The 224,603-nt window shown below is 72.2% G+C and carries 214 protein-coding genes and 2 pseudogenes (2 of these 216 only partly in view); 97 read left to right on the top strand and 119 right to left on the bottom strand.

Going from position 1 to position 224,603, the window contains the following annotated elements:
• From OHA81_RS03575 to OHA81_RS03520, 12 genes are all read left to right on the top strand, one after another.
• A protein-coding gene (locus tag OHA81_RS03575; RefSeq protein WP_329192657.1) for a MaoC/PaaZ C-terminal domain-containing protein crosses the window boundary here: on the top strand, positions 1-784 show its 3' portion. 71 nt of this gene lie to the left of the window's left edge; 784 of the gene's 855 nt are visible here — the last part of the coding sequence; the start codon falls outside the window, past its left edge; the stop codon is at positions 782-784.
• On the top strand, positions 777-2,306 hold the full coding sequence (locus tag OHA81_RS03570) for an AMP-binding protein (protein ID WP_329192655.1): 1,530 nt from the start codon (positions 777-779) through the stop codon (positions 2,304-2,306). Before OHA81_RS03575 ends, OHA81_RS03570 begins: the two co-directional genes overlap by 8 nt.
• On the top strand, positions 2,303-2,554 hold the full coding sequence (locus OHA81_RS03565; protein WP_329192653.1) for an acyl carrier protein: 252 nt from the start codon (positions 2,303-2,305) through the stop codon (positions 2,552-2,554). The genes OHA81_RS03570 and OHA81_RS03565 overlap by 4 nt, the downstream gene beginning before the upstream one ends.
• A 40-nt stretch (positions 2,555-2,594) precedes the next feature.
• Positions 2,595-3,632: a hypothetical protein gene (locus tag OHA81_RS03560; RefSeq protein WP_329192652.1), complete on the top strand. Its 1,038-nt coding sequence runs from the start codon at positions 2,595-2,597 to the stop codon at positions 3,630-3,632.
• On the top strand, positions 3,625-4,449 hold the full coding sequence (trpA, locus tag OHA81_RS03555; protein ID WP_329192650.1) for a tryptophan synthase subunit alpha: 825 nt from the start codon (positions 3,625-3,627) through the stop codon (positions 4,447-4,449). Before OHA81_RS03560 ends, trpA begins: the two co-directional genes overlap by 8 nt.
• A gap of 91 nt (positions 4,450-4,540) precedes the next feature.
• Positions 4,541-4,915, top strand: coding sequence for an ectoine synthase (locus OHA81_RS03550; protein WP_329192649.1), 375 nt, complete (start codon positions 4,541-4,543; stop codon positions 4,913-4,915).
• Between the two features lie 54 nt (positions 4,916-4,969).
• A complete protein-coding gene (locus tag OHA81_RS03545; RefSeq protein ID WP_329192647.1) occupies positions 4,970-6,121 on the top strand; it encodes an acyl-CoA dehydrogenase family protein in 1,152 nt (383 codons plus the stop codon).
• The gene (locus OHA81_RS03540) at positions 6,118-6,867 is read left to right on the top strand and encodes a phosphoribosylanthranilate isomerase (protein WP_329192645.1); all 750 of its coding nucleotides are present in this window, start codon (positions 6,118-6,120) and stop codon (positions 6,865-6,867) included. The genes OHA81_RS03545 and OHA81_RS03540 overlap by 4 nt, the downstream gene beginning before the upstream one ends.
• Positions 6,864-7,586 carry an indole-3-glycerol-phosphate synthase gene (locus OHA81_RS03535; protein WP_329192643.1) on the top strand — a complete coding sequence of 241 codons (723 nt, stop codon included), beginning with the start codon at positions 6,864-6,866 and terminating at the stop codon, positions 7,584-7,586. The genes OHA81_RS03540 and OHA81_RS03535 overlap by 4 nt, the downstream gene beginning before the upstream one ends.
• Positions 7,583-8,605 (top strand): alpha/beta hydrolase, encoded by a 1,023-nt coding sequence (locus OHA81_RS03530; protein ID WP_329192641.1) that lies wholly within the window; start codon positions 7,583-7,585, stop codon positions 8,603-8,605. The genes OHA81_RS03535 and OHA81_RS03530 overlap by 4 nt, the downstream gene beginning before the upstream one ends.
• Positions 8,602-9,231 carry an anthrone oxygenase family protein gene (locus OHA81_RS03525; protein WP_329192640.1) on the top strand — a complete coding sequence of 210 codons (630 nt, stop codon included), beginning with the start codon at positions 8,602-8,604 and terminating at the stop codon, positions 9,229-9,231. The genes OHA81_RS03530 and OHA81_RS03525 overlap by 4 nt, the downstream gene beginning before the upstream one ends.
• A 93-nt stretch (positions 9,232-9,324) precedes the next feature.
• Positions 9,325-9,846: a DUF4232 domain-containing protein gene (locus tag OHA81_RS03520; protein WP_329192638.1), complete on the top strand. Its 522-nt coding sequence runs from the start codon at positions 9,325-9,327 to the stop codon at positions 9,844-9,846.
• 37 nt (positions 9,847-9,883) lie between these two features.
• Here the strand turns inward: OHA81_RS03520 and OHA81_RS03515 are convergent, their stop codons facing one another.
• Positions 9,884-10,843, bottom strand: coding sequence for a VanW family protein (locus OHA81_RS03515; protein WP_443056426.1), 960 nt, complete (start codon positions 10,841-10,843; stop codon positions 9,884-9,886).
• Between the two features lie 189 nt (positions 10,844-11,032).
• Here OHA81_RS03515 and OHA81_RS03510 point away from each other — a divergent pair, with 189 nt between their 5' ends.
• Positions 11,033-11,743, top strand: coding sequence for a ribonuclease H family protein (locus OHA81_RS03510; protein WP_329192636.1), 711 nt, complete (start codon positions 11,033-11,035; stop codon positions 11,741-11,743).
• On the opposite strand, the gene OHA81_RS03505 is transcribed toward OHA81_RS03510, so the two are convergent.
• The gene (locus tag OHA81_RS03505; protein ID WP_329192635.1) at positions 11,740-12,723 is read right to left on the bottom strand and encodes an IS481 family transposase; all 984 of its coding nucleotides are present in this window, start codon (positions 12,721-12,723) and stop codon (positions 11,740-11,742) included. The two genes, OHA81_RS03510 and OHA81_RS03505, sit on opposite strands and share 4 nt — an antisense overlap.
• A gap of 306 nt (positions 12,724-13,029) precedes the next feature.
• Between OHA81_RS03505 and OHA81_RS03500 the strand changes: the two genes are divergently transcribed.
• Entirely contained in the window at positions 13,030-13,191 is a 162-nt protein-coding gene (locus OHA81_RS03500; protein WP_329192632.1) for a hypothetical protein, read from the top strand.
• Positions 13,192-13,266: 75 nt separating this feature from the next.
• Here the strand turns inward: OHA81_RS03500 and OHA81_RS03495 are convergent, their stop codons facing one another.
• Complete coding sequence (locus OHA81_RS03495) at positions 13,267-13,776, bottom strand: hypothetical protein (protein WP_329192630.1); 510 nt, start codon at positions 13,774-13,776, stop codon at positions 13,267-13,269.
• Positions 13,777-14,166: 390 nt separating this feature from the next.
• On the opposite strand from OHA81_RS03495, the gene OHA81_RS03490 reads away from it, so the two are divergent.
• Together OHA81_RS03490 and OHA81_RS03485 are read left to right on the top strand one after the other, a co-directional pair.
• Positions 14,167-16,029 carry a M1 family aminopeptidase gene (locus OHA81_RS03490; RefSeq protein WP_329192629.1) on the top strand — a complete coding sequence of 621 codons (1,863 nt, stop codon included), beginning with the start codon at positions 14,167-14,169 and terminating at the stop codon, positions 16,027-16,029.
• 143 nt (positions 16,030-16,172) lie between these two features.
• Complete coding sequence (locus tag OHA81_RS03485) at positions 16,173-17,021, top strand: aldo/keto reductase (RefSeq protein WP_329192627.1); 849 nt, start codon at positions 16,173-16,175, stop codon at positions 17,019-17,021.
• Positions 17,022-17,056: 35 nt separating this feature from the next.
• Here OHA81_RS03485 and OHA81_RS03480 read toward each other — a convergent pair whose 3' ends face one another.
• On the bottom strand, positions 17,057-17,479 hold the full coding sequence (locus tag OHA81_RS03480; RefSeq protein WP_329192625.1) for a secondary thiamine-phosphate synthase enzyme YjbQ: 423 nt from the start codon (positions 17,477-17,479) through the stop codon (positions 17,057-17,059).
• A 249-nt stretch (positions 17,480-17,728) separates the two neighbouring features.
• On the opposite strand from OHA81_RS03480, the gene OHA81_RS03475 reads away from it, so the two are divergent.
• Together OHA81_RS03475 and OHA81_RS03470 are read left to right on the top strand one after the other, a co-directional pair.
• On the top strand, positions 17,729-18,115 hold the full coding sequence (locus tag OHA81_RS03475) for a MerR family transcriptional regulator (RefSeq protein ID WP_329192623.1): 387 nt from the start codon (positions 17,729-17,731) through the stop codon (positions 18,113-18,115).
• 7 nt (positions 18,116-18,122) lie between these two features.
• A complete protein-coding gene (locus tag OHA81_RS03470; RefSeq protein ID WP_329192621.1) occupies positions 18,123-18,479 on the top strand; it encodes a PRC-barrel domain-containing protein in 357 nt (118 codons plus the stop codon).
• A gap of 113 nt (positions 18,480-18,592) precedes the next feature.
• Here OHA81_RS03470 and OHA81_RS03465 read toward each other — a convergent pair whose 3' ends face one another.
• The 7 genes from OHA81_RS03465 to OHA81_RS03435 form a co-directional block, all read right to left on the bottom strand.
• Positions 18,593-19,102: a MarR family winged helix-turn-helix transcriptional regulator gene (locus OHA81_RS03465; RefSeq protein WP_329192619.1), complete on the bottom strand. Its 510-nt coding sequence runs from the start codon at positions 19,100-19,102 to the stop codon at positions 18,593-18,595.
• Positions 19,103-19,114: 12 nt separating this feature from the next.
• Positions 19,115-20,434, bottom strand: coding sequence for a PP2C family protein-serine/threonine phosphatase (locus OHA81_RS03460; protein WP_329192617.1), 1,320 nt, complete (start codon positions 20,432-20,434; stop codon positions 19,115-19,117).
• Positions 20,431-21,456, bottom strand: a complete 1,026-nt coding sequence (locus OHA81_RS03455) for a SpoIIE family protein phosphatase (RefSeq protein WP_329192615.1) — start codon at positions 21,454-21,456, stop codon at positions 20,431-20,433. The genes OHA81_RS03460 and OHA81_RS03455 overlap by 4 nt, the downstream gene beginning before the upstream one ends.
• On the bottom strand, positions 21,444-21,911 hold the full coding sequence (locus OHA81_RS03450; RefSeq protein WP_329192613.1) for an ATP-binding protein: 468 nt from the start codon (positions 21,909-21,911) through the stop codon (positions 21,444-21,446). The genes OHA81_RS03455 and OHA81_RS03450 overlap by 13 nt, the downstream gene beginning before the upstream one ends.
• Positions 21,895-22,338 (bottom strand): STAS domain-containing protein, encoded by a 444-nt coding sequence (locus OHA81_RS03445; RefSeq protein WP_329192611.1) that lies wholly within the window; start codon positions 22,336-22,338, stop codon positions 21,895-21,897. The genes OHA81_RS03450 and OHA81_RS03445 overlap by 17 nt, the downstream gene beginning before the upstream one ends.
• Positions 22,335-23,222: an STAS domain-containing protein gene (locus OHA81_RS03440; protein ID WP_329192608.1), complete on the bottom strand. Its 888-nt coding sequence runs from the start codon at positions 23,220-23,222 to the stop codon at positions 22,335-22,337. The genes OHA81_RS03445 and OHA81_RS03440 overlap by 4 nt, the downstream gene beginning before the upstream one ends.
• Positions 23,223-23,371: 149 nt before the next feature.
• Positions 23,372-23,650, bottom strand: coding sequence for a hypothetical protein (locus OHA81_RS03435; RefSeq protein ID WP_329192607.1), 279 nt, complete (start codon positions 23,648-23,650; stop codon positions 23,372-23,374).
• A gap of 283 nt (positions 23,651-23,933) precedes the next feature.
• Between OHA81_RS03435 and OHA81_RS03430 the strand changes: the two genes are divergently transcribed.
• From OHA81_RS03430 to OHA81_RS03420, 3 genes are all read left to right on the top strand, one after another.
• Positions 23,934-24,359 carry a hypothetical protein gene (locus tag OHA81_RS03430; protein ID WP_329192605.1) on the top strand — a complete coding sequence of 142 codons (426 nt, stop codon included), beginning with the start codon at positions 23,934-23,936 and terminating at the stop codon, positions 24,357-24,359.
• Between the two features lie 150 nt (positions 24,360-24,509).
• On the top strand, positions 24,510-25,655 hold the full coding sequence (locus OHA81_RS03425; protein WP_329192603.1) for a PLP-dependent cysteine synthase family protein: 1,146 nt from the start codon (positions 24,510-24,512) through the stop codon (positions 25,653-25,655).
• On the top strand, positions 25,652-26,908 hold the full coding sequence (locus OHA81_RS03420) for an MFS transporter (RefSeq protein ID WP_329192601.1): 1,257 nt from the start codon (positions 25,652-25,654) through the stop codon (positions 26,906-26,908). Before OHA81_RS03425 ends, OHA81_RS03420 begins: the two co-directional genes overlap by 4 nt.
• Before the next feature lie 101 nt (positions 26,909-27,009).
• On the opposite strand, the gene OHA81_RS03415 is transcribed toward OHA81_RS03420, so the two are convergent.
• The 3 genes from OHA81_RS03415 to katG (OHA81_RS03405) all read right to left on the bottom strand — a co-directional run bounded on the left by OHA81_RS03415 (position 27,010) and on the right by katG (OHA81_RS03405) (position 32,091).
• Positions 27,010-27,942 carry a hypothetical protein gene (locus OHA81_RS03415; protein WP_329192600.1) on the bottom strand — a complete coding sequence of 311 codons (933 nt, stop codon included), beginning with the start codon at positions 27,940-27,942 and terminating at the stop codon, positions 27,010-27,012.
• A gap of 273 nt (positions 27,943-28,215) precedes the next feature.
• Positions 28,216-29,643, bottom strand: a complete 1,428-nt coding sequence (locus tag OHA81_RS03410) for a hypothetical protein (protein WP_329192598.1) — start codon at positions 29,641-29,643, stop codon at positions 28,216-28,218.
• 216 nt (positions 29,644-29,859) lie between these two features.
• Positions 29,860-32,091, bottom strand: a complete 2,232-nt coding sequence (gene katG, locus OHA81_RS03405; RefSeq protein WP_329192596.1) for a catalase/peroxidase HPI — start codon at positions 32,089-32,091, stop codon at positions 29,860-29,862.
• A gap of 392 nt (positions 32,092-32,483) precedes the next feature.
• Here katG (OHA81_RS03405) and OHA81_RS03400 point away from each other — a divergent pair, with 392 nt between their 5' ends.
• From OHA81_RS03400 to OHA81_RS03390, 3 genes are all read left to right on the top strand, one after another.
• Positions 32,484-32,894 carry a Fur family transcriptional regulator gene (locus tag OHA81_RS03400; protein WP_329192592.1) on the top strand — a complete coding sequence of 137 codons (411 nt, stop codon included), beginning with the start codon at positions 32,484-32,486 and terminating at the stop codon, positions 32,892-32,894.
• 105 nt (positions 32,895-32,999) lie between these two features.
• Positions 33,000-33,491, top strand: a complete 492-nt coding sequence (locus OHA81_RS03395) for a hemerythrin domain-containing protein (RefSeq protein ID WP_329192590.1) — start codon at positions 33,000-33,002, stop codon at positions 33,489-33,491.
• Entirely contained in the window at positions 33,488-34,504 is a 1,017-nt protein-coding gene (locus OHA81_RS03390) for a cation diffusion facilitator family transporter (RefSeq protein WP_329192588.1), read from the top strand. The genes OHA81_RS03395 and OHA81_RS03390 overlap by 4 nt, the downstream gene beginning before the upstream one ends.
• On the opposite strand, the gene OHA81_RS03385 is transcribed toward OHA81_RS03390, so the two are convergent.
• Together OHA81_RS03385 and OHA81_RS03380 are read right to left on the bottom strand one after the other, a co-directional pair.
• A complete protein-coding gene (locus OHA81_RS03385; protein ID WP_329192587.1) occupies positions 34,498-34,992 on the bottom strand; it encodes a hypothetical protein in 495 nt (164 codons plus the stop codon). The genes OHA81_RS03390 and OHA81_RS03385 overlap by 7 nt on opposite strands.
• Positions 34,993-35,089: 97 nt before the next feature.
• Positions 35,090-35,515 carry a VOC family protein gene (locus tag OHA81_RS03380; RefSeq protein ID WP_329192586.1) on the bottom strand — a complete coding sequence of 142 codons (426 nt, stop codon included), beginning with the start codon at positions 35,513-35,515 and terminating at the stop codon, positions 35,090-35,092.
• A 225-nt stretch (positions 35,516-35,740) separates the two neighbouring features.
• On the opposite strand from OHA81_RS03380, the gene OHA81_RS03375 reads away from it, so the two are divergent.
• A complete protein-coding gene (locus tag OHA81_RS03375; RefSeq protein ID WP_329192585.1) occupies positions 35,741-37,234 on the top strand; it encodes a cellulose binding domain-containing protein in 1,494 nt (497 codons plus the stop codon).
• A gap of 104 nt (positions 37,235-37,338) precedes the next feature.
• Entirely contained in the window at positions 37,339-37,566 is a 228-nt protein-coding gene (locus OHA81_RS03370; RefSeq protein ID WP_329192584.1) for a hypothetical protein, read from the top strand.
• Positions 37,567-37,603: 37 nt separating this feature from the next.
• On the opposite strand, the gene OHA81_RS03365 is transcribed toward OHA81_RS03370, so the two are convergent.
• From OHA81_RS03365 to OHA81_RS03300, 14 genes are all read right to left on the bottom strand, one after another.
• Positions 37,604-38,821: a phospholipase D-like domain-containing protein gene (locus OHA81_RS03365; protein WP_329192582.1), complete on the bottom strand. Its 1,218-nt coding sequence runs from the start codon at positions 38,819-38,821 to the stop codon at positions 37,604-37,606.
• A gap of 78 nt (positions 38,822-38,899) precedes the next feature.
• The gene (locus OHA81_RS03360) at positions 38,900-40,153 is read right to left on the bottom strand and encodes an ATP-binding protein (RefSeq protein ID WP_329192579.1); all 1,254 of its coding nucleotides are present in this window, start codon (positions 40,151-40,153) and stop codon (positions 38,900-38,902) included.
• Positions 40,150-41,466 (bottom strand): ATP-grasp domain-containing protein, encoded by a 1,317-nt coding sequence (locus OHA81_RS03355; RefSeq protein ID WP_329192578.1) that lies wholly within the window; start codon positions 41,464-41,466, stop codon positions 40,150-40,152. Before OHA81_RS03355 ends, OHA81_RS03360 begins: the two co-directional genes overlap by 4 nt.
• Positions 41,463-42,782, bottom strand: a complete 1,320-nt coding sequence (locus tag OHA81_RS03350; RefSeq protein ID WP_329192576.1) for an ATP-grasp domain-containing protein — start codon at positions 42,780-42,782, stop codon at positions 41,463-41,465. The genes OHA81_RS03355 and OHA81_RS03350 overlap by 4 nt, the downstream gene beginning before the upstream one ends.
• A complete protein-coding gene (locus OHA81_RS03345) occupies positions 42,779-44,155 on the bottom strand; it encodes an MFS transporter (protein ID WP_329192574.1) in 1,377 nt (458 codons plus the stop codon). Before OHA81_RS03345 ends, OHA81_RS03350 begins: the two co-directional genes overlap by 4 nt.
• 38 nt (positions 44,156-44,193) lie before the next feature.
• Complete coding sequence (locus OHA81_RS03340) at positions 44,194-45,213, bottom strand: PLP-dependent cysteine synthase family protein (protein ID WP_329192572.1); 1,020 nt, start codon at positions 45,211-45,213, stop codon at positions 44,194-44,196.
• A 128-nt stretch (positions 45,214-45,341) separates the two neighbouring features.
• Positions 45,342-45,953, bottom strand: coding sequence for a serine O-acetyltransferase EpsC (gene epsC, locus OHA81_RS03335; protein WP_329192570.1), 612 nt, complete (start codon positions 45,951-45,953; stop codon positions 45,342-45,344).
• Positions 45,953-46,552, bottom strand: a complete 600-nt coding sequence (locus OHA81_RS03330) for an NADPH-dependent FMN reductase (protein ID WP_329192568.1) — start codon at positions 46,550-46,552, stop codon at positions 45,953-45,955. Before OHA81_RS03330 ends, epsC begins: the two co-directional genes overlap by 1 nt.
• 308 nt (positions 46,553-46,860) lie before the next feature.
• Positions 46,861-47,784: a D-alanyl-D-alanine carboxypeptidase family protein gene (locus OHA81_RS03325; RefSeq protein WP_329201970.1), complete on the bottom strand. Its 924-nt coding sequence runs from the start codon at positions 47,782-47,784 to the stop codon at positions 46,861-46,863.
• 229 nt (positions 47,785-48,013) lie between these two features.
• Positions 48,014-48,490, bottom strand: coding sequence for a lamin tail domain-containing protein (locus tag OHA81_RS03320; RefSeq protein ID WP_329192566.1), 477 nt, complete (start codon positions 48,488-48,490; stop codon positions 48,014-48,016).
• Between the two features lie 245 nt (positions 48,491-48,735).
• Positions 48,736-49,458 (bottom strand): hypothetical protein, encoded by a 723-nt coding sequence (locus tag OHA81_RS03315; protein WP_329192564.1) that lies wholly within the window; start codon positions 49,456-49,458, stop codon positions 48,736-48,738.
• A 153-nt stretch (positions 49,459-49,611) separates the two neighbouring features.
• The gene (locus tag OHA81_RS03310) at positions 49,612-51,888 is read right to left on the bottom strand and encodes a pyridoxal-phosphate dependent enzyme (protein ID WP_329192562.1); all 2,277 of its coding nucleotides are present in this window, start codon (positions 51,886-51,888) and stop codon (positions 49,612-49,614) included.
• A gap of 9 nt (positions 51,889-51,897) precedes the next feature.
• A complete protein-coding gene (locus tag OHA81_RS03305) occupies positions 51,898-52,899 on the bottom strand; it encodes a GHMP family kinase ATP-binding protein (protein ID WP_329192561.1) in 1,002 nt (333 codons plus the stop codon).
• Positions 52,874-54,394: an argininosuccinate lyase gene (locus OHA81_RS03300; protein ID WP_329192560.1), complete on the bottom strand. Its 1,521-nt coding sequence runs from the start codon at positions 54,392-54,394 to the stop codon at positions 52,874-52,876. The genes OHA81_RS03305 and OHA81_RS03300 overlap by 26 nt, the downstream gene beginning before the upstream one ends.
• A 69-nt stretch (positions 54,395-54,463) precedes the next feature.
• On the opposite strand from OHA81_RS03300, the gene OHA81_RS03295 reads away from it, so the two are divergent.
• Together OHA81_RS03295 and OHA81_RS03290 are read left to right on the top strand one after the other, a co-directional pair.
• Positions 54,464-54,628 (top strand): hypothetical protein, encoded by a 165-nt coding sequence (locus OHA81_RS03295; protein ID WP_329192559.1) that lies wholly within the window; start codon positions 54,464-54,466, stop codon positions 54,626-54,628.
• A 424-nt stretch (positions 54,629-55,052) separates the two neighbouring features.
• Positions 55,053-55,814, top strand: a complete 762-nt coding sequence (locus OHA81_RS03290; protein WP_329192557.1) for a transketolase — start codon at positions 55,053-55,055, stop codon at positions 55,812-55,814.
• A gap of 53 nt (positions 55,815-55,867) precedes the next feature.
• On the opposite strand, the gene OHA81_RS03285 is transcribed toward OHA81_RS03290, so the two are convergent.
• The 4 genes from OHA81_RS03285 to OHA81_RS03270 form a co-directional block, all read right to left on the bottom strand.
• On the bottom strand, positions 55,868-56,242 hold the full coding sequence (locus tag OHA81_RS03285) for a VOC family protein (RefSeq protein WP_329192555.1): 375 nt from the start codon (positions 56,240-56,242) through the stop codon (positions 55,868-55,870).
• Positions 56,243-56,506: 264 nt separating this feature from the next.
• Positions 56,507-56,977, bottom strand: a complete 471-nt coding sequence (locus tag OHA81_RS03280; protein WP_329192553.1) for a Clp protease N-terminal domain-containing protein — start codon at positions 56,975-56,977, stop codon at positions 56,507-56,509.
• A gap of 7 nt (positions 56,978-56,984) precedes the next feature.
• On the bottom strand, positions 56,985-57,188 hold the full coding sequence (locus tag OHA81_RS03275) for a helix-turn-helix domain-containing protein (protein ID WP_329192551.1): 204 nt from the start codon (positions 57,186-57,188) through the stop codon (positions 56,985-56,987).
• A gap of 52 nt (positions 57,189-57,240) precedes the next feature.
• Positions 57,241-57,699 carry a DUF2000 domain-containing protein gene (locus tag OHA81_RS03270; RefSeq protein ID WP_329192549.1) on the bottom strand — a complete coding sequence of 153 codons (459 nt, stop codon included), beginning with the start codon at positions 57,697-57,699 and terminating at the stop codon, positions 57,241-57,243.
• Between the two features lie 49 nt (positions 57,700-57,748).
• Between OHA81_RS03270 and OHA81_RS03265 the strand changes: the two genes are divergently transcribed.
• Positions 57,749-58,573 (top strand): helix-turn-helix transcriptional regulator, encoded by an 825-nt coding sequence (locus tag OHA81_RS03265; protein ID WP_329192547.1) that lies wholly within the window; start codon positions 57,749-57,751, stop codon positions 58,571-58,573.
• Here the strand turns inward: OHA81_RS03265 and OHA81_RS03260 are convergent.
• Positions 58,533-59,393, bottom strand: coding sequence for a helix-turn-helix domain-containing protein (locus OHA81_RS03260; RefSeq protein ID WP_329192545.1), 861 nt, complete (start codon positions 59,391-59,393; stop codon positions 58,533-58,535). The genes OHA81_RS03265 and OHA81_RS03260 overlap by 41 nt on opposite strands.
• Positions 59,394-59,548: 155 nt before the next feature.
• Here OHA81_RS03260 and OHA81_RS03255 point away from each other — a divergent pair, with 155 nt between their 5' ends.
• Positions 59,549-59,848: a putative quinol monooxygenase gene (locus OHA81_RS03255; protein WP_329192543.1), complete on the top strand. Its 300-nt coding sequence runs from the start codon at positions 59,549-59,551 to the stop codon at positions 59,846-59,848.
• Positions 59,849-59,857: 9 nt separating this feature from the next.
• Here OHA81_RS03255 and OHA81_RS03250 read toward each other — a convergent pair whose 3' ends face one another.
• The 3 genes from OHA81_RS03250 to OHA81_RS03240 all read right to left on the bottom strand — a co-directional run bounded on the left by OHA81_RS03250 (position 59,858) and on the right by OHA81_RS03240 (position 63,798).
• Positions 59,858-60,286 carry a VOC family protein gene (locus OHA81_RS03250; RefSeq protein WP_329192541.1) on the bottom strand — a complete coding sequence of 143 codons (429 nt, stop codon included), beginning with the start codon at positions 60,284-60,286 and terminating at the stop codon, positions 59,858-59,860.
• Between the two features lie 74 nt (positions 60,287-60,360).
• Positions 60,361-61,182, bottom strand: a complete 822-nt coding sequence (locus OHA81_RS03245; protein WP_329192539.1) for a YceI family protein — start codon at positions 61,180-61,182, stop codon at positions 60,361-60,363.
• Positions 61,183-61,281: 99 nt separating this feature from the next.
• Positions 61,282-63,798 (bottom strand): MFS transporter, encoded by a 2,517-nt coding sequence (locus tag OHA81_RS03240; protein WP_329192537.1) that lies wholly within the window; start codon positions 63,796-63,798, stop codon positions 61,282-61,284.
• A gap of 265 nt (positions 63,799-64,063) precedes the next feature.
• Between OHA81_RS03240 and OHA81_RS03235 the strand changes: the two genes are divergently transcribed.
• Positions 64,064-64,267, top strand: a complete 204-nt coding sequence (locus OHA81_RS03235) for a hypothetical protein (protein ID WP_329192535.1) — start codon at positions 64,064-64,066, stop codon at positions 64,265-64,267.
• A gap of 67 nt (positions 64,268-64,334) precedes the next feature.
• Here OHA81_RS03235 and OHA81_RS03230 read toward each other — a convergent pair whose 3' ends face one another.
• On the bottom strand, positions 64,335-64,685 hold the full coding sequence (locus OHA81_RS03230) for an SH3 domain-containing protein (RefSeq protein ID WP_329192533.1): 351 nt from the start codon (positions 64,683-64,685) through the stop codon (positions 64,335-64,337).
• 224 nt (positions 64,686-64,909) lie between these two features.
• A complete protein-coding gene (locus tag OHA81_RS03225) occupies positions 64,910-68,803 on the bottom strand; it encodes an nSTAND1 domain-containing NTPase (RefSeq protein ID WP_329192530.1) in 3,894 nt (1,297 codons plus the stop codon).
• Positions 68,804-69,220: 417 nt separating this feature from the next.
• On the opposite strand from OHA81_RS03225, the gene OHA81_RS03220 reads away from it, so the two are divergent.
• A complete protein-coding gene (locus OHA81_RS03220; RefSeq protein ID WP_443056420.1) occupies positions 69,221-69,814 on the top strand; it encodes a sortase domain-containing protein in 594 nt (197 codons plus the stop codon).
• 582 nt (positions 69,815-70,396) lie between these two features.
• Here the strand turns inward: OHA81_RS03220 and OHA81_RS03215 are convergent.
• The 4 genes from OHA81_RS03215 to OHA81_RS03200 form a co-directional block, all read right to left on the bottom strand.
• The gene (locus tag OHA81_RS03215; RefSeq protein WP_329192527.1) at positions 70,397-71,725 is read right to left on the bottom strand and encodes a ricin-type beta-trefoil lectin domain protein; all 1,329 of its coding nucleotides are present in this window, start codon (positions 71,723-71,725) and stop codon (positions 70,397-70,399) included.
• A gap of 185 nt (positions 71,726-71,910) precedes the next feature.
• A complete protein-coding gene (locus OHA81_RS03210; protein WP_329192525.1) occupies positions 71,911-73,101 on the bottom strand; it encodes an NAD(P)/FAD-dependent oxidoreductase in 1,191 nt (396 codons plus the stop codon).
• Entirely contained in the window at positions 73,098-74,495 is a 1,398-nt protein-coding gene (locus OHA81_RS03205; protein ID WP_329192524.1) for an FAD-dependent oxidoreductase, read from the bottom strand. The genes OHA81_RS03210 and OHA81_RS03205 overlap by 4 nt, the downstream gene beginning before the upstream one ends.
• Positions 74,492-75,928, bottom strand: a complete 1,437-nt coding sequence (locus OHA81_RS03200) for an FGGY family carbohydrate kinase (protein WP_329192523.1) — start codon at positions 75,926-75,928, stop codon at positions 74,492-74,494. The genes OHA81_RS03205 and OHA81_RS03200 overlap by 4 nt, the downstream gene beginning before the upstream one ends.
• 271 nt (positions 75,929-76,199) lie before the next feature.
• On the opposite strand from OHA81_RS03200, the gene OHA81_RS03195 reads away from it, so the two are divergent.
• From OHA81_RS03195 to OHA81_RS03175, 5 genes are all read left to right on the top strand, one after another.
• Positions 76,200-77,180 (top strand): hypothetical protein, encoded by a 981-nt coding sequence (locus OHA81_RS03195; protein WP_329192522.1) that lies wholly within the window; start codon positions 76,200-76,202, stop codon positions 77,178-77,180.
• A gap of 66 nt (positions 77,181-77,246) precedes the next feature.
• Positions 77,247-78,779 (top strand): amino acid permease, encoded by a 1,533-nt coding sequence (locus OHA81_RS03190; protein WP_329192520.1) that lies wholly within the window; start codon positions 77,247-77,249, stop codon positions 78,777-78,779.
• A 107-nt stretch (positions 78,780-78,886) separates the two neighbouring features.
• Positions 78,887-80,425, top strand: a complete 1,539-nt coding sequence (locus OHA81_RS03185; protein WP_329192518.1) for a hypothetical protein — start codon at positions 78,887-78,889, stop codon at positions 80,423-80,425.
• Between the two features lie 151 nt (positions 80,426-80,576).
• Positions 80,577-82,205, top strand: a complete 1,629-nt coding sequence (locus OHA81_RS03180; protein WP_443056419.1) for a protein kinase domain-containing protein — start codon at positions 80,577-80,579, stop codon at positions 82,203-82,205.
• A gap of 70 nt (positions 82,206-82,275) precedes the next feature.
• Positions 82,276-82,968 carry an SDR family NAD(P)-dependent oxidoreductase gene (locus OHA81_RS03175; RefSeq protein WP_329192516.1) on the top strand — a complete coding sequence of 231 codons (693 nt, stop codon included), beginning with the start codon at positions 82,276-82,278 and terminating at the stop codon, positions 82,966-82,968.
• Positions 82,969-83,057: 89 nt separating this feature from the next.
• On the opposite strand, the gene OHA81_RS03170 is transcribed toward OHA81_RS03175, so the two are convergent.
• The 3 genes from OHA81_RS03170 to OHA81_RS03160 form a co-directional block, all read right to left on the bottom strand.
• Positions 83,058-84,176, bottom strand: coding sequence for an alpha/beta hydrolase (locus OHA81_RS03170; protein ID WP_329192514.1), 1,119 nt, complete (start codon positions 84,174-84,176; stop codon positions 83,058-83,060).
• A gap of 125 nt (positions 84,177-84,301) precedes the next feature.
• Positions 84,302-84,838, bottom strand: a complete 537-nt coding sequence (locus tag OHA81_RS03165; RefSeq protein WP_329192512.1) for a DUF2231 domain-containing protein — start codon at positions 84,836-84,838, stop codon at positions 84,302-84,304.
• A gap of 197 nt (positions 84,839-85,035) precedes the next feature.
• A complete protein-coding gene (locus OHA81_RS03160) occupies positions 85,036-85,662 on the bottom strand; it encodes a TetR/AcrR family transcriptional regulator (protein WP_329192510.1) in 627 nt (208 codons plus the stop codon).
• A 104-nt stretch (positions 85,663-85,766) separates the two neighbouring features.
• Here OHA81_RS03160 and OHA81_RS03155 point away from each other — a divergent pair, with 104 nt between their 5' ends.
• Positions 85,767-86,498 carry a hypothetical protein gene (locus OHA81_RS03155; protein WP_329192508.1) on the top strand — a complete coding sequence of 244 codons (732 nt, stop codon included), beginning with the start codon at positions 85,767-85,769 and terminating at the stop codon, positions 86,496-86,498.
• Here the strand turns inward: OHA81_RS03155 and OHA81_RS03150 are convergent.
• Positions 86,449-87,459 (bottom strand): glutathione S-transferase family protein, encoded by a 1,011-nt coding sequence (locus OHA81_RS03150; protein WP_329192506.1) that lies wholly within the window; start codon positions 87,457-87,459, stop codon positions 86,449-86,451. The genes OHA81_RS03155 and OHA81_RS03150 overlap by 50 nt on opposite strands.
• A gap of 135 nt (positions 87,460-87,594) precedes the next feature.
• Positions 87,595-88,734, bottom strand: coding sequence for an amidase domain-containing protein (locus OHA81_RS03145; RefSeq protein ID WP_329192504.1), 1,140 nt, complete (start codon positions 88,732-88,734; stop codon positions 87,595-87,597).
• Between the two features lie 202 nt (positions 88,735-88,936).
• On the opposite strand from OHA81_RS03145, the gene OHA81_RS03140 reads away from it, so the two are divergent.
• The gene (locus tag OHA81_RS03140; RefSeq protein WP_443056417.1) at positions 88,937-91,102 is read left to right on the top strand and encodes a transglycosylase domain-containing protein; all 2,166 of its coding nucleotides are present in this window, start codon (positions 88,937-88,939) and stop codon (positions 91,100-91,102) included.
• A 90-nt stretch (positions 91,103-91,192) separates the two neighbouring features.
• Here the strand turns inward: OHA81_RS03140 and OHA81_RS03135 are convergent, their stop codons facing one another.
• Together OHA81_RS03135 and OHA81_RS03130 are read right to left on the bottom strand one after the other, a co-directional pair.
• The gene (locus tag OHA81_RS03135; protein ID WP_329192503.1) at positions 91,193-92,512 is read right to left on the bottom strand and encodes a hypothetical protein; all 1,320 of its coding nucleotides are present in this window, start codon (positions 92,510-92,512) and stop codon (positions 91,193-91,195) included.
• Between the two features lie 192 nt (positions 92,513-92,704).
• Positions 92,705-92,908: a hypothetical protein gene (locus tag OHA81_RS03130; RefSeq protein ID WP_329192502.1), complete on the bottom strand. Its 204-nt coding sequence runs from the start codon at positions 92,906-92,908 to the stop codon at positions 92,705-92,707.
• A gap of 219 nt (positions 92,909-93,127) precedes the next feature.
• Between OHA81_RS03130 and OHA81_RS03125 the strand changes: the two genes are divergently transcribed.
• Positions 93,128-94,558 carry a hypothetical protein gene (locus OHA81_RS03125; RefSeq protein WP_329192501.1) on the top strand — a complete coding sequence of 477 codons (1,431 nt, stop codon included), beginning with the start codon at positions 93,128-93,130 and terminating at the stop codon, positions 94,556-94,558.
• Positions 94,555-95,250, top strand: a complete 696-nt coding sequence (locus tag OHA81_RS03120) for a hypothetical protein (protein WP_329192500.1) — start codon at positions 94,555-94,557, stop codon at positions 95,248-95,250. Before OHA81_RS03125 ends, OHA81_RS03120 begins: the two co-directional genes overlap by 4 nt.
• 72 nt (positions 95,251-95,322) lie before the next feature.
• Here the strand turns inward: OHA81_RS03120 and OHA81_RS03115 are convergent, their stop codons facing one another.
• From OHA81_RS03115 to OHA81_RS03095, 5 genes are all read right to left on the bottom strand, one after another.
• Positions 95,323-96,558: a hypothetical protein gene (locus OHA81_RS03115; protein WP_329192499.1), complete on the bottom strand. Its 1,236-nt coding sequence runs from the start codon at positions 96,556-96,558 to the stop codon at positions 95,323-95,325.
• Positions 96,559-96,568: 10 nt separating this feature from the next.
• Positions 96,569-99,220, bottom strand: coding sequence for a hypothetical protein (locus tag OHA81_RS03110; RefSeq protein ID WP_329192498.1), 2,652 nt, complete (start codon positions 99,218-99,220; stop codon positions 96,569-96,571).
• A gap of 359 nt (positions 99,221-99,579) precedes the next feature.
• Positions 99,580-100,059, bottom strand: a complete 480-nt coding sequence (locus tag OHA81_RS03105; RefSeq protein WP_329192496.1) for a hypothetical protein — start codon at positions 100,057-100,059, stop codon at positions 99,580-99,582.
• 121 nt (positions 100,060-100,180) lie between these two features.
• Entirely contained in the window at positions 100,181-100,642 is a 462-nt protein-coding gene (locus OHA81_RS03100; protein ID WP_329192494.1) for a DUF3618 domain-containing protein, read from the bottom strand.
• Positions 100,639-101,052: a phage holin family protein gene (locus OHA81_RS03095; protein ID WP_329192492.1), complete on the bottom strand. Its 414-nt coding sequence runs from the start codon at positions 101,050-101,052 to the stop codon at positions 100,639-100,641. The genes OHA81_RS03100 and OHA81_RS03095 overlap by 4 nt, the downstream gene beginning before the upstream one ends.
• 320 nt (positions 101,053-101,372) lie before the next feature.
• Here OHA81_RS03095 and OHA81_RS03090 point away from each other — a divergent pair, with 320 nt between their 5' ends.
• The 6 genes and pseudogenes from OHA81_RS03090 to OHA81_RS03065 form a co-directional block, all read left to right on the top strand.
• Complete coding sequence (locus OHA81_RS03090) at positions 101,373-102,515, top strand: hypothetical protein (protein WP_329192491.1); 1,143 nt, start codon at positions 101,373-101,375, stop codon at positions 102,513-102,515.
• A gap of 458 nt (positions 102,516-102,973) precedes the next feature.
• Positions 102,974-103,192, top strand: coding sequence for a hypothetical protein (locus OHA81_RS03085; RefSeq protein WP_190183812.1), 219 nt, complete (start codon positions 102,974-102,976; stop codon positions 103,190-103,192).
• A 126-nt stretch (positions 103,193-103,318) separates the two neighbouring features.
• A complete protein-coding gene (locus OHA81_RS03080) occupies positions 103,319-104,125 on the top strand; it encodes an HlyD family efflux transporter periplasmic adaptor subunit (protein WP_329192486.1) in 807 nt (268 codons plus the stop codon).
• Positions 104,122-106,347, top strand: coding sequence for an NHLP family bacteriocin export ABC transporter peptidase/permease/ATPase subunit (locus OHA81_RS03075; protein ID WP_443056414.1), 2,226 nt, complete (start codon positions 104,122-104,124; stop codon positions 106,345-106,347). Before OHA81_RS03080 ends, OHA81_RS03075 begins: the two co-directional genes overlap by 4 nt.
• Positions 106,348-109,215 (top strand): NHLP bacteriocin export ABC transporter permease/ATPase subunit, encoded by a 2,868-nt coding sequence (locus tag OHA81_RS03070; protein WP_329192485.1) that lies wholly within the window; start codon positions 106,348-106,350, stop codon positions 109,213-109,215.
• A gap of 163 nt (positions 109,216-109,378) precedes the next feature.
• Positions 109,379-109,741, top strand: a pseudogene (locus tag OHA81_RS03065) (SAM-dependent methyltransferase); the annotation flags it as partial.
• A gap of 44 nt (positions 109,742-109,785) precedes the next feature.
• Here OHA81_RS03065 and OHA81_RS03060 read toward each other — a convergent pair.
• From OHA81_RS03060 to OHA81_RS03045, 4 genes are all read right to left on the bottom strand, one after another.
• Positions 109,786-110,064, bottom strand: a complete 279-nt coding sequence (locus OHA81_RS03060) for a hypothetical protein (protein WP_329192483.1) — start codon at positions 110,062-110,064, stop codon at positions 109,786-109,788.
• Positions 110,065-110,134: 70 nt separating this feature from the next.
• Positions 110,135-110,665 (bottom strand): DoxX family membrane protein, encoded by a 531-nt coding sequence (locus OHA81_RS03055; RefSeq protein ID WP_329192481.1) that lies wholly within the window; start codon positions 110,663-110,665, stop codon positions 110,135-110,137.
• A 74-nt stretch (positions 110,666-110,739) separates the two neighbouring features.
• Positions 110,740-112,059: an aldehyde dehydrogenase family protein gene (locus OHA81_RS03050; RefSeq protein ID WP_329192478.1), complete on the bottom strand. Its 1,320-nt coding sequence runs from the start codon at positions 112,057-112,059 to the stop codon at positions 110,740-110,742.
• 42 nt (positions 112,060-112,101) lie between these two features.
• Positions 112,102-112,527: a MarR family winged helix-turn-helix transcriptional regulator gene (locus OHA81_RS03045; protein ID WP_329201962.1), complete on the bottom strand. Its 426-nt coding sequence runs from the start codon at positions 112,525-112,527 to the stop codon at positions 112,102-112,104.
• Positions 112,528-112,721: 194 nt separating this feature from the next.
• Here OHA81_RS03045 and OHA81_RS03040 point away from each other — a divergent pair, with 194 nt between their 5' ends.
• On the top strand, positions 112,722-113,771 hold the full coding sequence (locus OHA81_RS03040; protein WP_329192476.1) for a hypothetical protein: 1,050 nt from the start codon (positions 112,722-112,724) through the stop codon (positions 113,769-113,771).
• Positions 113,772-113,874: 103 nt separating this feature from the next.
• Here OHA81_RS03040 and OHA81_RS03035 read toward each other — a convergent pair whose 3' ends face one another.
• Positions 113,875-114,483 (bottom strand): TetR/AcrR family transcriptional regulator, encoded by a 609-nt coding sequence (locus tag OHA81_RS03035; RefSeq protein WP_329192474.1) that lies wholly within the window; start codon positions 114,481-114,483, stop codon positions 113,875-113,877.
• A gap of 125 nt (positions 114,484-114,608) precedes the next feature.
• On the opposite strand from OHA81_RS03035, the gene OHA81_RS03030 reads away from it, so the two are divergent.
• Positions 114,609-115,802 carry a cytochrome P450 gene (locus tag OHA81_RS03030; protein WP_329192472.1) on the top strand — a complete coding sequence of 398 codons (1,194 nt, stop codon included), beginning with the start codon at positions 114,609-114,611 and terminating at the stop codon, positions 115,800-115,802.
• Between the two features lie 48 nt (positions 115,803-115,850).
• On the opposite strand, the pseudogene OHA81_RS03025 reads toward OHA81_RS03030, so the two are convergent.
• Positions 115,851-116,258 (bottom strand): annotated as a pseudogene (locus OHA81_RS03025) (DUF3995 domain-containing protein); the annotation flags it as partial.
• A 267-nt stretch (positions 116,259-116,525) separates the two neighbouring features.
• Between OHA81_RS03025 and OHA81_RS03020 the strand changes: the two are divergent.
• A complete protein-coding gene (locus tag OHA81_RS03020) occupies positions 116,526-116,912 on the top strand; it encodes a hypothetical protein (RefSeq protein ID WP_329192470.1) in 387 nt (128 codons plus the stop codon).
• A gap of 145 nt (positions 116,913-117,057) precedes the next feature.
• A complete protein-coding gene (locus OHA81_RS03015; protein ID WP_329192469.1) occupies positions 117,058-117,402 on the top strand; it encodes a peptidase inhibitor family I36 protein in 345 nt (114 codons plus the stop codon).
• A gap of 26 nt (positions 117,403-117,428) precedes the next feature.
• Here the strand turns inward: OHA81_RS03015 and OHA81_RS03010 are convergent, their stop codons facing one another.
• Entirely contained in the window at positions 117,429-118,265 is an 837-nt protein-coding gene (locus tag OHA81_RS03010; RefSeq protein ID WP_329192467.1) for an alpha/beta fold hydrolase, read from the bottom strand.
• Complete coding sequence (locus OHA81_RS03005; protein ID WP_329192465.1) at positions 118,265-118,855, bottom strand: TetR/AcrR family transcriptional regulator; 591 nt, start codon at positions 118,853-118,855, stop codon at positions 118,265-118,267. The genes OHA81_RS03010 and OHA81_RS03005 overlap by 1 nt, the downstream gene beginning before the upstream one ends.
• Before the next feature lie 211 nt (positions 118,856-119,066).
• On the opposite strand from OHA81_RS03005, the gene OHA81_RS03000 reads away from it, so the two are divergent.
• A complete protein-coding gene (locus OHA81_RS03000) occupies positions 119,067-119,294 on the top strand; it encodes a DUF2945 domain-containing protein (protein WP_329192463.1) in 228 nt (75 codons plus the stop codon).
• A 110-nt stretch (positions 119,295-119,404) separates the two neighbouring features.
• Here OHA81_RS03000 and OHA81_RS02995 read toward each other — a convergent pair whose 3' ends face one another.
• Complete coding sequence (locus OHA81_RS02995) at positions 119,405-120,718, bottom strand: YhgE/Pip family protein (protein WP_329192461.1); 1,314 nt, start codon at positions 120,716-120,718, stop codon at positions 119,405-119,407.
• A 217-nt stretch (positions 120,719-120,935) separates the two neighbouring features.
• On the opposite strand from OHA81_RS02995, the gene OHA81_RS02990 reads away from it, so the two are divergent.
• Both OHA81_RS02990 and OHA81_RS02985 read left to right on the top strand, forming a co-directional pair.
• Positions 120,936-121,607, top strand: a complete 672-nt coding sequence (locus OHA81_RS02990) for a MerR family transcriptional regulator (RefSeq protein ID WP_329192459.1) — start codon at positions 120,936-120,938, stop codon at positions 121,605-121,607.
• 98 nt (positions 121,608-121,705) lie between these two features.
• Positions 121,706-122,269, top strand: a complete 564-nt coding sequence (locus OHA81_RS02985; protein ID WP_329192457.1) for a nitroreductase family protein — start codon at positions 121,706-121,708, stop codon at positions 122,267-122,269.
• Positions 122,270-122,301: 32 nt separating this feature from the next.
• Here OHA81_RS02985 and OHA81_RS02980 read toward each other — a convergent pair whose 3' ends face one another.
• Entirely contained in the window at positions 122,302-122,565 is a 264-nt protein-coding gene (locus tag OHA81_RS02980; RefSeq protein WP_329192455.1) for a DUF4404 family protein, read from the bottom strand.
• A gap of 186 nt (positions 122,566-122,751) precedes the next feature.
• On the opposite strand from OHA81_RS02980, the gene OHA81_RS02975 reads away from it, so the two are divergent.
• A complete protein-coding gene (locus OHA81_RS02975) occupies positions 122,752-123,030 on the top strand; it encodes a GlsB/YeaQ/YmgE family stress response membrane protein (protein ID WP_329192453.1) in 279 nt (92 codons plus the stop codon).
• An 87-nt stretch (positions 123,031-123,117) separates the two neighbouring features.
• Here the strand turns inward: OHA81_RS02975 and OHA81_RS02970 are convergent, their stop codons facing one another.
• From OHA81_RS02970 to OHA81_RS02955, 4 genes are all read right to left on the bottom strand, one after another.
• Complete coding sequence (locus OHA81_RS02970; RefSeq protein WP_329192451.1) at positions 123,118-124,062, bottom strand: hypothetical protein; 945 nt, start codon at positions 124,060-124,062, stop codon at positions 123,118-123,120.
• Positions 124,063-124,413: 351 nt separating this feature from the next.
• Positions 124,414-124,722 (bottom strand): hypothetical protein, encoded by a 309-nt coding sequence (locus OHA81_RS02965; protein WP_329192449.1) that lies wholly within the window; start codon positions 124,720-124,722, stop codon positions 124,414-124,416.
• 80 nt (positions 124,723-124,802) lie between these two features.
• On the bottom strand, positions 124,803-125,258 hold the full coding sequence (locus OHA81_RS02960) for a flavodoxin family protein (RefSeq protein WP_329192448.1): 456 nt from the start codon (positions 125,256-125,258) through the stop codon (positions 124,803-124,805).
• Between the two features lie 148 nt (positions 125,259-125,406).
• Entirely contained in the window at positions 125,407-126,291 is an 885-nt protein-coding gene (locus OHA81_RS02955) for an MBL fold metallo-hydrolase (RefSeq protein ID WP_329192447.1), read from the bottom strand.
• Between the two features lie 130 nt (positions 126,292-126,421).
• On the opposite strand from OHA81_RS02955, the gene OHA81_RS02950 reads away from it, so the two are divergent.
• Positions 126,422-126,850, top strand: coding sequence for a MarR family winged helix-turn-helix transcriptional regulator (locus OHA81_RS02950; protein ID WP_329192446.1), 429 nt, complete (start codon positions 126,422-126,424; stop codon positions 126,848-126,850).
• A 73-nt stretch (positions 126,851-126,923) separates the two neighbouring features.
• Here OHA81_RS02950 and OHA81_RS02945 read toward each other — a convergent pair whose 3' ends face one another.
• A complete protein-coding gene (locus OHA81_RS02945) occupies positions 126,924-130,190 on the bottom strand; it encodes a bifunctional cytochrome P450/NADPH--P450 reductase (protein WP_329192444.1) in 3,267 nt (1,088 codons plus the stop codon).
• Positions 130,191-130,377: 187 nt separating this feature from the next.
• Between OHA81_RS02945 and OHA81_RS02940 the strand changes: the two genes are divergently transcribed.
• Both OHA81_RS02940 and OHA81_RS02935 read left to right on the top strand, forming a co-directional pair.
• Positions 130,378-131,055 (top strand): PAS domain-containing protein, encoded by a 678-nt coding sequence (locus OHA81_RS02940; RefSeq protein ID WP_329192442.1) that lies wholly within the window; start codon positions 130,378-130,380, stop codon positions 131,053-131,055.
• Positions 131,056-131,153: 98 nt separating this feature from the next.
• Entirely contained in the window at positions 131,154-132,101 is a 948-nt protein-coding gene (locus OHA81_RS02935; protein WP_329192439.1) for an SDR family NAD(P)-dependent oxidoreductase, read from the top strand.
• A 33-nt stretch (positions 132,102-132,134) separates the two neighbouring features.
• On the opposite strand, the gene OHA81_RS02930 is transcribed toward OHA81_RS02935, so the two are convergent.
• The 4 genes from OHA81_RS02930 to gnd all read right to left on the bottom strand — a co-directional run bounded on the left by OHA81_RS02930 (position 132,135) and on the right by gnd (position 137,904).
• Positions 132,135-134,537 (bottom strand): glycoside hydrolase family 65 protein, encoded by a 2,403-nt coding sequence (locus OHA81_RS02930; RefSeq protein WP_329192437.1) that lies wholly within the window; start codon positions 134,535-134,537, stop codon positions 132,135-132,137.
• Positions 134,537-135,277 (bottom strand): beta-phosphoglucomutase family hydrolase, encoded by a 741-nt coding sequence (locus tag OHA81_RS02925; RefSeq protein WP_329192435.1) that lies wholly within the window; start codon positions 135,275-135,277, stop codon positions 134,537-134,539. The genes OHA81_RS02930 and OHA81_RS02925 overlap by 1 nt, the downstream gene beginning before the upstream one ends.
• A gap of 114 nt (positions 135,278-135,391) precedes the next feature.
• Positions 135,392-136,849 (bottom strand): glucose-6-phosphate dehydrogenase, encoded by a 1,458-nt coding sequence (gene zwf, locus OHA81_RS02920; RefSeq protein ID WP_329192434.1) that lies wholly within the window; start codon positions 136,847-136,849, stop codon positions 135,392-135,394.
• Positions 136,850-136,860: 11 nt separating this feature from the next.
• Positions 136,861-137,904, bottom strand: coding sequence for a phosphogluconate dehydrogenase (NAD(+)-dependent, decarboxylating) (gene gnd / locus OHA81_RS02915; RefSeq protein WP_443056412.1), 1,044 nt, complete (start codon positions 137,902-137,904; stop codon positions 136,861-136,863).
• A gap of 230 nt (positions 137,905-138,134) precedes the next feature.
• On the opposite strand from gnd, the gene OHA81_RS02910 reads away from it, so the two are divergent.
• A complete protein-coding gene (locus OHA81_RS02910; RefSeq protein ID WP_329192432.1) occupies positions 138,135-139,148 on the top strand; it encodes a hypothetical protein in 1,014 nt (337 codons plus the stop codon).
• A 100-nt stretch (positions 139,149-139,248) separates the two neighbouring features.
• On the opposite strand, the gene OHA81_RS02905 is transcribed toward OHA81_RS02910, so the two are convergent.
• A complete protein-coding gene (locus OHA81_RS02905) occupies positions 139,249-140,076 on the bottom strand; it encodes a TioE family transcriptional regulator (protein WP_329192430.1) in 828 nt (275 codons plus the stop codon).
• 58 nt (positions 140,077-140,134) lie between these two features.
• On the opposite strand from OHA81_RS02905, the gene OHA81_RS02900 reads away from it, so the two are divergent.
• Positions 140,135-141,337, top strand: a complete 1,203-nt coding sequence (locus OHA81_RS02900; protein ID WP_329192429.1) for an erythromycin esterase family protein — start codon at positions 140,135-140,137, stop codon at positions 141,335-141,337.
• Between the two features lie 112 nt (positions 141,338-141,449).
• Here the strand turns inward: OHA81_RS02900 and thpR are convergent, their stop codons facing one another.
• Positions 141,450-142,031 carry an RNA 2',3'-cyclic phosphodiesterase gene (gene thpR, locus OHA81_RS02895; RefSeq protein ID WP_329192428.1) on the bottom strand — a complete coding sequence of 194 codons (582 nt, stop codon included), beginning with the start codon at positions 142,029-142,031 and terminating at the stop codon, positions 141,450-141,452.
• 267 nt (positions 142,032-142,298) lie between these two features.
• Between thpR and OHA81_RS02890 the strand changes: the two genes are divergently transcribed.
• Positions 142,299-143,132 (top strand): helix-turn-helix transcriptional regulator, encoded by an 834-nt coding sequence (locus tag OHA81_RS02890; protein WP_329192426.1) that lies wholly within the window; start codon positions 142,299-142,301, stop codon positions 143,130-143,132.
• Here the strand turns inward: OHA81_RS02890 and OHA81_RS02885 are convergent.
• Together OHA81_RS02885 and katG (OHA81_RS02880) are read right to left on the bottom strand one after the other, a co-directional pair.
• Positions 143,104-144,507, bottom strand: a complete 1,404-nt coding sequence (locus OHA81_RS02885; protein WP_329192423.1) for an amidohydrolase family protein — start codon at positions 144,505-144,507, stop codon at positions 143,104-143,106. The genes OHA81_RS02890 and OHA81_RS02885 overlap by 29 nt on opposite strands.
• A 172-nt stretch (positions 144,508-144,679) precedes the next feature.
• Complete coding sequence (gene katG / locus OHA81_RS02880; RefSeq protein ID WP_329192421.1) at positions 144,680-146,869, bottom strand: catalase/peroxidase HPI; 2,190 nt, start codon at positions 146,867-146,869, stop codon at positions 144,680-144,682.
• A gap of 379 nt (positions 146,870-147,248) precedes the next feature.
• On the opposite strand from katG (OHA81_RS02880), the gene OHA81_RS02875 reads away from it, so the two are divergent.
• Together OHA81_RS02875 and OHA81_RS02870 are read left to right on the top strand one after the other, a co-directional pair.
• Entirely contained in the window at positions 147,249-147,656 is a 408-nt protein-coding gene (locus tag OHA81_RS02875; RefSeq protein WP_329192419.1) for a hypothetical protein, read from the top strand.
• A gap of 118 nt (positions 147,657-147,774) precedes the next feature.
• Positions 147,775-148,230: a DUF7144 family membrane protein gene (locus OHA81_RS02870; protein ID WP_443056411.1), complete on the top strand. Its 456-nt coding sequence runs from the start codon at positions 147,775-147,777 to the stop codon at positions 148,228-148,230.
• 115 nt (positions 148,231-148,345) lie between these two features.
• On the opposite strand, the gene OHA81_RS02865 is transcribed toward OHA81_RS02870, so the two are convergent.
• The 10 genes from OHA81_RS02865 to OHA81_RS02820 form a co-directional block, all read right to left on the bottom strand.
• Positions 148,346-149,689, bottom strand: a complete 1,344-nt coding sequence (locus OHA81_RS02865; protein ID WP_329192417.1) for a serine hydrolase domain-containing protein — start codon at positions 149,687-149,689, stop codon at positions 148,346-148,348.
• A 161-nt stretch (positions 149,690-149,850) separates the two neighbouring features.
• Positions 149,851-150,849, bottom strand: coding sequence for a type I glyceraldehyde-3-phosphate dehydrogenase (gene gap / locus OHA81_RS02860; RefSeq protein WP_329192416.1), 999 nt, complete (start codon positions 150,847-150,849; stop codon positions 149,851-149,853).
• Positions 150,850-151,038: 189 nt separating this feature from the next.
• Positions 151,039-151,995 (bottom strand): GlxA family transcriptional regulator, encoded by a 957-nt coding sequence (locus OHA81_RS02855; protein WP_329192413.1) that lies wholly within the window; start codon positions 151,993-151,995, stop codon positions 151,039-151,041.
• A 183-nt stretch (positions 151,996-152,178) separates the two neighbouring features.
• Positions 152,179-152,598 carry a subtilase-type protease inhibitor gene (locus OHA81_RS02850; RefSeq protein ID WP_329192411.1) on the bottom strand — a complete coding sequence of 140 codons (420 nt, stop codon included), beginning with the start codon at positions 152,596-152,598 and terminating at the stop codon, positions 152,179-152,181.
• Positions 152,599-152,961: 363 nt separating this feature from the next.
• Entirely contained in the window at positions 152,962-153,240 is a 279-nt protein-coding gene (locus tag OHA81_RS02845) for a hypothetical protein (protein WP_329192409.1), read from the bottom strand.
• Entirely contained in the window at positions 153,237-155,948 is a 2,712-nt protein-coding gene (locus tag OHA81_RS02840; protein WP_443056409.1) for a glycoside hydrolase family 2 protein, read from the bottom strand. Before OHA81_RS02840 ends, OHA81_RS02845 begins: the two co-directional genes overlap by 4 nt.
• A 112-nt stretch (positions 155,949-156,060) precedes the next feature.
• A complete protein-coding gene (locus OHA81_RS02835) occupies positions 156,061-156,480 on the bottom strand; it encodes a TOBE domain-containing protein (protein WP_329192407.1) in 420 nt (139 codons plus the stop codon).
• A 98-nt stretch (positions 156,481-156,578) separates the two neighbouring features.
• On the bottom strand, positions 156,579-157,568 hold the full coding sequence (locus OHA81_RS02830; protein ID WP_329192405.1) for a magnesium and cobalt transport protein CorA: 990 nt from the start codon (positions 157,566-157,568) through the stop codon (positions 156,579-156,581).
• 143 nt (positions 157,569-157,711) lie between these two features.
• The gene (locus OHA81_RS02825; RefSeq protein ID WP_329192403.1) at positions 157,712-158,395 is read right to left on the bottom strand and encodes a maleylpyruvate isomerase N-terminal domain-containing protein; all 684 of its coding nucleotides are present in this window, start codon (positions 158,393-158,395) and stop codon (positions 157,712-157,714) included.
• A gap of 109 nt (positions 158,396-158,504) precedes the next feature.
• On the bottom strand, positions 158,505-159,239 hold the full coding sequence (locus OHA81_RS02820; RefSeq protein ID WP_329192401.1) for a helix-turn-helix domain-containing protein: 735 nt from the start codon (positions 159,237-159,239) through the stop codon (positions 158,505-158,507).
• Positions 159,240-159,460: 221 nt separating this feature from the next.
• Between OHA81_RS02820 and OHA81_RS02815 the strand changes: the two genes are divergently transcribed.
• Genes OHA81_RS02815 through OHA81_RS02805 form a run of 3 tightly spaced genes read left to right on the top strand, consistent with a single transcriptional unit; the run spans position 159,461 to position 161,924 of the window.
• Complete coding sequence (locus OHA81_RS02815) at positions 159,461-160,123, top strand: DUF4097 family beta strand repeat-containing protein (RefSeq protein WP_329192399.1); 663 nt, start codon at positions 159,461-159,463, stop codon at positions 160,121-160,123.
• A 41-nt stretch (positions 160,124-160,164) separates the two neighbouring features.
• Positions 160,165-161,139 carry an ATP-binding cassette domain-containing protein gene (locus OHA81_RS02810; RefSeq protein WP_329192397.1) on the top strand — a complete coding sequence of 325 codons (975 nt, stop codon included), beginning with the start codon at positions 160,165-160,167 and terminating at the stop codon, positions 161,137-161,139.
• Positions 161,136-161,924, top strand: a complete 789-nt coding sequence (locus OHA81_RS02805; RefSeq protein ID WP_329192395.1) for an ABC transporter permease — start codon at positions 161,136-161,138, stop codon at positions 161,922-161,924. Before OHA81_RS02810 ends, OHA81_RS02805 begins: the two co-directional genes overlap by 4 nt.
• A 122-nt stretch (positions 161,925-162,046) precedes the next feature.
• On the opposite strand, the gene OHA81_RS02800 is transcribed toward OHA81_RS02805, so the two are convergent.
• From OHA81_RS02800 to pip, 5 genes are all read right to left on the bottom strand, one after another.
• Positions 162,047-164,260, bottom strand: a complete 2,214-nt coding sequence (locus OHA81_RS02800; protein WP_329192393.1) for a SpoIIE family protein phosphatase — start codon at positions 164,258-164,260, stop codon at positions 162,047-162,049.
• Positions 164,257-164,667: an STAS domain-containing protein gene (locus tag OHA81_RS02795; protein ID WP_329192391.1), complete on the bottom strand. Its 411-nt coding sequence runs from the start codon at positions 164,665-164,667 to the stop codon at positions 164,257-164,259. Before OHA81_RS02795 ends, OHA81_RS02800 begins: the two co-directional genes overlap by 4 nt.
• A gap of 209 nt (positions 164,668-164,876) precedes the next feature.
• A complete protein-coding gene (locus OHA81_RS02790; RefSeq protein WP_329192389.1) occupies positions 164,877-165,755 on the bottom strand; it encodes an isocitrate lyase/PEP mutase family protein in 879 nt (292 codons plus the stop codon).
• A gap of 315 nt (positions 165,756-166,070) precedes the next feature.
• Positions 166,071-167,900 carry a hypothetical protein gene (locus OHA81_RS02785; protein WP_329192387.1) on the bottom strand — a complete coding sequence of 610 codons (1,830 nt, stop codon included), beginning with the start codon at positions 167,898-167,900 and terminating at the stop codon, positions 166,071-166,073.
• 284 nt (positions 167,901-168,184) lie between these two features.
• Entirely contained in the window at positions 168,185-169,189 is a 1,005-nt protein-coding gene (pip, locus tag OHA81_RS02780) for a prolyl aminopeptidase (protein ID WP_329192385.1), read from the bottom strand.
• 180 nt (positions 169,190-169,369) lie between these two features.
• On the opposite strand from pip, the gene OHA81_RS02775 reads away from it, so the two are divergent.
• On the top strand, positions 169,370-169,858 hold the full coding sequence (locus OHA81_RS02775; protein WP_329192383.1) for a carboxymuconolactone decarboxylase family protein: 489 nt from the start codon (positions 169,370-169,372) through the stop codon (positions 169,856-169,858).
• An 88-nt stretch (positions 169,859-169,946) separates the two neighbouring features.
• On the opposite strand, the gene OHA81_RS02770 is transcribed toward OHA81_RS02775, so the two are convergent.
• Together OHA81_RS02770 and OHA81_RS02765 are read right to left on the bottom strand one after the other, a co-directional pair.
• Entirely contained in the window at positions 169,947-170,354 is a 408-nt protein-coding gene (locus OHA81_RS02770) for a thiol-disulfide oxidoreductase DCC family protein (protein ID WP_329192381.1), read from the bottom strand.
• Positions 170,355-170,401: 47 nt separating this feature from the next.
• Positions 170,402-170,986, bottom strand: a complete 585-nt coding sequence (locus OHA81_RS02765) for a TetR/AcrR family transcriptional regulator (RefSeq protein WP_329192380.1) — start codon at positions 170,984-170,986, stop codon at positions 170,402-170,404.
• 138 nt (positions 170,987-171,124) lie between these two features.
• Between OHA81_RS02765 and OHA81_RS02760 the strand changes: the two genes are divergently transcribed.
• The gene (locus OHA81_RS02760) at positions 171,125-171,856 is read left to right on the top strand and encodes an SDR family oxidoreductase (RefSeq protein WP_329192378.1); all 732 of its coding nucleotides are present in this window, start codon (positions 171,125-171,127) and stop codon (positions 171,854-171,856) included.
• 114 nt (positions 171,857-171,970) lie between these two features.
• Here OHA81_RS02760 and OHA81_RS02755 read toward each other — a convergent pair whose 3' ends face one another.
• A complete protein-coding gene (locus OHA81_RS02755; protein WP_329192376.1) occupies positions 171,971-172,651 on the bottom strand; it encodes a TetR/AcrR family transcriptional regulator in 681 nt (226 codons plus the stop codon).
• A gap of 166 nt (positions 172,652-172,817) precedes the next feature.
• Here OHA81_RS02755 and OHA81_RS02750 point away from each other — a divergent pair, with 166 nt between their 5' ends.
• Complete coding sequence (locus OHA81_RS02750; RefSeq protein WP_329192374.1) at positions 172,818-173,849, top strand: medium chain dehydrogenase/reductase family protein; 1,032 nt, start codon at positions 172,818-172,820, stop codon at positions 173,847-173,849.
• Between the two features lie 79 nt (positions 173,850-173,928).
• On the opposite strand, the gene OHA81_RS02745 is transcribed toward OHA81_RS02750, so the two are convergent.
• Genes OHA81_RS02745 through OHA81_RS02735 form a run of 3 tightly spaced genes read right to left on the bottom strand, consistent with a single transcriptional unit; the run spans position 173,929 to position 176,639 of the window.
• Positions 173,929-174,834 carry a hypothetical protein gene (locus OHA81_RS02745; protein ID WP_329192372.1) on the bottom strand — a complete coding sequence of 302 codons (906 nt, stop codon included), beginning with the start codon at positions 174,832-174,834 and terminating at the stop codon, positions 173,929-173,931.
• Between the two features lie 29 nt (positions 174,835-174,863).
• Positions 174,864-175,733 carry a hypothetical protein gene (locus OHA81_RS02740; protein ID WP_329192370.1) on the bottom strand — a complete coding sequence of 290 codons (870 nt, stop codon included), beginning with the start codon at positions 175,731-175,733 and terminating at the stop codon, positions 174,864-174,866.
• A gap of 21 nt (positions 175,734-175,754) precedes the next feature.
• Positions 175,755-176,639 carry a hypothetical protein gene (locus OHA81_RS02735; protein WP_329192368.1) on the bottom strand — a complete coding sequence of 295 codons (885 nt, stop codon included), beginning with the start codon at positions 176,637-176,639 and terminating at the stop codon, positions 175,755-175,757.
• Positions 176,640-176,972: 333 nt separating this feature from the next.
• Between OHA81_RS02735 and OHA81_RS02730 the strand changes: the two genes are divergently transcribed.
• Entirely contained in the window at positions 176,973-177,365 is a 393-nt protein-coding gene (locus OHA81_RS02730; protein WP_329192366.1) for a YciI family protein, read from the top strand.
• 117 nt (positions 177,366-177,482) lie between these two features.
• On the opposite strand, the gene OHA81_RS02725 is transcribed toward OHA81_RS02730, so the two are convergent.
• Positions 177,483-179,153 carry an FAD-dependent oxidoreductase gene (locus OHA81_RS02725; protein ID WP_329192364.1) on the bottom strand — a complete coding sequence of 557 codons (1,671 nt, stop codon included), beginning with the start codon at positions 179,151-179,153 and terminating at the stop codon, positions 177,483-177,485.
• A 190-nt stretch (positions 179,154-179,343) separates the two neighbouring features.
• On the opposite strand from OHA81_RS02725, the gene OHA81_RS02720 reads away from it, so the two are divergent.
• The 7 genes from OHA81_RS02720 (at position 179,344) to OHA81_RS02690 (ending at position 184,629) form a co-directional block, all read left to right on the top strand.
• Positions 179,344-180,501: a SchA/CurD-like domain-containing protein gene (locus OHA81_RS02720; protein ID WP_329192363.1), complete on the top strand. Its 1,158-nt coding sequence runs from the start codon at positions 179,344-179,346 to the stop codon at positions 180,499-180,501.
• Positions 180,502-180,562: 61 nt separating this feature from the next.
• On the top strand, positions 180,563-181,000 hold the full coding sequence (locus OHA81_RS02715) for a cupin domain-containing protein (protein ID WP_329192362.1): 438 nt from the start codon (positions 180,563-180,565) through the stop codon (positions 180,998-181,000).
• The gene (locus OHA81_RS02710) at positions 180,997-182,253 is read left to right on the top strand and encodes a beta-ketoacyl-[acyl-carrier-protein] synthase family protein (RefSeq protein WP_329192361.1); all 1,257 of its coding nucleotides are present in this window, start codon (positions 180,997-180,999) and stop codon (positions 182,251-182,253) included. The genes OHA81_RS02715 and OHA81_RS02710 overlap by 4 nt, the downstream gene beginning before the upstream one ends.
• A gap of 8 nt (positions 182,254-182,261) precedes the next feature.
• Entirely contained in the window at positions 182,262-183,512 is a 1,251-nt protein-coding gene (locus OHA81_RS02705; RefSeq protein WP_329192360.1) for a ketosynthase chain-length factor, read from the top strand.
• Between the two features lie 31 nt (positions 183,513-183,543).
• The gene (locus OHA81_RS02700) at positions 183,544-183,801 is read left to right on the top strand and encodes an acyl carrier protein (protein WP_136216022.1); all 258 of its coding nucleotides are present in this window, start codon (positions 183,544-183,546) and stop codon (positions 183,799-183,801) included.
• 1 nt (position 183,802) lies between these two features.
• Positions 183,803-184,279, top strand: a complete 477-nt coding sequence (locus tag OHA81_RS02695) for an SRPBCC family protein (RefSeq protein ID WP_329192357.1) — start codon at positions 183,803-183,805, stop codon at positions 184,277-184,279.
• A gap of 17 nt (positions 184,280-184,296) precedes the next feature.
• Positions 184,297-184,629 carry a TcmI family type II polyketide cyclase gene (locus tag OHA81_RS02690; protein ID WP_329192355.1) on the top strand — a complete coding sequence of 111 codons (333 nt, stop codon included), beginning with the start codon at positions 184,297-184,299 and terminating at the stop codon, positions 184,627-184,629.
• 85 nt (positions 184,630-184,714) lie between these two features.
• Here the strand turns inward: OHA81_RS02690 and OHA81_RS02685 are convergent, their stop codons facing one another.
• Both OHA81_RS02685 and OHA81_RS02680 read right to left on the bottom strand, forming a co-directional pair.
• A complete protein-coding gene (locus OHA81_RS02685) occupies positions 184,715-185,764 on the bottom strand; it encodes a methyltransferase (RefSeq protein ID WP_329192353.1) in 1,050 nt (349 codons plus the stop codon).
• 41 nt (positions 185,765-185,805) lie between these two features.
• Positions 185,806-186,864, bottom strand: coding sequence for a right-handed parallel beta-helix repeat-containing protein (locus OHA81_RS02680; protein WP_329192351.1), 1,059 nt, complete (start codon positions 186,862-186,864; stop codon positions 185,806-185,808).
• 360 nt (positions 186,865-187,224) lie between these two features.
• Between OHA81_RS02680 and OHA81_RS02675 the strand changes: the two genes are divergently transcribed.
• Entirely contained in the window at positions 187,225-188,442 is a 1,218-nt protein-coding gene (locus tag OHA81_RS02675; protein WP_329192349.1) for a M4 family metallopeptidase, read from the top strand.
• Positions 188,439-188,741: a protealysin inhibitor emfourin gene (locus tag OHA81_RS02670; protein ID WP_329192347.1), complete on the top strand. Its 303-nt coding sequence runs from the start codon at positions 188,439-188,441 to the stop codon at positions 188,739-188,741. The genes OHA81_RS02675 and OHA81_RS02670 overlap by 4 nt, the downstream gene beginning before the upstream one ends.
• Before the next feature lie 36 nt (positions 188,742-188,777).
• On the opposite strand, the gene OHA81_RS02665 is transcribed toward OHA81_RS02670, so the two are convergent.
• From OHA81_RS02665 to OHA81_RS02655, 3 genes are all read right to left on the bottom strand, one after another.
• Positions 188,778-189,596, bottom strand: a complete 819-nt coding sequence (locus OHA81_RS02665; protein ID WP_329192345.1) for a polysaccharide deacetylase family protein — start codon at positions 189,594-189,596, stop codon at positions 188,778-188,780.
• 419 nt (positions 189,597-190,015) lie between these two features.
• The gene (locus OHA81_RS02660) at positions 190,016-191,002 is read right to left on the bottom strand and encodes an aldo/keto reductase (RefSeq protein ID WP_329192344.1); all 987 of its coding nucleotides are present in this window, start codon (positions 191,000-191,002) and stop codon (positions 190,016-190,018) included.
• A 189-nt stretch (positions 191,003-191,191) separates the two neighbouring features.
• Entirely contained in the window at positions 191,192-191,587 is a 396-nt protein-coding gene (locus OHA81_RS02655; RefSeq protein ID WP_329192343.1) for a VOC family protein, read from the bottom strand.
• Between the two features lie 62 nt (positions 191,588-191,649).
• Between OHA81_RS02655 and OHA81_RS02650 the strand changes: the two genes are divergently transcribed.
• Positions 191,650-192,624, top strand: coding sequence for a helix-turn-helix transcriptional regulator (locus tag OHA81_RS02650; RefSeq protein ID WP_329192342.1), 975 nt, complete (start codon positions 191,650-191,652; stop codon positions 192,622-192,624).
• A 64-nt stretch (positions 192,625-192,688) separates the two neighbouring features.
• Here the strand turns inward: OHA81_RS02650 and OHA81_RS02645 are convergent, their stop codons facing one another.
• Both OHA81_RS02645 and OHA81_RS02640 read right to left on the bottom strand, forming a co-directional pair.
• Entirely contained in the window at positions 192,689-193,276 is a 588-nt protein-coding gene (locus tag OHA81_RS02645) for a pyridoxamine 5'-phosphate oxidase family protein (protein ID WP_329192341.1), read from the bottom strand.
• Positions 193,277-193,285: 9 nt separating this feature from the next.
• On the bottom strand, positions 193,286-194,527 hold the full coding sequence (locus tag OHA81_RS02640; protein ID WP_329192340.1) for an FAD binding domain-containing protein: 1,242 nt from the start codon (positions 194,525-194,527) through the stop codon (positions 193,286-193,288).
• 580 nt (positions 194,528-195,107) lie between these two features.
• Here OHA81_RS02640 and OHA81_RS02635 point away from each other — a divergent pair.
• From OHA81_RS02635 to OHA81_RS02625, 3 genes are all read left to right on the top strand, one after another.
• On the top strand, positions 195,108-196,292 hold the full coding sequence (locus tag OHA81_RS02635) for an ALF repeat-containing protein (protein ID WP_329192339.1): 1,185 nt from the start codon (positions 195,108-195,110) through the stop codon (positions 196,290-196,292).
• Positions 196,293-196,499: 207 nt separating this feature from the next.
• On the top strand, positions 196,500-197,063 hold the full coding sequence (locus OHA81_RS02630) for a dihydrofolate reductase family protein (protein WP_329192337.1): 564 nt from the start codon (positions 196,500-196,502) through the stop codon (positions 197,061-197,063).
• 193 nt (positions 197,064-197,256) lie between these two features.
• On the top strand, positions 197,257-197,889 hold the full coding sequence (locus OHA81_RS02625; RefSeq protein ID WP_443056743.1) for an HAD family acid phosphatase: 633 nt from the start codon (positions 197,257-197,259) through the stop codon (positions 197,887-197,889).
• A 25-nt stretch (positions 197,890-197,914) separates the two neighbouring features.
• On the opposite strand, the gene OHA81_RS02620 is transcribed toward OHA81_RS02625, so the two are convergent.
• From OHA81_RS02620 to OHA81_RS02600, 5 genes are all read right to left on the bottom strand, one after another.
• Complete coding sequence (locus OHA81_RS02620) at positions 197,915-199,159, bottom strand: MFS transporter (protein ID WP_329192334.1); 1,245 nt, start codon at positions 199,157-199,159, stop codon at positions 197,915-197,917.
• Positions 199,160-199,230: 71 nt separating this feature from the next.
• A complete protein-coding gene (locus OHA81_RS02615; RefSeq protein ID WP_329192333.1) occupies positions 199,231-201,231 on the bottom strand; it encodes a PEP/pyruvate-binding domain-containing protein in 2,001 nt (666 codons plus the stop codon).
• The gene (locus OHA81_RS02610) at positions 201,228-202,679 is read right to left on the bottom strand and encodes an ATP-grasp domain-containing protein (protein ID WP_329192331.1); all 1,452 of its coding nucleotides are present in this window, start codon (positions 202,677-202,679) and stop codon (positions 201,228-201,230) included. The genes OHA81_RS02615 and OHA81_RS02610 overlap by 4 nt, the downstream gene beginning before the upstream one ends.
• Before the next feature lie 324 nt (positions 202,680-203,003).
• Complete coding sequence (locus tag OHA81_RS02605; RefSeq protein ID WP_329192329.1) at positions 203,004-204,272, bottom strand: APC family permease; 1,269 nt, start codon at positions 204,270-204,272, stop codon at positions 203,004-203,006.
• A gap of 318 nt (positions 204,273-204,590) precedes the next feature.
• Positions 204,591-205,376, bottom strand: coding sequence for an MBL fold metallo-hydrolase (locus tag OHA81_RS02600; protein WP_443056405.1), 786 nt, complete (start codon positions 205,374-205,376; stop codon positions 204,591-204,593).
• A gap of 127 nt (positions 205,377-205,503) precedes the next feature.
• Here OHA81_RS02600 and OHA81_RS02595 point away from each other — a divergent pair, with 127 nt between their 5' ends.
• Entirely contained in the window at positions 205,504-206,112 is a 609-nt protein-coding gene (locus OHA81_RS02595; protein ID WP_443056404.1) for a CGNR zinc finger domain-containing protein, read from the top strand.
• 127 nt (positions 206,113-206,239) lie between these two features.
• Here OHA81_RS02595 and OHA81_RS02590 read toward each other — a convergent pair whose 3' ends face one another.
• Positions 206,240-206,893, bottom strand: a complete 654-nt coding sequence (locus OHA81_RS02590; protein ID WP_329192323.1) for a TetR/AcrR family transcriptional regulator — start codon at positions 206,891-206,893, stop codon at positions 206,240-206,242.
• Between the two features lie 89 nt (positions 206,894-206,982).
• On the opposite strand from OHA81_RS02590, the gene OHA81_RS02585 reads away from it, so the two are divergent.
• The 7 genes from OHA81_RS02585 (at position 206,983) to OHA81_RS02555 (ending at position 212,909) form a co-directional block, all read left to right on the top strand.
• Positions 206,983-207,396: a DUF4345 domain-containing protein gene (locus tag OHA81_RS02585; RefSeq protein WP_329192321.1), complete on the top strand. Its 414-nt coding sequence runs from the start codon at positions 206,983-206,985 to the stop codon at positions 207,394-207,396.
• Between the two features lie 194 nt (positions 207,397-207,590).
• Complete coding sequence (locus OHA81_RS02580) at positions 207,591-208,058, top strand: MarR family winged helix-turn-helix transcriptional regulator (RefSeq protein WP_329192319.1); 468 nt, start codon at positions 207,591-207,593, stop codon at positions 208,056-208,058.
• A gap of 152 nt (positions 208,059-208,210) precedes the next feature.
• Positions 208,211-209,302 (top strand): PP2C family protein-serine/threonine phosphatase, encoded by a 1,092-nt coding sequence (locus OHA81_RS02575; protein WP_329192317.1) that lies wholly within the window; start codon positions 208,211-208,213, stop codon positions 209,300-209,302.
• A 319-nt stretch (positions 209,303-209,621) separates the two neighbouring features.
• Positions 209,622-210,218, top strand: coding sequence for a hypothetical protein (locus OHA81_RS02570; RefSeq protein ID WP_329192315.1), 597 nt, complete (start codon positions 209,622-209,624; stop codon positions 210,216-210,218).
• 157 nt (positions 210,219-210,375) lie between these two features.
• Positions 210,376-210,846, top strand: a complete 471-nt coding sequence (locus tag OHA81_RS02565) for a hypothetical protein (protein WP_329192314.1) — start codon at positions 210,376-210,378, stop codon at positions 210,844-210,846.
• A gap of 172 nt (positions 210,847-211,018) precedes the next feature.
• Positions 211,019-211,618, top strand: coding sequence for a hypothetical protein (locus OHA81_RS02560; RefSeq protein WP_329192312.1), 600 nt, complete (start codon positions 211,019-211,021; stop codon positions 211,616-211,618).
• 265 nt (positions 211,619-211,883) lie between these two features.
• Positions 211,884-212,909 carry a serine/threonine-protein kinase gene (locus OHA81_RS02555; protein WP_329192310.1) on the top strand — a complete coding sequence of 342 codons (1,026 nt, stop codon included), beginning with the start codon at positions 211,884-211,886 and terminating at the stop codon, positions 212,907-212,909.
• Positions 212,910-213,012: 103 nt separating this feature from the next.
• Here OHA81_RS02555 and OHA81_RS02550 read toward each other — a convergent pair whose 3' ends face one another.
• From OHA81_RS02550 to OHA81_RS02540, 3 genes are all read right to left on the bottom strand, one after another.
• Complete coding sequence (locus OHA81_RS02550; RefSeq protein ID WP_329192308.1) at positions 213,013-213,243, bottom strand: response regulator transcription factor; 231 nt, start codon at positions 213,241-213,243, stop codon at positions 213,013-213,015.
• Between the two features lie 172 nt (positions 213,244-213,415).
• Complete coding sequence (locus OHA81_RS02545) at positions 213,416-215,869, bottom strand: SpoIIE family protein phosphatase (RefSeq protein WP_329192306.1); 2,454 nt, start codon at positions 215,867-215,869, stop codon at positions 213,416-213,418.
• A gap of 344 nt (positions 215,870-216,213) precedes the next feature.
• Positions 216,214-216,498 carry a hypothetical protein gene (locus OHA81_RS02540; protein WP_329192304.1) on the bottom strand — a complete coding sequence of 95 codons (285 nt, stop codon included), beginning with the start codon at positions 216,496-216,498 and terminating at the stop codon, positions 216,214-216,216.
• A 1,008-nt stretch (positions 216,499-217,506) separates the two neighbouring features.
• Between OHA81_RS02540 and OHA81_RS02535 the strand changes: the two genes are divergently transcribed.
• The 4 genes from OHA81_RS02535 (at position 217,507) to OHA81_RS02520 (ending at position 220,887) form a co-directional block, all read left to right on the top strand.
• The gene (locus OHA81_RS02535) at positions 217,507-219,171 is read left to right on the top strand and encodes a DUF6777 domain-containing protein (protein ID WP_329192302.1); all 1,665 of its coding nucleotides are present in this window, start codon (positions 217,507-217,509) and stop codon (positions 219,169-219,171) included.
• Positions 219,172-219,448: 277 nt separating this feature from the next.
• Positions 219,449-220,186: a hypothetical protein gene (locus tag OHA81_RS02530; protein WP_329192300.1), complete on the top strand. Its 738-nt coding sequence runs from the start codon at positions 219,449-219,451 to the stop codon at positions 220,184-220,186.
• Positions 220,187-220,283: 97 nt separating this feature from the next.
• Positions 220,284-220,505, top strand: a complete 222-nt coding sequence (locus tag OHA81_RS02525; protein WP_329192298.1) for a DUF7489 domain-containing protein — start codon at positions 220,284-220,286, stop codon at positions 220,503-220,505.
• A 136-nt stretch (positions 220,506-220,641) separates the two neighbouring features.
• Positions 220,642-220,887, top strand: a complete 246-nt coding sequence (locus tag OHA81_RS02520; RefSeq protein ID WP_329192296.1) for a DUF6158 family protein — start codon at positions 220,642-220,644, stop codon at positions 220,885-220,887.
• A gap of 215 nt (positions 220,888-221,102) precedes the next feature.
• On the opposite strand, the gene OHA81_RS02515 is transcribed toward OHA81_RS02520, so the two are convergent.
• Positions 221,103-221,282, bottom strand: a complete 180-nt coding sequence (locus OHA81_RS02515; protein ID WP_329192294.1) for a hypothetical protein — start codon at positions 221,280-221,282, stop codon at positions 221,103-221,105.
• A 193-nt stretch (positions 221,283-221,475) separates the two neighbouring features.
• On the opposite strand from OHA81_RS02515, the gene OHA81_RS02510 reads away from it, so the two are divergent.
• Entirely contained in the window at positions 221,476-223,458 is a 1,983-nt protein-coding gene (locus tag OHA81_RS02510) for a flavin monoamine oxidase family protein (RefSeq protein WP_329192291.1), read from the top strand.
• 160 nt (positions 223,459-223,618) lie between these two features.
• Positions 223,619-223,813, top strand: coding sequence for an antitoxin (locus OHA81_RS02505; protein ID WP_329192288.1), 195 nt, complete (start codon positions 223,619-223,621; stop codon positions 223,811-223,813).
• Between the two features lie 112 nt (positions 223,814-223,925).
• Here OHA81_RS02505 and OHA81_RS02500 read toward each other — a convergent pair whose 3' ends face one another.
• Positions 223,926-224,603: the 3' portion of a TIGR04222 domain-containing membrane protein gene (locus OHA81_RS02500; RefSeq protein ID WP_329192287.1), read on the bottom strand. The gene runs 120 nt beyond the window's last position; 678 of the gene's 798 nt are visible here — the last part of the coding sequence; its start codon lies off the right edge, out of view — the gene reads right to left on this strand; its stop codon occupies positions 223,926-223,928.

Here is a 224,603-nt window from a genome sequence, read left to right as displayed (position 1 = left end):
CACCGCCTACCGCGCCGCCGCCCGGCCCGGTCTGGCGCCCGCGGAACCCGGCCAGGCCTCGCCCGTCCACGCCTTCGTGCTCGCCCACGCCGTCGCCGAGGACACCGTCGCCGCCCTGACGGCCGGCGAAGCGGGCCCGGTCTCCGTGGTCCACCTCGGCCAGGACATCCGCCTGCTGCGGCCGGTCCGCCCCGGCGAACGGGTCACCGTACGGCTCGACCTGCTCGGCGTACGCAAGGAGCCGCGCGGCGCCCGCATCGCCCTGCGCGTGCGCCTGTACGGGCAGGACGGGCCTGAGCCGTTCGCGGAACTGGTCATCTCCGCCCTGCTCGTCGGCGCCACCGCGCTGGAGCCGTTCGGCGACATCACGGGCGCTGCCGCCGCACCGGCCCCGCTCGGCGCGGGCGAGCCGCAGACCGCGACGCACGAACCGACCGCCGACTGGATCAGTGCGTACGCCCACGCCTCCGGCGACCTGAACCCCATCCACCTGGACGCGGCGGCGGCCCGCGAGGCCGGCTTCGAGACCGTCATCGCCCACGGCATGGGCGTCGTCGCGCTGGCCGTCGAGGAGGCGGTGGACCGTTTCGCGGGCGGCGACGCGGCGCGGGTCCGCGGTCTCGGCTGCCGTTTCTCGGCCCCCGTGCTCCCCGGCGTCCCGCTGGAGATCGTGTTGCAGCCCGACGCCCGGGCCCACGTCGTCCGCTTCACCTGCAAGACGCAGGCGGGCGTCGCCGTCAAGGGCGGCTGGATCGAGTTCGCCCGAGGGGGAGCCGATGCCTGAGGCGCCCGTGGTCCCCGAGGCACTGACCGACGGCTTCCTGCGGCAGGTGCGCGAGCGGCCCGACGCCACCGCCCTGCTCTTCAACGGGGAGGCGACCGGCTACCGCGAGCTGTACGAACGGGCCGGACGGGAACAGGAGCGCCTGGCCGGGCTGCCCCTGGCCCCCGGCGAGCCGGTGGGTGTCCTCGCCGACAAGTCCCCGGCGGCGGTGGCCCTCGTACTGGCCTGCCTGCTCAGCCGGATACCCGTGCTGCTGCCCTCCCCGGCCCTCGCCGACAGCCTGCTCGCGGACCTCTTCGCCCAGGCCGGCTGCGTCCACGTCCTCGCGCCGGGCGGCGCCGGCGCCCGCGTCGCGCCCAACCCGCTGACCGGGGCGAGACCGCTGCCGCCCGAGGAGGCGGCGGAGGTGGCGCTGATGCTGACCACCTCCGGATCCACCAGCCTCCCGAAGATCGTCCCGCTCGGCCGGGAGGCGCTGGACCGCTTCGGAGCGTGGGCCGGCCCCGCGTTCGGCATCGGCCCCGGCCGGACCGTCCTCAACTACGCGCCCCTCAACTTCGACCTCTGCCTGCTGGACGTGTGGACCACCCTCGCGCGCGGCGGCCGGGTCGTCCTGGTGGATCCCGCCCGCGCCACCCACGGCGGCCACCTGCTCGACCTGATCGTCCGGCACGACGTCCACGTGGTCCAGGCCGTCCCGATGGCACTCGGTCTGCTCCAGGACGCGGCCGCCAAGGAGGGTGCCACCTTTCCGGGCGTCGACCACGTGATGTTCACCGGCGACGCCCTGCCCGACCGCACCTACGCCGCGCTGCCCGCCCTCTTCCCCGGGGCGCGCATCCACAACATCTACGGCTGTACGGAGACCAACGACAGCTTCGTCCACGAGGTCGACCCGGCGGCGCCGCCCCCGGTGCCGATCGGCCGCCCGCTGCCCGGCGTGCATGCCCTCCTCGTCGACCCCGAGACGAACACCGTCGTCGAAGGGGCCGGCACCGGCGAGCTGTTCGTCCACACGCCCTTCCAGACGCGCGGCTACCTCGACCGGTCCCGGCACGCCGACAAGTTCACCGCCCACCCGCTCGGCCTGGACGAGCGCCGCTGGTTCCGCAGCGGCGACCTCGTACGCCGCGACGCGCAGGGAACCCTGCACCTGACCGGACGCACCGACTTCCAGGTCAAGGTGCGCGGCGTCGCCGTCAACACCGCCGAGGTCGAACGGGTGCTCCAGGAGCACCCCGGCGTACTGGAGGCGGGCGTCGCGGCCCGGCCCGACCCGATCGCGGGCAAGAAGCTCGTCGCCGCCGCCCGACGGGTCCCCGGCTCCACGCTGACCGTCCTGGAACTGCGCGGGCACTGCGCCCGCAACCTGCCCCGGGGCGCCGTCCCCACCCAGCTCACGCTCACCGACGAGCCGCTGCCCAAAACGGCCACGGGGAAGGTCGACCGCAAGGCGCTCGACCGGATCACCCCGCTCACCGCCCTCACCACCACGTCTCCCGCCGAAGGATCCCGATCATGAGCAACATCGACACCATCAAGAACTTCGTCATCAGCGAATTCCTCCCCGGCACCGCCCCCGCCGAACTCGCCGCCGACCACGACCTCCTCAACGACGGGGTCATCGACAGCCTGGGCGTCCTCAAGCTGATCGCCTGGGTCGAGGACCGCTTCGAACTCGCCGTCGGGGACGCCGACCTCGACCCCGAGAACTTCCGCAGCGTCGAGGCCATCGACCACTTCATCACCCACGCCCGCGCCGCGGCCTGACCCGTTCACCGAAGCACCCACGCGCAAGGAAGGAGGAACCGTGCACGAGGCACTCGCCGGCCTGCTGGAACGCAAGGCCCCGATCGGCCGCGAGACATGGCGGTCCTGGTGGGACGAACTCGGCGCCGGCGGTCTCGACCGCGCGCAGGCCGTCGGCCTGCTGTCCTCGCTGACCAGCCGGCTCCCCGGCCACGACACCCTGCGGCACCTGCTGGACTCCCTCGCGGAGCGCAGGCCGCCGGCCAGGGCGGGCGGCCCCTGGCAGGACACCGTGAACGTCGTCGGCACCGGCGGCGGTCCCGCGACCTTCAACGTCTCCACCGCCGCGGCGTTCGTCGCCGCGGCGGCCGGGGTGAAGGTGGTCAAGACCGGCTCCCGCGCCTACACCAGCGCGCTCGGCTCCGTCGACCTGCTGGAGCGGCTCGGGGTGCGGCTGACGTCCTCCTACACCCAGACCGAGGACGTCCTCGCGGAGTACGGGATCGCCTTCGCGGGCCCCTTCGTCTACCCGGCGCAGCTGACCCGCCTCGCGCGGACCGTGGCCCCGCTGGCCATGAAACCGTTCGGGCGGTTCCTGAACGCGCTCGGGCCGTTCCTCGCCGACCTGCCGGTGACGGCCCAGGTCACCGGCGTCAGCGCGGCCGCGCCCCTCGACACCCTTCGCGAACTGGCCGCCACGACGACCACCCGGCGGATCTGGCTCACCGCCAACCACACCGGCGCCGACGAGCTGCTGCCCTTCGCCGTCAACACCGTCTACGGGGACCGGTCGGCCACCCGCGTCATCCGACCGGGCGAACTCGTCCCGGGTGAGGGCTCCTTCGAGGACCTGCGCCCCGTGAGCGACCCGGCCGGGGCCGTCCCGCACTTCCTGTCCGTCCTCGCCGGCGACGCGGGCCCGGTGGCCCGGCGCACGGTCGCCCTCGGCGCGGCCGCCCTGATCGTCGCGGCGGCCCCCGGCCGCAGCTGGCCCTCGGCGGTGGCCCTCGCCGACGGGGCGATCGGCTCCGGCACGGCCGCAGACCTCGCGGGGCGCCTCGCGGCCGGGTCCCCGCGCGCGGCGGTGGCCCGTGTCTAGCACCCCGGCCCCCACCGCGGCGCCCTTCTTCCCCGGCCGGCGGGCCCCCGGCGGCGCCCCGGGACTCGCCCTGTTCCTGAATGCGGGAGACCCGCCGCTCCCGGTCCTGCGCGACCTCGTCCTGATGCTGGACGAGGAGCGCGTGGACTGCCTCGAACTGGCCGTGCCCTTCCCGGACTCGGTCACCGACGGCCCCGTCATCCGGCGCTCCGCGAGCCGGGCCCTGGAGCGGGGCGGGGCCGCCCTGGACGACGTCCTCGCCTTCGTCGCGGACGTACGTCCCCACCTGACGCACACACGGATCGCCCTGCTCACCGACTGGAGGTACTCCCTGGGGCACCGTGACCCGGCCGCCGCCACCCGTGACATCGCCGCGTCGGGGGCGGACGCGCTGCTCGTCCACGCGCTGCCGCCCAGGCTGCGCGCGACGTACCTGGAGTCGGCCGCGGCGGCCGCGCTCCCGGTCGTCACCACCTGTTACGCCTCCAGCCCGGACGCGACCCGCGCCCGGGCCGCCGCGGACGCCACCGCCTACCTGTACCTCGTCGCCCACTACGGGCGCAGCGGTACCGCGCCGGCCGCCGGGCACGGCGCGCTCGCGCGGACGGTCGCGCAGCTGCGGGAGCACACCGCGGCCCCGGTCGCAGTCGGCTTCGGGGTCAGCACCCGCCAGGACGTCGAAGCGGTGGGCGCGAGCGGCGCGGACGCCGCCGTCATCGGCTCCGCCGCCGTGGCCGCCGTGGAGCGGGCGCAGCAGGACGGGCGTGATCTGCCCGGCGCCTTCCGGGAGTTCGTCCGCTCGGTACGGCCCGCGTAAGCACCGGTCGTACCCGGTGCCGGACCGGCACGGCAAAGACCCCTCCCTCATCAGGTCCCTCCGCACACCATTCACAGATCAGGAGACAGCCATGATCGTCCGCGACATCGAGTCCGTGAAGACCGTCGAGTGGGGCAACGGCCTGAGCCGCCGCTTCCTCCTCGCCGACGACGGCCTCGGTTACACGCTCACCGACACCGTCGTACTGGCCGGTACCAAGTCGCGCCTGGAGTACGTCAACCACCTGGAGGCGTGCTACTGCATCGCCGGCTCCGGCGAGGTCATCGAGCTGGACGGCACCACCCACGAGATAGTCCCCGGCCGGATGTACGCCCTCGACCGGCACGACGCCCACTACCTCGTCGCCAGCCCCCACGAGGACCTGCGCCTGGTCTGCGTCTTCTCGCCGGCCCTGAACGGCAACGAGGTCCACCAGCTCGACGCCCACAACTCGTCCGCCTACTGAGGCACTCACCACCACGACGTCCGAGCCGTCCACCGACTCAGAGGGGGGTCCGCCGTGATCCGCTGGAACACCGATCAGACCGATCTGCGCGAGGGCCTGGAGCGGTGGGGAGAGGCGCTGAGCGCCGATCACATCGAACGCGAAGAACAGGGCCGCTTCCCCGAGGACAAATGGAAGCTCCTGCGGGAAACCGGAATCCTCTCGCTGCCCTTCGAGGAGCAGTACGGCGGTCTCGGACAGTCACTGCTCACCACCATGTACGCGCTGGAGGGCCTCGGCGAGTACAACCGGGATTCCGGGCTGAGCTTCTCGGCCACCACGTCGATCTGCTCGACCGGAATCCCGGTACAACACTTCGGCACCGACGACCAGAAACAGCGGTACCTGCCCCTGATCGCGTCGGGCGAGGCCATCGGCGCGCACGCCATCACCGAGGCCGAGGGCGGCTCCGACGCGATGGCGATGACCACCCGGGCGACCCGCGACGGCGAGACGTTCGTCCTGAGCGGCAGCAAGGCGTTCGTCAGCAACGGCCCGATCGCGGACGTGATCGTGGTCTACGCCCGCACCCACCCCCGCGGCGGCCCCCTCGGAACCACGGCGTTCCTGGTCGACCGCGACACCCCGGGCCTCACCACGGGCAGTCCCGGCAAGAAGATGGGACTGCGCACCTCGCCGCTGTGCGAGCTGTACCTGGACGACGTGCGCGTGCCCAGGAGCGCGGTACTCGGCCGGGTCGGCGGCGGCCTGATGGTCCTGGACCACGTCATGAAGCGGGAGGTCCTCCTCTCCTTCGTCGTCAACGCCGGCGAGATGCGCCACCGGCTGGACCGGTGCGTGGCCTACGCGAAGACCCGCCACTCCTTCGGGCGGCCCATCGGCTCGTACCAGTCGGTCGCCAACAAGATCGTCGACATGCAGATCCAGCTGGAGAGCGCCCGCAAGTGGCTCTACGACACGGGCGAGAAGCTGGAGGCGGGCGAGGACGTCACCGTGGACCTCGCGATCGCCAAGCTCGTCACGAGCCAGGGCAACCTCGCCACCAGTCTCGCGGCCGTACAGATCTTCGGCGGCCACGGCTACATGTCCGAGTACGGGCTGGAGCAGGACGTCCGCAACGCCGTGGGCGGCACGGTCTACTCCGGCACCAACGAGATCCAGTACAACCGCATCGCCTCGATGCTGGGCCTCGGGTCGGGCCGATGAGCGGATCGCCGCCCCGTACGCTGCTCAAGGTCTGCGGGGCCACGGCGCGCAGCGACATCGAGGCCGCGGCCACTGCCGGGGCCGACTGCGTCGGGCTCTGGCACGGCGTACCCGGCGGCCCCCGGGAGCTGGACGCGGACACGCTCACCGGCCTCGCCGCGGCGGCCCGTTCGGCCGGCCTGCTGCCGGCCCTGGTCACCTTCCTCGCCGACGCCGGAGCACTGACGGAGCTCGCCCGCCGCACGGGGGTCGGCTGGATCCAGCTCCACGCGTACCAGTCGCCGGCGACCGTACGGGCCCTGCGCGCGGCCCTCCCGCCCGAGGTCGCGGTCGTCAAGGTGCTGCACCTCGCGCAGGGCGGCGCGGGGTGCGTCGAGCGGCCGCTCATCGGCGCCTACGAACGCGCCGGCACCGACCTCTTCCTCATCGACGCGGCCACCGAGGACGGCCGGATCGGCAGTACCGGCCAGGCCCCCGACCCGGCGGACGTGATGGCGCTACTGCCCCGCATGACCCGGCCGTTCCTGCTGGCCGGGGGCCTGGAGCCGACGAGCCCGCCCCGGTACGCGGACGTGGTGCGCGCCCCGGGCTTCCACGGGATCGACGTCGACACCGCGGCCCGCTCCCCGCTGACCGGCGGTTTCGGCGTCCCCGAGATCACCGCCCTGGCCCGCGCCTGGCGCGGGGCACCCTCCGGCGGCCCCGCCCCCGCCCACCCGCCCGCCGACCTGGAGCCGTCCCGATGAGCATCCACGACCGGACCGACTTCCCCTTCCTGCGCGCCCTCATGGCTTCCCCCACCCCCGTCGTGATGGAGGTGAAACAGCGCGACGCCCACGGCCACGACCTGCTCGGCGGCCGCACCCCGGCCCAGGTCGTGAGCGCGTACGAGAGCGCGGGCGCGCCCTGCGTCTCCGTGGTGACGGGCCGCTGGTTCGGCGGCTCGAACACGCTGCTGCGCGAGGTCGCCGCGCTGACCCGGCTCCCCCTCCTCCAGAAGGACTTCATCACCCGCACCGAACAGCTGGGCACAGCAGCCGAGTTGGGTGCTTCGGCGGTACTCCTGACGGCCGCCCTGCTCCCGGCGTCGAGCCTGGCCAAGCTGGTGGACCGGTGCCTGCTGACCGGCCTCACCCCCTTCGTCGAGATCACCACGGAAGCCGAGCTGGAAGCCGTGCCGCACGCCCCGGAGTGCGTCATCGCGGTCAACAACAAGGACATCAGGACGCGCGAACGCGATACGGGCGACCTCGGCCGCAGCATCGGACTCCTGCCGGCCGTCCGCGCCACCGGCACCCCCTGCCCGGTCAGCGCGAGCGGCATAGACGGCCCCACGACGGCCGCCCGCCTGCTGGACGCCGGCTTCGGCGGCCTCCTGGTCGGCACCTCCCTGCTGCGCAGCGGATCCCCGGCCCAGTGGCTGGACGCGGTGAGCGGCGCCCGCAGGGGACTGGCGGTCCGGTGAGCACCCCGGCGACCGCGGCCGGCGCCGCCCGGCCCTTCACCCTCGACGCGGCGGGCACCACCGTCTCCGGGCTCCTGGCCCTGCCCGAGGGCGGCGCCCCCCGCTCCACGGTCCTGGCGATCCACGGCCGGGGCATGCGCGCGCGGTACTGGGACTCCTTCGTCCCCCTGGCCACCGCCCTCGGCCACGCCGTCCTCGCCGTGGACCGCCCCGGCTACGGAGCCTCCGCGGCCTCCCTGCCCGACGGCCAGTCCCTGCCCGACCAGGCGAGGACACTGCGCCGGGCGCTCGCGGAGCACGCCCGCACCCACCGGCTCGGCGCCGGGGTCTTCCTCCTCGGCCACTCCGACGGCGGCAAGGTCGCCCTGCACACGGCGGCGATCGCCCCGTCCGTCCCCCTGCTCGGCCTGGACGCCTCCGGCGTGGGCTACGAGTACCACCCGCAGGCCCTGCACTTCCCCTCGACGCTCGGCGGCGGCGCGACCCGGCTCAACTGGGGCCCCCTGAACCTCTATCCGCCGGGCACCTTCCAGGCGAGCCGCGCCCTGCTCTCACCCGTCCCGCCCCGCGAGTCGGCGGACACGCCCTGGTGGCCCCGGCAGTACGAGGAACTGGCTCCCGGCGTCCGGATCCCGGTCCGGCTGACCTTCGCCGAACACGAGGGGTGGTGGCGGCTCGACGCCCGCACCCTGACGGCGATGACCACCCGTCTGACGGCGTCGCCGTCGGTGACGGTGGAGCACCTGCCCGGCTCGGGACACAACCTGAGCCTCGGCCACACCGCGACCGCCTACCACCTGCGGGTACTGGCCTTCCTGGAGGAGTGCCTCCTCGCCGCGCGCCGGTCCGCCGGGCCGGCCGGGAAGGGTCCGACCGAACAGCATGCGTCACCGGCCCTCGAAGAACGCTCGAGAGATGGTCGAAACCCCATGGCCGGGGGGCCCGGTGGATGCCACGATGCGATGTCCGTGCCGATGCGAGCAGCAACACAAGCACCCAGAAGAGGACGCAGCCAATGACCACACATCCGGCCGGGAACCCCCAGCCCTACCCGCCCCAGCCCGGCGTCCACAACCCGTACGCCCAGCAGCAGCCCCAGCCCCCGCAGCACCAGCAGCAGGGGCCGGCCGCGGGACCGGCGGGACGCGGAAAGGGCGCGACGGTACTGCTCCTCGTCTCCACCGCCCTGCTCGGTCTGATGGCCGGTCTGTTCTTCGCCTTCGACGTCTCGGTGATGCCGGGTCTGGCGAAGGCGGACGACCGGACCTACGTCACCGCGATGCAGAACTTCAACGCCGCGATCGACGGCAACCCCCTGTTCGGCATGGCCTTCATGGTCGCGCTGCTGCTGCCGGTCGTGTCGGCGATCCTGGAGTACCGCAAGGGACGCCGCGACGTGGCGGTCTGGGTCGCCGTCGGCGCGGTCCTCTACTTCGTCGTCCTGATGATCACTTTCAGCGTCAACATCCCGCTGAACAACGAACTGGCGGACGCGGGCGACGCGGCGAAGATGACCGACTTCTCGATCGTCGAAAAGTTCAAGACGACCTGGGTCACCACCAACATCCTGCGCACGCTCCTGTCCACGGTGGCCCTCGCCGCCCTGTCCCGGGCCCTGGTGCTGTACGGCCGGGCCACTCGCTGACCGTCCGGACCGGGGAGCGGGCGGCGCGGGATCGTGCCAGGCTGGAAGGCGGGGGCAAGCGCGACGTTCCGGACGCACCCTGGGAGAACAGCCATGAAACGTGCAGGACGAAGGAGCGCGACCGCCGCCGCCTGCTGCTCGCTCGTGCTGGGCGCCGTCCTGTCGGGTGGGGCGCTGACCGGCGCCCAGTCGGCGGCGGCCGCCCCCGCACCCGCCTGCAAGGGCGGTCAGCTGTCGGCGAGCGCCGCGGGCTCGACCCAGGTCACCATCACTGTGACCAACAAGGGACCGAAGGCCTGCACGCTCAAGGGCTACCCCACCGTCGCCCTCGCCGGGCAGGGCTCTCCGGAGAGGAACAAGCCCCTGAGCGTCCAACGGCAGGGCGCCGAGCGGGCGGTGCAACTCGCCGTCGGCGGACGGGCCGTGAGCCGTCTGACGTTCACTCCGGTCCTCGGTGAGGCCGAGGGGTACTGCGCCTCCGGCGCCGAGCCGACGGTCGCCCCCTCGCTCGTGGTGGGCTTTGCCGGGATCAAGCAGCAGCTGGGCCCGGCCGACGCCGACGGGTTCGCCCTCTGCGGCACCACGGTGCGCGCCACCGCCTTCCGGCCGGCCTGAGCCCGGCGGGCGGCGCCGGCCGCCCGGGTGGTGGTGGTCAGCTGCGCTTCGGCGCGGGAGCGGACGTCGTGACGGCCGGGGTGCCCTGCGGGGCCGGGGCGGACGCGGCGGGCGGGACCGACGGGTTCGGCGAGGCTGACGCGGTCGGCGGGGCCGACGGGGTCGGCGAGGGGTCCGGGAGGCAGGTGACCTCGTCGCGCGGGGTGTAGTGGGTGCGGAACGTCTCGCGCTTGAGCTCTTCACCGCCCTTGACGAAGACCCGGTCGACGGAGACGTCGAAGCCCTCCAGCGGGGTCTGCGCCTCGCAGGAGTCGCCGGTGGCGGTGTGCTTGGCCGGCGCGGTGATGTTCGTCCGGGGCCCCTTGGTGGCGCGTATCGCGTCGTACTTCCTCGTACCGAGCAGGGTGATGGTCACCGACGTGTCGGTGGAGGCGGCCCGGATGCGGACGGGGTGGCCGGAGTCGTTCTTCCAGCGCAGGTCGAGGGTGCCCCAGGCGACCGTGGCCTCGCGGCCTTCGGGATAGCGCTCGATGTAGAAGGAGTGGGCCCCGTGCTCCACCGGCTGCAGGCCCGCGAAGAACACGGCGTTGAACATCGTCGTCGCGACCGCCGAGATGCCGCCGCCCAGAGACTTCACGTACCGGCCGTCGTTGATCATGATGCCGTCGACGAAACCGTTCGCCTTCGTGCGCTCGCCGACCGTCTTGTTGAAGCTCCACGTGTCGCCGGGGCGGACCACGGAGCCGTTGATCAGCTGCACGGCGCGCGCGATGTTGTGGGTGCGGTACGGGGCGGAGGGGAACGCGACGGTGAAGGAGGACATCTGCTGCTCCGCGGCCCGGGCGGGACCGGCCGGCTTCCCGGCCGCCGGCGCACCGGGGCCGTTCTCGGCGGCCGCCGAGCCCGCGGCGAGTGAGCCGAGGCCGAGGGCCGCGGCCGCGACGGCGGAGGTCAGGGCCAGTCGCCTGGCGGCGGTCCGACGGTCTGTGCGTCGCATGTCACTCCCGGTAGCGGATGTCGCGGTGGAGCCCGGTACCCACTCGGAAGCGAGGCGGCAGGCCACGGACCATGCTGGGCGTGATCGCACCAAACAAGGGCAAAATGTGCCCCGTCTCACGCGCGGGGAGCCGGCACCCCGTCCGTGCAGTGGTCCGTCGTGAGGGGTCCGGTGGGGCATGATCGGGGGATGTCTGAACGCATCATTGCCGCCTGCGACGGGGCGGCGAAGGGGAATCCCGGGCCTGCCGGATGGGCCTGGGTCATCGGCGACGCGCAGGGCCGTCCCGAGCGCTGGGAAGCCGGCGCGCTGGGCCGGGCCACGAACAACGTGGGCGAGCTCACCGCGCTGCAGAAGTTGCTGGAGGCCGTCGCGCCGGGCACGGCGATCGAGGTGCGCATGGACTCCCAGTACGCCATGAAGGCGGTGACGCAGTGGCTGCCCGCGTGGAAGCGCAACGGGTGGAAGACCGCGGCCGGGAAGCCTGTCGCCAACCGTGAACTCGTCGAACGCATCGACGCCCTGCTCGCCGGGCGTGACGTCGAGTTCCGCTACGTCCCCGCCCACCGCGCGGACGGCGACCACCTGAACGCCATCGCCGACCAGGCCGCCAGCGACGCCGCCACCTCCCAGCGGCCCGCCGGCACCGCTCTGGGCGACCACGCCATCCCGGTACCCGCCCCGGCCCGTACCTCGCCCGCCCGCACGGCCGCCGCACGCAGGAAGCCGGCCGCCGCCACGGAGCCCGCATCCGGCACGGCATCCGCGGGGCGCGGCACCCGCACCATCAAGGCGAAGTTCAAGGGCACCTGTCCCTGCGGAACGGCCTACGCGGCCGGCGACAAGATCGCCAAGCACGGTTCGAGCTGGGGCCACCCCGACTGCGCGGCCACGGCTTAGGTGTATTGACCCGCAGCGTTGTTCACTCGGCTGATGGGCGGCTTGCCGTCCAGTGCGGTGTGGCAGCGGTGGTGGTTGTAGGTGTGGAGGAAGTCTGCCAGGGCCGCTGTCCGCTCGTTGTTCGATTGGTAGGGCCGTAGGTAGGCCCATTCGTCGAGGAGGGTGCGGTTGAAGCGTTCGACTTTGCCGTTGGTCTGCGGCCGGTAGGGCCTGGTCTTCTTGTGGGTGATGCCGGCCGCGGCCAGGGTCTGGGTGAACTGCTTGGACTTGTAGCAGGAGCCGTTGTCGGTCAGGACGCGTTCAACGGTGATCCCGTGGGCGGTGAAGAACGCCTGGGCTCGCTGCCAGAAGGCGACGGCCGTCTGCTTGCGTTCGTCGGTGAGGACCTCGCTGTAGGCCAGGCGGGAGTGGTCGTCGACGGCGGAGTGGATGTAGCTGTAGCCGATGACCGGCGTGGAGCTTTTGCGCTGGTCGGTGGTGGCTTGGCGGTTGCGGTCGCCTGCCGCCCGGCCCACCACGCGCCATCCGCCGCCTTCGGGGATGTTCCCGAGCTTCTTGATGTCGACGTGGACCAGTTCGCCCGGTCGGGCCCGTTCGTAGCGGCGGATCGGCTGGCCGGTGGGCCGGTCCAGCCAGGCCAGCCGGTTCAGGCCGTGGCGGGCCAGGATCCGGTGGACGGTGGAGGCGGGCAGGCCCAGGACCGGGCCGATGCGGGCCGGCCCGAGCTTGCGGCTTCGGCGCAGGTCACAGACGCGGGCCTCGATCGTCGCGGGGGTGCGGTGCGGGGTCGTACGCGGCCTGCTGGAACGGTCGTGCAGGCCGCCCTCGCCTTCGGCCCGCCAGCGGCGGACCCATTTGTGGGCGGTGGGCCGGGATATGCCCATCTCGGCGGCCACGTGGGCGACCGGCCGCCCGGCCAGAACCCGCTCGACCAGGATCCGCCTGCCGTGAACCGTCAGCCGGGCATTACGGTGGGACACGAAGACCTCCGTGTGTGGTGTGGAGCCTAGACACCTCCACCACACCGGAGGTCTTCGCCATGATCAAGACCCGGCTCTGTTAACAACGCTCGTGATCAATACACTTAGGCCGTCTCTTCCGGAGACGGCCCAGGCCCCCGGCGCGGTTCACCCGTTCGGCACCCAGCGGGGGCGCACGGGGACGGGGGCCGTCACAGTGTGGGGTGCGTGCTGCTGCAGCGCGCAGCGGAGGCCACGTCCGAGACGCGGGGAGGGTCCGGTGGGGCACGTAGCCGCCCGCCACGGCCAGAGGAAAAGGAGCTGAACATGGTGCGCAACACGATCCGGAACGACTCGACCCGGGCGGCCGATCAGCCCGAGGAGCACGCGAGAGCCCGCCACAAGTCGGCGGAGAGCGTCCGCGGGAGTTCCGAGCCGGTCCTGGAAAAGGGCACCACGGAGGACCACATCGTCCTCGGCGAGGACTGAACCGCCGCTGCGGACCCAGGTCCCCGGGAGCGCGAGCCGCTCCCGGGGACCTCGTCGTGTGAGGGCCCGGGCGGGTCAGCAGCCGCCGCAGTTGTAGTAGGTGACGTCCCAGTGGCTGCCCTCGTCGGCGTAGACGTTCCCGGAGCCGGACTTCCACTGGAGGGCTCCGTCGCCGCGAACACCGATGTAGGTGAACGTGTTCTTGACGTAGTTGGTCAGGCACGTGGACTTGCCGAAGTCGAGCTTGTAGCCGTTCCAGTGCGAGTACGTCCCGGAGGCGTGGCCGGTCTCGGTGCCGCCGGTGATGTTGAGCGCACAGCCGGCGGCCTGCTTGAGCGTCTGGGCGCCCTGGGCGCTGGTCAGGTTGAGCTGCTCGAACGACGTACACGTGGAGTTGTAGCGGTCCGAGCAGCCTCCCGAAGAGGACCAGGTGATCCCGGAGCTGCGGAACATCGAGGTGGCCGTGGCGTGGCTGATCTTGGTGGCCGCGTAGGCCTCGGTGGTTCCGGTCAGCACGCCGATTCCCGGGGCGGCCACGGTGGCCACGGCGAGGGTGAGGGCGCTGAGGATCGGGCGGAGCTTCATCGGCGTGTGCCTCCTGCGGGTGGCCTTGCACGGTGGGGTGGCGTTGCAGGCGGAGCCAGGTCCTGTCGTCCGGCGCGAGCGGCAGGGACCGATGGTGCCCGACGGCGGCGCGGGTCCGCCAGATGGCCTCGGCGCAGGGCGCGGGGGAGGGGACGGGGGGAGAGCGGGGTCGAAGGTGGGGACACTTTTACTCGCGACTGATGGCATGCTCCCGACAAATCTGCCAGGCTTCCGCCAGTCGCCGCCCCGACCCCGGGGCGGCGCGGCAAGGCATCTCACTCCAGCGATCGCGCACGCGATGCGCGCAGTCCGCGGCTGCCCACCGGCCCACCCAGCCGGTCGAGCGGTCACCGAGCAGGCCGGGATCCCGGCCGCCCAAAGGAGTTCCGCGTGAGATCGACCCCCCACAAGGCCTTCGCCACGACCGTGCTCGCGGTCGCCGCGCTGGCCGCCGCCTCGCTCGGCACCACCCCCGCGGCGGCGGCGACGCCGTCCGCCGCCCCCCGCGCCGCCGCCTGCACCCCGGCCCAGGTCGTCGTCAACGGCGGTTTCGAGGGCGGCACTTCGCCCTGGAGCCAGTCCTCCACCAGCGTGATCACCAGCCGCACGGGCCAGAGCGCCCACACGGGCACGACCTTCGCCTGGCTGAACGGCGTCGGCTCCACGCACACCGACACGCTCTCCCAGAGCGTCACGATCCCCGCCGGATGCAGCACGGCCAACCTCACGTTCTGGCTGCACATCGACACCGCCGAGACGACCACGTCGACGAAGTACGACAAGCTGACGGCGAAGATCGGCAGCACGACGCTCGCGACCTACTCGAACCTCGACAAGAACACCGGGTACGTCCAGAAGTCCTTCGACGTCTCGGCGTTCGCCGGGCAGACCGTGACCGTCGCCTTCACCGGCACGGAGGACTCCAGCCTCCAGACCAGCTTCGTCATCGACGACGTCGCCCTCGACACCTCCGGCGCAACGACCCCGCCCGGCGATCCCACGCGCACACCGGCCTCACCCTCGTACACCGTCAGCCTCAGCAGCAACACGAGCGGCACCGTCTGGACCGGCCACCAGAGCGCGACCTTCACCAACGCCTCGGCCACCGCTCTGAACGAGGTGTACCTGAGGCTCTGGGACAACTACCACGGCACCTGCTCCGCCATGCCGATCACCGTCACCAACGTCACCGGTGGCACCGCGGGCGCGCTCTCGGTCGGCTGCACCGCCCTCCAGATCGCCCTGCCCACGCCGCTGGCACAGGGCCAGAGCGCCACGATCGGCTTCGACCTGGGCATCACCGTACCCAGCGGGGCCGACCGCTTCGGCCACGACGGGGCGTTCAACTTCATCGGCAACGCCCTGCCCGTGCTCGCGGTCAAGGACGCGGCCGGCTGGCACCTGGACCCGTACACCAACAACGGCGAGTCGTTCTACTCCCTCGCCTCCGACTTCCGCGTGACCCTCGACCACCCCAGCACCCTCCTGGTCCCGGCCACCGGTACCTCGGTGGACACCCCCGGCTCCAGCGGCCGCACGGTCACCACCGCCACCGCCTCCAAGGTCCGCGACTTCGCCTGGGCGGCCGGTCCCTTCACCAAGATCTCGGGCACCTCGCCCGGCGGCACCCCGGTCAACGTCTACTCCGTCTCCGGCATCAGCTCCGCCGACTCGCAGTCGATGCTCACCACCGCCAAGTCCGCCGTGGACGCCCACGCCGCGAGGTTCGGCGCCTACCCGTACGGCGAACTGGACGCGGTGATCGACAACAACTACTGGTTCGGCGGCATGGAATACCCCGGGTTCGTCCTCGACCTGGTCAGCACCACGGCGCTCACCCACGAGATCGGCCACCAGTGGTGGTACGGCATCGTCGGCGACGACGAGTACAACAGCCCCTGGCTCGACGAGGCGTTCACCGACTACGCCACCGACCTGGCGCTGAACAAGACGGGCACCAACTGCTGGAGCAGCGTCTCGTGGGCGTCGACCGCGGAGAAGATCACCAATCCGATGGCCTACTGGGACACCCACTCGTCCCGCTACTCCACCGTCATCTACGGCTACGGCAAGTGCGCCCTGCACGACCTGCGGCGCGTCCTCGGTGACAGCGTCATGGCCAAGCTGCTCAAGGACTACGCCACCTCGCACTGGTACGGCGTCTCGACCACCGCCGAGTTCAAGGCGGCCGCCCAGGCCGCCACGACCACGGACCTGACCTCCTTCTGGACCCAGCACCGCATCGAGGGCTGACCCCGCAACGGTCACCTTCCGCCGCGCCCGGTCGCGCCGTGAACGGCGGCGGCCGGGACCCGGTGGCACAGTGGGCGCCGGATGGCGCCCGCTGTGCCGTGGGGGCGTCCGACCGGCCCGGGCCCCCGCAGGAAGGAAGTCCCATGCAGACCGTCACCCTGAACAACGGCGTCGCGATGCCGATCCTCGGCTTCGGCGTCTACCAGATCCCGCCGGAGCAGACCGAACGGGCCGTCAGCGAGGCGCTCGCCGTCGGGTACCGGCTGCTCGACACGGCGGCCGCCTACCTGAACGAGGAGGCCGTCGGCAAGGCGATCAGGAGCAGCGGCATCCCGCGTGAGGAACTGTTCGTCACGACCAAGCTCTGGATCCAGGACGCCGGCGAGGACAACGCCCGCCGTGCCTTCGACACCTCGCTGCGCCGGCTCGGCCTCGACCACCTCGACCTGTACCTGATCCACCAGCCCTTCGGCGACGTCTACGGCTCCTGGCGCGCCCTGCAGAAGCTCTACCGGGAGGGCCGGGTGAGGGCGATCGGGGTCTCCAACTTCTACCCCGACCGGCTCATCGACCTCATCGACCACAACGAGGTCGCTCCCGCCGTGAACCAGGTGGAGACCCACCCCTTCTTCCAGCGCACGGCCGAACAAGAACTCATGCGCGAGCGCGGAGTGCAGATCGAGTCGTGGGGACCGTTCGCCGAAGGCCGCAACAACCTCTTCACCCACCCCGTCCTCGGTGACATCGCGAAGGAACACGGAAAGTCGGTGCCACAGGTCGTGCTCCGCTGGCTCGTCCAGCGGGAAGTCGTCGTGATCCCGAAGTCCGTCCGCGCCGACCGGATGGCCGAGAACTTCGACGTGTTCGACTTCGCGCTCACCGAGGAGGAGATGGCGCGCATCGCCGCCATGGACACCGGGCGCTCGCTCTTCTTCGACCACCGCGACCCCGCCATGGTCAGCCGGCTGGGCACCGCCCGGCTGCACGACTGACCCGGCGGGGGTCCCGCCGTTACCGCACCGCCCCGTCAGCCCAGGAAGGAGAGCCGCACGGTCCGGTGCGGGTTGTCGCGGTTGGTGTCCACCAGGACCACCGACTGCCAGGTGCCCAGCGCCAGCTCGCCGCCGACCACCGGCAGTGTGGCGTGCGGCGGCACGAACGCGGGCAGCACGTGGTCGCGGCCGTGTCCGGGAGAGCCGTGCCGGTGCCGCCAGCGGTCGTCGGCGGGCAGCAGCGTACGCAGCGTCTCGAGGAGGTCGTCGTCGCTGCCGGCGCCCGTCTCGATCACCGCAAGTCCGGCCGTCGCGTGCGGGGTGAACACGTTGAGCAGCCCGTCCCGCCCCCGTGCGGCCTCGCGCAGGAACTGCGCGCAGGCGTCGGTCAGGTCGTGGACCGTCTCGGCGGAACCCGTCGTGAGTTGCAGGGTGCGTGTGGTGAAGGTGTCAGCCATGTGACCATCTTCGCCCGCGGGCGCACGAGTGCTCTCCCGCGCGCCCGGACCGCCCTCCCGCGTGCCGGGCCGGGCCGTGCCGGAAGGTTCCCCGGCGCCGAGGCGACCAGCTCGTTCAGGTGAACGTCGAAATCCGTGCTGACCGCAGCAGACATCGGCGGCCCGGCGGATGGTGTTGAATTCCCTCGGGGCCCCGGTGCCGTACGGCATCCGGGCCCTTCGACGTATTTGCCGTATGCAGAGGTGAAAGTGACAGCAGAGAACCCTCTCGGGCGTCTTGACGACGACGACTACCCCGCCTTCACCATGGGCAGGGCCGCCGAGATGCTCGGTACCACCCCCGGCTTCCTCCGGGCGATCGGCGAGGCCCGGCTGATCACCCCGCTGCGCTCGCAGGGCGGCCATCGCCGGTACTCCCGCTACCAGCTGCGGATCGCCGCCCGCGCCCGTGAACTCGTGGACGCCGGTACTCCCATCGAGGCGGCCTGCCGGATCGTGATCCTCGAAGACCAGCTCGCCGAGGCCCAGCGCATCAACGCCGAATTCCGCCGTGCGGAGCATTCGTCCGCGTCCGCATGCCGCGCGGCGGCCGGGGCAGGCGAGCAGCCGACGGACCGTTCGACGAGCAAGGAGTAGTGGTCACATGTGGGCTTTCCGTGAGACGGCCGGTCACCTGGCGGGAACCGACCTGACGGGTTACAAGGTCGAGGCGACCGAGGGCGTCATCGGCAAGGTCGACAAGCACTCGGACGAGGCCGGCTCCGCCTACCTGGTCGTGGACACCGGTGTGTGGATCTTCGGAAAGGAGGTGCTGATCCCGGCGGGCGCCGTCACGCGCATCGACCCGGACGAAAAGCGCGTCCTGGTCGACCTCACCAAGGAGCAGGTCAAGAACGCGCCCGAGTTCCACCGGGACAAGCACCTGGGCGACGCCGGATACCACGCGCAGCTCGGTACGTATTACGGCACCGGCGCCCCGTTCGGCGGCCGCCCGGCCTGACACCCGTACCCGGGGAGTCGTCCCGGCACTCCGTACCCGCCCGCGGACCGACCACCGGTCTGCGGGCGGGTTCCGTTCCCCCGAGGTCCGGCCGGCCCGCGGCGGACCTCCGGTCAGGCGATGTCGCTGACGTCCACACCGGTGCGGCCGTGGCCCGGGCGGCCCGGGCCCGTACCGGCGGCGGCGTCGCGGAAGGCGGCCAGCCCCTCGAACAGGGCCCCCCGCTCCTCGCGGCTCAGGCGCGCCAGCACGGTCTCGAGTTCCCGCGCCCGGGCCGCCCGTACGGAAGCCAGGACGCCCCGGCCGCTGCGGCTCAGCCGCACCTCCACCTCCCGGCGGTTCGCCGTCGCCCGGGAACGCTGGACGAGACCGGCCGCTTCGAGCCGGTCGCAGAGCCGGCTCACCGAGGGCGGTGTCGAACCGAGCGCTTCGCCCAGGTCGCGCAGGTTGACGGCTTCCCGCTCGTCGATCACGGTCAGGGCACGCAACTGCGAGGGGGGCACGGGGGAGGGTACGGCTTCCTGGCCGCGGCCCCACAGGACGTCCAGCATCTCCAGGAGAGCGGATGCTTCGGCAGCCACCTGCGTGGAGTGCAGGGGTGGCAAGGGGAAGCTGTGCGGCATCGCACTACTCTCTCATCCGATAGACCGTTTGTCAGCCCGCCTGCCTTGGGCGGGCAGGCGGCGAACACCCTTCGTCGCGGGGGCCATCGAGGCCTTCGCGGTCATCCGCATGGCGAGGGCGAGGGTGTCGTCGGCATGGAGGACGACGGTGTGCATCTCGGCGGCCACGGCATCGGGGATCTCCGCTATCGGGCGGTGGGCGTGTTGCTCCACGGCCTTGATGAGCCGCGACTCCCCCTCGATGAGGTCCCTGCGGCTCTCGGTGAGGCCGTCGGTGTAGAGCAGGAGCAGATCACCGGGCTCCATGCGTTCTCGCAGCACCGCATCGCCGCCCGGGGAGGGGAAGCCGATGCCCCGGCCGGTCGCTTCGAGGAAGTGCGGCGTGCCGCCGTGCCGTACGAGCAGCGGGGGCGGGTGGCTGCCGCTGACGACCTGGAGGTCCCCGGTGGCGGGGTCGAGCCGGACCAGGAGCACCGTCGCCATCAGATCCGGGTTGAAGGGCATGAGGAGGTGATGGGTGCGGGCGAGGATGGAGGGCAACGGGTGCCCCTCCAGGGCCAGGGTGCGTACCGCGTGCGTGACCGTGACCGCACCGCGGGTGCTGCGCACGCCGTGGCCCAGCGCGTCGACCACGGTGACGTGCACGGTGCCGTCGGGCAGGGCGAACCAGTCGTAGAGGTCCCCGCCGGTCGGCGCGGCCGGGTCCGCGGGCGCGTAGTGCACGGCCAGTTCCAAGCCGTCGATCTCCGGGGGGAGGGGGCGCAGCGCGTCCTCCAGCTCCCGCAGGACCTGGCCGTGCGCCTTGCGCACCTGCTCGTCGCGCTCGTCGAGTTGTACGTAGAGGGCGAGGACGCCGGCGTTGGTCTCCGCCAACTCGTGCTTGATCAGCCGGTGTTCGGCAGTGAGGTGGTCGGCCCGGGCGAGGGCGGCGCGCAGCTCCTCGTCCGCCGCGCGGACCTGCGCCGACAGGGAGTCCGGCAAGGGCGCCGGCGCCCGGGCTTCCCCGCACGGTCCGGCGTCCCGGTCGGGTAGCGGGATGTGCCAGGTGACCGAGTTCGCCGACGTCTCGGGCGCGGTCAGCGGCAGGTCGGCGCTCCGCAGCGGGCCGGCCGCTCGCGGGGCGGTCAGGGTGAGGTTCAGCTGGGGCACGTCGTGCGCGGCGTCGAACACGCTCGTCAGCCTGACGGGGTGGCCGGCCTCGAACTCCGGGCAGGCCAGGTCCGTCACCGACAGCACCAGTCGGCCGCGTACGTCCGCGGGCAGCCGGTAGGAGCGCGCGAGGTCGCGCACCTCCTCGCGGAGCACCGTCACGTCCCAGAAGAGTCTGCTCATGACGGCTCGTCGGGGGCTCTGGCCGCCACCACGGTGGCGTCGTCGCGGGTGCGGTGGTAGCCGTGCGCGACCGTGGCGGCGAGCAGCGGGGCGGGCAGGCGCAGCAGGTGAGCGGGCGGGGTGTGCGCCCACCGCAGGTCGATGCCGTCGGTGTGCAGCGCGGTGGTGGTCGACGCGGTCAGCGGGACGCGGTGGGTGCGCGGGGCGGGCATCCGCCAGCCGACCACCCCCGGCTGACCCGTCAGCCGGTGGTGCACCTCGTCGGGGGAGAGGGCCACCATGCGGACGTTGCCGATCCCGCAGTACTCCGCTTCCCCGGCGCGCAGTCGAAGGAGCGCGACGGCGGCCCCCCGGCTGTGCCGGAGCGCCCGGTGCATGACCGCCATGATCTCCGGGAGGGTGCCCTCGGCGGCCCCGCGGAAGGAACGCACCGCCGCCTGGGCGGCCTCCGCCGCCTCACGGCCGTGCCCGAGGCCGTCCACCACGAGCGCGGTGCGCGCCCCACCGAGGTCGAGGACTGCCGCGGCGTCCCCGCAGTCCTCCTCGCCCGCGGCCGACAGGCAGACCAGTCCCACCGGCTGCCGGGCGGCTTCGCGCCGGCCGGGAAGGGCGAGCCGGGCGCAGACCACGGTGCCGGTGTCGGTCCTCGAAGTGATGGCGAGCTCCGTCGCGATGCGTCCGACCGCGCCCAGTCCGGCGCCGAGCGTCCCCGTCGTGGTGTAACCGTCGGCCAGGCACCGCGCGACCTCCGCTATCCCCGGACCCCGGTCCGCGGCCACCACTTCCAGGCCGCCGCCCAGCGGAAGCGGCTGCACGTAGAGCACACCGTCGCGGGCGTGCTTGTCGATGTTGCTGGCCAGTTCCGAGGCGACCACGGCCGCCTGGTCGGGCATCGCGCCGGGCAGCGCGCACTCCCGCGCCACGGCGCGCGCGGTCTCGGCCGCGACGTGCACCGCGCTGTAGTGGTCGATGCGGACTTGGCGCGTCGGCGCCACCGGGGCGGGGACCATCAGCGCCGCCATCGTGTGGTGACGATGGTCGTGCCCTCGCCCGGCGTGCTGCGCACCTCGAACTCGTCCATCAGCCGACGGGCGCCGCCCAGCCCGTGTCCCAGACCCACACCGGTGCTGTAGCCGTCGGCCAGCGCCGCCTCCACGTCGGGGATGCCCGGCCCGCGGTCGGTGATCGTGAGCCGGAGCCCCGTACGGCCCTCGGCGCGCGCGGGGCCGACCACGAGGTCCCCGCCCCCGCCGTGGATGTAGGCGTTGCGGGCCAGTTCGCTGGCCGCAGTGATCACCCGCGTCTGGTCGATGAGGGAGAACCCGGCCGCTACGGCGGCGAAGCGCACGGCGTGCCGGACCGCCAGCAGATCGTCCTCGGTGGCCAGGGAGAGCCGGACGGGTTGCGTGCCGGAGGCGTCCGCCGCCGTGGTGTCCGTGCCGTCCACGGTCCGGTTGCCGTCAGCCAGTGGTGCCATGCGGCGCCCCTTCCCGGGGCTGCGGGGCCCGGACCCAGCCCAGCGCGGCCATGCCCTGCTCGGCGTGCAACGCCGTTTCCACGCCCGTGAGTTCCAGCCCGAGTTCCACGAGCGTGATGGCCACCGGGGGGCGCATGCCGGCCACGATGACCCTGGCCCCCAGCAGCCGGGCCATGCTCGTGAGCTCCATCAGGTTGCGCGCCACGAACGAGTCGATGATCTCCAGGCGGGAGATGTCGATGAGGACGCCCCGGGCCCGGTCGGCGGAGATCCGCTCGGTGAGTTCCTGCGCGAAGGCCACGGCGGACTTGTCGTCCAGTTCGTTGAGCAGCCCGGTGACCAGGACGTCGCCCAGTCGCAGGATCGGTACGGCGCAGGAAGGGGCCCCGGCGTGTGTGCCGGAGTGGGCACTTGAATGTGCGCTCATCGGGAAACCGGGGCGCTCGGGGCCGGCGCGGAACCGCCGGTGATCTTCATCGCCTCGGACAGGGCCTCGGCGAGCGTGGCCCGCGTCAGGATGTCGAAGAGGTCGATGCCCAGCTGCGCGATGGTCTGCGCGATGGTGGGCCGGATGCCGCTGATGATGCAGCCCGCTCCCATCAGCCGCACTGCCCGCACGGTCTGCATGAGGTGCTGGGCCACCGCGGTGTCGACGGTGGGCACCCCGGTGATGTCGATGATCGCGACTTGCGCGTCCTCGTCCTGGATGGCCTGGAGCAGGTTCTCCATCACCACCTGGGTGCGTGCGGTGTCCAGGGTGCCGATCAAGGGCACGGCCACGACCTGCCGCCACAGGCGTACGACGGGTGTCGAGACCTCCAGCAGCTGTCGGCTCTGCCGCCGGATGATCTCCTCGCGGCCTTCCGCGTACGTGGCGAAGGACAGGGCGCCGGCCGCGTCGAGCAACTGGTTGATCAGCAACGCCGCCGAGAGCAGCAGGGCGCTGTCGTCGATGGTGTCCCGGACGATGTCCAGCAGGACTTCCTTGAGGGCGAGCACCGACAGCGAGGTGGCGGTCGGGGCTGCCCCCGCCCGTGCCCTGCGCAGCGACAACTCCCTCACCGCGTCGCGCAGTTCCCGGTGCTGGTTCGCCATCTGGCCGACCGGCAGCGTGGTGTCGAGAGCGCTGATCAGCGCGGAGGCCAGGGTGTCCGCCTCGTAGCGCAGGTCGCGCTCGTTGTTGGCCGGGTCCATGGGCGCGCGCTCCAGCTGGAGCACCACCCAGCGGTCAGCTATGTCGTCCGCGCGCCCCTTGAACGACTCCACCACGAGCCGGCGGACATCGGCCGCACCGGTCGGACTGCTGACCACGCGGGTCTCCCTTCGCTGTGCCGGCGTCCGTCCCACATTTAACGCATGGCAATGGTTGTCTCATGACAAATATACGCACGGTGACCCCGGGACGGAAGTCCCGGGGTCTCGGCCGCACAGATCCACAAGGATGTCCCCGATTGCGCCACTCATTCGTGGGAAGGGCGGTGAGCATGGCCGCACACCGCCGAGACGGTGCTCACCACGCCTATCCAGGCCGTCACCGCGGCCCAGGCCATGGCCGTCGAGCCGCTGACGGCGCCCGCGACGAGCAGCACCAGGCACGTGCCCAGGAGCGCCGCGGCGAGCGGGCGGTTCAGCGGTGGCCGACCGGGCGCGGCGCCGGAGCGGCCCGCAGGCCGCTGCTCGTCGGGTCGGTGGGCCCGTGCGGCGTTCTCGCGCGTGGCCAGTCTCACCCGTGCCGGCATCTATGCCTCCGTGTGTTCAGGAACGGTTGTGCTCGCCAACGGTCGTGCTCAGGAACGGCCGTGCTCACCAACGGCCGTGGTCGCCCACCGGGGTGGGAAACGGGGGCGGGGCATGAGCGTGAGGGAGTTCTCGAACGCGCTCATGCCGCGCGTGTGACCGCATCCGCGCGGGTTAAGCCGACGTATTCCGGCCGACTGGCCGGAATGTGGCCGCCTCGCGCACCTGCCGTGCCGGCCGCGGGTCCCGGGTGACTTATCGTGCCCCCCGCGCTACTTTGTGCACATGATCGGTGCGGCGTCGGCTCACGCGGTGGATCACCGCGCGCGGACCGTCGGCGTCCTCGCGCTGCTGCTCGCCGTCGCCTTCCACCTCCTCGGGTGCCTCCACGGACCGGCCGGGGAAGGCCCTCACCTGCGGCCGGAAACCGTCGCGCCCCTCTCCCTCTCCCTCCCCCTCGCCATGGCCCCTGCCGACGCCGTGGTGCCGGTCCACCGTGCCGAGCAGGGCGAGGGCTGCCCCGACGGACTCGGCCACGCCGTCGACCGCGTGCGGGGGGACGCCCACGCCGCGCCGACGACGGCCCGTACGCCGCTCGCCGTCGCCGGGCCGGCCTCGTCGGCGGGTACGGGCAAGGCCGCGTCCCCGGCCGACGACCGGGGCCCGGGCGGCCGGGGAGTCCTCGCCGCGACGTGCGTCGCCCGGACCTGACAGGACCCGCACGGCCGCCGCCGCCGCGCCCCCGCCCGCCCGCGCCCGCGTGCGCCGGGGCCCGGCGGAACGTCCGGCCGTGCGTCCCCGCCCTGATCCGCCGATGCCCGCGCGCCCCAGCGCCGCCCGGGCCCAGGAGCCGCGACACCGATGCCCACCACCTCCGTGCACGTCACCCCCGCACCTCCCACACCTCCCGCCCCGTACGCACCCGCCCCCCTGCCCGCGCGCCGGCCCGCGGATCTCGTCGGCCGCACCCCGCTGCTGTGGGTCGACGAGCCCTTCGCGGACACCGGCCGCGGATTCTGGGCCAAGCTGGAGGGCGCCAACCCCGGCGGAATCAAGGACCGTCCGGCCCTGCACATGGTGGCCCGCGCCCGGGCCCGGGGCGACCTCGCCGACGGGGCGCCGGTCATCGAGTCCTCCAGCGGGACCCTGGCGCTGGGCCTGGCCCTGGCCGGCATCACGTACGGGCATCCGGTGACCGTGGTCACCGACCCCGGACTGGAGCCCTCGATCCGCCGGGCCCTGGCCGCGTACCGAGTCCACGTCGACACCGTCAGCGAGGCTCACACGGCCGGGGGCTGGCAGCAGGCACGCCGGGACAGGGTCACCGAACTGCTCCACGGGCACCCCGGCGCGTGGTGCCCCGACCAGTACAACAACCCCGACAACGCCGCCGCCTACACCGGGCTCGCCGCCGAACTGGTCACCCAGCTGGGCCGCGTCGACGTACTGGTCACCGCGGTCGGCACCGGCGGCCACTCCGCGGGGATCTCCGCCGCACTGCGCGAGACCTCCCCGGCGCTCGAACTGATCGGCGTGGACTCCACCGGCTCCGCCATCTTCGGGCAGCCGGCCGGACAGCGCCTGATGCGCGGCCTCGGCTCCAGCATCCACCCCGCCAACGTCGCCCACGAGGCGTTCGCGGAGGTCCACTGGGTCGCCCCCGAAGAAGCCGTCACCGCCTGCCGCACACTGGCCCGCCACCAGTACGCCACCGGCGGGTGGAGCGTGGGGGCGGTCGCGCTCGTCGCGGGCTGGGTGGCGCGCACCCGTCCCGCCGGGACCCGGATCGCCGCCGTCTTCCCCGACGGCCCCCACCGCTACCTCGACACCGTCTACGACGACGGCTGGTGCCACGGCCACGGCCTGCTCGGCCACGCCCTCCCCGACGCCCCGCAGGAGATCGGACATCCGGCGGAGCGGGTGGTCACCTCCTGGACCCGCTGCACCGACGTCACCCGCCCGGCGCCGGCGCCGCGCACCGCCACGGCGCTTGCGGCTGTCCGATGAGGCGGCTGCGCGCACAGATGCGCTCCTTCGACCCCGGCGTGCGCCTGCTGATGGTCAACCAGTTCGGCATCAACCTCGGCTTCTACATGCTGATGCCCTACCTCGCCGACCACCTCGGGCACGGTCTGGGTCTCGCCGCCTGGGCCGTCGGCCTGGTCCTCGGCGTACGGAACCTCTCCCAGCAGGGGATGTTCTGGCTGGGCGGCACCCTCGCGGACCGGATCGGCTACAAGCCCATGATCCTGGCCGGCTGTGCACTGCGCACCGGGGCGTTCGCGCTGCTGGCCGTCGCCGACACCCTGCCCGCGCTCGTCGCCGCCTCGGCGGCCACCGGTTTCGCCGGAGCGCTGTTCAACCCCGCCGTGCGGGCCTACGTCGCGGCCGGGGCCGGTGCCCGCCGGGTGGAGGCCTTCGCCTGCTTCAACGTCTTCTACCAGGCCGGGATACTGCTCGGGCCGCTCGCCGGACTCGCCCTGCTGCTCCTGGACTTCCGGCTGGTCTGCGCGGCGGCAGCGGCGATCTTCGGCGTGCTGGCCGTCGTACAGGCCCGGTCGCTGCCCGCGCGACGGCCCGGACCGGACCCGCAGCGGACGCCTGGCTGGCGGGGGATCACCGCCGACTGGGCCACGATAGTGCGCAACCGGCCCTTCGTCCTCTTCTCCGCGGCGATGGCCGGCTCCTACCTGCTGGCCTTCCAGACGTACTTGGCCCTGCCGCTCCGGGCGCGGTCCCTGTTCGGCGACGGCGCCGGCACCGTCATGGGCGTCGCCTTCGCCGTTTCCGCGCTGGTGGCGGTCGTGGGCCAGCTCCGGCTGACCGACTGGGCCCGTGAGCGCCTGGACGCCCCGAAGGCGATCGCCATCGGTCTCGCGGTCATGGGGGCGGCCTTCCTGCCGCTGCTGCTGCCGGTGGGCCGCTGGGCGGGCGCGGTCGCCCTGGCCGGGTGCGCGGCACTGCTGGCCGCCGGGGCGGCGCTGCTGTACCCGTTCGAGATGGACACCCTGGTCCGCCTCTCGGGGGAAGGGCTGGTCGCCACGTATTACGGGGCCTACAGCACGGCCTCCGGCGTCGCCGTCGCCGCGGGGAACCTGGGCGTGGGCGCCCTGTTCGACCTCGCGGCCCGTCTGGGCGCACCGTGGCTGCCGTGGACGGTACTGGCCGCGGTCGGAGCGGCCTGCGCGGCCGCCCTGACCGCACTGCGCCGCACCGCCTGCTTCGCCCCGGAACCGGAGGCGGCCACGGTCCCGGGCTGAGGGTGCGGGGCCTCGGGCGGGGCAGGCTGTGCGCCCGCACCGCCGGGGGAACGGCGGCCGGCGCCGCGGCCTCGGGGCGGCGGCGCCGGGCCGTGCGCAGCCTAGGGGGCCGTGGTTTCCGCTTCGGCGGCGTCCGCACCCATTTCCGGGAGGATCGCCTCCGGCAGGTCGGGCATCTCGTAGGGGACGGGTTCGGGGAGCGGGGGGACCGGCGACGGCTGCTCGGACCGGTAGAGCAGGGCCATGCCCGCGAGGACGGCGCCGAGGGCCGCCACGACCACCGCGATGCCCGTCGGCCACGGCAGGAGGCCGCCGACGGCGCCGCCCAGGAGGGACAGGCCCGTCATGGCCGCCAGGGCGTGGACCGCCAGGATCCCGAGGCCGGTCACGGTCGCGGCCGCCCACACCCGCGTACGGTCACGCACCGCCAGGCAGACGGCGAGTGCAACGCACACCGCCACCATGCCCAGCAGCAGCCACGTCCCCGCGCCGCCCTCGGCCAGCAGGCGGGACGGGTGCCGGGGCAGGTACAGCAGCGCGGACCCGGTCAGGACCGCGGCGGTGGGCCACCGCAGCCCCCCGCCGGGCGCCGCGGACTGCCCGGAGCGCTTGACACGCTTGCGCGAGCGGGGCGCCGGGGGTTCGTCGTCCCGTCCTATTCGGTCGGGATGCGGCGCGGGCTCCTCTTCGTTGCTCAGGAGCAGCGCGAGGGAGACGACGTCCTCGACGGGGCGGCTGAGGGCGGCGGCGCGCAGTGCTTCGTTCGCGGCGTCGGGAACCTGGCCGGACCGCCTCAGCAGCGTCACCAGGTCCGCGACCTCTTCCAGGGGCCGGTGGGCGACGGCGGTCTGCAACAGGGTGCGCAGGCCTTCGTCGCCGACGGCGCCGGCCGGGGTGTCAGCGGAACCGGGACCGGCGCCGGTGCCGGCTTCCCCCGACGTGGTCGGTCCGGTCGGCGGGGGCGGCGGGGCAACGGAACCGCGGGCCGAGGCCGGTTCCTCGTCCCCGGCCCGGGGTGGGGGGTAGTCACTCATAGAACGCTCCGTCCGGGTTGACCGTCGCGTGACGACCGCGCACGGCTGGGGGCCGTGCGGCCCCCACGACGTGAGGAGATGTCCACTCGCCGCCACGATGCAGCACATCGGGGGACCCCACCATGCGGAGCAAGCAAACGAGTGCCGCCCCCCGCCCGGCTTGCGTTCCGCGGGGTTCCGTGCGCCCCACCGCCGACCGGTACGGCCCGGCCTGGGCCGTCTCTTCCGCAGCTTGCCTGACCCGCGCCGCCGGCAAGATCCGGAAGAGATGGCCTAGCCGGCGAACTTGCCGCTGGTCAGCGGCCACTCCCGGTTGAGGCTGCCGAGCGGGATGCGGCGTTCGAAGACCGGGGTGCCGAACAGGGACAGCTGCAGGTGCAGCTGCCCGCTCAGGTCGAAGCCGCCGTAGAGCGCCCACGCACCGCTGACGGCGGTCTTGCCGTCCGTGGAGGCGGATGCCTTGGCGTCGGCCTCGCCGCGCAGGTAGGGGGCGAAGTCCGCGGAGACGCCGACGGCCCCGTACAGGCCGACGGAGGCCTCGGCGCCGAGTGCGCTCTTGACCCGGCCGGCGGCGGTGACCTCTGCCTTCACCGGGGAGCTGTGGACGTTCGACGTACTGACCGGGGTCCAGCCCTTGCCCGTCGCGTAGCTGCCGCCGACCCGGAAGTCACCCTTGACGTCCTGTCGCACGTCCAGGGTCACGCGCCCGTCGGCCTCCACCTGCACGTAGCAGGTCAGGTCGAGGTTGACGACGACGGGTACGGGGCCCACCTGGATGACCGGAGCGCTGTGCAGCTTGGCGAACGGGATCCGCTTGGGCGCGCCGGTGCTCGCGGCGGCGTGGCCCTTGAGGCTCCACTGCGAGGACCAGTCGCCGCTCATGCCGAGGAACGCGGAGCGCGGGCCGGAGCCGCCCGCTCCGTCGTACGCGAACTCGACCGTGGGGGCGAGCTGGACGAAGCCGGAGACCGAAGCGCCGGCCGTGACGGGGGCGTCCGGGGCGGTGTCGATCGGGGCGTCGAGGTCGAGGCGCAGGTTGCCCAGGGGCAGCTTCGCGCCCTGGGGACCGAACCGCGCCCCCTGGCCCTTCGCCCAGGACAGGGTGACGCCCTTCATCAGCGGCACCACCGTGACGGAGGCCGGGTCGACGGGGACCTTGCCGTCGGCCTTGTCGTCGCCCAGTGCGGAGGACAGCGTGGTGGGGGCCGTGGCGACCTCGGTGCCGCGGTCGGTCTTCCGTCCGACTTCGGTGACCTTCGCCAGGAGCCCGTCGGGGGCGCCGGGCGCCGGGGCGCTGGCGATGACGTCACCGACGGCGACGGGCCTGTCGGCGGAGGGGGAGCTGCTCGGGGAGCTGCCCGCAGAGCGGTCGGGGGAGGGGCTCGGTATCGGCGAAGCACCCTTCACCGGCGCGGCTATGACGGCTCGTCGGGTGGCCGGGTCGTAGGAGGCGACCTTCAGGGACGACTTCACCGGCGCGCCCTTCCCGGTGCCTTCGGCGCGGGTCACCGCAGCCGTCGCGACGGCGTCCTGCGGGGTCGGTGTGACGTCGAGCCGTTGTGTGCCGTCGGCAATGGGGGCGAGCGTGGCGGGACTTGCGGTGTCCGCCGCCGCGGTGTGCCCGGTCGAGGAGCAACCGGTGGCGGTGAGTGCCAGGGTGGCGAGGCCGGGGAGCAGGAATCGTCTGGCGAGCTTGCGCACGTACGTGGAGACCTTCTGGTGAGGGGAGTTGCGCTACTTACGAGTAACGTGAGGCCCGATCATGCCAGGCCCTCTCACCCCACCGGCGACAACCGGCCACCTCTGCCGACCGCTCCGGCGGACGCCGCCGGCCCCCCGCGGGTACGCGTCAGGGCCGGCCCGTTGTGGGCCGGCCCTGACGTGACGGATCAGTCGTGCGGGATCACTCGCGCGGGATCAGACGAGGTCGAACCGGTCCAGGTTCATGACCTTGTCCCAGGCGGCGACGAAGTCCTTGACGAACTTCTCCTTCGCGTCGTCGCTCGCGTAGACCTCGGCGAGCGCCCGCAGCTCCGAGTTCGAACCGAAGACGAGGTCGGCACGGCTGCCCGTCCACTTGACCTCGCCGGTGGCGGCGTCGCGGCCCTCGAAGGTGTTCCCGTCCCCGGACGTGGACGTCCACGTCGTGCCCAGGTCCAGCAGGTTGACGAAGAAGTCGTTCGTCAGCTGCCCGGGCGTCGTGGTGAGCACGCCGAGCGGCGACTGCCGGTGGTTGGCGCCCAGCACGCGCAGACCACCGACGAGCGCCGTCATCTCGGGGGCGCTCAGGTTCAGCAGGTTCGCGCGGTCGATGAGCAGGTACTCGGCCGGAAGCCGGTTGCCCTTGCCGAGGTAGTTGCGGAACCCGTCGGCGACCGGCTCCAGCGCGGCGAACGACTCGACGTCGGTCTGCTCCTGCGAGGCGTCCACCCGGCCGGGGGTGAAGGGGACCCGCACGTCGAAGCCGGCGTCCTTGGCGGCCTTCTCGACGCCGGCGGCGCCCGCGAGGACGATCAGGTCCGCGAGGGAGATCCGCTTGCCGCCGTCCTGCGCCGAGTTGAAGGACTCCTGGATCCCCGTCAGCGTGCGCAGCACCGTCGCGAGCTGGTCGGGCTCGTTGACCTCCCACCCGCTCTGCGGCTGGAGGCGGATGCGCGCGCCGTTGGCACCGCCGCGCTTGTCGCTGCCGCGGAAGGACGAGGCCGAAGCCCACGCGGTGGACACGAGCTCGGACACCGACAGGCCCGAGGCGAGGACCTGCTCCTTGAGGGAGTCGATGTCCGCGGCGTCGACGACCTCGTGCGTCAGTGCGGGCAGCGGATCCTGCCACAGCAGCGTCTCGGAGGGGACCTCCGGGCCGAGGTAGCGCACGGCCGGGCCCATGTCACGGTGGGTCAGCTTGAACCACGCGCGGGCGAACGCGTCCGCGAACTGGTCCGGGTTCTCCAGGAAACGCCGGGAGATCTGCTCGTAGGCCGGGTCGACGCGGAGCGAGAGGTCGGTCGTCAGCATCGTCGGGGCGTGGCTCTTCGACGCGTCGTGCGCGTCGGGGACGGTACCGGCGCCGGCGCCGTCCTTCGGCCGCCACTGGTGCGCCCCCGCAGGGCTCTCGAAGAGCTCCCACTCGTAGCCGAAGAGGATCTCGAAGAAGCTGTTGTCCCAGGTGATCGGGGTGTTGGTCCAGATGCCCTCGAGGCCACTGGTGATGGCGTCCCCGCCCTTGCCGGTGCCGAAGCTGTTGCTCCAGCCCAGGCCCTGCGCCTCCAGCGGGGCGGCTTCCGGGTCGGCGCCGACGTGGTCCGCCGGGCCGGCGCCGTGGGTCTTGCCGAAGGTGTGGCCGCCGGCGATCAGGGCGACCGTCTCCTCGTCGTTCATCGCCATCCGGCGGAACGTCTCGCGGATGTCGCGGGCCGCGGCGAGCGGGTCCGGATTCCCGTTCGGGCCCTCGGGGTTGACGTAGATGAGGCCCATCTGGACCGCGCCGAGCGGGCTCTCCAGGTCCCGGTCCCCGGTGTAGCGCTCGTCGCCGAGCCAGGTGGTCTCCGGACCCCAGTACACGTCCTCGTCGGGCTCCCAGACGTCCGCACGGCCGCCGCCGAAGCCGAAGGTCTCGAAGCCCATGGACTCGAGCGCGACGTTGCCGGCGAGGATCATGAGGTCGGCCCAGGAAAGGCTCTGGCCGTACTTCTTCTTCACCGGCCACAACAGGCGGCGGGCCTTGTCGAGGTTGCCGTTGTCCGGCCAGCTGTTGAGCGGGGCGAAACGCTGCTGCCCGGCGCCGGCGCCGCCGCGGCCGTCACTGATGCGGTAGGTGCCGGCGCTGTGCCACGCCATGCGGACCATGAAGGGGCCGTAGTGGCCGAAGTCCGCGGGCCACCAGTCCTGCGAGGTCGTCAGCACCTCGGCGATGTCCTGCTTCACCGCGGGCAGGTCGAGGGACTTGAAGGCCTCGGCGTAGTCGAACCCGTCACCGAGCGGGTTGGCCACGGCGGGGTTCTTGGCGAGGATCTTCAAGTTGAGCCGCTCCGGCCACCATTGGCGGTTCCCGCCGCCCTGCGTGGGGTGCGGCGCCCGCTCGTGGGCTACGGGACAGCCGCCCCCGCCCTCGGTTTTGGCGTCTACGACGATTGCATCGTGGTTCTCAGACATGGGAATCCTTCCGGCCCAGGCGGATCGTGGTGCTCAGGTTCTGCATGCGGTGGATCAAGCGGGGCACTCGCCCCCAGTAGATGGCCCCGGCCTCGTCGCTCGCCTCGACGCCGAGGTGGTCACCGTCCCGGACGGTCCCGGGCAGCGGGAGACGGCGCCGGCATCCGCGCGTCGTCGCGGTGCAGTGCCCGGGCGGCGGCCGCTCACGTCTTCGTCTCCTGCCGCTGTGGAATCTTCGTGTCCCTTGGCTATCAACGAAACCGATCCTACGATGGACGCAGTCCAAGTCAAGAAGCAGACCAAGCCGCTATCCAATCGGACTCCACCCGTCCGCGAGTGGATTTCGAGGGTCCCGCCGGACCGGAAGACCGGACCAAAAGAGGTGAGCCGGAATGAGTGACCTGCTGGAGCGGCTACGGGGGCGCGGCTGGCGAATGACGGCCCAGCGACGGGTCGTTGCGCAGGTGCTCGACGGCGACCACGTGCACCTCACGGCCGACGAGGTGCACGCCCGTGCGGTCCGGCTGCTGCCGGAGATCTCCCGGGCCACCGTCTACAACGCCCTGGGTGAACTCGTCCTGCTCGGCGAGGTCGTGGAGGTCTCCACCGACGGCCGCGCCAAGCGCTACGACCCCAACGCCCGTCGGCCGCACCAGCACCTGGTCTGCTCCGGATGCGGCCTCATCCGCGACGTCCACCCGTCCGGCGACCCACTGGCCCACCTCCCCTCCGACGAGCGCTTCGGCTTCACCCTCTCCGGCGTCGAGGTCACCTACCGAGGACTGTGCCCCTCCTGCGTTTGAATCCCGCCGCAGCGAGCACCCCCGAAAGGGACCGGGCGCGCGAGCGGGCCGCCCGGCGGGTTCCGCCGCCCGGGCGGGGCCGCACGTAGCGAGCAGGAGTGGACCATGGCAGTGGAACAGGACGTCGTCGCGGTGATCCTCGAGGACCACCGGCGCATGGAGGACCTCTTCCGTCGGATGCGGAGCGTCGAAGCCGACCGCGCGGCGGCGCTGCGCGAGTTCGCCGCGCTGCTCATCGCGCACGGCGAGGCCGAGGAGGCGGAGGTCTACGGCGCTCTCAAGCGGTTCAAGGGAGTGGACGACGAGGAAGTGGACCACGGCTCCGAGGAGCACGACGAGGGGAACGAGGCCCTGCTGGCGCTGCTGGAAGTCGGCGAAGTCGGCTCGGACGAGTGGGACGAGCGCCTGGAGGAACTGGCCAAGGCGGTGACGCACCACATCGACGAGGAGGAGCGGACGATCCTCAACGGTGCCAGGGAGAGCGTGCCCGATGACCGGCGCGCCGAGCTGGGGGCGGCGTTCCTGCGCGAGCGCGAGCGGCTGTTGGACTCCGACTGCGGCAGCGTCGAGAACGTCCGCGCCGTGGTACGGGGATGAGCGCACGGGGGGCGGCGCAGACGACGGGGACCGGGCGCCCGGCGGAGGGGTCCGCCGGCCAGGACGGCGAGACACGGCTCACGGTGTGGGTGGCCCTCGCGGCGAACCTCGCCATCTGCGTGGCCAAGGCGATCGGCGGAGTCATCGCCGGCTCACCCGCCCTGCTCTCGGAGGCGGCGCACTCCGTGGCCGATTCCATCAACGAGGTGTTCCTGCTGGCGTCGGTCAAGCGCAGCAGGCGCCCCGCCGACAGGCGGCACCCGTTCGGCTACGGCAAGGAACGCTTCTTCTGGTCGCTGCTCGCCGCCGTCGGCATCTTCGTCACGGGTGGCTGCTTCTCGGTCTTCCAGGGCGTCGAGGCCTTGCGCGCGGGCGGCGGTGAATCGCACAGCGGGTACGTGATCGGCCTGATCGTGCTCTTCGTGGCGCTCCTGGCCGAGAGCGCCTCCCTCCTGCGGGCCGTCCTCCAGGTACGCCGCGCGGCGCGGGAAGCCGGCCACGGCCTGGTGGCGGAGGTGCGCGCCGGGCGCGACCCCGCCCTGCGCACGGTCCTGGCGGAGGACAGCACGGCCTGCCTGGGCGTCGTCCTGGCCATGGCGGGGATGGCGCTGCACATGGCGACGGGCGAGGTGGCGTACGAGGCGGGCGCCTCCATACTCATCGGCGTCCTGCTCGTGTACGTCGCCTACGTCCTCGGCAAGCAGGCCCGTACGCAGCTGATCGGCGAGGCGGTCGACCCGGGGCTGCAGGACGAAATCCGCGCGGACCTCGAACGCCAGCCGGAGATCGACTCGGTGACCTCGCTGCTGACCATGCGGCTCGGGCCCGATTCGGCGCTCCTCGCCGCGAGCATCGACCTGACGGCCGGGTACGACAGCGAGACCGTCGAGGACGCGATGGTGCGCATCCGCACCGGCCTCAAGGAACGCTGGCCCGAGCTGGACCAGGTGTTCCTCGACGTGACGGACGCCGCGGCCTCCCGCCGGGCCGGCGTACGGGGACCGGCTCAGTAGACGAGCTTGATCGTCACGTCCTTCGAGACGGGGGCCGGTGCGGTGTCGGTGTAGAGGAGCCGGATGGTGGTGAAGCGCTGCGTGCCGGGGCGTTCGGGCCACGGCTGCGGCTTGCTCAGGGTCACCGTCACGGGGTAGGGGCGGAAGCGGCCCGCCGCGCAGTAGGGGCGGCAGTCGTTGACCATGTCGGTACCGGTGGCCGTGGCGGTCTTCGGCCCCCAGGTCTCCCAGCGCAGCCGCACGAGGCGGTTGTTGCCGTCGCCGCAGGCCAGCAGGTACTCGTCAGGACGCACCTGGCCCTTGGCGAAGCAGTCGACGACCACTACCGGATCGGCGGGGGCCGTGCGGTCGGGGGCCGCTTCGGGGCCGGTGCGCGCCGACGCCGGAACGGCTGCCGCCACGAGGGCCGCGATGGCGCACAGCACACCGGCCGTCCGTACTCCGGCCCGGGGCGCGCGGGTGCGCCGGCCGTCTCCTGATCCGTCCACGAGACCTCCTCGCCCGTCCGTCTCCCACTGGGGACGCCGCCCTGCCAGCTTCCCCCATACGAGCGGACCCCGCATCCGAGGCGGGCGGGACCGCAGGTCAGGGCAGTGCGACGAGCTCGACCTCGAAGCCGTCCTCGTTCTCCAGGTAGGCCGCGTAGTGACCCGCGCCCCCGGCGTGCGGGTGCCGGTCGCCGAACAGCAGCCGCCAGCCGTGCCGCTGCGCCCGCGCGGCCAACGCCTCCACCGCGGCGGCGTCCTCGACGTGGAACGCCAGGTGGTTCAGCCCGGGGCGGCGACGGTCGTGGTGGCCGGCGGTGAGGGCCGGGGACTGTTCGAAGACGAGGTACACCGGGCCGAGCCGCCAGCTCCGTCCCCCGCTCCAGTCCTGGTACGGCGTGTACCCCAGCGCCTTGAGCAGCCAGCCGAACGTGGCGACCGCGCGGGCGAGGTCGGGCACCCAGATCTCGACGTGGTGCAGCGCACCGTGCGTCGGCCGGTCGTCGGGCGGGAGCGCAGGCGTCATGCGGGTGATCCTCGCAGCCGGCACCGACGACTGCGGCCCCTCACCGGACCGTGGTTCGTCGCAGGAGGGGAACCGGGTTGTGCACAGGTGGGTTAAACGGCTCCGATCGCTTCCTTAAGCCCGCCTCAAGGTCTCCGGCCGGAGAGCCAAACCGCACATTTGTCCGTTTCGTGGTCGCTAGCGTGCTGGTCGATCCCTCATCCCACACGCAGAAGCAGGTCCTCCATGGCTGGCAATTCCCACCGCCGCACCACGGGTCCCAAGGCGAAGGCGGCAGCGGCCCTGGCCGTCGCGGCGGCCGTCGGCGGCGGCGCCGTCGCCCTGACGGGCACCGCCCAAGCGGCCTCCGTCAGCGCGGCGTTCACCAAATCGAGCAGCTGGACCACCGGTTACACCGGGCAGTACGTGATCACCAACCGGACCGGCACCCCGCTGAGGGACTGGACCCTCGAATTCGACCTGCCCGCCGGCACGGCCCTCTCCTCCCTCTGGAACGGCGAACAGACCGTCAGCGGGCGCCACGTGACGGTCAAGCCGCCCCGCTGGGACAGCGCGGGGCTCGCCCCCGGCGCCTCCCTCACCGTCGGGTTCGTCACCTCCGCGACCGGCGGCGCCGGCAACCCCACGGGCTGCCTCGTCAACAAGGAGAAGTGCTCCCCGAGCACCGGATCCACCCCCTCGCCCAGCGGGCGGCCGACCACCCGCCCCACCTCCGCCCCGACGGCGGCCCCGTCCACCGGGCCCACCTCCCGGCCCACGGCCGCACCCACCGCGACGGCCACCTCCGAGCCCGCCCCCACCGGCACCCCGGGCGGCGGGGGCACGACCTCCGCCGGATTCGCGCCGTACGTGGACACCTCGCTCTACCCGGCCCACGACCTCCTCGACACCGTCGCGAAGACCGGCGTCAAGGAGTTCAACCTCGCCTTCGTCACCTCGGGCGGCGGCTGCACACCGCTCTGGGGCGGGACCACCGCCCTGGACGCCGACCGGGTCGCCTCCCAGATCTCCGCGCTGCGGGCCAAGGGCGGTGACGTGCGCGTATCGTTCGGCGGCGCCGCCGGCTCCGAGCTGGCTCTGGCCTGCGACTCCGCCCCCGCCCTCGCCGCCGCCTACGGCAAGGTCATCGACACCTACGGACTGACCAAGGTCGACTTCGACATCGAGGGCGGTGCCCTGCCCAACGCCGCGGCGAACACCCGCAGGGCGCAGGCCATCGCCCGGCTCCAGAAGAGCCACCCCGGACTCGACGTCTCCTTCACCCTCCCGGTGATGCCGGAGGGCCTCACCCAGGCCGGCCTCGACCTGCTCGCCGACGCCCGGCACAACGGGGTGGCGATCGCCGCCGTCAACATCATGGCCATGGACTACGGGCCCGCCTACGCGGCGGACATGGGCGGGTACGCCATCCAGGCCGCGACCGCGACGCAGGCGCAGATCAAGTCGGTTCTCGGTCTCTCCGACGCCGCGGCGTGGAAGACGGTGGCCGTGACGCCGATGATCGGGGTCAACGACGTGGCCGCCGAGGTCTTCACGGTCGAGGACGCCGCCCAGCTGGCGTCCTTCGCCCGCTCCAAGGGCATCGGCCGGCTCGCGATGTGGTCCGCCGCCCGGGACAGGCAGTGCGCCGGCGGCGCCAAGGACCACGCCGACCCGACCTGCTCCTCCGTCGTCCAGGAACCGCTGGCCTTCACCAAGGCCCTCGCCGCACTCCGCTGACCCGGCGGCCGCCCGTTCGGCCTGCTTGGGACCTCGGCGACCGGGTAGGCGGGGCTGTGACCGCCGGCGTGCTCGCCGGCCGGTGGAGAGGAAAGGACTCGACGATGACCGACCGCGAACGCAGCGAGCCGCCGCGCACCACCCCGTCCCACGCCCCGGGTGAGGCGGGTGACGAGGCAGCACGACGGGAAGCCGAACGCGCCCAGCGCGGCACCCAGGACCAGACCGCGGAGGGCGAGCCGGGAGAGGCGGCCGACGCGCTCTCCCCGAGCCCCGGCGCGCAGCGCAGCTCCCGCAGGCACGCGCAGTCCGGCGACTCCGACCGGCCTTGACCGGTTCCCGTCCGGCGCCCACGGCGCGCCCCAAGGGTCACAGATAACGGCGGATGGGCAGGACCGCGGCCTCGCGTGCGCGCTGCGCGAGGGAGCGGTCCTTCCATCTGCCGGGGCGGATGGGGTCACTGGCCTTGAGGTCGGTGTCGTAGTGCCCGTCGAGAACGGCGGTGAAGCTCCGGTCCATGACGGCGAGCATCACCTCTTCGTCGTGGTCCAGGGAGCGCCGGTTGAAGTTGGTGGAGCCGATCAGTGAGACGACCCCGTCCATGGTGATGATCTTGGCGTGCATCATGGTCGGCTGGTATTCGAAGATCCTCACACCGCTGGCGGTCAGCGCTTCGTAGTGACGCTGGCCCGCCAGCCGGCACACCCGCTTGTCCGTGTGGGGGCCGGGCAGCAGGATCTGGACCTCCACGCCGCGACGCGCCGTCGCGCACAGCAGGTCGACGAAGTACGTGTCGGGCGCGAAGTAGGCCGTGGCCAGACGCACCCGCTCCTCGGCCGACTCCAGGATGACGCGGATCAGGGTCTGCATGTCCTGCCAGCCGAAGCTCGCCGACCCGCGTACGACCTGCACGATCGCATCGCCCGACGGTTCGTGCCCGACGAAGCGGTCCCGGTCGTCGAAGAGCTCCGCATGGCACTCCGCCCAGTTCTGGGCGAACGCCGCGGCGATGCCGTCGACGGCCGGACCGCGCACCTCGACGTGCGTGTCACGCCACTCCCCGGGATTGCGGGCGTCGCCGCACCACTCCTGCGCGATGCCGACGCCGCCGGTGAACGCGGTCTGTTCGTCCACCACCAGCACCTTGCGGTGACAGCGGTGGTTCTGCTTGAGCGGGGAGAGGTAGAGGGGCTTGCGGAACCAGGCCACCTGCACCCCCGCGGCGTCCATCTCCTCCAGGAGCTCGGGCTCTATGAGACGGCTCCCGAACCCGTCCAGGAGGAGACGGACCCGCAGACCGGCACGGGCCCGGGCGGCCAGTGCCGCGGCGAACCGGCGGGCGATGTCCCCGCGCCAGTAGACGAAGGTCATCATGTCCACCGTGTGGCGGGCCTCCTCGATCGAGGACAGCATCGCCGCGAAGATCTCGTCTCCGTTGCGCAGCGGACGCAGACTGTTGCCCTCGGTCGCGGCGATGCCTATGAGCCGTTCCAGGCGCCTGCGGATCCGGACGATCCGTTCGTCCGCTCCGGGGGCTGCCGGCTCTTCGGCCGGTTCGCAGGTGGCCGATGGCACTCCGCTGGTCATACAAGCACTCCTCGATCGGTCCCGTGCGACCTCGGACCCTATCGAACAGTTCTGCGCAGGGGGTCACCGCCCGTGCGGTCAGTCGATCACGATCTCCGCCTCGAAGCGGGCTCCCAGCTCCCGCAGCCGCTTCTCGCACTCCTCCCGCGTCGGCGCCGACAGGACCGCCGCGGCCAGGAAGTCCGAGGACAACGCGGCTTCGGCGAGCACCTCGCCGGGCTCCGCGAACACCCCGTAGAACTCCACCCACGGCTCCTCCGGCGTGGCCGGGATGCCGCGCACCGTTCCCGGGCGCTTCATCATCAGGACCTGACCCGCCATCCGGAGCGGCTCCAGCCGGCCGCCCTCCGGGAGGCGCTCCAGGGCCGGCAGCCGCAGTCCCGTGTGCGCGCGCGACGCCAGCTCCACCGGGTGCACCCCGAAGACGGCGGTCAGCACCTCGCGGATGCGCGCGCCCGCCGGCCGGGCCGCGACCTCGCAGACCACCAGCCGGTCGTCGGGCGTGTGGAACACCTCTGCGTGGAAGGCGAAGTCGGCCGGGCCGCCCAGCGCCGCGAGCGCCGCCTGCGCCAGCTCCAGCAGCCTCGGCGACAGCGGGTCCGACGGGTCCAGCGTGAGGTCCACCCGGGCGCCGCTGTCGGCCTGGAAGGACGACAGCTCGTACTGGTACTGCGAGGGCCAGGCCATGACCGTACGGCCGCCCGCCACCACCCCGTCCACGTGGCACATCCGGCCCGGGACGTACGCCTCCAGCAGCAGGTCCTCGCGGGGACCGGCGCCCGGGGCGAAGGCCTCGGACAGGTGCTGCTCCAGCTCCTCCACGCTCCGCACGGTCCGCAGGCCCACGGAGCCGAAGCCGTCGCGCGCCTTGAACACCAGCGGCAGTCCGTGCTCCGCCGCGAACGCACGCGCCTCGTCCGCCGTCCGGGGCAGGGTGTGCGGGGCGACGGCGATGCCCGCCGCCGCCAGTTTCCGCTTCATCAGGACCTTGTCCCGGAAGGGCAGCACCTCCTCGGGCAGCTGGCCGGGCAGGCCGAACTTCTCCCGCAGGGCGGCGGCCCGGATCAGGTCCGCCTCGTGGTGCGCGATGACGTGGGTCACCCCGTATTCCTGGATCAGGTCACGGGCGAGCCGGTCGACGAGGTCCTCGTCGTCGAACGTGTCGATGAGTTCGAGGTGGCGGTATCCGCCGGGCCCGTCCGGGACCGGCTCGCGGCCCGCCACGATCTTGTCCCGGGCGGCGATCATCACCACGCCGCCGTCGAGCCCCGCCAGCCACCGGTCGTACGGGAAGGGCTCCAGCGGGAACCGGTGCAGTACGAGCGCGCTCACGCCGCAACCCCCAGTCCGCGGTCGGCGGCGGGAGCGTGCGCAGGGGTCACGTCGATGCGGATCTCCTCGGTCAGCCGCTCGCAGAGGGCTATCGCCGCGTCGGTGTCGGCCGCCGTCACCGCGGCGAAGCCGAGCCGGTCCCAGTTGTCCCGCAGCGGCCGGACCTCGTCGCCGGGGCTCACGGAGACCTCCACGGCCAGCACGTCCGGACGCGCCGCGACCTCCTCCACGCCGGAGACGGCCGTGACCGTGCCTGGGTCCCGGAGGACGAAGCGCGTGCAGGCGCCGGCGCGGGCGATCGGGGGTTCGGGCAGTTCCTCGACCAGGCCCAGCGGCCAGGCGACGCCGTACCGCAGGAGGTCGATCCCGTACGCGGCCTCGACCAGCTCGTTGATGTGGCCGCCGCCGACCCGGTTGTGGGACTCGATGACGACGGGCCCGCGCGAGGTCAGGCGCAACTCGGTGTGGCTCGGCCCGTCGGTCACGCCCATGGTGTCGAGGAAGTCCGCGACCGCGGTGGTGACCTGCTCGTACGCCTGCGGTACGAGCCGGGCGGGCAGGGCGTGGCCCAGCTCCGCGAAGTGCGTGTCGTCGACGAGCTTCTCGGTCACGGCGACCACCACGTGGCGGCCGCCGAAGCTGAACCCCTCCACGCTGAACTCGGGGCCGTCGAGGTAGGACTCCATCAGGAACTCGCGCACCGTGAACAGCGTCGATCCGCGGTCGGTGCGCCGGCCGCGCAGCTCCTCGATCCGCTCCCACGCCGCTTCCAGGTCGGCGGCGCCGCCGACCCGGATCAGACCGAAGCTGGCGGTCGCGTCCGTCGGCTTGACGATGAACGGGAAGCCCGCCTTCAGGGCGAAAGCCTCCAGCGACTCGCGGTCGGTGACCCGGCCCCAGTGGATCGACAACTTGCCGTGTTCCGCCAGGTGTTGGCGCATCAGGTACTTGTTGCGCATCCTGCGGCTCACTTCCGGCCGGGTGCCCGGGAAGCCGAAGTGGTCGTTCAGCCGCGCCGCCATGTCGAGACCGCCCTCGGTGAGGGAGACGATCGTGTCGAACCCCCAGACCTCGCGGGCCGCCTCGGCCAGCGGCCGTACGGTGTCCCACGCGGTGTAGTCGACCATCAGCAGCACGTCGGCCAGCCCGGTCTGGAAGGCGTTGATCTTGTCCGGGTGCTGGAGCAGCACCACGCGGACGCCCAGGGCCTTCGCGCGTTCGAGGTGCTGGTCGGTCCCACCGACGAGGAGCATCGTCCGCTCGGTAACTGGTGTGGCCGGTGGGGCGGCTGCGGTCACGGTTCTCGCGCTCATGACAAGGCTTCCTTCTTGCTGGGGGTGCTGGGAGTGCCGACGTTGCCGGGCGTGCTGGACGTGATGGGCGTGCTCTGCGTGCTGGACGTGTCGTGTGTGCCGGGTGTCACCGTGGTGCGCAGCGCTGCGAACGCAGCGTCGATCCGCTCGGCGGCTTCGGCGGGGCTCGGGGCGTCGACGACGGCGTAGCCGTGCCGGGTACCGGAGTCGGTGGTGCGCGGCAGGACGTCGCCCGGCCCGTACGGGAAGTGCAGGGCGTGCACGTGCTCCTCGGCGCCGAGCTCCGCCAGGCCCTCGACGGACTCCAGGCGCCCGGCGGGCAGCCGGAAGAAGCCGACGCCGGCGTACCGCCGCGGGGCGGGCGTCCTGACGTCCTCGCCGGCCAGGGCCCGGAAGATCGCCGCTTCCATGTCGAGGCCGGTGGCGACCTCCACGAGCAGCGGGATCCGGTCACCGCCCAGCCGGGCCTGCGACTCCACGATGCGCGGGCCGGCCGAAGTGAGGATGACCTCGGTGTGCGCCGGACCGAACGCGTAGCCGGCCAGGTCGAGCAGTGCGGTGACGGTGGACCGGATCGCCTGCGCGTCGACGTCGGGGAGCGGGGCAGGGTGGACGTGCCCGGTCTCCACGAACCCGGGCGGACCGCTGGTCTGCTTGGCCGTGATGCCGACGACCTCGTGCCTGCCCCCGACGGTCAGGGTCTCGACGCTGAACTCCGGGCCCTCCAGGAAGTCCTCGACGATGTACGGGCCTTCGATGCCGGCCGACTTGACCCGCTCGGTCCACTCCGCGAGGTCCGCGGCGGTGCGGACGAGGGCGATCCCGCGACTGCCCGCCGAGTTGGCGGGTTTGACCACGGCAGGCAGGCCGAACTCCGCCAGCAACGGCTCCACTTCGCCGAGCGCGGCGGCTTCCCGGGCGCGGACCACGGAGACGCCGTTGCGGTTGAGCAGACGGCGCATCGCGTTCTTGTCGTTGAGCAGCCTGACGGACTCCGCGCGGTTGGGCGACAGACCGAGCGCCTCGGCTTCGGCGACCACCGGGGCCATGCTGGACTCGCTGCCCAGGTGCAGGACGTGCTGGATGCCGTTCTCCACGGCCATCCGGGCCACGAGCGTGCGCAGCGCGGCCTCGTCCTCGAAGTCGACCAGGGCCAGTGCCTCGGAGTGGGCCGCGACCTTGTCGAGGTAGGCGGCCGGGCGGAGCGCGGGGTCCCAGATGGACCAGACCCGGAATCCGGCCTCGACGGCCTTGCGGACGAGCTGTTCGTACGGCATCACCATCAGCAGGCGGCCGGCGGTGGGGGAGTGGGTCATGACGTTGCTCCGTTCCGGGCCGACGCGACGACCGGCCGGGCCGGCTGCGCGGCGGCGGTGTTCTGGTCCGAGGGCGCCTCGACGGGCTCCGGCTCCGCGGCCGCCTCACCGTGCTCCGCGGCGGCCCGTTCCGCCGCGGCCTGGCGCGCATCGCGCAGCGGCAGCAGGGACCGGTAGACGAGGATGGCGCCGAGGCCGAAGGCCGCGTACAGCAGGCTCATGCCGACCGGCGAGAGGAAGGCCCCGACGGTCACGCACAGCGAGCCGATGAGCAGGCCGATGCGGGCGTTGAGACCGTAGGCGGCCAGGTACTTGGTGCGGGCGGCCGGATCCACCAGGTCGGCGAGCAGCGCCTGCTTGACCGGCACGTTCGCGATCTCGCCGACCGTCAGCAGTACCGCGGCCGCGATCAGGACCCAGCCGCTGTTGCTGACGGCGAGGACCATGTACCCGGCGGTGAAGACCGTGAGGCCCGCGTAGAGCCGGACGCGGTCGGGCAGCCGGCGGAACATGCTGCCGGCGAAGAGCGCGAACACGACGATCAGGGCGGTGTTGACGGCCCGCAGGATGCCGAGCATCGCGACGCCGTCCACCGCCGGGAACCAGCGGTCCAGTCCGGCCAGCGCCTGCTCGGGGAAGTCGTCCGCGAGCCGGACGGCGATGTAGTAGCCGATCTGCACCTCGATGGCCCGGCTGAACGTCGCCGCGGCCAGGAGCCGCAGGAACACCCGGTCCCGGGAGACCGCGAGGTAGCCGCGGAGCATGGCGGGGATGCCGGCCGCCTGGTCCTTGGCGGATTCCGGGGCGCTCTCGGCGATCCACCACCAGGTGACCAGGGCGGTTGCCGCGGAGAGTCCGGCCGCGGCGGTCAGCAGCAGCGTGAAGTGCTCGCCGTAGAAGAAACCGCCGATCAGGGCGCCGGCGGTGAACGCCAGGTTGATCGACCAGTAGTTGACGGTGTAGACGAAGTTCCGGTTCTCGGGGGTGGAGACGTCGATCATCATCGCTTCGGCGGCCGGGGTGGCCGCGCTCGCGAGACAGGTGTTGAGCAGGAAGAGGACGAAGGTCACCGCTCCCGACTGCCACCAGGGCGAGTTGGCCAGGGCCAGCAGCCCGAAGGTGAGGGCCGCCCCGACCTCGCCCGCCACCATCAGCGGTTTGCGGCCGTAGACGTCGGCCAGGTGGCCGCCGAGGAAGTTGCTGGCGATGCCCGCGGCCGCCACGACCAGGGTGAGCACGCCCGCCGCGGCAGCCCCGTACAGGGCGGCCAGGTGGATGACCATCAGCGGCATCAGCATGATGCCGAGCAGCCGCTGGACGAATCCCACGCCCAGCCTCAGTTTGATGTTCGGGTGCAACGCGCGGAAGTTCATGCTCCGGCTCCCTCTCGGACGGCGCGACGGCGGTGGGCTCAGGGCTTGGCGGTCAGCGCGGCGGGCTGCCCCGCGGGCCGGGTGACGGGCTGTTCGACGGCGGGGGCGGCGGGCGCTTCGTCCTCGTTCAACATGCTGAGGTAGCGCTCGCCCGTGTCGGGGAGGACCGTGACGATCGTGGCGCCGATGTAGTCCGGGTGCCCGGCCAGCCGGGCGCAGGCGTGGGCGACGGCGCCGGAGGAGACCCCGGCGAAGATCCCCTGGCGGCGGGCGAGGGCGCGGGCGGCGAGCATGGCGTCTTCGTCGGAGACCGTCACCACGCTGTCGATCAGGTCGACGGCGGTGGTGGGGGCGACGAAGCCGCCGTTGAGACCGGGGATGCGGTGCAGCCCGCCGACGCCCTGGGACAGGACCGGCGAGTTCTCCGGTTCGACCGCGACGACGCGTACCTCCGGGTTCTGCTCCTTCAAGTACTTCGCGATGCCGCTGAGGGTGCCGCCGGTGCCCACACCGCAGACCAGTACGTCGATCCGCCCGGCCGTGTCGGTCCAGATCTCCGGGCCGGTCGTCTCGTAGTGGGCCCGCACGTTGTCGGGGTTCTCGTGCTGGCACGGGAACCAGGAGCCCGGCGTCGCCGCGTGCAACTCCTCGGCCTTGGCGATCGCACCGGGGTATCCGCTCTCGCGCGGGGTCTGCACCACCTCCGCGCCCAGCGCCTTGAGCAGGGAGACCCGCTCGGCGGTGGCGCTGTCGGGCAGCACGATCACGCAGCGGTAGCCGCGGGCGGCACAGAACGCGGCCAGCGAGATGCCCGTGTTGCCGGACGTCGCCTCGATGACGGTGCCACTTCCGGCCTTGAGGTCGCCCCGGAGTTCCGCCGCCCGCAGCATGTACAGGGCGGCGCGGTCCTTGCTGCTGGACATCGGGTTGGCCGATTCCAGCTTCGCCAGCACCTCGGTGCCCGGGGCGGTGTCGTCGAAGCGCAGGCGGATCAGGGGGGTCGAGCCGACCAAGTCCTCGATGCTGTCGGCGATGTCGCGCTTCTGGCGGCTTTCCACGTCTGGTTCCTCACAAGTCGTTCGGTGGGGCGGTGTGTCGGTCGGTCGTACGGTGCGGCGCACGCCGGCGTGGTCCTCGCGGGGGGAATCCGCCGGGGGCCGGCGCCGCGGGACGGGAGGGGGCGGTACTACCAGGAGCCGGCCGAGGCGGTGACGGCGTACAGGTCCTCCATGGGCTGCGGAGCCTGGCCGACGGCCTTGATCACGGCGGTGGCGGCGAGCACCCGGGCGCCCGGCGGCACGTCCTTGTTCACCAGGGCCTGGGCCCCGATGACGGCGTGCTCACCGATGGTGACGGGGCCCAGCACGGTCGCGTTCGTACCGAGCACGACGTCGTGGCCGACCACCGGATGGCGGCGTTCCCCCGCGGCCCGGTTGTTGTCGCTCCACCAGCCCACCGCTCCCAGCGTGACCTGGTGGTAGATGGTCACGTCGTCCCCGACCACCGCGGTCTCGCCGATCACGACGGCCGCGCCGTGGTCGATGAACACCCGCCGGCCGAGCACCGCACCGGGATGGATCTCCACGGCGGTGCCCCGGCGGGCGTACCAGGCGATGGCCCGCGCGATGAACCGCAGCCCGCGCAGGTGCAGCCGGTGTGCGACGCGGTGCGCCCACAGGGCGGGCAGTGCCGCGTGCAGCAGGGCTTCGCGGCGGTTGCGCATGGACGGGTCCCGGGCGAGCACCACGTCCAGGTCTTCCTTCATGATCCGCAGGAGGCCGGGCCGGTCGTCCGCCATCAGACGAGCACCCCGGCGGGCTCACCGAGGGGGCCGAGCTCGGCGCCGAGGGGGCTGAGCTCGGCGACGAGGGCGCGGGTCAGGCTCTCCAGCCGCGCCACGACCTCCGGATCGGTGTAACGGCCGTCCGTGCCGTCCGGCACGGTGACGCCGCCGATGGCGACCGGCTCGTGTCCGACGACCAGTGCGCCGCACCGGCCGAGTACGCCGACCAGGCCGGGCTGGGCGTCGATCCCGCCGCGCGCCCCGGGGGAGGCGCTGGCCACGGCCGTCACCTTGCCGGTCAGCGGGCTTTGGCCGCCCGGCCGGGACAGCCAGTCCAGGGCGTTCTTGAGCGCGCCGGGCATCTCGCCGTTGTAGGAGGGGGTGCTGATGAACAACGCGTCCGCGCCGGCGACCAGTTCCTTGGCCGCGCGCACGGCCGCCGACCCGTCGGCGAGCTCCAGGCCGGCCTCGTAGAACGGCAGGCCGGCAACGGGGAGCAGCACGGTCTCGTGGTCACCGGGCAGCTCGCCCAGGATGTGGCGCACGGTCGCCAGCACGGCGTTGTTCAGCGAGTCCCGGCGCGTACTGCCGGATATCAGGACGATCTTCGCCACGGTGAACCCCTCTCCTCGGCCCGGGACTTCCGCCTGCGGTTCCCGGACCCCTCTTGTCGCGGCCCCGGCGGTGAGGCCGACGCGCGGACGGGAGAGCACTGTCGGCCGGGGGCACACACGTGCCGCCCGGCCCGGGTGGTGGCTCCGGCCCGCGTCGTCTTCGTCACGGTCCCAGCCCGTGCTGTTGGCAGCCTTGACCGGGACTCGCGTCGCGACGGAGGACCTCAGGAGTCTGCCTGCACCGGCGGCCTTGCCGGCATCCTCGCCGGTGTCGCCACCGGCCTTTGTGCCGGTCCGTGCGGCCTGCGTCAGTCGAGGACGTCCGGGACCGGCTCGGTGCTGCCGCGCCGGAGGGCGGTCCTGGAACCGGCAGCCGGGCCCAGCGCCCAGTCGGAGAGGGCCATCGAGTCCACGTACCGCTCCTCGTCGTTCAGCAGGACGCCGATGACCGTCCTGCCGCCCCGGGTCACGGAGAAGACGAGGCACTTGCCCGCCGCCGTGCCCGTGCCGGTCTTGACGCCGATCGCACCCGGGTACCCGTATCCGGTCGGCCGGGGCCGCACCAGCAGGTTGGTGTTGGACCACGCCGCGTCGGTCGAAGTGCCGCCGGTGCTGATCGAGGTGGTCTTCACCAGGGTCCGGAACGTGGTGCCGGTCATCGCGTACTTGGTGAGCTTCGCGAGGTCGCGCGGGGTGGTGAGGTTGTTGCCGGTCGGCGAGATGCCGTCGAAGGAGTCGTACCCGGTCCGGGTCAGGCCCAGCGCCCTGGCCTTGGAGTTCATCTGGGCGATGAAGTCCGCCGTGCGGGCCGCCGTGGTCGTGCCCTTGCCGAAGGTGTCGGCGAGCGCGTACGCCGCGTCGCAGCCCGAGGGCAGCATCATGGCGTACAGCAGCTGTCGGACCGTCGGCCGGGCGCCCGCCTTGAGGTGGGCCGAGCTCGCGCCCTCGCGGACCACGTAGTCCAGGTACGCCTGCTTGACGGTGACGTGCCGTTCGAGGTCGACGCCCGGCTGGGTGGTCACCACCAGAGCCGTCATTATCTTCGTGGTGCTGGCCATCTGACGCCTGGTGTCGGCGGCCTTGGAGGTGAGGGTCGCCCCGGTGGCACCGTCCATCAGGAACGCTCCGGCCGCGGTGAGGGGCGGCGCGGAGGCGGCCCGGGCCGGCGCCGGGACCGTGAGCAGGGCGCCGGTCGCGACGGCGACGGCGAGCGCGCCACGCGCACGGCGCATCAGTTTCGAGGTCAAGTCGGTCCCCCCGCGTTGGCTTTCGATCCGCTCGGACGCGGGCCGGGTGCCTGCGCCCGGGCGGGATCCTAGCGCCGCACCCGTGGTCCGCCCAGAGGTTCGGCGGCGCGGGGACGGGGACATGGGTGAGGCGTGCCGCGGGATTCCCGCGGCACGCCGTCCCAGGAGCACGTCACGTCACCGTCGGCGCGGGACGTGACGGGCGGTGGACCGGTCAGCCGTGGTGACGGCGACCCTGGCGGCCGCCCCAGGACTCGGTGTCGATGACGCGGCCGCGGTCGTCACGCAGGGTCGCGATGTCGCGGGCGTCCCAGATCTGCTGGCGGCGGTTCTGGTAGACGTCCCGGTGGGTGTTGCGGCCCTGGCCGGTGTGGACCTTCACGCTGTGGCCGCCCTCCAGCCGCAGGCCGGCGAAGCGGTAGCGGTTGCCCTGCTTGTCGGTGAGGGTGTAGCCGCGCAGCTCGACGCTGCGGCGGCCGGTGTTCTTCACCTCGACCCATTCCCGGTTGAGCGCGTGGTTGGACACGTTGCGGACGTGGCTCTCGTGCTGGACGGAGCCGATGACGACCGAGGAGTGCGTGGCGCGGTGGTGGTCGCCGGAGGCGGAGGCCGGCAGGGCGGCGGCGCCGACCAGGGCGCCGGCGGCGAGGAACGCCGCGACGACACGACGGGGGGTGAGAGAAGCAGACAAGGAAATGGCCCCTTCCAACGTTGGGCCGCCCCGGGGTTCGAACTGGCCGGGCGGGCTCCGAGCGGTTCTCGGCAAGTGGCCGAGGAGCCATACTTTGGCCCACTTCCGCCGCCCGGCACGGTGGACTCGCCCTGTGTTGCCTAATACAGACATGTCGGTAACTGTCCCTTTACCAAAGGAATGCAGCTGAAAGTCAGGAAATAACCGGTTATGTCGTTTTTTCGTATGTGTGGGCGCGTGAGGGTTCAGGAGATCCCGTACCACTGGCTGCCCCAGCCGGTGTTGATGGTGCTCGTGGACTGCTCGGCGAGGTTCACGGTGGCGGGCAGCGAGCTCTGACCGGTCAGCACCGTGCTGTACCGCAGCTTCGGCGGCGCCAGACCGGCGTTGACCGAGATGCCGGCCCCCGTGGACTTCAAGGTGAGGGCGTTGGTGGCCCAGTTGCCGTTGAGCAGCAGGGCGATGAAGTACGTCCCGGGGGCGGCGGTGAACGGCTTGCCCAGCGGCAGCGGCTTGGCCACCGCATCGCCCATCAGCTGCGGTGAGATGTCCGAGGTGGCCGCGCGCAGGGTGCCGGCGCCGTCGTACACACCGAGGTAGCAGTTGGCGAGCTGGGCGCTCGGGTCGACACCGGCCAGGCCCAGCCAGATGTTCGACCAGGTGATCTGCTCGCGCAGGACGACCCGTACGAGGGTGAGCCGCCCGCCGACCCCGGCGGCCGACTGGGCGGTGACGTGCCCCGCGTCGTTGGGGTCGCCGGTCCAGGCCAGCAGGTTCTGGTCCTGCGGCCGGGGCCCCTGGTACCCCTCGGCCGCGGGCCCCCCGTCGTGCGCGGGCGCCGGAGCCGAAGGGGTGGCGCCCCCGTGTCCCCGCTCGCCCGGGGAGGTGCAGCCGGCCACGAGGAACAGGGCGGCGAGGGCCCCGAGGAGGCCCTTCGCGGCGGTGGCGGTGATGGTCCGGGTGCGCATGGTCCCCCCATGAGGCGCGGTGTGCCGACGCGCCATGATCACACGGCCGGGGCCGGACGCCACAGGGCGGCCCCGCACGCACGCAGACCGGCCGCCGCGGCTGCGGCGACCGGTCTCCCGTCGGCCCTGACGAGGAGAGCTCGCCCGGTGCGGTCAGCGGGCCCGTGCCCCCTGCTGCGCCTCGATGCCGACGCGCAGCTCGCCCACCGCGGCGTCCAGCGAGCGCGTCACCGCGGCCGCGGCCGGGCCGGTGGCGATGACGTGCCCGAGCCGGTCGTACGCGTTTTCGGCGGGCCGTACGGCGGCACCCGTCGCGGCGGTGACGGTGACGGCCGTGACACCGTCGACGGCGCGCGCGGCGTCGACGCCCTCGACGCCGCGCAGCGTCCCCGCGCCCCCGGGGAGCAGGAACCTGATGCCGGCGCAAGCGGAGTGCGAGGGAGTCAGGTCCAGCGGCATCCCGGTCGCGACCCGCAGCTGCTGCTCCAGCAGGTCGATGCCGGTGGCCTGCCGGACCGCCTCCGGAATCATGCCGCCCGCCAGTCGCGGGTTGACCTCGATCACCGCGACTCCGCTCCCGGTGAGCTTGACCTCCGTGTGGGTCGGGCCGAGTTCCCAGCCGATGGCCTTGAGGGCCGCGCTGACCGTCTCGGCGACGGCGCCCGCGACCGGCCCGGTGAGGGGGGCGGGGAACAGGTGCCCGGTCTCCACGAAGTGCGGGCCGGCCGTGACCTGCTTGGCGGTGATGCCGACACAGGTGGCGACGCCGTCGTGGGAGAACATCTCCACGCTGAACTCGGGACCGTCGAGGTACTCCTCCAGGAGCACGGTCCGCGCCGTGGGCAGCCCCCGGGCGTTGGCCGTCACCGCGAGGACGCGCTCCGCGTGCGCCGCGACCTCTTCGGCGGTGGAGCACAGCAGGACGCCGTTCGAGCCGGAGTCGTCGGCGGGCTTCACCACGCACGGCAGACCGACGGCGCGTACCGCACCGTCCACGTCGGCCGCGTCCGTCAGGATCGCGAACCGCGGCTGCCCGACGCCCGCGTCCCGCAGGACACGGCGCGTCGTCGCCTTGTTGCGGCAGGCGGCCACGGCGTCCGCCGTGTTGCCGGCCAGACCCAGCCAGTCGGTCAGCCCGGCCACCGCGGGAACGTAGAAGTCGCTCGTCGTCGTCACCCCGACCAGCTCCTCGCGGGGGTACCGCCGGCTGATGACGGCCCGCAGTTCGGCCGGCGAGCCGGTGTCGCAGACGACGACCTCGGCGCCCGTTTCCGCCAGGCCCGCGTACCGCTGCGGCCCGGCCGTCAGCAGCACCGGGGTCAGCCCCAGCTCCCTCGCCCGGGACAGCGCGATCATGCCGGTGCCCGTGGTGTTGGACTCGACGAACAGCACCCGCCTGGGCAGGTCCCGGGGCCGGCGCACCTCGGCGCGCGACCACTGGCTCACATGGGTCCCGTAGGCGACCTGGGCCGGCTCGGAGGCCAACGGCAGGTCGGCCACCTTGTGCTCGGTCCAGTACTCGTCGCTGTACACGGTCTCCGTGTAGCGGTCACCGCGGTCCGGGAAGATGCCGACGATCCGGCTGCCCGGCTCCGCGCGGGCTGCCACGTCGGTGAGCACCCGGTAGACCGACCCGGAGGTGTTGCCCGCGAAGATCTGCTGCTCCCCGGCCAGGGCGCGGGCCGCGGCGAACGCCTCGTGGTCGTTGAGCCAGTGCACCTCGTCGATGATCCCGCGGTCGAGGTTGTGCGGCGACAGGCTGTTGCCGAGGCCGCTCTGGAGCCGCTTGGGCACGTCCGGCTGCTCGAAGAGGGCACTGCCCACGCAGTCCACGCCGACCGACCGCAGCCCCGGCAGGCGCCGCCGCAGGGCGCGGGTGCTGCCGCACAGGGAGCCGCCGCTGCCCACCGCCCCCACCAGTACGTCCACGGTGCCCAGGTCGCGCAGCAGTTCGTCGGCGAGTACGCGGTAGGCGCGCGGGTTATCCGGGTTGGTGTACTGCCGCGGCCAGAAGGCGCCGGGCATGTCCCGCATCAGCGCGTCCAGTCGCTCCAGGCGGGCGCCCTGCCAGCCCTGGTCGGTCATCTTGGGGACCACGTGGACCTCGGCGCCCAGCGAGCGCAGCTTCGCCATGGTCATGCGGTCGATACGGGGATCGGTGACGATGTGCACAGGGTGGCCCAGCGAGCGGCCCACGAGCGCCACCCCGAGGGCCATCGTGCCGGACGAACTCTCCACGATGGGAGCTCCCGGCAGCAGCGCCCCGATGCGGCGCGCCTCCTCGATGGCACTCTTGGCCACCCGGTCCTTCATGCCGAAGGGATTGGCGAGTTCCAGCTTCGCGTAGACCTCGGTCCCGTCCGGCACATCGAGGTCGAGCCGGACGAGCGGGGTGTGCCCGACCATGTCGTAGACGGTTTGAAAGAGCATGTCTCTTCCTCAGACGTTGGTGGGGGCCGCCGCGGGGGCGGAGGCGGCGAGCGGACGGAACCCTCCGTAGGACCAGTCGTCGCCGTGGCCAAGGGAGCGGTGGAGCATCGTGGTGCCGGGCAGCGACGCACACGCGGCGAGCGCGATCTCGGCCTTGAGCGAGGTCTCGGGATCGTCGTGGGGCAGCAGGATGCCGAGCATCGTCCCGCTGTGGGCGCAGGCGATGCCGAGCCCGTCGATGTCGCGGCAGATGCGCTGGAGGGTGGGCAGGGAGGGGCGGGGCATGTGCCGCGCGTTCAGCTCGGCGCTGCGGGTGGCGACGCGGCCCAGCGCGCGCAGGTCCGAAACGAGGATCGCGTCGCGAGCCTGGTCGAGGAGGCCGGCGTACTCGCGCTGTTCCTGCGCGCTGCGCGCCGTGGCCGCGTGGTTGTGGCTGATGGTGTCGACCTGTCCGCCTTCGTCGTAGGCGATGACGGTCATGGAAGGTACGGTTCCCAGGCGTTCGCGGAGCCGGACCTCACGGTGGCTGAACGCCACGATCTCGTCGTACATGACGCCGTCCGACGGTTCTATGCCACGCAGCAGTGCCTCGATGTCCGCCGGGGTGAAGCGGACGTCCAGGGCGTCGGCCACCGCGCGCGCCGTGGCCACGAGGTCCGCCGACGAGCTGGCCATGCCCTTGCCTTCGGGCAGCTCGCTGCCGATGCGCAGCTGGCCGCCGCCGCTGTGGCCCGCGGCGCGAAGGGCCCGCTGCGCGAGCTTCGCGGCCTTGCGTTTGTGGCGGGGCGCCACGTGGATGGCCGTCGCGTCCGGTTCGTGCGCGAAGGTCGCCGTGGACCAGGCCGCCACCGGTGACGTGACCATGAAATGCTCGCCGGTGCCGGGCAGCACGCCCTGGAGGAGCTCCCCGAACGTTCCGAAGGCCCTGCCGACGCCGGCGTTGCGCGTGCGCGGCAGTCCGGCCGGTTCGGCCAGCCCGTCGAGCTCAGGCGTGTACGGCTGCACTGTCATGCTCTTCTCCTCCGTGTCCGCTACGGGTGGACCGGGCGCGGGCCGCCCATTCCTCTCCCAGCCGTTCGAGTTCCTCGTCCTGCGCCCGCAGTACGGCCTTGACCGCTTCCGGCCGGGCGGAGCCCTCGGAGCGCGGCGCGTTCAGGGCGTGCCGTACGTCGAAGGTTCCGGCCAGCACCGACTCCGGCGCCGTCAGCTCGAAGCCGAGTTCCGCCGCCGTCCGCTTGAGCAGGCCCGCGTCGGTCCGGGCAGGCGCGAGCCCGGCCTCCATCGCGGCGACGATGTAACGGCCCGAGATCACCTGGGCCCGGCGCCAGGGCACTCCTTCGCGCAGCGTCAGGGCGTTGGCCAGGGCGAAACCGCCGAGGAACTCCCGCTCGCACGCCTCGCTCATGCGCTTCGTGTCGAAGCGCACGTGTTCCAGGACCGCCGTGGAAAGCCGCAGCACGCTCTCGAAGGTCTCGAACGCGAAGGACAGCTGCGATCCCGCTTCCTTCGACACCTCGACCGAGTTGGAGAACGGAGTGTTGCGCTGCCCGAGCACCGCGTCCATGTGGGCCGAGGACAGGTGCGCCGACTTGCCCCGGATCCGTTCGAGCACCGGGAAGTTCTTCTTCTGCGGCATCGCAGACGAGATCCCGGAGAGCTCGTCCGGCAGGTCCAGATAGCCGTAGGCGCTGCTGCCCCACGCCATCAGATCGGTGGTGAAACGGCTCAGGGCCACTGCGAACACACTGAACTCGGCCGTGATCTCCAGGACCCAGCCGCGGTACGCGACCGAGGTCAGGGCGAGGGGCTGCACCCTTGTGAAGCCGAGCAGGGCGGCCAGCCGTCCGCGGTCCCACGCCAGCTCCTGGCCCGACATGGCGCCGGCGCCCAGGGGGCACGCGTCGATACCGTCGTAGGTGGCGAGCAGGCGCCGCGCCGTGTGCAGCACCTGCTCGGACAGCGCCGCGAGGTAGAACCCGGGCGAGATGATCTGAGCGGCCTGCAAGTGGGTGTAGCCGGGCATCGGGTCGTCGGCGTACCGACCGGCGAGCCCTCCCGCCGCCCGGCCGAAGGCCAGCAGCGCCTCGGCGGCCGATACCAGTCGCTCACGTCCGGACATCAACTGGGCGCAGGCCTGGAGGTCGTTGCGGCTGCGGTCCACGTGCCAGGCGGCGACCGGCTCGGCGAGCCGCGTCTCGACGTGGCGCTCCAGCGAGAAGGCGATGTCCGACATGTTCGCCTCGCGCCCCGCCAGCAGTTGCCCGGCGGTCACGGAGTCGAGCAGCCCGCGGAGTTCCGCGGCCTGGCCGGCCGTCACCAGCCCCATCCGCAGGTATTCGGCGACGAGCGCCTTCTCGATCGCGATGTAGTGGGGCAGGAGATGCTCGGCCTCGTACCGGAACTGCGGGTCGAGGACCTCTTCCCGCAGCAGGTCGCTCGGTCCTTTGCCGATGCGTCCGCTCAGCGGCAGCGCGTCGCTCCCACCGTTGTCGTGGTCAGGGTGCACCTGGAATCCGTTTTCTCTCTTGGGGGACGGGAATCGGCAGGGCGCCGTTCTTCCGGGAAGGGCGCCGGCATGACCGCGCGTCGCTCCCGGGTGACCCGCGCGGGAGCCGGGGCGGGCGGGGCCGGCACCTTCCCGACGCCGCGGATCCGGGCCGAGCGGCTGACCGGAGGCAGGAAGATCAGCGGTGCGCGCACCACGCCGAGGTTGACGGGCGCCGTACGGAAGCCCTCGTGACCCACCAGGGTGAAGCCGGCGGCGACGCCGGCGGCCTGTCAACGGGGCGGGGCGGCAGCTGGGTTCGGGCATCGCGCGCCTTCGGACAGCTCACTCATCTGGTCCTCACAATCCCTGCTCGGTCGGCGATTGACCCACGGTCGGCCGGCGTTGGCCGGGGCGGACGCCGGGTTTCGGCACCTCACGGAAATCGACCAACCCCGAAAAGAAAAAACCAACCGTGTGGTTTTGTCAACGCCCGCTCAAGTGGACTTCGATGGCCTTTCCGGGGCCCTCGCGCTGGCTCGATCCACCCGGAAATTGCAGGGATAGGGCGTCGCCTAGGGGGCGGGGTGAGTCGCAGAAGACTACCCTTGACAAAACAGCTCAGTTGGTTTGTTCTGGCGAGGTAGTGGCTTGCTGGACGGCTTCGGAAGGACCGAGCATGCTCACGAAGGCACCACCAGACGACGTGGCCACACGACTCGCCGTGGACATCCGCCGCAAGGTCGGCGAGCTGAGCGCCTCGCCGAGCGGCGTGCGCGCCGACGGCAGCACGTCGATCGCCGACCTCCTCGCCGTCCTCTGCGGCGAGGTGCTGCGCCGGCCGGCCGGAGGGGGGCCGGGGGAGGTAGGCGACCACCTGATCCTCAGCAAGGGGCAGGCGTCCGGGGCCCTTTGCGCGGCGCTCGCCTCCACGGGTGCGGTGCCGCAGCCGCAGTGCGCGACGTACGCCGACGAGGGCAGCCGACCGGGCGGTCGCCTCGTGAAACGCCTGCCGGGCGTGGACTTCTCCACGGGCGCGCTCGGCCACGGGCTGTCACTGGGCTTGGGCGTCGCACTGGCCGAACGCTGCTACGGGCGCGGCGGCCGCGCGTTCGTGGTCCTCGGTGACGGGGAACTCCGGCAAGGCTCCCACTGGGAGGCGGCCGTGGGGGCGTCCGACCTCGGAGCCGACAACCTGACCGCGATCGTGGACCACAACGAGCGGGAGGCCGACGGCCGGAGCGAGGGCACCCTGTCCCTGCGACCGCTGGTGGACAGGTGGCTCGGCTCCGGCTGGCGCGTGCTGTCCATCGACGGGCACGACCACGACCAGATCAGGGAGGCCCTGCAGGGCCCCGTGGAGCCGGGCCGGCCCACGGCCGTCATCGCCCACACGATCAGGGCGCGCGGCGTCCCCGGCCCGCACGATGAGCGGGCCTGAGCGCGGGGCCCGGTCGCCGGGGTGTGGCTACCGGGCCCCGCGGCACGCACCGGTTACAGGTAGGGGCGGGTGATCAACTCGATCGCGTGGCCCGCAGGGTCCTTGAAGTACACGCCCCGGCCGCCGTGCTCGGTGTTGGTCTCGCGCGGGCGGCGCATCTGCGGATCGGCCCAGTGCTCGATACCGCGGTCGCAGAGCCGCCCGTACGCCCGGTCGAACAGCTCGTCGTCGATCAGGAAGGCGTAGTGCTGCATCTGGATCTCCACGGGCGGCTCCGCGAACTGGAGCAGCACGCCGTCGGGGAGTGCGATGTTGGTGAACGGCCCCCAGGACGGTGCTTCCGGAAGTTCCAGCAACTCCCGGAAGAAACGGGCCGACTCGTGGCGGTCCTTGGCGGCGATGATGGTGTGGTTGAACGTGACTGTCATGGAACTGACCTCGGTGTGTTCGACAGGTGCACGGAAATGGGGCGCTGGTGGTCAAGCGCCGGGGGTCCGCGTGCCGAACAACGGGGGTGCCTTCGTCGCACCCCGGGAGGGATCAGCCCTCCACCGGGTAGCCGATCCGTGTGTGGCGTAGCGCCGGTCCGGTGTTCACATCGGCGACCCTACGTGATCCAACACGCCCGGCACAACCGGCATTTGCCCCTCCCGCCGAGCCCGGTCCCGCCCCTCGCGGGTAGTTCGCTCCTGTCAGCCGGTCCTCCCGGTGAGGCGTTCGCGGACGGCCGGGCGGTCGACGCCCAGCTGCTCCATCAGCTCGGCGGCCGGGTCCGGGCGCTCGCGGGCGAGGAGCGCCAGCAGCAGGTGCTCCGGCCCCAGGCGCCGGCCGCCGGTCTTCTTCACCTCGACGAGGGCGTGCGGCAGGACCGAGCGGGCGCCGGAGGTGAAGGGCGTGCGCTTGCGCGAGAGGGGGACGGGCGGCCGCTCGACCCCCTCGACGTCGATCCCGATCGCGGCCAGCGCCGAGCGGTCCAGGCCCTCAAGGGCGGCCCGTGCGTCGTCGAGCCCGAAGCCGAGGCACCTCACCGCCGGTGAGCCGGGCTCGTGGAGGAGGCCCAGGAGGAGGTGCTCGGTCCCGACGCGGCGATCGCCCCGCAGTCGGGCTTCTTCCAGTGCGCAGGTGACGGCCGCGCGGGCGCCGGCTGTGAACTTCTCGAACACCGTCGTCTCACTTCCCGTGTTTGGCGTGTGCGGACTGCCGGGACACGCCGAGGGCGTCCCCGATCTGTTCCCAGGACCATCCCTGCTGCCTGGCGCGCGCCACCGCCGCCGCCTCGACCTGCTCGGCCAGCCGGTGCAGCGCACCCACCGCCCGTAGCCCCACGGCGGGGTCGTGCGACCTGAGACGTTCTGCCAGATCTCCGGTTTCCATGAATGTCAGTCTGGGCTGACATGCGTCCGCGTGTCAACCCAGGCTGACATCTTCAGGGATGCATGCGCGTCCCCTTGAGGACCTTGTCCACGGCGTTGCGCGGCCCGTACACGGCCATCCCCACCAGGTCGAGCTCGCCCGTGCCCACGGCCCGCACGGCCGCCCGGTTGTCGCGGTCGTTGCCCGTGCGGAAGAGGTCCGACGTGAACACGGCGGTCGTCAGCGCGCGGGAGCGGGCCCGGCCGTGCGCGGCGGTCAGGGTCTCCTTCGCCGCCTCGAAGACCAGCACGGGCTGACGGAACATCGGCAGGTAGGCGGTGTCGTCGGCGTCCGCGTACGGCTCGCCGATCACCTCCGGTGACGTCGTGCCGAGCCCGCTCACCAGGAACGCGGTCACGTTCAGCCGCTGCCAGGTCTCCAGGTCGTCCCGCAGCACGACGGCGATCTTGGTGTCGAAGCGGACGGGGACCATCGAGTCTTCCGCGCCGCCGGTCTCGTTCGTGATTCTCATGCCCTGAGACTGTCGCGTACGCCGGTCCTGCGTCTTGTACGTTCCTTGCATGACGCCCCGGCAGGAGACCTCGGCCTGGCGCCCGCCGGTGGCGGGCGTCCTGGAGGTCTTCCACGCCCACTTCACCGCGCACGCCTACCCGATGCACGTCCACGACGCCTGGACCCTGCTGATCGTCGACGACGGCGCGGTCCGCTACGACCTCGACCGCCACGAGCGCGCCACCCCGGGCGACACCGTCAGCCTCCTCCCGCCGCAGGTCCCGCACAACGGTTCACCCGCCACCACGGGCGGCTTCCGCAAGCGCGTGCTCTACCTCGACATGACCCACCTCGACGCGAGCCTCATCGGACCGGCGGTGGACGGCCCGGACCTCGCCGACCCCCTCCTGCGCAGCCGCATCGGACAACTGCACACGGTCCTCGCCCACCCGGGCGACGAGTTCGAGGCGGAGAGCCGCCTCGCCCTCATCGGTGAACGGCTGCGCGCACACCTGCGCCCCAGGCTGCCGCGCGGTGCGCGACCCGGCCACGGCGTCGCCCGGACACTGCGCGAACTCCTCGACGAACGGCTCCTGCAACCCCTCACCCTGGACGAGGCGGCCCGCCTCGTCCACGCCCACCCCACGCACCTCGTACGGGCGTTCAGCAGCGCGTTCGGCATGGCGCCGCACCAGTACGTGACTTCCCGCCGCGTCGACCTGGCCCGCCGGCTGCTGCTCGACGGGCAACCGCCGGGCGAGGTGGCGACCGCCGCCGGGTTCTACGACCAGTCGCACCTCACCCGGCACTTCAAGCGGGTCGTAGGCACCACCCCGGGCCGGTTCGCCCGGCTCAAAGGTCCGCCGCCGGGCGGGACCGCGGTGCCGGGGTGAGGGCGGCCAGGAACTCAAGGGCGTGCGCGGCGGCAGAGCCGGCCGGCGCGCTGTAGATCATCAGGGTCATGTCGGGGTCGTCGGGCGCCCGCATGGCCACGTAGTCCAAGGCCAGTTCGCCGACGCGCGGATGGACGAACCGCTTGCGGCCGCGGGTCTTGCCGCTGACGGTGTGGTCGTCCCACAGGCGGCGGAAATCAGGGCTGCCGAGGGAGAGTTCACCGACCAGCGCGGACAGCTGCGGGTCGTCGGGGTGGCGTCCGGCGTCGAGACGGAGGTTGGAGACGGTGTCCCGGGCCTTGGCCTCCCAGTCGGGGTAGAGGTCCTTGGCGGCAGGGTCCAGGAAGACCAGGCGCGCCATGTTCCGTTCGCCCGGCGGCAGGACGGGGAAGTCGGCGATCAGGGTGCGGGCCAGGTCGTTCCAGGCCAGGACGTCCAGACGCCGTCCGATGAGGTAGGCCGGTACGGTGACCAGCGCGTCCAGGGCCTGGCGCAGCTCGGGGCCGACGTGCTGGGTACGGCCGGGGTGCCGGTGCGCCCTGCCGGGCTTGGCGAGATTGTGGAGGTGGCCGCGTTCGTCGGCGTCCAGGCCGAGGGCATCGGCAACGGCGTCGAGTACGGCGGGGGAGACGTTGCGGGCCCGGCCCTGCTCCAGACGGGTGTAGTAGTCGACGCTCACGCCCGCCAGCAGGGCGAGTTCCTCACGGCGCAGGCCCGGCACGCGGCGCCGGCCGCCGAAACCGCCCGGGCCGACGGCGTCCGGACCGATGCGGGCCCGGCGCGACTTGAGGAACTCGGTGAGCTGGTGTGCACGGTCCATGCCCCCAGTGTCCGCCACCGCACCGCAGAGCCCAGCCTGGTCCTGCCGGACCCGGGCACGGCGGACCCCGGTCGAAGGGGGCCCTGGGCGGCGCCCTCCCGGGAGCGCAGGATGGACACCGTTCACCCGCGAACCCACTGGACCGGAGCCCCCTCATGCCGAACACGCTCGTGATCGTCGCCCGCTTCACCGCCAAGCCGGGCCAGGAAGGCCGTCTGCGCGACGAGCTGCACGCGATGATCGAACCCTCCCTGGCGGAGGAGGGCTGCCTCGCCTACCAGCCCTACGCCGATCCCCATCGCAGCGACCGGATGGTCATCGTCGAGGAGTGGGCCGACCCGGCCGCCCTCGACCACCACTTCTCGTTGCCGCACTTCCGCCGGGTCGCCAAGGCCCTGGACGAGATCCTCGCCGAGCCGTTCACCTTGCGCCGTCTGAACGACGCCCCGGCCTGACCCGGCTCCTCAGTCGATGCAGAACTCGTTGCCCTCGATGTCCAGCATCGGGATGCACGCGTCATTGCCGTCGTACAGCGTCCGCACGTGTACCGCGCCGAGCGGGACCAGTCGTGCGCATTCGGCCTCGAGTGCGGCGAGGCGCTCTTCCCCAACGAGTCCGGTGCCGACCCGCACGTCGAGATGAAGCCGGTTCTTGGCGGCCTTCCCTTCGGGGACGCGCTGGAAGTACAGTCGCGGGCCCACACCCGAGGGATCACTGCAGGCGAACCACGCATCCCGCTGCTCAGGTGGTTGCGAGCGTTTGAAATCGTCCCAGGTGGCGAACCCCTCCGGTGGCGGCGGTACGACATATCCCAGCACCTCGCACCAGAAACGGGCGAGGCGCTCGGGTTCTGCGCAGTCGAAGGTGACTTGGAACTGCTTGGTCGGTGCCATCGGTCCTCGGATCTCCGTCACGGCGGGCGATCCTGCCACGTGATCATCCGGGGCTCAACGGATTTCAGCACGCGCTACGCCGCCGGCAGCGATCCGCCCTGCACGGCCTGGATGTCCAGCTCCACCCTCAGCGTCGCGCCGATGGCGGCGATGCCCGCCTGGACGACCTGGTTGTAGTTCATCGCGAAGTCCTCGCGGCGCAGTTCGGCGGTGGCGCGGAACGCGGCGCGCGTGCCGCCCCACGGGTCGGCGCCCGTGCCCAGGTAGGCCAGGTCCAGGTCGACGGGGCGCACGACACCGCGCAGCGTCAGGTCGCCGTGCACCGTCCAGCGGTCGGAGCCGGCCGGGGACAGGCCCGTCGAGCGGTACCTGATCTGCGGGTACGCCGCCACGTCCAGGAAGTCCGGCGATTTGAGGTGCCCGTCGCGCATGCCGTTGCCCGTGTCGATGGAGGCCGCCTCGATCACCGCTTCCACGCGGGACGCCGACACCTCCCGCGGGGCGATCTCGATCCGGCCCGCGAACGCGGTGAACCGGCCGTGCACGCTGGAGATGCCCAGGTGCTGGGCGACGGCGGCCACCGACGAGTGCGCCGGGTCGATCGTCCACGGCCCGGGCGGCGGCAGCTCGGCGCCGCCGTGCCGGGCGAGGACCACGCTGCCGACCTCCGCGCGCCCGCTCGCCGTGACGATGGTGCTCGACGCCGTGGGCGCGTAGCCGACCGCGGTGACTATGACGGTGTACGCCCCCGGCGCGAGCGCGGTCGGGTCGTGCACGGCGCCCTCTTCGTCGGCCTCGGCCCGTACCACCTGTGTGCCCGTCATGTCCGTCACCGTGACGACCGCGTGCGACACGGCCCATCCGTCGCGCGTGCGGATCCGTGCGGTGAGTCCCATCCCGTTTTCTCCCTGCCGAAGCATCTCGAGTCAGTCGAAAAGAGGACCGGCCCGTGGGGCGCCCCCGCTCCGCGGCGCGCCCCACGGGCCGGTGCCCGTCTACTCGCCGGGGTGGGCGAGTGCGATGTCGTGGCCGTCCACGCCCCCACCGCTCACGGTCAGCGCCGTGGCCACCGGCGGGTATCCCGTAGCGATGACGGTGTACTCGCCGCCGTCCAGGTCGGTGAAGGCGTACGCGCCGTCCGCGCCGGTCCGCGCGGTCGCGACCACGTTGCCCGCCGCGTCGACCAGCGTGACCCGGGCGTCGCCGAGCGGTCCGCCCGGCGAGCGCACGACGCCCTGGACCTGTGCGCCCGAGCTCAGCTCGACCTCGACCCGGGTGACTCCCGCTCCGCCGACCTCCACGTGCAGGGCCTTCGGGCGGCGCCCGGCGGCGTTCACGGCGATGGTCACGGGGCCCGGCACCAGCTCGGCGAAGCCGAACGCGCCCTGCGCGCCGGTGACTGCGGTGGCCAGTACGTCCCCGCGGACGTCGGTCACGATGACCATGGCACCCTCGACCGGGGCCCCGGTCTCGGTGGCCCGTACGACGCCGCTCAGACCGCTCGTCCCGCTCAGCAGGATGTCGTAGGAGACCGGCTCGCCGTTCACCACGACCGTCGAGGCCTGCGGCTGGTAACCGTCGGCCGCCGCGATCAGTACGTACGAGCCGCTGCCCGGCGCATCGACCGCGTACGAGCCGTCCGCCTGGGCGACCGACCGGTCCAGCTGACGTCCCGCGAGCGAGATCAGCGTGACCGCCGCCCGCGCCACGGGGGTGCTCTCGGCGCCGCGTACGTAACCGCGTACCGCGATACCGTCGGGCAGCGGAGCGGACCCCGGGTCACCCGGCGGCGCGACGGCAGCCGCCGACTGCCGCGGCACGTGCGGCACGTGCGGCACGGCGGGCTCGGCCGGGCTCGGGGCAGCGGCTTGCGCGTCGGCCTTCGCGTCCTGGGCGCCCTGGATGTCCTCGCCACCCTGGGAGGCCTGCGCCAGGCCGCCCGAGGTCCGCAGCGGGACCTCCTTGATGAAGATCGTGACGAGGAAGGCGATCAGCGCCAGCGGCGCGGCGATCAGGAACACGTCCGCGATGCCGTGGCCGTACGCGCTCTCCATCACGGTGCGCAGGGGGCCGGGCAGGCTGTTCATGTCCGGGATGCTGCCGCCGGAGCTCTGCTGCCCCGCGGCGGCCGCGTACTTCGGGTCGAGGGTGGCGAGCCCTTCCTTGGCGTAGTGGGTGATCCGGTTGGCCATGATCGCGCCGAGCGCGGAGACACCGATCGCACCGCCGAGGGAGCGGAAGAACGTCACCGTGGAACTGGCGGAGCCGAGGTCGGACGGCGCCACCTGGTTCTGCGTGCAGAGCACCAGGTTCTGCATCATCATGCCGATGCCGAGGCCCAGCAGGGCCATGAAGACCGCGATGTGCCAGTACGTCGTGTCGTAGCGGATCGTGCCGAGCAGGCCGAGGCCGGCCGTCACCAGCACGCCACCGCACAGCAGCCATGCCTTCCACCGGCCGGTCTTGGTGATGACCTGCCCGGAGACGGTGGAGGAGACGAACAGACCGGCGATCATCGGGATCGTCATCACGCCGGACATGGTCGGGGACTTGTCTCGGGCCAGCTGGAAGTACTGGCTGAAGAAAACGGTGCCGGTGAACATCGCGACACCGACGAACAGGGAAGCGATCGACGACAGCGCGATGGTGCGGTTGCGGAACAGCCGCAGCGGGATGATCGGTTCGCTCGCCTTGGATTCGACGAGGACGAACAGGGCGCCGAGGACGAGCGAGCCCCCGACCATCGCGTACGTCTGCCACGACAGCCAGTCGTACTTGTCGCCGGCGAAGGTGACCCAGAGCAGGAGCAGTGAGACGGCGGCGGAGATGAAGAACGCGCCGCCCCAGTCGACCTTGACCTCGCGCTTGACGACGGGGAGGTGGAGGGTCTTCTGGAGGACGATCAGGGCGATGATCGCGAAGGGGACACCGACGTAGAAGCACCAGCGCCAGCCGAGCCAGTCGGTGTCGGTGATGACACCGCCGAGCAGCGGGCCGCCGACGGTGGCGACTGCAAAGGTAGCGCCGAGGTAGCCGCTGTAGCGGCCCCGCTCGCGCGGGGAGATCATCGCGGCCATCACGATCTGGGCGAGGGCGGACAGGCCGCCGACGCCGATGCCCTGGACCACGCGGCAGGCGATCAGCATGCCGGCGTTCTGCGACATGCCGGCGACGGCCGATCCCAGGACGTAGATGACCAGGGCTATCTGGACCAGGGCCTTCTTGCTGTACAGGTCGGAGAGCTTGCCCCACAGCGGGGTGGCCGCCGTCATGGACAGGAGGGCGGCGGTGACGACCCAGGTGTAGGCGGACTGGCCGCCGCCGAGGTCGCCGATGATGTGGGGGAGGGCGTTGGAGACGATCGTGGACGACAGGATCGCGACGAACATGCCGAGCAGCAGCCCGGACAGCGCCTCCATGATCTGCCGGTGCGTCATCGGCGCGTCGTCGTGGCCGCCGCCTCCGTGCCTGGCGTGAGAGGCCCGCACACCGGCTGGTGTGGTCGTTGCCATGGGCTTCCTTACGTTCTCTGCGGGTGGGCGGGTGGTCGATATCCGCATTTCGTTGCTCTAGGCAACCGTAGGAGTAGTTGGTTGCCCCACGCAAATCGGATCGGAGCTATCACCCTAAAGTCTTCGCAAAGGCAAGTGCCGGTGACCGTAAACCCGCAGTTGAGTGGTGGCGACCGGCCCGTCGGCTTGTCCGGTCCCGTACGGCGTGACACCGTCGACGAACCCCAGCCCCAGCCCTCAGCCCTACGCCGCAGGAGGCCGCACCATGCCGGACGACCTGGCCGCAGACACCATCCGGAAACTGGAAGACGCCGTGGCGTCCGGCTCGCTGCCGGAGCACACCGTCGAACTGCTCCGCGTCTCCCTGAGTCAGGCCCGGGCCGCGAAGGCGGCGGGCCGCGACCAGGAAGCGATCACCATCGCGGCCCAGGCCCTCCAGACGGCCGAGGCCCCGTCCACGGACCAGTAGCGCGCACGACCCGGCCCCCTGTCCCCGGCGACGGCCGGGAACAGGGGGCCGGGAGCGGTGGCACCCGTCAGCAGTGGCCGACGCCGGTCTGGGCCGCCACCAGCGACGAGTGGACGTAGCCGGTCCCCACGGAGCTGGAGACGCGGAACCACCGGTTGGAGGCGTAGTTGGAGCTCGGCGGGTACACCCACTGGCTGTCGGTCCAGCACAGCATCGTGACGCCCGTCCCGTTGGACAGGTAGCCGAGCGCACCGCACCCGGTGTTGGCGCAGGTCCGCACGTTCGCCCCGCCGCTGTTGGACGAGATGTAACTGCCGGCCGCGTCGGCGCCGCCGGCGCCGGCGATCAGACCGGTCAGGGCGACGGCGGCCGCGGCGGCGGCCAGTCCGGCCCGGGACCGCAGGGTGGTGGTCGTCATGCGCATCGTCGTTCTCCTCGGAAGACTCGCGGTGGTGTGCGGCGCCCCGGCGGATCCGGCGGCGCTCCACCAGAGAGCCATCCCGACCGCGGCGGGGGGAAGGAGGGAACCGCAGGTCGACCGGGCCCGTACGGCGGTCCGTACAACTCCGTACGGCCCGGCCCCCGTACCGTCGGCCGGACCCGCACGCCCCACCGCGGCGGACCGCACACCCGCCGGCCCCTTCACCGGCACGGCGGCGCGTACGGCAGTCCGGGGACGAGCTGGGCCCACTCCGCGGCGGTGATGGGCGTCCCCGCCCGCTCGCACAGCCTGCGGGCGATCTCCCCCTCGTCGCGGGACCACACCAGGGCGGCCGGGCCGGCCCCACCGGCCGCGAGGGTGCGGCCGTCCGGGCTGTACGCGACGGCGTACGCCTTCCCGCCCAGGCCGCTCAGTACGGTGCGCGGCCGCGGCCGTCGCGGGTCACCGGTCTCCCACAGCCACACCGTGCCGTCCGTGCTGGCGGCGGCGAGCGCGTGGCCCTGCGGACTGAACGACAGGGCGTACACGTAACTGCTCGGCCCCGTCAGCGTCGGCCCGGCGGTGCGCGGCCGGTCCCCGCTCACGTCCCACAGCCACACGTCCCGGTCCGCGGTACCGGCCGCCAGCAGCCGGCCGTCGGGGCTGAACGCCACGGACATGACGTAGCTGCCCGGCCCGCGCAGGGTGGATTCCAGCGCCGGACGGCCACCGCCCGACGGCATCCGCCACAGCAGCACCTGCTTGTCGACCGTGCCGGCCGCCAGCCGCCGGCCGTCCGGGCTGAACGCCACCGAGTAGACGTAGTTCGTCGGCTCCGACAGTTCGGCCGAGAGCGCGGGGTGCGCCGGGTCCGCCGTGTTCCACACGCGTACGGTCCGCCCCTCGCTTCCCACGGCGAGGATCCGGCCCGTCCGGTCGAAAGCCGCGGACTGGATGGTTCCGGCGCCTGCGGTCAGAGGTTCTCCGTAGGGCACGGCACGGTCGGGGCGGGAGAGGTCCCACAGCCACAGCTTGCCTTCCCGGCCGCCCACCGCGAGGGTGCGGCCGTCCGGGGTGAAGGAGACCGTCGCGGAGTACCCCGTGGGGTTCGTCAGGGGCGGCCCGACGGGGCGCGGGGCCCAGGGATCGGAGACGTCCCACAGCTGTACGTCGCGTCCCGCGACGGCCAGCAGCTTCCCGTCCGGCGCGTAACCGATCGCGTTGACCGTGCCCTGGAAGCCGCGCAGCGGGCGGGGAGGCAGCTGCCACAGGCGTACGGTCCCGTCCGCGGCGCCCGTCACCAGCTGCCGCCCACCGGGGTGGAACGAGAGCGAGGTGACCGGCCCCGGGTGCGGGAAGACCCCGGCGAGGACGCGCGTCCGCGCGTCGTACAAGCGCACCTGGTTGTCCGCGCTGCCGGTCGCCAGCCACTGCCCGTCGGGACTGAGGCCCACCGCGTTGACGTAGCTGGCCGGGCCGTCGGGAGCGGCCGGGGCCCCGCCGATCACCGCGGGTGAACCCGGGCCGGAGCCGGGCGCGGGTACGTCCCACACCCGTGTGGAGCGGTCCTGGCTCCCCGCGGCGAGCCGTAGGCCGTCGGCCGTGAAGGCCAGCCCGAACACCGGGCCGGCCGCCCCGGTCAGCGGCTGCCCGTGGGCGAGCGGCCGGCCGGGATCGGCGAGGTCCCACATCCGTACGGAGCCGTCCGCGCCCCCCGCCGCCAGCAGGGCCGGACCGGGGCCGGGCCGGAACGCGACCGTGTGCACCGCCCCGGTGAAGCCGGTGAGCCGCAGACCGGGGGCGGCGGAAGGGGCGGAACCCCCCTCCGTGCGGGCGGCCACCGCCGGGTCCGGCCACAGGTACACGCCGCCGTCGGCGCCCGCCGCGGCCAGGCTCTCGCCGTCCGGCGCGAAAGCCACCCCGTACACGGCTGAATCCGGCCCCTTGAACGACCGGACCCCGGCCGCCGCCGGATCGGGGCCCGACGGCTCCCACACGCGTACGGTCCCGTCCCCCGACCCGGCCGCGAGCCGTCGGCCGTCCGGGCTGAAGGCGAGCGCGTACACGGTGTCGGCGAAGGTGACCGGAGCCGCGCCCAGCGCTCGCGGCCGCTGCGGATCACGCAGGTCCCACAGCGCGACCTGGTGGTCCAGGCCGCCCGCGGCGAGGGTGTGCCCGTCCGGGCTGAGGGCCACCGCCTGTACGACACCGCGGAACGCGAGGATCCGGGTCACGGCCGGCAGCGCCGAGGCGTCCATCAGCGCCTCCCGGGCTTCGGCCGTGGGAGCCGTACGGTAGGCCACCAGAGCGAGCTGCGCGGACAGGGCGAGGTCGCTGCCCCGCAGCCGTTCGGCGCGCGCCGCCACCAGCCGGGACAGCGCGACGGACTGCTGTCCCTGCGCGTCACGGCGCTGGACCACGGCGACTGCGGTGAGCAGGACCGACAGGACGACCATCAGCGAGAGCAGGACGAGGAGCCGGCGCAGCCGCCGGGCGCCGCGCCGTTCGCGCCGGACGCGGACGTCCTCCGCCAGCCGGCTCGCATCGAGGAACTCGCTCTCGCGGGCGTCGAGTTCCGGGGCGTGCCCGCTGTCCTGGGCCCAGCCGGAGGCGACGGCCAGGCGGGTGCCCCGGTAGAGCAGCGAGGGATCGCGGCCGTGCGCGAGCCAGCGGTCCGCGTCCCGGGTCAGGTCCTGCCACACGATCTGTCCGGCCCGGTCGGTGTCGATCCAGCCGCGCAGCCTCGGCCAGGCGGTGAGCAGCGCCTCGTGGGTGATCCTGGCACCGTCGCCGTCGAGCGTGACCAACCGCCGGTCGACGAAGCGCTCCAGGACCGCGTACACCTGTCCGGCCCGGTCGGGCCGGCCGGTGGGCGGCGGCAGCGGCAGCAGCCGCCGCGCGTCGGGAACGCCGTCCCCCACCGCGACCATCCGCAGGAACAGCTGCCGCGCGAGTACGCACTCGTCCTGCGACAGGCCCGCGTAGACCTCTTCCGCCGTCTCGGAGACCGCCGCGGACATCCCGCCGCCCGCCCGGTAGTCGGCGATGGTCAGAGCGGTGCCGCGCCCGCGTTCCCAGGTCGACAGCAACGCGTGCGACAGCAGGGGCAGGGCCCCGGGGCCGCGGTCCCGCAGATCGGCCAGGAGCAGGTCGACGAACCCTTCGTCCAGGACGAGACCGGCCTTGGCGGCGGGCCCGCCGACCACGGCGCGGATCTCGTCCTCGCTGAGCGCGCCCACGACTGTCTGGCCCTTCTGCAGCGCCACCGCCAGGGAAGGCCGGGCGAGGGCCTGGCTGTAGAAGTCGGCGCGCAGGCACCCGGTGACGCGCACGTCGGGGGAGGGGAGGGCGGCGAGGCAGCGCAGGAACCGCTCCCGTTCCGCCGGGTCGGGGCACGCGGTGAACACCTCCTCCAGCTGGTCGACCGCCACGACGATGCGTGTGCCCTTCCGCTCGGCCAACCCCCTTATCCGGGCCGCAAGTGCGAGGGGATCAGGCGTCTCGTCCTGCCGTGCGGGATCCTCCTGGGCCTCCCACTCCGCGGGCAGGGCGGACAGCAGTGCCCGCACCGGGTCGCGGCCGGGTGCCAGCAACAGCGGCGTGAAGCCGTGCTCGCCCCGCAGGACGGGCAGTACCCCGGCCCGCAGCAGGGAGGACTTCCCCGACCCGGAAGCCCCGACGAGCAGTTGGGGTACGTCGGCCCCCTCGCGGAGGATCCGTTCCACGACGACCGCCCGTAGACCCTCCCGGCCGAAGAACCAGTCGGCGTGGCGTTCCTCGAAGCCCGCCAGCCCCCTGTAGGGCGCCGCGCCTCCCGCGACGCGCAGGACCCTGGACCGTCGCAGCTCGGCGAGCCGTTCCAGCCAGCGCTCGATCTCGGCCGCGTCGCTCACCCCGCAGACGTGCAGGACCCGGCGGAACAGGGGCAGGGAGCTGATCGACGGCAGGTTCTGGCCGGCGAACCAGCCGCCGATGGTGCTGTGGGCGCCCGGTGCGCCGACGCGCGTGGCGACGGCGCGGACGGTGAGGTCGGCCTTCTCCCGCAGGCGCGTCAGTTCGGCCGCGAACTCCTCCCGGGATAAAGGGGGTTGGGGCAGGAGCGGGGTGGGGTCCATGGGGCCTCCGTGGTCCGGTTCCGCTACGGGCGGTGATGCGGTGGACCACCCTTCCCCCGCCCGTGCGGCCACGCGGCCGGAACACCTCGATCCGGTCTGTTTATACGCTGTCCCACCGGCGGGTTCCGGCCAGTCACCGCCGTCTCCGCACCCTCATCCGCCCCGGCCCCCCCGGGGCTCCCGGCCGGAACAGGCACTGCGGGAGAAGCGGCGCGAAGCGCTGCCCGAAGCGCCTCTCGAGGCGGTGCCGGTGGTGACGCAGGCGCCGCGGCACCGGGCTGCCGCACGTCGTGGCCTGTGTCAGTCTGGAAGGGCCGACCGGCCGGCTGGACCGAACGACTCCGGCAGACTTTGGACAACGCCATGTCTCCACGCCTCTTCCGCTCTTCGCGCAGCGTGCCAGCGGCGCTCGCCAGTGTGTCTCTCGCCGTCCTGTTGACGGCTGCTCCCGGCGCCCTCGCGCAGCAGCCGGCCTCGCACGCGCCCTCCGCGGCCGTGACCGGCATCCAGGCCGCCACGCTGTCGATCCCGGCCATCGGCCTTTCCGGCCTGCCCGTCGTCCCGTACCAGGGCAGCCCCGACGACGCCCCGGGTACGGCGATCCAGGACCGGGGCCTGGCCGCGAGCCCCTACGGCCCCGGTGGCGGCGTGGGTCCCGGCGACGTCGGCAACTACATCGTCACCGGTCACCGCATCGCCGGTGGCGGCCCGCTGAACGCCCTGCCGTCATTGCCCCAGGGCGCGTCCGTCTTCGTCACCGCGGGCGGTGTGACGTACGAGTACGTCATCGGCACCACCCGCACGACCTCCTTCCGCTCACCCTCCTCCATGGAGGAGCAGCGCGCCGCGGTCCCCGGCTCCAGCGGCACGTCGCCGAGCCGCGCGATGATCACCGTGTCCACCTGTCTCACGCCGGAGGACGACGCCGCGGGGAACACCTGGCGGGACGCGCAGAACAACCCCGAACACCGCATCGACAAGGTCGGCGTCCTCGTCGGGACCAGCCCCTGACGTCCGTGCACCCGCCCTGTCACGTTCTCGTGCGGCGATTCGTCAGTGAGGCGATGAAGCGGTAGACCCCGGCCGGACCGGCGAGCACCTCGACGTTCCGGCGGGAGGCCGGCCGGCCGACGAACGGACAGGACGACGATCGCGATGCTGACCTGCCCGTGATGTGACCTTCGAGCAGGACGAACCGGAGGACTACCCGTTCGGGGCCCGCATCGAGGCCGTCGACCCCGACGGCAACCGCATCGCGCTGCGCCAGCGCGGCGGGGGCGACAGCTGACGGCTGACCACTCGCGGTTCGCGTGACCGGCGCCGCTCGGCGCCGGTCACCCGACCGGGCCCGCCCCGGTGCGCGTTTGTATGGTGTGGCAGACGCGCGGTGCGGTGGAGTGCTTCCGCACGGCTACGGAAAAGGGGCGGCCGGGACCTCACGTTCTACGACCGCGGGGGTACGCACGCTGTCACCCGCCCGCGGCTCCCGGCAAGGCGACCTCCGGCCATTCACCGCCCCTCCGGGTGCACGGGCCCCGGCCACCGCTGCGTGCGGTGACCGAGGACCGCGGCCGTCCGAGCGGGCCCGAGGGGTTACTTCGGGGTGACCCAGACCTGGCGCTTGTTCGCGTTCGCCGTGTAGAGCTGGACGGCGGTCCCGTTGGCGGTGGACCCGCCGGTCACGTCGAGCACCTTGCCCGACGCCACGTGGACGATCTGGCCCTTGGCGTTGACGGACCAGCGCTGGGCCGGCGTGCCGTTGCAGTCGTAGAGGCTGATCTTGTCACCGTTGGCACCGGCGTTGCGTGCGTCGTCCAGGCACTTGCCCAGCGCGCGCAGCGTCCCGTCCTTGCCCAGGATCCACGACTGCGCCGCGGACCCGTTGCAGGTGTAGAGCTGGATCTGCGTGCCGTTGGCCGCCTTCCCGCCCTTGACGTCCAGGCACTTGGAGCCGATGCCGGTCACTTTGCCCTGCGGCGCCAGCACAGCGCCGGCACCGGAGGCGAGCAGCCGCAGGCCCTGGACGTCGAACTGCTGGACGTAGGTGCCGGCGCGCTTGTCCTGGTACGCGTAGGCCGGCGAGCACATCACCGGGAACTCGCCGGAGTCGCTCCCCTTGGCGCAGTCGCTCTTGTCCATGCTGCGGTTGGCGTGGGCCAGGCCCAGCGTGTGCCCGAGTTCGTGACTGATGTGGTTGCGCATGTACGTCTCACCCATGGCGGCCGTGGGCTTGCCGGCCGGGGTGAAGAACTCGTCGTCGATGTAGGCGTGGCCGCTGGTGGCCGTGTCGGGCAGGGAGGAACTGGTGAAGCCACAGCTGAGGTTCGCCATGCCGGAGCCGTCACGGACCACCTTCCAGCCCGTGTTCCCCATGCTGTCGCCGTCCGGGGGCAGGCACGGGCGGTGCGCGACGCCGATGACCACCTCGCCCCGGGGCCGGGAGTAGTCCCAGCCGACGGGCCTGGTGTCGACGGTCACCGGCAGGTTGGTGATGCGGCGCAGGTCCGCGGCGCTCGCCTGAACGTACGGCGCCAGCCAGTCCGCGGACTTCTGGTCGTAGAACTTGATGGTGTAGCCGGTCTGCAGCCACTTGGTCACGCCGCCCAGTTTCCACCCCTCGCCCTGGAGTGGTGCGGGCGCGGCGGCCACGCCCGACTTCGGTGCGGAGCGGGACGCCGGTGCGCCCAGCGACATGACGCCGCCCTTGAAGGCGGTGGTGTCGCTGCCGTAGACGGCGGAGTCCTGCGCGTGGGCGTCGACGTCCTCCACCGCCGGCAGGGCCGCCGGGGAGCTCGCGGCCTCCGGCGCGGGGTCCTCGTCGGTCTCGGTCCCGAACGCGCTGGAGGTGAGCTGCATGCTTCCCGCGATCGCGGCGGAGGCCGCCACCGCCGCGAGGATGGATATCCGGTGCTTGCCTGTCAATCGCAAGTGTTCGATGCCTCTCGTCAAGAGTCGCCACCCGCCCCTCTGCGACGGCACGGGCGGCGAGAATCGAACAGATGATAGGCCAGCGCAGCAGGCTCACCTGCCTCGGGGGCGTCCCGTCACGTGTCGTCAAAACATGTCGCCCACAGGTCACTTGGCGCCCCATCGGCCGGTGTCTGCCGTCAGCCGAGCCGCACCACGACCGGACCACCCGTGAGGTCGACGCCGGCCGTCCACCCCTGCGGCAGCCTCAGCGACCGCGACGGCGACACCCGGCCCGGGAACCGGCGCCGCCACAGCAGCCGCCCGTCCTGCCCGACCGTCACCACGGGGCTCGTCAGCGCTTCCCCCGACCGCAGGAGCAACGGCCGGCCGGCCAGACCCGTGACCCGGCTCGGCGTCACCCACACCAGCGGCGCCCGTACGGCCAGCGGCACTCCTGCACCGGGCCAGGCGGCGCCCGACAGGTGGGCCAGCACCGAGGCCGCCGCGGCGGCGCCTTCGGCGGCGGCGGTGGCCGCGCTCTCGATGCCGTGGAGCACGTTGCCGACCGCGAACACCCCTGGCGTGGACGTACGGAACGAGGCGTCCACGCAGGGGCCGCGGGTCCCGGGGTCCAGGGTGACCCCGCCGCGGCGGGCCAGTTCGTGGTCGGGGATCCAGTCGCCGGTGAACACCACCGTGTCGCAGGCGAGCACCCCCGACCGGCCGTCGGCGTGCTGCAGGACCACGCCCGACAGGCGTCCGCGGCCGCGCAGTCGGGCCACCGTCGTCGCCGTGAGCAGCGGGACCCCCGGCAGCGCGGTGCCGCGCGGGCGGTCGGTGACCACCGCCACCACCTGCGCACCGGCCCGGCGCAGCGTACGTACCGCATGGCGCGCCACCGGTTCGGCGCCCACCACCACGGCCCGCCGGCCGACCGCCTGCCCGTACAGATGGACCGACTGCTGGAGCTCCCCGGTGGTCAGCACGCCCGCCGGGCGGGAGCCGGGCACCAGCCGGGCGCTGCGCGGCCGCTCCCGTGCACCCGTGGCGAGGACGACGGCCCGCGCAGTGATCCGCTCCAGGGCCGCCGGGCTCGTGGTGTCCAAGGACAGGGGACCGGCCCAGCCGGTGGCACTGACACCCGTACGGACCGAGGCTCCCGCGCCGACCGCGGCCTCCGTGGCCCGCCGTGCGTACTCCGGTCCCCGCAGCCAGGGGCGCGACGGCCGGCCGAACCCGCCGTGGTCGCAGTGGCGCGGAACCCCTCCCGCGTCCTGCTCGCGCTCCACGACCTCGATCCGCCCGGCGCCGGCGCCCGCGAGACGGCGGGCGAGGGCCAGACCGGCGGGCCCGGCGCCGACGACGAGCACGTCGACCGTGCGGTTCACCGGCGGCCCTCCTCGAACAGCGCGCGGACGGCAGCGCCGCAGTGGAAGCCCTGGCAGCGGCCGCCCCGCGCGCGGGTGCGGCGCCGCAGACCGTCCAGCGAGCCGGGCGGGACGGTCCCCGCGAGCGCGTCGCGGATCTCGCCGCGGGTCACCCGCTCGCAGTGGCAGACGATCCGGCCGTACTCCGGGTCCGCCGCGATCATCCGCGCATCGCGGTACGGCCGGGGGAACGCCTCCCCCAGGTTCGGCATCCGCACCGGCTCCAGCTCCCGTGCGCCCGTCACCGGCAGACCGCCGTCGCCGAGCAGCGCCACCACGTGGGCGGCGATCGCCATCGAGGCGGTCAGGCCCGTCGACCGGATCCCGCCGACGGTCACGTACCGTTGCGCGGGGTGGGCCCGGATCGCGTAGTCCTCGGACCCGGTGGCGGCCCGCAGTCCCGCGTACACGGCGGTGACCTCCTCCTCCAGGAGCGCGGGCAGGATGCGCCGGCCCTTCTCCCGCAGCAGCGCGAGGCCTTCGGCGGTCGATCCGGTCGCGGTCTTGTCGTCCAGGTCCTCGGCGGTCGGCCCGAGCATCACGTTCCCGTACACCGTCGGCGTCACCAGCACCCCCTTGCCGAGCGCGCCGGGCACGGGCAGCAGGATGTGCCGCACCAGGCCGCGGGCGAGTTCGTCGAAGACGATCAGCTGGCCGCGCCGGGGCGTCACGGTGAAGTCCGCGTGACCGAGGAGCCGGTCGATCTCGTCGGCGTACAGGCCGGCGGCGTTGACGAGGTGGCGGGTGCGCAGTGGTCCCCGGCTGGTGCCGAGGAGGTGCCCTTCGCCCGGAGTCACGGACTGGACACGGCAGTTGAGGTGCAGGTCGGTGCCGGCGCGGACGGCCTGCGTGGCGTAGGCGAGGGTGGTGGTCCAAGGGCAGATGATGGACTCGCCCGGCACGTCGAGCGCCCCCAGCACCCCGGGGCCGAGCTCCGGTTCACGGGCCCGCACCTCCTCGGCCGGGATGATCCGGGCCGAGCGGTAGTCGTTGCGCACGGCCTTCTCCGCGAGGCCCGGCAGCGCCGCCAGCTGCTCCTCGTCCCAGGCCACCAGGAGCGCCCCGAGCGGTTCCACCGGGATGCCGGTGTCGGCGGCGTACGCGGCGAGTCGGCGCTGTCCCTCCCGGACGAGCCGGGACTCCAGGGTTGCGGGCACCGCGTCGAAGCCGGTGTGCAGGATGGCGGTGTTGGCCTTGGAGGTGCCGTCGCCGACGTCGTCGCCGGCCTCGACCAGGGCGATCCGCAAGGGAAGGCGGGCCAGTTCGCGGGCGATGGCCGAGCCCACCACCCCGGCGCCGACGACCGTCACGTCGTACTCCCCGCCGGGCAGGGCACCGCCGGTGGTGACGCTCATCCCGGGCCGTCGAGCAGGGCCGAGACCGCCCTGCGGAAGCGGGCCCGGCGCTCCGCGGCCTGACCGGCGCCGGCCCTCGGCTCGTACACCGCGGACGGCTTCCACTCCGGGACGGCCTCCTCGACGCCGAGCGCGGGATCGAGCCCCAGCCGGGCGACCGCGCCGACGCCCAGCGCGGTGGCGTCCGGCAGCGCGGACACCTCCACCGGGACCTGGAGCAGGTCCGCCTGGGCCTGCATGAGCAGCGCGGACCGGGTCAGGCCCCCGTCCACGCGCAGGGCGGTCAGCGGCGTGCCCAGATCACCGGCGACCGCGTCCGTGAGCTCTGCCACCTGAGCGGCGATACCGTCGCACAGGGCCCGCACCAGGTGCCCGGCAGTGGTGTCGAGGCCGAGTCCGGTGACCGAGCCCCGCAGGTCGCCCCGCCACCACGGGGCGGCGAGCCCGGCGAGCGCGGGGACGAAGGTGACGCCGCCCGCGTCCTGCACGCTGCCGCCCACGGTGTCGATGTCCCCGGCGCCGGAGATCACGCCGAGATCGGTCAGCCAGCGCACGGCGGACGCGGCCGTGTACACCTGTCCGTCCAGGCAGTAGCTGGTCCGGCCGGCCAGCCGCCAGGCCACGCAGCCCACCAGCCCGGAGGCGCTGCGGCGGGGGAGGGGGCCGGTCTGCGCGAGCAGGAACGCCCCCGTGCCGTAGGTGCACTTGGCGGCGCCGGGCTCGGTGGCGCTCTGGGCGAGCAGCGCCGCCTGTTGGTCCACGAGCAGCCCGGTCAGCGGCAGCTCGGGTCCGAAGGCGGTGGTGGTGCCGACGCGGGTGTCCGCGTCGACGATCTCGGGGAGCCGTTCGCCCGCGAGGCCGAACGTGTCGAGCGCCGTCCGGGACCAGCCCACGGTGTCGAGGTCGAGCAACTGGGTGCGGCCGGCCGTCGCCGCGTCCGTCACGAACGCACCGGTGAGGCGGTGCACCAGCCACACGTCGCTGGTCGTGACGACGCCATCCCGGGTCAGGTGGCGGCGTATCCAGGCCATCTTGGGAGCGGCGAAGTACGGGTCGAGCGGCAGACCGGTCGTCTGCCGCAACGAAGGTGCGTGGGCCGCGAGTTCCTCGCAGAGCGGTTCGGCCCGCCGGTCCTGCCAGACGATCGCGTCGGTCAGCGGCTCACCGCTCGCCGGGTCCCAGGCGAGAACGGTCTCGCCCTGGTTGGCCAGGCCCACGGCGACGACCGGCTCACCGGCCGCGGCGAGCGCCGCCCGCCCCGCCCCGACGACCGAGGCCAGCAGCTCGCGGGGGTCCACCTCCACCCGGCCGCCCGGCAAGTATCGGGGGCGCACCGGCGCGGACCCGGAGCCGATGACCCCGCGTACCGGACAGACGACGAGGGCCTTGGTGCCCGAAGTGCCCTGGTCGACAGCGAGCACCGGGCCCGTCATCACCACTCCGTCCCTGGTGTCGGCTTGTCTGACCGTCGGAAGAATCCACCAGCGGAGGCCGTGCGTCAAGATCCCCCAGACGCCCCGCCCAGGCGACGCTGACGCAAAGTCATATGTCTTTTGTGGCCGGTTACTTGCGTTCGAACAAGAATCTGGTTCCGGAAGGGGCCGGTCACCCTATAGTGATCGCCGATCAACCGAGCCGAGGACTGATGACCACGACAACCGCAAGACGCGCCCGCCCCGGCCGCCCGTCGACCGGGACGAGGTGATGGCGGGCAGCGACTACCGGCCCGTCTACCACCCCGCCGGCCACGACCACGAGCTGCGCGTGGCCGTCCAGGACCTGCGCACCGGTCGGTGGGTGTCGATGGCACGCCTGCTCGAACGGACCGAGGGCCTGGGGCTGTGGACCCAGCGCACCCAGGTCCTCGCCGCCGTCGCCGCCGGATCCGACGTGGTCCAGGCCTGGCGCGCCGAGGAACCGCACAGCGTCGCCGCCACCGTGATGCACACCCGCGTCACCGTCGAACGGGCCGTCCGCGCCCACCGCGCCGGTCACCCCCGCACCCCCGAGCTGTGGCGGGAAGCGTGGACGGCCTGCCGCGACGCCGCCGCCCTCAGCCCCGCCGACCCCGTGCCCTGGGTCTGCCTGCTCGCCCTCGCGCCCCTCGACGAACACCGCCGGATGGACGAGCACCGGCTCCCGCCACCCGGCCCGATGCTGCCCCCCGGCCCCTGGGGAATCCTCGCCGAGGCCGACGAGCGTGACCCGCACAACCGCGAGGCCTACCACCGGATGCTCCAGTTCGTGTACGCGGGCTGCCCCGGACCGCTCTCCGAGGCCGCCAACTTCGCGCACTGGGCAGCCGGTTCCGCCCCGCCCGGCTCCGCCGCCCACGTCCTGCCGCTCTACGTACGAGTCGAACGCTACCGCCGCGAAGGCGGCCAGGAGAGGGCGCTGGACCTGCACTGGGTCGCCGAGGAGGCCATCCGCGACGCCGGCCACGCCCTGGACCGCTGGTTCCTGTCCGCCGACCCGCGCAGCGCCTCCCCGCTCGACCTGAACCACCTGGCCCACGCCCTGTGGGGAGCCCACCGGTTCGAGGAGGCGGCCCGCGTCTTCGACGCGATCGGCCCGTACTGGACCCCCCTGCCGTGGGCCCACCGGACCCGCGCCCCGGCCGACCAGGCAGTGGCCGAGGAGGTGTTCCTGCAGGCCAGGTCCCGCAGCCTGGCCGGCCGGGACTGACGCGCCGGCCCACCGTCCCACCCGCTCACCGTCCCCGCGCCCCACCACCCACCCGGAGGAACCACCATGTCCCGAACCGCATGGGCAGCCCACAAGGGCGGCAACGCCCCACGCCCCCAGGACGAGGAGGAACGGCTCAGGGAACTCGGCTACCAGCCCGTCCTCGCCCGCCGGATGGACGGCTTCGGCAACTTCGCCATCAGCTTCTCCGTCATATCCGTCCTCTCCGGGTGCATGACCCTGTACGGCTTCGGGCTCGGCACCGGCGGCCCCGCCGTGATGCTGTGGGGCTGGGCCGGCGTCGGCCTGTTCGTGCTCTGCGTCGGCCTCGCCCTGGCCGAGGTGACCAGCGCCTACCCCACCTCGGGGGCGCTCTACTACATGGCCGACCGGCTCGGGGGACGCCGCTGGGGCTGGTACACCGGCTGGCTGAACCTCCTCGGGCTGCTCGGCGCCATCGCCGGCATCGACTACGGCGCCGCCCTGTTCACCGGCGCGTTCCTCAACCTCCAGTTCGGCTTCGTACCCACCTCCGGGTCGACGTTCCTGATCTTCCTCGCGATCCTGCTGCTGCACGCCGCGCTCAACCTCTTCGGCGTCCGCCTCGTCAGCGTGCTCAACTCCGTGAGCGTGTGGTGGCACCTGGGCGGTGTCGCCCTGATCGTCGGCGCCCTCGCCCTCGTCCCCGACCACCACCAGTCCCCGTCGTTCGTCTTCACCCACTTCGTCAACGACACCGGCTGGACCAACCCGTTCTACGTGGCCGCGGTCGGCCTGCTGCTCGCCCAGTACACCTTCTCCGGGTACGACGCCTCCGCCCACCTCTCGGAGGAGACCTCGAACGCCTCCGTCTCCGCCGCCAGGGGAATCGTCCGGTCCATCTGGGTCTCATGGATCGCCGGGTTCGCCCTGCTCGCCGGCCTGACCTTCGCCATCCAGGACTACGCGACCGTCCAGGGCAGCGCCACCGGCGTCCCGCCCGCCCAGATCTTCCTCGACGCCCTGGGTTCCGGGGGCGCCAGCGCCCTGCTCCTCGTCGTCATCGTCGCCCAGCTCTTCTGCGGCAACGCCGAGGTGGCCGCCGCGAGCCGGATGGTGTTCGCGTTCAGCCGGGACAACGCGCTCCCCGGCTCCGCCCTGTGGCGCAAGGTCAGCGGCCGCACCCAGACGCCGGTCCCGGCGGTCTGGCTTTCGGTCGTCGTCGCGGGCGTGCTCGCGCTGCCGTCGCTGTACTCCGCCACCGCGTACGGGGCGGTGACCGCCATCAACGTCATCGGCATCACGCCCGCCTACGCCATCCCGATCTACCTGCGGCTGCGCGCCGGAGACCGGTTCGTGCCCGGTCCGTGGAGCCTGGGCCGCTGGAGCAAGCCGGTCGGCTGGATCGCCGTCGTCTGGGTGGCGGTCGTCACGGTCCTGTTCTGCCTGCCGCAGAAGTCCCCCGTCACCATCGACTCGATGAACTACGCGGTGATCGCGCTGGCGGTCGTGCTGGTCCTCGCGAGCGTGTGGTGGGCCGTCGCCCGGCGCTCCTACGGGACCCCGTCCGCGTACGGAACCACCCGCGAGCAGGCGGAGATCGCGGAGGGCATCGTCTGATCCCCTCCGACGCGCCCGCCCTGCCGGGCGGGCGCCCACGGCCCGCGACTGATGACATGTGCCGGTGCGACGTGGACAATCGGAGCCACTGACGTCGGGGGGCGCTGATGGGCCGGGCACTGCGCTGGGGCATAGCGGTACTTCTGGCAGGCCTGGCGCTCTGGTACGCCTCGTACTACACCACCGTCGTGGTGTGGGAGCTGCGGAAGATCTTCGCCTGGCTGGCCGTCCCGCTGCTGGCCGGCGCTGCCGCCGGGGCGCTGTGGCTGGTGGTGAGGCTGCTCCGCAGGAAGCGGGACGGCGGGGGCGGCGGCGGGAACGCGGCGGTGGCCCTCGCCTGGCTGGGCGGTCTCCTCGGGCTCGGCCTCGCCATCTGGTGGCTGGTGTACGGCGCGTACCTCCAGGACCGCGCGTACATGCAGGACGTCCGCGTCGTTTCCGAGCCGGTCCCCGAACTGGCGCCCCGCGCGCCCTACCTGGTCGGGAAGGCGCAGGCCGGCCCGCACCTGGGCGATGTGACCGGCGAGATCTCCGACGTCACCTACCTGCCCGACGCGGACCGGTTCGCGACCCTGGTCGAGCGGCGCGGCTGGCTGGCCGGGTACGAGGTCGGCCTGGTGCAGGAGATCCCGCTCGGCGGCAACAGCCGCAACCAGGAACGCTGCTCGTTCGACGTGGAGCGGGCCGACGCGCGGATCAGCGGCTGGTTCGGCCACAACCTCGGGCGGAAGATCTCGGCCCGGAAGCGCTGGGTGCGCTTCGAGGCGTCGGACGCCTACGTGACCTGCTCGGGCGACACCCCCGTCGTGGTCGTCCCCCTCAAGCGCCAGACCGGCATCCTCGTCGTCACCGAACGCCCGGCCGGAGTGGCGCTCTACAACGGGCGGACCGGAAAGCTGACGATCACCGGTGACACGGCCTCGGTGCCCGGCCCTTCCTACCCGCTGAGCCTCGCGTCCCGGCAGCGGGAGGGGACCGCCGCGGTCGGCAGTTTCACCGACTGGTGGTTCGAGCGCAGTGGCTGGGACGCCTCCGAGGACGGCGCCAACGAGGGCAACGATTCGGAGTTCACCCTGCGGTACCGCGATGCCAGTGGGAACAGCGTGTACGTCACCCCCCTCACACCGCAGGGGGAGGCCAGCTCGGTCGTGGCCGTATCGACGGTCCCCACCCGCCACCAGGGCGGCGGCCTCGCCCCGATGACCGTCCACCGGCTCACGCCGACGTGGTCGTCCCCGAAGGCACTCGTCGAGCTGGTGAAGGCCGAGTACCGGGACGTCTGCTGCTACAACGAGGACAGGGTGTTCGAGGTGGTCCCCACCGGCGGCAGCACCTGGACCGCCACGGTCGGCAGCGAACAGAACATCCGCTACCGGGTCGAGGGCCGGGGCCAGGTGGCCGGCCGCGAGGCGACCTGCCTCAAGACCGCCGACGGGACCCTCATCCGGTGCGCGTTCGCGGCGCCCGGATCACCTGAGGCAGAGGAACTCGAACGCCGGGAGCAGGAGAAACAGAAATCGAAGCAGGACGGCGTCCCCGCCCCCGGCGCGGTCGACCTCAACGCGTACACCCCGGAACAACTCGCCGAACTGCAAAAGCGTCTGTCCGACGAGTTCCTGCGCCGCCTCAAGAACGGCGGCACCTGACGCCGCCGGACGCACCCAACAGGAGGCGGCTCGCCGCGCGGGACGTGTCCGGGTGCGGGCCCGCCCTGGGGAGGGGGCGCCGTGATCATGCCTCTACGCTTGTGCCGCCAGACGGGTACGTGACGAGCGCGGTTGTGAAACGGAGTGTGCGGTGCCGACGGGGGAGACGAACGATGAACTGGTCGGCAGGTTGCTCGGGGGGCGCTACCGGGTGACCTCGATGATCGGCCGCGGCGGAATGGGGGTGGTCGCCCGGGCCGAGGACACCCTGCTCAGCCGTGAGGTGGCCGTCAAGGTACTGCGGGCCCACACCGACGCCGGCGCGACCGAACTCGCCGATCTGCGTGCCCGGATGCAACGGGAGGCCCGGGCCGCGGCCCGGATCCGGCACAACGGCGTGGTCACCGTGCACGACGTGACGGAAGAACGGGGCCTGCCCGTCATCGTGATGGAGCTCGTCGACGGACCCTCCCTCGACGACGTCCTCACCGAACGCGGCACGATGGACCCTTACGAGGCGGCGGCGATCGGCGCCGAGCTGAGCGACGCCCTCGACGCCGCGCACCGCGCGGGCGTCCTGCACCGGGACGTGAAGCCCGGCAACGTGCTGCTGGAGCGCGGCGGCCGCGTCGTACTGACCGACTTCGGCATCGCCACCATGGAAGGCCCGGGTGACGAGGCCCTCGCCAAGCTGACGCGCAGCGGTGAAATCATCGGCTCCCTGGACTACTTGCCGCCCGAGCGGGCTCAGGGACACGAGCCCGGACCGGCCTCCGACGTCTGGTCGCTCGGCATGACGCTGTACGCGGCGGTGGAAGGCATTTCGCCGTTCCGCCGCACCTCCGTGTGGTCCACCCTGTCGGCGATCGTCGCCGACCCGCTGCCCGAGCCCCGCCGCGCGGGGCCGCTCGGACCCGTGCTGCGGGCGCTCATGGCGAAGGACCCCGCCCACCGGCCCACGGCCGAGCGGGCCCGTGTGTTGCTGGCCGAGCTGGCCGAGCTGGCCGCGAGCCGCACGGCGCCGCCTGCGCCCGCTCCGGTGCCGCTGCCGCCACTGACGCAACCGTCCGTCGTGGCACCGGCCCCCGCCGCTGCCGGTTTCGGCCCGCCCCCGATGGCCGGTCCCGGCCCCGTACCGCTCCACCAGCCGTACCCGCGTCCGGCGCACCACGGGTACCCGCCCCCCGCGCCCACGTCGCAGGTGCCTCCGGCGGCACGTGGCGCCCGGGGGCGGCGCCGTACCGCCGTCGCCGTGGGCGCGGCCCTCGCCGTGGTCGGCGCCGCCGGCATCACCTACGCCCTCTCCGGCCAAGGCGGCGACAAGGGCGGCGGCCGCAAGCCCGCGGCACTGCCCGCGATCACCGCCCCGGCGGAAACGGGCCCGAGCGCGTCCCCCTCCCGTGGCTCCGCCAGAAAGCCGTCGGCCAAGCCCTCACCCTCGGGAGCGGCCGGCCCCCACGGGGCGACCCCCGGCACGTCGGCAACGGCCACCGCCCGGCCCAGCCCGGTATCCACGGGCTGCGCGGGCTGGAGCCACAAGGACCCCCACCCGGGAAGCTACGGGTACATGGCCGGCGACTACCACCTGGAGGCCGGGCCCTACCAGACCTGCCCCGCCGTCACCCTGGCCAAGTCCGGCACGAAGCTCTGGTACCACTGCTACATAGTCAACGCCCACGGCAACAAGTGGACTTACGTCCGCATCGACGGCACGAACACCGCCGGCTGGATGTCCAACGACAACATCACCCGCCAGAAGGGTCCCTCGACCCCCTGCTGACCGTTTACGGCTCGACAGCGTCCCGTAAACCACTGGCCGATCGCTTCCCCCCGGAGGGAAGCTGGGCCCCATGACGACCACCTTGATCACAGGGGCCAACAAGGGCCTCGGATACGAGACCGCCCGCCGCCTGACCGCCGCGGGCCACACGGTCTACCTGGGAGCGCGTGACAACGAGCGGGGAGCGGCGGCCGCGGCCGGGCTCGGCGCCCGGTTCGTGCAACTCGACGTCACCGACGACGCGTCGGTCGCCGCCGCCGTGGCCACCATCGAGGCCGACGGCGAACTGGACGTCCTGGTCAACAACGCCGGGATCGAGGTGCGTTCACCGGGGGGCGGCATCATCGGCGCCGCGGAGCTGACGGCCGACGTGATGCGGGAGGTGTTCGAGACCAACGTCTTCGGCCTGGTCCGGGTGACCCACGCCTTCCTCCCGCTGCTGGAACGCTCCGCCGCCCCAGTCGTGGTCAATGTCAGCAGCGGTCTGGCCTCGCTGGCCCGGGCCGGCGCCAAGGGGTACCCGGGGGTCGCCTACCCGGCCTCCAAGACCGCGGTCAACATGCTCACCGTGCAGTACGCCCGGGCGTTCCCCCGGATGCGGATCAACGCGGTGGAGCCCGGTTACACCGCGACGGACCTGAACCGGCACGAGGGCACGCAGACCGTGGAGCAGGGCGCCGAGATCATCGTCCGGATGGCCCGGCTGGGCCCGGACGGCCCGACCGGCGGTTACTTCGACGCGGAGGGCCCCCTGCCCTGGTAGGCGACGACCCTCTGCCCTGGTGGGCGACGACCCCGGGGCCCGACCCGACCGGGCCGACCCGCGCCGGGGCCGCCCCACCGCACGGCGGCTCACTCGCCGGTGATGCGGCCGCTGATCCATTCCAGCGCGGGCGGGATCTCCCGGCGCCAGGTGGCGAAGTTGTGTCCGCCGTGGTCGAGGGTGATCGAGGAGACGCGGGCGGGGTTCTTGACCTTGGATATGAACTTCTGCGTGGGCCCGTGGTTCGCCTCGCCCTGCACCGAGGTCGTGACGAGGAAGGACGTCTTGCCCTGCGGCAGGTGGTCCAGGCTCCACAGCAGGTCGGAACGGCGCTCCTCGGCGCTGTTGCCGCGGAAGAGGTCACCGGAGTCGCCGTCCACCTCCGGCTTGTAGTCCGCCGACAGGCCCACCCCGGCCGAGTAGCTCTCGGGGTGCTGCAGCGCCAGCTTCAAGGCGCAGTAACCTCCCGTCGAGTCGCCCATGACGGCCCAGCCGCGGGCGCCCGTCTGATGGCCGGCGGTGCGGTAAGCGGCGGACACCGCCTTCGGGAGGTCGGCGGCGAAGAACGTCTCGCTCTGCGGGCCGCCCGCCACGTCTATGCACTGGGTGTTGCGTGCCGACTCCGTGGTGGGCCGCATCATCACCAGGATCATCGGCCGCGTCTTCTTCTCCTTGGCGAGGGCCCACGCCTTCTTCGGGTAGTCCAGGCCCTTGATCAGGTTCTCCGCCATGCCGGGGAACCCGGTGAGGACGACGGCCGTGGGGAACCTCCTGTGCTCGTTCCCCTTCTGGAAGTACTCGGGCGGCAGGTACACGTACGCCGGTACATCGGCCTTGGAGTGCGCCCCGTGCACGGTGACCTTCTCGATCACACCGGCCACCTGGGGCGGCCCGCCTCCGGGCGTGCCGGTCTCCTGCCGGCCGAGGACGCGTACGGGGGAGTCGCCGGCGGCCCGCCCGAGCGGGGGCGCCGGCTGCGAGTGGCCCGCCAGTTCGGCCCACGACCCGTAGAGCAGGAAGCTGCGGTTCGCGGCGAGCCCGACGGTGGCGAGGAGCAGCACCTGTATGAGGCACAGCAGCCCCGCGCGCGCCGCCACCCGTCTCCAGCCCTGCCGCGCGAGCCGGGGCCACCACCGGATCGCGGCGGCGAAGGCCAGGAGGAGGATCAGTACGGCGATCAGCAAGGGGGTGGTACTCGTCAGACTCACGGGTAGGGAAAGCCTCTGCGTCGTGTCGGAACGGACCGTCGCGGGCGGCCCGGACGCACCGGTGGCGGTGCGCGTCAGGGAAGACGGGCTTGCCCGCCGATCCGTTCCCACCGCGCCGGCGGTGGTCAGCCGGTGCGCCGCCCGGCGGCGGAGGTGAAGCCCTCCGCCTGGGTGGCCTCGTCCGCGACGCGGACGCCGTAGTGGTAGGCGAGCATGCCGCCCAGGTACCCCGAGGCGCCGAGCACGGCCAGGCTCACCGCACCCAGCACGAGCTGGCCCCAGCCGACGCTGCCGGACGGCCCGCCCCCGGCGTGGCGCCACAGGAAGTTGCCCGCGTAGGAGACCGTGACCAGCAGGTTCAGGGTCATGTGGACGAGCGCGATGCGAAACGCCCGCGTCCCGTTGGGGATGGCCAGCAGGTCCAGGAAGCCGACCAGCGCCGCCGGCAGGGCGCCGATCACCCCGACGGCGATCAGCCACATCGAACCCCGGGCCAGGAAGTCCGGATCGTCCACGACGTGCGACGCGATGTCGAAGACGGTGCCGGCCACCCATGCTCCGATGGGCACGGTCACCAGGATCGGGTGGAACGGGTGCCCGTAGGGACCCGCGAGCGCGGCGCTGACCGGTCGCTTCGCACGCTGCTGCAGTTCGCTCGACATGGCTTCCTCCCGAGTCGCAGGTTTCACCAATAAGTATTGGCCTTATTCGTCGGCGGGGCAACGAGCCGGGCCGCCCCGGACACATGGCCACCAGGGACCGCTCCACGCTCGTGGTGTGACCTCCGACCCGGGCCCCGGCCCCGGCCCCCGCCCCGCCCCGCTCCCGCGCTGGTCTGCGGCATCAGTCCGGCGCCACGTCACGAACGCAGGAGCGCGTCGAGGCCCGTGCACAGCAGTCGCACGCTGCGGACGAACTTCTCGTCCCCCCCGAAGGCCGAGGCGGCGGCGACGGTCACCGGGAACCGCTCCCGCAGCGCGGCGCCCTCTTCGGCGCCGACGGCCACGGCGGGCGATCGGCTCTGCTCCTGCAGGACGAAGCCGGTGACGTGGCTGAGCAGCGCGTCCGCGCCCACGGCGCAGTCCGCGGCGGGTACGCCGGCCTCGGCCAGCGTCTCCAGCAGCCGCTCCATGAGGGCCAGTGCCGCCGTGCTCAGCACCTTGGGGCTGTCGGCGAACATCACCGCCCCACCGGGGTGGCGCCGCAGGGTCCCGCGCAGTGCGACGAGTTGGGTCTCGACGCGTTCCTGCCAGCCCGCCCCCGGGCCCAGTTCCACCAGGGCGGCGGTGCCCGCCTCGTAGGCCTGCCGGGCGACCCGGTCGGCCATCAGCTGGACGAGGGCGCTCTTGTTGGGCACGTGGTAGTACAGGCTCCCGGCGTGGACGTCGAGCCGCTGGGCCACCCTGCGCATCGACAGGCCGTGGTACCCCGACTCGGCGAACACCGCCATGCCCGCATCGACGATCCGCTCCGCTGTCAGCTTCATGGGGGGAGCCTACCCCCCGGTTTCAAACACTGTTTGAATTCGCCTCGTCGTGGGCTACTGTCCTCCTCGGAACAAGCGACGGGGACCGAAGGGGGGTGGTGACGATGGACGCGCTCGTGTTCAACGTGACCACGGCGGCACTGATGGTTGTGATGTTCAAGGGCGCACTGGCCCTGCTCGGCGAGGACACCCTGCGAAGGCGTCCCACACCTTGGGCGGCGATGGGCCTGACCGCCCTCGTCATCGCCGGACTGGTGACGCAGCTGTGCTGGTCGGGCGCGATGGACGCCTTCGGCGGCGACCCGTCGAAGACCGGCTGGTGGCGCCCCGTGACCTCGGTGTTCATGCAGAACGGCGGCCTGTTCGGCGACGCGTGGAACCTCGCCACCATCGCCGTCATCGCGGCCCTCGCCGAATGGTTCTGGGGCGGCCCCCTCATGCTGGCCCTCTTCGCCGCCGGGATCCTCCTGCCGACGTACATCGACACCCTGTTCGGCGAGAGCGACCGCAGCACCGACCCGCGCAACTTCGCGGGGAGTTCCGGGGCCACCTACTTCCTGGCCGCGACCCTCGCCGCACCCCTCCTGCTCCGCGCCCTGCGCGCCGGGCGGAGCCGGACGGGCACGCAGCAGGCGCTGCTCGCCCTCGGTGTGCCGGTCCTCGGTCTGGCCATGTGGTTCGCCCAGTCCAACGGCCACGGGCTGGTCGCCGTGTACGGCTCCCTCCTGGGCGCCCTGGCCTGCCTCCTGCCCCGCAGCCCCGAGGCCCCGCGTCCCGCCGCCCCTCTCAACGGGCCGGCGGAGCGTGGTCCGGCGGAACGGTCTCCGCGGGGCTGAGGGGCCCCGGCGGGGTGCCGTCCCCGAACGGGCGGCCGCCCAGTGCTGCCCGGTCGTGGGGTTCGAGCCAGCCCGACAGGTCCGGGCCGACGGGGACGATCCCGGTCGGATTGATGTCGTCGTGCACGAGGTAGTAGTGCTTCTTGATGTGGTCGAAGTCGACCGTGTCGCCGAATCCGGGCGTCTGGAAGAGGTCCCGGGCGTACGCCCACAGCACCGGCATCTCCGACAGCTTCTGCCGGTTGCACTTGAAGTGGCCGTGGTACACGGCGTCGAAGCGCACGAGGGTGGTGAACAGCCGCACGTCCGCTTCGGTGATGGTGTCGCCGACGAGGTAGCGGGAGTGCTCCAGCCGCTGGGAAAGCCAGTCGAGGCGGGCGAACAGGTGCTCGTACGCCTTGGCGTACGCCTCTTGTGACCCGGCGAAGCCGGCCCGGTAGACGCCGTTGTTGACGTCCTTGTAGACCACCTCGTTCACGGCGTCGATCTCCGGGCGCAGCGCGGCCGGGTACAGCGCCGGCGCGCCTTCGCGGTGGTACGCCGTCCACTCCAGCGACATGTCGATGGTGATCTGGGGGAAGTCGTTGGTCACCACCGCACCGCTCGGCACGTCCACGATCGCGGGCACGGTGATGCCCTTGTCGTAGCCGGGGTCGCGGGCGAAGTACGCCTCCTGGAGCCGCTCGACCCCCAGCACCGGGTCGCGGCCTCCCGGATCGAGGTCGAAGGTCCAGCTGCGGTCGTCGTGCGTGGGCCCGGCGATGGCCATCGACATGGCCCGGTCCAGCCCGAGGAGCCGCCGAACGACGACCGCACGGCTGGCCCAGGGGCACGCCCGGCTCACCACGAGGCGGTAGCGGTCGGACTCCACCGGGAACCCGTCGCGCCCGTCGGCGGTGATCCGGGTGGTGAGGTACCGGCTGTCGCGCGAGTACTCCTTGCCCGGGTGTACGTAGCTCATCTTGAGGCCCTACCCGGGAACCGCGCCGACGAACGTCCTGAACGGACCCAAATCGGGCGATGAGCTGCTCAGGCCGGACAAAGCGGCTCCTCCTGCCGCGGGAACCCCGCGGCAGGAGGAGCCGAACGGCACCCGTCAGGTGCGGTACGCGTAGTACACCGCGTTCGGGTACGACGCGATGATGCTCGCGAGGGACTTCCGGTACGTGTTCGTGGAGTGGTAGGTGAGGTACGGCATTCCCGCGCTGCTGCGGTACGTCACCATCATGGAGTGGTCCTTGGACCCGTCCTTGTTGAAGTCCACCTGCACGATGTCGCCGACGTCCGTCTGGTAGACGTTGGCCAGGTTCGCGGCCCGCTGGTTGGACAGCGTGAACCACGCCCACTCGTTCGCGCCGACCCAGGAGTCGGACTGGCGGGTGCTGTCGTACCACCAGTTGCGGTAGTCCGAGGTGGAGCCCGGAACGGCCTTCCAGCCGCCGGCCTTCAGTGCCTGGCTGATGAAGTTGGTGCAGTCGCCCCCGGCGCCGGTGAACTTGCGGTACGCGGGGTTGTAGTTGCTCCAGTACTTCTCCGCGTACTTCGCCATGGCTGCGTAGTCGTACGTGCCGCCGGTCATCGCCTTGGGCTTGGACGGCGCCGGGTACTTGGTGGACGCGGGCGTGCCGTCCGGGTACTGGTTGCCGTCGTCCACGACGACGTTCGCCTTGGCTGCGACCGGCTCGTTGACCGCCACGGGGCCGTTCTCCTGGGACTTGATCGAGGTCAGCTCCCAGGCACCGCCCTTCTTGCTGGTGAGCGTGAGCTCGTAGCGCGTCCGGAAGTCGGTGGTGGCCGGCTCGTCCCCGCGCACCTTCTTGTAGGTGAGCGTGGTCTGCTCGGTGACCTGGACGGTCGCCTTGCCGCCGGTGACCGTGGCGCGGTCGACGGCCACCCGGGTGTCGGCGCCGGTATAGGCCTCGCCGAGCTCCGCGAGCCGCGTCTTGCGGGACCGCAGCGAGGAGATCGCCGCGTCCTCGTCCTTCTTCAACTGGGCCGACAACCGCGTCTTCGCGGAGGTATGCCCGGAATTGTGGTGACCTGCCTGGTCTTCGACCAGGGCCTGGGTACGCTGCGAAAGCACGTCGTCGGCTATGCGGGCGAAGGTATCGGAGGTGGCGCGATCGGCCGCCTCGGGGCCGGTACCCGCGTTCGCGGAGTAGGCGAGCATGCTCCCGGACGCCAGGGCTACGGTCAGGGCCGCGATGGCGGCGGGCCTGAACCTCTTAGGTATCACTGTGTTTCCCCTTGTCACCCGGTACGCACGAACCGGGGGAGGGCATCTTCGCACAACTGGGCGACTCTTTCGTCACGTTCCGTTTCACCTCCGCTCGCCAGTCCCGATCCCCCTGTCCGCCGGACAGTCCGCCTCCGCTTGCCGGCCTCACAGCAAGTGCATCTAGGGTGTCCGGGAGAGAACGGCACAGGGGGCATTCCGAGTGGACAGGCAGGATCCGGCCGGTAGCGGGCGATCGCGGAACGGGCGGGCGGGCGCGCAGGACGCGGGCGGCGCCACGTCGGGCCGCCGGGGCGCCCCTTCGGGGGCGCGGCGCCGCCCGAAGGCGGGCGCCGGACGCCTCGACGCCCTCAAGCGGGCAGGGGCCGGCCGGCTCGCCGCGCTGGCTCCGGCCGCCGCCGTGGCGCGCACGCAGCTGCGGCGCCTGCGGCCCGACTATCCGAGGCCGGGCCGCAGCGGCTGGCGCCGTTGGGCACCCTCCTGGCGCCAGTGGCTCGGTGCCTGCCTGTACCTGTTCACCGGCCTCGCCGCCTTCGTCGGCCTGGCGTACGCCACCACGGAGATACCCGACGACCTCAACTCCTTCGCTCGGCAACAGGACAACGTCTTCTACTGGGCCGACGGCTCCACGATGGCCCGCACCGGCTGGGTCAGCCGCGAGGAGATGCCGCTGGACAAGGTGCCCCCCAAGGTCCAGGGAGCCGTACTCGCGGCCGAGAACGCCAGCTTCTACTCGGATCCCGGAGTCTCTCCGTCCGGGGTCCTGCGCGCCCTGCGCGCCGCCGTGACGGGGGGCGAGACCCAGGGCGGGTCCACCATCACCCAGCAGTACGTGAAGAACGCCTACCTGAGCCAGGACCGGACCCTGTCCCGGAAGTTCACCGAGATCATGCTCGCCGTGAAGCTGGACAACCAGACGAGCAAGAAGCAGATCCTGGAGGACTACCTGAACACCAGCTGGTTCGGGCGCGGCACCTACGGCATCCAGCGCGCCTCCCAGGCCTACTACCGCAAGGACGTCTCACAGCTCACCCCCAGCGAGGGCGCCTTCCTGGCCTCCCTCCTCAAGGGCGCCGGCCTGTACGACCCGGCGCTCAGCAAGGAGAACCACGCGCGGGCCATCGAGCGCTGGTCCTGGATCCTGGACCGCATGGTCGACACCGGCCAGCTCTCGCCCGCCGAGCGGGCCACCTACACGAAGTTCCCCGAGCCCACGGGCGCGTCCCTGCCCGGCACGCCCGGCGCGCAGACCGGCTACCTGGTCGAGCTGGCCAAGGCGTACGCGGTCAAAACCGGCCATATCCCGGACGCCGAATTCGACCTCGGCGGCTACCAGATCTACACGACCTTCGACAAGAGCCGCATGACGGCCCTGACCGCCGCCGTCCAGAACGCGCAGAAGGACTTCGACGCCGAACGGCGTCCCAACACCGACAAGAACGCCAAGATCGGCGCGGCGACCGTCGCCCCCGACGGCCGGCTGCTCGCCGTGTACGGCGGCCCCGACTACCTCAAGCAGGGCTTCAACGAGTCGAACGCGACGACGATCCCGGCCGGCACGGCGTTCACACCGTTCGTCTACGCCGCCGCGCTGGAGGACGGGGTGCTGCGCACGCGCGGCAAGCCCCGTACGCCGGTTTCCCCTTCCACCACGTACGACGGCAACGACCAGGTGACGGTCCAGACGCCCGAGGGCCCGTACTGGGACCGCAGCGGCAAAGTGGTGAAGGGCCGCAACGACGGCGGGCGCAGCTGGGGTCCGGTGACCTTGCGCCAGGCCGTCGCCGACTCCGTCAACACCCCGATGCTGCAACTCGGCCTCGACGTCGGCCTCGACCGGGTGGACTCGCTCGCCGAACGTTCGGGTCTGCTCGGATCGAGCCTCGGACCGCGCATCCCCACGTTCGCCCTCGGCGAGAACTCCACCCCGAGCGCGATCCGCATGGCCGGCGCCTACGAGACCTTCGCCGCCGACGGCATGCACACCGACCCCTACTCGGTGCGCTCGGTCACCCGCAACGGCTCCGCTCTGCCGCTGGACGCGCCGAAGCCGACCCGGGCCGTGAAGGCCACCACCGCCCGCGCGGTGACGGACGCCCTGCGGTCCGCCGTCACCGAGGGATCGGCGAAGGCGGCGGCCAAGGCGCACCCCGGTACTGCGGGCAAGACGGGAACGACCGCCGCGAACACGGCGGGCTGGTACGTGGGCAGCACCGAGAGCGAGACCACGGCCGTGGTGGTGTACCGGATGGCGCTGACCGACCTGCTGCCGCTGCCGCTGACGGGCCTGGGCGGGGACGCCCTGGGCACGCCCGGCAGCGACCGGGCGCTGCGCCTGTGGGCCGACTACATCAAGGCGGTGAAGTAGGGCCTGCCGGGGCCCGACGGCCTTGCGGGGCCCGGCAGGCCTTCCGGGGCCTGGTGTGCCTTCCGGAGCCCGGCGGCCTTCCGGGGCCCGCTACTTGATCAGCGCGGTCCAGTCCGGCGCCTGCGCCGGATCGAGCATCCGCAGCTGGGCCAGGACCTTAGGGTCCTGGGCGTCGAGCCAGTCCGCCAGCTCCTTGAACGAGACGCAGCGCACCTCCTGGCGCGGGCAGACGTCCCTCATCACGTCCTCGACGGCCTTCATGTAGATGCCGCCGTTCCAGTCCTCGAAGTGGTTGCCGATGAACATCGGCGCCCGGCTGCCGTTGTAGACGCGGTTGAAGCCGTTGAGGTACGAGGCGCGGGTCTGCGCCTGCCACGCGGCGAACTTCGCCGGGTCGCCCTGCGTGCTGTCGCCCGACTGGTTGTAGAGGAAGTTGAAGTCCATCGACAGGACCTGCGCCTCCTTGCCCTGGAGGGGCACGAGCTGGAGGGGGAAGTTCCATATGCCGTTCGGCTTGGAAGGCCACAGCTGGAAGTCCCCCGCGGAACTGGCGTCGTAGCGCCAGCCGTACGGCTTGATCGCGCTCAGCAGGTTCTTCTGCCCCTCCAGGCACGGCGCGCGGCCGCCGACCACTTCCCGGTCCGGGTCGAAGGGCAGCGGCGCCTCCTTCGTGAACCCGGTGTTGGTCTTCCAGTTCTTGACGAAGGAGTACGTCTGGTCTATCTCGCTCTTCCACTCGGCGGGACTCCAGTCCCCGCCGCCCTTGGGGCCGCAGAAGTGCCCGTTGAAGTGTGACCCGATCTCGTCGCCGTCGGCCCAGGCGCCGCGCAGCTGGGTGAGGGTGGACTTCACGTGCGGGACGGTCGGGTACGAGATGGCGGCCGAGCCCGGGTTGTGCTGCGGCGGGTGGTAGAGCGTCTTCTTGTTCTCCGGCAGCAGGTAGATGCCGGTGAGGAAGAAGGTCATGTGGGCCTTGCTCTCCTGGGCCACCTGACGGAAGTGGGAGAAGAGGTGGTCGTCGCCTTCCAGCGCGCCGTCCCAGGAGAAGACCACGAACTGCGGCGGCTTCTCGCCCGGCTTGAGCCGCTCCGGCTTGAGCTGTCCCGGCTGCGGCCCGGTGTACGAGGTGGAGCCGTCCCCCAGCACCTTGACCTTGCCGTCCCAGGGCTGCTCCGGTCCCTTCGCGGCCGCAGCCCCGTCGGCCGCGGCACCTGGGCCGGCGAGCTTGGCGTCGCTCCGGGCGGATCCCGAGTCGCCGAGGGTGAAGGCGTACGCGGTGGTGGCGGCCCCGCAGAGGGCGATCACGGCCACGGCTATGCCCAGGCGCCTGCGGTTCTGCGCCTTGCGGCGCACCTTACGGCTGCTCCGGGACTCCGCCCGGGTGCCCGCGGCGGCGTCGGTGTCGGCCATCGCTATCGTCCCCCCTGCTCACCGCAGCAGGGCCGCGCGTGGATGGTTCATACGAATATAGAACTTGTCGGCACTCCTCCCGCACCCAAGCCCCCTCCCGTGCGTCGCTTCACAGCCAACCCACAGCCCCGGGGGGTGGCGCAAAGGCGACGCCCCCTGCCGTGCGGCAGGGGGCGTCGCGGTTCGTCACCGTCAGTTGTTCGAGCCCACCGTGTTGTCGTGGCCGGCGTTGAACACGTCGTCGGCCGCGAACTGGAGCCAGTTGCCGAAGACGAACGTGTACGAGGGCTCGGGCTGGTAGTTGACGGTCACGTCGGCGCAGGCGACGGAGGCACCGCCGAGGAGGAGGGCGCCGGCAGCGGCGAGGACGGTGACGAGAGAGCGAACAGAACGCACGAATCCACCTTTTTCGAGCGAGTAAGGGCACCTCGAAAGGTAGGGAGGGGTCGCTTCGGAGTCTCGACACCTGCCCGACTCGTGACGAATTCAACCCGAATGGCGGAGTTACCCCTTTCATGAATCTTCGGCCCGCACCGAGCAGCCCGGGCTCCCGGCCTGCTTGCAGCGCGGGTCCGCGGAAGCCGGAGGAGAATGGGGAGCAGCCCATGGAGGGCCATGAGGGCCATGTTTTCCCTACTGCGATCGGCGGCCCGCCGCTCGTTGGCCGCGGTGCTCCTGAGCACGGCGGTCGCGTGGGGCTCACCCGTCGCCACTGATGCCGCTGTCGCCCCCGCCCCCGCCTCGGCGGTCCGGGCGGCGGACGACAGGTACATCACGCTCGATCCGGCCGCGGGACGGGCGGGCAGCCGGGTGGGCGTCCACGGCTACGGATTCGGTGCCTGTCATACGTATCCGTCGCCGGAGACCACCGGGCCGGGTACCACTCCCGAGCCCACCCCGGCCGTGATCGAGGTGACCTGGGACGGCGACACCACCCCCAGCGTCGTCACGGCCGACGACCAGGGCACCTTCGAGACCGACGTCACGGCTCCTTCCGACGCGACCGCGGGCACCTACGACGTCACCGCCCGGTGCACGGTCAACTCGAAGGTGAAGGCGGTCGCGCAGTTCACGGTGACGTCCGAGCCGGCCCACGAGCCGGCCCTGGCGCTGGACCCCGCGCAGGGGCCCGCCCGGGCCACGGTGACGGTGACCGGCTCAGGGTTCGAGGACTGCGTCCCGGACGGCGGCAGCGCCGGGGGATCGGGCGGTACGGTCACCCTGACCTGGGACGACGACCCGCTCCCGCCCGATCCGCCCGGGGAGTTGGACGTCGCGGACGGCTCGTTCAGGGCCGACGTGAGCGTTCCGGCCGATGCGGACGCGACGAATCACCAGGTCACAGCGGTCTGCGTCGGGCACGAGCAGCTCACTGCGCAGGCGGACTTCACGGTCACCGACACCCCTGGGCCCGCCACGGGGCCTGAGGTGACGCTCCGTCCCGACTCGCTCCCGGCCGGGGGCGGTCTCGTCACGCTGTCCGGTTCGGGCTTCGACTGCTCACAGGTGGACCTGCTGTGGGACGGGGAGCCGCAGGCCACGGTCGACGCCGCAGCGGACGGGACCTTCGAGGCCCAGCTCACCGTGCCGTCGGATGCCGGCGAAGCCTCGTACACGGTACGGGGCCAGTGCGCGACGCAGCCGGACACGGCCGCCGAAGCCGTGTTCACCGTTACGGGCGCGGGCCCCGTGACTCCCACCCCGACCCCGACCCCGACGACCGCGACGCCCACCCCGAATCCGAATCCGAACCCCAACCCCAACCCTGACTCCGAGCACACCGACGGAGGGGTCCCCGCCGGCCTGGTCGTCGGGACGAGCCTGTTCGGCCTGGCCCTGCTGGCCGCCGTCGGCGCCGCGTTCCTCAGCCGCCGCCATCGGGGCCCCCGGTGGGTCCGCGGCCACCTCACATCCCGCCTGCGACCCACCCCCGCCGCGACGGGCGTGACCCAGCCGCCGGACACCGGGCCGCCGGCCCGCACCGTACGGCTGGAACCGCACCCGGACCCCGGCGAGCAGACCGTCGAGGAGGAGGACGACCCATGACCACGGCTCCCGTTGTCGAGCCCCTCACCGTCCGGGCCCTGCTGCTCGGCCGCGAGGAACGCGCCCCTGACGCACTCGCCGAGACCCTGCACGCCCACCGCGCTGCGGCAGGGGTCATCCCCGGCGGCCGCGGCCTGACCCCGGCGGCCGACCGGGCCGTCGGGATCGAGCTGGCCACCGTGGTGAACGGCTTCCTCGACCTTGATCTCGTCACCCTGGTGGCAGCGGGCTGGTCCAGGTACCAGGCACTGACGGAGGCCGCCCGCCGGACGCATCGCCACCCAGGGAGCGAGGAGGTCGTCGCCCTTGCCACCCACACCATCACCTCCGCGCACCACCCGTCGGTGGACCTCCTCGTGGACGGCGCCCCCACCGCCACCGTGGGGGTGGACCTCACCGTGGTCTTCAAGATCACGGGGCTGGTGGCCGTGGTCCGGGACGGGCTGCTGGTCGCGGTGCGCAGCGGGCAGTGCGCGGTCGAGGCGAAGCTCGCCGTACGGGACATCGTGGTCGCCTCGCGGAAGGGGAGGCTGGACCTTCCCGCCACGCTGCGCCTGCGTGAACCGGTGGACCTGATGCCGCACCGCGCAGCGCCACCACCGCCGCCTCGTCCTCCCACACCCCCACCGGCGCCCCCACCGCCGCCGCCCGTCCGCTGGGGGCATGTCGATGGTCAGGGCGACCGCCGGTGATCTCGTTCGACTCCATGGCGGGGCCTGCCTTCCCACGGACTTCCGGGGCTCGTCGGGCGGCGCACCGACCGGTCAGCGGGTGGCCCGGGCCGGGACGGTGAAGGCCAGTTGGGTGGCCACGGCCAGGAAGTCCCGGGTGAACTCCGCCATGGAGACGACCGCCTTCGACAGCACCGCGGGCGTCGCCGCCAGCGCGGACAAACCTACCCGGCCCGCGGCGGCCAGGCCCGCGATCACCCCCGCCTCGACGGCCACCCAGACGAAGAGGGCCAGCAGAGCCGTCGCGCCGAGGCCGGCCAGGAACTCCTCGCCGGCCCTCGTGAAGAGCCGCCGGTCCGCCTGCATCAGCGTGACGAGTTCCGGCACGAGCGTGGGGCCCGGCGCCCGTTGCTTGCGCTCCCACTCCCGTACCGCCTGGTTCATCCGCTCCCGGACGCTCTTGGGGATCAAGGAGCTGTCGAACTCTGCCCGGTGTACGTGGTACAGGACCAGCCCGTCATAGCCCGGGCGGCCGGTCTCCGGCCGCGGATACTCCGTGAAGCGGGCCCGATTGGTGGGCCAGAAGCAGAGCCAGTCGGAGACCACGTCCTTCCCGCTCGTGGTGTCGATGTGCAGGGGCAGCGGCAGCAGCATGAGGGCGGGATGCAGCCGCCACGTGCTGGCCCGGGCGCTGACCCGGAAGGAGCGTTGCATCCGTGCCAGTTCGAGGCGCATGCGGACGGCGCAGGGATCCTCCAGGATGGACAGTTTGCTCTGGAGTTCCTTGTACGTGTCGAGGCCGCCCTTGCGGGTGCCGACCTCCACCTCCTCCATGCCGAGCTCCCCGCCGTAGGACTGGAGCCCGAGCATGTCCGGTTTGAGCAGACCGCCCGGCGTGAGCTTGCGCACGGCTTCGATCAGTACGCCTGCCGGAGTCTTTGCCGCGGGGTCGAGCAGCTTCTGGAACTCCAGGACCTTCGCGGGCGAGATGGGGTTGCGGAAATCCTCGCTCAGCACCTGCAAGGCCATCCGCAACACCGGATCACTGGGCTGGACGGAGAGCCGCTTGTAACGCGCACCTTCCCCGCCGGACATCGGGGGCCGGCCGCCCTGGCCCTTCTCCTGGCCCGCGATGAGGTCGAAGACCTCCTGCAACCGGTCCAGCTGGTGGGTGACATGGGTGGAGCCCGGCAACTCCGCCACGTACCGGCCGAAGTGGTACCTGACCCAGACTTCGGCGGCGATCCACTCCCACCCGGTGAGCAGCGCGGGGTCCCTCTCGCCCAGGAGCTCGCAACGGGTCTCCTCGTCCAGTTCGTCGACGGGCACTGCGCCCCCTTTACGCGATCGTGCCGAGGTGGGAGGTGATGGCGATGTCCGTTCCGGACGACGGGGTGTACTCGTTCCACTCGGCGATGAGTGCCCCCTTGGTTCCCGGCTGGAGGATCGGGATCGCGGCGGGTGACGGCGAGTGGGAGCGGCTCAGCATGCCGACGACGATCTGAGCGCGGTCCGTGTTGACCGCGACGACGGTCTGGGCCTCCTGGAGCCCGCGTTCGTCGGCCACGTCGATGACCACCGTCGCGCCGACGAGGAACCCGGCGGCCGACTCGACCCGGATGGTCACGGGACCCTGCGGGTCGGTGGGGTTCGGTTCCAGTGGCGTCGCACAGGTGGTGTACACGGCGTCCTCCAGCCGTACGGCGGAACGCCCCGGGTTGGCCGGCGGGATGCCGGGATAGTTGCGGTCGTCGTAGGCCGCCACCTCCTTGGCGATGCTCAGGTAGTACGGAGGGGGCTGGCTCGGCGGCGGATCCTCGTGGTGGAAGCCGCCCTCCACGAACTTGACCCATTCCTGCTCCCAGCCCTTGCGGACCGTCAGGACGACCCGCGCGCAGCCGGCGCGCAGGAAGGCCTGCCGGTTGGCGTCCGCGTGCTGGATCTGCCGGATGAAGTCCCAGCTCGGCGGCACGTCCCAGAAGTACGAGTACAGGAACGTGACCACGTTCTCCCACTCGATCGCCTGGTTGAGGAACCGGACGTCGGACTCGTGCCGGCGGAAGACGGCCCAGTCGGCCGCGCTCCAGCCGAGGGAATTCCCGTCGAACCCGATGCCGTGCTCCAGATCGACGCCCGCGGCGACGAACAGCTTGACGACCTTCTCGGGCATGAAGTCGAAGCCGGGGCCGAGAAGGGCGCGCAGGACACCCTTCATGACCTCGTCGCTCTCCTCACGGCGGAGCGTGAGCGTGTCGACGCTGTTGATCTTCTCCTCAAGCGCGGAGATCCGTGCGGCCACGTCCTGCTGCTGCGAGTAGTACTGGTTCTGCGCGGCGTCACGCAGGGCGTTCCAGACGGCGGCCTGCCACTTCTCCCGGACGCGGGTGTTCACCTGTGTCTCGCCCGGCGCCGGCTCCGCGCCGACGGGGATCTCCTCCACCTGCGCCACCACCTTGAGGGAGGTGTGGCGGTTGTACCCCAGGCGGAAGGAGATGGGCACCTTGCCGGTCGCGTGCAGCTGGAAGCCGCCCCACTGCGGAAGGGTCAGCTCGACGGGTCCGTGGCTGCCGTACGCCTCGGTCATCTGGTACGAGGAGCCCAGCACCTCCAGGTGGTACTTGTACTCGTTGCCGGTCCGGCTCGCCGAGTCGAACCAGAGGTTCAGGGTCTTGATCCGGTAGCCGTCGGGGATCTCCAGCGGGTCGGGCGTGAAGATCCGGCTCTCGTCGGAGTCGGGTGCGTCCACGCTGAACTGCGGTGGCGTCGGCGGCTGGGGCGGATCGGGCACCACTGCCCCGTAGCGCTCGCCCAGGACCAGGTGGTGCGGCTGCGTTTCGTGCTGCTCCGTGAGGATCTTGTCGGTGATCTCGGAGTGCGGGACGTCGAACCGGAACGGGCCGATCTGCTTCCTGAGGGCCTCGAGCTCCTTGTACGACTTGCGCAGCGCGGCCCCCGGTTCCGCCACCACGAGGTCGTAGGTCAACCGCAGGCCGTAGCGGTACAGCCGGACGCGCCATTTCCGCATCAGGCTGAAATAGTCGATCCTCACCGCGTCGGTCTGGCTGGGGTTGCGCAGCGTGCGGGTGGAGGCCTCGGAGCTGCCGGTGACGGTGGTGGTGGAGATCGTGACCTTGTGTTCCTGCTTCGCGCGCGAGGACGCCTTCTTGGTGAGTTCGGTGGCGTGCTTCGTGCTTTCCGTCGCCGAGTGGGACGTGGAGTCCTGGGCGGTGAAACTGGAGCTGGCCGAACCGGAGATGACGGGGATGCCGCCGCGCACGGTGCCGGTGACGTTGAACTGGTTGGAGTGCTGCGCCTGGGAGGAGGCCGATTGGGCGAGCTCCGTGTTGTCCGTGACTCCGGTCTCGCTGGTGTTCTCCAGCGAGTCGGTCACGATGGAACTGAACTCCTTGGTCTGCACCGACCATTCCTTGTGCGTGACGGCGGTCTCCTCCAGCGGGGCGAGGGGAATGGTCGCGATGAGCTCGCCCCGCTCCAGGCCGGCGGGGGCCATCTCCATGCGCTCCAGGTTGATCCAGCCGATGTTCGGCGCGACCGAGTTGGCTTCGAGGGACCTGGTCGCCCCCACTGCGGCGCGCAAGGCCAGTTCGGATTGCGCCGGGTCCGCGTCCGGTGCCGAGGCGGCGGCCCGCCGAACCTCGATGAGGGCGTTTCCGACCGCTGTGAGGGCTGCCACCGGCACCGCCGTGAAAGCGCTCGCCGGGGCGGTGGTGGCGGGATCCGCGGCCGGCCCGCCGGCAGCCCGCAGGGCCGCGTTCCCCGCGCCGAGCAGGTCGAAGACCTCGTCCGGCACCGGTTGCGTCTGACCCTCACCCGTGCGGGCGCCGGCCGCTTCCGCACCCTGCAACCGGGACCGGACCGCTTCCAGTTCCTCGCCGGAGAGAGCCAGCCGGCGGACGAAGGCGGACTTCAACAGGGCCTGCCCGGTGGGTGGCGGCGGGGCTTCCAGCTGGACCAGGGTCGCCTTGAGCATCTCCCTGGTGGAGTTGGTCAGGACGGGAGGTGGGGTGGCGGGCGGAAAGGGAGGGTACGGCGCCCCGGCGGCGGACGCCGCGCCGGCGCCGGAAAGACCGCTCGACGCGGGCACTTCCCTTGATTCGGTTCCGCCCATCGTTCCCCACCCCTTTTCGGAACGTCTCCCGCTCCTCAAGTTACTGCAAAAGAAAGGGAAATAACCAGGGTGATTTTTCGACGCCACCAATTAACCGCTTATCCGATAATGGAATGATGAATTGAATCGGATGATGACTTCCACGCCGCGGGCGGGAGTTGTGGTGGCCAAGGCCTTGGTGCCGGGCGGCCGAAACTCGTGCCGCCGCACGTGGGGCTGCGTCAGGAGGTCGCGGCGCGGAAGTGGGGGCACGGTACCTCTGCGGTGGCGACCGGAATGCGCATCCGGCGCAGGAGGTCACTCGTGCCGCGCAGGCGCGGGGTGCTGCGCCATGTCGTTCCCGGGTGGCGGGACCGTAGGTGGCACAGCGCCCTGATGCCGAGTCCGGCGGCGCGGAAGCGCTCCTCGATGTCGACGCTGGTGATCACCGATTCGGCGCAGGTGGAGCAGATCCGGTAGCGGATCTCGCCCACGACCTTGCGGACGTGTACGAGGAGCAGGCATTCCTCGCCGGTGGCGGGGCTCCTGCGGCCGCCGGGGGACAGGAACTCGATCTCGCGGTAGGCCAGGAGCTTGCGGCGCAGCCGGGCGGCGAACGATGCGCGGCGGGAGTGCCTGCCCCCGTGCGCCGGTAAGACGCCACGGGATGCGGGGGCCGAACGGAACAGGGTGCTCGTAGGGCGTGCGTGTTCTCCGGGCATGCGGTTCGTGTGCCCGGGTGACGGCCCTTGACCCTCCCCGTCCGGGTGGTTCCCCGCTCCCGTGGGGTCGCCGGGTCCTCGCTCGCGGCGCGGGGAGGGCGTCAGGCCGTCTCGGACTCGTTCACCGGCGACGTCGGCTGCGGCGCACCAGCAGGAAGATCACCAAAGCCGCACCGGCCGCCAGCAACGGGGTGCGGTTCGCCCGTGCCATGCCCACGGCCTGGCGCCCCGTGTCGAGGAGCGGCTCGGGGGCCTTGTCCGCCGCCAGCCGGCCCGCGCGCACGGCGCCCTCCCGGAACTGCGCCGTCGCCTGGGCCGCCTTGTCCAGAACGGGGTCGGGCGTCTTGTCCTTCACCAGCCGTGCGGCCCGTTCGGCCTTCTCCCGGATCTGCTCGGAGACCACGGCGGCCTTCTCCGCGGCCTGCTCCTTCACCTGGGCTTTGACGTCGGCCTTGGCCGCCAACGCCTCGACGGTCTGCCCGAGCTCGTCGCGGGTGTGCTCGATCTGCTCGCGCAGTTCCTCGGGCGTGGGCGTGCCGATATTGGTGCGGGACTCGTCATTGGTGCGGGACTCGTCGGTCATCGGTGTGCCTTCTCCTTGATCTCGGCCACATCGGCCTTGACGCTGTCGATGGTCTGCTCGGGCGCCGGCGTGCCGGCCTTCGCGATCTGCTTCTTCCCCGACAGCGCCATCCATGCGGCGATGGCGCCCAGCACCGCCGTGACGATGAGCGCTGCGGCCCACACGGGCAGCACCAGCGCGAGCGCGACGATGCACGTGGCCACGAGTGCCTGGGCGGCCAGCACTCCGACCAGCCCCGCCGCTCCGAAGAGGCCGCCGCCCTTTCCGTAGCGCTTCCCCTTCTGTGTCATCTCCGCCCGGGCCAGCCGCATCTCCTCGCGGACCAGCTCGGAGATCTGCTGGGAGGCGCGCGAGACCAGCACGCCCACCGAATCGTCGGTGGCGCGGGCCTGCCGCTGCGTCGTGGTCATTGCCAGGTCACCCTGCCTTCCCCATGGTGTGCGTACGGGCGGGCCGCCATGACGAAGACCCTCTTCGAGACGCTCCCGCCGTTGTCACCTCGCGGCTACCCCCAACCGGCGCGATCACCCGCGTGCGACCGGGTTTCGCCGCACTCCTCGACGCTCCGGCCGCGGCATGCACACATCAGCGGCACATGACAACGAGCGGGCGCAGGCCGAGGTGGGGTGCTTTCCCGACACTCTCGTGGCGGTGCGGGCCGGACGGGGCGATCGCGAGGCCATCATGTGAGCCGCCGGCAGGGGAGCCGGCGCACGACGAGGGGGGTTCCATGGGTACGAGGAAGACGACCGTACGCACCGCGGTGGCCGGGGCGCTGCTCACCACGGTCGCCGTCGCGACCGCGACCGGGCCGGCCGCCGCGGCCGCTCCGGGTGGCGGTGCCCGCTGCACCCCGGGGATCACCGTCCTGCGGGCACTGCCCGGCCGCGACGGCGCCCAGACGCACAGCACGCAGGTGAACGGCATCGGTACGCGCGGCCTGACCGTGGGCGTCTCCCACGACAAGCCGGCCTACTGGCTCGGCACCGCCGTCCACGCCGTGCCGCTGCCCGCCGGAGCCACCGGGGGCAGCGTGGAGGCCGTCAACCGCTCGGGCCTGATGGTCGGCACGCTGACCACCGCCTCGGGCGCCAAGGCGTTCAGCTACCGGCCCGGCGCCGGCTCCGTCACGCTGCTGCCCGGCGGGGAGAGCGCCACCGCCGTGAACGACGCCGGGCACATCGTCGGTGGCCGTCGCGACCGCGCCTCGGGAGCCATCGTCGGCCTGGAATGGTCGGGCCGACTCCTGCGCCGGGAACTGGCCGTCCCCGCCGGGTACTCGATCGAGGCCGTCACCGGCATCGACAGCACGGGCCGGGTCATCGGCTACGGCGCCGGCCCTTCCGGCGAGCCCTCGTACGACATCCACCCCGCCCTCGTCTGGTCCGCGAACCCGGCCGCCGCCCCCACCACGCTCCAGCCGGTGGGCGACGACTACGCGTACTACAGGGCGCAGGCGATCGACGAGTCGGGCCGGATCGCGGGCAGCTACTGGCACACCCGGAGCCTGGAGACCACTGCGCTCGTGTGGAGCGTCCCCTACGGGGATCCTGCGTACGTACCGAGCGTGCCCGGAACCAGCAACGACTCGTTCGAGGGCATCAGCCCCACGAGCGGCGTCCTCGTGGGTACGGCGTCCGCGTGGGACCCGACGCGGGAAGCCGCCGTCCAGGCGCTGTACTGGCCCGGCAGCGGCCCGGCCAAGACCCTGCCGGGTCTGGCGCCGAACGGCTTCACCGCCGCGTACGCCGTCGCCGACGACGACCGGGTGGCCGGCGCCGCCGTCGACCGGGCGGGTGTGGTCCGTCCCGTGGTGTGGACCTGCGCCGGCAAGCAGGCCTACGTCCCGAACGCCCCTGCGGCTGCCCGGTAACCACTAGCGGCCCACGTGCACATGTGCACTGTGTGACACCTCCGTCGCCGAGCGTTGAGACGACGAAATCTTCACACGGTGAGAGTGGAGTGGATGACTCCCCTTGCGCCAGCGGGCGATATGCCGGAAATGAGCAAGGTAGTTGATCCCTTTATGCCCCACATGTGGCCCGAAAGGGGAGCGCCGTGCAGATGTGTTACTCGATCTTGTGAGGGGCGTGTGGTGATCCGCCGGGTGAATGGAAAAAGCTTCCTGCCGCGCGCCCGTCCCGCCCGCCCGAGAGCGTCAACGCGGTTCGCACCGTCACCCGTTGGCGTGCTTACATCGGCGCACCGCAGCGGTTTCGGAAGCGGCGTCCCACGCCGGCCGAGGCCCACGCGCAGGTGGTCGGACCGCCTTGTCGCGGTCTGCCCATACCCCCATCAAAAACACCTAAGACGAACGAAGGGTGCGCCCCCATGCGTAACGACATCGAGACCCGCGAGATCGCCGACGACGAACTGGACGCCGTTTCCGGCGGTATCGCCCTCGGCGGCGGCCTCCTCGGCGGTGTGACCGGCGACGTCCAGCACGTGCTGGGCACCGTGACCTCGCTCCAGACCGTCCACGGCGCGCTGGCCCTCCCGGGCCAGGTCGAGGGCATCGTCGGCGTCCGCGCGGGTGTCGCCGGTCTCTGAGCAGTCCGGTCCGGCGTGACCAGTGAACCCCGGAACGCATCCGTTCCGGGGTTCACCCCCGTGTGACGAAGAGTCACGACGCCGGTCGAAGTGAGCCCGAGGCAGTCGAGGGAAGAGTCCGAGTCCGTGCAGTTCCGTCAAAAGGCGCTCTCGAAGCTGCAATCGCCCGAAGAGCTCGATCTCCCGGTGCGCTTCGCCCGCCCGCAGGGCCGGCTCGTCCTGGCCGTCACGGTCGTCGTCATGGCGGCCGCCGCCACCTGGGGCTTCACCGGATCCGTGTCCTCCAAACTGAGCGCTCCCGGCATCCTCACCCGCGCCGAGGGCAGTTACCTGCTGCAGAGCCCCTTCGCCGGACAGGTCACCGCCGTCCACGCCAAGGAGGGCCAACTGCTGGCCCCCGGGGCGCCGCTGCTCCAGGTCAGTACCGAGCAAGGGGAGCGGACCGTACGCGCGGTTGCGGGAGGACGCGTCACCGCCCTGGTCGCAAGGGTCGGAGCCGTCGTCACGACCGGCGCCGACGTGGCGACCCTGGAACGCGTCAAGAACCCGGGCGACCCTCTGGTGGCGGTCCTGTACGTCGCCGCCGCAAGCGGCGCGGCCGTTCCCGTCGGCGCCACCGTCGACCTCACGGTCCAGTCGGTGCCGCAACAGCGCTACGGCGTGCTCCGCGGCCGCGTCAAGGAGGTCGGCCGTACCCCCCAGACCCCGGCGCAGATCGGCGGATTCCTCGGCGACGGCCGGCTCGCCGGGCAGTTCACCGCGCAGGGCAACCCCGTCCAGGTCCTCGTACAGCTCGAACGCACCACGCAGACCAGGTCCGGGTACCGGTGGTCCTCCGCCGACGGCCCCCCGTACGCCCTCGACTCCACCACACCGGTCACCGGCGCCGTCCACCTCTCCGTGCAGCGCCCCGTCGATTGGCTGCTCCCGTGACCACCCCCACGACCACCCCCGCCCGGCGCTCCTCCCGCCGCAAGCCCGCGCCCGCCCCCAAGGGACGCACCCCCCGCGCCGTGCGCACCCCCACCGTGCTCCAGATGGAGGCCGTGGAGTGCGGCGCCGCAGCCCTCGCCATGGTGCTCGGCCACCACGGCCGCTTCGTCCCCCTGGAGGAACTGCGCATCGCCTGCGGCGTCTCCCGCGACGGCTCCCGCGCCGCCAACCTCCTGCGTGCCGCCCGTGGTTACGGCCTCCAGGCCAAAGGCATGCAGATGGACCTCGCCGCGCTCGCCGGGGTGCGGCCCGCGGCCATCCTCTTCTGGGAGTTCAACCACTACGTCGTCTACGACGGCATGGGCCGTCGCTTCGGCCGCAGGGGCGTGTACGTCAACGACCCCGCCAAAGGCCGCAGGTTCGTACCGATGGACGAGTTCGACACCAGCTTCACCGGCGTCGTGCTCACCTTCGAACCCGGTGCGGGCTTCCGCCGCTCCGGCCGCAAGCCCGGCGTCCTGGGCGCCCTGCCCGCCCGGCTGCGCGGCACGTCCGCCTCGATGCTCGCCGCGGTGCTCTCCAGCCTCCTGCTGGTGGCCGTCGGCGCGACGGTGCCCGCGCTGAGCCGCACGTACATCGACATGTTCCTGATCGGGGAGCAGACCTCCCTGCTCGGAGTGCTGTTCGCCTCGATGGCGGTGGCCCTGGCCCTCACGGCGGTCCTCACCTGGCTCCAGCAGGCCAACCTGCTGCGCGGGCGCATCATCTCCTCCACCCTCGGCAGCGCCCGCTTCCTGCGGCACCTGCTGAGGCTGCCCGTCACGTTCTTCTCCCAACGCAACCCGGCCGACCTGGTCCAGCGCCTCCAGTCCAACGACGCCGTCGCCGAAACCCTCGCCCGGGACCTGGCCGCCGCAGGGGTCGACGCCGTGGTGGTCGTCCTCTACGCCGTGCTGCTGTGGGCCTACGATCCCGGGCTCACCCTCGTCGGCGTACTGATGGCGCTGCTGAACCTGGTGGCGCTGCGGATCGTGATCCGGCTGCGCGCCACCGGCACCCAGAAGCTGCGCGCGGAGAACGCCCGGCTCACCAACACCTCGTACAGCGGCCTCCAGCTCATCGAGACGATGAAGGCCACCGGCGGCGAGAACGGCTTCTTCCGGCGCTGGGCGGGCCAGCACGCCGTCACCCTCGACGTGCAGCAGCGGCTCGGCGTACCGAGCGCGTGGCTGGCGATCGTCGCGCCCACACTGGCCGCGCTCAACAGCGCGTTGATCCTGATGATCGGCGGCCTGCGCGCCGTGGAGGGGCACCTCTCCGTCGGTCTGCTCGTCGCCTTCCAGGCCCTGGTCACCAGCTTCACCGCCCCCATCACCCGCCTGGGCGGCGTCGCCGGGCGCATCCAGGACTTCGCGGCCGACGTGGCCCGCCTCAAGGACGTCGAGAACTTCCCCGTCGACCCGCTGTACTCGCGCCGCGAGCCCCCCGCCGCGACCCGCCGCCTCAGGGGCCACGTGGAGCTGGAGCACGTCACCTTCGGCTACAACCCGCTGGACGCCCCGCTGCTCAAGGACTTCTCCCTCACGGTCGGCCCCGGACGGCAGGTCGCGCTCGTCGGGGGCTCCGGCAGCGGCAAGTCCACCGTCTCGCGGCTGATGTCCGGCCTCCACGCGCCCTGGGAGGGCGTCATCCGCATCGACGGGATGCGGCTGGAGGACATCCCGCGCGGGGCGCTCGCCGCCTCCGTCTCCTTCGTGGACCAGGACGTCTTCCTCTTCGAGGGGACCATCCGCGACAACGTCGCCCTGTGGGACCCCTCCCTCACGGACGAGGCCGTCATCGCGGCGCTGCGCGACGCCGCCGTGTACGACGTGGTGGCCCGCCGCGCCGGCGGCATCCACAGCCGCGTCGAGCAGGACGGCCGCAACTTCTCCGGAGGGCAGCGCCAGCGCCTGGAGATCGCCCGCGCCCTGGTGCGCCGTCCCAGCGTCCTGGTCCTGGACGAGGTGACCAGCGCCCTGGACGCGGCGACCGAACGGATGGTCATGGACAGCCTGCGCCGCCGCGGCTGCGCCTGCGTGGTCATCGCCCACCGGCTGAGCACGGTGCGCGACAGCGACGAGATCGTCGTACTGGACCGCGGAACGGTCGTGGAACGCGGTCGGCACGAGGAGCTGCTCGCCCGGCAGGGCGCGTACGCCGCACTGGTCAAGGAGCACTGAGTGACCACCACGTGGCAGACGCAGGCCGCACCCGATCCCGTCGTCGCCGCCCTCGCAGCCGTCGGTTCCCCCGTCGACTGCACGGGCCTGCGCAGCCTCTCCCTGGAGGGCCCGCTCGTGCTGTGGCTCGTGGAGGACGGCGCGCTGGACCTGTTCGCCGTCGACGCCGCACTGGAGGGGCACTGGCACTTCCTGGGCCGGCTGGAGGAAGGGTCCCTGCTGCTGGGCCCGGCCGACGGCTGCGTGCACACCCTGGTCGGCAGGCCCGTGCACGGCTGCCGGCTCCGCCGCATCGAGCTGCGCGAACTCGTGCGCCCCGAGTTCGCGGGCGCGGGAAACGCCCAGGACGGGTCCTGGGGGTGGTACGCCGACCACAGCGGGTACGGCCTGCCCGGCGGGACCCTGAGCCCCCTCGAAGAGGCTTTCGCACTGGGTGTCGGGCGCGGACTGCGCGTCCTGTACCAGGCGCCGCTGGAGAGCCGGACCAGCACCGGCCCGGGCCGTGACGACGACGTCCTGTGGATGCAGATCACCCCCGGCAGCGTGCAGTACGGGGCGGCGTACGAGGGCCACGGCATGGCCGGAGCGCTCCTCGTCGACGGGGCGATGTGGCAGGGCATGGTCGACCAGCAGTACCGGCTGCTGTACGCCCTGGACCGGTGGATCGAGCAACTGGAGCAGGCCCATGAGGACCGCACGGCCGCCGGCATCGAGGCCGGCGAGGCGGCCCGCACCCAGGCGGACCGGGCCCTGCTCGCCTCCATCGGACGCACCGGCAGGGGCGGCCGTCCCCACCGGCCCGCGAGCGACGACGCGACCCTCGCCGTGTGCCGCCTGGTCGCCCACGACGCCGGCATCACGCTCCGCGAACCGGGCACGGCGGCCCCCGGCCCCGAGGGGACGGACCCCCTCGAACGCATCGCGCTCGCCTCGCGGATCCGTACCCGGCCCGTCAAGCTCGCCGGCCGCTGGTGGCGCGAGAACTGCGGGCCCCTGGTGGCCCGCCGCACCGAGGACCGGTCACCGGTCGCGCTGCTGTGGCGGCGCGGCGGATACACCGCCGTCGACCCCGCCACCGGCATCCGCGAACGCGTCGGCAAGGCGCACGCCGCCGCCTTCGAACCCGGCGCCGTGATGCTGTGCCGCCCGCTGCCCGACGGCAAGCCGAGCCTGGCCGCGCTGGTCCGCTTCGGCATCCGCGGGACGGGCCGGGACCTGCGCAGCCTCGTCCTGGGCGGCCTCGTCGCGGTGGGACTGGGGGCGCTCGTGCCACTGGCCACCGGCCGGGTGCTCGGCACGTACGTCCCCCAGGGCGAAGGCGGCCTCATCGTGCAGAGCGCCATGGCGCTCATCGCGACCAGCACCGTGTCGGGCGCCTTCATGCTGCTCCAGAACATCAGCGTGCTGCGCATCGAGGGCCGTATCGAAGCCACCTTGCAGCCCGCCGTGTGGGACCGGCTGCTGCGACTGCCGGTGACCTTCTTCGCCGGCCGCTCCACCGGCGAACTGGCCGGCGCCGCTCTCGGGATCAGCTCCATCCGCCGGGCGGTGTCCGGCATCGGCGCGGTATCCGTGCAGGCGTCCGCCGTCGCCGCGATGAACCTCGTCCTGCTGCTCGTCTACAGCGTGCCGCTGGCGCTGGTGGCGCTCGCCATGCTGCTCGTCATCGCCGCCGTGTTCCTGGGCCTGGGCCTGTGGCAACTGCGCTACCAGCGACGGCTGGTCAAACTCGGCAACAAACTGGGCAACCAGGCGTTCCAGACCCTTCGCGGCCTGCCCAAACTGCGCGTGGCCGCCGCCGAGAGCTTCGCCTACGCCGCCTGGGCGCGGGAGTTCGCCCGGACCCGCGAGCTGCAGCAGCGCATCGGCCGCATCAAGAACGCCGTCACCGTCCTCAACGCGGTGTGCCTGCCGGTGTGTTCCCTCGTGATGTTCATGCTGCTGGCCGGCCCGGCCCGGGGCAGCATGTCCGCGAGCGGGTTCCTCACCTTCAGCACCGCCGTGACGATGATGCTGTCCGCGGTGACGCAGCTGACCGGCGCGCTCCTGTCGGCTGCCGCCGTGCAGCCGATGTTCGAGGAGGTCAAGCCGATCCTGGACGCGAGCCCCGAAGTGCGCAGCTCCGGCATCCGGCCGGGAACGCTCGGCGGCGCCATCGAGGTGAAGAACCTCTCCTACCGGTATGCCGACGACGGTCCGCTCGTCCTCGACGACGTGTCGCTGTCCGTGCGGCCGGGGGAGTTCGTCGCGATCGTCGGTGCCAGCGGCTGCGGCAAGTCGACCCTGCTGCGCCTGCTCATCGGCTTCGACGCGCCCGCCTCCGGCAGCGTGCTCTACGACGGCCAGGACCTGGCGGCGCTCGACCAGGCGGCCGTACGCCGCCAGTGCGGTGTCGTCCTGCAGAACGCCCAGCCGCTGTCCGGCTCCCTCCTCGACTGCATCGGCGGCGCCGAGACGTGTTCGCTGGAGGAGGCGTGGGAGGCGGCAGCGCGGGCGGGCCTGGCCGAGGACATCAAGGCCATGCCGATGGGCATGCACACGGTGCTCTCCGACGGCGGCGGCACCGTCTCCGGCGGCCAGCGCCAACGGCTGATGATCGCCCAGGCCCTCCTGCGCAAACCGCGCATCCTCTTCCTGGACGAGGCCACCAGCGCGCTCGACAACGCGGCCCAGAGGGTGGTGATCGAGTCCACGCGCGCCGAGCGCTGCACCCGCATCGTGATCGCCCACCGGCTGTCCACGATCATGGACGCCGACCGGGTGATCGTGATGTCCGAGGGGCGGATCGCCCAGCAGGGCGCGCCCGCGGAACTCCTCGCCGACACGGACGGCCCGTTCCACGACCTGGTGCGCCGCCAGGTCGGCTGACCTGCCCCGAGCCGGCCGTCCGGCGGTGTCTGCCACAACCGCCGCATGGCCGAGCACGACGCCGGACGCGGTTACCTGCTGGACAACCGGCAGTCCGGGGCGGGTGTCCGCTTCGACGCCCTCGCGGAGCTGTTCGACCCGGTGACCTTCCGGCACGTCGACCGCCGTGCAACCGCTGCTGTGCCCCGACGAATCGGGCCCCGAACAGCGCCTCGCCAACCGGTTGCGGTCCGGATTCCGCACCCTGATGGCCGCGCGCGGCGCCGACCTCTCGTACGGGCGCACCCTGCCCAGGGTGCTGCGCGAAGCCGGGCTGGCGGACGTACAGGCCGACGCGTACTTCCCGATCACCTCGCCGGCGTGCGCCGTGCTGGAGGACGCCACCGTCCGGCAGATCCGGCACGGTCTGGTGGCAGAAGGACTCGCCACCGACGAGGAGATCGACCGCCACCTGGCGAACGTCGCCGCTGGGCGGCTGGACCTGGCCACCGCTCCGCTGGTCTCCGCGTGGGGCCGCCGTCCGTAACCGCCAGTGGTCGCGCCGCCGTCTCCGGGCCGGCGCCGGTCCCCTCAGTCCCCGCGCCGCCGCAGGTCGAGCATGTCCAGCAGCGAGGCCAGGTCGTCGGGGCCGGTGGTGCGGGACTCGACCGCCTCCTGCGCCCGCTCGCGAGGGTCGGTCCCGCCGGGGGACGCGTCCCCGCGCCGGAGCCGGCCGGTGGCGGCCGCCGGTCCACCCCGGCCGATGGAGCGCGCCCGCGCTTCACAGGCGCGCTCGCGCAGACGGCGGCTCCGCCCGCCGTCCGGCGGCGCCGCGCGCTGCGGGTGACGGCGGCCAGGGCCCGCGCCCACAGGGGCGGGCCGGGCGCGGCGGGCCGGGGGGACCCGGGCCTGGCGGTGTCGCGGTCGTCTGCCACGGGGCTCAGCGGGAACCGTGCGCCGCGGCCTTGACGCGGGCGGTGGTACTCGCCGCGGCCGCCTCGACGGGGCGGCGGACGGCCCGCACCGGATGCCGGTGGTCGAGCGCGTGCCGGGACCGGTAGGCGAGCGAGGGCTTGCCGTGGGTGTCCGCGGCGGCGATGAGCAGCCCTCCCAGTGCGGAGAGGTCCGTCATGAAGTGGGCGCGCCGGCGTGCACGCTCCTCCGGGTCCTCCACCGTCCAGAAGGCGTGGTCGATGAGGGTGGTCGGTACCAGGGTGGCGGCGAGCGTCAGCGCGGCCAGACGGGGCGCACGCCCCGTCGCGAACAGCAGGCCGGCCCCGGCCTGGACCGCGCTGTTGACGCGTACCAGTTTCATCGGGTCCCCGGCGAACGCCGGGATGCGTTTCCCGACCGCCCGTACGACGGGTTGGGCGAGTTCCGCCACGGCCTCGGGGCGGCGCAGGGTGCGCAGCCCGCCGGTGACGAACGGGGCGGCCAGCAGGGGGCGGGCGAGCTTTCGAAGGACAGCCATGCCACCCGGGTGCCCCGGCTCGGCGCGTCCATCCGGCCGGATCGCTCGAGCGCACCGGCGGGCCGGCCCCGGCGTCAGTTCAGGGGCTTGTCCAGAACGGCCTTGCGGTGGCTGAACGTGTCCAGGGAGTAGCGGCCGTGGTAGCTGCCCATGCCGCTCTCGCCCACCCCGCCGAAGGGCAGGTCGGAGATCGTGAGGTGGGCCACGGGCAGTCCGAACGTCAGGCCGCCCGAGGAGGTCTCCCGGGTCAGTCGCTTGCGCGTGGTGTCGGATTCGGTGAAGGCGTACAGCGCCAGGGGCTTGTCCCGGTCGCGGATAAAGGCGATGGCCTCGTCCAGTCCGGGCACCTCGACCACCGGCAGGATCGGGCCGAAGATCTCCTCGCGCATGACGGGGGAGTCGGGCGCCACCTCCGCCAGGACCGTCGGGGCGATGTAGCGGTCGGCGCGGTCGTGGGTGCCGCCGGTGACGACGCGGCCGGAATCGAGCAGGCCCGTCAGCCGGTCGAAGTGCCGCTCGTTGATGATCCGGCCGTAGTCCGGGGACGTCGCGGGGTCGTCCCCGTACATCGCGCGCACGGCCTCGGCCAGGGCCTTCTCCAGTTCCCTGGCGGTCTCGGGGTCGGTCAGGACGTAGTCGGGAGCGACACACGTCTGGCCGGCGTTCATGAACTTGGTGGACGCCAGCCGGGCCGCCACGACGCCCAGGTCCGTGCCGCGGTCGACGAAGGCGGGCGACTTGCCGCCGAGTTCGAGCGTGACGGGCGTGAGGTTCTCGGCGGCGGCCCGCATGACGACCCGGCCGACCCGGCCGTTGCCCGTGTAGAAGATGTGGTCGAACCGCTGCGCCAGCAGGTCGGTGGTCTCGGCCACCGCGCCCTCCACGACGGCCACCGCCTCGCGGTCCAGGTAGCGCGGCAGGAGACCGGCGACGGCGCGGGAGGTGGCGGGCGCCAGTTCGCTGGGTTTGACGACGACGCAGTTGCCGGCGGCCAGCGCGCCGACGACCGGGGAGAGCAGCAGCTGGACGGGGTAGTTCCAGGGGGCGATGACGAGCACCACGCCGAGCGGGTCCTGCACGGTGTGGGCGACGGCGGGGCTGAGCCGCTCGGGTACCGGGGCCGGCTGCGGCTGCAGCCACTGCGCCAGGTGCTCCAGGGTGTGGTCGATCTCCCGCACGGTGAAGTCGATCTCGGTGCGGTAGGCCTCCGCGCGGCTCTTGCCGAGGTCGCCGTGGAGCGCGGCGGCCAGCTCGTCACCCCGCTCGGTCAGCAGCGTCCGTAGCGCTTCGAGCTGGCCGGTGCGCCACGCCAGGCACTTCGTCCGGCCGGTGTCGAAGGCGGCGCGCAGCCGTGCGACGACGTCCGCGGGCTTTTCCTGGGGCTGGTCCGACATGCGTGTCTCCTGGGGTAGCACGGGTTCCGATGTATTTAGCAACTAATTACCGGGCGGCATTCCCGGCGGGTGCGCGGGCCGCTCGTGAGCGGGCTGCTCGTTGTAGCGGAGCAGGTAGGCGGCGAAGCGGTCGAGGTCGTCGGGGTGCCAGTCCGCGAGCCGCTCGTCGAACATGGCCCGCCGCTCCCTGACCGTCCTCGCCAGGGTCGCGGCGCCCGCGGGGGAGAGTTCCAGTACGTGTACCCGATGGTCCTCCGGGTCGGTGCGCCGCACCACCAGCCCGGCCCGCTCCAGGGCGGCGACCTGGCGGCTCACCGTCGACTTGTCCAGCGCGTAGTGGGCGGCGAGGTCGGAGGCCCGGCAGCCGGCGCGCTCCTCCAGATGGCTGAGCAAGGTGAACGACACCAAGGAGAGTTCTGGGTGCATCCGCGCGGCTGCCGACCGGGCCCGCCGGGCGAACGCGGTCATCTCGCGCTGAATCGTTTCGACGGCGGCTGCCCGGCGCTCGTCTTCGGGCCGGGCGGCGCCTGCTGTGTCCGTGGTCACGCCGACCTCCTTCCGTCTAGTTGTATAGTACAACTGTAAGGGAAGTTGTATATGCCAACTATATTTGGCGGCCGCGGGGCCCGCCCCGCCGCCCGCCGACACCGGAGGTCTGTCGCATGTCCGGCCGCACATCCGCACACCACCACGCCGCGGACCCCGCGCTGCGCCACGTGCTCACCCATCTGCTGACCCCGCTGCTGATGTGCCTCGGCATGGGCCTCGCCTACATGGGCGCCTTCGTCCACCCGGAGCCCCACCACCTGCCGGTCGCCGTCGTGGGCGAGGGGCCCCGGGCGATGGTTTTCGCCCAGACGGTCAAGGACGGCGCCGGCGACGCGCTCGACGTACGCACGCTCGCCCGTCGCGCCGATGCCGTCGACGAGCTCAAGGCCCGCCGCATCGCAGGCGCCTACGTACCGAGCGACACGGCCCCCGAGCTGATCGTCGCCAGCGCCGCCTCCGACACGAGCGCCACCGTGGCGGAGAAGGTCTTCACTCCGGTCGCTGCCCGGCAGGGCCTGCCGCTCAAGGTGACCGACGTCGCCGGTACCGTCGCCGACGACCCGACCGGCCAGGGCCTGTTCTTCCTGCTCGTCGCGGTCAGCATCGGCTCCTACGCCTCGGTCGCGGTCCTCGGCGGCGCGGGCGCCGCCCTGCGCATGCGCGGCCGCGCCCTGCTCGCCGTAGGCGTCTCGGGAGTCGTCAGTGTGATCGGCGCGCTGCTCGCCGGGCCGGTCTTCCACCTCGCCCACCACGGCCTGGCCGGGGTCTGGGGCCTGAGCTGGCTCTACTCCGCGGGCATCCTCTTCATCGGGGTCGGACTGCACACGTTCCTGCGGCGCTGGACGACGCTGGCCATGATGGTGCTCTTCGTGATGCTCAACTTCACCAGCTCCGGGGGACTGTTCCGGCCCGAGCTGCAGAACGGCTTCTTCGGCTCACTGCACGCCTTCTGGAACGGCGCCGGGTACGTCGACGGCCTGCGCAGCCTCGTCTACTTCGGCAACGACGGCCTCTCCCACCAGGTGGGCACCCTCTCCGTCTGGCTGCTGCTCGGCCTGGCGCTCACTGCCGCGGCCGGGCTCGCCGAACGCCGTCGAACCGTCGGCGAGACGCCTGCCGCCGAGGCGGAAGAGGAGGAGATGGAAGAGGCGGTCGGCGTGTGAGGCGCGCTCTTCGCGAGGGGCCCCGGCTGCCGTCCCGGCCGGAGCGTGCCCGTCCCGGCCGGCCGGAGCGCGCCCGTCCCGGCCGGCCGGAGCACCCTGTTCGCTAATCGCCGGCGCCCCGGCGCGGCCCGTCCCCCGGCGCGGTCCAGAACCGGTCGAGGGCGGCCAGCACGAGCCGGCAGACGGTGTCCGGATCGGCGCCGGCGAGGGGCTCGCGTGGGGCGACCGTCCGCATCAGGCCGATTCCCAGCAGCCAGGCCATCGCCAGGTCGGCGCGCAGGGCCCCGTCATCGGAGGCGGAGAGCCGGGCCAGCGCCTTCTGGTACGCCGCGCCCAGCTCCCGCAGGGTCCCGCTGGCCTCGTCGCCCCGCCCGACGGACCGCAGGTACACCTCCAGGGAGCGGTCGGTCCCCGCCGCGCTGCGCGTCAGCAGCGAACGCAGCGCCGTCTCGAACAGGTCTTGAGGCGCGGTCGCGTGCAGTTGCTCCAGGCCACCTCGGGCGACGACTTCCGTCAACAGCCCGTGCTTGGTGCCGAAATAGCGGAACAGGAGCGCCTGGTTGGCTCCGGCACGCTCGGCTATCGCCCGGACCGTGGTGCGCGCGTAGCCCCGTTCGGCGAACAGGTCGGCTGCGGCTTCGAGCAGCCGCAGACGGGTGGCCGCGGCGTTCCGGGGGTGCTCCGTGGGCTGGGGCCGGGGCGATCCGTCCACGCTGATGCTCCTCTCCGAGGGGCCGAAGGCCCGTCAGGATAACGGCCACAAACGGGCGTTGACCCGCCGGACGGCTCGTCCTACGTTGTAAGCAGCTGCTTACCACCCGCGTCCGGGAGGCCGAAGTGACGAGCACCGGCACCACCGCCCTCGCCTACCCCTTCAACACCGCCGAGGGACTCCAGCTGGCCGAGGAGTACGAGCGCGTACGCGACCGGCCCGGCCTGTTACGCGTGCAGATGCCCTACGGAGAGCCCGCCTGGCTGGTCACGCGCTACGCGGACGCCCGCCTCGTGCTGGGCGACGCCCGCTTCAGCCGCGCGGCGGCCGGCACCCACGACGAACCCCGCCAGTCCGAAGGCCGCACCGACAGCGGGATCCTGGGCATGGACCCGCCCGACCACACCCGGCTGCGGTCCCTCGTCGCCAAGGCGTTCACCGTCCGGCAGGTCGAAAGGCTCCGCCCCCAGGTACGCGCGCTCACCGCCGAGCTGCTCGACGAACTGGAAGCGGCCGGGCCTCCCGTCGACCTCGTCGACCGCTACGCGCTGCCCATCCCCGTCGCCGTGATCTGCCGCCTGCTGGGCGTGCCGGTCGTGGACCGGCCGCGCTTCCGGGCATGGAGCGACGCCGCCCTGTCGACCAGCTCGCTGACGGCCGAGGAGTTCGACGCCAACCGCGAGGAACTGCGCTCGTACATGGCCGAACTCATCGGCCACCACCGCCGGGACCCGCAGGACGACCTGATGACGGCGCTCATCGAAGCCCGGGACGGCGACGGCGACCGGCTCTCCGAGCTGGAGCTCATCGACCTGTGCGTGGCGGTCCTGGTGGCCGGCCACGAAACGACGGCCTCCCAGATCCCGAACTTCGTCCTCACCCTGCTCGACCACCCGGACCAGCTCGCGCTGCTGCGGCAGAACCCCGCCCTGATCGCGACGGCGGTGGAGGAGCTGCTGCGGTTCGTGCCGCTGGGCAGCGGGGCCGGCCAGGCCCGGTACGCCACCGAGGACATCGAGGTCGGCGGTACCCTCGTCAAAGCCGGAGACCCGCTGCTGGTCGCGACCGGCGCCGCCAACCGCGACGCACTGCGCTTCACCGCCCCCGGTGTCCTCGACATCCGGCGCCCGGCCAACCAGCACCTCGGTTTCGGCCACGGCGTCCACCACTGCCTGGGGGCCCAGCTGGCCCGCATGGAACTCCAGGAGGCGCTGGGCGCGCTCCTCCTGCGCTTCCCCGGCCTCGAGGTCGTCGGCGACATCACGTGGAAGACCGAAATGCTGGTGCGCGGGCCGCGCGCCATGCCGATCGGGTGGTGAGCGCCGCGACGCGGGCGGTACGGCCGGGCCCCCCGGCGGGGCGAGAGGTCACGGGGCGGTTCGGGTGGGCCGGGCGGGCTCCGAGGACGGACACCGGCCGGCTGCGAAGGCTGCGCCGGCGAATGCCGCACCACCGACGGCGAACCAGGGGTTCCACAGCGCCAACGTCCACAACCGCTGCCCGGCGCTGAGGGAGGCGTCCACGTGCGTCGCGTCGGTCAGGAGCAGGACCTCGACGCCGACGGCGCGCACGAGGAGCAGCGCGGCCACCCCCCAGCTGGCCCACCTCACCAACTGCCCGCAACGCCCTCGGAGCCGCCGGCGGACCAGTACCCACCCCAGCAGGCCGCCCGCCAGGCACAGCGCCCCGACACCCCACAGGCCGGCGGCAACGAACCACAGCGGCCGCTCAGCGGCCAGTCTGCCTCCTGCCGAAACCCCGAGGCCGCGGCTGCCACCGAGCGCCCATTAGAAGTGGAGCCCCCCGAAGGAAGCCGCCCACAGGCAGGCGAGACACCCCCACACCCCCCGCGGATGCCTCCGCATACCCACGCCGCTCCCCCGGCAGCCGACCCGTTCGGCAGCGACTGTACCCACCCGCAACCCCACCGGCCCGCCGACGGATAATGGCTCGCCCCGGTCTGGTGTGGCCGTCGCTCGACGGCGGGCGGTGGCGCGGCCGACGGGCAGGCATCCCGTAGCGCATCAAGAGAGGGAAGGGTCATGACACTGAAGGAGGGTCAGCGGGTCGCGCTGGCCGTGGACATCGGGCTGGCCGACGCGGTCGTCATGGCCGAGGGGGCGGCGGCGGGGCCCGTCGCCGGCTTCCTGGCGCTGGCGGCCGGGACCGGGGGAACCGTCGACCGGGTGGTCGAGGAGCGGGATCCGGGCCGGGAAGTCCGCGAATACGAGCGGCTCAAGTCCCTCCTCGATTCCTTCGGCCACGACATGCCACCGGAGAGCAGGAGGCAACTGGAGGAAGAGGTCCGCTCCCTGGAGCCCGCGTGGGCCGCCCACCAGGAGCGGGGCGCGGGCGTGATGGTCCGGGTCCGCTTCGACAACGGCTTCGTCCTCGACGGCGCACGGGACGACCTCTTCACCTCCGCCTGACCGGCCCGGGCGGTGTGGCCGGTTCGTGGGCAAACGTTGAAGATCCTATGGATTTTCGCAGAACGCGTGTGGATGTCCCCGTCGTCCCACGCTTCTTGCCCCCGCCGAGGACGATGGGAGGATCGGCCTCGGCGAGGAGGAACGGATGAGGACACGTCACCTGCGCACCCTGCTGGTCTTCGGCGCTGCGGTACTGACCGCACTCGGCACCACGACGCCTGCTCAGGCGCTGCCGGCATGCCCGAGCAATGCCATCTGCTTGTGGAGGTTCCAGGACGGGACCGGTGACCTCTACGTGTGGCGGGGCGGCTATGTGGACCTGCCCGGCAAGTTCGTCGACCACGTCTACTCCTTCCGGGCCAACAGGACCGGCGCGTTCATCGACTGGGCGAAGGGCAAGGAGTGCCACTCGGTCCGCAAGGGCGACTACGGCAGCAACTACGGTTCGCGCTTCGGGTCAAAGATGGATGCGGTCGGTGACAACTGCTGACCCTGGGAGCTGCGCGGCTGGTGCGGTTACGCGCGGAGGACCTTGCCGAGCACTTCGCCGAACTGGGCCGGGTGCGTGGTGAGGCCGGTGTGGCCACCGGGAAAGTGACGGAGTTCCGTGCCGAGGCGCTCGGCCAGGAGAGCGGCCGGACGGTAGGGCAGCTCGCCGCGCGAATCGTCGCCGCAGGCCAGCACGAGCCGGTCCGACACGGCCTCCAGTCGCCCGGTATCCGGGACGTAGGACATGAAGCTCGGCACGATGCGCCCGACGAAGTACGGCAGGTTGGCCATCGTTCGCTCGGCCCGCGCCGCTGCCTGCGGCGGAAGCTCGATCCCGGCCTTCGGGCCGGTGGAGTCGCCGTCCTTCCTCAGACCGGCGGCGAACACGGCCATCGCCGGCATCAGCCCCTGGCTGCGCAAGGTCTCCTGGACACGCGCGATGAGCGCGCGGTGCCGTGGGGCGTCGGGCAGGACCTCCACCACCGGCGGCTCATGCGCCACGACACGTTCCACGCGTTCGGGGTGGGCGGTGAGGAGGTGCAGGGCGACGATGGCACCCGAGCTGGCGCCGAACACCCGGGCGGGCTCGCCGGGGGACAGCAGGTCCAGCACGCGGAACGCGTCGTCGGCGTGCTGGTCCACCCGCTGCTCGGCCTCGGTGTCGTCCAACGTGCTCCGGGACATGCCGCGCGGGTCGTAGGTCGCGACGGTGTACTCGGCGGCCAGGTCGTCGGCCATGCCGTCGAAGGAGGCGGCGTCGCCCGCCCCGCCGGGAATCAGCAGCAACAGCGGCCCCTGGCCGCGGACTTCGTAGTGCAGGGTCGCGCCGTGCACGCGCAGGGTGCCGCTGGTCGGGTCGGTCATCAGGAGTCTCCTTCTCGGGACGGGGGCCAGTGCTCCAGGAGCGTGTGTAGGGCGTCGAGCGCGCGGAGCCAGGAGTGCTGCGGCGACCGCTCGTGCGCGAATCCGCCCGCCGCCTCCAACGCGACGAACCCGTGGAACGTGCTGCGCAGCAGCCGGACCGCGTCGGTCAGGTCCGGCTCGGCCAGTCCGTAGCCGCGCAGCATGCCGTAGGTCAGCTCGACCGCCCGCCGCGGACCGGGTGCCTTCGCGGCCAGCTCGGGGTCGATCCGGATCGGGATCTGGGTGGCCGTGTAGCGGCCCGGGTGCGAACGGGCGTACTCCCGCCACGTGTTGGCATACGCGACCAGTGCCTCCTTGCCGGCCCGTCCGGCGGTCGCCTCCGCGAGCCGCATGGTCTTCTCGTCCGCCGCGAGCAGCGCGATCCGTCCCCGCAGATCCTCCAGGCCGCGCACGTGCGTGTAGAGGCTCGCGTCCTTCACGCCGAGCCGGCGTGCCACCTGCGACATGGTCACCTGATCAAGCCCGACGTCGTCCGCCAGCTCCGCGCCGGCGATCGTCACCCGCTCCGCCGTCAACCCTGCGCGCGCCATGCACCCTCCCGTTTTCCTAGGGGTCCTAGGTTTAACCTAGGGCCCCTAGGAAGAGCAACCGAATAAGGCCCCGCCACAGGTCGCGTCACGTCACGCCGGACTCGTCCGCACGTCCCAGTCCGACACGCTGCGCGCGGTTGCGGCCGCGGCCGGCACCGAACAGCATGATCAGGACCGGGATCGGTGAGGGCGAACGGAGGAGGAAGCTGCCATGGCCAAGGACGACAAGCTCGGCCCCGGCGACAAGGTCTCCTGGAGCAGCCACGGGAAGACCGTGTCCGGGGAAGTCAAGAAGAAGATCGCCAAGCGTACGAAGGCGGCAGGCCGCATCGTCGACGCCTCGAAGGACGAGCCGCAGTACGAGGTGGAAAGCGGCAAGTCCGGCCGCAGGGCCGTCCACAAGCCGCAGTCGCTGCGCAAGCGCGGCAAGGACGGCTGATCGGCGCGAGCGACGCGGACCGCCGCCCGGGCGTCACGCGCACAGGCCGCCGGCCCGGCGGACTTCGCCGGGCCGGCGGCCTGTGCGGACGGCGGGAACGTACGTCCCGATCAGGAGACCTGCACCGCGACCCCGGCCTCGGCGTCGGCGTCGGGGTGGGGGATGCGGTGCAGCCCCCTGCGGTCGTAGAGGCGGGTGACGGCGAAGCCGAAGACCAGCGCGGCGACGAGGGCGACCCCCATCGAGGCCCACGCCCGCGTCAGGCCCGCGTCGGCCTGCGCCCCGTAGTACAGCAGCGAGCGCAGGCCCTCGGTGATCTGGCGCAGCGGCTCGAACTCGGCCAGCGCGCGGAAGAAGCCGGGCAGCGCCTGGACCGGCACGGTGGCGCCGGAGGAGGGGACGGCCATCGCGACGAAGACGATCGTGGCCAGCAGCATGCCGGGGGTGCCGAAGGCCGCGAACAGGGCCAGGCTGCCGACGCCGACGACCGCGATGGTGGAGACCGAGTACAGCCACAGCAGGCCGAGGTGGGAGGCGTCCATGTCGAGGATGCCGACCGTGGCGACCTCGACCAGGGTGCCCATGACCAGTGACAGGCCGAGCATCAGCGCCATGCCGATGGCCAGGGTACGGACGCGACTGGTGTGCTGGACGGGTTCACGCTTGCGGAACGGGCCGAAATCGGTGTGCAGGTAGCCGAGCGCGGTATCGACCTGGGAGTTCACGACGTTGGCGCCGAGCATGCCGCAGACGACCAGGACCAGTGCGTAGTAGAAGGCGCTCAGGCCCATGGCGCTGCGGGAGCCGAGGGGGTGGCCGTCCGCGACGTTCACGGTCACCGGGTCGGCCAGCTTGAGCTGCGCGGCCGTCGGCAGCGGGGCCTTCTGGGCTGCGGCCTGCTTGAGGAGTTCCTGGCCGAGCTGGGCGGAGGCCGCGTGGGCGGCCTTCTGGGCGGCCTGGGAGGACATGGAGGAGCCGATGCTGCCGGCGGCCTGGTTCGTCAGCACGGTCAGGGTCGGCGGGACGGCCTTGTCCTGGGTGGCGGGCTGGGGCGCGCCGAGCGCGGTCACCGTGGCCGAGAAGTCCTTGGGTATGACGAGGGCGCCGAAGACCTTGCCCCGGCCCAGCCGCTTGTCGGCTTCCTCACGGCTGACGACCTGCCAGTCGATGCTCTTGTCGGCCCCGGCGGCCTTCTGTATCCCCGAGACGATCTGCCGGCCCATGTTGACGCGGTGGCCGTTGACGTCGGCGCCGCTGTCCGCGTTGACGAGGGCCACGGGCAGGTCGCGCAGGTTGCCCCTGGGGTTGACGTTGCCGCCCACGTAGAGCAGGGCGAACAACATCGAGACCACTGCGGCGATCAGTCCCGTTCCGATCCACAGCTGTGGGCGGCGGAGCACGGAGGGGGGAGTGGGGTGAGGCATCGATTCTCCGGTGCGAGGCGGTGCGGTGCGGTGTGGTGCGTGCGGTGTGTGTGGTGTGTGTGGTGTGACGCGTGAGGCGTGTGTGAAACGTGTGGGACGAGTGATGGCCCCTGGCTGGATACTCAAGGTATCTAGCTACTGGATATTGGCAGTATCTTGTAGTGGTGTCCAATCGCCGGTCACCGATACCGGACCGCATGACCAGCAGGGAAGCCGCATGAAGATCTCGGAGCTCAGCCGGCGGACGGGCGTGCCGGTCGCCAGCATCAAGTACTTCCTGCGACAAGGCCTGTTGCCCGCGGGCCGGGCGACCGCCGCCACGCTGGCCGAGTACGGCGAGGAGCACGTGCAGCGGCTGCGGTTGATCAAGGCACTGACCAAGCTCGGCGGCCTGTCCATCGCCGCCACCCGCGACGTGCTCGGCGCCGTCGACCAGGCCGACAGCTCCGAGGGCGCCCTCGGAGCGATCAGCTACGCCCTTCCGGTGCCGGTGGCGGCCCAGCGCGCCACCGCCCCCGAGGAGGAAGCCGAGGCCGACGCGACCGCCGGGGCCGAGGTGGCGGAGCTGCTGGCGGACCTCGACTGGCAGGCGCCCGACACCTCACCGCACGTGCAGGGCCTGACGGCGGCACTGAAAGAACTGCGGCGGCTGGACGCCCAGTACGCCCCGGACGAGCTCGCCGCCTACGCGAGGCTGGCCGAGTCGGTGGCCCGGCTGGACCTGGAGCGGGCGGCCGGTGTCGACGACCCGGTGGCCCTGGCCGAGCGGGCGGTCATCGTCTTCGCGATCTGCGCCCCGGTGTTCGAGCTGCTACGGCGCCTCGCCCAGGAGAACCAGGTCCGCCGCCGGGTCGCGGACGACGGCGCCGGGGCCGCACCGGCCCCGTAGCCCCCTGGCGCCCGTCCCCCCCAGCCCACCGTCCGTGGGCGGAGCCCGGTCCCGGCCGTCGAGGAAATGGATCACGGCGGCGCGCAGTTGTACCGGGCATGCTTCCTGATCCCGTGCGGACCGACCTGGTGCACCCCCTTCTGGCCGACCGGTTCAGCCCCTACGCGTTCGACCCGTCCGGCCGCGTGGACGACGACGCCCTCCACGCGCTGCTCGAAGCCGCCCGCTGGGCTCCCTCCGCCGGGAACGCGCAACCGTGGGGCTTCCTCCCCGCCCGCCCCGGCGAACCGGACCACGCACGGGTGCTGCCGCACCTCGCGCCCAGTTCCTTGCGGTGGGCGAAGGACGCAGGCCTGCTCGTCGTCGCGCTGACCCGCCGCTACGTGGACGACTCGCCGCTCCTCTACTCCGAGTTCGCCGACTACGACCTTGGGCAGGCCGTCGCCCACCTCACCGTCCAGGCCCAGGCGTTGGGGCTGGCCACCCATCAGTTCCGGGCCTTCGACCTCGAAGCCCTCACCGAGGAGCTGCGGCCCAACCCCGGTTGGGCGATCGTTTCCATGATCGCCGTGGGGAAGGCGGCCGACGAGCCCTCAGTGGTGAGGCAGCGGCGCAGCGCCGACGACCTCCGGACCGCGCCCTGGTCGACGCCGGCGCAGTGACCCACGCGCCCCCGCCGCCGCGGGGCGGTGTGTCAGATGCCGATGTTGGCCAGCGCCACGCCGATGCTGCGCAGGGTCCCGGCCACCTTGGGATGGCCGGCTTCGAAGCGTTCCGCCGCACGCGTCACCCCACCGGTGAGACCGGAGTGGGAGGCGGCGTCACCGGTCCGGAGCCGGTCTTCGATCCTGTCGATCAGCGCGTGTATGTCGTCGCGCTCCCGCAGCGTAAGGGCCGGCTGCTCTTCGAGCTGCTTGCGCAGCGACCGGAGTTGGTCGCGCAGGTCCTGCACGGACATGGGGTCCTCCCTCGTTCGACGTCCAAGGCCCGGTCCCGGCCGCGGGATCCTCCGCGACGCGGACCGACAGGGACTCCACTGCCCGGACTCCGGCGGAACGATCAGCAAACGGGGAGGTTTGAAAGTGCGCTCTCGGTGCAGACGATCGTTGACAACAGCCTTATACATCGAGGTAGGAGACGGATCATGGGCATTCTCGCTTGGATTCTCATAGGGCTGCTCGCGGGCCTCATCGCCAAGGCGATCATGCCGGGCAAGGACCCTGGCGGCATCATCATCACCATGCTCATCGGTATCGCGGGCGGTCTGCTCGGCGGCTGGCTCGGCAAGGTGATCTTCGGCGTCGACTCCATCGACGGCTTCTTCGACCTGTCCACCTGGGTCGCCGCCATCGTCGGTTCCGTCATCCTCCTGGCCGTCTACCGGCTGGTCACCGGTAACCGGCACCACCACAGCCACGCCTGAGTCACGTACGGCACCGCACTTCATACGGAAACGGCTCCCCTTCCCCCGAAGGCGGAGCCGTTTCGTTTCCCCGCGGACCCGCATCCGCTACCGGCCGCCCTCCCCACCGCCACCGCCGGGCCCGCTGCGCTCGGCGGAGACGCCCGCGAGGGCGTGCAGGCTGCGCTCCGCCAGGATCAGGGACCGCTCGCGGACGCAGTCGGCGTGCACGACGACCTCGCCGGGATCGAGGCAGTCGATCGCGCTCTGAACGGCCGCCAGCGCGGGCTCGTACTGCCGCAGCCTGCGCAGCGCCCCCGCCTTGCGGAACAGGGCTTCCGGCCCCAGCAGGCCTCCGGAGAAGGCGGAGGCCTCCAGCAGGTCCAGCATCAGCGACGCCTGACGGGGGAGGTTCTCCCCGAGCCACAGCCCGTGCAGCAACGCGTGGACCACCTTGTCCTCGTCACCCGCCCGGGCCACCACCGCTTCCATCAGCGCCAGCCCCTCCGTCCGCGAGCGCCCGAGCAGGGCGAAGGCACGCAGGGAATCGGTGTACGGGTCCGTGCGGTCACGGCCGGCCGGCAGTGCGTCGAAGAACTCCTCGATGGCCACGCAGCGGAAGTCGTACCGCAGCGTCGTCAGGAAGCAGTGCCACAGACCCCGCCCCAGCGCGGTGTCCGGATCCAGCGTGGTCACGTAGGCCTCGTCCAGGAACAGCAGGGCGCTGAACCCCTCGGCCCGCGCCCGCCACGCGAGATCGCCCGTCACACGGGCGGACTCGCGCCAGGTCGCCGCTCCCCGCGCGAGCCATGCCGCGGCCTCCCGCGTCCAGTCCCGCCCCGAGCCGATCTCCTCCGTCACCCGGGCGCGCACCATCACCCAGCCACGCTCGCGCAGCCCCTCCTCTCCCTCCACCAAGGCGTGCTCCACGGCATCTGCCGCCCTCGGCAGTCGCCACAGCCCGCCGGCCGCCCGTTCCGAGGCCGCCGTCCACCTCGGGGGCAGCGCGCGGATCGCCGCCTTCGCCGCTTCGAGTCCCGGATGTCGGTCCACGTCCACCAGTCACCTTCCCGACCTGCCCGACCACGTCGCATCCACCACGGTGATACCCGAGTCGTGGATCAGGTCGGGTGACGGCGCGCAGGGAGACCCTCCGGACGCCGCGGGTCCGCCCGTGCGGGTGCGGCGTCCGGGGTGGTGGCGGCGCTGCTCGCGACGGGCCGGATTGTGGGAGGGTTGAAGGGATCGACCAGCCCGGTTCTGTCGGCCAGCCCCCGCCGACCGCCGGCCCTCCACGCCCGGAGTGATCTGCCCACTCGGGGCGCCGGCATGGATGCCACCGCCCCCCCACCGCCCCCTTACCTCTCCGTCGGAACACCGGGTGAGCCGGATGCCCGCGGCTCCTCAGGCGCCGAGCCGCGTCACCGCGGCCTGCAGCACGGAGGCCAGCACCTCGGGATCGGCCTTTTGCGGCGGGCTGAGGGCAGACATCGCGTCCAGGTCCCGTGTGGAGGCGACTTCCAGGGCGCCCTCGTACGCGGGCTCCTGCAATCGGGCGGCCGGCACGACCTCCACCCGGCCCTGGATCACGATGAGAACCCGCTCCTCGCCCGCGTGCTCCAGCAAGGCCCGGACGTGATCGGGCGTGACCGTGGTGGACTGCGACCCGGGCGGTTTTCCGGGACCTGCGGCATGCGATACGCCGTCTGCCATGGCGTCCTCCTGCTACCTCACCCGGCCCCTGCCCAGGCACCGAGCGGTTACTCATACCGCCGGTGCGACGCCGGTGCCCCTCAGACCCGAAGCCGCTCGGCGAACCTCCGCGCGGCGGCCAGGTCGCCGGCGTGCGGGCGCTGCTTGTTGAGCCCACCGATCAGCTTGAACGGCGCCCAGGTGTCGAACGCCCGGCACGAGAAGCTCCCGTCGACCGTGAACCCCTTGCCTTCGAGGAGCCGGATCACGGGGCGGGTGAACGGCGCCGGCGGGATCTCCGGCAGCCCACTGGTGGCGAACACGAACGCCCGGCCCCGCCCGGGGGGAAGGGCCCTGACGAAATCGGTCAGCCGGGGGTGCAGCCTGCCGTAGAAGACGCCCGAGCCGAAGCCCACGAGGTCCGCGCCGGCCAGCGCCGTCAGATCGGCCTCCTCGGGGGGCACGACGTCGGCCCCGCCCAGCGCCTGGGCCATGACGTCGGCGACACGACGCGTGTTGCCGTGCATCACGGAGGCGCACACGATGACGGTCTTCATGGTGCTGATCCCTTCTCTCGCTCCTGCAGCGAGGACAGCGCAGCACCGCCGGATGTGACACCCCCGGTGGCGACGGGCCGCCACCTCGTACCGGTACGGCGACCGGTACGGGCCCACAGCGCTTCTCCGCGGCCGTCCCGGACGGGGGTCAGGCGTCCACGGGCCGCCAGGCCGGTCCGTCGCCGTCGCGCTCGACGCGTCCGAACACCACGTCGGCGAAGTGGACGCCGAAGCCGATCGTGCCGGGCTTCGCCAGCTCGGCGACGAGGCGACGGCGGTGGTCGGCGGTCCGGGCGCCGTCGTGGTCGAAGGCCGCGGACCATTCGGGGTGGTCGATCTGGACCGGGGAGTGCGCGGCGTCGCCGAAGGCGATCAGACGCCGCCCGCCCCCGGTGATGACGTACTCGGCATGCCCGTGGGTGTGACCGGGGGTGATCCGGACACGTACGCCGGGGAAGACCTCCTGCCCGTCCGCGATGGTGCGCACGCGCGGTGCGAGAGCGGCGACCTGCTCGCTCATGCCCCCCTCCTCCAGGACGTCTCGCCGCTCCCACTCCGGCCCGGAGATCAGGTAGTCGGCGTGGCCGAACGCGAGCCGGTCCGTGCCGGGGGAGGGGAGGCAGGCCCAGCCGAGGTGGTCCGGGTGGAGGTGGGTGAAGGCCACCGCTTCGATGTCCTCGGGGCGGCGGCCGAGGTCGCCCAGGCCCTGCGGGAGCGCGCCTCCGCGGATCACGGAAAGGGGGCCGTCCGGAGCCTCGAACGTCTGCGGGCCGATGCCGGCGTCGATCAGCAGCGCGCGATCGCCGTGCTCCACCAGCAGGGCGCCGACGCTCCCCACGAGGTGGCCGGTGGCGTCCACGTACTCCGGGTGTGCGGCCCACACCTCGTCGGTGGTGTCCTGGAGCAGTTCCAGGGGCCGGAAGCGCACGTCGCCATCCGGAACGTACGAAACCTTCGTGTCGCCGAGCCGTATCGACCGGATCCCCGCCGGCCTGCGCAGGCGTTCGTCGCGCTGCACCGTCAAGTCGCCCATGAAATACCTCCTGTGATCGGTCATCAGACGGCCGCCGCCCCCCGGCGGCGACGAGGCCAACCATAAACATCAAGCTCGAATCATTCAAGCTGTAAATGTTTTGCCTTGATGGACTTGCTAGGGTGGAGGCATGACGACGCCCCCCGACTCCCAGGCCATCGCCGAGCGCCAGCTGTGCGGTCTGGTGAACGGGCTGGCGCAGCGGATCGGCGAGCACGTACGGGAGCGCGCGGCCACCCTGGGCCTCACCGCGCCCCAGGCGACCGCGCTGCGCGAGATGAGCGGGCCGATGACCATGCGGGAGCTCGCCGAACGGATGAGCTGCGAGCCCTCCAACACCACGTTCGTCGTCGACAAGCTGGAGAAGCAGAACCTGGTCGAGCGCCACCCGCACCCCACCGACCGGCGTGCCAAGCACCTCGTCCTCACCGCAGAAGGCGCCGCACTGCGCCGGCGCCTCCTCGACCTCCTCGCCGTGGACAGTCCGCTGTCCGGCCTCACCCCGCAGGAGCAGCGGGTTCTCCACGGACTGCTGGAGCAGGCCGTCACCCACCCCTGAGCGCTGAGCGCGTGCGGGAACGGCGTTGCGGCGGCGCCGCATCGAACCGCGCCGCCGCCGGTGGGCGCCGCCGTCAGCCGCCCACGTAGACGTCCTCCACGTAGCGGCCGTCCGCGATCAGCCCCCGGAGCCATTCCGCAGCCGTCGACTCGTCCTTCCCGCTGAACCGGACGTACAGCCGGCGGAACGCCTCGCGGACGCCCGGGGCCATGCGGGAGCCGTCTCCGCACACGTGGATGCGGGCGCCCGCTTCCGTCAGCCGCCAGACCTCCTCGCCCTCCGCCTCGATCCGGTGCTGCACGAAACGGACCCGGCCCTCGGGCGCCAGCGAGAAGGCGGGGCGCATCGACACCGCCCCCTCGCGGTCGGCGTCCTCCAGCTCCGCCCGGTGGAGATAGTCCACATCCGGGTGGTCACAGCCGAAGTAGCACAGCGCGGGCGCCAGTTCGGCTCCCGACGCACGCAGCGCGCGGCGGTCGGCGATCGCCCCGCGGAACGGCGCGAGGCCGGTACCCGCGCCGATCATGATGACCGGCGTCCGCTCGTCGTGCGGGATGCGGAAGGCCTCCCGGCACGGCTGTACCCGGGCGAGGACCGTGTCGCCGGGACGCACCCGGTGCAGGTACGAAGAGCCCACTCCGCGGAACACGCCGCCCCGGCCCGAGCGGTGGGGCGCTTCCAGGAGCGAGATCATCAGGTCGGCCCGCCCCGGACCGGCCGAAGGGGACGAGGAGATGGAGTAGTGGCGGGGCCGCATGGGCTCCAGCAGCTCCAGGAGCACGGGCCACGGCAGGCGGCCCTGGAGCGCCGGGTGCTCCTCGATCAGGTCCACGAGGCTGCCCGGGCATGCTCCGTCGCCGGCCGTCCCTGCCGCGAGCCGTTCCAGTGCCGCCTTCTCCGGCGGGCACGGGTTGTGCGCCGCGAGGACGGCCGCCTGCTCGGCCGTCACCGGGGTCTGGAGCTCCACGTACCGGGTGAGCAGTTCCCGCACGGCGAGGGGCCGGTCGACCGGAAGGGTGGTCCGGCCGGGGCGGCGGGTCCGGATGTCCAGCACCGTGTCCAGGTCGGCTCCCAGGATCCTGGCGGCCCGCTCCACCTGGGCCGGGTCGTTGGCCGGGAGGACGGCGAGGTGGTCGGCGGTACGGTAGCCGACCCCTTCGGGAAGCCTGAGGCGCAGGAAACGCTTCGACCTGCCGGCCGGGTGGCCGAGGTCGGCGAGGTCCCCGGTGTGCGTCACCGTCATCGGCCGCAGATCGTGCCGCCGGGCCAGCGCGTCGAGCGGCTCACCCGTGATCTCGGCGACCTCGTACACCGGGACGTGCGACTCCTGCGACCGGGAGGGGGCCACGGACGCCGGGTCGCCGTAGCACTCCAGCAGCGTACGGCGCAGGGCGGCGGTGAAGCCGCGCACCGCCCCCGCGAGGTCCCCGGAGGCGTCCGCCTCGCCACGGTCCATCAGCCGCGCCGCTCCCGCCGAGGCGAGGCGGCCGTCGATGAGCGTGGGCACCTGCTGGTAGGTGGCGGCCCAGTTGCGGTCCCCGACGCCCAGGACGGCGTACCGCACGCCCTCGGCGGCACCGGGGGCCGCCTGCGCCAGCCAGGAGACGAATCCCGCAGCGTCGTCGGTGGGCTGTCCGTTGTACGACGCGGCGACGACGACCAGCGGCCCGTCCGTGGGCAGCCCGCCGTCACGGTGGTCGTCGAGCGGCGCGACACGGGTCTCGAAGCCCAGCTCCCCGGCCATCGCGGCCAGGTCCTGCGCGTACGAGCGGCAGGTGCCGAAGTTGGACCCGTGCAGCAGCGTCAGCCTCGTACCGGGAACGGCCCGGGTGGGGGACGCGCCCGCTGCCGGGGTCTGCGTGTCCTCCCGCCGGCCGGCCGCCATGACCGCCCCGAGGGCCGCACGGTTGCGGGCGCGGTCGGCCGGGGTGCGCCGGCCCAACGCCATCGTGAACCCCTCGGGCTTGAGCGTGAGCGTCTCCTTGATGCGCAGCTCGTAGCGCGCGTGGTCGACGAGCCGGTAGCGGTGCACGAGCATGCCCAGCAGCATCGTCGCCTCGTGGAGGGCGAACTGCCGTCCGATACAGGCGCGTTCCCCGGTCCCGAACGGCTTGTACGCGTGCGGGGAACGGGCCGCCTCGGCCTCGGGGGCGAACCGGTCCGGGTCGAACTCCTCCACGTTGTCGCCCCACAACGGGTCGCGGTGCAGCATCGGCGTCAGCACCAGCATCCGCTGCCCCGCCTTCACCGGGTAGCGGCCCCCGATCACGGTGTCGGCGCGCGCCTCGCGTGCGAACGCGGCGGCGGTCGGCCACAGCCGCAGTGCCTCGCCCAGCACCTGGCGTACGTAGCGCAGTCTGCCGACGTCCTCGAAGGAGGGCTCCGGGTCCGGGTCGTCGCCCCACAACGCGTCCGTCTCCGCCTGGGCCAGGTGCAGCACCGCCGGGTTCTTCAGCAGGTAGTACAGCGCGAACGAGAGCGCGCCCGATGTGGTCTCGTGGCCCGCGATCAGGAAGGTGATCACCTGGTTCCTGATGTTCGCCCCGTCGAGCACCTCGCCGGACCGGGGATGGGGGGAGCCCAGCATCAGGCCCAGAAGATCGTCGGTCGAAGTGTCCCCCGAGGCCTTGCGCTGCTCGATCACCTCGTCCACGACCCGGGCCAGGTAGGCGGCGTCCGCCGCGAACGCCTCGTCCTCGGCCGTGTGGTCCGCGCCGGGCACCCGGCCGAGTCTGGCCTGGCTGTGGGCGAGGGCCCGGACGAGCGCCTGGACGAACGGGTGCGCCTGCTCACGCTCGAAGGACGCGAAGTCGTAGCCGAACCCGGACAGGCCGATGGTGTCCAGGGTCATGCGGGTCATGTCCTCGGCGACGTCGACCGGGGCCGACACGGCGGCGTCCCCGGCGAACCGCGCGTCCCAGGAGCCGATGAGCCGCCTGGCCACCCGCAGCATGTGCGGGTGGTAGGTGCGCATCGAGGTGAGGGCGAAGGCCGGGAGCAGGATGTCGTGCGCCTTGGCCCAGTTGGGCTCGTCGTTGTACGCGGTGAACAGCCCGTCGGCGGCGACCTCGCGCACGTTCTCCAGCGCCGGGCCGATGCCCTTGACGAAGCGCTGCTCGTCGGAGAGTTCCTCCACCAGCGCCGCCGCGCTCACGAACACGGTCTCCCGGTCGTGGAAGCGCTGGACGAAGACCGGCCCGAGCCGGCGCGCGTGGCCCATGGCGCTCTGCAGCGGGGTGCTCGTCATCCCCGATTCGCTCACGTCGACGACCGGCAGGTGCGGAGCGTGCGGAGCGGCGTCGTCAAGGGGTCCGGTGCCGGTGGTGTGCGGTTCACTCATGGCGTCTGCCTCTTCTGGTCACGTCATTGCCTGGACCTGTGCACCCGCCCACTGGCCGGGTGCCGTCTCGTGTCCACGGTGACGCGGCCGCCGGGGCGGACCCGCACGAGAACTACCTATTCTTGTAGTGGTGTTTTCCGTGCCGGGCCTTGATCGGGGGCAGTTGGCCGTGACAGAGGGAGAGTGCGTGACGCAGCCGTCACCACAGGTGTTGAGCGAGGCGGCCGCGGCCTGGCGGTCACGGTTCGTCAGCCTGTTCGACCGGGCACCCGTGGCCTTGGCCATCAGCGACGCCTACGGTCTGATCCTCGGCGCGAACCCCGCGTTCGCCTCCGCATGGCAGCTCCAGCCGGGAAAACTGGAAGGCCGCCGGCTCCTCGACATCCTCACTCCGACCAACGACCGGCAGCTGCGCAGACTGGACGAGGCCCTGCGCTCGCGCCGCAGGTCCCGCTACCCGGTCGAGGTGAGCTGGCAGGCCCGGGGAACCGCCCGCCACGGCCGGGTCACCGTCGAACCGGTCTCCGACCCCCAGGACGACGTCCCCCGCCTGTTGGTCTCACTGACCGAGGAGCCCGGCGGAGCCCGGCCCGAGCGGTCGCCGCAGGACGCGGCCAACGGCCTGAGCGCACAGGAGGCACGCATCCTGCCGCTCGCCGCGGCGGGGGCGTCGGGATCGGCCATCGCCCGCAAGGTGGGCCTCACCGTCGACGGCGTCAACTACCACCTGACCCGCCTGTGCAGACGGCTCGACGTACCCAACCGCCCCGCCCTGATCGCCCGCGCCTACGTCCTGGGTCTCCTGGACCCCACGGCGTGGCCCCCGCGCGCGACGATGCCGACGGGCACGACGGACCGTCGGTGAGGCGTCGGTGACCCGTCGGCGGCGTGTCGGTGGCGTCTGGAACCGTGGACGGGAGAGCTGCCCGCGGGGCAGCCGCACAACCGCGAGGGAGTCCCGCCGTGTCGTCCACGTCCTCCACCCAGCCCTGGGACGTCCATCGCCCACCGCCCGCCCACGGCAAGGTCTTCCTGGTCACGGGCGGCAACGCCGGCATCGGGTACTTCATCGCGGAGCAGCTGTCCGCCGGCGGAGCCACCGTCGTGCTGGGCAGCCGGAACCCGGCGAAGGCGGAGGCCGCCACGGCCTCGATCCGCGCGCGGGTCCCCGGCGCGCGGGTGCGGACCGTACGGCTCGACCTCGCCGACCTCCCGTCGCTGCGGACAGCGGTGGAAGCACTGGGCGCCGAACGCCTCGACGCGGTGGTCCACAACGCCGGTGTCGCGCTCGACGACCCGCCGCGCAGACAGACCGCTGGGGGGCACGAGCTCATGTTCGCCACGAACCACCTCGGGCACTTCGCGCTGACGCACTGGCTGATGCCCCTGCTGTCGGCCGCACCCGCGGCCCGCGTCGTGACGGTGGGCAGCTTCGCGGCGAAGACCGAGCGGCTCGACCTGGACGACCTGCAGTCCCGGAAGGACTACCAGCCCAAACGCACCTACGGACGCTCCAAGCTGGCACAGATGTACTTCGGCCTCGAACTCGACCGCCGCCTGCGCGCCGTCGGGAGCCGGGTGGCGAGCGTCGTGGTCCACCCCGGCGGCGCGCTGGACTCCCTGACCCCGTCACGGCCGCCCGTCCACGTGCGGACCCCCGGCGCACGGCTGCGCGGGGCGCCGGCCGGCCTCCTCGTCCAGGGCAAGGACGCCGGCGCCTGGTCCGCCGTCCGGGCGGTGCTCGACCCGGACGTGCGCGGCGGACAGCTGTGGGGCCCCCGCGTGTTCGGCCTGCGCGGCCGGCCCCGGCGCGAGCCGGTGTGGACCCACCTCGCCGACACCTCCGCCGCGGCAGGACTGTGGGAGGCGAGCCGTGACCTGACCGGCGTCGACCCCGCCCGCCTTCCCTGAAGCGCGCACCAGCCCTCCGGTCCCTGCCGCGCCTCAGGCCCCGGGGGTGCGGCCCTTGGGCTGGCGGGGTTCGGGGGAGTCGGGCGCCGGGGGAACGGGAAGGTCCGCGGGCGCGCCCGTGGTCAGCCCGACCGGGGTGCCGTGGTGCATCACGGTGAGGGGCCCGCCGGACAGGAGCGTGTAGCGGGCCGTCGCCTGGCCGATGTCGACGCGGATCCGGCGCTCCCTGACGCGGACGTTGAAGGCCAGCCGGGTCAGCGAGGTCGGCAGGCGCGGGGCGAAGCGCACGGGCGCCTGCGGTTCCTCGGCTTGTGGACTCCCGGTCTGCTGGTCCCGAAGGCGCGCGGCGGGGGCCGGACGGGTGCGGCGCAATCCGCCGAGGCCCTGTACCAGGGCGATCCAGGTGCCGGCGAGCGAAGCCATGTGGAGGCCGTCGCGCGTGTTGTGTTCGAGGTCGTCCAGGTCCATCAGCGCCGCCTCGCGGGTGTACGCCCAGGCGAGGCGCAGGTGGCCGGTCTCGGCGGCGAGGACGGCCTGGCAGCAGGCGGAGAGGGAGGAGTCCCGGACCGTCAGCGGCTCGTAGTACGCGAAGTTGCGGACCTTCTCCTCCGCGGTGAACTCGTCCGGGCACGTGAACATGGCCAGGACCAGGTCCGCCTGCTTGACGACCTGCTTGCGGTACAGGTCGAAGTACGGGAAGTGCAGCAGCAGCGGGTACTGGTCCTCGGAGGTGCGGTCGAAGTCCCAGGGTTCCTGGTCGGTGAAGCCGTCGGCCTGCTCGTGCACCTGGAGCCGCTGGTTGTAGGGGATGGCCATCTGCGCGGCCGTGTTGCGCCAGTCCGCGATCTCCTCGGCGTCGACGCCGAGGTCCGGTGCCCGGTCCGGGTGGCGCGCGACGGCGTCGGCCGCGGCGAGCAGGTTCCGCCGGGCCATGGCGTTGGTGTAGAGGTTGTCCCGGGCGACGGCGCTGTACTCGTCGGGGCCGGTGACCCCGTCGATGTGGAAGACGCCGTCGGAGTCGAAGTGGCCGAGCGAGCGCCAGAGCCGTGCGGTGTGCACCAGCAGGTCGAGTCCGGGGCCGCGGTAGAAATCCCGGTCCTCGGTGGCGAACACGTACCGCTCGACGGCCGCGGCGATGTCGGCGTTGACGTGGAAGGCGACGGTCCCGGCGGGCCAGTAGCCGGAGCATTCGGCGCCGTTGATCGTGCGCCAGGGGAAGGCGGCCCCGCCGAGTCCGAGCTGGCCGGCGCGTTCGAGGGCGCGGGGGAGGGTGGAGTGCCGCCACGCGAGGGCGGAGGCGACGGTGTACGGCGCGGTGTGCGTGAGCACGGGCAGGACGAAGGACTCGGTGTCCCAGAAGGCGTGGCCGTCGTAGCCGGTGCCCGTGAGGCCCTTGGCCGGGATGGCGCGGCGTTCGTTGCGCGCGGCGGCCTGGTAGAGGTGGAAGAGGGCGAACCGGACGGCCTGCTGGACCTCTTCGTCGCCCTCCACCTCCACGTCGGCACAGTCCCAGAACTCGTCCAGGCAGGCCCGCTGTGCGTCGAGCAGTCCCTGCCAGCCGGTGGTCCGCGCCCCCGCCAGCCCGCCCTCCACCTGGTCCCGCACGGCGGGCAGGGACCGCTGCGCCGACCAGCCGTAGGTCACGAACTTGACGAGCCCGAGCCGTTGCCCGGGTTCCAGGGTGGCGGTGACGGTCAGGCGGGCGACGTCCGGTTCGCTCTCCGCGGCCCACGCGGTGCCGGCGGGGCCTTCCACGATGTGGTCGGCCGCCACCGCGACGCGCTGCCCGCTGGTGGCCGTGCAGTGGACGAGGCGCAGCCGGGTGCCGTGCGCGTAGTGCTCCTCGGGCAGCAGCGGGGACTCGATGGCGGCGGCCATGCGGGGGTCGCCGGAGGCGGTGGGCAGCTGCTCGTTGGCGACGAGCTCGGACTGCACGGCGATGGTGGCCGGGCCGTTGACGGCCTCGACGGTGTACGAGATCGCCGCGACGGCCCGCTGTGCGAGGGAGACGATGCGGTGGGAGGTCAGGCGCACCGTTCGCCCGGAGGGCGTGGTCCACTCCACGGACCGGCTCAGGACGCCGCTGCGGTAGTCCAGGACGCGTTCGTGCGAGACCAGTTCCCCGTAGCGCAGATCGAAGGGGTGGTCGTCGACGAGCAGCCGGATGATCTTGCCGTCGGTGACGTTGATGGTCGTCTGCCCCGACTCCGGATACCCGTACCCGGCCTCGGCGTAGGGCAACGGGTGGGTCTCGTACACGCCGTTGAGGTAGCAGCCCGGCAGGCCGTGCGGCTCGCCCTCGTCCAGGTTTCCGCGCCAGCCGAGGAGGCCGTTGGAGAGGGCGAACACGGATTCGCTCTGCGCGAGGACGTCGAGGTCGAGGGCGGTCTCCCTCAGCTGCCAGGGCTCGGTCGCGAAGTTCTCATGAGTGATCATCAGCGGTCCAGCAGCTCGGCGAGGTCGGTGACCACGACGTCGGCCCCGTGCGCGCGCAGTTCGGCTGCCTGGCCGGTGCGGTCGACGCCGACGACGAAACCGAAGCCGCCCGCCTTGCCGGCGGCCACCCCGGCCAGCGCGTCCTCGAACACCGCGGCATCGCGCGGGTCCGTACCGAAGAGGCGCGCGGCCGCCAGGTAGCTGTCGGGGGCGGGCTTGCCGCGCAATCCCTGCTCGGCGATCGTGAGGCCGTCGACCCGGTCTTCGAAGAGGTCCTCGATGCCGGCCGCCACCAGCACGTCCCGGCAGTTGGCGCTGGAGGAGACGACGGCCCGCCGCAGCCCCGCGTCGCGCACGGCGCGCACGTAGGCCACCGAACCCTCGTAGGACTCCACCCCCTGCTCGCGGACCGCACGGAGCACGAGGTCGTTCTTGCGGGTGCCCAGACCGTGCACCGTCTCCTGGTCGGGGCCGTCGCCGCTCGTGCCCTCGGGCAGTGTGATGCCGCGGGAGGCGAGGAAGGTGCGCACGCCGTCCTCGCGGGGACGGCCGTCCACGTACTCGTCGTAGTCGTGCACGGCGTCGAAGGGCACGAAGGCCGGGCCCTCGCGGTCGGCCCGCTGACGCAGGTAGTCGTCGAACATCTCTTTCCAGGCGGCCGCGTGGACCTTCGCGGTCCGGGTGAGGACGCCGTCGAGGTCGAACAGGCAGGCGCTGACGTGGTCGGGGAGTCCCAGCATGCCGTCGAGGCTAGGAGGGGACGGCGGCCGGTGCGCACTGCGGCGCCCGCAGGAGGAGCGCGGTCCCCCGTACGGCTGAGGTGGCGTGGCGTTCGGAGCAGCCCGACCGCCGTCTCACCGCCGTTCGGGCAGGTGCCACCGGTAGGGGGCCACGAGGGACCCGATGGCCTCGGGCCCCCAGGATCCGGGGGCGTACGGGGCGACGGGAGGCGGTGCGTCCAGCAGCGGGGCGGAGACCTCCCACAGGCGTTCGATGCCGTCGGAGCGGGTGAAGAGGGACTGGTCGCCGAGCATGGCCTGGAGGATGAGGTGCTCGTACGCCTCCAGGGAGTTCTCCGTGGTGAAGGAGCTGCGGTAGCCGAAGACCATGTCGGCCTCCGCGAGTTGCATGGAGGGGCCGGGCTCCTTCACGAGGAACCGGGCGGTCAGGGAGCCGGGGTCGGCGAAGTCGATGACGAGTTCGTTGGCGCGGCCGTCCGCCGCCTCCCGGGCGTCCAGGGGGAACATGCGCAGCACGGGCTCGCGCAGGCCGAGGGTGACGACGTGCCGGCCCTCGGCCAGCGCCTTGCCCGACCGCAGGTGGAAGGGCACGCCGGCCCAGCGCCAGTTGTCGATGTCGACGCGCAGCGCGACGAAGGTCTCGGTGTCCGAGTCCGCAGCGACGCCCGGCTCGGCGCGGTAGCCGGTGTACTGGCCGCGCACGACGTGCGCGGGGTCCAAGGGCCGCATGCTGTGGAAGACCTTGACCTGCTCGTCCCGCAGCGCCTGCGCTTCGAGCGAGACCGGCGGCTCCATCGCCACGAAGCCCAGCAGCTGGAACAGGTGCGTGACGACCATGTCGCGGAAGGTGCCGGTGCCCTCGAAGAAGTGGGCGCGGCCCTGGATGTCGATCTGCTCGGGCACGTCGATCTGCACGTGGCTGATGTGCTCCCGGTTCCAGAGCGGCTCGAAGAGACCGTTGGCGAACCGGAGGGCAAGGATGTTGTCCACCGCCTCCTTGCCGAGGAAGTGGTCGATGCGGAACACCCGGGACTCGTCGAAGACGGCGTGGACGGCCCCGTTGAGCGCGCGGGCGGACGCGAGGTCCGTCCCGAAGGGCTTCTCGACGATGACGCGCGCGTCCCGGGCCAGGCCCGAGGCCCCGAGCAGACCGACGACGGAGGTGAACGCCACGGGCGGGACGGCGAGGTGGAACAGCCGCCGCGGAGTGCCGCCGACGGCCTGCTCGGCCTCGTGGACCGCCGTCACCAGCGGCTCGGGGGCGTCCGGGTCGGCCGCGCCGAAGGACAGTGCGGCCTCGAACTCCTGCCACGCGGGACCCTCGGGGCGCGAGCGGCCGAACTCCGCCACGGCCTGGCGCGCGTGGACGCGGAACTGCTCGTCGCTCAGCGCTTCGGCCGCCGGCGCCGAGCCGACGATGCGGTAGCGCTGCGGCAGGAGCCCCGCCTTGGCGAGGTGGAACAAGCCGGGCAGCAGTTTGCGCCTGGCCAGGTCACCCGTCGCGCCGAAGAGCACGACCACGTGGTTCGCGGGGCGCGGCTGGGGCCGGTCCTCGGCCGGGTCCGGGTCCATGGCGGCCCTCCTCACGCGTCCGCGCCGGAGCGCTTCTCGGCGTGCCCGCCGAACTCGCTGCGCATGGCGGACAGCACCTTGGCGGTGAACTCACCGAGCCCCCGGGACTCGTAGCGCTGGTAGAGGGCCGCGCTGATGACGGGGGCGGGCACGCTCTCCTCGATGGCCGCGAGCACGGTCCAGCGCCCTTCCCCGGAGTCGGACACCCGGCCCGTGAAGTCGTCCAGCCGCGGGGAGCGGGCCAGGGCGTCGGCGGTGAGGTCGACGAGCCACGAGCCGACGACCGACCCGCGGCGCCACACCTCGGCGACCTCGGCCACGTCGATCTCGTACCGGTAGGCCTCGGGGTCGGACAGGGGGGCGGTCTCGGCGTCGGCGGTACGCGTGCGCAGGCCGGCATCGGCGTGCTCGATGATGGCGAGGCCCTCCGCGATGGCGGCCATCATCCCGTACTCCACTCCGTTGTGGACCATCTTCACGAAGTGGCCGGCGCCGCTCGGCCCGCAGTGGAGGTAGCCGTGCGGGGCGGTGCCGTCGGTACGGGTACGGCCCGGGGTGGGCTCGGCGCTGCCGGTACCGGGCGCGATGGTGCGGAAGAGGGGGCCGAGCCGTTCCACGGGGTCCCGCTCGCCGCCGATCATGAGGCAGTAGCCGCGCTGCAGACCCCAGACACCGCCCGAGGTGCCGCAGTCGACGTAGTGGACGCCGCGCTCGGCGAGGGCCCGGGCCCGGGTGATGTCGTCCCGGTAGTAGGAGTTGCCGCCGTCGATGACGGTGTCGTCGGGGTCGAGGAGCCCGACCAGCCGGTCCAGGGTCTCCTGGACCACGCCCGCCGGCACCATGAGCCACACGGCCCGGGGCCGCTCCAGCCGCTCGACGAGCTCCTCCAGGGAGAAGGCCGGCGTCGCGCCGTCCGCCTCCAGCGCCCGTACGGCATCGGGGCTGACGTCGTTGACCACGCAGCGGTGGCCGTCCCGCACGAGCCGGCGCACCAGGTTGGCACCCATCCGGCCGAGTCCGACCATCCCGAGCTGCATGGGTGCGTCCGATGTCATCGCCGTTCTCCCGTTCTCCCGTTCCTGGCCGCCGCTCCGCGGGTCCGCGGCAGCGCCCGTACGACCCTCCGCCTCCGCGCCCACTCTGCCCGCCGGCCCCGCCCGCGGCACGCCGAACTGCGCCACTCGGCCCCGTCGCCGGTCCCGGGGCACGGGCGGCGGATGACCGCCCCGGGCCGTTGCGGGTGGCGGGCGGGAACCGGACAGGGGCGCCGGCCGTCGTACCGTTCATGATCGACACCACCAACCTGACGGCTGGGCAACTGGCCGACGCCTGGCGGCCCATCCGCGCCACGTCCCCGGCGGACGAGGCGGACCCCCTGGTCCTGGAGTGCGCCCGCAGGCTCATCGCCGACCCGGGCGGGGAACAGGCGCACCTGTGGGTGGCCGGGCTGGTGGCGATGACGGGCTACCTCGCCTGGCGCCCCGGGCCGGCCGCCGAGCGCGCGGCCCGGGGCGCGTTGCGCGCAGCGGCCGAGGTGCTGGGTGAGCGGCCCTGCCCGCACGACAGCCACCCTTACGAGGCCCGGATGGACTCGCTGGAGGACGAGGTGTGGGCCGGCAGAACCAGCCTGGTCGGCGAACGTCCCACCGGCACCGGACCGGTCCTGTGCCCGGGCAACGTGGCGGGATGGGCTCGACTCGCCCTGGACGTGATCGCCCCGTTCACGGTCCGGCGGATACCCGCCGGAGCTCCCGCGTACCACCACAGTCGCATCAAGACCCTCTCGGGGATAGTGAACGACTACCCCTACGACAGTCCCCGCGACGTGCTGGCGGACGAGGCCACCTTCCTGCCCTCCCGGCCGACCCGCGGAGTGCTGGCGGGCTACCTCGTGACGATGCACGCGACCTGCTGGTACGCGGCGTCGGGGCGGATCACCGACCGCTCCGTGCTCGAAGCGATGATCAAGGGCATCGGGGAGGGCGTGCGGTTGCTGGGCGACAGCCCGTGCGACCACGCCCCGGGCGGGCATCCCGATACCGACGATCCGGACTGCGCCGGCAGCGTCGGCTACCTGCTGCGCAGCCCCGGCGGTCGGGCCGAGATGGCCGAGGACCACGGGTGGGGCGACGACGAGGGCGATGACGGGGCGGCCGACGACGAACCCCTGGACGCCTGGGTGTGCCCCGCCTTCCTGCGCGACCTGGCGGACGAGGCCCTCGCTACGCTCACGGACGCTCTGGAGGGTTTCGCGGCGGCGGAGGACGAGGACAACGCCGAGGGGACGCAAGCGCTCTGACACCCCGGCATGAGCGGGCCGCGGACGACCGGAAGCCGGAGGCCTGCGGCCCTCCGGCTCCGCGAGCGGCCCGATCCGGTCCTGGCGCCGCAGGCCCGCCTCATCCGCGCTCGCGGAGGTACGCCTCCAGTGCGGCGGCGCCGGTCAGCATCGCCCGGCCACGGGCGGACAGCCGGCCGTGCCAGTCGTACAGCGCGGACTCCAGCGGCTCCAGCCCACCGGCCGACCGCACTTGGGCGATCAGCGGTGCGATCTGGCCGAGCAGGTAGCCGCCCCGCCTGAGCTGGTGGGCCAGCCGGGCGTCCCGTACGTCGGCCTCGTCGTAGACGCGGTACCCGGTCAGCGGGTCCCGGCGCGGCCGCACCAGCCCGGCGCGTTCCCACTTGCGCAGCGTCGCCGGCCGGAGGCCGAGCTCCTGCGCCAGCGGCCCGATGAACGTGCCTCCCGAGAACGTGCCTCCGGACGCCCACACCCCCGTGCCGCCGGATCCCCACACCCTCGTGCCGCCGGCCCTCGACGCCTTCGCCTCCGCCGAGCGCCCGGACACGGAAGCCGGCGCCAGATCGCACAGGGCGCCCTCCACGGCGCGGAGCGTCCGCCGGTCGTCCAGCAATTGGGCGTGGCTCTCGTCGATCAGGCGGAACGCCTCGTCCGCCGCGTCCTGGTTCACGGCCCGCATGATCGACGCCGACGTCCGGTGGCCGTGACCGGGCACCAGGGCGAGGAACGCCCCGAGGGCCAGCGCGTGCAACGGGGTGTAGGTGCGGTAGCCGTGCGGCGTGCGGCCGGCGGCCGGAAGGATGCCGTCCTCCTCGTAGTTCCTCACGGCCTGCGAGGAAAGACCGTGCTCCCGCGCCAGGTCGATCGGCCGGAGGTACCCGCCGCTACGTCCGCCGCCATGTCCGCCGTTTTGAAGGTTTCGCGCCACGGGCCCCAGGCTATCGGGCCCAAGTTTCAACCGAAGGTTCAACGATAGCGTTGAACCCATGGCAACGGACATCAAAGACACCGTTCACCCCCTCGACGCCGCGGCCGTCATGAAGCTGCTCCCGGTCAGGCCGCGGCTCCTCGCCCTGGGCGAGCCCACCCACGGCGAGGACACCCTGCTCGACGTGCGCAACGCGCTCTTCCGGCAGCTCGTCGAACACGAGGGCTACCGGACGATCGCGATCGAGAGCGACTGCATGAGGGGCCTCGTCGTGGACGACTACGTCACCTCCGGCGCGGGCTCCCTCGACGACGTCATGGAACGCGGGTTCAGCCACGGCTTCGGCGCGTCCGCGGCCAACCGCGCACTCGTGCGCTGGATGCGCGCCCACAACGACGGCCGGCCCGCATCCGAGCGGCTCCGCTTCGCCGGTTGTGACGGCCCGCTGGAGATGACCGGGGCGGCGAGCCCCCGGCAGGCCCTCACCGCGCTCCACGGCTACCTTTCGGCCCAGGTGGACCCGGACCTGCTCCCCTGCACCGCGCAGACGCTCGACCGCCTGCTCGGCTCCGACGACCGGTGGACCGAGTCCGCCGCGATGACGGACCCGGCCCGGTCCGTGGGGCAGTCGGCCGGGGCCAGGGAGCTGCGGCTGCACGCCGACGATCTGGTGGCCCTGCTCGACGCGCAGACGCCGTACCTGATCACGGCGACTTCACGGGAGGACTGGGACCGGGCGCGCCTGTACGGGCGCACCGCCACCGGCCTGCTGCGCTACCACTACTGGATGGCCGACACCTCACCGAGCCGTATGGCGCGGCTGGTTGCCCTGCGGGACCGGATGATGGCCGACAACCTCCTCGCCATCGCCGAACGGGGCCCGGCACTGGTCCACGCCCACAACGGCCACCTCCAGCGCAACAAGAGCACGATGCGGATGGGCGGCCTGCCGCTGGAGTGGTGGAGCGCCGGCGCCATCGCCGGCGCCCACCTGGGCGAGGGCTACGCCTTCCTGGCCACGGCCGTCGGCACGATCCGGCACCGGGGAGTGGACACCCCGGAACCGGACACCGTCGAGGGGCGCCTCTACGCCGTCCCGGAGGACCGCCACGCCGTCGACGCCCGCCGGCTGGCCGGCGTCCTGCGTGACGCACCCCCCGCGCCGCGCGTCTCCCCGTGGTTCGGCTACGCCCCACTCGACCCGGCCCACCTGGAGGACACCGACGGCATCGTGTTCGTCAAGGACCTGCCGCAGAGTTAGGGCGCCTGCCGGCCGGGCCCGAGCGGGTGTCCTACGGGCCCGGCGAGAGCGAGCTGTCCGGCGCCTTCCCCGCAGAGCGCGGAGGCGGCCGCCGCAGGCCCCGTCGAGGGACTCACTGCCCGCGGAGGTCCCAGGCCTCGATGTCGCGGTAGTGGATGGGTCCGGGACCACGGCCGATGTTGCTGCCGACGAGGTGCAGGCGTTCGGCCTGCCACCGTCGACCGGTGAACGCGGCGAGTTCGCCCGCGGCCTTCACCACGCTGTGGGGGTCGTCGCGGCGGGCTCGGGCCAGGGTCAGGTGGGGGCGCAGCGGCCGCTCCTCGAAGGCGATGCCGCACTGCCTGACCACTCGGCGGACTTCGCCGGTGAGCCGGTGGAGCCCTTCGAGGTCACCCCTCAGCCCACTCCACAGCACCCGCTCGTCGAAGTGCCCGCTGCCGTGCAGCGCCAGCTCCACGGGCGGGGTCACGGCGGCGAGTTCCGCAAGTGGCGGCCGCAGGAGCGGAACTGCCGAGACGGGAAGCTCGCCGAGGAACGCCAGGGTGACGTGCCAGTCCTCGATGCGGTTCCACCGCATCCGGGGATACGCCGCGTAGGCGGGCCGCAGCTCGCGCGCGAGCTCTTCCTTCGCGTCGTCGGGCGGGGCGAGCGCTATGAACACGCGCACGGTCGAGGCCTGGGTCTGTTCCTTCACGAAGGACTTAGTACACCACCGCCGACCCACCTGGTGCCGAGGGGGTGCCGAGAGGAGTGGTGAGCCGGGAGAGGGGGTGGGGGCAGGAGGCCCCGGTCCCGGGTCGGGCGGCCTCATCCTCACGAGCCCCTGACGGCAGCGCGGCCCGGGGCCCGCAGGGCGCGCGGCCGACGGGAGGACGGACAGCGGGGGACGACCGGCGGCGGACGGGCGGACGACTGCCCCGTGACAGTGGGCAGTTCCGTCCTGTGCCGTTAGCCTGCCGACGTGAGCAGCAACGATCTCGGCGATTTCCTGCGCGCCCGGCGCGCCCGCCTGCAACCCGCCGACGTGGGTCTCGCCTCCCACGGGGCCCGCAGGGTGCCAGGGCTGCGGCGGGAGGAGGTCGCCGTCCTGGCGGGCATGAACAGCGACTACTACGCCCGCCTGGAACAGGGCCGCGAGCGCAGCCCCTCCCCGCAGATCCTCGACGCGATCGGCGGCGCCCTGCGCATCGACGACGAGGCGCGCGCACACCTGTACCGGCTGGCCGGCACGGCCCCGGACGGTGACCGGCCGCAGCCCGCGGAAAGGGCGGGCGTCGCGCTGCGCCGGCTCCTGGACGGCTTCACCACCCCGGCGTTCGTCCTCAATCCGGCCACCGACTTCCTTGCGGCGAACACCATGGCCAACGCGCTGTTCACCCCGTTCGAGAAGACGGACAACCTCGCCCGCATGACCTTCCTCGACCCGGCCGCACGCGGGTTCTTCGTCCACTGGGACAGCGCGGCCGAGGCGGTGGTGGCGTCCCTGCGCCACGCCACGGGCCTGGACCCGGACTACCGGCGCCTGCACGGCCTGGTCCGCTCACTGGCCGGGGCGAGCGAGGAGTTCGCCGCACTCTGGTCCGCTCATGCCGTCCACGCGAAGACCCGTGACGCCAAGGAGGTCTTCCACCAGGACGTAGGGTGCCTCTCCCTGACCTACCAGACCTTCGACGTCCGCGAAGCGCCGGGCCAGCAGTTGGTCGTCTACGACGCCGAACCGGACAGCCCCAGCGCCCGATCGCTCGATCTGCTCGGCAGCCTCCACGCTAAGCGGCGGCCCGTTCCCGCGGGTTGAGCACGTACGCGCGCGACGCGTGGACCTCGTCGCGCAGCGCGGGCAGGTCGACGTCGAGGACCCGGCCGTCCCACTTGCGGGGCGTGCCATTGACGAGAACGGCGCTGATGTTGCGGGCGTCGGAGCCCAGCACGACGGTACCGACGGCGTCGTTGAGCGGCATGTTGTTGAGGTCCTCGGCCCGCAGGACCAGGAGGTCGGCCTTCTGGCCCGGGGTGAGGGAGCCCGTCACGCCGTGCAGGCCGTTGGTGCGGGCACCCTGGAGGGTGGCGAAGTCCAGGACGTCCCGGGTGGTGATGCGCCGGGGCTGCCGGCCGGTGCCGTACACGGCGTTGACCGCGCGCATCCGCTGGATGGCGTGCAGGGCCCGCATCTGCGTGAACATGTCGCCGGCCAGAGCCACCTCGACGTCGATGCCCAGACCCGGGCGCACACCGGCGTCCAGCGCCTCGTCGACGGCCGGGACCGCGGTCTCCAGGCCGATCTGCGCCTCCGAGGTCGGGGCCAGGGAGACGGTCGCGCCGCTGTCGCCGATCGCCTTCCACGCCTCCCGGGTGAGGCCGGTGGCGTGGATGAGCGTCACGTCCGGGCCGAGGAGGCCGTTGCGGGCCCAGCCGAGTACGGCCTCGGAAGAGGTCTCGCCGAAGACGGCGTCGATGCTGACACCGACTCCCAGGTCCTTCGCGGTACGGGCGAGGGCGGGGCCGTAGGCGAAGTCGGGCCCGGCGATCTCCTCGGTCGCCAGGGCCGCCAGTCGCAGCGTCAGCAACTGGTCTCCGCCCGCGAAGTACCGGTCCCTGAGCCGGCTGAGGTCGCCGGGCCACTGCTCGTCCCAATCGCCGAAGTGCGGGCCCATGGAGGCGTGCACGCCCCGGATGCCGCTGTCGGCCAGGGCCTGGACGGCGGCGTCGGAGTGCTCCGGCGTACGGGAGTTGTGGGAGAAGTCGAGCATGCAGGTGATACCGCTGTCGATGGCGGTCAGTGCGGCGAGCCGCGTCCCGACGTACATGTCCTGTGGCCGGTAGACGGGGGCGTAGCCGGCCAGGGTGGATCGCACGTATGCCCCGAGGTCGTCGACGTCCGGCATGATGCGGCGCAGTTGGGTCTGCCAGGCGTGCCGGTGGGTGTCGACGAATCCCGGGGTGAGGATCGTGCCGGCCGCGTCGACGACCACTGCGCCGTCGGGGTGCAGAGCGGGGCCGAGCGCGGAGATCGTCTCGCCCTCGACGAGCAGGTCGGCGCCGGTGAGGACACCGAGGCCGGGGTCCATGGTGACGATGGTCGCGCCGGTGAACAGGATGCGCCGGGCCGGGTCGGCCGACTGGCGCCGGATCTGTTCGAGCACGGCAACGCTGGTGGTACCGGGGGAGGTCATGGGAGATCCGTTCGTCGTGCCGGACCGCTGGGGTACGGGCGGCCGGCTTGCCCCTCCAGCGTGGGCCGGCCCGGCGACGACAACCAGGACGTGCTGTGCCCGGGTTCCGCGCACCCGGGGCCCCACCGGTGGTCCGGGCCGGCCGACGGGAGGCCGGCCCGGACGACCGGGCTCAGGCGAGGTCGAACCGGTCCAGGTTCATCACCTTGTCCCACGCGGCGACGAAGTCACGTACGAACTTCTCTCCCCCGTCCTGGGACGCGTAGACCTCCGAGGCGGCCCGGAGCTGGGAGTGTGCACCGAAGACGAGGTCGACGGCGGTGGCGGTCCACGTCGTCTTGCCCGTGGCGGCGTCCCGGCCTTCGAAGACGTTCTCCGTCGACGTCGACGCCTTCCACTCCGTCCCCATGTCGAGCAGGTTGACGAAGAAGTCGTTGGTCAGCTTCCCCGGCCGGTGGGTGAGGACCCCGTGCTGGGACTGCCCGAAGTTGGTGTCCAGGACCCGCATGCCGCCGATCAGGACGGTCATCTCGGGAGCGGTCAGGGTCAGCAGGTTGGCTCGGTCCAGCATGAGCGTCTCCGGCGACAGCTTCTCCCCCTCCCGCAGGTAGTTGCGGAACGCGTCCGCCTTCGGTTCGAGCACGGCGAACGACTCCACGTCCGTCTGCTCCTGCGAGGCGTCCGTGCGCCCCGGTGCGAACGGCACCGTGACCTCGTACCCGGCGTCCTTCGCGGCTCGTTCGACGGCGGCGCAGCCGCCCAGGACGATCAGGTCGGCGAGCGAGACCTTCTTCCCGCCGGCCTGTGCCCCGTTGAACTCCTGCCGGACCTGCTCGAGGGTTTCCAACACCTCGGCCACCTCGGGCGAGTCGTTGACCTCCCACTGCCTCTGCGGCGCGAGCCGGATCCGTGCCCCGTTGGCCCCGCCGCGCTTGTCGGTGCCGCGGAAGCTCGACGCCGACGCCCAGGCGGTGGTGACCAGCTGGGGGACGGACAGACCCGAGGCGAGGATCCTGCCCTTGAGGGCGGTGACGTCCTCGTCCGAGACCAGCTCGTGGTCGACCGGGGGGACCGGGTCCTGCCACAGCTGCGGCTCGGGGATCCACGGGCCGAGGTAGCGCGAGAGGGGGCCCATGTCGCGGTGCAGCAGCTTGTACCAGGCCTTGGCGAACGCATCCGCGAGCTGGTCCGGGTTCTCGTGGAAGCGCTTGGCGATCGGCCCGTAGACCGGATCCACCTTCAGCGCGAGGTCCGTCGTCAGCATCATGGGGGCGTGCCTCTTCGACGGGTCGTGGGCATCGGGCACCGTGCCCTGCGCCGACGGGTCCTTGGGAGTCCACTGCTTGGCGCCGGCCGGGCTCGTCGTGAGCTCCCAGTCGTACGCGAAGAGGTTGTCCAGATACCCGTTGTCCCACTTGGTGGGCGTGGCGGTCCAGGCACCCTCCAGCCCGCTCGTGAGCGCGTCGGCGCCCTTGCCGCTGCCGTAGGTGTTCTTCCAGCCCAGGCCCTGCTGCTCGATGGGGCAGCCTTCGGGCTCGGGACCGATGTACTCGGCGCCGACCGCACCGTGGCACTTGCCGAAGGTGTGGCCGCCGATGATGAGGGCGGCCGTCTCCTCGTCGTTCATCGCCATGCGCCCGAACGTCTCGCGGATGTCCCTGGCGGCGGCCATCGGGTCGGGGTTGCCGTTGGGCCCCTCGGGATTGACGTAGATCAACCCCATCTGCACGGCACCGAAGGGACCGGTGAGTTCCCTGTCGCCGCTGTAGCGCTCGTCCCCGAGCCAGGTGTCCTCCGGCCCCCAGAAGATCTCCTCGGGCTCCCAGACGTCCTCGCGCCCGAAGCCGAACCCGAACGTCTTGAACCCCATCGATTCCATTGCGCAGTTGCCGGCGAAGACCAGGAGGTCGGCCCACGAGATCTTCCGGCCGTACTTCTGCTTGACGGGCCAGAGCAGACGACGGGCCTTGTCGAGGCTCGCGTTGTCCGGCCAGCTGTTGAGGGGGGCGAAGCGCTGGGCCCCGGCGCCGCCACCGCCCCGCCCGTCGGCGATGCGGTACGTGCCCGCGGAGTGCCAGCTCATCCGGATGAAGAGCGGTCCGTAGTGGCCGTAGTCGGCGGGCCACCAGTCCTGCGACGTCGTCATCACCTCGAAGACGTCCTGCTTGAGCGCGTCGAGGTCGAGCGTCGCGAACTCCGCCGCGTAGTCGAAGTCCGCGCCCAGCGGATTGGACAGGGGCGAGTGCTGGTGGAGCACTTGAAGGTCCAGCTGATTCGGCCACCAGTCCCGGTTCGACCTGGGTCGAGTCGGCGTGGGGGTCGGGGAGGGGATTACCGGGTTCTCGCTTTCGCTGCCGGACACGTCCGTCCTTCTTCCTGTCTCGGAGTTTCCTGGTGCTGGCTGCTTGCCTGTGACGTCGGGTGCCCGTCGGTTGCCGAGCAATGCGACCCGGGCGCCATGGAGCCCCGCCAGCTGGAAACGCCTCACCAGACCCGCGCCAGTCGACGCGGGGGCTAGACCGGCCGGCGAGAGACCCATCCTCACGCACCGCCGCGGCCCGCCACCTGCTCGACACGGCCGCGCACCGGCTGTTCCTCAGCCGGCCCGGCCGTGGACGGCCGGCGGGGGATCGGCCGGGCGGGCGGACCTACGGCGTGGACGCGCGCCCGGCCGGGGCCGCGTCGAGGACAGTGGCAGGGGGCCGGCCCCGGCCCTTGACCCGGAAGTATCGGAGGAGCCGGTGACGGCCGAGAGCATGACCGGCGCGGAGCTCGCGGAGAGCCTGCTCCAGGACACGGACGACGAGGGCATCCGGGCCGCGACCCGTCTGCTGGGCGCCCACGACAACGGCTTCTGGCTGCGGCGCCTCATGGAGGACCGGACGCTCGAAACGGCCGCCGACAGGCCCCTGGTCAAGCGGTCCGGGGGACACCGGTCGGTCGACTGGGACGCGCTCGGCCGCCTCATGCTCACGCTGGGGTGGTCCCGCCGGGCCTCCAGGAGCGAAGTCGCGGTGCTGGAGGTCGCGGCCTCCCTGGTCGGGGGGTGCGCCGTACAGCTCCGGCAGGTCATCGAAGCGCTCGACGGGGCGGAGTTCCGGCTCGTCCTGCGGGCGATGGAGGAGGCGGCCTCCGGCAGCGCCCCCTGACCGGGGGCCGCCAGGACCGTCACCCGAATGGACGCGCTCCGGTGCCCTCGCCCCGACTGCGGCCGGATGCTGATCCCGGCGCCACGTTCCGGCGCACCGCCCGATGAAGGAGTCTGTCGTGGCACAGCCTTCGACCCCCCAATCCTCCGCACGCGCCCCTCGCGGCGGTGATCCCTACAGCGGCCGCAGCGCCTGGGCAGCGGGCGGCACCTTGTTCGCAGGGGTCCTCCTGCTCGTGGACGGCGTCCTCGGCATCATCAAGGGCATCACCGGCCTCGCGAAGGACGACGTCTACGCCCACCTGGGCAACTACGTCTTCAAGTTCAACCTGACCACCTGGGGCTGGATCCACCTGATCCTGGGCATCATCCTCGTCGTCGTCGGCGCCGGGCTCCTCAAGAGGGTGCTCTGGGCGCGGGTCGCGGGTGTGGTGCTGGCCGGGTGCGGCATCATCCTCGACTTCATGTGGATGCCCTACACACCGGTCTGGGCGATCATCTCGATCCTGATCGGCGTGTTCGTCATCTGGGCCCTGTGCAACACCCCCGACGGCGACCGCACCTCGGCCGTCTGACCCCGGACGTCAACCGCGTCAGGGACCGCCCGGTGTACGGCCGGGCGGTCCCCGACGCGGCTCGCCCGTGTCCCCGGCTCGCCCGTACCCCCGGCGCTGCCGGACCGACGGGGCTCTAGTCGGTGTGGGTGTCGGTGACGGTGGGGTAGGAGAGGCCGCTGTAGACCTGGTTGAGGACGGTCGGCAGCAGGGCGTTGGCCGTGGCCCTCCCGTCGAGCGACACGGTCAGGTTCGTCCAGATGACGAGGGTGACGTCGTTGTCCGGGTCATGGCCGATGAACGAGTTGAATCCGGGGAGTTCACCCCCGTGGTAGTACATCGACGCGTGCGGGGTGAACCGCTGGTGGGCGATGCCGTACCCGTATTCCGGGCCTTCGGGGGAGGCCGGGTCCTCGGCCCGCGGACTGTGCAGCCACTGCTGCTGGGAGGCGTGGTCCAAGACCTTGCCCGTCACGAGGGCCTTGATCCAGGTGGCCATGTCGTCCGCGGTGGAGATGGCGCCCCCGGCGGCGGTGGCGTAGGAGACGTTCTGATGGGTGTAGTCCACCGGCCGCAGCTTCCCCGAGCGGGCCGCGGCCCGGACGTCGGCGGGATAGGGCTTGTCGACCATCGCGTAGGCCGATCCGCCGTACATGTAACCGTGCGCGTAGGGGTCGGGGAGGGAGAGGTCGTGGATGCCGGGCAGGGAGGTTCCGGCCAGGCCGAGCGGGGTGAACAGCCGGTCGCGGAACTGCCGGTCCAGCGGACGGGCCCCGGCCTTCTCGGCGACGAGGCCCAGCAGCACGTAGTTGGTGTTGCTGTACTCGTAGGACGTGCCGGGTGCGAAGTTCGGCGGGTGCCTGAAAGCGATGTCGAGCATCTCCCGCGGCGTCCGCGCCTTGCCCGGCGCCGCGTCCAGGGATGCGGAGAACTCGGGCGCGCTGGTGTAGTTGTACAGGCCGCTGCGCATGGCGAGCAGTTCGGCGATGGTGATGCGGGCGCCGCCGGGCACTGCGGGGACGTAGTCGGACACCGGGTCGGTGAGCCGTAGCCTGCCGTCCCGGGCCAGCAGCATGACCAGCGCGGAAGTCATGGTCTTGGTGTTCGAGGCGATCCTGAAGTGATCGGCAGTGGAGGGCGGTCGGGACGTGCCCGACTCGGCCGTGCCGACGACCGTACGGAAGGTCCCCTGCGGCGTCCGGAGCAGGACCACCGCGCCGGGCAGCATGAGCTTCTCCGCCGCCTTCTCGACCGCCGAGCGCAGCGCGGCCGGATCGATCGGCTTCAACGCCGACGGGGCGGCTGACGGGGAAGGGGACGGCACCGGGGTGCTCGCCGCCGCGACGGGTGCGGCCGCTGCGGCGGGGGCCGCCAGGGGCGGGCCACAGACCACGATCAGCAGGGCGGCGCCCGCAGCCGCCACCGGGGCGCGGCGGCCGGAGCGGCGCGGGGTCCTGTCGTCCGTGCGGAGGGTCCTCATGCCGGCACCAGCCCTCGGGCTCGGCGGTCGAGTACCGCGACGGGAGCGACACGAGCACAGGACGCGGCACGACCGATGAGATCAGGTCATGACAAACCACCGCAATCCTATCGTGGCGCCCTCGTCACGGCCCGCGGGCGGCGTACGCAGCCGCGTACGGTTCAGCCGGCGGCGAGGAGCGTGAGCGTGTCGATCACACGGTTGGAGAAGCCCCACTCGTTGTCGTACCAGGCGACCACCTTGACGTGGCGGCCGTCGACGCGCGTGAGCTCCGAGTCGAAGATCGACGAGGCGGGGTTGCCCGTGATGTCGGACGACACGAGCGGGTCGTCCGAGTACTCCAGTACGCCGGCCAGCGGTCCCTGCGCCGCGGCGCAGTACGCCGCCAGCACCTCGTCGCGCGTCACGTCGCGGGCCACGGTCGTGTTGAGTTCGACGATCGAACCCACCGGGACCGGCACGCGGATCGAGTCGCCCGACAGCTTGCCGTCCAGGTTGGGCAGCACGAGGCCGATCGCCTTGGCCGCGCCCGTCGTGGTCGGCACGATGTTGACGGCCGCGGCGCGGGCGCGGCGGGCGTCACGGTGCGGACCGTCCTGGAGGTTCTGCTCCTGGGTGTAGGCGTGCACCGTCGTCATGAAGCCGTGCTCGATGCCGGCGAGCTCGTCCAGCACCGCGGCCAGCGGCGCGAGGGCGTTCGTCGTGCACGAGGCGTTCGAGACGATCGTGTGCACGGCCGGGTCGTACGCGTCGTTGTTGACCCCGTACGCGAGCGTGACGTCGGCGCCGTCCGACGGCGCGCTGACCAGGACCTTGCTCGCCCCCGCCTTGAGGTGGCCGCGGGCGGCCTCCGCAGAGGTGAAACGGCCGGTCGCCTCGAGCACGATGTCGACACCCAGCTCGGCCCACGGAAGCTGCTCCGGTTCCCGCTCCGCGAGCACCGTGATGCGGCGGCCGTCCACGACGAGGACGTTCCCGTCGACGGTCACCGGGCGGCCGAGCCGGCCGGAGGTGGTGTCGTAGGCGAGCAGCCGCGCGAGGGTCGCGGGCTCCGTGAGGTCGTTGACGGCGACGACGTCGAGGTCGCTGTCGCGTTCGAGCAGTGCGCGCAGCACGTTGCGTCCGATGCGACCGAAACCGTTGATGGCGATACGAGTCATGAGCGGTGTCCCCTTCTCTGTTCGCCCCCAGGTTCGCCTCCGCCACCCGCCCGGGACAGCGGCGGGATTGCCATGGTTCAAAAGGATCGCGCCAAAAGGATCTCGCCCACCGGACCTCCCGCCGGCGGGACGCCGTCGCAGCTCCCGCCACGAGGATGCCGCCGGGGAGGGCCTCTCCGCGTCGGCCCGCTACCCGCCCCGGGTGAAGGTGCGCCGGTACTCGCTCGGGGTGGTGCCCAGGATCCGCTGGAAGTGCAACCGCAGGTTCGCCCCGGTCCCCAGCCCCACATCGGCGGCGATCTGCTCCACGCTGCGCTGCGAACGTTCGAGCAGCTCGCGCGCCACGTCGATCCGGGCCCGCATCACCCACTGCATCGGCGTGTACCCCGTGTCCTGGGTGAAACGCCGCGAGAACGTCCGGGGTGAAACCGCCGCGTGCCCGGCGAGCGCCTCCAGGGTCAGGGGCTCCCCGAGCCGGTGCAGCGCCCACTCCCGCGTCGCCGCGAACCGCTCGCCGAGCGGCTCGGGCACGCTGCGCGGCACGTACTGCGCCTGGCCGCCACTGCGGTACGGGGCCGCGACCAGGCGCCGTGCCGCGTGGTTGGAGGCGGCCACACCGAGGTCACGGCGCAGGATGTGCAGGCACAGGTCGATGCCCGAGGCGGCGCCGGCCGAGGTCAGCACGCTGCCCTCGTCGACGAACAGCACGTTCTCGTCGAGCCGGACGAGCGGATGCCTGGCCACGAGCGCCCGCGCGTAGTGCCAGTGGGTCGTGGCGCGCTTGCCGTCGAGCAGGCCGGTGGCGGCGAGCGCGAACGCGCCCGTCGAGATGGCGGCGAGCCGCGCACCCCGGTCGTGGGCGGCGATCAGCGCGTCGATCACCGCCCGCGGTGGGTCGTCGCGGTCCGGGAACCGGTAGCCGGGGACGAAGACGATGTCGGCCCACGCGAGGGCGTCGAGCCCGTGCGAGACGGCGTACGACAGGCCGTCCCCGCCGGTCACGAGGCCGGGTGCCGCGCCGCACACCCGCACCTCGTACGGCATGCTCGCCCGCGTCGTGAACACCTGCGCGGGAATGCCGACGTCGAGCGGTTTCGCCCCGTCCAGTACGAGGACGGCGACGCGGCGGAGGCGGGAGGCTGACACATGCAGAGGGTACGCGCAGCCTCAGCGGGGCGGACCGCCGACGGCTGCGGTCCGGGAGGCCGTCGCCGGCACCACGTGCTGGCTGCGCTCCACGTCGTTCACCCCTTCGGGATGCGGACAGAGCCGGTCCGAAGGATCGGACCGGCACAGACCGGGCGGGGTGGACGGCTGGACCCGGTGCCGTCAGAAGGCGAAGGCGGCGTTCCCGTTGAAGGTCGCCGACATCGCGCACGCGTTGGGGAAGGTGTGCTTCCAGGAGAGGCGGCTGCCCTGCCAGACACCGTCGGCGGTGACGGTGACCGGGTCGTAGTGCATCGGGCAGACGCGGTGCGGGTCCGGGGCGGTCAGCAGCGTGTCGAGGCTGCCGGCGGTGGCGGCGAGCGCGGTACAGGCGGCCTTGGGGTCCGGGTGCGTGCCCTGGGCGGTCGGAGCGCAGCTGAGCGTGGCGGCCCGTACGACGGTGACCCCGTTCTCGCCCTGGCCGACGGTGAGGACCACTGCGGAGGGGGCGTACAGGCTGGCGGGCTTGGCCTCCGCGATGCCGGTGGCGCCGGCCAGGGTGAGCAGGGCGGCAGCGGAGACGGCAGCGATGCGGTGACGCACGACGTGACTCTCTTTCAATTCGAAGGTCGAAAGCAGCAGTTGGCTGCGTTCTGTTGACTGGACGCTGCCGAGTCTGTCGGGTGTGAAGGATGAGTGCACATCGATGACCGATTTACAGACATCCCGTTCGATAATCGGCGACCGAACGGTCGTTCAGGCAGCTCAGGCGTGGGACGTGCCCTGGGTGATCACCCTCGAACGGAGGGTGACACGCGCTCCTGTGTCCCGTATGCGGCCCGTTGACCTGCTGTCGGCCGTGCGCGGTTCACCGAACGTCCACCCAGGCTGACCGGATAGTGACGGTGTCGCCGGCCTTCTCCCCTCGGCCGGGCGGCCGGGCGGCCGCGCGGCGGCCCCGACGGGTCAGCGTCCGAGGGTGTTCATCAGGACGATCGCCAAGAGGTCGGAGAGGATGACGGCAACGGCGCAGATGATCACGGCCCAGGCCCTCTGCGACTGGTCCAGGTTCATGCGTCGCCTCCCGGCCGCGGGGCGCTGCCCGGGCCACCCGGGCACGGCGCACCCGCTCTCCGCCATGATGACCCGGTTCGACGCACCGCACACCTCGTCCGGGAGGCCCCGGCCCTCGGGGGCTGCGGCCGGCGCGGCCCGGCCGATGGCCACCGCCCACGGCAGACTCATCGGGACACGAACGCCGGCGTGTTCCACCCCGAGATCCGTAGCCGTGGCGCCGCCCCCCGCAGATCGGCCGTGCGGTAGGTCGCCGTCAGGGTCACCGACTCACCGGGCCAGAGGCTGACCTGGTTGTCGCTCCACCGGACCGGCAGCACCGGCTCGCCCCGCACCCCCACCAGATGGACGTCCGTCAGCAGTGCCGGCGTGCGGCCGTGGCCCGCGTGGCGCAGGGTCACCCTCGTCGTGGAGGTGCCCGCGGCGTCCCGCGTCGTCCTGGCGGACGCGGTCACCGCCACCCGCTCCATCGAGTCCAGGCCGCGCAGGTCGGCGTAGGAGGTCGTGGGCGTGTGCCACCAGTCGGTGTTCGCGTAGTCGAGCACGTCCTCCCGCGTGGAGAGCCAGTACACGTTCCGGCTCACCTCCCGCCCCGCGCCGTCCGTCAGCAGCAACCGGGCCAGGTACGCCGTGGACAAGCCCGGCACGCGCCGGGGAACCGTCAGCGCGGTGGCGCTCGCGCCGCCGCCGGCGACGCGCAGGCCGGTCACCGTCCGGTCGTACCGCCGCACCCCGTCGGTGGAGAAGAGCGTCACGCGCGCCGTCAGGCCGGACGCCGCGGACGTCCGGTTGTTGACGACCGACACCGAACGGTCGTCGTACCCGTACTGGACGTGCAGCGGCTCGTTCGCCTTCTTCACGCCGAAATAGGCGCCGCCCTGGTCGAGGTAGCGGTCCACCAGCTGCCACTGCAGCGAGGTCCAGCCGCTGTTGAACATCCAGTACACGACCCCCGTCGACGGCGCGGAGGCGTCCCCGGCGTTGCGGGCGTAGGCCTCGAACTGGGCGCGGACGTTCTCGTACTGGGCGAGCTGCGCCTTGCGCACGTAGTCCTCCAGGCCCCTCGGGGCGCCGTAACGGGCCGACAGGGCGGCGTCGTACAGCTTGAGGGTCGAGAAGACCGCCGAGGGGGAGCGGTGGTACTGCGCGGCGGACGGGTCCCTCCACAGCGTCTCCAGCTCGGCCGGGGACATCGTGCGGCGCAGCGTGTCGAGGGTGGGGACGTCGGGGCCGGCGCTGGTCTCGGAGTTGAAACCGGTCGCGCCGCCCGCCCGCTTCCCGTACCAGTAGGCGGGCGGCACCCAGTCGTACGGGCCGGTCATCCGCATCCCCGAACGCCCGGTGAGCGGCGCGGAGGCGTCGGAGGCCGCGGGCACCACCGGGGCCGTCCAGTCGGCGGCGCGCAGCGCCTCGACGTAGCCCCGTTCGATCTCCGCGTTCGGTGCGACGTCACTGCCGATCAGGAAGGAGATCACGCTCGGGTGTCGGCGGAGCCGGGCCGCTTCCGCGGCCATGGAGGCCCGGGCGACGAGGTGGTCGGCCGCGTCCCACCTCTTCCCGCTCCCCCCGCGGTTGACCTCGCCCTCCCACTTGTCGCAGCACTCCCAGCCGGGCAGCGTCAGGATCCCGTACCGGTCGGCGAGGTCGAAGAACTCGTCGGGCTCGAGGTGCCCTTCCAGGCGCAGGGTGTTCAGGCCCAGGTCGAGGGCGTACCGCAGCCGGTCCTCCACCACGGCGCGGTCCCAGCGCAGGAACGCGTCGGGAGACCAGCCGGCGCCCTTGATCAGCAGCGGGCGCCCGTTGACCACGTACTGGCGGGCGCCGTCGGCGTTGAGGGGCGCCCGCACGTCTCGGACGCCGAAGGAGGTACGGGCGGCGTCGGAGGGCTCGCCGTTGACGGTCGCGGTCAGGTGGAGCCCGTACAGGGGCTGGCGGCCCATCGCGGCCGGCCACCACACGCGGGGGGAGCGCAACCGGAGCGCGGGGTGGTCGGCGGGGGAGAAGACGACGGACTTCGTCTCGTGCGGGGCGAGGGTCACGCGCCGGCTGACGGCGGCCGGACCGGCCGTACCGGACACCGTGGCGGTGACGGTACGGGCCGAGTCGTTGCGCACCCGGGCCTTGACGGTCAGTTCGGCAGAGGACAGCGAAGGCAGCGCCAGGGCGGTCACCACGTGCGCGTCGCGCAGCGCGACGGGCCCCGTACGGCGCACGGTGACGTCACGGACGATGCCCATGTTGTGGTCGGGCGGCGGCTGGATCCAGTCGAGCCAGCCCATCGTGAGGTGTTCGCGCGGGTCGTTGGGCCGGATCCGGAAGGCGACGGTATTGGTGCCCGCCCGGACCAGGCCCGTGATGTCGAGCTCGTGCCGGGTGTAGGCGCCGGCGACGGTCCGCGCGGTGGCGACCGGGCGACCGTTGACGAACACGTCGGCGGCGGAGATCACCCCGCTGAAGTCGAGGTGGGTACGGGCCGTGGTGTCGGCGAGGGTGAAATCGGACCGGAACCACCAGGGCACCGCGAAGTCCGCGGCCGGGATCTGCCTCTGCCGGGTGGAGTAGAAGGGGTCGGGGTACGCGCCCGCGGCGAGGAGGGCCGCGAGGACGGTGGAACGGGGGCCTGCCGGAAACCACCCGGCCGCCGGATAACCGGGGCGGGACACCGCTCCCGCCGGGTCCCTGACCTTCGCCGTCGACTGGACCGCGTACCCGGCCAGTGCCGTCGCACTGCCCGGGTCCGCGGCGACGGCGGTCACCCGGGAACCCGGCCCCGGCCCCGCCCGCGGCACGGGGGCCGCCCCGGATGCCCCGGCGGCGAGCACCAGCGCGAGAACCGGCTCGGCGAGGGCGAGGGCGAGGGCAAGACGGCGAACGGACACGGCACCTCCCGCATGCGGTATATCCGTCTTCGCCCACCGCGCCCCGGCGCCACGCCAGCGGGCCACCCGCGGTGACGCTCAGGGTCGCGGGGTGGTCCAGGTCAGCCGGACGTCAGCGGTCGCGTTTGTCCCGCAGCGGTACGTCGATGTGGACGTCAGTGGACTTCACCCGGGCCGTGACGGTGACCCCGACCGCGATGCCGAGCTCCTCGACCGACTCCCGGGTCAGCACGGAGACGACGCGGTGCGGCCCGGCCTGGATCTCGACCTGGGCCGCCACGTCGCCGAGCAGTACGGCGGTGACGATCCCGGTGAAGCAGTTCCGTGCGGAGGTGGCGGCGGCGCCGGTCGGGAGGGGGCGCAGCCCGGCGGCGCGTTCCTTGGCGAGCACGGCGAGGACCGCGCCGTCGACGGACCGGGACCCGTCCGCGGCGCGGCGGGAGAGCAGCCGGCCCGATTCGGCCCAGCGACGGACTGTCTCGGGGCTCACGCCCAGCAGACCGGCGGCCTGCCCGATGGAGTACGACGGCACGCCCGCAGCCTAGCCGGTGCGGTACCGCGCCCCCTCCGTCGCGCCGAGGGCTCCGTCGGGCGGGGTGGCCCGTGTCACGCGTGGGCCGCGGGCGCCGCCTAGAGCCAGCCGTTGCGGCGGAAGGCCCGGTAGAGGAGCCCGGAGGCCAGCGCCATGAGCCCGAGGGCGAGCGGATAGCCGTAGCTCCAGCCGAGCTCGGGCATGTGCTGGAAGTTCATCCCGTAGACGCCCGCGACCATGGTGGGGATCGCGAAGATCGCCGCCCAGGCCGAGATGCGGCGCATGTCGTCGTTCTGCCAGGTACCCACCCGCGCCTGTTGTGCGTCCAGGACCGAGTTCAGCAGCTCGTCCAGGGACCGGACCTCGGTGTCGGCGCGGCTCAGGTGGTCCGCGACATCGCGGAAGTACGGCAGCACTTTCGGGGGATGGCCCTGCCCGTCCGGTCCCGGGCCGGTCAGGAGCCCGTGCAGCACGGGGACGAGGGGCTGTACCGCGTCACGGAACTCCCGCACCTCCCGCTTCAGCGAGTAGATCGCCTCGGTGTGGTCGACGCGGGAGGTGGAGAAGACGCAGTCCTCCAGCTCGGTGAGTGCCGCCCGCACCTTGTCCGCGCTGTCGCTGTAGGCGTCCACGGCCACGTCGAGCACGGCGTGCAGGACGGACAGCGGGCCGAAACGCAGCATGCCGGGGTCCGCTTCGAGCCGGCGGGCGGCCTCGGCGGCCGGGTCGACCGGACCGTGGCGCACGGTGAGCACGTACCGGGGGCCGACGAAGACCATCAGCTGCCCCGTCTCCACCGCCCTGTCCGCGTCGACGTACCAGAGCGTCTTGAGGGCGACGGCCAGCACGTCGCCGAAACGTTCGCGCTTCGGGCGCTGCCGTTCCTGTACCGCGTCCTCCACGGCGAGGGGGTGCAGACCCAGCTCCCCGGCCAGCTGGACCAGTTCCGCCTCGGCCGGGTCGACCAGGCGCACCCAGCCGAACTCGCCCTCACCCAGCCCGCGCAGCCGCTTCAGCACCAGCTGGCAGGCCTCGTCCTCCAGGCCGCACTCCACGCTCTCCGACCGGCCGGACCGTTCCTCGTACATCACGCATTCCATCCCACGCACATGCTTCGAGGCGCGGATTTCATGCGCCGGGACCGGCTGCAGACGCCGGGCCTGGCTGTACGCGCCGGGCCTGGCCATACGCGCCGGGGCCGGTCAGGGTCGCGGCCGGCCGGTCGGTGGCGCTATGCGAACAGCGGGAAACGGTCGGCGTCCGCGCCCAGACGGGCCCTGTCGGCATCGGACAGCGGCGCGCGTCCCGTCGCCGCGCGCGCGTACTGCGCGTCGTCCCACGCCACCGGCACCGGCCGGCCGAGGAGCCCGTCAAGGGTGCGGCGCACTTCGCCGAGCCCTTCGGGCGAGGGCTCCGGCGCGCCGGCGAGGGACACGACGAGGTCGAGGTGGTGCAGTGTCGCCTCGACGGCCAGCGTGCGGATCAGATCGCCGGCGAGCAGTACGTGGCCCTGAGTGGCGACGGGCTGGTCCACCGCGGCGCCGGCCGCGGCGTGGACCATGGCGGCCGTGGTGTCCGAATACAGCTCGCACAGTTGGCCGACGCGCAGGAACATGCTGGCGACGACCCGGTTGAACCTCCGGCCGTTGGCCGCGCCCACGGGTTCCGGACGCCAGTCCTCCCAGTAGGTGACGGCGTCGCGGTCCGGCGGCCGCCGGACGGGCATGTGCAGCGCGACCAGGCCGCGTTGGGCGTCGCCCACGCAGTGGAAGACGAGGTCGCGGACCGACCAGCCGACACAGCCGGTCGGCAGCCACGAGCGCTCGTCCGTGATGGTTTTGACGACGGCGTCGAAAGCGTCGTAGGCCGCCCGCAACACCTCGGCCGGCGGCGGTACTTCCTTCTCGTACGGCATGCCCGCGAGGGTAGGACGGTTGCCCGTGCACGAACAACCCGGGGGCCGACCACGGCAATACGGTGGTCAACCACGGCAACCCGGTGGTCACGCACGAACACCCCGGTGGTCACGCACCGTCGGAGGTCGGTTCGGCCTTCGTGTGGAGCACGTCGCGGGCCTGCTCCGCCGCGCGCGCGAGGCTTTCGGCGACGAAGTCGAGGAAGCGGGCGACGTTCTCCAGGCGCACCGCGGCCGGGGTGCCGGGGCCGAGGATGCCGACGCCCTGCCGCGAGACCTCGACCTGCTGGGTGAGGGCGCGGACGCTGGCCTCCATCGAGTGGTACCAGAGGTTCTCGTCGATGACGTAGCGCTCCCGGCGGCGTTCGTCGCGTTCCCGGCGGACGAGGGCCTGGCCCTCCAGGAAGGCGATGGACTTGGAGATGGACGCCGGGCTGACCTGGAGGCGCTGGACGAGTTCGGCGGCGGTCATGCTGCCGGAGTCGGTGGTGAGGAGACAGACCATCACCCGCGCCATCATCCTGTTGGACAGGCCCGATTGCATCATGACGGTGGTGAACTGCTCTTCGTACTCGGCCAGGGCCTCGGGGTCGCGCCCGTGCGGCAGTGCGGCCTGCTCGGCTCCCCGGGGCGGGGCGGTCTTTCGCCGGTGGGCGCGGCGCTCGGTGGCGCGGTGGGCCAGGTCGGGGCGGTAGGCGGTGGGGCCGCCGTTGCGCATCACCTCGCGCGTGACCGTCGAGGTCGGACGGTCGAGACGTCTGGCGATCTCGGCGTAGGCGAGGCCGTCGGCCAGCCCCAGGCCGATCTGCTGGCGTTCCTGCTGGGTGAGCCTGCCTCCCGGCATCGGGTTCTCCTTCGTTCGCTCTGGCGTCGCCACCATAGCGTTCATCTTCAATCATTGCAACGATGCGCCCTGTGGTGTTGCATTTACCTCGAGATCTGTTGCAACGAAATCCCTGAATCTACCTGCGGGAACAGCGATTTGGCGCAACGAAGACGTTGAAGCTTTCTTGAATGCAACGTAGCTTTTCGTCCATCGGAAACGACGAGCCGCAGGAGAGAACAATGCAGAAGTACGACACCCCCGCCGCCATCACCGCACTCCTCGACATCCCCGCCGGGCGGGTCCAGATCATCGCCGCCGACCGCGCCGACACCGCTGTGGACGTCCGGCCCCGGAACGCCTCGAAGAGCCGCGACGTGAAGGCGGCGCAGGAGACCACGGTCGAGTACGCCGACGGGGTCCTGCGGGTGGAGGTCCCGGTGAAGAACCAGTACTTCGGCCCCTCCGGAGCCATCGAGGTGACCGTCCAGCTGCCCACCGGTTCCCGGGTCGAGGCGAAGGCGGCCAGCACCGAGTTCCGGGCCGTCGGCCGCCTCGGTGACGTCACCTTCGACGGCGCGTACCACCAGATCAAGATCGATGAGGCCGCGAGCCTGCGCCTCACCGCGACCGACGGCGACGTCGAGGTCGGCCGCCTGGGCGGACCCGCGGAGATCAGCACCGCGAGGGGTGACATCCGGATCGCCGAGGCCGTACGCGGCAAGGTCGTGCTGAGCACCCAGCAGGGCGACATCACGGTCACCGCCGCCGACGGCGTCCCGGCCTCCCTGGACGCCGGCACCTCCTACGGACGCATCAGCAACCACCTCAAGAACGACGGCGCCGCCCAGCTCGAGATCCGGGCGACCACCTCCCAGGGCGACATCACCGCCCGCAGCCTCTGACCCGCAGCCTCCGTACGCAGCTTCCAGAAGGAGCACTCCCCATGACCAGCTTGGCCATCGCGGCGAACGGGCTGCGCAAGTCCTACGGCGACAAGACCGTCCTGGACGGCATCGACCTGGCCGTCCCGGAAGGAACGGTCTTCTCCCTGCTCGGTCCGAACGGCGCCGGCAAGACCACCGCCGTCAAGATCCTCTCCACTCTCATCTCGGCCGGCCCCGCCTCCGGCGAGATCCGCGTCGCAGGCCACGACCTCGCCACCGACCCGCAGGCGATCCGCGCCGCGATCGGCGTCACCGGACAGTTCTCCGCCGTCGACGGCCTGATCACCGGCGAGGAGAACATGCTGCTCATGGCCGACCTCCACCACCTCTCCAAGCCCGAGGGACGACGCGTCGCCGCCGAACTCCTGGAGCGCTTCGACCTCACCGAGGCCGCGAAGAAGCCGGCCTCCACCTACTCCGGCGGCATGAAGCGCCGTCTCGACATCGCCATGACCCTGGTCGGCGACCCGCGGATCATCTTCCTCGACGAGCCCACCACCGGCCTCGACCCCCGCAGCCGCCACAACATGTGGCAGATCATCCGCGAGCTCGTCACCACCGGCGTCACCGTCTTCCTCACCACCCAGTACCTGGAGGAAGCCGACCAGCTCGCCGACCGCATCGCCGTGCTCAACGACGGGAAGATCGCTGCCGAAGGAACCGCCGAGCAGCTCAAGCGCCTGATCCCCGGAGGCCATGTCCGGCTCCGCTTCTCCGACCCGTCCGCGTACCGCAGCGCCGCCTCCGCCCTGCGCGAGGCCTCCCGGGACGACGAAGCCCTCGCCCTGCAGATCCCGAGCGACGGCAGCCAGCGCGAACTGCGCTCCATCCTCGACTGGCTGGACTCCGCCGGCATCGAAGCCGACGAACTGACCGTGCACACCCCCGACCTCGACGACGTCTTCTTCGCCCTGACCGGCTCCACCGTGCCCGTGCCCGCCCAGAACGACCAGTCCAAGGAGAACGTCCGATGAGCTCCCTCTCCCTCGCCGCGCGCGATTCGGCCACGATGCTGCGCCGCAACCTCCTGCACGCGCGCCGCTACCCCTCCCTCACCCTGAACCTGCTGCTCACGCCGGTCATGCTGCTGCTGCTCTTCGTCTACATCTTCGGCGACACGATGAGCGCGGGCATGGGGGGCGGCGCCGACCGCTCCGCCTACATCGCCTACGTCGTCCCGGGCATCTTGCTGATGACCATCGGCAGCACCGTCATCGGCGCCGCGGTCTCCGTCGCCACCGACATGTCGGAGGGCATCATCGCCCGCTTCCGCACCATGGCGATCCACCGCGGCTCCGTACTGATCGGGCACGTCGTCGGCAGCGTCCTGCAGTCGATCGCCAGCGTCGTCCTCGTCGGCGCCGTCGCCGTGGCCATCGGCTTCCGGTCCACGGACGCGACCGCCCTGGAGTGGCTGGCAGCGATCGGGCTGCTCGCACTCTTCGCCCTGGCCCTCACCTGGATCGCGGTCGGGATGGGCATGGCCAGCCCGAACGCCGAGGCCGCCAGCAACAGCGCGATGCCGCTGATCCTGCTGCCGCTCATCTCCAGCGCGTTCACCCCGATCGACGCGATGCCGGGCTGGTTCCAGCCGATCGCCCAGTACCAGCCCTTCACTCCCGCCATCGAAACCCTGCGCGGCCTGCTGCTCGGCACCGAGATCGGCTACAACGGCTGGCTCGCGGTCGCCTGGTCCATCGGCCTGGCAGCGCTCGGCTACCGCTGGTCGACCTCGAAGTTCAACGACGATCCGAAGTAACCGCCGTGACAGAGGGGTCACCTCCCCGACCGTTCCGCCCGAGGGCGGCGTACCCGACACCACGTCGGTACGCCGCCCCGTCGGCATGGGGGGCCACCCGTCGACCCGGGACGGCAGCCGGGTCAGGTGGCGGTCAGGACGAGGACGGCCTGGTCGTCGTCGATGCCGTGGCCGCCTGTGAAGGCCTGCACGGCCCGGGTGAGGGCGTCGATGACGCCGTGCGCGCCGGGGCGGTGCAACGCGCCGGTCAGGGCGGCCGCGAGGCGTTGTTCGCCGAACTGCTCGCCGGAGCCGTCGCGGGCTTCGGTGATGCCGTCCGTGTAGAGGAGCAGGCTCTCCCGCGGGCGCAGCCGCAGGCGGTGGACGGTCACAGCCGGGTCCGCCGTGATCCCGAGGAGCGCGCCGGGCGCGTCCACGGTGTGCGCGGTGCCGTCGGCGGCGAGGACGAGGGGCAGGGTGTGGCCGGCGCGCACCAGGCCGACGTCCAGTCCGCCCGGGGTGGGGGTGAGCTGCCCGTAGACGAGGGTGACGAAGCCGGTGCCATGGCTGTCGGGCCGGTTCAGCAGGGCCCGGTTGACGGCTTCGACGACGGCGTCCGGGCCGGGCAGGAGGGGGGCCACGGCGCGGGCGGTGTGGCGCACCAGAGCGGTGGTCGTGGCGGCGATGGCGCCGCGTCCGCAGACGTCGCCGAGCATGAAGGCCCAGCGGCCGTCGTCGAGGGGGAAGACGTCGTAGAAGTCGCCGCCGACGTCCAGGCCTTCGCCGGCGGGGTGGTAGGAGGTGGCGACGTCCGCGCCGGGCACGTCGGGGAGTTCGGGCAGGAGCAGTCCGGCTTGCAGGTCGCGGGCGAGGGTGACGCGGTGGGTGTACTGGCGGGCGTTGCGGGCGGCCAGCGCGGCGCGGCGGGCGAGTTCCTCGGCCAGGGCGACGGTGTGGCCGTCGAAGGGGTGGTCGGCAGTGGAGAGCAGGGTCAACGTGCCGAACGCGGTGCCCCGGTCCATGAGGGGGATGCACATGTAGCCGGTGACGCCCAGGTCCTGCCAGGGGCCGGACCCGGTGGGCGTGCGGCGCGCCACCTCCCTCATACCCGAGGCCAGGACGCGGGCGACGGTGTGGTCGGCGGCGTCCGACACGGGCACGTGCGAGGCCAGCAGGTCCCGCTGACCCGGTGTGGGCGCGGCGGTGGCGATACGGCGCACCCTTCCGCCCTCGACGACATCGACCGCGCACAGGGGCGCCAGCTGCGGGGTGCAGAACGCGGCCAGGCGCTGGAGGGTCTGGGCGGCGTCCAGGTCGCTGGTCAGGGCGGTACTGGCCTTGAGGAGGAAGGCGAGGTCGGCGCGGGCCGCCTTCTCCCGGGCCTCGGCGGCCTGCCGCGCCTGTTCGGCCTGCTGGCGTTCGACGGCCAGGGCCACGGTGTCGGCGAAGACCCGGGCCAGCGCGAGGTCTGCCTCCTGCGGCGCACGCGGAGTGCGGTGGTACATGGCGAAGGTGCCCAGCAGCGAGCCGTCGCGGGCGAGTATCGGCGTGGACCAGCAGGCGGCGAGCCCCGCCTTCTCGGCCAGGTCGCGGAAGTCGTCCCAGAACACGTCCGTGGAGATGTCGGTGACGATCACAGGCCGGCGGCGGTGCGCGGCCGTGCCGCACGAGCCGACACCTTCCCCGGTGGCGATGCCGTCGATGGCCTCGTTGTAGAAGTCGGGCAGGCTGGGCGCCGCCCCGTGCCGCAGGTGCTTGCCGTCGGCGTCGGCCAGCAGGACGGAGACCAGCACTTCCTCGGGCGACAGGTCCTCGATGGCGCGGGCCATGCCCTCAAGGACGTCGGGCAGGGGCGCCTGGCGGGCGATCTGCTCCAACAGGGCGCGGTGCTCGGCCGCCAGCCGCTGGGCGTGCTTGACCTGGGTGGTCTCCACCCCGATGATCCGTACGCCCATGGTGTTGCCACCGGCGTCCAGACGGGGCTCGTAGGTGAAGTCGAAGAACGCCTCCCGCGCGCCCGCACCCTCACCCAGCACCACCCGGGAATCCCGGCCGGTGTAGGCCTTGCCGGTGCGGTACACCTGGTCCAGGAGGGCGAGGAAGCCCTGGTCGACGAGTTCGGGCAGCAACTGGCCGAGGGGCACGCCGGTGCGGGTGCGCCGACCGCCGCCGATCGCGGTGAAGAACGCCGCGTTCGCCGCCTCCAGCATGTGCGCCGGCCCGGCGAGGGAGGCGAACACGGCCGTCGACTGCCCGAACAGGGCCCGCAGGTCATCCTCCGCCCTGCCCCCGCCGTTCGCCCCGACCCCTGACGTCCCGGCGGACCGCACCGCTTTCTCCCCCGGTACGCGCGTCATGTGCCCTGCCCCTCACTCGCCCGTACCGGACCGTCAGCACCCGCAGCGACGACGTCACGCCCGCCCGTGCCCGCGACCAAGGCCTCGCACACGTCCGCGTGGACGGAGAAGACCTGGTCCAGTCCCGTCAGCGAGAGGAGGCGGGCCACCGAATCCGGCACACTCGCCAACCGCAGCACCCGGCCCTGTGCGGCCAGCTGCTGGAAGAACCGCACCAGGGCGCCGACGCCGGACGAATCGCAGAACTGCAGGTCGGAGCAGTCCGCCACGACGGGCCCCGCCCCCTTTCCCCTGCCCAGCTCCGTCTCGCCGGCCTCGTGCAGCTGCACCACGCTTTCGAAGTCGAGCTCCCCGCGCAGCGCGAACACCACGCCCCGCGCGTCCTGCCTGACGACCACCGAGAACACCCTCAGCTTCCTCCGTATGAAACGCGCTCCGCCAAACCCCCTCATGGTAATGACCGGCCCCCACCGGCCGGGCGCACAGGGGCGCCGGGCAGGAAGGGGGCGTGACGTCTCCACGCCGTGCGGGAGTCGTGAACCCGGCCGCGGGGCCCCGCGGCCGTCGGCCGGCGCGGCTGAGGCGAGCCGGACGGCGGGCCGCACCCGCGCACACGTCACACGCTGACGTCCGTGCTGTCGCGCGCCGCCGGGACGGGGTGGTGACGGCTGATGTTCCGGGCCAGCAGCCTGGTGGACTCCGCGACGCCGATCGCCCCGCCGTCCTCGCCACCGGGCAGGCGCCCGTCGGCCAGGCGGAGTTCGGTGAGCGCGGTGTCCATCGCCCGGTGCGCGGCGAACAGGCAGGGAGTGCTGTAGATCGCGACGTCGACGCCGAGCTCGTCCAGCTCGCGGAGCGAGAGCCGCGGGGACTTGCCGCCGGCGATCTGGTTGAACATCAGCGGCTTGCCGCCGACGACCCCACGGATCCGCTCGATCCACTCGACACTGCGGACGCCGTCGACCAGGACGACGTCGGCGTCGGTGGCGGCCAGGGCCTGCGCCCGCTCGATGATGTCGGCTTCCTCCGTCGCGTCGGTACGGGCGACGACCACGAGGTCCTTGCGCGTGGCCAGGACCATGCCGAGCTTCTCCAGGTACTCCGCCAGCGGCAGCACCTGCTTGCCGTCGGCGTGCCCGCACCGCCGGGGGCGCTTCTGGTCCTCCAGGATGACGCCGGAGGCACCGGTGCGCTCGAGGCCCTCCACGACGTGGCAGGCCACTTCCGGATCGACGTAGCCGTCGTCGATGTCGACGAGGAGGTGATGGCGGGGGAAGGCGCCGCGCAGCCGTTGGACGAAGCCCATCATGTCGGGCCAGGCGATGAATCCGATGTCGGGCAGCCCGTAGTAGGAGGCTGCGAAGCCGAACCCGGACACGAAGATCCCGTCGTAGTGCCCGGCCGCCACCGACGCCGAGTACATGTCGTACACGCCGATCAGGGGGGTGGTGCCGGGCTGGGCGATCTGCTGTCGCAGGGCGTTGCCGTAACTCATGATCAGGTCCTCCTGGAAAGGTGGGGCATCGAAGCCCGGGGCAGCGACCCGCGGCGCTTTACCCAAAACTGATCATTCCGTGACCATCTCTCGACGATGGTTCCTACGGCGGTCCGCTCACGCCAACGGCGTAGCCCGTTCACCGCAGAAACGTCCCTCCCGGGGTCCCTGCCCGCCCCGCCGCACACCCGCTGCTGCGCGCGGACGCCGGCGCCGCGCTCTCGAAAGCCAGGAGCTCGCGTCGACAAAGCCAGGAGCTCGCGTCGACGTCGGGGTCCCCGGCGACTGGTCAGGTGCACGGGTCAGGCGAACCGGTCAGGCGCTGTCGGGCCAGGAGAACCCGAGCTCCGCCGCGCGCTCAGGGCTGCCGCCGCACACCCGTCCGTAAGTCTTCGGGTCCTCTTCGGCCAACCGGCGCAAGGCGGCGGCAGCTTGAGCCTCGGGCGGGGTCCCGTCATCGGGGATCACCCAGCAGAACTGGAGCGGGCTGTCGGCTCGCTCAGGCCTGCCGGCCGCCGGCCCCGGCACGTACCAGAAGGTCACCTCGGTCGTGTCGGGATGCCGGAACCCGCTGCTGATCCGCCCCCGCCTGGCATCCCACCGGCCCAGCAGCTCCGGGTTCTCCCTCAGCCCCGCCTCGATCAGGCGCGCCGTGGTGCGAGCCGGCCAGGACCAGGACCGGTCGGTCTCCGCCCGAGCGATCTCCGCATCGTAGGCGGAGGCGTCGAACCGGTAGTCGGGCAGCTCGGATGCCGCCGGTCCACCAGGAGCCGGCACGGTCTGCGACCGCCGCCAGTTCTCCCACACCACGTGGTCGCCGTCCCGCCTGATGGTGACGTAGAGCGCGCCGCAGCACCCCTCGGTGCAGCCGGCCTCCGCGAGTTGCACCTCTCGAGGCTGCGCTGCCGCCCGCAGCATGCCTTCGTCCAGCAGGTACTCGGGCCTGTGGGCGGGACCGAGACCGAAGACTGCCGGAACCAGTGGACGGCCGTCGATGAGAATCCGGGTCTCGACGGGTTCCCGGTCCGCGGGGTCGCCGGCCACGACCTCGATGCGCAGCCTGCCGGGCGCCTCCGGGCGCTCGAACGGCCGTCGTCCGGTGCGGCGGATCCATCCGGCCCGCAGGCGCTGGTCCGGCTCGCTCGCTCCGGCGCCGGCCATCACCCACCGGGGCTCGCCCCTCAGCCTTCCGAGCGAGTCGAGAAGCGCGGCGCGCCGACCGGGCGGCCAGTCCAGCAACGCTGCGGTGCCACTGCTCAGGTTCAGGGCGAGAGACAGCAGCATGGCGGCGTTGTCGAGCGTGGGCGGCAGCAGGTCGGCTCGCGTGACGACGCTGTCGTAGACCCGCAGCGCGTCACGGTAGGCGCGCAGGCCCGCCGGGTCCTCGTACGAGGACCCGATCCGGACGAGCAACCTGCCCGCCCGGGCGAGCAAGTCCGTATCGCCACAGTGGTGGTCGAGCAGGTCTGCCAGCCGGCAAGCCTCGGCAACCCGGCGGGCTACCACGCTGCTGACGTGCCGGGGAGAGGCGGGGTAGGCGACCAGTGCCGTGTGTACGGCCTGCCGGTTCCCCTTCCGCAGGGCCCGGATGAGCGGCTGCAGCCCCTCATCGCGGCCGTAGAGCGCGAGCCACACGACGGCGGCGGACGGGCGGTCGAGGATGTCGAGCGCTTCGACCGCCGCACGGTTGAACTCCCGGAACAGGCCGAGGACGGAGAGGTACGGGACGTCCTCGGGCTCACCGCAGCGCCGGAGCAGGGCGACACCTGCGGTGACGGTGGCCACGGTCGTCCCGGACCGCGTCAGCTGCCGTCCCAGGGCACGTGCCGCGTCCAGCTGCTCGGCGGGCAGAGGCATTTCGGCGACAGCGGAACGGATCTGACGCCCGTGGCCGGCCCGGATGCCGAGTCGCACGAAACGGCGGTGCAAGCCGGAGAGGCCGTCCGGGAGCGGCCTGAGCGCTTCGCGGACGGCGTTCGCCGCCTCTTCCCGGGCAAGGGGGCCCCCGTCGGCCGCGGGCTCCCGGGGCAGCGAGAAGCCGCGTGGCGGCGGAACTCCATCGGGCGACTCCCGCAGCAGGTGCAGGGCTTGGTCGTACAGCGCGGGCGGGAGGGTGAGCGCGTTGCGCTCTTCCTGGGCGCTCACCGGGCGGGGCGGGACTCGATTCGGTAGGTCATGCGGGCAGCTTGCCAGCCGGTTCGTGCTGTGTCGAAGCAATTGGCGCTTCCGGTGGCCGCGGTCCCACTCCCACCGCAGCTGCGCGTACGCCCACCGGACCGGGATCCGCACGGGCCCGGACCGCAGTTGCCGCCGGCGGTGGTCACCTGCACGGACCTGAGGACAGTGAGCCATCCGATGGGGTGCGCGAGGTGACCGGGGCGGCTCCTCCTCCTGCCCGTCCGGCGCCGTAATCCTCGCCGCGACGCGGGCTAGGCCCCGTGGGCCGGCTCCCCGGGTCGCATGGAGGGACTCAGCCCTCCGCGAGCGAACCGGTCGAGTGCCCGGAGCACCTGGGCGCGGGTCGTGTCGCTGCCGAGGTGGCCCGCGTCGCTGACGACGATCAGCTCCGCGTCCGGCCATGCGCGGGCGAGTTCCCACGCGGTGTGCAGGGGGCTGCCCATGTCGAGCCGGCCCTGGACCAGGACGCCGGGGATGCCGGTCAGGCGGTGGGCGTCGCGGAGCAGGGCGCCTTCCTCCAGCCACGCGCCGTGGGAGAAGTAGTGCGCGCAGATGCGGACGAAGGCCAGTTGTGCGGCCGGCGGCCGGGCGCCGTACGGGTGGGAGGCGCCGTTCGTTTCGCCTGACAGGACCGCGTCCTCCCAGGCGCACCAGTCGGCCGTGGCCTTCTCCCGTACGGCGGCGTCCGGGTGCTCGGTGAGGCGCGCGTACGCCGCGACGACGTCGCCGTCCCGCGGCGTTCCGGGGGCTGCGGCCAGGAAGCGGTCCCACTGCTCGGGGAAGAACCGGCCCACGCCCCGGTAGAGCCAGTCGATCTCCGAACGCCTGGTGGTGGTGACGGCGGAGATGACCATCTCCGACACCCGCTCCGGGTACGTCTCGGCGTAGGCCAGGATGAGCGTGGAGCCCCACGAGCCGCCGTACAGCAGCCAGCGGTCGACGCCCAGGTGCTCCCGCAACCGCTCCATGTCGGCGATCAAGTGCCGGGTGGTGTTGTGCCGCATGTCGGTCGCCGGGTCGCCCGCGTGCGGGGTGCTGCGGCCGCAGCCACGCTGGTCGAACAGCACGACCCGGTACCGGTCCGGGTCGAAGTACTGGCGTGCCCCGGGCCCGCATCCCGATCCGGGTCCGCCGTGTACGACGAGTGCCGGTTTGCCGTGCGGGTTGCCGCAGGCCTCCCAGTACACGTGGTTGCCGTCGCCGACGTCGAGCATCCCGTTCTCGTAGGGTTCGACCGGCGGGTACAGCTCTCCCATGTGAAAACTCCTTCTGGCAACCGCATGCAACCGGAACAAGACCTGTAGCAGACAACGCCGCTCCGCAGAACAGGGATCCCCGGAAGCTGCTCGCCAGGCGGCTGTCACATCCCGTCGCTCCCGTTCGTCAGTGTCGTGGAGCCGCCGAACGGGCCGCTGCCGATGCGAAGGAGTGCAGTCATGACGAAGACCTCGATCTCCCGGATGCCGAACCCGGGTCAGTTCGTGCCGGAGCTGAGCGACATCAGCGCCGCTTTCTTCCGGGCCACGGGAAACCGCTCGGTGCCGCGCACCACGATGAGCCTCGTCCACCTGCGCGCCGGGCAGATCGTCCGCAACACCTACCTGACGATTTTGAACACCGCCTTCCTGCGCAAGGCGGGGGAGTCGGAGGAGCGCATCACGGCCGTTTCCTCGTGGCAGGACGCCCCCTGCTTCACCGACGCCGAACGTGCCGCCCTCGCACTGGTGGAGGCCACCCTCCAGCCCGCGCCCCACGGCAAGGAGCGCGTTTGCGACGAGCTCTACGCCGAGGTGGCGAGGCATTACGACGACAAGGCGCTGGCCACCCTGACCATCGCCATCGGGCAGATCAGCTTCTTCATCGCCCTGGCCGTCATCGGCAAGCCCCAGCCCGTCACCTCCCTCGCCGACGGGCAGTGGGACTGACCCGAACCTCACGTCGGACGGGCGCTGGAGGAACCGGCCCAGCTGACCCGACCAAGCTGATTCGGGGCGCTGTCCGCTGGGGGAACGCTCAGGCCGGCCGCTGGGGCGAAGCTCGGGCCGGCCGCTGCGGGGGCGCGGCGCAGGCCGGGGTGCCACCCGGCAGCCGGCCACGGTTGTTCGCGACGAGCCGGTAGGCGGCATGGGCGATCCAGCGCACGGGGGTCAGGGTGAGGACCGCCCCCAGGACTCCCCACGCACCGCCGGCACGCAGCAGCAGCTTCGCCACCGCCTGGGCGCCGCCGTACACCTGACCGTCGGGGGTCACCCACAGCGCCTCGTACTCGGCCCGCTCCTGCGAGACACCGAGGGAGTCCAGGTCTGCGAACTGCCACGCGGTGAACTCGCAGGCGGGGCGGAGCAAGCGCTGCGCCGCACGGGCCGAAGTCGTACAGAAGCCGCAGTCTCCGTCGTAGACGAGCACCGGACGCGTTCTCATGACCCTATGGTGCCCCGTGTGCCGCCCGCACCTGACCGGAGTTCCCTCTAGCCGAGCGGCGTCGGCGGGGGACGCAGCCCGTCAAGGGTGAGGTCGAGAAGGCGTTCGGCCTGCTCCCGGAGCTCGGGCGCGGCCGAGGTGAGGGCGATGCCGGCGAGGGCGGCGAACATGTCGCCCGGGCTGATGTCGGACCTGATCGCCCCCGCGGCCTTGCCCGCCGCCATCAGGGAGGACAGGGCGTCCTGGATCAGCGTGCGGCTGTCCGCGTAGGGATCGCTTCCCGCGGCGAGTACGGCTCGCATGGCGTCGGCCATGCCGATCTTGGCGGTGGCGTAGTCGATGAAGCGGCGCGTCCAGGCGCGCAGCGCCTCAAGGGGCGGCATGGACTCCAGGAGGGCGGGGGCGGAGTCGCACAGCCGGGCCACCTCGTTGCGGTAGGCCGCCTCGATCAGGGCCTCCCGGGTCGGGAAGTTGCGGTAGAGGGTGCCGGTGCCCACGCCCGCCTCCCTGGCGATGCGCTCGAAGTGCGTGTCCAGGCCCTCCTCGGTGAACAGGCGCACCGCCGCGGCGAGGATCTTCTCCCGGTTGCGCTGGGCGTCGGCCCTCAGTGGACGTCCTGCGTCTGCGGCCATCAACGGCTCTCCCTGCTCGCCCCATTGTTAAGTGGAGGTGTCTCCGGTTACGGTGGTGAAGTGGCGGCGCCTCCACTTTCACCTTAGGGCATGCATCAGCCTGCCCGTGTTCCTCCTCCGGAAGGACCATCACCGGTCATGTCAGGAATCGAAGGCAAAGTCGTCGCGATCACGGGCGCAGGCAGCGGCATCGGTGAGGCGACCGCCCTCCTGCTCGCGGAGCGCGGCGCGAAAGTGGTCCTCGGCGCCCGCCGCCGAGAGCGTATTGAGGCTCTGGCCGCCCGCATCGAGAGTGCCGGCGGCGAGGCCGCCTGGTTGCGCACGGACGTGACGCGCCGCCAGGACCTCTGCGCCCTCGTCGACCTCGCCCGCGCCCGGTACGGCAAGCTCGACGTCCTCATCAGCAACGCCGGCGTCGGCCTGATCTCCCGCCTGGACGACCTGCGCGTCGAGGACTGGGAAGAGATGATCGACGTCAACCTCAAGGGCGTCCTCTACGGCATCGCCGCGGCCCTCCCCGTCTTCCGGGCGCAGGGCTCAGGACACTTCGTCCACACGGTGTCCACCGCCGGACTGCGTGTCGTGCCGCTGCAGTCGGTGTACGCCGGTACGAAGAACGCCGTCCGCACGATCTCCGAGGGGCTGCGCCAAGAGGCCGGTGACAGTCTGCGGGTAACGGTCGTTTCGCCCGGAGCCGTCCGCACCGACTTCACGGAGCGCATGGCCCCTGAGGTGAAGGCCGGGATCGACACGATGATGGAGACGGCCCTCTCGCCGGACGCGGTGGCCCGCGCCATCGCCTTCGCCGTCGAGCAGCCGGAAGGTGTCGACGTCGGCGACATCGTCGTGCGCCCCACGGCGCAGAACTGATGGCGCAGAAATAACGGCGGAGAACTGACGGCGGGACTTCGAGCGGTGGAGCGAGTGCCGTCAGTGGCCGGCAGCCCCCGCACGCCGGGCGGTCAGCGTGCGGACACCGTGCGGTCAGCCGGCGGTCAAGCTGCCCAGCTCGGACTCGAACAGCAGGTCGGGGTCGAGGCCCATGCCGGTGAAGTGGCCCGCCAACTCCAGGGAGAGCGCGCCGTGCAGGCGGGTCCAGAACGCCAGGGCCAGGCGAAGGTTCGATGGCGGGGCGTCCGGGTGGTCCCCGGCCCACTCCCTGTGACCGGCGGCCAGGTGGTCCTCGAAGGCGCGGGCCGGAGGGGCCGGGTCGGGCTGCGGCCCGGCCGCGGCGCAGGCGTCCAGCAGGACGGACATCATCTCCGAGGCGATCGTGGTGATGTCCTGCGGCGCGTGATACCCGGGGACCGGGGTGCCGTACACGAGGAAGTAGCGGTGCGGGTGCTCCAGGGCCCAGCGGCGCAGTGCCCGGGCGAGCGCGGCGAGATCCGGGCCGCCGCCCGCTCCCTCCGTGGAGCCGAGGACGCCGGTGAAGGCGTCGGCGAGCGAGCGGTACGCGTCCCGGATGAGTTCGGTGATCAGCTCGTCGCGGTTGGCGAAGTACCGGTACAGCGCCGGTCCGCTCATGCCCATCTGCTTGGCGATCGCATTGAGGGACAGCGCCGAGGCGCCGGAGCCGGCGATCTGCTGCCAGGCCTTCTCCTTGACCTCCTCGCGTACTTGCTGCCGGTACCGCTCACGAGGGGTCTGCGTGCTTGCGGACATGCCCGTCGCCTCCCACTGCCCAACACCAGAATTGGTTAGAGGCTATCACTATCGGCAAGGGCCATTAGTGATCCGGCGCATCTGCCCTTGACATCCGCGAGGCAGGCACGCAGTCTAGTTACACCTTCTAACGAACACGAGAAGCAGTAACCAAGCGGAGGTCGTCATGAGCACCATGGAGCGGATCGAGATCGTCCTGCCGGGCAAGGTGGAGCCGGAAGGGCTGGAGTTGCACCGGGGTCCGCTCCCGAGGCCGGGCGCAGGCCAAGTGGTGGTCGCGGTGGAGGCCACCGGAGTGTCCTTCGCCGAGCAGCAGATGCGCCGCGGCCGCTACTACGACCAGCCCCCGTTCCCCTTCGTTCCCGGATACGACCTGGTGGGGACCGTGCTGACCGCCGGCGCGGGCGTCGCCCCCGGACTGCTCGGCAAGCGGGTGGCCGCCTTGACGAAGACCGGCGGCTGGGCCAGCCACGTAGCCCTGGACGCCGCCGACGTGGTCGAGGTACCCGCCGGCGTCGGCGCGGCGGAAGCGGAGACCGCGGTCGTCAACGGCATCACCGCCTGGCAGATGCTCCACCGCAAGGCCCGGGTCCGCGCCGGCCAGACCGTCCTGGTCCACGGCGCCAACGGCGGAGTCGGCTCGATCCTGGTCCAGTTGGCGCTCGCCGCGGGCGCCCGGGTCATCGGCACCGCCTCCACCCGCCACCACGACGCGCTGCGCGCGCTCGGGGTGACCCCCGTCGACTACCGCTCCGGCGACGTACCCGCCCGCGTACGGGCACTCGCGCCCGGCGGCGTGCACGCGGTGTTCGACCACGTCGGCGGCGACGGCATCACCGACTCCTGGCGGCTCCTCGCCCCCGGTGGCACCCTCGTCTCGTACGGCAGCGCCGCCACCCGCGACGACGAGGGCTCCGGCGCGTGGCCGGTGCTCCGGCTCCTGGGCCGGGTGTGGCTGTGGAACTGGCTGCCCAACGGCCGTCGCGCCTACTTCTTCAACGTGTGGGCCGGGCGCGCCTACGCAAAGGGCCGCTTCCGGGCGCGCCTGCGCTCCGACCTCACCCAGGTGTTCACGGCCCTGCAGCGCGGGGAGATCACCGCCAAGGTCGCAGCCGAGATCCCGTTGGCCCGAGCCGCCGAAGCCATGCGCCTGGCCGAGTCCGGCACGGTCGCCGGAAAGGTGGTCCTCGTCCCCTGACCCGGCCGCGCCCGGTCCACGCCGGAGGGGCGGGGTGCGCGTCGCACCCCGCCCCTCGTCATCCGCTGTGCGGGACCGGTCAGACCTTGCCGTAGGTGCCGGTGGCCCACAGGGCGCCGCCCAGGCCAGGGCCGCCGTCGGACTTGTACACGACGAAGTTGCCGTCGTCCTGGAGCAGGGCGTAGGCGCCGGGGTTGTCGGCGGTGCCGGCCCGCCAGGCCACGTTCTTCTCGTCGAACCAGTCGCGCAGGCTCATGTCGCCGTCGGCGCCCATGCGAAGTTCCATCGTGTAGTAACCGGCCGCGTAGGTGGCGCTGTTCCAGATGGCCTTGCCGTCGCTCTTTCGGTACATGACCAGGTTGTGGTCGCTCTGGAGGACCAGCCACACGCTGCTGCTCTGCGCCCAGTCGCCGTCGAACCAGTAGCGGTACTCGTGCACCGCGTCGTTCGCGCACAGTTTGGTGGGCCGCTCCCGCCTCAACGGCGTCCAGTGCAACCCCATCTGGCCTTCCTTACGGCCTATGACCTTGAAGTTGCCGTTCGCCTCCAGCTTCGCCTGCGGCTTCATCTCGGTGTGGTCGCCGTAGGTCGCGGTGTGCCAGATGCCGCCGCCGGTCTGGGCGCTGCCGCCTTGGCGGTAGATGACGAAGTTGCCGTCGTCCTGCATGGTGGCGTACGCGCCGGGGTTCCCGTACGTGCCGCTGTTCCACAGCGGGAGCCTGTAGCCGCCGGGGTTGCCGAGGGCGTAGAGCACCAGGTTGCCGTCGGGCTGCATGACCAGTTCGGTCACCTGGGTCGGGTTGGTCATCTTCTCGCCCGGAGCGAGCCGCTGGCCCGTGTTCAGGACCGTTTCGCGGACGTCGTAGGGCCTGTCGCACTCGGCCGGCCCGGAGGGGGCGGCGTGTGCCGAGGCCGGGACCAGGGCGGTCAGGGCCGCGGCGGCGAGCAGGGATGTGAACGCACTGCGGAGCAGGCGGTGGCGCATGGTCGGTTCCCCCGTGTTCGGTCGGACGATCAGATCTTGTTGTACGTGCCGCTGGCCCACAGGGCGCCGCCCTTGCCGGGCCCGCCGTCCTTCTTGTAGACGACGAAGTTGCCGTCGTCCTGGAGGAGGGCGTAAGCGCCGTTGTTGCCGGCCGTGCCGGTGCGCCAGCGGACCGTCTCGTTCTGCCCGAACTCGTGCAGGGACAGGTCGCCGTTGTCCCCCATATCCAGGGTCAGGGCGCTGCGGTTGCCGTACGTGCCGCTGCCCCAGATGGCCTTGCCGTCGCTCTTGCGGTACATGACGAGGTTGTTGTCCTTCTGGAGGACCAGCCAGACGCTGGCGGACTCGGCCCAGAAGCCCCGGTCCCAGGACATGTCGGTCGAACACACCCTGACGTGCCGCTGGATGGTGTCGGTCGACCAGTACCAGTCCTCGCTGCGGCCGCTCACACTGAATTCGCCGTTGTCCCTGATCGAGGCATTGACGTAGTCGTTGGCCCGGTTCCCGTAGGTCGCGGTGTTCCAGATGCCGCCGCCCGTCTGGGGGCCGCCGTCCTTCTTGTAGATGACGAAGTTGCCGTCGTCCTGCATGAGCGCGTACGCGCCCGGGTTTCCGTACGTGCCGCTGTTCCACAGCGGGAGCTTGGTGCCGCCGTTCCCGATCGCGTAAACGACGAGGTTCCCGTCGGGCTGCATGACCAGCTCGGGCTTGCCGGGTGTCGGTACCAGGCTCGCCCCCGACGCGAGGCGCTGGCCGGGCCGCAGATCCTCGGAGCGGCCGGTCGCGCTGGTCATGCACTGGCTGGGATCGGTGGCCGACGCCACCCCCGGGACCAGGACGGTCACGGCGGAGGCGGCGAGCAGGGATACGAGCGCTCCGCGGAGCAGGTGGTGTTGCATGGGTGTTCCCCCTGTGGCGTGTCAGATCTTGTTGTAGGTGCCCGTGGCCCAGATGCCGCCGCCCTTGCCGGGGCCGCCGTCCTTCTTGTAGACGACGAAGTTGCCGTCGTCCTGGAGCAGGGCGTAGGCACCGTCGTTGTTCGCCGTACCGGTCCGCCAGCGGACCGTGCCGCGGCCTTCCTCGACCAGGGTCAGGTCACCCCGGTCCTTGGGGGCCATCTGCAGGGTCACCCGGTATCCGCCCCCGTACGTACCGCTGTACCAGATGGCCTTGCCGTCGCTCTTGCGGTACATGACGAGGTTGTTGTCCTGCTGGAGGACCAGCCAGACGGTGGCGGACTGGGCCCAGTTGCCCGTCCACCAGCCCTCCGCGGCCGTCGCGTACTCCGAGCAGAACCAGGCCTGGCGCTCCGAGCTGCGGGTGGTCCAGTGCTGGTTGCTGCGGCCTTCGACGAGGAACTCGCCCCCCATGAGAGAGGCTTCCACGGACCCGGTCCCGGAGCCGTAGGTCGCGGTGTGCCAGATGCCGCCGCCGGTCTGGGGGCTGCCGCCCTGGCGGTAGATGACGAAGTTGCCGTCGTCCTGCATGGTGGCGTACGCGCCGGGGTTCCCGTACGTGCCGCTGTTCCACAGCGGGAGCCTGTAACCGCCCGGGTTGCCGAGGGCGTAGAGCACCAGGTTGCCGTCGGGCTGCATCACCAGCTCGGTCGTGCTGACCTTGTCGACCAGGCGGGCTCCCGGTTCCAGACGCTGGCCGGGGTAGATCGTCGCGAGTACGCCGCTCTTCCGCCCGCTGCAGGCCGGCGGGGCAGCAGCGGCCGGGGTGGCGGTAGCCGGGACCAGGGCGGTCAGGGCGGAGGCGGCGAGTACGGATACCAGCGCTCTGTGGCGCGTGCGGGTGCGCATGGTCGGTTTCCCCCCAAGGAATGTGCACTTCTTCGACCGGACCGGTCATGTGCGCTCCCTTTTTACACCGCTGCGCAACGAAGTGATCAATCGAATACTTCGAGGGCCGGCTGCGGGCGCGTGGGGTGCGAACAGGAGCGGCGCGCCCCTCCGCGCATGCGGTGTGCCCGGCACGCCAAGGCCCGGCTCGGCCATCCCGCGACCCTGGCGACGTCCGACCACGCGGTGTCGAAGAAGGGCTCGGCGCACTCCCCGATGAGTTCCGCGGCGTGCGGCGGTCTACCCCTTGGCAAGCCGAAGAAGCCCTGCAGCCGCCCCGGAAGGGTGAGGAACATGAAGTACATGATCCAGCTGAACGTGCCGGCCGATCAGTGGGACGCCATCATGTCGTCGTACTCCAAGGACGACATGGAGGCCATGTTCGCCCACATGAACGCCCTCAACAACGACCTCACCTCCGCCGGGGAATGGGTGGAGGGGCGTGGTCTCGGCGGTCCGTCGCTGGTCAAGACGGTGCGGGCCGCGAGCGACGGACAGCGGCAGGTGACCGACGGGCCGGCCCAGGCGGGACGGATCCTGGCCGGGTACTGGGTCGTCGACGTCGACAGCGAGGAGCGCGCCCTGGAGATCGCCGCGAGGGCGTCGGCCTGCCCCGGGCCGGGCGGGAAGCCGGGCTCCGACCCGGTGGAAGTGCACCGGATCCCCGAGGACCCGACGCAGGCCTGAGCCGGGGAGGCAGCCGGCGTCCCGGACGGGCAGCCGGCGTCCCGGGCCGCGCGGGGGCGCGACGCCGGTGACGCGGCAGGGGCCGGCCCTCCTGGACCCGGCCGGGCCGGGAGGGGCTCACTCCGTGCGCAGGACCTCCGCCAGGGCCTGGCGCAGCGCCGCCTCGGGGTCCGCCTCCGGGCCCTCGGCCCGCCAGGCCACGAAGCCGTCGGGGCGTACCAGGACCGCGCCCTCGGCCGTGGTGCCGTGCACCTGCGCCCAGTCGGCGGGGCCGTCCCCGCCCGCCCCGCCCGGCGCGCCGTGCCCGTCGTACACCAGGTCGGCCCCGGGACCGGCACCGATCCGGTAGGCCTCCAGCCGTACCCCGCCGGCCTCCGCGATGCGGCGCGCGGCCGCGTGCCAGCCCGCGGCGTCCCCCGCGCCGCTGAGCAGCACCATCGAACGCTCGTAGAGGTCGAGTGTGGACAGGCGCTGCTCGCCGCGCCGCAGCCACATGTGCGGAGCCCGGCTGCCCGGCTGCCCCGCCAGCCGCATCCCCTCGGGCACCACGTCCTGCTCCGGGTCGGCGCCGACGACGGCCCCCCGCGGGTAGCGGTAGGCGAGCACGACGTTCAGGATGCCGCCCTGCCGGCCGCCGCCGATCCCCGGCGGCGGGGCGAAGCCGGGGTGGCTGTGTTCCACGGAGCGCGCCGAGGCCCGTGCGCTGGTCGCCAGCGCCACCGGCCGCCGCTCCGCGTCGTACGTCTCCAACAGCCCGGGACCGGCCCAGCCGTCCAGCACGGCGGCCAGCTTCCAGGCGAGGTTGTGGGCGTCCTGGATGCCGGTGTTCGAGCCGAACGCCCCCGTCGGGGACATCTCGTGCGCGGAGTCGCCGGCGAGGAACACCCGCCCGGCGCCGTAGCGGTCCGCGACCCGTTCCGCGGCGTGCCACGAGGCCTTGCCGGTCACCTCCACGTCGAGGTCGGCGACACCGACGGCCCGGCGGATGTGCTCCTCGCACCGCTCGTGGGTGAACTCCTCCAGCGTCTCGCCGTCCTCCGGGTGCCAGGGCGCGTGGAAGACCCAGTTCTCCTTGTTGTCGACGGGCAGGAGCGCGCCGTCGGCGTCCGGGGAGGTCAGGTAGCACACGATGAACCGCCGGTCGCCCACCACGTCGGCGAGCCGGCGCGAGCGGAAGGTGATGCTCACGTTGTGGAAGAGGTCGCCGGGGCCGCTCTGCCCGATGCCCAGCCGCTCCCGGACCGGGCTGCGCGGGCCGTCCGCGGCCACGAGGTAGTCGGCGCGGACGGTGCGGCGCCGGTCGGTGGTCCGGTCCCGTACGACGGCGGTGACGCCCTGCGCGTCCTCCTCGAACGACTCCAGCTCGTGCGAATACCACAGCTCCCCGCCCTGCTCCCGGGCGTTGTCCAGCAGCACGGGCTCCAGGTCGTTCTGACTGCACAGGCACCAGGAGGTGGGACTGAACTTCGCCAGGCCGCCCCCCGGGTCGATGTTCTTGAACAGCCACTCGCCCGCATCGCCCACGAGGGTCGGTGTCTGCAGGATGCCGTGGTTGTCCGCCAGCAGCGACGCCGCGGTCTTGATGTCCGGCTCGATGCCGGCCACCCGGAAGAGCTCCATGGTCCGGACGTTGTTACCGCGGCCGCGCGGGTGGATCGAGGTTCCCGCGTGCCGCTCGACCAGGGTGTGCCGTACCCCGTGGCGCCCCAGGAACAGGGACGTGGACAGGCCCACCAGGGACCCGCCGACGATGAGGACCGGAACCCGGTGGTCGGCTTCGTGCTGCATCGATGCCTCCAGAGGCAGGCGTTCGGGTGGGGCGGGAGTTCCGCGCTCTTGACAGCTGCTCCGCGGGCACGTCACCCGCGTGGTTCACGCGGGTCGCGCACTTCCACGGACGGGCACAGGATCGAGACACGCTGACGTCGCGACACCGCGGCCGGCGTTCACCGCTGCCCTCGAAGGAGATGTGCGCAGGATGACCACCACGTCTGAACGTGTTTCAGAACCGCCGAAGCGACAGATGTCGAAACGTGTCTCCCAGTCCGTGTTCGACGGCTCCAGGCTCCGCGTCGTCCTGCTGGTGGATGTGTACGACGGCGCCCAACAGCAGTTCCTGGAGGCGTACGAACAACTCTGCACCCAGGTCTCCTCGGTTCCGGGGCACGTCAGCGACCAGCTGTGCCAGTCGATCGAAAATCCATCCCAATGGCTCATCACCAGCGAGTGGGAGAGCGCCCCGCCCTTCCTCGCGTGGGTGAACAGCGAAGAGCACGTGCGGATGGTGTCGCCGCTGCACGGCTGCGTGCGGGACACCCGCTCGCTGCGCTTCCACGTCGTCCGGGAGACCGGTGGCCCCGCCGCCGGCGCCGCACCCGAGCGGCGGCGCCTGCAGAGCTCCCCCCGCATCGGCGACGGCGTCGTCCGCCACGCGCTCACCTTCACCGTCAAGCCGGGCAGCGAGGAGGCCGTCGCCAAGATCCTCGCCGGCTACGCCTCGCCCGAGCCGCGGGTCGACGACACCACCCGGCTGTGCCGGACGTCCCTGTTCATGTACGGCAACCGGGTGGTACGGGCCGTCGAGGTCAAGGGCGACCTGCTCGCGGCGCTGCGCCACGTCGCCCGGCAGCCCGAGGTGCGGGCCGTCGAGGAGGCCATCAACCCCTACCTGGAGCAGGACCGGGACCTCAACGACCCCGAGTCGGCCCGCGTCTTCTTCACCCGCGCGGCCCTGCCCGCCCTGCACCACGTCACCGCCGGGCACGAGCACCCGGAGGCCGAGCGGCACGCCCTGTACTACGAGGCGCGCCCGGACTGCGGCATGCGGCTGGCCGAGCTGCTCGCGCAGCACGACGAGTCGGCGGCCGACGACCCGCGCAGCCCGGTGCTGCGCAGCACGATCTTCCAGCGCGACGAGGTCGTGGTGCGCCTGGTCGACGTGCGCGGCGACCTCGACGACGCCGACCCCGCGCTCTGCCTGGGCTTCGCCGACCCCGCCGTGGCGGCCGAGTTGACCACGCTCTTCGACGGCGCCGCCGGGGCGGACCCGTCCGCGATGCGGGGCGAGGACTTCGCACGCCTGCTGGAGCTCGCGCGCATGCGACTCATCACTGACCGCCGGTCGCCGGAGGCCTGACCGGACCAAGCGGGCCGCGGCCACAAACCCGCCCGGCGCGGCACACATCGGAGGGAACATCGTGATCACAGCCAAGCCCCGAATCGTCGGACTCGACGAGGTCGAGCCCAACCGCCGGCGCGGCGGCGACCTACGCGCCCTGCTCACCCCCGCCACCGTCGGCTCGACCAGCGGTTTCATGGGCGTGGCCATGGTGCAGCCCGGCGACCGCATCGCCGAGCACTACCACCCGTACTCCGAGGAGTTCGTGTACGTCGTCTGCGGGCGGCTCGAGGTGGACCTGGACGGTGAGCCGCACCCCCTGCTGCCCGAGCAGGGGCTCCTGATCCCCACCCATGTGCGCCACCGGTTCCGCAACGTCGGCGACACCGAGGCCCGCATCGTGTTCCACCTGGGCCCGCTGGCCCCGACCCCGCCCCTCGGCCACGTCGACACCGAAGGCACCGACGCCGTCGCGGACGGCGCCCCGCCGGCCGACCTCTCCCAGGTCCGTTCATGACCCGGCGGGTGGCCGTCACGGGCCTCGGCATAGTCGCGCCCGGTGGCATCGGCGCACGGGCGTTCTGGGACCTACTGGCCGCCGGGCGTACCGCGACGCGGGGCATCACCTTCTTCGACCCCGCGGGCCTGCGGTCGCGGATCGCCGCCGAGTGCGACTTCGATCCGGCGGCCCACGGACTGGACCCGGAGCAGGTCGCCCGCGGTGACCGGTACATCCAGTTCGCGCTGGCCGCCGGCGACGAAGCGGTCCGCGACGCCGGACTCGACCTCGCCGGGGAGGATCCCTGGCGGGTCGGGGTCTCCCTCGGCACCGCGGTCGGCGGCACCACCCGCCTGGAGCACGACTACGTACTGGTCAGCCAGGGCGGCCGGCGCTGGGACGTCGACCCCGGCCAGGCGCAGCCGCACCTGCACCGGGCGTTCTCGCCCAGCACGCTCGCGTCCACGGTCGCGGAGCGCTTCGGTGCCCGCGGCCCGGTCCAGACCGTCTCCACGGGCTGCACCTCCGGGCTCGACGCCGTCGGGTACGCCTTCCACACGGTCCAGGAGGGCCGGGCCGACGTCTGCATAGCCGGCGCGTCCGACTCTCCGATCTCTCCCATCACCATGGCCTGCTTCGACGCCATCAAGGCCACGTCGCCCAACAACGACGACCCGGCCCACGCCTCCCGGCCGTTCGACAACGACCGCGACGGGTTCGTGATGGGCGAGGGCGGGGCGGTCCTGGTGCTGGAGGAGCTGGAACACGCCCGGGCCCGCGGTGCTCACGTGTACTGCGAGGTCGGCGGGTACGCCACCTTCGGGAACGCGTACCACATGACCGGGCTGACCGGTGAGGGCCTGGAGATGGCCCGCGCCATCGAGAGCGCCCTCGACCACGCCCGCCTGGACCGCTCGGCGATCGACTACGTCAACGCCCACGGCTCCGGCACCCGGCAGAACGACCGCCACGAGACCGCGGCCGTCAAACGGGCCCTGGGCCACCACGCCTACGCCACGCCCATGAGCTCCATCAAATCCATGGTCGGGCACTCCCTCGGCGCGATCGGGGCGATCGAGCTGGTGGCCTGCGTCCTCGCCATGCGCCACCAGGTCGTACCGCCGACCGCGAACTACGAGACGCCGGACCCCGAGTGCGACCTGGACTACGTCCCCCGCGTCGCCCGCGAACGGAAGCTGGACGGCGTGCTGTCCGTGGGCAGCGGGTTCGGCGGCTTCCAATCCGCGGTGGTCCTGAACCGGAAGGGTTAGAGGACACGATGAGCGAACCGAACCCACGGCGTGCCGCCGTCACCGGAATCGGCGTGATCGCGCCCAACGGACTGAACGCGGACGCGTTCTGGAAAGCCACCCGGGAAGGCATCAACGTCCTCGGCCGCATCACCCGCGAGGGCTGCGACCACCTGCCGCTGCGGGTGGCCGGTGAGGTGCGGGCCTTCGAACCGGCTACGGCCGTCGAGGAGCGCTTCCTCGTCCAGACCGACCGGTTCACGCACTTCGCCATGGCGGCGGCTGACTCCGCGCTGGAGGACGCCCAGCTCGGGCAGAGCGCCACCGGCGAGGCGCCCTTCTCCGTGGGGGTGGTCACCGCCGCGGGCTCCGGCGGCGGCGAGTTCGGTCAGCGCGAGCTGCAGCAGCTGTGGGGGAAGGGCAGCCGGTTCGTCGGCCCGTACCAGTCCATCGCCTGGTTCTACGCCGCCAGCACCGGCCAGATCTCCATCCGCCGGGGCTTCAAGGGCCCCTGCTCGGTCGTGGCCGCCGACGAGGCGGGCGGCCTGGACGCCCTCGCGCACGCCGCGCGGGCCGTGCGGCGCGGCACCGACGTGATCGTGGCGGGCTCGACCGAGGCACCCCTGGCCCCCTACTCGATGGTGTGCCAGCTCGGGTACCCGGAGCTGAGCACCGAAGGGGACCCCGACCGGGCCTACCGCCCCTTCACCTCCGCGGCCTGCGGCTTCGTACCCGCCGAAGGCGGCGCGATGCTCGTGGTGGAGGAGGAGGACGCCGCGCGCGAGCGCGGGGCCGCGGTGCGCGCCGTCGTCGCGGGGCACGCAGCGACCTTCACCGGCGCCTCCTGCTGGGAGGCGTCCCGCGAAGGGCTCGCCCGGGCCATCGACGGGGCCCTCGCGGAAGCCGGCTGCGCCCCCGAGGAGGTCGACGTGGTCTTCGCCGACGCCCTCGGCCTCCCCGAGGCCGACCGGGCCGAGGCGCTCGCCATCGCCGACGCCCTGGGACGGCACGGCAGGCGCGTTCCCGTCACGGCACCCAAGACCGGCATCGGCCGCGGCTACTGCGCGGCGCCCGTGCTGGACGCCGCGGCCGCGGTGCTGGCCATGGAGTACGGCATCATCCCGCCCACTCCCAACATCTTCGACATCTGCCATGACCTCGACCTCGTGACCACCCGCGCCCGCGCCGCCGAGCTGCGCACCGCACTGGTCCTGAGCCGGGGACTCATGGGGTCGAACTCGGCGCTCGTGCTCCGGCGCGGCGCCACGGGTGCCCCGTAGCGGGGCACCCCGGAACAAGGAGAGGAATCCCATGAGTGACCGCATCACCGTGGAAGAGCTGGCCGAACTCATGAAGAAGGCCGCCGGCGTCACCGTCGACCCGGCCGAGCTCGAAAAGCGCAGTGACTCCGGCTTCGACACCTTCGGCCTCGACTCGCTCGGGCTGCTCGGCATCGTCGGCGAACTGGAGAACCGGCACGGTGCGCCGATGCCCACCGACGCCGAGCGCTGCAAGACCCCCCGGCAGTTCCTCGACCTGGTCAACAGCTCTCTCGTGGCAGGAGCGTGACGTGGCGGGCCACACGCAGAACGAGATCACCATCGCCGCGCCGGTCGACCTGGTCTGGGACATGACCAACGACGTGGCGAACTGGCCGCAGCTGTTCAGCGAGTACGCGTCCGCCGACATCCTCTCCGTCGAGGGGAACAAGACGACGTTCCGGCTGACCATGCACCCGGACGAGAACGGCACCGTGTGGAGCTGGGTGTCCGAGCGCGAGACCGACCGCGACCGGCTCAGCGTCACCGCCCGCCGCGTCGAGACCGGCCCCTTCGCCCACATGAACATCCGGTGGCAGTACCACGAGGTGCCGGACGGCACCCGGATGGTGTGGACGCAGGACTTCGCCATGAAGCCGGAGGCGCCCGTGGACGACGACTGGATGACGGACAACATCAACCGGAACTCCAAGGTCCAGATGGCCCTGATCCGCGAGCGCATCGAGAAGGCCGCCGCCGAGCGCCGGCCGGCTCGGGTGCTCGACTGAGCCGGACGGAGAACCCGATGCACCAGTCCCTGATCGTCGCCCGTATGGCACCCGGGTCGGCCTCCGGCATCGCCGAGGTCTTCGCGTCCTCCGACCGCGGAGAGCTGCCGCACCTCGTGGGAGTCGCCCGGCGCAGCCTCTTCCAGTTCGGTGACGTGTACCTGCACCTCATCGAGTCCGAGAAGGACCCCGGCCCCGCCATCGCCAAGATGACGGGGCACCCGGAGTTCGTCGACGTCAGCCGGCGGCTGTCCGCGTACGTCAGCGCGTACGACCCCGACACCTGGCGCTCGCCGAAGGACGCCATGGCGCACTGCTTCTACCGCTGGGAGCGCGACTCCCGGTCTTGAAGCACGCCACTACGCCGCCGGTCGCCGGGCCCGCACCTTCGCGGACCCGGCGACCGGCGGCGTACGGGTGACCGGCCGACTGCGCTCAGCCCGCCACGGTGCAGTCGAAGGCGTGCAGGTACGGGTTGACCGGACGGATGTCGTTCACGGCCAGGCCCGCCTCGGTGAGCCTGCCGACCATGCTCTCGGTCGTGTGCTTGGCCCCTCCGACGTTGAGCAGCAGCAGCAGGTCCATGCCGGTGCTGAACTGCATGGACGGGGTGTCGTCCACCAGGTTCTCGATCACCACGACCCTCGCCCGGGGGCCGCCGGCCGCGATGACGTTGCGCAGGGTGCGGGCGGTGCTGACGTCGTCCCACTCCAGGATGTTCTTGATGATGTACACGTCGGCCTGTACCGGGATGTCCGCCCGGCAGTCGCCGGGCACGATGTGCACCCGGTCGGCCAGCGCCCCTCCCGGCCGCAGCCGCGGATCGGCGTTCTCGACCACGCGCGGCAGGTCGAGCAGGGTGCCGCGCATCGCCGGGTACTTCTCCAGCAGGCTCGCCACCACGTAGCCCTGGCCGCCGCCGATGTCGGCGACCGAGGAGGCCCCCGACAGGTCGAGGAACTCCGCCACGTCCTGCGCCGACTGCCGGCTGGAGGTGGTCATGGCCCGGTTGAAGACGTCGGCCGACTCGGGGGCGTCCTCGTTCAGGTAGGTGAAGAACTCCTTGCCGAAGAGGTCCTCGACGACGTTGTGGTTGGTGCGCACCGCCTCGTCCAGCTTCGGCCAGGCGGCCCAGGTCCAGGGCTCCGTGCACCACAGGGCGATGGCGCGCAGGCTGTGCGGGTCGTCCTCGCGCAGCAGCCGGGACGTACCGGTGTGCGTGAACGTGCCGTCCGGCTCCTCGGCGAAGACCCCGTAGCAGGACAGCGCCCGCAGCAGCCGCCGCAGCGGCTTGGGCTCGGTCTTCACCGCGGCGGCGAGGTCCGCCACGCTCATCGGGCCGTCCCCGAGCGCGTCGGGCACGCCGAGCCGGACGGCCGCGCGCAGGGCGGCGGTGCACGCCGCCCCGAAGACGAGCTCGCGCAGCCGCATGGACGGAGGGGGCGCCGGCCTCGTGGTCGGGTCGGTGGTGCGTGCGGTCGTCATGCCGCCCTTCCTGTTCTCGTTCGCGCCGGACGGGCGGGAGGTCAGCACAGCCCCGTGGGCTTCGAGGCCCCGCAGGAGTTGCTCTTGAAGACGTTGCCCCGGCCGACGTTGCTGTCGACGAGGTCCGCGGGGGCGTTGCCCCGCAGCGTGTTGTCGGTGATCTTGTTCCGTTCGTTGTGGGCGCCCACGAAGCTCTTGAAGAGGACGATGCCGCCGGACATCGGGGACGAGCCCTTGTTGTCCGTGACCTCGTTACCGGTCACCTCGGTCTCCTCGACGCCGGTCAGCACGATCCCGGAGCCCTGGAGGAACGGCAGCCTGGCGGTCTTCGGGCAGAACTTGTTGTTCGCCACCACCCGGTTGTCGTGGACGGCCAGGTGGCCGCCGTGCGGGGAGTTCTCGTCGCCCACGACGACCACGCCGACGCAGTTCGCGGTGATGTCGTTGTGTCCGACGCTGAGGTTGCGCAGGCGGCGCAGGGTGATGCCGTTGCGGTTGTCCCGGAGGTGGTTGTGCTCCACCACCGTCCCCCCGGTGTCCGTGGCCCCTGCCTCGGTGGCGACGGTGTTGGCGAGGAACAGGCCCGCGTCGCCGTTGCCGCGTGCGGTGTTGCCCTTGAAGATCCCGCGCGTGGAGCGCTCCTGGGCGATGCCCCACTGCCCGTTCTTCTCGGCGGTGACGTTCCGTACGGTCAGGCGGTCGGTCCGGGAGGACCAGAGCCCGGTCTTGGCGAAGCCGGACAGGGTGAGCGAGGCGATGGTGGTGTGCCCGACGGGCCGGCCGTCCGCGCCCTCGACGCAGATGCCGTTGCCGGCCCGGGCGCAGGCGTCGGCGGCCTCTCCGGCGGCGGGGGTGAGGACGGTACGGGGCCCCATGCCGCGCAGGATGAGCCCGGAGGTGGTCACCCGTACGCTCTCCCGGTACGTGCCCTCGGTCAGCAGGACGGTGTCGCCCGGGCGCGCCGCGTCCACCGCCCGCTGGACCGAGTCCCCGGGACGTACGACGTGGACCATCGGAACCGCGGCGGCCGGCGCGGCGCCGAGCCCGGTGGCGCAGAGCACCGCGGCGCCCGCGCAGTAGAGAATATGACGCTTCTTCATATTCGTACGTTATGACCCGATACGCCGCCGAGGGCCGGGATGGGCCATCCGGTGGCGTGTCATCCGCCCCGGACCCCTGCGTGCGGTGCCGGTCCCTCAGGGGCGCCCCGTGCCTGCGCTTGCCAGGCACTACGGGCGGCCGGAGACTGGTGTCATAGGTGTGGCACCACCTCTGGCAACGCGGTTGGTCGTCGCCAACGCTCCACCCACTGCTGCCACATTCAGCGCGCTCCCGCGGCTGCGTCCGCGAGATCCTCCCGGAGGCCCGGGGCGACGCTGCGGCCGGTCAGGTTGAACGTCGCGGACCTCCCGTACGTTGATGAATGATTAACCATCGGCCCTCTTTTCAGGAGGTGTCCTATGAGTAGGACCCCCCGACTCAACTGCATCATCCCCCCGTACCTGCTCAAGAGGCTCTTGGAGAGCGAAGACAGCGAGGTGCGCCGGGCAGCCCTGGGCACCATGCTGACCACTGCTCGCCTGCGGGGTGAGCGAACGGTCCGGGCTTCGTTCACCGGCCTGGCCACTCCCGGCAACGGCCGGCGCACCGTCTTCGACTGCGAGCACGGAAGCTTCCTCCCGTCCGCGGAACTGGCCAGGACGGAGGACGGACCCGAATCCGCCGACGAGGCCGTCGACCGGGCGTTCGAGGGGCTGGGCCTGACACGCGATTTCTACAAGGAGGTGTTCCAGCGCGATTCGATCGACGGCCACGGGATGCGCCTGGACGGGTACGTCCACTTCAGCGTGAAGTACAACAACGCGTTCTGGGACGGGCAGCAGATGGTCTTCGGCGACGGTGACGGGAAGATGTTCAGCAACCTCACCGGATCCCTCGACGTGATCGGCCACGAGTTGACGCACGGAGTCACCGAGAACACCGCGGGACTCGAATACCACAACCAGCCCGGGGCCCTGAACGAGTCGATGTCGGACGTCTTCGGTTCGCTGGTCAAGCAGTGGTCGCTCAAGCAGTCGGCCGAGGAGGCGGACTGGCTGATCGGGGCCGACGTCTGGACCCCCGGAATCGACGCCGACGCCCTGCGCTCGATGAAGGCCCCGGGCCACGCCTACGACAACGCGCTGTTCGGCAAGGACCCCCAGCCCGACCGCATGAGCAAGTTCATCCACCTGCCCGACACCGAGGACGCGGATTCCGGCGGGGTGCACCTCAACTCCGGGATTCCCAACAAGGCGTTCTTCCTGACGGCCGTGGGCATCGGCGGATTCGCCTGGGAGACCGCCGGGCGCATCTGGTTCGAAGCGCTCAAAGCCTCCGGCAAGGAGGCCACGTTCCAGGATTTCGCGGACACCACCTACCAGAAGGCCGGAGAGCTGTTCGGCTCCGGAAGCGCCGAGCAGTCGACCGTGCTGGCGGCGTGGCAGGAAGTGGAGATCCAGATCAGTGGCGTCCCGTCGGGAGTCGCCCGGGCGCGGAGCCTCGCGGGAGCCGACGGGAGCGGCGGCGCGGGCCGCCAGGACGGCCTTGCGGCCGTGACCACACAGGTCGGCGAACTCAGCGCCAAGATGACGGCGCTGGCCAAGGATGTGGCCGCCCTGAAGAAAACCAGGCAATGAGGGTGACTCTGGCGGCACACGGCGGGCTGGCGGCGGCGAGCAACCTCCGCCGTCCGCCCGAGGCACTGGACACCGATGCCCTGCCCGAAGACGCCGCCGCCGAGCTGGCCCGGCTGGTGGCGGCGGCGGCCGCGGAGCCCGAGGCCGAAGGGCCCGGCCGCGCCAGGGACGCGATGAGCTACACGATCACGGTGGAGGACGGCGGCCGTACGACGGTGCTCAAGCAGTCGGACGCCGCCATGACCCACTCGTTCGCGGCCCTGCTCACGTGGCTTCGGAACCACTTCGCACAGCAGTGACGACCGGTGGGCGCGGTCGGCCGCCCGGAAACCCGGCTACGGCGTGGTACGGGCCGGGAAGGTGAAGCTGTAGCCGTGCGCGGTGAGCCACGGCAGGTACTCCTCCAGCGCCGCGACGGTCTCGCTGCGGTCGCCGCCACCGTCGTGGAAGAGGACGGTCGGCTGCTGCGGCAGCCCGCCCTCGGCTGCGGCGAGGATGGCCGGCAGGCCCGGACGGCTCCAGTCCTTGGGGTCCACGCTCCAGCCCAGGGGGCGCATCCCGCTCGCGGCGGCGATCGCGCGGCTGTCGGGGGTGAAGGCACCGCCCGGCGCCCGGTAGTAGGTGACGGCCACGCCCGGTACGGCCGTCTCGATCATGGCCTTGCCGTCGAGTATCTGCCGGCGCTGGTAGTCCACCGGCTTGTGGTCCATGGTCACGTCGTGGTCGACGGAGTGGTCGCACAGCCGGTGCCCGTCCGCGGCGACCGCGCGCACCAGTGCCGGGTACTTCTTCGCCTGGGTGCCGATCATGCAGAAGGTGGCCTTGACGTGGTTCTCGCGCAGCACCTGGAGCACCTTCGGGGTCCAGCGGGGGTCCGGGCCGTCATCGATGGTGATGGCGACGTCGTGGCCCGGGCCCTGGGCCAGCCGGGAGATCCCCAGTGGGATCCGGGAGGCGCTCCCGGCCGGTTCCGCGGGGTGCGCGGCACGGTGTGCGACCGGGTGCGCGGCAGGGTGCGCGGCAGGGTGCCGGCCGGCGGAACCGTCCGCGGCGGCCAGGGCCGGTGTGACCGCCGTCGTCAGGAGACCGAGGACGGCCGCCGCCACCGCGGAACCGGCCCGCCGACGACGTACGGAACTGCTGGTGGTGCCCATGGACGCGCCCTTCCCTTGCGCTCGGCCCCCGCCCTCACATAGCTGCTGATCCAGGCTAGGTCATCCCTCCCGGCCCCTTCCTCGCCCGACCGGCCTCCGGGAGCGGCCCGCTCGGGCCCGGTCCCGGCCCGGCCACGGGCGGACGGCCGCGGCAGCCGGCCGAAGGTGAGATGCGTCACGGCCGCGTACGGGTCCGCGGCGCGGGGTGGTCGGCGGTGCGGGGTGGTGTCCGGGCGCGGGGGCGTCGGTGGGGGTGGCCGTCGGTGACTGCCGCCCCTCGCTGCCCCGAGCGGCAGGCCTGCTGCCCGCACGGCACCGGCGCACCGGTGCCGTGCGGCGGCCCCGGCCCGCCCGCCGGCCTGCACCGGCGGGCGGCACCACGGGCCACAGCGGTGCGGCACCGGTTCGGCCTCGTCGGGCTACTTGTTGACGAAGGTGAGGTTGGTCGCGTCGTAGCGGGTGCCCGCGACCTCCTCGGGCGGGGCGGCGGCCTCGATGGCGGCGAGGTCCTCGGGGGACAGCTCGACGGCCAGGGCCGCGAGGTTCTCCTCCAGGTAGCGCTGCCGCCGGGTACCGGGAATCGGCACCACGTCGGTGCCCCGGTGCTGCACCCAGGCCAGTGCCAGCTGGCCCGTGGTGACCCCCTTCGCCGCGGCAAGCTCGTCCAGCTTCGCGACGATCGCCAGGTTCCGTTCGAGGTTGCCGTCGGCGAAGCGCGGCTGGCTGCGCCGCAAGTCGGTCTCGGCCAGCCCCTCCACCGAGCTGTACCGGCCGGTCAGGAAGCCGCGCCCGAGCGGTGAGAACGGGACCAGCCCGATGCCGAGTTCGCGGCAGACCGGGGCGATCTCCGCCTCCAGGTCCCGGGTCCACAGCGACCACTCGCTCTGCAGGGCGGCGATCGGGTGCACCGCGTGGGCCCGGCGGATGGTGCCCGCGCCGGCTTCCGACAGCCCGAGGTGGCGGACCTTGCCGGCCCGCACCAGCTCGGCCATCGCGCCGACGGTCTCCTCGATCGGGACCTGCGGATCGACCCGGTGCTGGTAGTAGAGGTCGATGTGGTCGACGCCGAGCCGGCGCAGCGAAGCCTCGCACGCCTGCCGTACGTAGGCGGCGTCGCCGCGCAGCCGGACCGGCTCGCCCAGGCGGCTGGCGAAGCCGAACTTCGTCGCCAGCACCACCTCGTCGCGACGCCCGGCGACGGCCCGTCCGATCAGCTCCTCGTTGTGCCCTGCACCGTAGAAGTCTGCGGTGTCCAGCAAGGTCACCCCGAGGTCGAGGGCATGGTGCAGCGTCGCGATCGACTGCGCGTCGTCCGCGGCGCCGTAGGCGTGGCTCATGCCCATGCACCCCAGGCCTTGCGCGGAAACCGCCAGGCCGCCCAGGTGCCGGGTGGGGACGTCGGTCATGTTGCTGCCTCCTGAGTTCGCTTTCCTCTCCCCGGGACGCTAGGTGTTGGAGTGCACTTCATGTCAACTGATGACGCGCACACCGCTTGCGTCGGCAGCCGCGGTCAAGGTGCGACACAAGAGGGCTGTCGGCAGCCCATCGTGACGACCCATCAGGCAGGTTCTGGTCCCAGTTGTCCCCGTGCCGGCTCAGACCAGGGTGGTGATGCAGAACGGATGACCCGCGGGGTCCAGGAGGACCCGCCAGCGGTCGGGTTCCGGCTGCACGGGGGGCTCGACGGCCCCCAGGGCGAGCAGCCGGGCCTGGGCGACATCCAAGTCGTCGACGCCCAGTTCGATGTGCGCCTGCTTCTCCTGGGAGGGATCCGGCCAGGTGGGACGTCGGTAGTCGGCCAGCCGGTTGAACCCCAGCCCGGCCGAGCCCTCCTGGCCGACCAGGACGAAGTCGTCGGTGGAGTAGACGACGGGCAGGCCCAGGGCGTCGCCGTAGAAGCGGCCCAGTTCGGCAGGGTCCGGGCAGTCGAACGTGACGGCCGCGTAGCGGATCGCGGGTGCGGACGTGTCCGAAGCGTTTTCAGTGCTCATGGGAAGGAGGCTATGACGGGACCAGGACAGGTACGGTCCTGGTCGTGCGGGACACTTCAGAGGTGATCAGCACATCCGCCCGCCTGCTGCGACTGGTCTCGCTGCTGTCCGCCCGGCCGTCGTGGACCTGCGGCGAGCTGGCCGACAAGATGGCGGTCACCGAGCGCACGGTGCGGCGGGACGTCGCAAGGCTCCGAGAACTCGGCTACGGGGTCGAGTCGGACCCCGGGCCGTGGGGCGGCTACCGCCTGCGCGCCGGAGCTGCGGTGCCGCCGTTGGTCCTTGATGACGAAGAGGCACTCGCCGTGGCCGTCGGGCTGCGCGAGGCAGCACTCAGCGGCGTCCTCGGCGGTGACCAGGCCGCACTGTCCGCGCTGCTGAAACTGCGTCAGGTCCTGCCGCGCCGGATCGCGGACAGGCTGGGCGAGATGGACGCCGCCTTCGTGCACACCACGAGGCCCGACGAACCGCAGATCGCGCCCGGCATGCTGCTGGAGCTCGCCGCGTCGTGCCGCCGGGGCGAGCGCAGCCGCCTGTCGTACCGCGACCGGGAAGGGAAGGACACGGTCCGGGACGTCGACCCGTACCGCCTGGTACACACCGGACGCCGTTGGTACTTCGTCGCCCGGGACGTGACGCGCGACGAGTGGCGTACCTTCCGCGCCGACCGGGTCGGCCGGATACGGCCGAGCGGACGCCCGGTGGAACTCGTGGACCCGCCCGACCCGGCTCTGCTCGTTTCCCGCTCCATCGCGGCCGGCGCCTACCCGCTCTACGTGACGATCCGCCTGCCTCTGCCCTTGGAGGAGGCGCTGCGGCTGATCCCGTCGACGGTCGGGACCCACCGCCCGGAAAACCCCGACGTCACGATCGTCGACGTCGGCGGCCCCGATGCGGACGGTCTCGCCGGGTACCTCCTCGGCCTGGCCACACCGCTGCGGGTCCTGTCCCCGGACGCCGTACGGGAAGCCCTCCTGCGCCGTACCCGGCAACTGTTCGAGGACAACGGCGGCGGGTCCGCCCCTGGACGCGGCTGATCTCGAAGAGCCGGCTCTCGCGGCCCGGGCCCGGCCCGTCGGAGGGACACGGAGGAACGGTTGCTCAGAAGTTGACGGGCGGCAGCGGAAGGGGCAGTCCGGGAAGGCCGTCGATGCTCTGTGCGATGTGGTCCTTCTTGGCGAAGTACGCGCTCAGCGAAGCGTCATCCTCACGCGAGAAGCGCTTGGCGTGCAGGTCGCGGTCTTCGTCGTACGACATGAAGGGAACCCCGTACCCGCAGGAGTCACGGATGAGTTCGGCCGTCACCACGATGATCGCGCGCAGCCCGTGCAGAGCGGGGTCGATGGCCGGGAAGTGTGCGAGCAGTTCCTCGAAGCGCGGGTCGTCACGGAAGACGGGCTCGCCCCGACCGTGCACCCGGACGATGTTGGGCGCCCCCTGGAAAGCGCACCACATCAACGTGACCCGCCCGTTCTCCCGCAGGTGCGCGATGGTCTCGGCCGTGCTGCCGGCGAAGTCGAGGTAGGCGACCCGTTCCTCGTCGAGCACCGCGAAGGAGCCCTGGAGGCCCTTGGGGGAGAGGTTGACCGTGCCGTCGCCCGCGAGCGGCGCGGTCGCGGTGAAGAACATCGGCTGCTGCTCTATGAAGGTGCGCAGCCGGCCGTCGATGCGTGTGTAAGTCTTTCCCATACCCACGGATTATGTAGGACCGGATTCGGCCGGCAGGTGTCCGGGCAGGGGTTGTCCGCCGATGTCCGCAGCGTCCGCGAGCTGGTCATGCCACCACGCCTGCGCCTGACGGGAGTCCATCACGGCCCAGCTGGGCGTCCGCTCCACCTGGGCCCGGCCGAGCCTGCGGGCCAGGGCGACGAGTTCCCGGCCCGCGGCCCCCCTCGCGGCCCGGTAGGCGTCCAGCAGTTCGTCCCAGGAAGCCGACCGGCGCCAGGCGGTCTCGAAGGCGCTGGCGTCCTGGAGGGCCTTCGCCGCCCCGCTGGTGGTGTGCGGGCGCGCCACTACTGCCGCGTCGCCGGCCAGCAAGAAGCGGCCGGCGGTGGTGTGCGCGCTCGCCAGGTCGTAGATCGGCTGCACGTAGGTGTGCTCCGCGTCGGTCAGCGAGATGACGCGGGCCCAGTACGGCGGGAAGCCGCGGTCCAGCAACTCGGCCAATGCGGCGGCGAGTTCGGCCGTGACCTGCCCGGGCGGGAAACTGGTGGGGTCGTCCAGCCGCAGTCGGCCGCTCTGCGGGGGCGTCGCGTACAGGACCCAGTTCACCCGGGGGCCGTCCGGGCCGGGGATGCGGTACACGACACAGCTGCCGCCCTCGAAGCACACGGTGGTCACGGCGTCGCGCGGCCAGTGCGTCTCGCCGGTCTCCGCCAGCCGCCGGGCGTCGAAGTTCCCGCGCCAGCACACGTACCCGGCGTACTCGGGGCGTGAGGTACGGCAGACCGTCTCCCGTACCACCGAGCGGTACCCGTCGGCGCCGACGGCCAGGTCGTACTGCTCGGCGGCGCCGTCGGCGAGCAGTACCCGGGCCCGGTCCGCGCCGACGGCCACTGCGGTCACCGTTACGCCCCGGCGGTAGACCACCGAGGCCGGCATGGCTTCCCGTAACCCGCTCCACAGCAGTCCCCAGTGGTACGAGTGGAAGGGGAACGGCTGCTCCCAGAACAGCCGCCCGGCGGGTCCGGCGGCGGCGTCCCGGACCACCCACCGGCGCCGGGTCAGCCGGTGGGCGGCGATGCCCCGGGGCAGGGCGCCGGTCGCCGCGAGTTCGGCGGCCCGCTCGTCGTGGATGCACAGCCCGAGTCCCCGGTCGGCGAGCCGCCCGCGGGTGCGCTCCAGCACCACCACTTCGTCCGCCCCGGCGCGTGTGGCCGCCGAGGCGAACGCACATCCGGCAATGCTTCCACCGATCACCGCGACGGTACCGCCCTGCATGGCCGCTCCTCTCCCGGCCGGTCCCCGCGCCCAGTTCCTGGCCGCGACCGTCGGGGCCGGTCCTAGGGGGACTCTCCGGCACGGACTGGCGATCCGGCAAGGGAGCCCGGTCGGCCGACTGCCCGTCAGCCACCACGATGTCCGGGCTGTCCGGGCGCGTGCAGCTGCCCGGAAGTTCCTGCGGCCCGCTGGTGACGGTACGGTCACGTGCCGCCACGTCCTCGGGGCGGGGTCGTTGGTGGGGGTATGGAGCAGAGAACCGTTTCGCCTCCCGAGTGGCCCCAGTTCGTCCGGTCGTTCGTGGTGTCGGGGCAGGCATCGGATGCGCCGATCTACGACGCGGTGGAGCGGCAGTGGCTGGCTCAGGGCCGCGAGGTACCGCGCCGGCCGGGCTCGTCCAGGAACAGCACCGTACCGGCGGTGAACGGGGAGGACTTGTTCCGCCGGGGTTGAGCGTCATGTCCCACCGCCGCCGGCACACCCGCTCGTGCCCCCTTTCTCGATGCGCCGTACAACCATCGGCGAACCTGGTGGGTCTTGTGCCCGTAAGAACATTTTCCAGGGGGTTTTTTCTGTGAAGTTGTCCCGGATCGCCGCAGCGGTCACCACGGCCGCTCTTGCTCCGGCCGTCCTCCTCGCGTCACCGGCGTTCGCCGGCACGGAGACTGCCACGTCCACCGATCCCACGTCCCCGACCGCACCCGACCAGGCGGCCCCGGACGAGACCGGCAAGGACCGTGCGGAGGAGGACCGCAAGACCATCCTCGCGATCATCGCCGACCCGATGGCCAGCGGGTACATGAAGGAAGCCGGCCTCAAGGCCATAGCCGACGGCCCCGCGGCCATGCGCAAGTTCATCGAGACGGACCAGCACGCGATCCGCCTCGACGACTACCGGGTGCTGATCACCAGGCTCCTCAACGGTGCCGGCCCCGGCCTGAAGGAAGGCATCAACCAGCTCTTCCGGAGCGACAAGACGACTCTGGAGCAGCTGCGCCACTTCTACGAGGTCACCCAGTACGAATTGCGCGATGACGACAACACCGTCGACATCTCCAGGCTGATCGGCGCCGGCGGCCCCGGCGTGAAGGAGGCGGGCAAGAAGGCGCTCAAGGGCACTCCCGCCGACCGCGCCGCCTTCCTCCAGACGGGACGGTACCTCGCGCAGGCCGAGGACGACCGGGTCGAGCTCGCCCGCATCGACGAAGGCTGGGACGGTCCGCTCCTGAGCGAGGCGATCAGCAAGCTCCTCAGCACGTCCACGACGCCGGCCGAACTGCGCCACTTCCTGGAAGTGACCCAGTACGAGCTGCGCGACCAGGACAACCGTGTCGCGATCGCCAAGATCATTGACGGTGGCGGTCCGGAACTGGTCAAGGCCGGCCGCGCCGCGCTGGCGGGTACCGCTGCCGACCGCAGCGAGTTCCTCAAGACGGGCCAGGACGAGGCGCGCGCCAAGGACAAGAAGACCCAGCAGGAGAACGACAAGAGCAAGGACCAGCAGTCGCACCACAGCACCGGAACCGGTACGGGCACCGGAACCGGCTCCGGGAGCGGCACCGGCTCCGGGACCGGGAGCGGCACCGGCTCCGGGACCGGCACCGGCAGCAACACCCCTGCTCCCCACGGCGGCAGCGGTTCCCCCCTCGCCGCCACGGGCGCGGGTGACTCGGTCCTGATCGCCGGCGGCGCGGGCACCGCACTGGTCGCCGGCGCGGGCCTGCTGCTCGCCGCACGGATGCGCCGCGCCGGCTCCGCGGGCTGACCCGCACGCACCAGTCGTCGGGGGCCGGCCGCGGTCCGCCGCAGCCGGCCCCCGCTCCCTCACGGACACCGCACCGCACACGACCGCACGGCCTCAGCCCCCCGCCTCCACGGCCACGCGTTCGCGCCCCGCGCGTCATGACCCACTGCCCCGGGAAAGGTGCCTCGGCAGTCGTACTGTCGAACCCCGTTCCGAGGAGGGTTTCCGATGCGCAGCGTGACCTATTCGATGGGTGTCTCACTCGACGGTTACATCGTCGGGCCGGACGGCGGCTTCGACTGGACGACGCCCGACGAGGAGGTCTTCCGGCTCGCCACCGACGAGGTCCGGGGGCTCGGCGTCCATCTGCTGGGCCGACGGCTGTACGAGACCATGCTGTATTGGGAGACCGCCGGCCAGGATCCCTCGCTCGACTTCTCGACGCTCGAGTTCGCCACGCTCTGGAAGTCGCTTCCCAAGGTGGTGTTCTCCACCACGCTGTCGGCGGTGCAGGGCAACGCCCGTCTGGCCTCCGGCGGTCTGGCGGAGGAGATCGAGCGGTTGCGGGCCGAGCCGGGGGAGGGCGACATCGCGATCGGCGGAGCGACACTCGCCGCCGAGGCGGCCGCCTCGGGTCTGATCGACGAGTACCGGGCCAGGGTCCATCCGGTACTCGTCGGTGGCGGCATTCCGTTCTTTCCCCGGCGCGAACACCGGGTGGATCTCGAACTGGTCGAGTCCCGCACCTTCGGCTCGCGGGTCGTCTACCTCCGCTACCGCGTGGCGCGCTGAGCGCGGGAACAGCCCCCGCGCGGCACGTCGAGCCGCCTGGGCTCCACCCGCCGTTCGTCAGAAATTACCTACCGACCAGTAGAAAACACGGGAGATCTGACTGATTCTTTTCGCGTACATGCCATCCCCCACCAGGAGTGAGTGACCTGTGACCTCCACGCGCAGAGCCCGCACCCGCACCACCCGCACCGTCATGGGTACCGCCGCCGCCGCGGCCGTGCTGGCCCTGGCGCCCACCACCGCCGCCCACGCGGTGACCCCGGCGCCCGCGCAGGCCCCCGCCGCCGTCACCGCCTGGGCGCCCGGCGGCAACGCCGCGATCCTCGGCATCGACTACGCGACCTGGCAACGCGACGTCGCCACCGTGCTCGGCACGGCCCGGCCCTACGTGGAGCAGCGCCTGGCAGCCTCCCCCGCCGGTGAGAAGCCCGCCATCGTCCTCGACATAGACAACTCCTCGCTGGAGACCGACTTCCACTGGTTCTGGACCAACCCCACCCCGGCGATCGCCCCCGTCCTGGACCTGACCCGTTACGCGAACGCGCACGGCGTCGCCGTCTTCTTCGTCACCGCCCGCCCCGGCATCCTGTACTCGCTCACCGAACGGAACCTGACCTCGGTCGGCTACCCGGTGTCGGGCCTCTACGTACGCGACCTGCCCGCCCTGTTCAGCGAGGTCAGCGCCTACAAGACGGCCAAGCGCGCCGAGATCGAAAGCCGTGGCTACACGATCATCGCCAACATCGGAAACAGTGAGAGCGACCTCGTCGGCGGCCACGCGGAGCGCACCTTCAAACTCCCGGACTACGGCGGCAAGCTCTCCTGACCCCCGGATCCCGCGACGTGACGTATCAAGCCTGTCCGGTGGCCGGCCGTGCCCCGTCCCGGCGCAGCCGGCCCAGGACGACGCCCACGACGAGCAACAGCAGACAGGTGCCCGCCGCCGCGTGCACGAGGAGCGCGTCGAGGCGGTCCGCCGCCAGGTAGGCACCGACGGCCAGCGCCACCAGCGCGCACACGCCGCGGTCGATGATGGACTCCACCGACAGCAGGGTCGCCCGGTAAGGGGTCGGCGGGATGGCCGCGTTGATCAGGTTGCGTTGCACCGGATACGCGAGGCCCGCCGCCGCGGCGAACACGCACAGCCAAAGTATCGTGCCCAGGCCCCCCGACAGAGTGGTGGCCGCGAGCGTGAGTGCCATGATCACGCTGAGGACGGTCACCACGGTGGTGTCGGACAGTCTGCTGCGCAACCAGCCGGTTCTCGCCGATCCGACGGCCTCGGCGACCGTCATCGCCGACAGCACCGCACCGTGGTCGGCGACGGGGAGGTTCTTTTCGAGGAGCAGCGGCTGGAAGAGGTTGACCTGGCAGATGCGGGCGAGGGTGAACACGGCCACGCCCTGCACCATCAACGGCCCGAGGGACCGTGACGTTCCGAGCACCTTTACGGCCTGGCGGGCCGAGGCGAGGAGCCCGACGCGTTCCGCGGGCGGCCGGGTGCCCCCGAGGGGCGGCTCCGCGAGCGGTGGGAGGGCAGCGGCGCAGGCCAGCGAACCGAGCGCGGAGAGCGCGGTCAGCACGTAAGGCGCCTCGTGCCGGACGTGCATCAGGACGCCGACCAAGGGCCAACACATGATCTTCGCCCAGAGGCCGAGCGCTCGGGCGGTGCCCTCCGCCTGTACGTAGTGTGCGTCCGCACCCTGCTCGTGCAGGTACTCGTACAGGTAGGCGCTGGAGGCCCCGGACACCAGCGAGCGGGCTGCGGCGATGGCCAGGAAGTGGGCCATGAAGCCCGCGAAGGACGGCGAGAGGACCGGCAGGAGGTTCGCCGCGGTCATCGCCGCCGCGCCGAGCTGCATGCACCGGCGCTGTCCGATGCGGTCGGCGATGAAGCCCGTGGGGATCTCCAGCAGGCAGAACGCCACGTAGTAGACGCTCTGGATGCCGAAGATCTGGCTGTCCGACAGGCCTGCCTGCCTCTGGTACTGGTAGAAGACCGGCATCCACCAGAGCAGGTTGAACAACAACTGGAACCCGTTGTTCAGCCGGATCACGCGGAGCGCCGCGGCGGGCGGGCGGACGCGGCGCCTCACGCGCGCACGCAGGGAGAGGGGCATGGGCGACCTTCGGGTGGGGCGGGACGCGGGCAGGGAGTACGGACGGGTCAGGCGCTGTACGGCCGCAGTTGGAGGATGTGGAGCGCGCCTTCCGGCCCGAGCAGCCATTCGATGTCGAGCGGCCCCGCGAAGGTGTAGTCCGTGGCGAAGTGGGACTGGAGCAGGCGGCCGGCCAGCGCCAACCGGCCCAGGTGCTCCCGGGTCTCCTGCGCCAGGTCCTCGGTGGCCGCGCCCAGCGAGATGGTGCGGCCGCCGCCCTCGACCGTGTTGTACAGGTACTGCAGGGGCAGCGTCCGGCCGTCGACGACATCGGCGGTGGACCCGTGCGCGCAGTTGAGGTACACGTTGCGGAAGTCGGCCCGGTTGGTCGGGTTGCAGGTGACCATGACCCCTCCGAGCGGGGACGGTTCGTAGCGCTGGACGATCACCCCCATGTACGTGTCGTCCAGGGAGATGCCGGCCTGGTGGCGCAGCCGCACGCTGCGCGGGGAGAGCAGCGAGGCCCACACCTGGCGGATGGCGTCCAGCAGTCCCGGCAGGTCGGTGACCTTGGTGTGGGACTCGTAGATCCCGGCCGCGGAGAAGCCCGGCAGGTCCTCGGCGTTCGAGGAGGACCGCACGGCGAAGCGGCTGGTGCCCGCCAGGTGCTCGACCAACTGGGTGTCCAGGGCGCCCACGAGGTCCTCGGGCACCGGAAGGGTGCGCACCAGGTGTTGCAATTGGACGCACACCGTGTCGACGGCGTCCATCGCGTTCAGCTCCAGGGCCATCTTCAGCTTGCCGATGCTCTGCTGCACGGCCGGCGAGGAGTCCAGGAACCGCTGTTGGACGGAGAAGGGGACGGCCACGCCCGCGGGCGCCTGGACGTGCCGGGTCAGGAACTCGCCCGCGTACTGGGCGAGATCGCCGCCCTCGGGCACCTGCAGGCGGGCGGCCAGGTGACCGAGCAGGTCGGCCCGGGGCGGGCGGGGCACGGAGTAGTAGCCGGTCAGTCGGGCCGAGCCGTGGCGCAGCACGTGGTGCAGTTCCCCGAGGTTGGCCGCCTTGGTGCCGTACCGGTTGCGGTCGCCGGCGCGTAACGCGGACAGCGGCACGAGCGGTACGTCCGTCACGTGCGGCGCGTCGAGGCGGACCCGCTGCGTGTGCCACGTCGGTTCGGCGAGGTCCGACGGCTCCTCGGCGCGCTCGATGACGAACCCGTGAGCGGTGACCTCGTAGTGGACCCAGGCACCGTCCAGCTTCTCGTCGGCGATCGTGTCGAGGACCCCGCGGACGATGGCGTTGGGGATGCCCCAGCCGGCCGCCAGCATGTTGGTGTGGGACAGCGGTGTGGTGGGCAGGGCGTTGATCAGACCGGAGAGCCGCGGGATGTCGTCGGGGACCACGGGCATGGCGACGATGTCGTACCAGGTCAGGTCCGCGCGGGCGGCCAGGTACTCCTCGCCCGAGGCGAAGGCGCGGAGCCGGCCGGTGGCCGAGGCGAGCGTCAACGGCACGAAGGGCGCCGTCGCCAGGAGCGCATGACCCCGCGCCCGGGGCACCACGGTCTCCGGCACCGCCGCGAGGGCGTTCTCCTGGCCGTGGTTGGCCGGTTTCACCAGCAGTTCCAGGGACGGATCGAGGTGGGCCCGTACGAAGGCGTGGAACTCGATCAACAGGTCGGCGCCCATGGTGTCGGCCTCGGTGGTCTCCAGGACCATGAACGGCTCGCCCTGCTGCGGGCCGCCCCGGGAGTGCAGCGACAGCACGCCGAGCAGGAAGCGTCGCGCGGGGTCCTGGTAGACGTCGTGGTTGAAGCGGTCGAGTTCGGCGTCGAGCTGATCCAGGGTCATTCCCTGGATCTCGATGGCTATGTAGTTGACGTGGAAGGAGTGCACGGCGCTGTCGAGGACGTGCCACACCCCCTGGTCCCGGTCCACGACGACCTTCACGTACGGGTGTCCGCCCAGCACCCCGGCCAACTGCTCGAACAGGGGGAGCGTGAGCATGGTGTCCACGGCGGCACCCCGGGGGGACGGCGCGGGGGAGATGGTGTCGGCGTTCGTCATGCGGTGCTCCCTGGCGTCGGGCGGTCGGCGGAAACGGCGCAGGCGTCGGAGGCGTCGGTGGGAGGGGTGGACGTGCCGGACGTGGTGGACGAGTCGGCGGACGCCGCGGTGAGGGCCTTCGGCAGGGCCGCGACGATGCGGCCGCAGTCGGCCAGCAGCTCCGGCCCGGACCCGGCGCTGAGGAAGCACAGCGCGGCCATGGAATTGGCCCCTCCCGCCTCCTCGTACGGTGGGACCGGGCTGCCCGGCGGGAGGCTGTGCTCGCGCACCAGCTCCACGCGGGATCCCGGTGAGACCACGGCGTCCCAGTCGACCGCCTCGAAGTCCCAGGCCGGCAGCTCGCTCCAGGGCCGGCCCTCGGAGTCGACGGCGAGGACGACGAGGGAGCCGGCCGCGCCCTCACCCTCGGTCAGCATCCGCTCCGGGTAGGCGACGTCCCGGCCGAGCAACTGGCGCACCAGCATGCCGATCATGTCGAGCCCGAAGACGGTCTCCACCTGCCGGGTGGTCATCACCCCACCGAAGCGGGCCGCGGTCTCGATCAGCCACATGGCCCCGTCCGCGCCGAGCTTGATCTCGGTGTGGGTGGCGCAGGTGTCGAGTCCGAGCGCGTCGACGGCGGCGCGCGACACCTCCTCGATCCGGCGCTGCGCCGATTCCGGGAGGGCGGCCGGAGCCAGGCTCGCCCGCTCGGTGAAGGGCGCGACGGTCGGCATGCGTCCCGTGATGCACAGCGGGTGGTAGCGGCCGTCGGCGACGATCCCCTCCACGCTGACGTAGTCGCCCCAGCCGGCCCCCTCGAACCAGTCGGAGGCCTCTCCGGTCACGATCTCCTCCAGGAGGAAATCGCTGACGCCCTCGTCCGCGGCGTGCAGTTCCGCGTAACCCTGTGCGGAGGACGCCTCCATGACGGAGCGTCCGGTCTTCCAGGCCTCCTCGGCCTGCTGTTCGTTCCACACGGTGAGATGGGCCGTGGAACCCGCGCTCCAGGCGGCTTTCAGGAGGAGCGGAGGCCTCAGGGTCTCGAAGGCGGTCGCGATGTCCTCCGGCGTGTGGACCTCCACGAACCCCGGGACGGGCAGCCCGGCGTCACGCCAGATCCTGCGCATCAGACGCTTGTCCCGCGCCCCCGCGACCCGCTCGCCGGCGCCGCGCAGACCGAGCCGCCGGCTCGCGTGGGCGACGGCGACCACCGCGTACTCCGACAGGGTCAGCACCGCAGCGGCGCCGGCGCGGCGGGCGTGGGAGCAGATCAGATCGACCAGTTCCACCCCCTCGCCCGGCAGGGCCGTGGTGACCGACGCGCACCCGGGCAGCCACACCGACTCGGTGGTGCGGGGCAGCGGCGCGAGCGCGAGGACGTGCACTTCGGCGTGGGCGGCGATTCTCGGGACGGCGTACTCCAGAGGAGGGCCGCCCTTGGCGTAGACGAAGAGGATCGGGGTCATGGTGCTCCTGGGGTCTGGGGACACCGCGTTGCGCGACGGCGTCGTCGGCGGACGATCCGTACGCGGTGTCACCACGTGCGGACCAGGGACAGCTAGAGCACGACGGGGAACGGCGGACGTACTGGTGTACGCCTACTCGGTTGAGCGCGCGCCAAACAGCCGGACCCGCCAACCGGGGCCGGTACCAGGGAGTTTCAGCCACCCGCGGGAGGCCGGTCCGGGAGATCGGCAAGGGGTCCGGATCCGGCCTCGTGCCTACCCTCGTGGCCTGACGGGCGGTCAGGGCACTGCGGCGCGTACGGACTCGGCTAGCCGGCCGCCCCGTCAGGTGCGGGACGCGCGCGCCTTGCGGAGCCCGTAGGCGGCGGCGCCGGCCGCGATCACCGCGGCACCGCTCAGCACGGAAGCGGCGGGCAGGGCGAAAGCCAGGACCAGGCAGCCCGCGCCACCCACGACCGGCACGATCCGTGGCGGGCGTCCCTCGGCGGAAGTGAGCGTCCAGGCCGAGGCGTTGGCGAGGGCGTAGTAGACCAGGACGCCGAAGGAGGAGAAGCCGATCGCTCCGCGCAGGTCCGTGGTGGCGGCGAGGACGGCGACGACGGCGGCCACCGCGAGTTCGGCGCGGTGCGGCACCCGGAACCGCGGGTGGACGGCGGCCAGCGCGTGGGGCAGGTGCCGGTCGCGGGCCATCGCCAAAGCGGTGCGCGAGACGCCCAGGATCAGTGCCAGCAGCGAACCGGTCGCTGCGACGGCCGCCCCGGCGCGCACCACCGGTGCCAGGCCCGGGACACCGGCGTCGCGTACGGCCTCGGCGAGCGGGGCGGCTGTGTGGGCGAGCCGGTCGGGCCCGAGGACCGCGAGCACGGCGACGGCGACGGCCGCGTAGACGACCAGCGTGATACCGAGCGCCAGGGGGATGGCACGGGGGATGGTCCGCTTCGGGTCGCGCACCTCCTCGCCGAGGGTGGCGATGCGCGCGTACCCGGCGAAGGCGAAGAACAGCAGCCCGGCCGCCTGGAGCACGCCGCCGGCAGTGGCGTCCGTCCCTACGTCCAGGCGGGCCGTCTGCGCGGTGCCGCCGGTGAGGCAGGCCGTGACCACCGCGGCGAGCACCGTGAGGACGACCGCGACGATCCCGCGTGTCAGCCAGGCGGATTTCTGCACGCCGACGTAGTTCACCGCGGTCAGGGCCACCACAGCGGCGACCGCCACGGCGTGCGCCTGCCCCGGCCACACGTACCAGCCGACGGTGAGTGCCATCGCCGCACAGGAGGCGGTCTTGCCGACCACGAAGCCCCAGCCGGCCAGGTAGCCCCAGAAGTCCCCGAGCCGCTCACGGCCGTAGACGTACGTACCGCCCGACCGCGGGTAGCGCGCGGCCAGGCGGGCGGAGGAGGCGGCATTGCAGTACGCCACCACCGCGGCCAGCGCCAGACCCGGCAGCAGCCCCGACCCCGCCGCGCCCGCCGCCGGCGCGAGCGCGGCGAAGATGCCCGCCCCGATCATCGACCCGAGCCCGATCACCACCGCGTCGAACACGCCCAGGTGCCGCCGCAGTTCCCCCGCATCGGCAGATGCCCCCGCCGTACCCATCGCTCGCTCCTCCACCACGGCCCACGGCGCTCACGGTCCCGACATCGGCGCACCCTCCCCGGACCGTGCGCGGCGGGGCCGGCGCGGCTCGAAGCGCCGTCCCTCGTACGCGTGGCGGTGCGGGCGTGGCACCGGGTGCGTGCGTCCGGTCCCCGAAAGCCCGGACGAGACCTGCCTCTGCGCAAACCTACCTTCCCTGCAGTTCGCCTTGTCCGTGGCCACCCCGTCTGCCGCCCGCCGGCCCGGGCCGCAACGGCCGGACAGGCCGCCGGAGGCCGGGCGCGGTCCGGGTCTGGGCGGATCAGGGGTTCGTCGGGCTCAGGCGCGCCGGCTCCGGCCGCTGTCCAGGCGGTCGGCCAGCCCGGCGGCGCTGAACGCCGCTTCCAGTTCGGCGTGTCCCTCGGTGAAGTGGGCCCAGCTGTCGCAGTGGACGGGAACGACGCGGCGGGCACCGAGGATCCGGGTGGCTTCGGCGGCCTGGGCGCTGTCCAGGACGAGGAGTCCCCCGTCGAAGAGGACGGGGAAGCGGGGGGCTCCTGCGAAGAGGATGGCCGTGTCCACCGGGGCGAAGCGCGCGGCTGTCTCCTTGACCGCGTCGAGCGAGGCGTTGTCCCCGCTGACGTAGACGGTGGGCAGGCCCTCGCCGGTCAGGACGAAGCCGATGACCTGTCCGACGACCGGTTCGACTTCCTCGCGCGCCCCGGGTCCGTGAACAGCGGGTACGCCGGTCACGGTCACCGTGCCGCCATCGGGGCGGGGCAGCTTGATGGATTCCCAGTCGGCCAGGCCCTTGGCCTTCTCGCCGAGGCGCCGTCCGCCACCGGGGGTGGTGAGGGTGAGCGGGACGTCGGCGAGCAGGGCCCGGCCGGAGTGGTCGAGGTTGTCGGGGTGCTCGTCGTGCGAGAGCAGGACCACGTCGACGGGGCCGAGGTCGCCGGGAGCGGCGGTGGACGGGGCGGTCTTGGTCAGGTGCACGCCGGGCGCCGGGTATCCGCCGGGTCCGTCGAAGGTCGGGTCGGTCAGGAAGCGCAGGCCGCCGTACTCGAAGAGGGCGGTCGGGCCGCCGAGTACGCGGACGGGGAACTGGTCGGTCGATACGGGCACAGCAGGCACAACAGACGCAGAAGGCACAGCAGACGCAGCAGACACAGGGAAACCGACCTCACGGATAGATTCGGATGAACCGTGAGATGACCGTAGCTGTATCTCACGGATGACTGCAAGCCGTACCATGAGAGATATGAAGGAGCCCGTGATGGAAGACCCCGCCGTGCCGCCGGCCCCGGGCGAGGAAGAGCACGTGTCCCTGGCCCTCGCCAACAGCGCGGTCACGCGACCCGGCGGGCACACCACTGACCTCCTGGGGACGCCCGCACAGGCGAACCACTGGCTGACGCAGCGCGGTCTGGCCCCGCCCGACGCCGGGCTGCGGGAAATGTGCACGAGCCAGCTGCGCGCGTTCCGCGAGCACATCAGGTCGTTGCTCGCGGCCCGCGCCGCAGGGCTTCCCGCCCTCCCCGCCGCCGTCAAAGCCGTCAACGAAGCGATGACCCGCGTCCCCACCGCCCCGCTGCTGCAATGGGACGACGAAAACGGCCCCTACCGTGCGGCCGTCCACCCCACCGCCGCGATCCTCGACCATGCTCTGGCGGCCGTTGCCGCCGACGCCGCCGACCTCCTGACCTCCCCGGACGCCGAACGCCTCACCGCATGCGGCTCCGCCCCCTGCAACCGCTACCTGCTTCGCCACGGCCGCCGCCACTGGTGCTCCACCCGCTGCGGCGACCGGGCCCGCGCCGCCCGCGCCTATGCCCGCCGCACCCAGGCGGGGACGGACTGACGAGCGTTCCGCAGGGCCGACGGGTTCGGTGGTCGCTCCACCAGCCGGGGATCCGCCTTGGGCGGGCGAAATGCAGGGGCCGCCCTGTCCGCCAACGGGTTGTCCCCTGAGGCCAACGGGTTTTGCCTTATGCGTGGTGGCGCGGCGGATCGGGGGCGCCTGCGCCGGGAGGCTGTCGTGGCCAGTCCGGGGCGGGGTCCTCGGTGAGGAGCGGGCGCAGGGCGCCGAGGACCCCGCCGATGCAGACGTCGCGCAGCTGGGTGCGGGTGCAGGTCGCGTCGGTGAGCCAGTCGACGCAGAGCACCTGGACGAATACCAGCCAGCTCTTGAGGACACCGGACACGGCCTCGTGGGCGGTTTCGTCCGCGAGGGGGAGTACGGCCAGCAGTCGTGCCCGGAGTGCGTCCAGTTCGTTCGTCATGATCGTCTGGATCACCGGGTCGCCGGCGAGGACCCGGTTGGCGGCGAGGACGGCGTGCCGGTTCGCCACGAAGTAGTCGAGGTGGACGTCCAGGCCCTGGACGAGCTGCTCCACCAGGGAGTCGGCCGGGTCGAACTGCGTCTCGGTGAGCAGCTGGTCCGCCGCCTGCTGGTAGACGGCGGCGAAGAGGGCCTGCTTGCTGGGGAAGTGACGGTAGAGCAGGGCTCTGGATACACCGGCTTCTTTGGAGACGTCCTCCATCAGTACGTCGGCGTACGGATGGGCGGCGAAGAGTCGTGCGCCGACGGCGAGGAGTTGGGCGCGGCGGTCGGCGGGGGTGAGTCGCTGGCGGGGAGGCACGGCCGCAGTCTAGTTGACATGTGTCTACTACCGCGCCAATGTAGTAGACACATGTCAACCAGACTCCGTCGGCGCGGCTTGGAGGGATCGTGGCGAGGGTTTTACGCGTGCTCACGCAGCTGATGGGCTGGTCCTGCGTGGCGATCGGCCTGTTCCACGTGGCACTCGGCAATGCGGCGATCCCCGGGGCCGGTTCCGCCGGCGCGACGATCGACAGCTGGGGCCGGTTCATGGGGGCAGCCTTCGTCGGCTACGGGCTGGCCTGGCTCTGGGCCGCCAGGCAGCGCCCCGTCCCGGCCCGGGCGGTGCGGTGGCTGGCCGGCGTCTTCCTGCTGGGCGGGGTCGGCCGACTGCTCTCGCTCGCCGTGCACGGCTGGCCGCAGTGGTTCCAGATCGCGCTGGCGGTGATCGAGCTCGGCCTGCCGCCGGTCTTCTTCTGGCTGGCCGACGCGGAGGAGCAGGTCCGCAGCGGAGGCGTCGGAGCCGTGTCCGCCGGTCGGTGAAGGCTCTGAACTCCCCGGTCGGAGCTGCCCGCTTGAACTGGTGAACTGGCGGTTCGTCGTCGTTCAGCGACTCGTAGCCCCTGTCCGGAAGATCAAAAGCTTGACCTCAACAGTGCTTGAGGTCCTACGTTCTCCCCTGTGACCTGAACGCGTGCGAAGGTCCCGCAGACGAAGTAGCAGGAGGAGAACATCCCATGACGACCCAGCAGATGTCCGACGCCGAGCTCGCCGGACAGCCCGCCGCCTACTGGACCGGTGTCGCCTACGAGGCGCTCATCGCGTACACCAGGGCCCGGCAGGCCGAAAAGGGCTACACCCAGCCCCAGTTCTGGCTGCTGCGCAACCTGTCGGCGAACGACATCTCGCCCGACGGCGAGGGGATGACCCTGACCGGGCTGCGGGAGGCCATGGCCTCCTACATCCGGCTGGAGGACGACCTGGCGGCGGAGGCCGAGGCGCTCGTGGAGCGCGGCTGGCTGAGCCGGGATGCCGAGGACCGGCTGTGGCTCACCGCGGAAGGGGAACAGGCCCGCGTCGACCTCGCGCGCAACGCTCCCGCGATCCGCGCCGCTCTCCACGAGGGCATCGACGACGCGGACTACGTCACCACGGTGAAGGTGCTCCGGCAACTGATCCACAACGCCGGCGGGACGCTCGCCTGACGCGGCGGCGTCGATCCGGCCGGGGCCGCGCAGGGCCTGCGCCGGGGCGGTGGCAGGAGTCGGGCAGAACAGCCCGGGATGTTCCGGCAGGGAGGCCAGTGGGCTCCGTTCTCGGAGTGCTGTGCCCTCATTGCGCGGATATTCTGGGAAATGTGATCGAGTCTGGACGGCTGCGGCTCCGTAGGCGCCCCGGCCCGGGGAGACTTGTGCGGCTGTCGCCGGTCATCCTGACCGTCGTGATCGCCAGCTTGGCCTACGCCACTCCGCCGGAACTGGCCTTCAGCCGCCTCCTGCCCGCGGCGCCGGCCCTCGCCGCCGCCATGTGGCCGGTGCTCCCCACCGTCCTGCTCGGGACGGTCTGCCTCCTTCTCATGATCGGCCTCAGCCTCGTCTTCCCCGATCTGGGGACGTGGTGGACGGCCGCGGGGATCATCGCGGTCACCGTCGCGGCCGCGTACGGGAGCCACGTGCGGCTCCAGCGGGAGCGGACGCTCTTCCAGGTACGGCTCGTCGCCGACGCGGCGCAGCAGGTGGTGCTGAGCCCGCTGCCACGCCGTATCGGGGGCATCGAGATCGAGTCGCTGTATCTCGCGGCCGCGGCGGAGGCCCGGATCGGCGGGGACTTCTACGAGGTGGTCGACACGCCGTACGGGGTCAGGCTGCTCATCGGTGACGTGCGGGGCAAGGGCCTGCCGGCGGTCGGGGCGGCAGCGGCGATCGTGAACGCCTTCCGGGAGGCGGCCTACGGCGAGGCCGACATGGTCGACATCGCACGCAGACTGGACGCCAGCAGCGCCCGCTACAACGCCGCCTTTCCCCCCGAGGGGCCGATGGAGCGCTTCGCCACCGCCCTCCTCGTCGAGATCCCGCACGAGGGCAGCCACATCGACATCCTCAACTGCGGACACCCCCCGCCGTTGCTGCTGAACCCCGCGGGGCTCCGTGTCCTGGAGCCCGACACCCCCTCGCCCCTGCTCAGCCTCGCGGAGCTGATCGGCGACCGGTACATCGTCGACTCGTACGACTTCGCCCCCAACGACCTGCTGCTTCTCTACACCGACGGGATCGCCGAGGCCCGCGCGCGCGACGGCGAGTTCTTCCCCCTGGCAGCTTGGATGCGTCGACAGCCCCCGACTCGGCCCGGCGAACTGCTCACGGCTCTGCACCGCGATCTCCTCCACTACAGCAGAGGGCGCCTCGACGACGACATCGCCGCCATCGCCGTACGCCTCCGCGAGCCCTGAGACCGCTGGGCGTCGAGGCCGGGCAGTTCGCGCTGTAGCCCCCCGCGTCACCGGCCGGCCGAGGTCCGCTCCCACCAGGGCGACGGCGCGCGCATTTTCAGACGGTGCCGGGCGGCCTGTCAAGCCCCGACATTCCGGAACGTGACCGGGGTGTGCCGGTCGGCGCTTACTTGTGGTGCGGGCCTCACCGAGAAGGAAACGAGGCAAGACGGAAGAAACGAAATACCTCGCAGAGGATTCTTTCTCCCCTCCATGTCACCGCATTCGTCCCGGAATCCCAGGGCGGTCAGTCACCCCTCAGGACAATCAGGAGAAAGTCATGAACCGCAAGATTCGCACCAACAACGTCGCCCGTCCCAACCGCCGAGGTTTCCGCCTCGCGACGCTGGTCGCTTCGGCCGCCGTGATCACAGGAGGAATCGCCCTTCCGGCCTCCGCGGCGGTGGCCGCTCCGGTGCCGGCCCACGTGGTGGCAGCCTTCCCGACCGCCGGTGGCGCCGGTGGGGACGGGGGTGACGGCGGGGGCGGCCTCGTCGGCGGTGGCGGTGGCTCCGGCGGCTCCGGGGGCGGCAGCGTCCTGGGCGTCGGAGGCAACGGCGGCAACGGCGGCAAGGGCGGGAACGGTGTCCTCTCCGGTGGCGGCGGTGGCGGCGGCGGTGGCGGCGGCGACGGCGTGATCGGCGGCAACGGCGGCAAGGGCGGAGACGGCGGCAGCGGCCTGTTCGGCGGCAACGCCGGTGGCGGCGGTGGCGGCGGTGACGGCGTCCTGATCGGCGGCAACGGCGGCAAGGGCGGCAAGGGCGGCGACGGCGTCTTCCAGGGCGGCAACGGCGGCAAGGGCGGCAAGGGCGGCTTCGGCGGCATCCTCGGTGGCCTTGGCGGCGGCGGCGGGGCCGGCGGGCGCAGCATCTTCTGAGCCGGACCGGGTCCCGGGGGGTGGAGGCACCCGATGCCTCCACCCCCATCCCCACCACACCCCCATCCCCCGATAAGCCCCGAGCGCCAGTCCGGCGACATCCGGGGCGCAGCCCCCGCAAGCGAATACCCCGTGCGTACGGAAACGGAGAACCCCCATGTTCAGAACTACCTGGCAGCGTCCGCTCATCCTGGCGGCGGCCTCCCTGGCTCTCTTCACCGGCACGGCGTGCGCAGCGCAGGCGTCCGCGCCCCACGCCCAGGCCGGCATCAGCGTTCCGGCCGCCGCCGACCACCCCAAGCCCTGCGCCGCGTTCGGCAAGGGCGGGGAGGGTGGCGAGGGCGGAAAGGGTGGCGAGGGCGGCAAGCCCGGTCAGCCGGGTCAGCCCGGCCAGCCCGGCCGCTCGGGTTGCCTCCGGTTCGACGACCTGCCCGACAAGCCGAAGTCGAAGCTGTCGATGGTGGACAAGGTGTACATCGTCATGGTGCTCATAACCGACGACTCGGACGAGACGAAGGAGAAGATCGCCAAGAAGTACGACGTCTCCCACGACCAGCTCGACACCTGGAAGCAGGACTACCTCGACGGCGACTGGTTCGCCCTGATGGGCGCGGACGTCCCTGCCTGAACCCGCACCACGCGAGGGTGGCGGACCAAGGGCGGAAAGTCTCGGGGAGGAAATGAGGCCGGCGGGTCCAACCGCCGGCCTCCGCGTACAAAGGGCGCGTACACGGACCGCGGGCAGCGGGCGGACGGAACCGCGTCAAGGAAAAGCGATCTCTACGACAAGGATGAATGTCATGCGTGTGCGTTCTTGGAAGTTCCGTCTCGGGCTCGTCATCTCTTCGACCCTGGTCGGTGCCGGTGCGATGACGCCCGTGGCCACGGCGGCGCCCACGTACGAGCCGGCCGCTGCATCCGTCGGTCACTCCCTCGGCTCGCCGTTCGGCAGCGGTGACGGTCGCCCGAGCGGCGGCCGGTTCGCAGCCAACGGATCGGTGCTCGGCAACGTGAAACTCGGCAGCGGCAGCGTCAAGGTGGGGAACGGCAGCGTCCGCGTAGGTGACCGGATATGTGCGGGCAACTGCACGGGATCGGTGAACGGCACCAACGGCGGCAGCGGCGGGATCTGCGCCGGACTGTGCAGCGGCAGCGCCAACGGTGGCAACGGCACGAACGGCGGGCCCGGCGGCAACGGCACGAACGGCGGCAAGGGCGGTATCTGCGCCGGCGTCTGCAGCGGCAGCGCCAACGGCGGCAACGGAGGCAACGGCGGGGCCGCGCCCCCCGGTGGTGACGGCGGCGACGGCGGCCGCGGCGGCAACGGCGGCATCTGCGTCGGTACCGGCTGCGAAACCAGCGGTCAGGGCGGCCGCGGCGGCAACGGCGGCGCCGGCTGACGACCGCCGGGGGCCCCGTGTCCCGGTGGAGGCCGTGGTGCGACCGGCCTCCGTCACCCGGCACACGTGTGGATCACTGGATAGACTTCGGGTAGGCAGTTCCTCCGATGGGCGACGCTCGTGCCCGACGGCGCGAGGGCGGAGTATGCGTGCGGAGGCTGCCCACGGACCATCGAGGACGGGGTCGGCATGATCGACACCTTCACCAACGCGCACCGCGGCGGCGCCGGGCCTCGTCGGTCCGGCCGGGGGACGGGGGCGCCCGATGAGTTCGAGACCTGACCTGAGCGTCCACACGGATCGAGCCTCCGGACTGATCGGCAAACAGATCGCGGGCTACCGGGTCGACAGCATGATCGGCCGCGGGGGCATGGCCGTCGTCTACTGCGCGAAGGACCTGCGCCTGGACCGTACGGTCGCGCTCAAACTGATCGCCCCGGAACGAGCCCGCGACGACACCTTCCGGCGCCGCTTCACCCACGAGTCGCGGGTGGCGGCGCAGATCGACCACCCGCACATCGTTCCTATCTACGAAGCGGGTGAAACCGACGGCGTCCTCTACATCGCCATGCGCTACGTGGCCGGTCCGGACCTGCGGGCCTTGCTGGACCGGGACGGTCCGCTCCCCGTCGCGACCGCCCTGCGCATCGGCACCCAGGTGGCGTCCGCACTGGACGCGGCCCACGAGCACGAGCTGGTGCACCGGGACGTCAAGCCCGGCAACATCCTGGTCACCACGGGCACCGACAGCGACCATCCCGAGCACGTCTACCTCACGGACTTCGGGCTGACGAAGAGGTCACTCGCGCTCACGGGGTTCACCACCGCGGGCGAGTTCGTCGGCACGGTCGACTACATGGCGCCGGAACAGATCTCCGGCCGTCCGGTGGAAGGCAGGTGCGATCTCTACAGCCTCGCCTGTGTCGTCTACGAGTCCCTCGCGGGCGGGCCCCCCTTCGACCGGGGCGATGACGTGGTGGCGCTGCTGTGGGCCCACCAGTACGACCCACCCCCTCCCTTGACCGAAAGGCGCCCGGGGATCGCCCCCGCCGCCGATGACGTCATGGCGAAGGCCCTGGCGAAGATCCCCGAGGACCGTTACGGCTCCTGTCTGGAATTCATGGCGGCCCTGCGGGCCGCAACGGGGATCGGAGCCGGCAAGGCCGCCGAGGGTACCGAGGTGTCGTCTCCGGTGGCTTCGCGGCATCCTGCGACGGCGAAGAACACGCCGCCGCCGCAGCCTCCCCGCTGGGCGCGGCCGGTCTTCCGCCGCCTTCCGGGCACGGCGTAGTACTGCGCACGCACGAACGTCCCCGCCCGAACCCGACGGATGCGGGAGGGGACGGGGACGTGCAGGAACGGGGCCGGCGGTCGTTACCGGGAAGACCGGGGGGTCACAGACCCAGGGAGATGGCCAGGCGGGTCATCTCCGCCGTGCTGTTGATTCCCAGCTTGGCCCGGATGCGGCGGAGGTAGGCGTCGACCGTGTGCTTGGAAAGTCCCATGTGCCGGGCCGTCTGGAGGTAGGTGCACCCGGCGGCGATGTGCCGCAGCGCCTCCTGCTCCCGCGGGGCCAGGGCAGGCGTCACGGTGGGGGTCTGCGGCGTGGCGAGTGTGAGGCTCATGGGATTTCCTCCGACGGATCGGATCGGTCATCGCTGCTCACGTCCTCGGAAGCAGGGGACATATGCGTCAATGTCGCTTTTTGTCCCTACTCAAAGCGTGGCTTCGTGACGTCATGGCCGTGTCCGCCGACTGTCACAGGCGCGTCACAGGGAACCCCGAGTGCGGGTGTCCTCACAACCCGACGAGGGACTGCTCGGCCCAGATGGTCTTCCCGACGGGGGCGTGCCGGGTGCCCCAGCGCTGGGCGAGCTGCGCGACCAGCAGCAGGCCCCGCCCTCCCTCGTCGAAGATCCGGGCCCGCCGCATATGGGGGGCAGTACTGCTCGCGTCGGAGACTTCGCAGATCAGAGTGCTGTTCTCGCTCTCGTGGATCAGCCGCAGCTGGATCGGCGCCGCGCCGTAACGGATGGCATTGGTGACGAGTTCACTGACCACGAGTTCGGTGACGAAGCCGGCCTCCTCCAGCCCCCAGGCCGCCAACTGGTCGGTGGTGTACCGACGGGCCTGGGCGACGACGGAGGGGTCGGAGTCCAGGTCCCAGACGACGACCTGGTCGGCATGGAGGGCCCGGGTGCGGGAGACGAGCAGGGCGACGTCGTCCTCCGGAGGGTGGGTCAGCATGGCCGTCAGGACGCGGTCGCAGACCGTCTCCAGCGTGGAGGCGGGCCGGATGAGGGCCTCGAACATGGCGTCCAGGGCGTCGTCGATGTCATGGTCGCGGGCCCGCAGCAGACCGTCGGTGTACAGGGTGAGGATGCTGCCTTCGGGCAGCTCGACCTCGGCGGCCTCGAAGGGCAGGCCGCCCAGGCCCAGCGGCGGGCCGGCGGGCACGTCGAGGAGGTAGACGGAGCCCTCGGGGGAGACCACGACGGGCGGGGGATGACCGGCCCGGGCGACGGTGCAACGCCGGGTGACAGGGTCGTAGACCACGTACAGGCAGGTCGTACCGATGCCCCCGGCGGCCTCCGCGGAGGCGTCCTGGCCGGCCTCGTCGGCGGAGAGGTGGATGATGAGGTCGTCGAGGTAGGTGAGCAGCTCGTCGGGCGGCAGGTCGACGTCGGCCAGGGTCCGTACCGCGGTGCGCAGCCGGCCCATCGTGGCGGTGGCACGGATGCCGTGGCCGACGACATCGCCGACGACCAGGGCCACCCGCGCGCCGGACAGCGGGATCACGTCGAACCAGTCGCCGCCCACGCCGGCCCCGGTACTGGCGGGCAGGTAGCGCGAGGCGATCTCGAGTGCGGCCTGCGTCGGCATCGTGTGCGGGAGTAGGCTGCGCTGCAGCGTCATGGTGGTGGTGTGCTCCCGGGTGAACCTGCGTGCGTTGTGGATGCCGACGGCCGCTCTGGTCGTCAGCTCCTCGGCCAGCCACAGGTCCTCCGCCTGGAACGGTTCCCGGTGCTGGTGACGGCTGAAGAAGGCCAAGCCGAAGGTCATGCCGTCGGCGCGCAACGGCAGGACCATCATCGAATGGGTGCCGTCTCCGCTGATCCGGGCGGCTCCCGCGTCCTGCGCGATCCATCGGGCGATGCCCGGGTCGGCACTCCCGTAGACGGCGCCCCGTCCCGCGGCCAGACACTCCACGGGCGGTGACAGCGGCGGGTAGACGGTCGTCTCGCCCACCCCGACCTGGGCTTCCGTCATTCCGGCGAGGATCGAACGCGCGGCGGCCCGGCGTGCGGCGACGGGCCCTGCCGCCGGGCGGGAAGTCGGATCGTCCCCGCGCGGCGGTGGCTCCAGCAGGTCGACGACCGCGAAGTCCGCGAGCCGGGGGACGGCGATGTCGGCCAGTTCCTGCGCGGTCCGGGCACTGTCGGGGGTGGTACCGATGACGGGGTCCGTGTGGTCGGGCACGAGCATTTCCTGACGGTCCGCCCCGGCCTCGGCCCCGCCGGCGGTCCGGTCGTGCGCGGCCAGGTACACGGCGACGACGCGGCCGTCCGGACCCCGCAAGGGGGCCAGAGAGGTGGCCCAGCCGCGCTCCTGCGCACCCGCTCCCGCCGATCGGACGAAGGCGTTCACGTACTGCGGTTCACCCGTATCCAGCGTCAGCCGCATACTGCGCTCGGTTTCGTGGCTCACCGGATCGGGCGCGATCTCCGGCAGGCGCAACCCGCGCATCTCGGCCTCCATGAGGGAGAGCGTGCGCTCCATGCCGACGTTCGCCCGTACCAGCCGCAGCTCCGCATCGAAGATCGCCAGGATGCAGGGGGACTGGGTGAACGCCCATTCGTTCAACGCATCGTCCAAGGGCGGCCGGGGCCCGGCCGTCACGGCACACACCACGGACCATTCGGTGGACCCGCCGGTGGACGCGACGCGGTGCGCGAGCAGTCCCCGTTCCAGCCGTAGGCCGTTGCGGTGCCGCAGCGCCACGGTGCCGCTCCACCGTTCCTGCCCGGGCGGCAGCGGCCACACCGTATCGGCGGCGCCGTCGGCGAGCAGACGGGCGGCGGGCAGGCCCACTACCTCTGAGGGGGCGTAACCGAGCAGACGACGGGCACCCTCACTCCACTCGGTGACGGTGCCCTGGTCGTTGATGCCGGCCGTGGCCGAGTAAGCCGGCTCGGGGGAGGCGTCCGTCTTCTCCGGGTGCTCACCAGGAGAGGTGGGAAGTCGCTCCATCGTCGCTCATCTCGCCCTCGTTCGTTACCTGTCCGCCGGACCACGGGAACCTGCACGGGGCTCCACTGACAAGCATCATCCGGCGGGGCGACGAGCACCAACGCAGCGCGGTGACGACGGTCGCGCGCGTCGGCACGGCCGGTGACGTGAACTGCCGACGCGCCTGCGGGCCGGGCTCCCTCCGAGAGCCCGGCCCGCGGTTCCCTGCGGTGTGGATTCCTTTCCGACGTCTTTCCACGAAGCCGTTGCCGCACCAAGGCGGTCGCTCAGAGGCGGCCGACCGCGCTCCGGCCATGCCGGGCCGCTGTGCGAGGGGCGGCCCGGGCCTTCACCTGTCGTGTTCGTCAGTGGTTGTGGTGGTGGTGGCCGTGGTGGTGGTTGTGGTGGTGGTGATGGTGATGGTGGTGCCTGTGGTGGTTGTCGTGGTGGTCGTCGTCGTGGTCGTGATGCCAGTCGTGGCCCTGGACGACGCTCGCCACCGGGCCGGCGGGCATGGCGGACACCGTTGCCGCGGAGGCCGGCAGGATGGCGGCACCGGACAGCAGGGCGCCCGAGACCACGATCATCGCGAGGCGGAAGCCCCGACGGTTGGGACGGACGTCGTCAGTGAGGTGAGCGTTGCTGGTCATGAGTTTCTCCTACCGATGAATGTGCCGATATGGGGGTTGAACCAATGGACCGTCTTCAAGCGCCGATTCGGAGAAAGGGAACGTTTTCGGAGACGAATTCCGTCTTGCCGTTCTGTCCCTTTCGCTTTCCCGGCGAGGTCCGTGCTTCAAGTAGGCCCGCCCGTCCCGGCAGGGTCATGTTCCGAGGACTCGGGACTTGACGCCGTCGAAGAGCCCGGGTAAACGCGGCGTAAGCGTCACGGACGGGCCCCAGGCCCTTCCGCTGCGGGCCCACAGGGATGGCCGTACCGACCGTGCCGGAGCCGGAGCCGGAGCCGGAGCCTGAGCGGGGGGTCGCCCCGTCCCGTACCGGCCGGTGCGATGCCCCACGAGACGTACGCGGACGCCCCGTCGTCGGAGCGGAAGGCAGGCCCCGACCAGAACGCCGCCGAGGAGGTGGGGGCTTCCCCGTCCCCTCCGGTGCCGGTGCCTCCGGCCGGTGCTCAGGCGGCTCCGCGTCCCAGCCCCTGTCAAGTCACGAAAACTCGCGCCATGACGCGCACCGAGGCCAGGGGCCTACTCGGAGCGTGGGCCGCCGCAGCGCGTGACCCACCCACACGCGTCAGGTGGAGGGACGGGCCGTTCGGCTGCGTCTTCCCTCCTTTTTTCGCGGGAGTGGAATTTCCATGATTCACGTCCTCGGGATGTGGAGCCATACTGGCCAGAGGAGCACGCAATGCGGATGACCATCGTTTCCCCGGTGTCCCACGACGAGGGGAGAGTGTCGTGACTTCCCTACCGCCTTCGTCCGAGCGCCCCACCGGGCCGCCGTCCGGTCCGTTGTCCGCTCGGCCGACGGATGAGCAGCCGTCTCCGCCCGGTCTGCCGCCACCAGCGGGACCACCGCCACCGCCGGGGCCTCCCGCCCCGCCGACCGGCAGCGGTGAGCCGGGCGAGCCGGACCGGCACCGAAAGGGACCGGCTCACGGGTGGCGGTCGCGCAGAACCGTCCTGGGTGCCGGCGCGGCAGTGGGCATCGCTACGGCGGTGGTCCTCGCCTTCACCGTCATGGGCGGGAACACGGCAAGCGGCGGCGAGGTCTTCCTCACAGCCACCTCGGCGGCCGGTATCGATCCGTTCACTCCCTCGACGGCTACGGCGTCCGAGACGACCGAAGTCACGCCCGCCATGGCCAACACCTCCCAGACGGGGGCGAGCGGTACACGCACCCTTCAGGTCGACGGCGCGCAGCCGGGGCTGTACGGCGGTACGCGGAACGTCGCGAGCTGCAACGTCGAAAAGCAGATCCAGTTCCTTGGGCAGCACACGGACAAGCGCAAGGCCTTCGCCGAACCGCTGAACATCCAGGAGTCCGGCGTCCCTTCCTACCTGCGGTCACTGACGCCCGTTCGGCTGAGCTGGGACACCAGGGTCACCAATCACGGGTACAGGAACGGCGCGGCCACCAGTTACCAGGCGGTCCTGCAAGCCGGCACGCCCGTACTGGTGGACAACCACGGAGTACCGCGCGTCCGCTGCGCCTGCGGAAACCCCCTGGCTCCACCCGTCGCGGTCAAGGGCAAGCAGGCCTACAGCGGCAAACAGTGGTCGTCCTTCCGCTCCACCGCTCTCGTTGCGGTCAAGCCCGCCGAGAAGCCGGTGAAGGCCGTGACGATGTTCGATCAGAACCACAAGGAGTGGTACCAGCGCCCGAGCGGCGACGCGAAGGGCGGCCACGACCACCAGATTCCCGCCCCTAGCGGCCAAAAGCCCGAGTCGCCGTACCCGGTCCTTCCCGTGGCCCCCCAGCAGCCGGTGGTGAAGCCCCCTGAAACGCACCAGAACAAGGTGCCGGACGAGCACAAGGTGCCGGGCAACAAGACGGACGAGCACAAGGTGCCGGGTAAGGAGCAGAACCCGAATCAGGAGCCGGGTAACAAGACGGACGAGCACAAGGTGCCGGGTAAGGAGCAGAACCCGAATCAGGAGCCGGGTAACAAGACGGACGAGCACAAGGTGCCGGGTAAGGAGCAGAACCCGAATCAGGAGCCGGGTAACAAGACGGACGAGCACAAGGTGCCCGGTAAGGAGCAGAACCCGAATCAGGAGCCGGGTAACAAGACGGACCAGCACAAGGTGCCCGGTAAGGAGCAGAACCCGAATCAGGAGCCGGGCAACAAGACCGACGAGCACAAGGTGCCCGGTAAGGAGCAGAACCCGAATCAGGAGCCGGGCAACAAGACCGACGAGCACAAGGTGCCCGGTAAGGAGCAGAACCCGAATCAGGAGCCGGGCAACAAGACCGACGAGCACAAGGTGCCGGGCAAGGAGCAGAACCCGAATCAGGAGCCGGGCAACAAGACGGACCAGCACAAGGTGCCGGGCAAGGAGCAGAACCCGAATCAGGAGCCGGGTAACAAGACGGACGAGCACAAGGTGCCGGGCAAGGAGCAGAACCCGAATCAGGAGCCGGGTAACAAGACGGACGAGCACAAGGTGCCGGGCAAGGAGCAGAACCCGAATCAGGAGCCGGGCAACAAGACCGATGAGCACAAGGTCCCCGGCCAGGAGCAGAACCCGAACCAGGAGCAGGGCAACAAGACGGACCAGAACAAGGTGCCCGGCCAGGACCAGAACCCCGGCCAGGACCAGAACCCCGGTCAGAACCAGGGAAACAATCCCGACCAGGGATGAGGATCTGGCCCCCTCCACGGGGCCGGCAGTCACATAGACGCCCGACCGGGGCCTTCCCGGTCGGGCGTCTGGCACGGGGGCGCCCTGCCCCACCTCGTACGGCGCGCCGTCCCCCCGAGCCCCGTCGCCGCCGGTCACCTGCCGCCTTCCGTCCCGCGGGGTACGTTGGATGGGACTGCGGGGCGGTGGCGGCAGAAAGGGCTGGCCCATGGCGGCGACGGACGGTGCTCGTTCCGGCAGGTCGCTCTCCGGTTTCCTCGGGAGCCCGTTAGTCGGGATGTCCCCCTGGATCGCCTTCTCGGTCCTCGTGGGGCCGGGACGTTTCGAGTGGGCGGTCGGGGCGGCCCTCCTCATCTCGCTGGCTCTCGTGATCGGCGGTCGTCTGGTCGCAGCCGGGGGATCGGTGAAGATCCTGGAGGTTTCCGACCTCGTGTTCTTCGCGATCATGGCGGTCGTCGGCGCGGTCGCGAGCCCGGGCACTCACCGTTGGCTGGAGACGTATGCGGGAGAGATCTCGAACCTCGCGCTGGTAGCCATCGCCTTCGGCTCGATGGCGGTCCGGATGCCGTTCACCCTCCAGTACGCCCGTGAGCAGGTCCCCCCGGCCTACTGGAAGACGCCCGTGTTTCTGCGGACGAACTACCTGATCACCGCGGCCTGGGGGGCGGCATTCCTGGTGGCGGCCGTCGCCGGAGGTTACGGAGACCTGGTCCTGCACAACCCGAACAACCTCTGGACCGGGTGGATCATCCAGATCCTGGCCATCGTCGCGGCCCTGCGCTTCACGGTCTGGTACCCCGAGGTCGCCCGTGCGCGGGCCCGCGGGGACCGGCCGGTTCCCCCGCTGGCGGACCTGCTGCTCCCGCTGGCCGGGATGCTCGTACCGGTGGGGATCGCCGTGCTCGTCTTCGACGGACACCTGTGGTGGCTCGGGGTCGTCCTCATCCTGACCGGCGTCTGGCTGACCAGGCTGCTCAAGCACCGGGTGAACGGCGAGGCACACGCCGTTCACTGAGGTACGTTCGCCCCCGCTGCCGCATGACATTTGTACTGGTGAAGAGGTGATGCGCCGCCCTATGGGAGGGGTCGTCGCGCTCCCTAGACTTCACATCATGTCGAAACCACGCGAATTCGGACGCGACGATTCCTACGAAGGTGTCGTCACCGACAAGTCCCGGGGCATGCTCGACGGCTCGAACATGTACCACTTCGTCGAGATCCGTCTCACCGACGGTGAATCCGTCAAGGTCCGGATCGGCCGCCGGCTCTGGAAGTCGATCGCGGTCGGAGATCGGATCGTCAAGCGACCGGACGCCGACCCGGCCAAGGAGTAGCCCTCGCGCGGACACCTCATGTCGGGACGAGCAGCCGTCCCCGAGCGGCAGCATGATGGAGGGAGCGGTCCGTGGGCCGCCTGGGGCGGCCCCGCGCCCACCCCCGACTGAGCGAGCAGAAGGAGGCGCACCTGCGATGACGGATCACCAGGGCGGCCCGTCGGCCCGTGACCTTGAGGAAAGCGTGCTGCTCAAGGAGCTGGAGGCCATCCACCGCACGCGCCACGAGACCTTGCTGCACGGGTCCGACGATGCGCTGGCCACCCACACGAAGCGGATGAACGAGCTGGAACAGGAGTACCTGCGACGTCACCCGCAGCGGGCCCAGACGCAGGCCCGCACCCGCTCGGGCGCCCGCGCCCGTACCGCCGAAGGGGACTGAGCCCACGGCAGCCGTCGCGACAGACCCCCACCACGCCGGCCGGGTCGTCCGGCGGTGGGGTCGGCATGGGCGGCGGTGCGGATCTGTCCCATGAGCGTGGCGGCTTCGAGAGGGTGGCCCTGGACGTCGTCGTAGAGGTCGCCGCCGATGGCCATGCCGTGCGCGGCGGGGAGATGGCGGGCGGGCGCCTCATCCGGTCCGGACACCTGCTGCGGTCAGAGCGCCGACGGTTCGTTGACCAGCCGGGCGGCCCCGGGCATCTCGACGTGGTCATCCGGGGTCCGGCCGCCCTCCGAGAACGCGGCGAGTTCCCCCGAACGGCCGAGGTTCGACGGCGAGCACGGGGCATGCGCGTGCTGCACGGTCGGCCAGTGACCGAGCTCGGGGATGAGCACGCCGTGCCCCCTTGAAGGAGGGGACGTCACCGTCCCGGCCACTGCGGTGGGGACGGTGACGGTCTGCCGGATGCCGCACCCGACGGTGGCAGCCGTGTGGACGGTTCGTCAGCATCCGAGCACGTGCCGCACATCCGGGTGGATTCGGCCCCTTTTCGGCAATCCGGGAGCGCGCTGCCGCCAGAGTTCGCTCATGATCATTCAGACATCTCCCTCCGCCGACGGCTCCGACGGCTCCGACGGCTCCGCACCCGCACCAGCGCCCGCACGCCGGCCGTCCCGCCGTACCGTCATCAGCGGAGCGGCCGCCGCCACGGGAGTCGCCGCGCTGTCCGGCGCCACGGCGTCCCGCGCCACGGCGTCCGCCGCGCCCACGCGGGCTCCGGCGAGCGCCCCCGAGACCGACTGGGAGACGTGCCTCGCCATCGCCAGGGCCATCCTCGTGCGGGACGACGACGATCAGCCGCTGGTACCGCGCTACGCGGACATCCTGCTCAAGAACGGCCTGCCCCGATCACGTCGCACCGGCAGGAAGGTCCTGGTCATCGGTGCCGGCCCCGCCGGCCTCACCGCCGCCCACCTGCTGCACCAGGCCGGTCACCAGGTCACCGTCATCGAGGCCAACGGCAACCGGGTGGGCGGGCGGATCAAAACCTTCCGCACCGGCGGCCACGAGAAGTCCCCGGCGCCCTTCGCGGATCCGAAGCAGTACGCAGAAGCCGGCGCCATGCGCATCCCCGACAGCCACCCCCTGGTCACCGGACTGATCGACGGCCTCGGCCTCAAGCGCAGGCGGTTCCACCTCGTGGACGTCGACGGAGCCGGTCGCCCGGCGTACCGCACGTGGATCTTCGTCAACGGGATCCGCGTGCGCCGGGCCGACTACGCGCGCAGCCCGCAGGCCGTCAACCGCTCCTTCGGGGTTCCGGTGGCCTACGAGTCGGTCCCCGCCGCGCAGATCGTACGCAATGCCTTCGCGCCCGTCCGCAAGGAGATCGAGGGTAAGGAGGACAGGGCGCTCGTCGAAGGTTGGGCCCGCGTCATCCAGCGCTACGGCCACATGTCGATGTACCGGTACCTGACGGAGGAGGCGGAGCTGGACGAGCGGACGATCGACCTGATCGGAACCGTCGAGAACCTCACCTCGCGCCTGCACCTCGCTTTCGTGCACAGCTTCATCGGTGCCTCGCTGATCAGCCCCGACACCGCGTTCTTCGAGCTGCCCGGCGGCACGGCCACCCTCGCCGACGCGCTCTACGCCCGCGTCAAGGACCTGGTGCGGCTCGACCGCCGGGCCACCCGCATCACGCACGGCGAGGGCAAGGTCACCATCGACACCGTCTCCGAGGGCCGCGGCGGCAGCCCGGTGCAACGGGAGACGTTCACCGCCGAAGCCGCGATCATCACCGTCCCCTTCTCGGGTCTGCGCCACATCCCCGTCACCCCCGCGCTCTCCTACGGCAAGCGCCGCGCGGTCACCGAACTGCACTACGACGCCGCGACCAAGGTCCTGCTGGAGTTCAGCCGCCGCTGGTGGGAGTTCGACGAAGCCGACTGGAAGCGCGAACTGGAAGCCGTACGGCCCGGCTTGTACCGCAAGTACCAGCTGGGGCAGACACCGGTGGACGGCACCCTGCTGGGCGCCCACTCCTCCGTCCCCAAGGGACACATCTCCGCCGCCCAGCGCTCCCATTACGCCGCCTGTCGGCTCGTCACCCGTGATCAGCCCGAGGCGGTCGGCGTCATCGGCGGCGGCTCGGCCACGGACAACCCCAACCGCTTCATGTTCCAGCCGTCCTACCCCGTCGAAGGCAGCAAGGGCGGTGTGCTCCTCGCGTCCTACAGTTGGTCCGACGACGCCTTGAAGTGGGACTCGTTCGACGACGCCGAGCGCTACCCGCGCGCCCTCGCCGGCGTTCAGGACGTGTACGGGCAGCGGATCGAGGTGTTCTACACCGGCGTCGGGCGGACCCAGTCCTGGATGCGCGACGCCTACGCCTACGGGGAAGCGTCCGTGCTGCTCCCGGGCCAGCACACCGAGCTCTTCCCGCACGTCCGCAGGCCCGAGGGCAACCTGCACTTCGGGGGATGCCACACCTCCATCAAGCCCGCGTGGATCGAGGGAGCCCTGGAATCCGCGGTGCGAACCGCCCTGGAGGTCCACTCGGCGCCGTGAGCGCGGCCGGTCGGCCGGGTCCGGTCCACCGGAGAACGCACCGTCCGCCCCGTGCCACGGGATGCCGGGCCCCGGACGTGCTCGTCGCACCCGGGCGTAGGAGCGGGCCGGCAGGGTATCCGCGGCTGCGTACGACGCACGGACTACCGCGGAGGTACTCATGAGCAAGCTGGGAGACATGGCGAACAAGGCCAAGGAGCTGGCGAAGGGGCACCCGGACCAGGCCGACAAGGGTGTCGAGAGCGTCGAGCGGCTGATCGATGAGCGTACGGGTGACAAGTACGACGCCCAGACCGACAAGGCCGCCGACGCGGTGCGCCGTTCGTACGGCAGCAACGGTACGACGGAGCGCTGACCTGCTTCGTTCACCGGTGGCCCCGGCGCTGCACTGCGCCGGGGCCACCGGTGCCCGGCCCGTCCTCGGGCCGGTCGGGGGCTTCTTGCTGCCGGGACGGAGGAGGCGCTCGTCAGCCCCCGCACCCGCCGCACCCGCCTGACGTCTCGGGCCGGCCGCCGCCCCCGCCCCGCTCCATCGGTTCCCTCGGAGGGCGGGTCAGCAGCCCGCTCTCCCCGGTGAACCGGGGGAGCTGGGCGCGCAGCGCCGGGGCGCCGAACAGGGCGACGCTCAGCAGCAGCGCGCCCGGATCGTCCTGCTCCGTGGCCCGGCGAGTTCCGGCGTGGTCCAGGCGCAGTCGGGCGAGCAGCGTCGCGCCGCGCGGGGTGCGCCGGGGCCGCGCCCACAACGCCGCCGCGGCGACGTCGGCGAGGAGGGCGAGCCACAGCCACCCGGCCGCCCGTCCGCCCGCGGCGGCTTGCACGGGCGCCGCGGCGAACACAGGGAGCAGCACGGCCCGTGCGGCCCACCGCCGCTTCGCGGACACCAGCAGTCCCGCACACTCCAGCGCCCGGGTGGTGTGACGGATGGCTTCCTCCACCCGCTCGTAATCCCGCAGCCGACGGGGGTGCACGGCCCGGTAGAGCGCGCCGTACTGCGCGCGGGCCACCGCGGAGCTGCCGTGCGGCGGCAGCCGGTCCGCGACGCCCCGCACCGTCTGCCGGAACCCCGCCTCCACCGCGCCGACGAGGTACAGCTCGACCAGTGCGGTCTGCGCCGCCCCGCGCGCGCCCCCGCGCAACAGCCCCAC

Source organism: Streptomyces sp. NBC_00667, assembly GCF_036226825.1.
Lineage (GTDB): Bacteria > Actinomycetota > Actinomycetes > Streptomycetales > Streptomycetaceae > Streptomyces.
Note: the sequence above shows the minus strand (reverse complement) of the source record. Positions and strands in the feature narration are given on the sequence as shown.

Bases quoted from the DNA above. Each gene is read 5' to 3' on its own strand.
- OHA81_RS03570 (WP_329192655.1), top strand. From the start codon at position 777: ATGCCTGAGGCGCCCGTGGTCCCCGAGGCACTGACCGACGGCTTCCTG.
- OHA81_RS03565 (WP_329192653.1), top strand. From the start codon at position 2,303: ATGAGCAACATCGACACCATCAAGAACTTCGTCATCAGCGAATTCCTC.
- OHA81_RS03550 (WP_329192649.1), top strand. From the start codon at position 4,541: ATGATCGTCCGCGACATCGAGTCCGTGAAGACCGTCGAGTGGGGCAAC.
- OHA81_RS03540 (WP_329192645.1), top strand. From the start codon at position 6,118: ATGAGCGGATCGCCGCCCCGTACGCTGCTCAAGGTCTGCGGGGCCACG.
- OHA81_RS03535 (WP_329192643.1), top strand. From the start codon at position 6,864: ATGAGCATCCACGACCGGACCGACTTCCCCTTCCTGCGCGCCCTCATG.
- OHA81_RS03525 (WP_329192640.1), top strand. From the start codon at position 8,602: ATGACCACACATCCGGCCGGGAACCCCCAGCCCTACCCGCCCCAGCCC.
- OHA81_RS03520 (WP_329192638.1), top strand. From the start codon at position 9,325: ATGAAACGTGCAGGACGAAGGAGCGCGACCGCCGCCGCCTGCTGCTCG.
- OHA81_RS03515 (WP_443056426.1), bottom strand. From the start codon at position 10,843: ATGCGACGCACAGACCGTCGGACCGCCGCCAGGCGACTGGCCCTGACC.
- OHA81_RS03510 (WP_329192636.1), top strand. From the start codon at position 11,033: ATGTCTGAACGCATCATTGCCGCCTGCGACGGGGCGGCGAAGGGGAAT.
- OHA81_RS03500 (WP_329192632.1), top strand. From the start codon at position 13,030: ATGGTGCGCAACACGATCCGGAACGACTCGACCCGGGCGGCCGATCAG.
- OHA81_RS03495 (WP_329192630.1), bottom strand. From the start codon at position 13,776: ATGAAGCTCCGCCCGATCCTCAGCGCCCTCACCCTCGCCGTGGCCACC.
- OHA81_RS03485 (WP_329192627.1), top strand. From the start codon at position 16,173: ATGCAGACCGTCACCCTGAACAACGGCGTCGCGATGCCGATCCTCGGC.
- OHA81_RS03480 (WP_329192625.1), bottom strand. From the start codon at position 17,479: ATGGCTGACACCTTCACCACACGCACCCTGCAACTCACGACGGGTTCC.
- OHA81_RS03470 (WP_329192621.1), top strand. From the start codon at position 18,123: ATGTGGGCTTTCCGTGAGACGGCCGGTCACCTGGCGGGAACCGACCTG.
- OHA81_RS03465 (WP_329192619.1), bottom strand. From the start codon at position 19,102: ATGCCGCACAGCTTCCCCTTGCCACCCCTGCACTCCACGCAGGTGGCT.
- OHA81_RS03460 (WP_329192617.1), bottom strand. From the start codon at position 20,434: ATGAGCAGACTCTTCTGGGACGTGACGGTGCTCCGCGAGGAGGTGCGC.
- OHA81_RS03455 (WP_329192615.1), bottom strand. From the start codon at position 21,456: ATGGCGGCGCTGATGGTCCCCGCCCCGGTGGCGCCGACGCGCCAAGTC.
- OHA81_RS03450 (WP_329192613.1), bottom strand. From the start codon at position 21,911: ATGGCACCACTGGCTGACGGCAACCGGACCGTGGACGGCACGGACACC.
- OHA81_RS03445 (WP_329192611.1), bottom strand. From the start codon at position 22,338: ATGAGCGCACATTCAAGTGCCCACTCCGGCACACACGCCGGGGCCCCT.
- OHA81_RS03435 (WP_329192607.1), bottom strand. From the start codon at position 23,650: ATGCCGGCACGGGTGAGACTGGCCACGCGCGAGAACGCCGCACGGGCC.
- OHA81_RS03430 (WP_329192605.1), top strand. From the start codon at position 23,934: ATGATCGGTGCGGCGTCGGCTCACGCGGTGGATCACCGCGCGCGGACC.
- OHA81_RS03425 (WP_329192603.1), top strand. From the start codon at position 24,510: ATGCCCACCACCTCCGTGCACGTCACCCCCGCACCTCCCACACCTCCC.
- OHA81_RS03420 (WP_329192601.1), top strand. From the start codon at position 25,652: ATGAGGCGGCTGCGCGCACAGATGCGCTCCTTCGACCCCGGCGTGCGC.
- OHA81_RS03415 (WP_329192600.1), bottom strand. From the start codon at position 27,942: ATGAGTGACTACCCCCCACCCCGGGCCGGGGACGAGGAACCGGCCTCG.
- katG (WP_329192596.1), bottom strand. From the start codon at position 32,091: ATGTCTGAGAACCACGATGCAATCGTCGTAGACGCCAAAACCGAGGGC.
- OHA81_RS03400 (WP_329192592.1), top strand. From the start codon at position 32,484: ATGAGTGACCTGCTGGAGCGGCTACGGGGGCGCGGCTGGCGAATGACG.
- OHA81_RS03395 (WP_329192590.1), top strand. From the start codon at position 33,000: ATGGCAGTGGAACAGGACGTCGTCGCGGTGATCCTCGAGGACCACCGG.
- OHA81_RS03390 (WP_329192588.1), top strand. From the start codon at position 33,488: ATGAGCGCACGGGGGGCGGCGCAGACGACGGGGACCGGGCGCCCGGCG.
- OHA81_RS03380 (WP_329192586.1), bottom strand. From the start codon at position 35,515: ATGACGCCTGCGCTCCCGCCCGACGACCGGCCGACGCACGGTGCGCTG.
- OHA81_RS03375 (WP_329192585.1), top strand. From the start codon at position 35,741: ATGGCTGGCAATTCCCACCGCCGCACCACGGGTCCCAAGGCGAAGGCG.
- OHA81_RS03370 (WP_329192584.1), top strand. From the start codon at position 37,339: ATGACCGACCGCGAACGCAGCGAGCCGCCGCGCACCACCCCGTCCCAC.
- OHA81_RS03365 (WP_329192582.1), bottom strand. From the start codon at position 38,821: ATGACCAGCGGAGTGCCATCGGCCACCTGCGAACCGGCCGAAGAGCCG.
- OHA81_RS03355 (WP_329192578.1), bottom strand. From the start codon at position 41,466: ATGAGCGCGAGAACCGTGACCGCAGCCGCCCCACCGGCCACACCAGTT.
- OHA81_RS03350 (WP_329192576.1), bottom strand. From the start codon at position 42,782: ATGACCCACTCCCCCACCGCCGGCCGCCTGCTGATGGTGATGCCGTAC.
- OHA81_RS03345 (WP_329192574.1), bottom strand. From the start codon at position 44,155: ATGAACTTCCGCGCGTTGCACCCGAACATCAAACTGAGGCTGGGCGTG.
- epsC (WP_329192570.1), bottom strand. From the start codon at position 45,953: ATGGCGGACGACCGGCCCGGCCTCCTGCGGATCATGAAGGAAGACCTG.
- OHA81_RS03325 (WP_329201970.1), bottom strand. From the start codon at position 47,784: ATGCGCCGTGCGCGTGGCGCGCTCGCCGTCGCCGTCGCGACCGGCGCC.
- OHA81_RS03315 (WP_329192564.1), bottom strand. From the start codon at position 49,458: ATGCGCACCCGGACCATCACCGCCACCGCCGCGAAGGGCCTCCTCGGG.
- OHA81_RS03310 (WP_329192562.1), bottom strand. From the start codon at position 51,888: ATGCTCTTTCAAACCGTCTACGACATGGTCGGGCACACCCCGCTCGTC.
- OHA81_RS03305 (WP_329192561.1), bottom strand. From the start codon at position 52,899: ATGACAGTGCAGCCGTACACGCCTGAGCTCGACGGGCTGGCCGAACCG.
- OHA81_RS03295 (WP_329192559.1), top strand. From the start codon at position 54,464: ATGACCGCGCGTCGCTCCCGGGTGACCCGCGCGGGAGCCGGGGCGGGC.
- OHA81_RS03290 (WP_329192557.1), top strand. From the start codon at position 55,053: ATGCTCACGAAGGCACCACCAGACGACGTGGCCACACGACTCGCCGTG.
- OHA81_RS03285 (WP_329192555.1), bottom strand. From the start codon at position 56,242: ATGACAGTCACGTTCAACCACACCATCATCGCCGCCAAGGACCGCCAC.
- OHA81_RS03275 (WP_329192551.1), bottom strand. From the start codon at position 57,188: ATGGAAACCGGAGATCTGGCAGAACGTCTCAGGTCGCACGACCCCGCC.
- OHA81_RS03270 (WP_329192549.1), bottom strand. From the start codon at position 57,699: ATGAGAATCACGAACGAGACCGGCGGCGCGGAAGACTCGATGGTCCCC.
- OHA81_RS03265 (WP_329192547.1), top strand. From the start codon at position 57,749: ATGACGCCCCGGCAGGAGACCTCGGCCTGGCGCCCGCCGGTGGCGGGC.
- OHA81_RS03260 (WP_329192545.1), bottom strand. From the start codon at position 59,393: ATGGACCGTGCACACCAGCTCACCGAGTTCCTCAAGTCGCGCCGGGCC.
- OHA81_RS03255 (WP_329192543.1), top strand. From the start codon at position 59,549: ATGCCGAACACGCTCGTGATCGTCGCCCGCTTCACCGCCAAGCCGGGC.
- OHA81_RS03250 (WP_329192541.1), bottom strand. From the start codon at position 60,286: ATGGCACCGACCAAGCAGTTCCAAGTCACCTTCGACTGCGCAGAACCC.
- OHA81_RS03245 (WP_329192539.1), bottom strand. From the start codon at position 61,182: ATGGGACTCACCGCACGGATCCGCACGCGCGACGGATGGGCCGTGTCG.
- OHA81_RS03240 (WP_329192537.1), bottom strand. From the start codon at position 63,798: ATGGCAACGACCACACCAGCCGGTGTGCGGGCCTCTCACGCCAGGCAC.
- OHA81_RS03235 (WP_329192535.1), top strand. From the start codon at position 64,064: ATGCCGGACGACCTGGCCGCAGACACCATCCGGAAACTGGAAGACGCC.
- OHA81_RS03230 (WP_329192533.1), bottom strand. From the start codon at position 64,685: ATGACGACCACCACCCTGCGGTCCCGGGCCGGACTGGCCGCCGCCGCG.
- OHA81_RS03225 (WP_329192530.1), bottom strand. From the start codon at position 68,803: ATGGACCCCACCCCGCTCCTGCCCCAACCCCCTTTATCCCGGGAGGAG.
- OHA81_RS03205 (WP_329192524.1), bottom strand. From the start codon at position 74,495: ATGAGCGTCACCACCGGCGGTGCCCTGCCCGGCGGGGAGTACGACGTG.
- OHA81_RS03200 (WP_329192523.1), bottom strand. From the start codon at position 75,928: ATGACGGGCCCGGTGCTCGCTGTCGACCAGGGCACTTCGGGCACCAAG.
- OHA81_RS03195 (WP_329192522.1), top strand. From the start codon at position 76,200: ATGGCGGGCAGCGACTACCGGCCCGTCTACCACCCCGCCGGCCACGAC.
- OHA81_RS03190 (WP_329192520.1), top strand. From the start codon at position 77,247: ATGTCCCGAACCGCATGGGCAGCCCACAAGGGCGGCAACGCCCCACGC.
- OHA81_RS03185 (WP_329192518.1), top strand. From the start codon at position 78,887: ATGGGCCGGGCACTGCGCTGGGGCATAGCGGTACTTCTGGCAGGCCTG.
- OHA81_RS03175 (WP_329192516.1), top strand. From the start codon at position 82,276: ATGACGACCACCTTGATCACAGGGGCCAACAAGGGCCTCGGATACGAG.
- OHA81_RS03165 (WP_329192512.1), bottom strand. From the start codon at position 84,838: ATGTCGAGCGAACTGCAGCAGCGTGCGAAGCGACCGGTCAGCGCCGCG.
- OHA81_RS03160 (WP_329192510.1), bottom strand. From the start codon at position 85,662: ATGAAGCTGACAGCGGAGCGGATCGTCGATGCGGGCATGGCGGTGTTC.
- OHA81_RS03155 (WP_329192508.1), top strand. From the start codon at position 85,767: ATGGACGCGCTCGTGTTCAACGTGACCACGGCGGCACTGATGGTTGTG.
- OHA81_RS03150 (WP_329192506.1), bottom strand. From the start codon at position 87,459: ATGAGCTACGTACACCCGGGCAAGGAGTACTCGCGCGACAGCCGGTAC.
- OHA81_RS03135 (WP_329192503.1), bottom strand. From the start codon at position 92,512: ATGGCCGACACCGACGCCGCCGCGGGCACCCGGGCGGAGTCCCGGAGC.
- OHA81_RS03125 (WP_329192501.1), top strand. From the start codon at position 93,128: ATGAGGGCCATGTTTTCCCTACTGCGATCGGCGGCCCGCCGCTCGTTG.
- OHA81_RS03120 (WP_329192500.1), top strand. From the start codon at position 94,555: ATGACCACGGCTCCCGTTGTCGAGCCCCTCACCGTCCGGGCCCTGCTG.
- OHA81_RS03110 (WP_329192498.1), bottom strand. From the start codon at position 99,220: ATGCTCAAGGCGACCCTGGTCCAGCTGGAAGCCCCGCCGCCACCCACC.
- OHA81_RS03105 (WP_329192496.1), bottom strand. From the start codon at position 100,059: ATGCCCGGAGAACACGCACGCCCTACGAGCACCCTGTTCCGTTCGGCC.
- OHA81_RS03100 (WP_329192494.1), bottom strand. From the start codon at position 100,642: ATGACCGACGAGTCCCGCACCAATGACGAGTCCCGCACCAATATCGGC.
- OHA81_RS03095 (WP_329192492.1), bottom strand. From the start codon at position 101,052: ATGACCACGACGCAGCGGCAGGCCCGCGCCACCGACGATTCGGTGGGC.
- OHA81_RS03090 (WP_329192491.1), top strand. From the start codon at position 101,373: ATGGGTACGAGGAAGACGACCGTACGCACCGCGGTGGCCGGGGCGCTG.
- OHA81_RS03085 (WP_190183812.1), top strand. From the start codon at position 102,974: ATGCGTAACGACATCGAGACCCGCGAGATCGCCGACGACGAACTGGAC.
- OHA81_RS03055 (WP_329192481.1), bottom strand. From the start codon at position 110,665: ATGGCTGTCCTTCGAAAGCTCGCCCGCCCCCTGCTGGCCGCCCCGTTC.
- OHA81_RS03050 (WP_329192478.1), bottom strand. From the start codon at position 112,059: ATGTCGGACCAGCCCCAGGAAAAGCCCGCGGACGTCGTCGCACGGCTG.
- OHA81_RS03045 (WP_329201962.1), bottom strand. From the start codon at position 112,527: ATGACCGCGTTCGCCCGGCGGGCCCGGTCGGCAGCCGCGCGGATGCAC.
- OHA81_RS03040 (WP_329192476.1), top strand. From the start codon at position 112,722: ATGTCCGGCCGCACATCCGCACACCACCACGCCGCGGACCCCGCGCTG.
- OHA81_RS03020 (WP_329192470.1), top strand. From the start codon at position 116,526: ATGACACTGAAGGAGGGTCAGCGGGTCGCGCTGGCCGTGGACATCGGG.
- OHA81_RS03015 (WP_329192469.1), top strand. From the start codon at position 117,058: ATGAGGACACGTCACCTGCGCACCCTGCTGGTCTTCGGCGCTGCGGTA.
- OHA81_RS03010 (WP_329192467.1), bottom strand. From the start codon at position 118,265: ATGACCGACCCGACCAGCGGCACCCTGCGCGTGCACGGCGCGACCCTG.
- OHA81_RS03005 (WP_329192465.1), bottom strand. From the start codon at position 118,855: ATGGCGCGCGCAGGGTTGACGGCGGAGCGGGTGACGATCGCCGGCGCG.
- OHA81_RS03000 (WP_329192463.1), top strand. From the start codon at position 119,067: ATGGCCAAGGACGACAAGCTCGGCCCCGGCGACAAGGTCTCCTGGAGC.
- OHA81_RS02995 (WP_329192461.1), bottom strand. From the start codon at position 120,718: ATGCCTCACCCCACTCCCCCCTCCGTGCTCCGCCGCCCACAGCTGTGG.
- OHA81_RS02990 (WP_329192459.1), top strand. From the start codon at position 120,936: ATGAAGATCTCGGAGCTCAGCCGGCGGACGGGCGTGCCGGTCGCCAGC.
- OHA81_RS02985 (WP_329192457.1), top strand. From the start codon at position 121,706: ATGCTTCCTGATCCCGTGCGGACCGACCTGGTGCACCCCCTTCTGGCC.
- OHA81_RS02980 (WP_329192455.1), bottom strand. From the start codon at position 122,565: ATGTCCGTGCAGGACCTGCGCGACCAACTCCGGTCGCTGCGCAAGCAG.
- OHA81_RS02975 (WP_329192453.1), top strand. From the start codon at position 122,752: ATGGGCATTCTCGCTTGGATTCTCATAGGGCTGCTCGCGGGCCTCATC.
- OHA81_RS02965 (WP_329192449.1), bottom strand. From the start codon at position 124,722: ATGGCAGACGGCGTATCGCATGCCGCAGGTCCCGGAAAACCGCCCGGG.
- OHA81_RS02960 (WP_329192448.1), bottom strand. From the start codon at position 125,258: ATGAAGACCGTCATCGTGTGCGCCTCCGTGATGCACGGCAACACGCGT.
- OHA81_RS02955 (WP_329192447.1), bottom strand. From the start codon at position 126,291: ATGGGCGACTTGACGGTGCAGCGCGACGAACGCCTGCGCAGGCCGGCG.
- OHA81_RS02950 (WP_329192446.1), top strand. From the start codon at position 126,422: ATGACGACGCCCCCCGACTCCCAGGCCATCGCCGAGCGCCAGCTGTGC.
- OHA81_RS02945 (WP_329192444.1), bottom strand. From the start codon at position 130,190: ATGAGTGAACCGCACACCACCGGCACCGGACCCCTTGACGACGCCGCT.
- OHA81_RS02930 (WP_329192437.1), bottom strand. From the start codon at position 134,537: ATGATCACTCATGAGAACTTCGCGACCGAGCCCTGGCAGCTGAGGGAG.
- OHA81_RS02925 (WP_329192435.1), bottom strand. From the start codon at position 135,277: ATGCTGGGACTCCCCGACCACGTCAGCGCCTGCCTGTTCGACCTCGAC.
- zwf (WP_329192434.1), bottom strand. From the start codon at position 136,849: ATGGACCCGGACCCGGCCGAGGACCGGCCCCAGCCGCGCCCCGCGAAC.
- gnd (WP_443056412.1), bottom strand. From the start codon at position 137,904: ATGACATCGGACGCACCCATGCAGCTCGGGATGGTCGGACTCGGCCGG.
- OHA81_RS02910 (WP_329192432.1), top strand. From the start codon at position 138,135: ATGATCGACACCACCAACCTGACGGCTGGGCAACTGGCCGACGCCTGG.
- OHA81_RS02900 (WP_329192429.1), top strand. From the start codon at position 140,135: ATGGCAACGGACATCAAAGACACCGTTCACCCCCTCGACGCCGCGGCC.
- OHA81_RS02885 (WP_329192423.1), bottom strand. From the start codon at position 144,507: ATGACCTCCCCCGGTACCACCAGCGTTGCCGTGCTCGAACAGATCCGG.
- OHA81_RS02865 (WP_329192417.1), bottom strand. From the start codon at position 149,689: ATGAGGACCCTCCGCACGGACGACAGGACCCCGCGCCGCTCCGGCCGC.
- gap (WP_329192416.1), bottom strand. From the start codon at position 150,849: ATGACTCGTATCGCCATCAACGGTTTCGGTCGCATCGGACGCAACGTG.
- OHA81_RS02845 (WP_329192409.1), bottom strand. From the start codon at position 153,240: ATGAGTCTGCCGTGGGCGGTGGCCATCGGCCGGGCCGCGCCGGCCGCA.
- OHA81_RS02830 (WP_329192405.1), bottom strand. From the start codon at position 157,568: ATGTACGAGGAACGGTCCGGCCGGTCGGAGAGCGTGGAGTGCGGCCTG.
- OHA81_RS02825 (WP_329192403.1), bottom strand. From the start codon at position 158,395: ATGCCGTACGAGAAGGAAGTACCGCCGCCGGCCGAGGTGTTGCGGGCG.
- OHA81_RS02820 (WP_329192401.1), bottom strand. From the start codon at position 159,239: ATGCCGGGAGGCAGGCTCACCCAGCAGGAACGCCAGCAGATCGGCCTG.
- OHA81_RS02815 (WP_329192399.1), top strand. From the start codon at position 159,461: ATGCAGAAGTACGACACCCCCGCCGCCATCACCGCACTCCTCGACATC.
- OHA81_RS02810 (WP_329192397.1), top strand. From the start codon at position 160,165: ATGACCAGCTTGGCCATCGCGGCGAACGGGCTGCGCAAGTCCTACGGC.
- OHA81_RS02805 (WP_329192395.1), top strand. From the start codon at position 161,136: ATGAGCTCCCTCTCCCTCGCCGCGCGCGATTCGGCCACGATGCTGCGC.
- OHA81_RS02800 (WP_329192393.1), bottom strand. From the start codon at position 164,260: ATGACGCGCGTACCGGGGGAGAAAGCGGTGCGGTCCGCCGGGACGTCA.
- OHA81_RS02790 (WP_329192389.1), bottom strand. From the start codon at position 165,755: ATGAGTTACGGCAACGCCCTGCGACAGCAGATCGCCCAGCCCGGCACC.
- pip (WP_329192385.1), bottom strand. From the start codon at position 169,189: ATGGGAGAGCTGTACCCGCCGGTCGAACCCTACGAGAACGGGATGCTC.
- OHA81_RS02775 (WP_329192383.1), top strand. From the start codon at position 169,370: ATGACGAAGACCTCGATCTCCCGGATGCCGAACCCGGGTCAGTTCGTG.
- OHA81_RS02770 (WP_329192381.1), bottom strand. From the start codon at position 170,354: ATGAGAACGCGTCCGGTGCTCGTCTACGACGGAGACTGCGGCTTCTGT.
- OHA81_RS02765 (WP_329192380.1), bottom strand. From the start codon at position 170,986: ATGGCCGCAGACGCAGGACGTCCACTGAGGGCCGACGCCCAGCGCAAC.
- OHA81_RS02760 (WP_329192378.1), top strand. From the start codon at position 171,125: ATGTCAGGAATCGAAGGCAAAGTCGTCGCGATCACGGGCGCAGGCAGC.
- OHA81_RS02755 (WP_329192376.1), bottom strand. From the start codon at position 172,651: ATGTCCGCAAGCACGCAGACCCCTCGTGAGCGGTACCGGCAGCAAGTA.
- OHA81_RS02750 (WP_329192374.1), top strand. From the start codon at position 172,818: ATGAGCACCATGGAGCGGATCGAGATCGTCCTGCCGGGCAAGGTGGAG.
- OHA81_RS02745 (WP_329192372.1), bottom strand. From the start codon at position 174,834: ATGCGCCACCGCCTGCTCCGCAGTGCGTTCACATCCCTGCTCGCCGCC.
- OHA81_RS02740 (WP_329192370.1), bottom strand. From the start codon at position 175,733: ATGCAACACCACCTGCTCCGCGGAGCGCTCGTATCCCTGCTCGCCGCC.
- OHA81_RS02735 (WP_329192368.1), bottom strand. From the start codon at position 176,639: ATGCGCACCCGCACGCGCCACAGAGCGCTGGTATCCGTACTCGCCGCC.
- OHA81_RS02730 (WP_329192366.1), top strand. From the start codon at position 176,973: ATGAAGTACATGATCCAGCTGAACGTGCCGGCCGATCAGTGGGACGCC.
- OHA81_RS02725 (WP_329192364.1), bottom strand. From the start codon at position 179,153: ATGCAGCACGAAGCCGACCACCGGGTTCCGGTCCTCATCGTCGGCGGG.
- OHA81_RS02720 (WP_329192363.1), top strand. From the start codon at position 179,344: ATGACCACCACGTCTGAACGTGTTTCAGAACCGCCGAAGCGACAGATG.
- OHA81_RS02710 (WP_329192361.1), top strand. From the start codon at position 180,997: ATGACCCGGCGGGTGGCCGTCACGGGCCTCGGCATAGTCGCGCCCGGT.
- OHA81_RS02705 (WP_329192360.1), top strand. From the start codon at position 182,262: ATGAGCGAACCGAACCCACGGCGTGCCGCCGTCACCGGAATCGGCGTG.
- OHA81_RS02700 (WP_136216022.1), top strand. From the start codon at position 183,544: ATGAGTGACCGCATCACCGTGGAAGAGCTGGCCGAACTCATGAAGAAG.
- OHA81_RS02690 (WP_329192355.1), top strand. From the start codon at position 184,297: ATGCACCAGTCCCTGATCGTCGCCCGTATGGCACCCGGGTCGGCCTCC.
- OHA81_RS02685 (WP_329192353.1), bottom strand. From the start codon at position 185,764: ATGACGACCGCACGCACCACCGACCCGACCACGAGGCCGGCGCCCCCT.
- OHA81_RS02680 (WP_329192351.1), bottom strand. From the start codon at position 186,864: ATGAAGAAGCGTCATATTCTCTACTGCGCGGGCGCCGCGGTGCTCTGC.
- OHA81_RS02675 (WP_329192349.1), top strand. From the start codon at position 187,225: ATGAGTAGGACCCCCCGACTCAACTGCATCATCCCCCCGTACCTGCTC.
- OHA81_RS02670 (WP_329192347.1), top strand. From the start codon at position 188,439: ATGAGGGTGACTCTGGCGGCACACGGCGGGCTGGCGGCGGCGAGCAAC.
- OHA81_RS02665 (WP_329192345.1), bottom strand. From the start codon at position 189,596: ATGGGCACCACCAGCAGTTCCGTACGTCGTCGGCGGGCCGGTTCCGCG.
- OHA81_RS02660 (WP_329192344.1), bottom strand. From the start codon at position 191,002: ATGACCGACGTCCCCACCCGGCACCTGGGCGGCCTGGCGGTTTCCGCG.
- OHA81_RS02655 (WP_329192343.1), bottom strand. From the start codon at position 191,587: ATGAGCACTGAAAACGCTTCGGACACGTCCGCACCCGCGATCCGCTAC.
- OHA81_RS02645 (WP_329192341.1), bottom strand. From the start codon at position 193,276: ATGGGAAAGACTTACACACGCATCGACGGCCGGCTGCGCACCTTCATA.
- OHA81_RS02640 (WP_329192340.1), bottom strand. From the start codon at position 194,527: ATGCAGGGCGGTACCGTCGCGGTGATCGGTGGAAGCATTGCCGGATGT.
- OHA81_RS02630 (WP_329192337.1), top strand. From the start codon at position 196,500: ATGCGCAGCGTGACCTATTCGATGGGTGTCTCACTCGACGGTTACATC.
- OHA81_RS02625 (WP_443056743.1), top strand. From the start codon at position 197,257: ATGGGTACCGCCGCCGCCGCGGCCGTGCTGGCCCTGGCGCCCACCACC.
- OHA81_RS02615 (WP_329192333.1), bottom strand. From the start codon at position 201,231: ATGACGAACGCCGACACCATCTCCCCCGCGCCGTCCCCCCGGGGTGCC.
- OHA81_RS02610 (WP_329192331.1), bottom strand. From the start codon at position 202,679: ATGACCCCGATCCTCTTCGTCTACGCCAAGGGCGGCCCTCCTCTGGAG.
- OHA81_RS02605 (WP_329192329.1), bottom strand. From the start codon at position 204,272: ATGGGTACGGCGGGGGCATCTGCCGATGCGGGGGAACTGCGGCGGCAC.
- OHA81_RS02595 (WP_443056404.1), top strand. From the start codon at position 205,504: ATGAGAGATATGAAGGAGCCCGTGATGGAAGACCCCGCCGTGCCGCCG.
- OHA81_RS02580 (WP_329192319.1), top strand. From the start codon at position 207,591: ATGACGACCCAGCAGATGTCCGACGCCGAGCTCGCCGGACAGCCCGCC.
- OHA81_RS02570 (WP_329192315.1), top strand. From the start codon at position 209,622: ATGAACCGCAAGATTCGCACCAACAACGTCGCCCGTCCCAACCGCCGA.
- OHA81_RS02565 (WP_329192314.1), top strand. From the start codon at position 210,376: ATGTTCAGAACTACCTGGCAGCGTCCGCTCATCCTGGCGGCGGCCTCC.
- OHA81_RS02560 (WP_329192312.1), top strand. From the start codon at position 211,019: ATGCGTGTGCGTTCTTGGAAGTTCCGTCTCGGGCTCGTCATCTCTTCG.
- OHA81_RS02555 (WP_329192310.1), top strand. From the start codon at position 211,884: ATGAGTTCGAGACCTGACCTGAGCGTCCACACGGATCGAGCCTCCGGA.
- OHA81_RS02550 (WP_329192308.1), bottom strand. From the start codon at position 213,243: ATGAGCCTCACACTCGCCACGCCGCAGACCCCCACCGTGACGCCTGCC.
- OHA81_RS02545 (WP_329192306.1), bottom strand. From the start codon at position 215,869: ATGGAGCGACTTCCCACCTCTCCTGGTGAGCACCCGGAGAAGACGGAC.
- OHA81_RS02540 (WP_329192304.1), bottom strand. From the start codon at position 216,498: ATGACCAGCAACGCTCACCTCACTGACGACGTCCGTCCCAACCGTCGG.
- OHA81_RS02530 (WP_329192300.1), top strand. From the start codon at position 219,449: ATGTCCCCCTGGATCGCCTTCTCGGTCCTCGTGGGGCCGGGACGTTTC.
- OHA81_RS02525 (WP_329192298.1), top strand. From the start codon at position 220,284: ATGTCGAAACCACGCGAATTCGGACGCGACGATTCCTACGAAGGTGTC.
- OHA81_RS02520 (WP_329192296.1), top strand. From the start codon at position 220,642: ATGACGGATCACCAGGGCGGCCCGTCGGCCCGTGACCTTGAGGAAAGC.
- OHA81_RS02510 (WP_329192291.1), top strand. From the start codon at position 221,476: ATGATCATTCAGACATCTCCCTCCGCCGACGGCTCCGACGGCTCCGAC.
- OHA81_RS02505 (WP_329192288.1), top strand. From the start codon at position 223,619: ATGAGCAAGCTGGGAGACATGGCGAACAAGGCCAAGGAGCTGGCGAAG.